Origin of the sequence: Methylorubrum suomiense, assembly GCF_022179765.1 — a bacterium.
Lineage (GTDB): Bacteria > Pseudomonadota > Alphaproteobacteria > Rhizobiales > Beijerinckiaceae > Methylobacterium > Methylobacterium suomiense.
In genome coordinates, this window is the sequence record NZ_BPRE01000012.1 from 1 (window position 1) to 169,357 (window position 169,357).

Consider the following 169,357-nt stretch of genomic DNA (forward strand, 5'->3'; position numbering starts at 1 on the left):
GAGCCTGTTCCTGACCCAGTCGTTCCGGCTGCGCAACCGCGACCTGCTCTACGTGTCGAGCGCGCCGTTCTCCGAGGTGGCCAAGGTGCTCAGCGTCGTCTCCACCATCGCATCCCCCGTCGGATCCGCCGCCTCCATCTACACCGTCACGCGGTAATCGCCGTGTCGCCCCGAGCCGAGGCTGTCGTGCTCGCGGTGGCGGGCCTCGCGCGCGAGGCCCGTATCGCCGCCGGACCGGGCGTCGAGGCGCTTCAGGCCGGCGGCCGGCCGGACCGGCTGCGGGCGCTCCTCGACGGACGTTCCGTCGACGGCGTGCGGGCCATCGTCAGTTTCGGTATCGCGGGCGGCCTCGACCCGGCTCTGGTGCCGGGCGATGTCGTCGTGGCGGCCGGCATATGGACGGAATCCGGGGCGGGGCCCCGGCGGTTGCCCGCCTCCGAGCCCATCATCGCCGGCTTTCGGGCGCGCTTGTCCGGCCTCGGATCACGGGTGGTCGTGGCCGATCTCGCCGGTGTCGAGGCGGCGGTGATGACGCCGGAGGCCAAGGCCGTGCTGAGGGCCCGCACCGGGGCGGCGGCGGTCGATATGGAAAGCCAGGTGGCGGCGGCCTACGCGGCGGCCCACGATCTGCCCTTCGCGGCGCTCCGCGTGGTGTGCGATCCGGCGGAACGGGCCCTGCCGGCCTTCGCGGCCAAGGCCCTCAAGCCGAACGGCGATCCGGATATCGGGGCAGTGCTCGGCGCCCTGGTGCGGCGCGAGGCCGGGATCGGCGCCTTGGTCCGCCTCGCCCGGGATTCGGGCGAGGCGTTCCGGTCCTTAGGCCGCGCTCGCGCGCTTCTGGGTCTCGCGCTTGGTGTCGACGCCTGACGCTTTGATCTCGGACAGCTTCTGGGCGACGTTGCGGGAGAAGACGAATTCCGCCGGGCGCTGGTTCTCGAGGGAGATTTCCGGCGCCATGTCGCCTTCCGTCTTGATGCCGCGGATCGCGTGCACCAGCGGCTTCCAGGGCTTGCGGACAGAATCGACCACCGAGGACGCCTCGTAGCCCGAATGGACCATGCAATCGGCGCACTTCTCGTAGTTGCCGGTGCCGTAGGCGTCCCAATCGGTCTCTTCCATCAGCTCCTTGAAGGTCGCCGCGTAGCCCTCGCCCAGCAGGTAGCAGGGCTTCTGCCAGCCGAACACGGTGCGGGTCGGGTTGCCCCAGGGCGTGCAATGGTAGCTCTGGTTCCCGGCCAGGAAGTCGAGGAACAGGCCCGATTGCTGGAAGGTCCACTTCTCGCGGCCCTTCTCCTTGCCGTGGCGGAACACGCCGCGGAACAGGTCCTTCGTCGCCTTGCGGTTGAGGAAGTGCTTCTGGTCCGGCGCGCGCTCGTAGGCGTAGCCCGGCGAGACGGTGATGCCGTCGATGCCCATGCGGGTCACCGAGTCGAAGAAATCGGCGATCTTGTCGGCGGAGGAGTTGTTGAAGAAGGTGCAGTTGATGGTGACCCGGAAGCCCATCTCCTTGGCCTTCTTGATCGCCGCCACGGCCTTGTCATAGACGCCGCGCTGGCAGACCGACTGGTCGTGCATCTCCTTGTCGCCGTCGAGATGGATCGACCACGTGAAGTAGGGCGACGGCTTGTAGTCCTTGATCTTCTTCTCGAGCAGCAGCGCGTTGGTGCAAACGATCGCGAACTTCTTCTGCGCGATGATGCCCTGGACGATCTGCGGCAGATCCTTGTGGAGAAGCGGCTCGCCGCCCGCGATCACCACCACGGGCGCGCCGCATTCGCGCACGGATTCGAGCGCGTCTTCGACGGGCAGGCGCTTGTTGAGGATCTCGTCGGGATAGTCGATCTTCCCGCAACCGGCACAGGCGAGATTGCAGCGGAACAGCGGCTCCATCATCATGACGAGCGGGTAGCGCTTCCGCCCGGTGAGGTGCTGCTTGAGGATGTAGCCGCCGATTTTCGCGACATACCGGATGGGGATTCCCAAGGCGCGGCTCCTTTGTTCTGGCCCCAGACTTTGCCGGGTTGCTTAGCGAAAGAAGAACTGGAATTCCAGTGATCTAGGCTGGAACCGTTCGGATTTGGCGCCACGCGGAACGTAAAAAACCTGACTGTGGCAAGCCGGTTTCTCCATCCTCCCCGTGCGTGAGGGGGAGGACGCCCGCGTGCAGTCTGCGGAACGAGGAAGACCTGCTGTTTTCGCGGCTCTGCGGCGGATGTTGGGCTGCTTGGCCGTTTCGAGGTCTTGTTTCATCCCCGACTCGGGGTGCGGTGCGGTATCGCACCGCATGGGGCGCCGGGCTCGCATCGTGGCGTGATTCTGCGCTCGCGTTGCATTCCGGGACCAGGGCCGGTACGAAGCGCCCCAAAGGCACGGATGTCCGGCGGCACGCCATCGGATTCTGTTCGTGTCCACCGGGTCCGCCCGGTCATTCCATTCCGAGGGCTCGTCCGGAGCTCGCGAACCGAACTCGATCCGGAAACGCCGCCTGCCGGGAACGCAGGACGCTTCCCGCACCGTTACGGGAGGGGCGCGGCCCGGATCGTCAGGGCAGGCAGGGTTCTACGTGATCGAAGGTCTCGTCGCGTTTTCCGTCAGGCGTCGCTGGCTGGTCCTGATCACGGCGGCAATCCTCACGATCGTGGGCGTGGCGGCCGCGGCCCACCTGTTCCGCATCAACACCGATGTCGAGCGGCTGATCGATCCGAGCGTCTCCTGGCGCAAGGACGAGATCGCCTTCGAGAAGGCGTTCCCGCAGCGCACGAACCTCGTCGCTGCGGTGATCGACGGGCAGACTCCCGAGATCGCCGAGGAGGCGGCCGCGCGCTTCGCCGACGCCCTCAAGACCCACCGCTCGGAGATCGAGACGGTCTATCGCCCCGATGGCGGCCCGTTCTTCGACCGCAACGGCCTGCTGCTGATGTCGCAGCAGGAGCTGGAGCAGACCACCGAGCGCCTCGTCCAGCAGCAGGGCCTGCTCGGGCCGCTCGCCGCCGACCCCTCCCTGCGCGGCGTGATGCGGGTGCTGAGCCTCGGCGTGAAGGGCGTGAAGAGCGGCGACGCCAAGATCGAGGATCTGGCGGAGCCGATGACCCAGATCGACGACACCCTGCGCAAGGTCCTGAACGGCGAGCGCGCCCGGATGTCGTGGCAGACGCTGCTGGCCGGCGGCAAGACCGAGGTCACGGACACCCGTAAGTTCGTGATGATCCAGCCGGTTCTCGACTACAACGCCCTGGAGCCGGGCCGCGAGGCGACCCAGCTGATCCGTCGGATCGCCGCCGAGCAGAACATCGATTCGGCCCACGGCCTGCGCATTCGCCTGACCGGCCCGGTGGCGGTGGCCGACGACGAGTTCGCGACGCTGGCCGACGACGCGTTCCTCAACTATTCGCTGACGACCGCCGCGATCGTGCTGTTCCTGGGGCTGGCCCTTCACTCGGCCCCCCTGGTGGTGGCCGTGCTGATCACGACCTTCGCCGGCCTCGTCGTCACTGCCGCGCTCGGCCTCGCGATGGTCGGCGAGCTGAATCCGATCTCGGTGGCCTTCGCCGCCCTGTTCGTCGGGTTGGGCATCGATTTCGGCATCCAGTTCGCCGTGCGCTACCGGGCCGATCGCTACGAGACCGGCGAGGTCGAGAGCGCGATCCGCGCCGCTTCCCGCGGGGTCGGCTGGTCGCTGACCCTCGCGGCGGTGTCGCTGCTCGCCGGCTTCTTCGCCTTCCTGCCCACCCAGTTCCGCGGCGTGTCCGAGCTCGGCCTGATCGCCGGCGTCGGCATGATCGTCGCCTACCTGTTCTCGCTGACGCTGCTGCCGGCGCTGATCGCGGTGTTCAACCCGCGCGGCGAGAAGCGCGCGGTCGAGACGACGTGGATGGCCGGCGTCGATCACTGGATCATCGAGCACCGCAAATGGGTGCTGATCGGCGTCGGGCTGCTGACGCTCGCGGGCATCCCGCTCCTGCTGAAGCTGCCCTTCGATTCCAACCCGATGCACCTGCGCAGCCCGAAGGTGGAGTCGATCGCGACCTATCTCGATCTGATCAAGGACCCGGCGACGAGCCCGAACACCATCGATGTGCTGGCCCCGGACGTCGCCGCCGTGCCGGCCCTGACCGACCGCCTGCTGAAGCTCGACACGGTGGCCAGGGTCCACTCCATCGACACCTTCGTGCCCCGCGATCAGGACCAGAAGCTCGCCACCATCCAGGAGACGGCACAGCTCCTGGCGCCCGCGCTCAATCCGGGACGCAAGCCGCCGCCGCCGACGGACGCCGACAACGTGAAGGCGATCCGCGAGACCGCCGCGGCCCTGAAGACCGTCGCCGGCGGCAACGAGCCGGGCAACAAGGCGGCGGACAAGCTCTCGGGCACCCTGGAAACCCTCGCCTCGGCTCCGGCCGAGAAGCGGGAGGCGGCGAGCGTGGCGCTGACCACCGATCTCAAGACGCTGATCAGCCGCCTCGGCGGCCTGCTCGACCCGAAGAAGATCACCCTCGACAACCTGCCCAAGCAGCTCAAGGCCGAATGGGTGACCGCCGACGGACGCGCCCGCATCGAGGTGCATCCGAAGGGCGATTCGAACAACGACGAGGTGCTGCGCCGCTTCGCCAAGGAAGTGCAGACGGTGGACCCGCATGCCACCGGTGCGCCCATCGCCACGACCGAATCGAGCTACACGATCCTCGGTGCCTTCGTGCAGGCGGGCATCACCGCCCTCGTCCTGATCTTCATCATCCTCTCGGTCGCGCTCCGCAAACCCTGGGACGTGGCGATGACCCTCGGGCCGCTGGTGCTGGCGACCCTGTGGACCTTGATGGCGCTCAAGATCATCGGCATGCCCCTCAACTTCGCCAACATCATCGCGCTGCCGCTGATGCTCGCGGTGGGCGTGGCCTTCCACATCTACTACGTGATCGCGTGGCGGGCGGGCGTGGTCGACATGCTGGCCTCCAGCCTGACGCGGGCGATCTTCTTCTCCGCGCTCACCACGGGCACGGCCTTCGGCTCCCTGATGCTGTCGAGCCATCCGGGTACGGCGAGCATGGGCGAGTTGCTCGCGCTGTCGCTGTTCTTCACCCTGATCGCGGCGTTCTTCGTGGTGCCGGCCTTCCTCGGGCCGCCGCCGAAGCGCCCCGATGCCAATCGCCCGGAAGGCGACCATGCAGCGCCCGCGACGGGTCACGTGGCGCGCGAAGCCGCGGCGGTGAAGTAGGCCGCTCGAACAGCGTCGCCCCGAAGCCGGACAGCCGGCCTCGGGGAGATGTTCAGGGCCGTGGGTCGTGTCGGCCGCCCCGAGCGATGTGAGAGATCAGGAGGCCGACTTGGCCGGCGCCGGAACGGGCTGCGGCGCAGCGGCTGTGCCCGGATCGGACTTCATCCCTTCCGTCGCCGCCGCCGCCGGGTGGGATTGGGTGTTCTTGGTCGGAGCGACGCGGCCCGCCTCGGGCTTCGACGGTGTCGCCGTCTGCGCCTTCGCCGCGGCCGTGTCCGGCACCATCGCGAGATCGGCCACATCGAAGCGCATCCGGTCCTCGGCCTGTTTCAGGACGGCGTTGGCCTCGTAGTACTTGCCTTGATCGATCAGACCGGCCGCGCGCTGGACATCCTCCGTCGTCTTCGCGAGCGGCAGGACCGCGACGGTGGTGTTCACGTTGATGCCCGCGAGCCGCAGGGTCTCGGTGGCGGCCTTCCGGTCGCCGCTCCGGAGGCTGTGATCGGCATCGGCGATGGCGGCGTTCTTCTCCGGCGTGGGCACGAAATCCTCGCCGAGGGTCAGCTGGCTGTCGACGGGCAGCCACGCGACGGCCTTCTCGGCGCTGTCCGATGTCGTGTCCCGCGTCTCAGTCCGCGCCTTGGCGTTCGCGGGCTGGTGCAGGGCGGCCTCGGCTCGGGTGAAGACGGCGTCGTCGGATTTGGCCTTGGCCAGGGCGGACTGCGCCCGTTCGATGAACGTCTTCGCCCGGCTCGGCTCGACCTCGAACAGGGCCAGGCGTGCGCTGCCCATATCGCGGTAGGCCGCCGCGCCATCGGCGGAGAGCTTGATGACATCCCGGTCGACCGACTTCTGAGCCGGAGATTCGGTGAGGGGCGCTTGCGCCGTCATGGGCGGGGCGGCGTGCTCGGCGGCGTAGGCCGCGCCGCCGAGGGCCGTCGTGGCGACGAGAATGCCGGCGAGGAGGGAATGACGTGTCATGACCGGATCTCCTGATGAGAGCCTGTCCGGCTTCGGCGGTCCCACTGCGTGATCGTCGGCCTCGGCTCTGACGAAAGAACAGTTCAGGATGGACTGTGTTGCGTTACATTTCGGACATGATCCGGATAGCGACCGGACAGGATTGATGAGGCGCGACTTCGACCAGTCATCGCCCCGATACCATGATGTCGTCCGTCCTGGGCCCGGTTCAGGCCGAGAAGTCGGAGAAGCCGCCGCTCGACGCGCCGGAGCGTGCCAGCGCATCCCGTGTCGCCACGGCAACCAGCGCGTCGCGCTCGGCGGCGTAGGCGTAGCCCGGGGCTTCGCCGGGGAAGCCGCCCGCGGTGGCGGGATGGGTGTAGAGTTCGGTCAATCCCTCCGGCAGATGACACAGGAGGCCCGCGACGCGCTCCGGCGTCATCGCCCCGGACCAAGCCAGGCCGAGCGTCCGGTCGGGGATGAGGAGGCCGGCCTGGCGGGCGCGCACGGCGAGCAGCGCCGACCAGGGGGCGATATCGAGGGCGGGGCGCGGCCGGGTGCCGGGTTCGGCGCGACGCAGCAGGTCACGGGGCTCGCGGGGCACGCGCAGCGCCCTCATGCCGTAGCGGGCGCCGATGGCCAGCACCGCGCCCGCGATGAGCGGATGCACGTGGAAGTGCTTGTGCGCGTTGACGTGGTCGAGGGGCAGGCCCGTCGCCCGATAGGCCTCGAACTGCGCGGCGATCTCGGCGGCGAGCTGGCGGCGGGCGGCGGGCTTGGCGGCGAGATCGAAGCCGAGGCGACCCATATCGGCGCGCATCAGGCCGTTCGCATCGGTGAGGTCGGGCAAATCCGCTGCGGGCAGGGTCGGCCACGCCTCGACGAGCACGAGATGCAGTCCGACCCGCAGGGACGGCATCCGGCGCGCCCGCTCGACGGCGTCGGCGGCGGCGGGGGCGGAGACCATCAGGCTCGCGGCGGTGAGGATGCCGTCGCGATGGGCCTGCTCGACGGCCTCGTTGACCTCGCGGCTCAGGCCGAAATCGTCGGCGGTCACGACCAATCGCTTCAAGCGCTATCCCCCGTCATGGGTGTCGAGCGGGCAAGCCCTCTCGCGGGTCCAGGGCGGAGCCCTGAAAACGAAGAAGGCCGGGCTCGCGCCCGGCCGTCTTCGTCGCGCGAATGCCGCGCTGCAAGCGTTACGCGGCGGCCTTACGGTCGCGCAGGAAGTGCCAGAACTCGACGCCCTCGCGCAGGCGGCGCTTCATCATGTCGGGCGAGCGCACCATCTCGCTGACGATGGAGGCGATCTTCGGGGCGCGGAAGTAGAACTTCTTGTAGAACTCTTCGACCGCCGAGAAGATCTCCGAGTGCGACAGGTGCGGGTAGTGAAGCGGCGCGATCTGCACGCCGTTCTCGTCGACGAGCTCGGCGTTCTCGACGTCGAGCCAGCCGTTCTCGACCGCCTGCTTGTACAGGAAGGTGCCCGGATAGGGGGCGGCCAGCGACACCTGAATGGTGTGCGGGTTGATGCGCTTGGCGAAGGCGATCGTCTCCTGGATCGTCTCCTTGGTCTCGCCCGGCAGGCCGACGATGAAGGTGCCGTGGATGGCGATGCCGAGATCGTGGCAATCCTTGGTGAACTTCTCGGCCACCTCGACGCGCATGCCCTTCTTGATGTTGTTCAGGATCTTCTGGTTGCCGGACTCGTAACCGACGAGAAGCAGGCGCAGACCATTCTCCTTGAGGACCTTCAGGGTCTCGCGCGGCACGTTGGCCTTGGCGTTGCACGACCAAGTCACGCCGAGCTTGCCGAGCTCGCGCGCGATCTCTTCGGCGCGCGGAAGGTTGTCCGTGAAGGTGTCGTCGTCGAAGAAGAATTCCTTCGTCTGCGGGAATTCCTTCAGGCAGTACTTGATCTCCTCGATCACGTGGGCGACCGAGCGGGTGCGGTAGGTATGGCCGCCGACCGTCTGCGGCCAGAGGCAGAAGGTGCAGCGGCTCTTGCAGCCACGACCGGAATAGAAGGAGATGTACGGGTGCTTGAGGTACCCGATGAAGTACTTCTCCATCTCGAGGTCGCGCTTGTAGACGCTCGTGACGAAGGGCAGCTGGTCCATGTCCGTCATGATCTCGCGGTCCTCGTTGTGGACCACGACACCGTTGGCATCACGATAGGACAGGCCCTTGATCTGGGCCATCGGCACGCCTTCGGCGACTTCCTTCACGGTGAAGTCGAACTCGTTGCGGGCGACGAAATCGACCACCGGCGCCTGCGCCATCGAGCCGGCGGCGTCGACCGCGACCTTGGCGCCGATCAGGCCGGCGATGAGCTTCGGGTTGGCGGCCTTCAGGGCCTCGATGCACTTCACGTCCGACTTGAAGGACGGAACCGAGGTGTGGAGCACCACGAGGTCGAAATCCTTGGCCTGCGCCACGACTTCGTCGAGCTTGATGTTGTGGGGCGGGGCGTCGATCAGCTTCGAATTCGGCACCAGGGCGGCCGGCTGGGCCAGCCAGGTCGGGTACCAGAACGACTTGATCTCGCGCTTGGCCTGGTAACGGGAGCCCGCGCCGCCATCGAAGCCGTCGAAGGTGGGGGCCTGCAGGAAGAGCGTGCGCATGGGGTTCAAGGCCTCAAGGCTCGGGCGGTTGAATCAGTAAAGGGGCGAATGGAGCGAAGCTCAGACCGAGGTCGCGCCGGTCTCGTGGCCGAGGCCGTGCTCCGGGATCAACGTACCGTCCGCAACCACACGGTAATCGTGACCTTTCCATGTCACCGCACCCGAGACGAAGCTCCAGGTGAAGTTGATGAAGGTCAGCATGTCGCGAATCGGCAACAGCCAGTAGGCGTGGGGCGCCAGGCCGAAGGCCCGCTCGATGCGCAGGCAGAGCAGGATGCGACAGGCGAGCGCGAGCGCGGCCACCGCGAGCGCCGCCGTCCCGGCGCCCGGCAACAGGGCGGCGATGAGCGCCAGCGGGAAGGCATGGGTGACGAAGGAGCCGGCATAGCCCGCCGGATCGACGTTGCGGATGGTGCGGTTCCACCGCAGCTCGTGCCGCCACAGGCCCGACAGCTCGGTGTCCACGCAGGCATGCCCGATGGTGAAGGCCGGGATCGCGACGATCCCGCCATCCCGGCGCAGGGCCTCGCCGATCATGTAATCGTCGGCGAGATCGTCCTTGAAGGCGCGGAAACCGCCGATCCGCTCCAGCGATTCGCGAGTCATCGCGATGGTGGAGCCGAAGCAGGGCTTGGCGAGGCCGAGGCTGGTGCCGACCAGGACGTTGGGCATGAACTGCACGTCGATGGCCAAAGCCGAGAGCTGGGCGCACAGGCCCCGCTCCGCCGGCTCACCGTGATAGAGGCAGGTCACGCCGGTCACGCCCGGGCGGGACAGCTCGGCGACGATCCGCTCCAGGTAGTCGGGCCGCACCGACATGTCGCTGTCGGCGAGCACCACCGTCTCGTGGGCGATGAGGCCCGACATGTTGATGAGGTTGGAGACCTTGCGGTTCGAGCCGTGCTGGCTCGCATCGATCACGAGGTCGAGGCGCAAGCCGGGATAGGCGGCCGCCAAGCGCTCGACCACGGCGATGGCCGGATCGGCCGCGTTCTGGACGCCGAACACCACCTGGATCGGCCCGGCATAGGTCTGGCGGCAGAAGGTCTCGAGATTCTCGTACAGGTCCGGCTCGATGCCGCAGAGCGGCTTGAGGATGCTCACGCCGGGGCGGCGCGCGTCGGGCGCGAGCCGGGGCGGCGTGCGGGCGGCGAAGCGGCCGGCGAGGATGGCGGCCAGCAGGGCATAGAGGCAGCCGGCGAGCGCCGGCACGAGGAAGAGCGACGAGATCCAGGCCGTCATCTCGGTCAGGTCCATGGCGCGCCGTCGCTCTTGTCGTTCGTTATGGGCCGCCGGAGCGGAATTGTGTCGTGAGCCGCGAGGCTCGATTCTCGGCCAGTGCCTATTTGGAGCCCTTGGCCAGCATGCCGTCCGTGCGCTCGCGCATGAACTTCAGCAGGCCGTCGGCCCCGCCGGTCTTGAGCGGCTCGGCGAAGCCCGCCCGCAGGGAGGCGACTTCGCTGACATTGCCGTTGAGCAGCACGTCCTGCACGCGGTTCTCCGCGTTGACGACGTAGTCGACGTCCGAATCGTCGCCGTCCTTGTTGGAGACGCGGGTCGAGACCACGCGGTTGGGACCCTTGACCTCGCTCTGCGGCTTGATCTCGAACTTGCCGCCCGCGGCCTGGGACAGGCGGTTGGCGTAGAGCGTGACGAAGTACTGGCCGAACGCCTCCGTGAGGGCGGCCTGCTGCTCCGGCTTGAAGGTCTTCCATTTCGGGCCGACGGCGGTGGCCACCATGGCGGGCGTGTCGAAGGTGGCCGCCAGGGTGTCGCCGACGGCGGCGAGCCGGGTCTTCAGGTCGCCCGCGCCGTTCTTCAGCGCATCCTCGAACTTGGCGTAGAGCTTGGTGATCGGCGCCACGGCCGGATCCTCGGCGGCCCGCACGTCGCGCGGAGATCCGGCGAGGGCGAGCACCGCGGCGGCGGCGAGGAGGGTGCGGCGGTTCAGGCGCACTTCTGGAACGCTCCAGGCTCGTTGTCGGGGGCAAGGGCGGCCGCGCGGCCACCGGGAAAGCCGTAGGCGGTCGCCAGCGGCGCAGCAAGGGGAGCCGAAATCGGTGCGGCCGCCGGCACGGATTGGTCCGTCCGCCGGCCAAGCCGGGCCCGGATCGCGCCGAGACCGGCGGCGACGGTGTCCGTGGCGGCGGGCGTGCCGCGCTCCATCCCATGCCACAGGGCGAGGCTGGGCAGGCCGACGGCGAGGTCGGCGACGCGCTTGACCAGGGAGAGCGCGAGCGCGGCCTCCGCCGGGATGCCGAACAGGGCGCAGAGCGCGATCAGGCCGCCCTCCTGCGCGCCGATGGCGCCGGGCACCACGAAGGCGGCGCCGCGGACGGCCTGGGCGAGGCTCTCGATCACCAGCGCCTCGACGAAGGTCACGGGGTGACCCATGGCGTTGAGCGCGATCCAGACCTCGAGCGTCCCGATGATCCAGCCGACGAGATGGATCAGAATGGCGGCACTCACCCGCGCCCGGTTGCCGTAGAGGCGGCGCAGGTTGTCGTAGAGCACGTCGATGGCGCCGAGCGCCCGCCACTCGCGGGCGGCGGCGAAGCGCGAGAGCGCCGCCTCGATCAGGCGATGGCCGCTCCTGCGCTGGATCACGTAGAAGGCGGCGAGCGCCGGGATCGCGATGATGACGCCGCCCGCTACCGTGCGCACCACCGGGCCGTCACCGGTGAAGTGGACGAGGAGCGCGAGGCCCGCCACCGTGAACAGGAGCTGGGTCAGCGCCTGGGTCATCAGGTCGACGAACATGCTGGCGCCGGCCATGCCGCCGGGCGTGCCGCGCCGCGTCAGCAGGCGGGCGCCGATCAGGTCGCCGCCGACCTGCGCCACGGGCAGCAGGGTGTTGATGCCCTCGCGCACGAAGCGCAGCGAGATGCAGTCGCGCAGGGTCGGGCCGGCGCCGCGGGGGAAGACGACGTGCCAGCCGAAGCCTGCCCAGGCGACCGCGACGAAGCGGGCGACCACGACGGCGAGCGCGCCCCAGCCCGCGCCGACGAGGGCGCCGGCGACGTCCGTCACGCCGGAGGACAGGAACAGCGCCAGCGCCGTGACCAGTCCTACGATCGACGCCAATGTGGTGAGACGCTTCATCAGCCTCTTTCGACCTTCGCGATCTTCGTCGAGGGGCTTGTGTTGTCGAAATCCCACCGCGTCCGGACTTTGAAAGCGTGGCGGCAGCAGGAAGTGTCTCGGCAGGTTGCAGCTTTACCCTGCCCTGTCTATCACCCGATTGACACACCGGGGAGCAAAGCGGCGCCCGCGGTGGACGTGAGCGACGATTGTCGCCGGACGCCGCTTCTATGGAGCCGAGAATGGATCGCGAGCCGCAGATCACGGCGGAATCCGCCCTGATCGACGACCCGTCGACGCGGGGCTTTGACGGCCAGGGAACGGGCGGCGGCGCCCCCGCCCCGCGCAGCCCGGTGATGGCCTGGAACGAGTGGGACCCGCTGGAAGAGGTCATCGTCGGCTCGCTCGACGGCGCCACGATCCCGACCCACCACCTGACCGTGATCTTCAACCTGCCGCGGGCGGCCCAGCCGTTCTACCGCTTCGCCTCCGGCTGGAAATACCCGAAGTTCATGAAGAAGCTGGCCCAGCAGGAGCTGGACAACTTCATCTCGATCCTGGCGGGCGAGGGCGTGAAGGTCCGCCGCCCCGACACGGTCGATTTCTCCAAGAAGTTCAAGGCGCCGCGCTGGACCTCCCGCGGCTTCTGCGTCGCCTGTCCGCGCGACCCCTACCTCGTCATCGGCGACGAGATCATCGAGAGCCCGATGTGCTGGCGCTCGCGCTACTTCGAGGGCGACGCCTACCGCTCGCTGTTCAAGGAATATTTCCGCGCCGGCGCCCGCTGGACTTCGGCCCCGCGCCCGCAGCTGACCGACGATCTCTACAACTACGACTACCGGGTGCCGAACCTGAAGGCCGGCGAGCCGATGCAGTTCACGGTCAACGAGTTCGAGCCGGTCTTCGACGCGGCCGATTTCGTGCGCTGCGGCCGCGACTTGTTCGTGACCCGCTCCAACGTGACCAACCTGATGGGCATCGAGTGGCTGCGCCGCCATCTCGGCCCCGGCTTCCGCATTCACGAGATCGAGAGCCGCTGCCCGCAGCCGATGCACATCGATTCGTCGTTCATGCCGCTGGCGCCGGGCAAGGTGCTGGTCAATCCCGACTATATCGATGTCGAGAAGCTCCCGGCGGTGCTCAAGAAGTGGGACGTGCTGATTGCGCCGCGCCCCGACCCGGTGACGGGCTTCATGAGCAAGATCTCGATGTGCTCGCCCTGGACCTCGATCAACGTGCTCGCCATCGACGAGAAGAAGATCGTCGTCGACCAGAGCCAGCCGACCCTGATCAAGGCTCTCAAAGATTGGGGCTTCGACCCGATCCCGGCGCCGTTCCTCAGCTACGGCCCGTTCGGCGGCTCGTTCCACTGCGCCACGCTCGACGTGCGCCGCCGCGGTGTCCTGAAGTCGTACTTCTGATCACCGGACGCGACTTTCCGTGCAAATCTCGAAGCGTGCCCTGGAAACGGGGCACGCTTTTTTCGTGCGGGTCCCCTGATGGCCGAATCGAACCATCAAAGGTGACGGCGGTAGTCGTCATATTCTGTACGATAGTGCACAATCGCAGGACTTCGGCCCGGCACGCCTGTGAGTGAGAGCCCGTGTGCTCCCGCCCGACGCAAGGAAGCGAGGCGCGCGATGCCGCGATACTACTTCCACATCCATGACGGCCACTCGATCATCGACAAGGACGGGATGGTGCTCGCCGACACGAGCGAAGCCCGTCGCAAGGCGATTCGCATCTCTGGGCAATATCTCGACAACGACGCGGATGTCGTCTCGCTCGGCGAGGAATGGCGCATGGAGGTCACGGACGAGCGCGGGCTGATCCTGTTCAGGCTCGATTTCGTCGTGACGGATGCTGCCTCGGTCGGCGGATCGTTCAAGGGGTAAGGATCGAGCGTTCGGCCGCCCACCTTCGTCACATGGGACGCCGGTGCGGACCCTCGGCGCAGGATGGCGGGACGCATGCGAACTGCGTCAGGGAATCCAGATCCCGAGCCGAAGCCGCTCGACCCGCTTGCGCAGGGGCAAGTTGGCGCGGAACGAATCGGGGGAATGCGGGACGCCGTGCTGGTCCTCGATGCGGATGTCCGAGCATCCGTCCTCCGCCCAGTCGTCGGCGAGGCACATGGCGCTCGCCGGATTGCAGCGGGTCGCCGTGCGCGGTTCGCCCCCGCAGGCGGCCGAGATTTTGAAGGGAATGGTGGAAGGAGACATTTCGGAACCTCACCGGTTCGTGAATGTCATAAGCCAACGTCCGAGCCCGTATCCCGTGCCGTCGAAATGTAAGGTTTCATACATTTCACGCGGCGGGACCTAGGCTGCCACCGCCCGGAGCGTGAGACGCCACCGGGGCCTCGGCGCTGATCACATTATTCGCCCGTGACAGGCCGGTGCCGGATCGCCCGGCGATAGGTGGCACCGGCCACCATCAGGGCGCCGCCATATTGCAGAAACCCGCCCTCCGCGAGGCTGTCGGGCGCCAGATGCGCTTGCAGGACCAAGCGGGTCAGGGCGTTGAGGGCGAGCAGCGCGAGGCAGAACAGGGCGGAAGCGAGGAGGGCGGCGACGAAATCGGGCATGGCGAAGCCTCCGACGGGAGCCGGCAAAGCTTAGCAAGGGGCGGACCAGATTCGCCGTGGCCGCCCTGACGCGCGCATCGGCCCGAAAGGTGAGTTCCGGTTTTGGGGCCGATGCGGCTCAGGATGGTCGAGGGCTGGGTCAGCCTGCCGGCGGGCGGGTCGCCACCATCGAGGGACGCTCGCCGATCCGGGCGAACCAGACGGCCAATTCCGGCGCGTCGTCGCGCCACGCGATGTCGGAGAAGCGGAGGTCGAGATAGCCGAGGGCGCAGGCGAGCGCGACCGTCCCGATATCAATGCGCTCGCCGAGATCTCCGGCCCGCTCCTCGAACCACGCCAGGGTGGTCTCGATCTTGGCGGTCTGTCCCTTGATCCAGGCGGCGGAGCGCTCGGCCTCCGGACGGGCGGTCAACTCGTAGCGGATCAGCAGGGCCGCATCGAGGATGCCGTCGGCCGCCGACTGCTCGTTGAGGGCGCGCCAGCGCGCGGCACCCTCCCGGGGAAACATCCCGCCGCCGGCCAGCGCATCGAGATATTCGCAGATCACCCGGCTGTCGGCCAGCGCCTGACCATCGGCGTCGATCAGAGTCGGCACCTGGGCGAGCGGGTGCTGCGCCAGCACCGTGCGGTCGCGCTCGACCGGATGCACCTTGCTCGGCAGCAGTGCGATGCGCTCGGCCAGCCCGAGTTCATGGGCGACGACCATCACCTTCCGGACGAAGGGCGAGGCGTGCGAGTGGAACAGCTTCATCGGCGACCGGGAACTCGTTTGCGAACGGGGGATGTATCAGCGCCGCGCGGCGGCATTGCCGGCGGCGTTGACGGGATTGCTTCCGGCCGCGGCGGGGCTCGCCGGGCTGTGCGCTTTCGGCACTTCGACGCCGAGGCGCTTCACCGGCCAGCCATCGCTCCAGCGCTGCATGTCGCTGAAGGCCGGGTTGGCCTTGAGGCTCGCCGCGTCCTTGCCGGTGAAGGCCGCGGCCGCCGCCATGTCGAAGCTGCGCCAATAGGCGAGGAAATCGAGGCTGTCGGTGCGGGCATTGTTGATCTGGGCGACCAACTGCGTCTGCTCGCCCGAGAGCGCCATGTCGGCCGACCAGCGGAACGGCGGCGGCTTCTCGCCGGGCGGGTCGGGCGGCAGCTTGATCGGCCCGGAATCGTAGGCTGCGTCGAGCCCCGCCGGAGAGGTCAGCGTGGCGGTGAGCGCCGGGAAGCCGTGATCGTCGGAGAGGGCGCGGACGAACAGCTTGCGCTCCGGCGGCACCGAACTCGCGTCGCGCAGGATCTTGCGCGCAGCGGCGTCGGCGGCGCGGGCATCCTTGTCGCCGATCATGGTGACGAGGAGCGTCCCGGCATCGATCGTCCCGAGCTCGCCGAGCGGGATGCCGCGAGACTTGGCGTCCTGGGCGATGCCGCCCGGCATCACCGCGAAGACCAGTTTCGGCGCGGGAAGGCCGGTGCCGGTGGCGTCCGCGGCGATGTGGACGGCGAGTGGTGCGCCGGCCAAATGCCCGATCAGGGCGATGCGGCCGGTATCGGGCTTGGCGTCGGCATCGGCCGCGAGCTCGGCGAGCGCCGATTTGATCAGGCGCGCGGCGATGGCCGGAGCGTCGGAGGGTTTGGTGCGGTTCACTTCCTGGAAGCGGGGAAACAACACCAGCCAATCGTTGCGGACGAGGTGGTCGATCCAGGCGCCGTAGGCCTGCGGATTGGGCGCGCCCCAGGCATGAAGGAACACCGCCACCGGTCGTCCGCCCGAGGGAGCCGGACCGGCCTTGTGAAACAGGTAGGTCGGTGCGCTCGCCCGTCCGACCGCGCGCTTGACGATGGTCGCGGCCTTGTCGCCGACGCCGCCCGGACCTTCGGCGGGCTGCCCCGGCGGTGTGGCGGCGCGCACCGGCTCCGCGGCAGCGAGGGCGGCCAGCATGCCCAGGACGAGGGGCATGGCGGCAAGGCCGGGACCGGGTTTCGGGCGCATCTCTCTCTCGAACGGCACGATCGGATCGGCCCCGCGGGGCCGTGACCGCCTGAATAGCAGATTCTGAGAGAGAGGCGACCGATAGACCCGCTACCGAACCTCCTCATCCTGAGGTGCGGAGCGTCGCGGGGTCTGGGAGCTGGGCTCAAGGGATCGCGCGAGGGATACGGGACCCCTCCTTCGAGGCCCGCTCACGCGGGCGCCTCAGGATGAGGGGAGCGGGTGGGAGGAGGCGACGCGCGCCCCGTAACCGCTACGGCACCTCCTTCACCCGGCGGCATTCGGTCTTGAGGTAGCTCGTCTTGCCGACCTCGTCGCGCAGATCCGTGCGGGCGATGATCTCCTGCCAGCCGCTGGTGCAGCCGAGTTCGTTCGCCACCCGCACCTTGCGCACCTCGCTCGCCCGGTCGTCGGTGCAGGCCTCCTGCGGCACGGAATTGGCGCAGACGAGGACGACGGCGATGAAGACGCTCACGGGACGACCTCCGGGTTCTTGTCGTTGAAACCCGTCTTCGGCGGGTCGGACAGTTCTACGCGCGGAGGCGCATCCGGGTTTCAGCCGACCTCGGCGAAGAGGTCGTTCCGAAATGTTGTTCCCTCGACCGGATTGGCGATCCAGCGTGTGCGCCCGATCCGCATGTCGTGCCCGGCGTGGAAATGGCCGGAGAACCAGAGGTCGGGTCGCTCCGCGTCCGTGAGATCGTCGAGCACGGTGGTGGCGTAGAAGGCCGGCACCCACCACGGCACGCCGGGCGCATCGCGAAAGGCGTCGGCGGCGAGCGGGCTCGGGGGATGATGCGTCACCGCCACGGTCGGACCCGCATGGGGCTGTGCGAGCGCCGCGAGGAAGGCGGCCTTCTCGCTCGCATGCGCCGCCATGGCGTCCTCGGGCGACCATGCCGACCGGTCGGCCCGGCGGATCGAGCCGCGATATTCCCGCGAGCCGGTGACCGGATCGGTCATCCGCGCCGCCGCGTAGGCGACCGGGTCGGCGGGTCGGTCGGGCGTGTCGGCGGTGAGCCAGCGGCCGGCAAGGGACCAGTCGCTCCAGAGCGTGGTGCCGACGAAGCGCACGCCGTCGATCACGACCGCCTGTCCGCCTTGGAGCAGGTGGATGCGCGCGCCCTCCCCGTTGCGCCGGGCGACCGCCCGTTCGAGCGCCGCGAGCAGTTCCGGTGCCGTGCGCCCGTCGCCCGTCGGCGCGTAATGCTCGTGATTGCCCGGCACCAGCACGATGGGCCGCCCGTCGGCCAGCGACAGGAGAACATCCACCCCCTTTTCGGGATGGCCCTCGTGCAGGTCCCCGGCGCAGACCAGTATGTCGAAGGACCCTTCCGGGCGCGGGATCGCCTCGGGCCGGCGGCGTTCGAGATGCAGGTCGGAGAGGGGGAAGAGGCGCAACGCGAAAAGTCCGTCGAGGATGTCAGGCGCGGATCTCGGCCGCCGCCTGACGCTCGCGGCGGGCGGCCTTGAGGATGTCGAAGGCGGAATCGGCATTGATCACGGCGATGCCGAGGGCTGCGACGAGATCGGGCCAGGGCGAGAGGGTCGCGGCGGTGAGGAGGCCCGCAAGGATGATCGCCACGTTGGCGGCGACGTCGTTGCGGGCCGAGAGATAGGCGGCCCGCGTCAGGCTGCCGTGGCCATCGCGGTGGCGGGCGAGCATCAGGGCGCAGGTGAGATTGACGAGAAGTGCGCCGAGCCCCGTGACCGTCAGGGGAACCGGAGCGGGGGCGACGAAGTCGGAAAACTTCTCGTAGGCCGCCCAGGCGGTAGCGAGGCCCGGCACGAGGATGATGAAGGCCAGCCCCGTGCCCAGCCGCGCCCGGTTGCGCAGGCTCCAGCCGAGCCCGGCGAAGATCAGCAGGTTGATCGCCGCGTCTTCCATGAAGTCGAGGCTGTCGGCGATGAGCGCCACCGAGCCGATGGCGAGCGCCACCGTGATTTCGACCCCGAAATAGCCGAGATTCAGCGCCGCCACGCGGGCGACGACCGGGCGAAGGGACGGGGTGGGAAGCGGACGAGGCACCGGGCGGCGTTTCCCTGGTCGGCGGCGACGGCGCTGATTGCCCCGCGGCTCGCGCGCTGTCGAGGGGCACCCCAGGGTTCCGGAGCGGCGCCTCCGCCCAACGGGCATCTGGATTTGCGTGCGCGCCTGTGCAAGGCGAAAGCTTTGCCGCGCCGTCCGTCGCGCGGCGCTCCGGATCGTGGCCGGACCTTGGGGAGGCTCCAGATGTTGCCCGAACTGCGCGTGCTCTATTTCGAGGATCTCGAAGTCGGGCTGACCGAGATCCTGCTGAAGGAGATCTCCTCGTCCGACGTGGTGGGCTTCGCCGAGATCACCGGCGACCGGAATCCGATCCACCTCTCGGAGCATTTCGCGGCCCGCACGCCCTTCGGCACCCGCATCGCCCACGGCCTCTACACGGCCGGCCTGATTTCGGCGGTGCTGGGCACCCGCCTGCCGGGCCCCGGCGCGGTCTACATCTCGCAGACGCTGAACTTCCGCGCGCCGGTGCGCATCGGCGACACCGTCGAGGTGAAGGTCGAAGTCGCGGAGCTGATCCCCGAGCGCCGCCGCGCCCGCCTGAAATGCACCTGCTCCGTCGGCGCCGAGGTGGTGCTCGACGGCGAGGCCCTGGTGAAGGTGCCGAAGAAGGAGGAAGCGGATCCGCTCGCCATGCGCATGGGCGGCGGCCGGCCGGCCTGAGGACTTGGCTGGGCCGCTCCTCCTCGACGACGCGGACGACCCGCGCCTCGCGCCCTACCGGGCGATGCGCGAGCGCGACCTCGTCGGGCGGCAGGGCCGCTTCATCGTCGAGGGCGAGGTGACCCTGCGCCTGCTGTTCTCGCGGGGCGCGCGCTTCCGCGCGGAATCGGTGCTGCTGGCGCCGGAGCGCTGGCCGGGGCTGGAGCCCTTCCTCCGGGGGATCGACCGAGACGACGCCCTGCCGGTCTACCTCGCCGGGAAGGACGTGATGTCCGCCGTGACGGGCTTTCCGATCCACCGCGGCGTGCTGGCGGTGGGGCTGCGCGGCGGGGACCCCGAGCCCGATGCGCTGATCCCGCCCGCGCCGGCCCCGGCGCTGATCCTCGGCCTGGTCGGCCTGACCAACCACGACAATGTCGGAGGCCTGTTCCGCAACGCCGCCGCCTTCGGCGCCGACGCGGTGCTGCTCGATTCCGCCTGCTGCGACCCGCTCTACCGCAAGGCGATCCGGGTCTCGGCGGGCGCTGCACTGACGGTGCCCTTCGCCCGCACCGGGAGCGGCGCGGCCCTGCTCGACCTCGCCGAGCGCCACGCACTGACGCCCTTCGCCCTCACCCCCGGCGGCGGCGAGGCGCTGGAGACGCTGCAGCCCCCTGCCCGCGCGCTGCTGCTGCTGGGCACCGAGGGGCCCGGCCTGCCGGAGGTCGTGATGGAACGGGCGCGCCGCGTCCGCATCGCCATGGCGCCGGGTTTCGACTCGCTCAACGTGGCGACCGCCGGGGCGATCGCCCTGCATCGGCTGGCGGGGGACCGGCTGGCCCGGACCTGACGCCCGCCTGTGGACGGCGGCGCTCTTCCGGCGACCGATCGTTCGGTCGGCGTGTTAAGGGAGCAGGACGCCGCCAGCGGGGAATGGGATGGGTTACGAGATCGACCTGGGGCGGGCCGGCGAGCGGCCGGCCATGATGGACCTCACCGAGCTGCTGGCGACCCGCCTCCTCGTCCAGGGCAATTCCGGCTCCGGCAAATCGCACCTGCTGCGCCGCCTCCTGGAGCAGAGCGCCGGCCTCGTGCAGCAGGCGATCATCGATCCGGAAGGCGATTTCGTCACCCTCGCCGAGCGCTACGGCCATGTCGTGGTCGAGGCCGACGGCAACGAGAGCGAGCTGCTGCGCATCGCCGCCCGCGTGCGCGAGCACCGCGTCTCGGTGGTGCTGTCGCTCGAAGGTCTCGACGCCGAGGACCAGATGCGCGCGGCCGCGGCCTTCCTCGGCGGGCTGTTCGATGCCGACCGCTCGCTCTGGTACCCGATGCTCGTCGTCGTGGACGAGGCGCAGCTCTTCGCCCCGGCCGCCGCGGGCGATGTTTCGGACGAGGCCCGCCGCCTCTCGCTCGGCGCCATGACCAACCTGATGTGCCGCGGCCGCAAGCGCGGACTGGCCGGCATCATCGCCACGCAGCGTCTGGCCAAGCTCGCCAAGAATGTCGCGGCGGAAGCCTCGAACTTCCTGATGGGCCGCACCTTCCTCGATATCGACATGGCCCGCGCCGCCGACCTTCTGGGCCTCGACCGCCGCCAGGCCGAGATGTTCCGCGACCTCCCCCGCGGCCACTTCGTCGGCCTCGGCCCCGCCCTCTCCAAGCGGCCGCTGCCGATCGCGGTGGGTGCGACCGAGACCGAGAGCCGCAACGCGGCCCCTGCCCTGCTGCCGCTGCCCGAGATGGGCGAGGCGGCCCGCGCCCTGATCCTCACCGCCGCCCCCGGCGAGGAGGACAGGCCCCTGCCCGCGCCGCGGCCCAAGCCCGCCCGACCGGCGAGCCCCGACGTGCTGGTCCAGCTCGCGAGCTATCGTCCGCCGGTGCGCGAGGATTTCTCCGAGCCCGAGCCCCTCGATCCGGCGGAGCGCGAGGCGGCGATGGCCGAGATCCTCGCCTCGGTCCTGGCCGATTCCGATGCCGCCGCCTGCACGCCAGCGACGCTCTATCAAGATTTCACGGTTCGCTGCCGCATCCGCCGGATCGGCGGCGAGGCGATGAGCCTGTCCGAGTTCAAGCGGCGGCTCGCGGTGGCGCGGGCCGGCGTCGGCGGTGCCACCGCCGAGGGGCCGGAATGGGAGCGGGCGCAGGCGATCGCGGCGACGCTTCCCGATGACCTTGCCGGCCTGTTCCTGCTCATCGCGCGAACCGCCATCGAGGGGGCCCCCTGCCCCTCCGACGCGTCGCTGGCCCAGGCCTACGGCACCTCCTCGGCGGGCCGTGCCCGGCGGATGCTCGCCTATCTCGAGGAGCGGGGCGCCATCGTGCTGCGCCGCGACCTGCGCGGGGCGCCGATCATCGCCGTGCCCGATCTCGACGCCGAGACCGGGCCACAGATCGGCGCCGCCGCGGTGGTGCCGCTCCGGCGACGTTAAGGACGGCGCACGGCCGGACGGCGCGCGACAATCCGCACCCCTTGCCGGCTGGGCGGATAAGGCCAAGATTGCCGGCACGATACGGTGTATGGGAGCCGCAGGGCGTTGCTTCAGTCGCGGGATGGTTTGCGGGCGCTGACTGGGCGTCGCGTCGTCGTCGTCGGGGCCGGTCCCGGCGGTCTTGCCTCCGCCCTGTTGCTGGCGAAAGCGGGCCTGCATGTCACGGTGATCGAGCGTGATCCGGTGGTCGGCGGCCGGACGAAGACCGTCGAGGCACCGGGCGGCTACCGCTTCGATATCGGCCCGACCTTCTTCCTCTATCCGCAGATCCTGGCCGACATCTTCGAGTCCTGCGGCGAGCGGCTGGAGGACCACGTCAAGCTCGAACGGCTCGACCCCCAATACCATCTCGTCTTCGAGGGCGAGAACGGCGTGTCCGGACAGATCCGCGCCACCGGCGACGTGCCCCGGCTGAAGGAGGAGATCGCCCGTCTCGCGCCGGCCGATGCCGAGAACGTCGAGCGGTTCTTCGCCGAGAACCGGACCAAGCTCGACTATTTCAAGCCGGTTCTGGAGCAGCCCTTCGACAATTTCCTGTCGATGGCGAGCCCGGCGATGCTCGCCGCCCTGCCCCATCTCCATCCCGGCCGCAGCGTCGATCGCGACCTCCGGCGCTACTTCGCCGATCCGCGGGTACGCCTCGCCTTCTCGTTTCAGACCAAGTATCTCGGAATGAGCCCGTTCCGGTGCCCGAGCCTGTTCACCATCCTGTCGTTCCTCGAATACGAGCACGGGGTCTACCATCCGGTCGGTGGATGCGGGGCCGTCTCGGAGGCGATGGCGGGTCTGGCCCGCCGCATGGGCGTCGATATCCGCCTCAACACATCCGTCGAGCGGGTGCTCTACGAGGGCAAGCGCGCCTGCGGCGTGGTGGCAGGGGGCGAGACGCTCAAGGCCGATGCGGTGATGATCAACGGCGACTTCGCCAAGACCATCCGCGAGCTCGTTCCGGAGGAGCGACGCCCGCGCTGGCGCGACGCCAAGATCGACAAGGCTCGGCTCTCCTGCTCGACCTTCATGCTCTATCTCGGCATCGAGGGGAAAATGCCCGAGAGCCTCGGCCATCACACGATCCTGTTGTCCAAGGAATACGAGCGCAACATCAACGAGATCACCGGCGGCATCCTGCCGATGGAGCCGTCGATCTACGTCCAGCATGCGGGCTTCACCGATGGCGGGATGGCGCCTCCCGGCCACACCGCGCTCTACGTGCTGGTGCCCGTGCCGAACCTGAAATCGGGTATCGACTGGGAAAGCGTGGCGCCAACCTATCGCCGGCTGATTCTGGAGCGGCTGAAGCTGCTCGGTCTGCACGACATCGAGGACCGCATCCGCTACGAGCGCATGATCGATCCCCGTGGCTGGCGCGACGACTTCGCGGTGCACGAGGGCGCGACCTTCAACCTCGCCCACGATCTGCTGCAGATGCTGTGGTTCCGGCCGCATAATCGCTTCGGGCCGGGCCTCTACCTCGTCGGCGGCGGCACCCATCCGGGATCCGGCTTGCCCGTGATCTACGAGGGCGCGCGCATCTCGGCGCGCCTGCTGATCGAGGATCTGGCCCGCGAGAAGGCACCCGCGATTCTGGCGGAATTGCCGACCACCTCGCCGCTCGCGACGCAGGGCGAGCCCCATTGATGCGTGCGCCCCTCCGCGCCGCATCCTTCGTCGTCGGGCTGGTGGCTCTGGCCGGATCGGCCCAGGCGGCAAATGTGGAAGTCGTCATCGAGGGGGCCGAGCCCGGCGCGGGTGCGGTCTATGTCACGCTCTGCCAGAACAATCTGACCGAGACCGGCTGTCGCCTCGGCCAGGACGCGCCGGCGCGCGGCGGCAGCCAGCGCTTCCTGTTCCGCGACGTGCCCCCCGGCGCCTGGGCCGTGGCGGCGTACCAGGATCTGGACGGCGATGGCCGGCTCGGGCGCACGCCGCTCGGACTGCCGCTGGAGCCCTACGGCTTTTCCGGCGCGGTCGGGCGTCGCGCCCGGCCCGAATTCCGCGAGGCAGGGTTCCTGCTCGCCGAGCCCGGCGCGACCGTGCGGGTACGCCTCGCCCGCGCCCTGCCCCGGCGCTGACCCGGTCCGTGAGCGCTCCACCGCCCCTCGTCCATGTCGAAGGGGCCGCCCTCGCCTTTCGCGGTCGGCCGGCCCTGCGCGGCCTCGACCTGACGGTCCAGGCGGGCACGACGCTCGCGCTGCTCGGTCCGAACGGGGCTGGCAAGTCCAGTCTGATCCGCCTGCTCGCCGGGCGCCTCGCCCCGGATGGCGGACGCGTCCGGGTGCTCGGCGGTGATCCGCATGCCGACCGGGCGGTGCGGGGCCGCATCGGCTACGTGCCCCAGGAGATCGCGCTCTACCCGCGACTGAGCGTGGCCGAGAACCTCGATGTCTTCGCCCGCCTCGCCGGGCTCGGGCGCGGCGCCCGCCGCGCGGCGGTCGAGGCGGTGGTCGGGCGCTGCGCCCTCGAAGAGGTCGCCCGGCGGCCGGTCGGCACGCTCTCGGGCGGCTACCAGCGCCGGGCCAACATCGCCGCCAGTCTGCTGGCCGCGCCGGATTTGATCCTCCTCGACGAGCCGACCCAGGGCGTGGATCTCGACGCCCGCGCCGCGATCCACGCGGTGCTGGGAAGCCTGCGGGCGGCGGGCGCGGGCGTGATCGTCAGCACCCACGATTTCTCGGAGGCCGAGCGCTTGGCCGATCGCGTCGCCGTGCTGAGCGACGGCCGCCTGCGCCTCGCGGGGGATCTGGCCGCGCTGATGCGCCCGCTCGCCGCCGCCCCGCCGGAGCACGAGGCGGTGTTGGAGGGGGTTCCCGACTCGGCGGCGCAAGCGGCGCTTCGCGAAGCGGGCTTCGCGCCGGAGGCGGGCGATCCGCGACTCTGGCGGGCCGATCACGGCGCCGCGGGCGGGCTCGACGGTGCGGCGCTCCTCGCGACTTTGCGCGGACGAGGCGTGCCCGCGGGCGAGATCCGCGTGCGCCGTCCCGGCCTGGAGACGCTCTATCGCGACGCCCTCAACGGATCGGCGGGGGCCGCGGCGTGATCGCGGCGGCGTTCCGGGTGATGTGGCTCTCGCTCCTGCGCGACCGCGCGGCGCTGACCATGGCCTTCGTGCTGCCGACGGTGATTTTTTCGATCTTCGCCGCGATCTTTTCCGGCGCCCTGGGCGACCGCGTCCGCATCCATCTCGGGCTCGCCGACCTCGCCCGGACGGCCACGACCCAGCGCCTTGTCACCGCTCTGGAGGCGGAGCCCAGCCTGCGGGTCGAGCTGCTGCGCGTCGCCGATGTCGAGGGCGCGGTCGCCGCCGTCCGCCGCGGCGACGTCGATGTGGCGCTGGTGCTGCGGGGTGAACTCGCCGCGCAGGCCGGCGCCGCGCCCGCCGACCAGCCGGTGGTGCTGGTCGAGAGCCCGGCCCGCGCCCTGGCCAGCCCGATCGCCCTCGGTCAACTCCAGCGCGCGCTGAACGGAGCCTTGCCCGACGTCGTACTGTCGCGCATCGTCGCCGATGTCGAGCGCTCCGGAAAGATCGGCGCCGACGAGCGGGCGTTCCTCGACGAGGCCTTCGCCGAGCAGCGCGCGAAGAAGGAGCCGTTCTCCTTCGCCAACCTCGTCGAGACCCGCAGCGCGGCCTCGGGCCGGGGCAACGAGCGCATCAGCTACTATGCCGGCGCGATCGCCGCCGTGTTCCTGCTCTTCGCCGCGATGCAGGGCGCCCTCTCCCTGGTCGACGAGCGAGAGGGGGGCCTCGCTGACCGCCTCGCCGCCGGCCCCGGCGGCCTTCGGGTGATCGTGCTCGGCAAATTCCTGTTCCTGCTCCTGCAGGGCGTCGTGCAGGCCGGTCTGATCTTCACGGCGGCCGCTCTGCTCCACGGCGTCGACGTGTCGGGCCACTGGCTCGGCTGGCTCGTCACCTCGGCGCTGGTCTCGGCCATGGCGGCCGGGCTCGGCCTCGCCGCCTGTGCCCTGTCCTCCACCAGGCAGCAGGCGCATCTCGCCGCGACCTTCGGCGTGCTGCTTCTTTCGGCGGTGGGGGGCAGCATGGTGCCCCGCTTCCTCATGCCCCCCTGGCTGCAGCAGGCCGGATGGCTCACCCCCAACGCCTGGGCGATCGAGGCCTATCAGACCGCTCTCGGCGAGGGGGCCGCCGCCGCGCTCCCGGCCTGGGGCGTGCTTTTCGGACTCGCCTTGGTGGGGCTCGGCGGAGCGCTGGCGCTGGTCGGGCGGCGGACGCGCTGAGGCGGCGGTCGCGCGTGAGGCGTATCGCCCTGCGGCGGCCCGCCCCCGCGACCGGGGCGGGAGGATCTGCCACAGCCGTCCGCCGAGCCCCTCCGCGCTCGGTCGAGCCGGATGACGAATGCGATGCTGCGCCTGCTGATCGCCGACGGGAACGACCGCGCCGGCCGCGACAAGCGCCGTGAGGCGCTGGGGCGGACCACCGCGCAAGCCTTCGCCGCCGTCGTGACCGCCCTGGCCCCCTCGGCGGAATGCGTGCTGATCGAGCCCGCCGATGCGGAGGGCGGCCTGCCCGCCGGTCTCGGCCTGCACGAAGCGGACGGGTTGCTCTTCACCGGCTCGACCCTCCGCCTGACCGAAGGTGGGCTCGCGGTCGAGCGCCAGCTCGACCTGATGCGCGCCGCCTTCGCGGCCGGGTTGCCGACCTTCGGATCCTGCTGGGGCATCCATGTCGCCGCCGCGGCGGCGGGCGGTCGGGTCGGGGCCAATCCCCGCGGCCCCGAATACGGCTTCGCCCGGCGCCTCGCCGCGACCTCCGAGGGCGCGGCCCATCCGTTGCTCGCCGGTCGCGGTCGAGCCTGGGATGCGCCCGCGATCCACACCGATTCGGTCTTGGAGCCACCGCCCGGGGCGCGAGTGCTGGCGGCCAATTCGGTCCTCGACGTTCAGGCGATCGAGATCCGCCACGGGAACGGGCTGTTCTGGGGCACGCAATATCATCCGGAGGTCGACCCCGACGAACTCGCCGCCATGCTGACGCTCAGCGCCGAGGGGGTTGTGGACGCGGGTCTGGCCGCGGACCGTGCCGAGGTCGAGGCCTATGCCGACGAGATCCGAGCCCTGGGTGAGACCGATCCGAACGCCCGTCAACGCCTCGCGTGGCGCCACGGTGTCGGCGCCGAATTGCTCGAGGCCGGCCAACGGCGCCGGGAGATCGCGAACTTCCTGGCACACTTATCCACGCTTCGGCACACATTTGCGGGAGAGCGCGACGGGGTGGCACGTTGACCCGATGCGTGCTGCATCTAGCTTCGCCGTGAAGGCCGGCGCCTCAGCCCGGCGGAGATGCAGTTTCGATGAGCCAGGATTCCTCGGTCGCGGTGGTCGGCAGCGGGCTCGGCGGGCTGGCCGCCGCCTGCGTGGCGGCGGCCCGCGGGCATCGCGTCACCGTCTACGACAAGAACGCCTGGATGGGCGGCAAGGCAGCGGTGCTGCACGAGGGCGGCTTCCGCTTCGACATGGGGCCGACGATCCTCACGGTGCCCCGCGTCTTGGAGCGCGTCTTCAGCGAGGCCGGCAAGTCGGTCCATGACTACATGGATCTGCGCCGCCTCGATCCGCAGTGGCGCTGCTTCTTCGACGACGGCTCCCGCATCGACCTGATCGAGGATGTCGATGCCATGGCCACGGCCATGGACCGTTTCGCGCCCGGCCAAGGCGTTGGCGAGGGGTACAAGAAATTCATCGCGGTCTCCGAGCATCTGCACGGGGTCTCGGAACGCTTCTTCTTCTGGAAGGCCGTGCAGGACCTGTTCGACACGATCGACATTCGCGCCAACATGAATCCCGGCACCCTGCGCGACGTGCTGTCCCTGCGCATGCACGCCACCGTCGCGAGCACCATCCGCGGCAAGGTGAAGGATGCCCGCCTCGCGCAGATGCTCGACCACTTCGTCCAGTATGTCGGCTCCTCGCCCTACGGCGCCCCCGCCGTGCTCTGCGCCATCGCCCATATGCAGACCGCCGAGGGCGTCTGGTACCCGATGGGCGGCACCCGCGCGGTGGCGGAAGGGCTGATGAAGCTCGCGACCGAGCTCGGTGCGACCCTCAAATCCTCCGACGAGGTGACCGGCCTCGACATCGCCGACGGCGCGATCCGCGGCGTGCGGACGACGAGCGGCACCGCCCGCTTCGATGCCGTGATCTCGAACATGGACGCGGTGCGCACCTACCGCGAACTCGTCGGCGGGGATGTCGGCAAGACCTACGACAAGAAGAGCTTCGAGCCGGCCTGTTCCGGCGTGGTGCTCTATCTCGGCCTCAACAAGCGCTACGAGCACCTCGCCCACCACGATTTCGTCTTCTCCCGCGATCCCGAGGAGGAGTTCGACTTCATCTACCGCAAGGGCGAGCCGGCCCCCGACCCGACCGCCTATCTCGCGGCGCCCTCCTCCACCGATCCGAGCGTCGCACCGGAGGGCGGCGAGGCGCTCTACGTCCTCGTCCACACGCCGTATCTGCGCCCGCACCACGATTGGTCGAAGATGTTTCCGGCCTATCGCCGGACCATCCTCGAGAAGTTGAAGCGTACCGGCGGCATGCCCGATCTCGAGGAGCGCATCGTCGTCGAGCGCCACCTCACCCCCCAGGACATCCACGACCGTTACAAGGTCCTCAACGGCGCGATCTACGGACTGGCCTCGCACGGGCGCATGATGGGCGCCTTCAAGCCGGGCAACCGCTCCCGCGAGGTGCGCGGCCTCTACCTCGCGGGCGGCGCCGCCCATCCCGGGCCCGGCATGCCGATGGTGATGATGTCGGGCTGGATCGCGGCGGACGCCCTCGATCAGGATGCCCGGAGCCGGGCCGCCCCGGAGCTGCGCGCGAGCGCGTGACGCCGCCCGAGATCGCCGTCGGCGAACCCTCCGGGCGTGCTTCCGCGATGCGCGCGGGCAGGATCGCTCGGGCGATGCCGGCTTCCGTCTCGCCCTCGCGGGGCGAGGCCTGCGGCCGGCGCCGGAGCGGACGCCCCGGCGGTGTCCCGACCCGCAACGCGATCGCTCCTCCCGAGGCGGAGGAGGCCCGCGCGCCCTCTCGCCCGGGCAGCGTCGCCCGGCGATCCGTGCCATTCAGAGCCGGCACCGGCCGGAAGGTCGCCCCGTGACGCCCGCACCCGTTCTCCCCGAGCGCTCGCCCTTCGTCTGGCGCTTCATGGCGCGCTATCTCGACCGCTTCGTGCGCCGCCATATGAACGCCCTGCGTCTCGCCCGCTGGGGCGTTCCGGCGCGGATCGAGGCGGGGACCCCGCTCGTGGTCTATTGCAACCATCCGGCTTGGTGGGACGCGGCGATCCTCATCGTGATCGGCGACCGTCTGTTCTCCGACAGGGCCTGCTACGCGCCGTTCGACGCGGCCATGCTGGAGCGATACGGCATCTTCCGTCGCATCGGCGCCTTCCCGGTCGATCTGGAGAGCCGCCGGGGCGCGACGCAGTTCCTGGCCGCCTCGCGGGCCATCCTCGCAGGACCGGGCCGCGCCCTGTGGATCACCGCGCAGGGGCGCTTCAGCGATTCCCGTGCCCGCCCGCTCGGTCTCAAGCCCGGCATCGTCCGGCTGCCGGAGATCGCCCCGACGACGTTGTTCCTGCCGCTCGCTCTCGAATACGCCTTCTGGGAGGAGCGGGGGGCGGAAGCCTTCTGCGCCTTCGGCGCGCCGATCCCGGCCGTGGACCTCCTCGCCCTCCCGCGCCACGAGCGCCTCGCCCGGATGGAGACGGCGCTGACCGACACCCTCGACCGGCTCTCCGCCGACGTCATCAGTCGTGACGCCGGACGGTTCGAGACGCTGGTCTCGGGCCGGCGCGGCATCGGCGGGGTCTATGACGGCTGGCGACGATTCGCGTCGATGCTGACCGGGCAGCGCTTCGAATCCGGCCATCGCCCCGAACTGCAGCGCGCTTTGCCGCGCCAGGAGCCCGAGACGTGATGCTGGCGCTCGCCCTCCTCTGCTTGGCGCTGGCCCTGCTCCCGGCCTGCCTCGCGGCGGTCAATCTCGGGATCCTGCGGACCCCCGAGCCGGAGGCCGAGGAGCCCGGACTCGTCTCGATCCTGATCCCGGCCCGCAACGAGGCCGCGGTGATCGAGCGGACGGTTCGAGCCGCCCTGGCGAGCGCCGGGATCGCCATCGAGGTGCTGGTCGGTGACGACCATTCCACCGACGACACCGCCGCCATCGTCCGTGGCATCGCCGCTGCCGATCCGCGTCTGCGCCTCGTGGCCGTGCCCGACCTGCCGGAGGGCTGGACCGGCAAGAACCACACCTGCTCCGTGCTCGCCCGCGAAGCCCGCGGCGACCGGCTCCTCTTCCTCGACGCGGACGTCACGCTGGTGCCCAACGGCGCCGCCGGCCTCGCGGCCCATGCAAGGCGTTCGGGCGCCGATCTCGTCAGCGGCGTGCCGCGCCAGACGATGGGAACCCTCGGCGAGCGCCTGACCGTGCCGATGATCGATTTCCTGCTCATCGGCTATCTGCCCATGGCGCTGATGCGGCTCCTGCCCGATCCTTCGCTCGGCGCCGCCTGCGGTCAGATGATCCTGATGCGGGCCGAGAGCTACGCCGCCAGCGGCGGCCACGGGGCGATCCGCACCTCGCTCCATGACGGCGTGCGCCTGCCGCGCCTGTTCCGGGAGCAAGGTCTGCGCACCGATCTCGTCGCCGGCCACGCCCTGGCGACCTGCCGGATGTATCGCGATTTCCGGCAGAGTTGGGCCGGCTTCTCGAAGAACGCTCGCGAGGGCATGGCCACGTCTCGGGCCCTCCCGGTCTGGACGCTGCTCCTGTTCGGCGGCCACGTGCTGCCCTGGCTCCTGCTGGTTCTCGCCCTGCTCGTCGGCGACAGGCCGGCGGCCTGGGTCGCGGCGGGCGCGGCCCTGGTCTCGCTCGCCACGCGCGCCGCGATCACCCTCGTGGTCCGCGAACCGGCCGCGACCGTGCCGCTGCATCCGGCGACCATCTGCACCGCCCTGGCGATCCAGTGGAACGCGCTGCTGCGCCCGGACCGGGCCGGGGCATCGGTGTGGAAGGGGCGGCGCTATCCCCTTGCCCCGCCGGGGAGCCCGCCCCACCAGGGCTCGTGACGCGCGGGCCCACGTTCTCGGACGCCCGCCGAACTTGCGGCAAATCGTGCGGCGCCGACGATCCAGCCTTTGCAGTTGCCCGACAACGCCTGTAGCTTCGGTGCCACGATGGTCCGGCGTGTCGCCGCGACCGCGTGCGTTCAGGAAGCCCGGCAGCGTCCATGAGGGATGAGAGCGCCGCCGCCTTGTCGGCCCGCCCCGCCGCCGACCCGCATCCCCCGCGGGATGGCGCCCGCACGGTCACGGGCGGCCGATCGATCGAGCCTTATCCGGAGCGCTACGAGCCGGGCCGCGGCGGGCGTCGCGATGCCTACGCCGCCCTCGATCTCGGCACCAACAATTGCCGCCTGCTCGTCGCCGAGCCGACGCCCAACGGCTTCCGCGTCATCGACGCGTTCTCGCGGATCGTCCGCCTCGGCGAGGGCCTGGGCAATTCGAACCGCCTGACCGAGGCCGCCATCGAGCGCACGGTGGAGGCGCTGCGGATCTGCAAGGCCAAGATGAAGGCCCGGGGCGTGGCCCGCTCCAAGGTCATCGCCACGGAAGCCTGCCGGCTCGCCGTCAACGGCGCCGAGTTCGTCGCCCGCGTGCGGGCCGAGGTCGGCCTCGATCTCGAGATCGTCGACCGCCAGACCGAGGCCTATCTCGCGGTCACGGGCTGCGCGGCGCTCGCCGATCCGCGGGCGGAATCGGTGGTGATCTTCGATATCGGCGGCGGCTCCACCGAGATCGCGTGGCTCGACGGCGCGGCGGCCAACCCCTCGACCGACCCGACGCTCCGGATTCGCGCCTGGGATTCGCTGCCCGTCGGCGTGGTGACGCTGGCCGAGCGCCATGGCGGCACCGAGGTGACGCGGCTGACCTTCGAGGGCATGGTCGAGGAGGTCGGCGACCTGATCTCCCCCTTCGCCATCCGGGCGGCCGCCGCCGCGACCGCCCCCTCGTTCCACCTGCTCGGGACCTCCGGCACGGTGACGACGCTCGCCGCCATGCATCTGCGCCTCGCCCGCTACGAGCGGCGCCGGGTCGACGGTCTGTGGATGAGCGATTTCGAGGTCAGCGACGCCATCGAGGATCTGCTCGACACCCGCCTGGAGCAGCGGGCCGACAATCCCTGCATCGGCCGCGACCGCGCCGACCTCGTGCTCGCCGGCTGCGCCATCCTGGAGGCGATCCGCCGGGTCTTCCCGTCGGAGCGCCTGCGCATCGCCGATCGCGGCCTGCGCGAGGGGCTGCTGATGAACATGATGCGCGAGGACGGCGTCTGGCGCCGGGGACGCTCCCGCTGACGGCGCCCGTGTTGGGGCGCCGCCGATCACGGATCAGACCGCCTCGATCGCCTTCGAGGAATGGTGCCCGGTGATGAGCCAGCGCCCGCCGATCTCCTCGAAGGTGAAGAGGAATCGGGCCGGCACCACCTCGTCCCGGCCGTCCTTGAGCATCGTGAAGGTGTAGAGCCCGCCGATCACGACGGTGCCGAGTTTCCGGCTCACCCGCTTCTTCTGGACGGTGATGCCGCAGCGGATGCGTTCGCTCGCCAGGAAGCTCTCGAAATAGGCCCGCCGGTCGTCCTCGCGCCCCCGCACGTCGTCCGACATGGTCGGGACTAGGATGGCGTCGGGAGCGTAGAGCGCCAGCACGGCATCGACGTCCCGGGTTCCGATCGTCTCGGCCCAGCGCAGGAGCACCTTTCCGGCCTCGGTCAGGCAGGACGCCGCGTCCCGCTCCGGCATCGTCTCAGCTTCGGTTTCGAAGCGCATCGTCGGAAGGTCGTCGAAGTTCATGCTCGCCTCTTTGAAAAGGAAGATGCCCGATCCCGTCAGCGCCGACCGCGGGCTGCCCTCGGGCCCGGCGGGCCGCATCGGATCGGGCATTCAATAATGTTATAACGTTTCATTTGGATCCTTCATCCGCGTGTTGCGGCTGGTCCGCGTCCTGCGCGGCTTCACGGGCCTCGCGCGGCGGGTTAGAGCATCGTCATGCGAGAGGCGGGCCGGCCCTCGAAAAGACGACGCGAAAACAAGAGCCTGGACCATCGCCACCGAGGCGCTGCCCGTTCGATCGGGCCGGCGACGGGGCTTCGGGACGGGTCGAGAGAGGAACGGCGATGAGCGACCGGCGAGGCGGATCGGGCGGCCTGCGCGGCGACCTGAAGCAGCGGGTGAAGACCGGGCGCGGGCGCACGCTCTCGCAGAAGCGCTGGCTGGAGCGTCAGCTCAACGATCCCTACGTGGCCCGCGCCAAGCGCGAGGGCTACCGTTCGCGGGCGGCCTTCAAGCTCGTGGAGATCGACGAACGCTTCAAGCTGCTCAAGCCGGGGCAGAAGGTGCTCGATCTCGGTGCCGCTCCGGGGGGCTGGGCGCAGGTCGCGGTCAAGACGGTGGGCGAAACCGGCCGAGTCGTCGGCATCGATCTCCTCGACATCGAGCCGATGGCGGGCGCGACCTTCATCACCCTCGACTTCCTCGACCCGTCCGCGCCCGAGCGGCTGACCGAGTTGCTGGGCGGCCGGGCCGACCTCGTGCTGTCGGACATGGCCGCCAACACCACCGGCCACAAGAAGACCGACCATTTGCGCATCATCGGGTTGGCCGAGACCGCGGCGGCCTTCGCCCGCGAGATCTTGGCACCGGGCGGCGCCTATCTCGCCAAGGTGTTCCAGGGCGGCACCGAGGGCGGCCTGCTCGCCGACCTCAAGCGCGACTTCGCGACCGTGCGCCACGTGAAGCCCGCCGCGAGCCGGGCGGATTCGAGCGAGCTCTACGTGCTGGCCACCGGTTTCCGCGGCCAGACCGAGGCCGAGGACCCCGACGAGGAGGCGTAAGCCGCTCCGGCCAGCCCATGGTTTCGAAAGGACGCGTCCTTTCGCGGGTCCAGGGCGGAGCCCTGGGAAGAAAGCAGGGCTCCGCCCCGCACCCCGCCCAAGGACTCGTCCTTTGGGATTCCGTCAGAAGAACAGCGTCGTGTTAAGGTAGCCGTAGAAGGTGTCGCCGGTGTCCGGCGCGTTGGGGGCGTTTCGCAAGAAGTCGCCCTTGATGAGGTAGGCGACGCCGGTGTCGAGGATCATCGCGTCGGGGACGATCCAGTATCGGATCCGGCCCTCGATCTGTTGGCCGGCATAGCGGCCCGAGCGTCCGCTTCGGTCGCGGACCAGCGTCGCCCCGAAGCTATCGGTGGGGCTCTCCAGGAAGAGCGGCCGATAGGCCACGAAGGCGTCCCAGATCGGGCTCGGGGTCACTTCGAGGCGCAGGCCCGGCGAGATCAGGTTGGCGCGCTGCACCGGTCCGTAGAGGCCGGTCGGGCCGTAATCGAAGCGCCGGGCACCGAAGAGCGTGTCGAAGCGGTTGAAGCGGTTCGGATTGCGGCCGTCGCCGCTGGCATGGTCGTATTGCAGCGCGACCCGCGGCCGCCACGGCGCGTCGAAGGTGTAGCCGGCCTCCGCGTGGAGGAAATAGGCCGCCACGTTCAGGTCGGTCCGGTCGGTCTCGGCCGCCGTCTCGCGGGCGCGACCGGTCTGGTAGATGGCCTCGAGATCGTAATCGAACGCGCCGGTCTTCGGCGCCCGCGCCAGCCGGACGCCGGGGGTGAACAGGCGCCGGTCGCGGGTCTGGACCGAGCGCAGGCCGGTGCCGGAATCCCGCTCCATCAGACCGTAGCCGTAGACCTCGAAGGTGCCGCCGAGCACGCCCGCCTTGGTGTAGGACGCGCCGAAGAGCTGCAGGTCGAGGCTCTCGCGGTCGAAGGCGATCTCGTTGTCGAGGATGCCCGGCGTGTCGTCGGGCAGCCGCGTGTGCGGCAGGGCCCAGAGAAGCGTGAGCCGGTCCTTCCCGGCATTCTGCCAGTCGTAGGACAGGCCGGTATAGGCGTTGATGGTGTTGCGGAACTGCTGGCGCGAGACGAGGCGGCGCGAGCCGATATTCTTGGTGAAGCGGCCGACGGTCAGGCTGCTCTTGGTGCCCTCCCCCGCCCCGTCGCCCAGGTCGAGGGCGAGATAGGCCTGCCCCGGCTCCAGGGCGTTGATCTCGGTGGTGAAGGCCGAGGAGTTGCGCTGCTGGAAATAGCCGCGACTGTCGAACAACTCGCCGCCGATCCGCAGGGGGCCGGTCTCGTACTCGACGAAAAGGGTTGTCAGGTACGAGTTGAGAATGTCGTTGCGGGCGAAGGTCTCGGGCCGGAACTGACCGGCGATCCCCTCGACGCGCGGCCGGAACGAGCCGCTGATGCGCAGGTTCGCCGGGCTACCCAGCGCTTCATGGAGGAGGAAGCGCGGCTTGGTCGGCGCCGCGGAGAAGATCGGTCCGCTCTGCGCGATGGCGAGGCTGGGGATGACGGCGGCGAGCAGGCACGCCGGCAGCACGGATCGTTTCAAGACATCATCCTTGGCCTGATGCGGGATGGAACGATCAGGGTGAGACGAGGCCCGATCTTCTAAGCCAACGCTCAAGCAGGACGTATTATTCCGTCAGATTTGATCAGGATCCGGTCTTGATCCCTCTCGATGCACATCGTTGCCTTGCTGTGATAATAGCTCGAGAAATATGCTTCCTTGTGCCGGCAGTAGGATTAAGTCGCGATCTGGTTCAGGGAGTTGCTGGCTCGATCGCGCAGGCTCGCGCCAGCCGCGAGAGGCTGGCGCCCCGCCCGATCACCGGCCGACGGATCGTTCGAAGACCCGCCTTGCCATCACGGGCGAAAGTCCGACGGGATCAGGCGGGGGCGTCGGGCAGCGCCTGCACCAGGGTCCGGAACCGGTCGCCGCGGACCTCGAAATTCGGAAACTGGTCGTAGGAGGCGCAGGCTGGCGACAGCAGCACCACGGGCTCCGGCGCGGCCGAGGCCGCCGCCGCCTTCGCCGCCGCCTCGGTTGCGGCTTCGAGGGTTCCGCAGCGCGTGTACGGCACCCGCCCGTCCAGCATCTCGGCGAAGGCCTCGCTCGACGCGCCGATGAGATAGGCATGGGCGACCCGGTCGAACAGCGGGCTCAAGGGTTCGATGCCGCCTTCCTTGGCCTTGCCGCCGACGATCCAGTGGATGTCGCGGAAGGCGAGCAGCGCCTTCTCGGTCGAGTCGGCGTTGGTGGCCTTGGAATCGTTGACGAACAGCACCCGGCCCCGCCGACCCAGGCCCTCCATCCGATGGGCGAGTCCCGGGAAGCTCGTCAGCCCCGCCGCGAGGGTCGCGCCGTCGATCCCGAGGGCGCGGGCCACCGCCACGGCCACCGCCGCGTTCTGCCCGTTATGGGCGCCGCGCAGGGAGCCGATGCCGGTCAGATCGGCGCGTTGGGCTCCGCCCGCCTCGACGATGCGGGCGCCCTGCACGATCAGGTCGCCCGCCGCCTCGCCGTGGCCCTCCACATGGATGCGCACCCGCGGTGCACTCCGCCGATCCGCGATGGCCGCGCAATAGGCGTCGTCCACGCCGATGACGGCGAGGCCGGCCCCCGAGACCACCCGTTCCTTGATGGCGGCGTAGTTCTCCATGCTGCCGTGGCGGTCGAGATGGTCCGGCGTCAGGTTGAGCAGGATGCCGATGCTGGGGGCCAGCGAGGGCGTGAGATCGATCTGGAAGGTCGAGAGCTCGATGACGTGGATGCGGCCCGGCGCGGGCGGCTCCAGCGAGAGGATAGCGGTGCCGATATTGCCGCCCATCTGCACGTCGCGGCCGGCTTCCCGCAGGACATGGGCGGTCAGCGCCGTCGTGGTCGACTTGCCGTTGGTGCCGGTGATGGCGACGAAGGGCGCGTCGGGCGCGAGCGCCGCGCGCTCGCGGCAGAAAATCTCGATGTCGCCGATGATCGCGACGCCGGCGCCTTTCGCCAGCGGCACCGTCCAGTGGGGCTCGGGATGGGTGAGCGGCACGCCGGGGGCCAGCACCAGCGCGGAAAAGCCCGTCCAATCGGCCTCGCGCAGGTCGGCCACCGTGATGCCCTGTGCGCGCGCGCGGTCGCGGCTCGCCGCATTGTCGTCCCAGGCCAGCACGTCGGCCCCGCCCGCCAGCAGCGAGCGGACGGTGGCGAGCCCGGAGCCGCCGAGGCCGAACAGGGCGACCTTTTGACCGGCGAAAGTGGTGGCTGGGGTCATGGCGAACGGCCTTTCACGACGACGCGACGCTTGGCCCATCCATCTTCCTCATCCTGAGGTGTGAAGCGAAGCGGAGCCTCGAAGGAGGGCTCCAGGGATCGCAGTGCTCTCTGGAGCCCTCCTTCGAGGCCGCTTCGCGGCACCTCAGGATGAGGGGGATGGATCGGGACGAGGTTGCGACGCGCCTCCTAACACAGCTCAGCGCAGCTTGAGCGTGGCGAGCCCGACGAGGGCCAGGATGACGGCGATGATCCAGAAGCGGATCACGACCTGCGGCTCCTTCCAGCCCTTCTGCTCGAAATGGTGGTGGATCGGCGCCATGCGGAAGACGCGCTTGCCGGTCAGCTTGAACGAGGCGACCTGGATGATCACCGAGAGGATCTCCAGCACGAACAGGCCGCCGACGATGGCGAGGACGATCTCGTGCTTGGCCGCGACCGCGATGGTGCCGAGAAGGCCGCCCAACGCCAGAGAACCGGTGTCGCCCATGAAGATCTGCGCGGGCGGCGCGTTGAACCAGAGGAAGCCGAGTCCCGCCCCGATCACCGCGCCGCAGACCACGGCGAGCTCGCCGGTGTCGCGAACGTAGTTCACCTGCAGGTATCCGGCGGTGAAGGAATTGCCGACGAGGTAGGCGATGACGCCGAAGGTGCCGCAGGCGATCATGACCGGGACGATCGCGAGGCCGTCGAGCCCGTCGGTGATGTTGACCGCGTTGCCCGCCCCTACGATCACGAAGGCGGCGAACGGAACCCAGAACCAGCCGAGATTCAGGAGCGCGTCCTTGAAGACCGGGAAGGCGAGCTGATTCTGGAGCGCGACCGGCGAGTAGATCGAGATCAGCAGGCAGGCCGAGCCCGCGATGGCGGCTTCCAGCAGAAGGCGGAACTTGCCCGAGAATCCCTTGTGCGACTGCTTCGTGACCTTGAGGTAGTCGTCGTAGAAGCCGATCGCGCCGAAGCCCAGGGTGACCGCGAGCGTCACCCAGACATAGTGGTTGCGCGGGTTCGCCCAGAGCAACACCGAGACGACGGCGCCGGCGAGGATCATGAGCCCGCCCATGGTCGGCGTGCCGCGCTTGGTCAGGTGGGTGGCCGGGCCGTCCTCGCGGATCGGCTGGCCCTTGCCCTGACGGATGCGCAGGAGCGAGATGATCCAGGGGCCGAACCAGAACACGAAGAAGCCCGCCGTGAACAGCGCGCCGCCGGTGCGGAAGGTGATGTAACGGAACACGTTGAGCGGCGTGAGAGTGCCGCTCAGTTCCGACAGGAGATAGAGCATCCGTTGGTCCGCCCGCGGCAAAATCTTCTTCGGCATCGGCCGCGTCGGGTGCGGCCGGTCTCACGTGGGGTGGGCGAGAAGCGGCCCGACCGTGACGACGCTCAGCGAACCGCCCTGAGCGAGGCGTCGCGCTGGTCCGGGGGCAGCGCGTAGCGGGCTTTGACCGCTTCGACAATCCGAACCATGCGCATGGAGTTCGAGCCCTTGACCATCACGGCGTCGCCCGGGCGCAGCACGGCAACCACGGCGTCGGTCAGCTCGTCGGCGCTCAGCGCCGCGACGCCGCGGCTCTCGATCGGCAGCGCCTCGAACAGGTGGCGCATCAGCGGCCCGGCGGTGAAGACGAGATCGATCCCGTTCGCCCGCACGGCCTCGGCAAGGTCGCGATGCAGGCTCTCACCCGCCTCGCCCAGCTCCTTCATGTCGCCGAGCACGGCGATGCGGCGGCCCTTCGCCCCGGTATCGATCCCCTTCAGCGTGGCGAGGGATGCCCGGATCGAGGCCGGGTTGGCGTTGTAGCTCTCGTCGACCAGGTAGGCGTCGCCGTCATCGATCCGCAGGGCCGTGCGCTCGCCGCGCCCGACCGGGGGCTTCAGCCCCGCCAGGGACAGGGCGGCGCGGGCGAGGTCGGCCCCGAGCGCGTGGATGCAGGCGAGCACCCCGAGCGAGTTCATGGCGACGTGCCGGCCCGGCGTCCCGAGCTGGTAGGTGACGGGCACGCCCATCACGGTCGCGTCCACCACGGAGATGTCGGGGCGGGTCAGGATGCGGTGCGCCCGCACATCGGCCTCCTCGTGCTCGCCGAAGGTGATGACTCGACCGGCCTTCGAGGCCTGGGCATGGGCGAGGAGGCGGGGAAAATTCGGGTTGTCGCGGTTGATCACGGCCACCCCGACGGGACTGAGCCCAGCAAAGATCTCGCCCTTGGCATCGGCGATGGCCGAGAGCGAGGGGAAGTGCTCGATATGAACCGGCTCGACCGTGGTGATCAGCGCCACGTCCGGTCGTACCTGGGCGGTGAGCGGCAGGATCTCGGCGGCGTGGTTCATGCCGATCTCGAACACGCCGTAGCGGCTGGTGTCCGGCATCCGGGCGAGCGTCAGCGGCACGCCCCAGTGATTGTTGTAGGAAGCGACCGAGGCATGGGTCTCCCCCTGCGCACCGAGGACGTGGCGCAGGGCCTCCTTGGTGCCGGTCTTGCCGACGGAGCCCGTCACCGCGACGATGGCCGCCTTCGTGCGGGCGCGGGCGGCGGTGCCGATGCGGCGCATCGCGTCGAGGACGGGATCGTCGGAGCCCTCCGGCACCGCGAGGACCGGGCCGAAGGCGGAGAGTTCGTCGGCCCGCGATTGCGCGACCACGGCGGCTCCCGCGCCCTTCTCGAGGGCGGCGCGCACGAAGTCGTGGCCGTCGCGGGCCTCGCCCCGGATCGCGAAGAACAGGTCGCCCAGTTGGAGGGTGCGGGTGTCGATCGAGGCGCCCTCGATCGGGCGCGCCGCGCCGACGAGGCGTCCGCCGGTGGCGGCTTCGAGCTCGGCCTGGGTCCAGAGGGGGGCGGTCATCGGTTCACCTCAGCGATCGCGGCGCGCAGGGCCTCGTGATCCGAGAACGGGAGCACGCTTGTCCCCACGATCTGGCCGGTTTCATGGCCCTTGCCGGCCACCACCAGCACGTCGCCGGCGGCGAGGCCGCGCACGCCCGTGCGGATCGCCTCCGCGCGATCGCCGATCTCCTCCGCCCCCGGTGCGGCGGCCAGGATCGCGGCGCGGATCGCCGTCGCCGCCTCGGTGCGGGGATTGTCGTCGGTGACGATGACCCGGTCGGCCAAGCGTTGCGCGATGGCCCCCATGATCGGGCGCTTGCCTCGGTCGCGGTCGCCGCCGCAGCCGAACACCACGACGAGCCGCCCGGACGCGAAGGGCCGCAACGCCGTCAGAACGTGTTCGAGCGCCTCCGGCTTGTGGGCGTAATCGACGAGGCACAGGCCCCCCTTCGCCTCGCCGATCCGCTCCATCCGGCCGGGCACGCCGGTGAGATGGTCGAGGGCGGCGAAGACCGCGGCCGGGTCCTTCTCACCCGCCGGCGTGGAGAGCGCGAGACCCGCCGCGACCAGAGCGTTCTCGACCTGGAAGCCGCCGACGAGCGGGAGCCGCACCGCGTACGTGTCGCGTCCGTGCACGAGCGTCAGAGCCTGCGAAAAGCCCTCCGTCCGGGCTTCGATCAGGCGGATGAAGTCGCCGTTGCGGCCGGTGGTGCGCAGCGCGTGACCGGCGGCGTCGGCGACGCCGATCACCCGCTCGGCATAGGCGCCGTCGGCATTGACGACGGCGGGGGATCCCTTCGGCAGCAGGGTGGTGAACAGGCGCAGCTTGGCGTCGAGATAGTCCTCGATGCTCGGATGATAATCGAGATGATCGCGACCGAGATTGGTGAAGGCCGCCGCCCGCAGGACGACGCCGTCGAGCCGGCGCTGCTCGATGCCGTGGGACGAGGCCTCCATGGCCAGATCCGTGATGCCCTCGTCGGCGAGGCGGGCCAGCGTCTGGTGCAGGGTGACCGGATCGGGCGTCGTCAGCGAGCCGTAGGCGGCGCCGCGATTCGTGACGATGCCCACCGTGCCGAGGCTCGCGGCGTCCCGGCCGATCCGCGACAGGATCTGGCGCACGAAATCGGCGACCGAACTCTTCCCGCTCGTGCCGGTGACGGCCACCACGGTCTCGGGCTGGCGACCCGACAGGCGGGCGGCGGCGAGCGCCAGGGCGCGGCGGGCGTCGGGCACGGCGATCCAGGCGGTGGCGTCCGGCAGATCGGCCGGGCGCTCGCCCTCGCCGACGACCGCGACCGCCCCGGCCTCGGACGCCTTCGCGGCGAACAGCCGTCCGTCGGCCACGGTGCCGGGCACGGCGACGAACACGCCGCCCGGCATGACCTTGCGGCTATCGGCGGTGAGTCCGGCGACGGGCTTTCCCGCGTGATCGGTTGCGGCGTCCCCGAAGAGGTGGCCGAGGGTGGGCTGGCTCATGCGAGGCTCCCGCTGCCTGTCGCGTCTCCATCCCTGGCCCTCACCCCGCGATGCCGCGAAGCGGCCTCGAAGGAGGGTCCGGTCCCGCAGGGCGAACGGGAGCCCTCCTTCGAGGCCTCCGCTGCGCTCCGGCACCTCAGGATGAGGGCATGGGTGGGATGAAGGGTTCCTGTGTTCCGGGCAAGGCCAGGGCTTACGGCCCGCCGACCTGCGTGGCGTGATACGCCCCGAGCTTGACCATCAGCGGGAACGGCTTGGCCGGCGCCTCGAATTTCGGCGGCAGGCCCAGCACCGGAGCCGTGCGTTCGATGATCTTGCCGGTGACCACGCCCGAGTTCCAGGCGGCGGTGGCGTAGCCGCCGCTCTCCGGCAGACCCTGCGGCTCGTCCATGATCGTGACGAAGAGGTATTTCGGCTTGTCCATCGGCGCGGCGGCGGTGAAGGTCGTGAACAGGCGGTTCTTGACGTAGCGCCCGTTGATGACCTTCTCGGCCGTGCCGGTCTTGCCGCCGACGTAGTAGAGCGGGATCGCCGACTTCTTGGCCGAGCCCTCGACGGCGTTGAGGCGCATGATGAAGCGCATCGCCTCGCTGGTCTCGGGCTTGATCACCCGCGTCGCCTTGGCATGGGCCTCGGCTTCCGTGGTCTTGAGGAAGGTCGGCGTCATCAGCTCGCCGCCGTTGACGATGGCGGCCACCGCCGCCGCCGCCTGGAGCGGCGCGACCGCGAGGCCGTGGCCGAAGGCGATGGTGATCGTGTTGATCTCGGTCCAGCGCGGCGGGATGATCGGCATGGCCGATTCCGGCAGTTCCGTGCGCAGCCGGTCGAGCAGGCCCATCTTCTTGAGGAAGGCCTTGTGGCCGGGCACGCCGACGCCGAGCGCCATCTTGGCCGAGCCGATGTTGGAGGAGTGGGTGAACACCTCCGGCATGGTGATGACCCGGTTGGTGCCGTGGTATTCGTGGATCTTCTGCCGGCCCCAATGCAGCACGCCGCCGCGGGTGTCGAAGGTCGAGTTGACGTTGTACTTGCCGGAATCGAGCGCCATGGCGAGCGTCATCGCCTTGAAGGTCGATCCCATCTCGTAGACGCCGACATTCATCCGGTTGATGCGGTCGTCCGAGAGCGCGTCCTTGGGCTCGTTGGGATCGAAATCCGGGTAGGAGGCGAGCGCGACGATCTCGCCGGTGTTCACGTCCATGATCATCGACGCGCCGGCCTTGGCCTTGAAGTGCTCGACGCCCTTCACGAGCTCGTCGCGCACGGCGAATTGGGCGCGCAGGTCGATGGAGAGCTGGACCGGCTTCAGATCGGTCTGCTTGGTCGCCAGCCCGAACTCGTTGAGCGCCCGGTTGCCCTGCGTGTCGATGTATTTCTCGATGCCGGCGATGCCGACATTGTCGAGATTCGTCACGCCGAGGATGTGGGCCGCGGCGGTGCCGTTCGGGTAGACCCGCTTGTGATCGGGCAGGAAGCCGACGCCGGGGATGCCCAGGCGGTGGACTTCGAGCTGCTGCTTCGGCGTGATCTCGCGCTTGATCCAGACGAAGCCCTTCTTCGACGAGAGCTTGGCGCGCAATTCGGCGGCGTTGAGTTCCGGCAGCACGGCGGTGAGCAGCTCGACCGCCTCGTCCTTGTCGAAGGTGCGGGCCATCCGGGTCGGCTCGGCGAAGACCGAGACGGTGCGGATGTCGGTGGCCAGCATCTCGCCGTTGCGGTCGATGATGTCGGGCCGCACCGCCGTGGTCGCGGCGGCGGCCACCCGGTGATCGTCGCTGTTGTTGGCGGGCGTCGCCGCCACCACGATCAAGCGCAGGGAGATCGCCCCGAACACCGCGGCGAAGGCGAGGCCGACGATGGCGACGCGGGAATGCGAGCGCTCGATGGCGAGGCGCAGCATCGTCCGGGTGAAGCGGGTCAGCGCGGAGGCCGGCGGCTCGCTCGCGATCACCCGGTCGGGGCCGACGCTCTCGGCCTGCGCCGATTCCGGCGAAGCCTCCGGCAATGCCTCTTGCACCGATCCCTGCAACGGCTCTTCAAAGGATTCCTGCGAAGACTCTCGCGACGACTCGTGCGACACGGGACGCTACCTCGAAGCCGGCGGGCGGGTGGAAACGGTGCGGGTGGCGACGGAGCCGGTCGTGCGCGGCTCGTCGCGGGCATTGAGCGGCTTGTCCTTGGGCGTCGCGGTCGGCGTCGCCGTCGAGGCGAGCAACCGGCCGATCTCGTCGCCGCGGTCGGGCCGGGCCGGCAGGTCGGACAGGCGGGCGAGGTGCTCGTCGCCGATCAGCTCCAGGGCGAGATGGCGCTCGACCGCCGCCTGAAGCCGGTCGGGTCGGGTCAGGAGCTGCCACTCGGCCCGCAACACGGCGATGGCTTGCCGCTCCTTGTGGAGCGCGCTCTTGAGCTTCGACACCTGCCCCGCCTGATAGAGCGTGTCGTACTTGATCGAGTAGGCGTAGATCGCCGAGCCGATCAGGCCGACGATGGCCAGCACGTTGAGAAGCCGGATCACCGCCGCGTTCCCTTCTGCGCCGCCGGCAGGCTCGCCAGCGCCTGAATCGCCGAGAGCGGCGGGGGCGGAGCCGCCTCGGTCCGCTCGGCCGCCCGCAGCTTCGCCGAGCGGGCGCGCGGATTGCCCTCGGTCTCCGCCTCGGTGGGCAGGACCGGGCCCTTGGTGACGAGCCGGAAGCTCTTGGGCGTGGGCGCCTCGACGCCCGGCATGTGGCGCGAGCCCTGTGCCGCACGGCCGCTGCGGGCCGAGAAGAACTGCTTGACGATGCGATCCTCGAGGGAGTGGAACGTCACCACCCCGAGCCGCCCGCCGGGCTTCAGGAGCCGCTCGGCGGCGTGCAGGCCGCGCACCAGCTCGCCGAGCTCGTCGTTCACCGCGATCCGCAGGCCCTGGAAGGCGCGGGTCGCCGGATGGATCGGGCTGCCGGGCTCGGGCCGCACCACGCTCGCCACGAGGTCGGCGAGCTGCGCCGTGGTCTCGATCCGGCCGCGCCGGCGGGTCTCCAGGATCGCGCGGGCGACCGCGCGGGAGCGGCGCTCCTCGCCGAAATGATAGAGGATGTCGGCGAGCGTCGTCTCGTCCGCCTCGTTGACGAGATCGGCCGCCGACGGGCCATCCCCGCCCATGCGCATGTCGAGGGGCCCGTCCTGGCGGAAGGAGAAGCCGCGCTCCGCCTGATCGAGCTGCATCGACGACACGCCGATATCGAGGACCACCCAATCGGCTTGCGCCTCGCCGATTCCGGCGAGCAGCGCGTCCATATCGCCGAAGCGACCGCTCACGAGGCGAAGCCGTCCCGCGGAGGTCCGCACCAGATCGCCTCCGGCGGCGATGGCGGTCGGATCGCGATCGATGGCGACGACCCGTAAGTCGGGCTGGGCGTCGAGCAGGGCGCGGGTGTAGCCGCCGGCCCCGAAGGTGCCGTCCACGGCGAGGCCGGCGCGGCTCAGATCGAGCGAGGCCAGAACCTCGGCGAGGAGGACGGGGACGTGGCGGGCATGATCGCCCTGCGGCCGGCGTGGCGGACGGCTCATCGGCAGGCCTCCACGGAAGGGGTGAGTCGTGGTGCGCGGGGGCCGTGAGCGGCTCCGACGGTCTCCGGCTCGGGAGAATGCATGATGGCCTGCTGCGTGGACGGACCACACAGCCGCGGCCCGGACGATGTTGGCGTTGCCGGTTCGTCGGCCCAGGACACGCGCACGAACCCTCGTCAGGCAACCTGAGCGAGTGTCGGCCGATCCGGTATCGGGCATCAACGGGATGGCGCGGGGTAACATAGGCCCTCGAAACGCGTCAACGAGCTCGGCCTTGCGGGCGACCCGGATCAGACCTCAGCAAGGTTAACCGAGCGTCAATGACGGATGGAAAACCGGAGGCTCTCCGGGGCGAGCCCTGCGCCGCGCCGGTCGAGAGACGGTGCGAAAACGCGTCTTCCGTTGTCGGAGGGGTGGATCAGCCGGCCTGTAAGCCGGGTTCTGTAGGGCCCGAGCGACTCGAGGAGTCGCTTGGACGTGGCAGCCATTCCTCTGGGACGGTCGTTGCCGACCGCCTCGAGCAACCAACCCGGGCGACGGGCCTGGAGAGCGGGCCTGCCCTTCCCTGGCGGGAAAAGCGTGTCGCCCCTATTCGGTTTTGCTCCCGGTGGGGTTTGCCGTGCCGTCCACGTTGCCGCGTCCGCGGTGCGCTCTTACCGCACCCTTTCACCCTTACCTTGCGTGGGGTGAACCCCTGCGAGGCGGTCTGCTCTCTGTGGCACTGTCCCTGGGGTCGCCCCCGCCGGAGGTTATCCGGCACCGCCTCTCCATGGAGCCCGGACTTTCCTCCCCGCATGACGCGGAGCGGCTGCCCGGCCGGCTGATCCGGCGCCGGACTTGCGCCGGGCGGCGGCCGGGGTCAAGCCTGCGCCAGCATCCCCAGCCATTCGTCCTCCGACACCACCGTCACCCCGTGCCGTTCGGCGTCCTTGAGCTTCGAGCCGGCGCCGGGGCCGGCGACGACGAGATCGGTCTTGGCCGAGACCGAGCCCGAGACCTTGGCACCGAGGCGTTCGGCGGTGGCCTTGGCCTCGCTGCGGGTCATCTTTTCCAGCGTGCCGGTGAAGACCACGGTCTTTCCGGCGAAGGCCGCGGCCGAGGCGGCGGTTTCGAGCGGGGTGGTCTCGACCTGTTCGAGGAGCGCCAGCACCGCGTCCCGGTTGTGCTTCTCGGAGAAGAACTGAATCAGCGAATCCGTGGCGACGGGGCCGACCTCGCCGTCATCGGCGAAGACCCGGTAGGCCTCGCCCGGTTTCTGGCCTGAAGCCCGTTCGAGGGCGGCCTCCGCGTCCGCCTCGCTGCCGTAATGGGCGAGCACCGCCTCCCGCTGGGACGGCGTCAGCCGCGCCCGCAGGCGCGCACCGAGGCTGAGCCCCTCGATCTGCTCGCCGGGTGTCGGGTCGAGGGCCTCGAACAGCTTGTCGCGGGTGCCGGGACCGATCCGCGGCAGGGCCGAGAGTTCCAGCCAGTCGCGGCCGGCCTGGGCTTGGGCGCCGGCGTCGAGGGCCGCCATCAGGGCCTGCATGTCGGGGAAGCGCTTCGCCAGCGCCTTGGCCGTCGACTCGCCGATCTGCGGGATGCCGAGGGCGAACAGGAACCGGTTGAGCGCGATCTTCCGGCGCGCGTCGAGCGAGGCGAGGAGGTTGTGGATCGCCTTGTCCTCCTCCTCGCCCTTCTTCTTGGTGGCCTTTTTCGGGGCCTGCTCGCCCTCCGCGCGGCGCTGGGCCGACAGGGCCTCGCGCCGGGCGACGATCGCGGCCTTCAGCGGCTCGAATTCCAGCCGGAACAGGTCGGCGGGCTGTCTCACGAGACCGGCCTCGAACAGCACCTCGATATAGGTCTGCCCGAACCCTTCGAGATCGAAGCCGTTGCGCGAGACGAAGTGCTTGAGCCGCTCCAGCCCCTGCGCCGGGCAGATCAGCCCGCCGGTGCAGCGCCGGACCGCGTCGATCTTCTTGGTGCGCGGGTTCAGCTCCCGAACCGCCTTGCTGCCGCAGGCCGGGCAGGTCTCGGGGAAGACGTAAGGGACGGCGTCGGCCGGGCGCTTGTCGAGCACCACGTCCATGACCTTGGGGATCACGTCGCCGGCCCGCACGACGATCACCGTGTCGCCGACGCGGATGTCGCGGCCCTCGCGGATCGGCTCGCCGTCGCCGCCGACGCCCTGCACGTAGCCCTCGTTGTGGAGCGTGGCGTTCGACACCACGACGCCGCCGACGGTGACGGGCTTCAGGCGCGCCAGCGGGTTGAGCGAGCCGGTGCGCCCAACATTGATGTCGATGGCCAGCAACTGCGTGATCGCCTCCTGGGCGGCGAACTTGTGGGCGAGCGCCCAGCGCGGGGCGCGGGAGACGAAGCCCAAGCGCTTCTGCAAGCCGAGGTCGTCGACCTTGTAGACGACGCCGTCGATGTCGTAGCCGAGATCGGCGCGCTCGGCCTCGATCGCGCGGTAATGCGCGATCATGTCGGCGGCGCTTCGGCACAGCTTCGTGCGCGGGTTCACCGGCAGGCCCCAGCCCCGGAACCGCTCCAGCACCGCCGATTGCGTGTCGGCGAAGGGCTCCGACACCTCGCCCCAGGCATAGGCGAAGAAGCGCAGCGGACGCGAGGCGGTGATCGCGGCATCCTTCTGCCGCAGCGAGCCGGCGGCGGCGTTGCGCGGGTTGGCGAAGGTCGCGAGCCCCTCCGCCTCCTGCCGCGCGTTGATGGCGGCGAAGTCGGCGTGCGAGAGATAGACCTCCCCGCGCACCTCCAGCACCGCGGGCCAGCCGGAGCCGGACAAGGTTTCGGGAATGTCCTTCACGGTCAGGGCGTTGGCGGTGACCTTCTCGCCGACCTCGCCGTCGCCGCGGGTCGCGGCGGTGACGAGCCTGCCGTCCTCGTAGCGCAGCGACAGGGACAGCCCGTCGATCTTCGGCTCGGCGGTGAAGGCCACGGGCTCGTCGGCCCCGAGGTTGAGGAAGCGGCGCACGCGGGCGACGAATTCCTCCACCTCTTCGTCGGCGAAGGCATTGCCGAGGGAGAGCATCGGCACCGCGTGCCGGACCTTCTCGAAGCGGCTCGACGGCTTGGCGCCGACGGAGGCACTAGCCCGGCCCGTGCCGGCCAGCGCCGGGAAGCGGGCCTCGATCAGCTCCAATTCCCGACGCAGGGCGTCATATTCCGCATCCGAGATCTCGGGCGCATCCTCGCCGTGATAGAGCCGATCGGCCTCGGCAATCTCCTCCGAGAGGGCAGTGTGGCGGGCGCTGGCCGCCTCCTCGCTGAGGGCGTCGATGGTGGCGGGGATCGGGGAGCGCGACATGGGTCGCGTTCTAGCGCATGGCCAACCGGCCGACACCGGCATTTGCTGCCCATCCCCCTCATCCCGGCAATTCCCTCATCCCGAGGCGCCCGCGCGAGCGGGCCTCGAAGGAGGCCTCCTTCGAGGCTTCGCTCCGCACCTCAGGATGAGGGGGACGGGTTGGGATTCGCAGGGGAAATACAGAAGCAGAACAAAGGCTTGGTGCCGCATCCTCGATCCAGGAATCGAAAACACGGCTCCAAGCCCCGGATCTGACCCGTTTCGTTAACGCGCGCCGCCAACCGCCTCGTGCGCAACCATTTTCGCTATTCCGCCGGCACCGAATGACCGTGACCCTGCACATGCGTCGCGCCCGGCGCGGCCTCCGCGTTCTCGCCCGCGGCGACCTCCTTCGATTTGAAGAGACGCATCACCACCACGAAGAAGACGGGCACGAAGAACACCGCCAGCACGGTGGCCGAGATCATGCCGCCCATCACGCCGGTGCCGATGGCCTGCTGGCTCTTCGAGGCGGCGCCGGTGGCGATGGCGAGCGGCACCACGCCGAAGATGAAGGCGAGCGAGGTCATGACGATCGGGCGGAAGCGGAGCGTCGCCGCCTGGAGCGTCGCGTGGACGATGTCGGTCCCGGGCTTCCAGAGATCCTTGGCGAATTCCACGATCAGGATCGCGTTCTTGGCCGAGAGACCGATGATCGTGATGAGTCCGATCTTGAAATAGACGTCGTTGGGCATCTCCCGCAGATAGACCGCCGCCACCGAGCCGATCACGCCGAGCGGGATCACGAGCAGCACCGAGAACGGGATCGACCAGCTCTCGTAGAGCGCGGCCAGGCACAGGAACACGATCAGCACCGAGAGCGCCAGCAGCAGCGAGGCCTGGCTTCCGGCCTGCTTCTCCTGCAGCGACTGGCCGGTCCAGACATGGCCGAAGCCCTTGGGCAGTTGCTGCATCAGCCGCTCCATCTCGGCGATGGCGTCGCCGGAGGTGTAGCCGGCCCGCGGTTCGCCGGTGAAGCGCACCGATTGATAGCCGTTGAAGCCGACGATCTGGCTCGGCCCCATGCTCCATCGCAGGTCGGCGAAGGAGGACATCGGCACCATGGTGCCCTGGCTGTTCTTCACCGCGTAGTTCAGCAGATCGGTCGCCTGCATGCGCTGGAACTGCTCGGCCTGAACGTAGACGCGCTGCATCTTGCCGCGGTTCGGGAAGTCGTTGGTGTAGACCGAGCCGAGATTGACCTGGATCGCGGCGTTGATGTCCTCGAACTTGACGCCGAGGGCGGCCGCCTTCTCGCGGTCGATGATGAGCTCGGCCTGGGGCGTGGGCGGCAGGCCCTCGATCTTGACCGCCTTCAGGATCGGACTCTGCTTGGCGAGCGCGAGCAACTGCGCCTCCGCTGCCGTGAGGGCCGAATAGCCCTTCTGGGCGCGGTCCTGCAGGCGGAACGAGAAGCCCGCCGCGTTGCCGAGATTGTCCACCGGCGGCGGTTCCTGGGCGTCGATCACCGCGTCGCGATAGCCGCCGAGCGCCGCGTTGGTGCCGGCCACCAGGGCGGCGGCGGAATTGGAGGCGTTGCGCTCGGACCAGGGCTTCAGGGTGACGAAGGCCTGAGCGAGGTTCGGGCCCTGACCGGAGAACGAGAAGCCGTTGAGCATCGTCACCGTGGCGACGCCTTCCTGCGCCATCAGGTGCTCCTCGACCTTGCGCACGGCCCCCTGCGTCCGGTTGAACGAGGCGCCGGGCGGGGTCTGGATATCGACGGTGAAGAAGCCCTGATCCTCCACCGGCAGGAAGCCTTCCGGCAGGCGCAGGAAGGCGAAGGCGGTGCCGGCGACCAGCGCGACGTAGATCATCATGACGCGACCGGACTTCTTGATGCACCACGCGGTGCCGCGTCCGTAGCGGGCGGTCTCCCGGTCGACGATCCGGTTGAACCAGCCGAAGAAGCCCTTCTTGGCGTGGCCGTGACCCTTCTCGATGGGCTTCAGGAAGGTGGCGCAGAGAGCCGGCGTCAGCGACAAGGCGAGCAGCGCCGAGAAGCCGATCGAGGTCACCATCGCGATCGAGAACTGGCGATAGATGATGCCGACCGAGCCGGGGAAGAACGCCATCGGGATGAACACCGCGACCAGCACCAGCGTGATGCCGATGATCGCCCCGGTGATCTGACTCATCGCCTTGCGGGTGGCTTCCTTGGGCGGCAACCCCTCCTCGGCCATGATGCGCTCGACGTTCTCGACCACGACGATGGCGTCGTCGACGAGGATGCCGATGGCGAGCACCATGCCGAACATTGTCAGCACGTTCACCGAGAAGCCGGCGAGCAGCATCACCGTCACCGTGCCCATCAGGGCGATCGGCACGACGATGGTCGGGATGAGGGTGTAGCGGATGTTCTGCAGGAACAGGAACATCACGATGAACACCAGCACCACCGCCTCGACCAGGGTCATCATGACCTTCTTGATCGAGGCCTTCACGGCGGGGGTGATGTCGTAGGGGATGTCCCACTTGAGGCCCGGCGGGAAGAACTGTGACAGCTCCTCCATCTTGGCGCGGATGGCGCCCGCCGTCTCCAGCGCGTTGCCGTCGGGGGCCAGGGTGACCGAGATGCCGGCGGCCTCGCCGCCGTTCAGGCGGGTCGAGAATTGGTAGGCGTCGCCGCCGAGTTCGATCCGGGCGACGTCGCGCAGGCGCACGTTCGAGCCGTCGGAATTGGCGCGCAGCACGATGGCGCCGAAATCGTCCACGGTGCTGAGCTGGCCCTTGACGATGATCGGCGCGAAGGTCGCGTGATCGACCGGGCTCGGCTGGGCGCCGACGGCGCCGGAGGCGATCTGGATGTTCTGGTTGCGGATCGCGTCGGTCACGTCGTCGGGGGTGAGCGAGAGACCCCGCAGCTTGTCCGGATCAATCCAGACGCGCAGGGAGCGCTCGGTGGAGTAGAGCGTCGCGCGGCCGACGCCGGGGATGCGCCGGATCTCGTTCAGCACGTTGCGCATCAGGAAGTCGCCGAGCCCGATCTCGTCCATCTTCCCGTCGGTCGAGACCAGGGTGATGATGTTGAGGGTCGCGGCGGAGGCCTCCTCCACGAGGATGCCGTTCTGGCGGACCTCCGCGGGCAGGCGCGCCTCGACGCGCTTCAGGCGGTTCTGCACCTCGACGGAGGCCAGGGCCGGATCGGTGCCGGGCTGGAAGGTCGCGGTGATGTTGATCGAGCCGAACGAGTCGGTGGTCGACTCGAAGCTCATGATGTTGGCCGCGCCGTTCAGCTCGTCCTCGATGAGGCGGGTCGTGCCGGTATAGAGGCTCTCGACCGAGGCGCCGGGGAAGGCGGTCGACAGGGCGATCGAGGGCGGGGCGATCACCGGATACTGCGCCACCGGCAGCATCGGGATCGAGAGCGCGCCGCCCAGAATGATGAACAGCGCGACGACCCAGGCGAAGACCGGGCGGTCGATGAAGAAGCGGGCCATGGGGCTCGGTGCGTCCTGTCGATTTTTTCCGGAGCGGCGGACCCGTGGGTCCGCCGAGGGCGCTCATTCCTCCATCCACTCCGCCTCATCCTGAGATGCTGAGCGTCAGCTCAGCCTCGAAAGAGGACTCCAGAAGTCGCAGCGATCCCTGGAGCCCTCCTTCGAGGGCGCCGCTTCGCGTCGCCGCCTCAGGATGAGGGGAATGGGTGGGAGGTCATTGGACGAATAGCCTCGAAAGGGAATCAGTCCTGGAACTGATGGGCGACCGGCCGGGCGACCGATCCGGTGGCGGCCTCCTTGTCGCTCAGCTTTTCCTGGCCGTCGGTGTCGTGGCTGTCGGCATCGATCGGCTTGCCGGCGTCGGGCGAGGCCTCGGTCTTCCAGCGGACCTGCTTCACCTCGGTGCCGGCGACGATCTTCTGGAAGCCCTCGACCACGACCTTCTGGCCGGATTCGAGGCCCTCGCGGATCAGCCAGTTGCCGCCCACCACCGGGCCGACCTCGACCGGCTGGAGCATGACGCGGTTGTCGTCCTTGACCACCCAGACCTCGGGCTTGCCGTCGTTGGAGCGCTGGATCGCCTGCTGCGGCACCGCGATGGCGTCGGAATCGATGCCCTGCTTGATCCGCGCGCGGACATACATGCCGGGGAACAGCTCGTCGTGCGGGTTGGGGAACTGCACCCGCAGGGTGACCTGTCCGGTGCTCGGATCGGCGGTCACGTCGGAGAACAGCAGGCGACCGGCCGAGCCGTAGAGCGTGCCGTCATCCATGATCAGATGGACGTTGGCGGTGTCGTGGGACAGCTTCGACAACTCGCCCGAGGCGATGTCGCGGCGCAGCTTGTTCAGCTCGCCGACCGACTGGGTGATGTCGACATAGATCGGATCGAGCTGCTGGATGGTGGCGAGAACGCCGGTCGAGCCGGACTCGATCAGCGTGCCCTCGGTGAGCAGCGCCCGGCCGATGCGGCCCGAGATCGGCGCCCGCACATCGGTCCAGGACAGGTTGAGCTTGGCCCGGTCGCGGGCGGCCCGGGCGCCGGCGACCTCCGCCTCGGCCTGCTTCTTGCCGGCGAAGGCGGTGTCGTACTGCGCCTGGCTCGCGGTGTTGCGGGCGAGCAGGGTCTCCAGGCGTTCGGCCTGCTGGTTGGCGAGCACCAGCGCCGCCTCGCGGTTCGCGAGCGTCGCCTCCTGGCTGGCGAGTTCGACCTGATAGGGGGCCGGATCGATCTTGTAGAGGATGTCGCCCTCGTTGACCTGGCTGCCCTGCTCGAACAGCCGTTTGACCACGAGGCCGGAGACGCGGGAGCGAACCTCGGCGATCCGCATCGGCGCGACGCGGCCCGGCAGATCGCGCACGTAGGGGATCGGCTGCGGCTTGACCGTGACCACGCTCACCTCGGGCGGCGGTGCAGGCACCGCGGCGGCGGTCTTCTGCTCGTTGCAGGCCGAGACCGCGACCATCACGGCGCTGACCAGCAGGGTGGCCGGGATCGTCCAGCGGGAGCGGAGGCGTCCGGCCTCGTGCCCGGCGGGACCGGAGAGGAGTTCGGGCGTCTGGGGGGACGGCGTCACGATGGGGTCGCTCCTACGATACGCTCGACGCGCGCCGTCTCCCGCCGAACGGGAGGCGCCTCGTCTTAGGAATCACGGCCGGCCGCGAAGGGGGGCGGTCGGTCGTGGCAATCGCCGGGCCAAGGGGCGATCAAGGGAGGCGATCACGGGATGATCGCGCGAGGCGCATGCCTCGTGGCCCGTACGGATGGATGCCAAGGGGCATCCGAGAAAGACGGCCACCGATCGTAGCCGGTCACGGCCGAGGGCATCCTGAGGACGAAGTTTGGCATTCCCACGACGGGCGGGGAGGCCAAGGGTCCGAAAACGACGCCGCGCGGCGATCGCTCAGGCGCGAGGGGGACGCTCGAGGAGCGGATGGTCGGTCCCATCGGGCGAATGGTCGGAGCGCGGGCGACCGCCCGCGGACGACAGAGTCGGCACCGGGCTCGGAAGCGACGGACCGAACCGCAGATGCGTTTCCGACTCGTCGAGGTCGATCGCCGCGTGATCGATGCGCGAACCCGTCGACGGCTCGGCCGCGTTCGGCTGCTCGAAGGCGGTCTCGTAACGGTGACCTCCGACGCCGAAGGCCGCGTTGGCCGGCGATGCCAGGACGACGAGCAGGCTCAGGAGCCCGGCCAGAGCGGACAGGACGAGGCGTGTCGGAAGGCCTGCGGTCGCGCGGCCGGAACGGGCTGTGCTGTTGAAAAGCGTCACGGTGACCCGAGTGTGGGGGAGGATTCCGTTCCGTTCAATCGCCTGCGACATTCTGGCCAGAGTGGGTCGAGGGAGAAGCGCCATCTCCGGAATGACATGGGAACGCATGAACTTGCCGGCTCAGCATCGCCGCAGCCGGTAAACGGAACGTCATCGTCCCCGCGCATGGCGGTGTCCCATTCGCGGCGGGTGTTGCCCGATTCCCACGCTTTCGCCTTCCTCCTGCCCCGTCCCGCGGCCCAGAACCGGGCATGGTCCCCCCTGAAGCGGGGTCGGACCGACCCTTCGAGGAGGATCGACTTGCCGAACCGTCATTCGCGACTGCCGCGCCTCGCCGCGTTGCTGGCCCTGGGCGGCGCCGTCGCCGCCGCCATGCCGGCCCGCGCCAACCCGCTCGACAGCGGGCCGCTCGCCGACTTCATCAACGTCTTCAAGACCCAGGCCATTCCCCGGGAAACGGTCGCCTATGCCGGCAAGGAGAAGCCCGGCACCATCGTGGTCTCGACCTCGCAGCGCCGGCTCTACTACGTGCTCGGCGGCGGCGCGGCGATCCGCTACGGCGTCGGTGTCGGGCGGCAGGGCTTCTCGTGGTCCGGCACCAAGACGGTGACGGGCAAGAAGGAATGGCCGGCTTGGCGCCCGCCGGCACAGATGCTCGCCCGCCGCCCCGATCTGCCGCGCTACATGGCCGGCGGCCAGGACAACCCGCTCGGCGCGCGCGCCATGTATCTCGGCTCCTCGCTCTACCGGATCCACGGGTCCAACGAGCCGGAAACCATGGGCGCCGCCGTGTCCTCGGGCTGCATCCGGATGACCAACAAGGACGTGGTCGATCTCTATGATCGCGTCCGCGTCGGCACCAAGGTGGTCGTCAAGGACTGATCGTTCGGCGCCCGCGGACGATCCGGATCTGCGGGCGCACCATATCGGACCGCCCTGCCGGTCCTGTCGGCCACGCGTCCGCCCTCGATCGCCACCGCTTCGCGCGACGGTCGCCCGCTCCGGCGCCGCGATCCTGTCCTCGTCTGCGGGTCGATCGATGCGCCGCGCCCGGCACCAGTGCCGGAATCGGCCGGAAGCGCATTGTCCGCCACGCCGCTGCGGGGGCGGGCCGTCGTGGGGATCACGCCCCCGGTCCAGGCCATGATGTACCCGGATCCCGCGATTCGCCCGGGCTCGACAGGGTGCGCCGTACGGCCAGCCGTCGGCCGCCTCGGGTGTCGCCCTCCCGATCGCGCGCTCGTTTCCACAGGTCGGTCGGGAGACTGTGCCATCCTTGCCACAATCCTTCGTCTCAAGCGCCGAGTTTGGAGCTGATAAAAACCGATAAAGGTCCAGTTTGAAAACACTCTAATCAGTTGAAGGCGCTGGAAAGGGGCGCAAGCTTGACGGTCAATTTGACCGCGTCGTAGCGCAGGTTTCGTGACGTGCCTATACGAGTGGCTACAAATATGACTTATAATTACAAGCAAAAGACAATATGTCATTTTAAAAAGTCAGTATTAATTGCAGTCGTGGCTGGCAGTGGATCCGGGCTGTCATGGACGGCGGCTTCCGCGCAGCAGGCCGCAGATGTCGGGCAGGAAGTCCGGCTGGAGGAGCTTTCGGTATCGGGCAACGCCCGCGGCGCGGGTGTCGGAGCCGGTGACGGTGCAGGCGTTCCACGGCTGAAGGCGGACGGTTACCTAGCCAAGGAAAGCGTCAGCGCAACTCGAACGCAGACCCCTCTGCGCCAAGTCCCGCAGACCGTCGTCGTCGTGCCGGCGCAGGCGCTCACGGATGCAGCGGCAACGCGGATCGACAGCGCGCTCGATCTCGCCGGCGTGGGCCGGGCCAACAATTTCGGCGGCCTCGGCCTGTCGGAATTCACGATCCGCGGCCTCGCCACCGGCGAGTATTATCGTAACGGATTCCCGATCAACCGCGGCTATCCGAACGCGCCGAAGATCGTCTCGATCGAGCGCGTCGAGGTCCTCAAGGGGCCGTCGGCCTTCCTCTACGGCCGGGGCGATCCGGGCGGCACCTTCAACATCGTCACCAAGCAGCCGCTGGCCGAGCGCTCGCTGACCGTGGGCCAGCAGATCGGCAGCTTCAACAGCAAGCGCACCACCTTTGATGCCAACACGGGCGCATTGGATGCGAACGGGCAGGTGTTCGCCCGCGTCACCGGTGCCCTCGAGGACAATGGCAGCTTCCGCGACTACGTATCCAGCGACCGCTACTACATCGCCCCCGTGATCGCCTGGAAACCCTCCGCCGACACGACGATCACCCTGGAAGGCGAGTTCCTGAGCACCGCCCAGCCCCTCGACCGGGGCATCGTGCCGATCAATCGCGACGTCCGGGTGGCGCCGCGCAACCGCTTCATCGGCGAGCCGGCGATCGGGCCGAACTACAACGACAATGCCGTGGGCCAGCTGCGCATCGAGCACCGGATCGACCCGAATTGGGTCGTCACCGCCGGGGCGCAACTCCTCGGCGGCACCATTCGCGGCGACGCCATCGGGACGCTCGGCGGATTCATCACCCGGCCCGTCGTCAACCGGGTCAACGAATTGCGTGACCTGACTTGGTCGGACATCAACCTGCAGCTCAACCTTGCGGGCAAGTTCGAGACCGGTCCGTTCCGCCACACCCTGCTCATGGGCCTCGAATACGACCGCCTGCGCTATCGCGAGATCTTCGCGCGGTCGAACGTGAACAGGTTCCCGTTCAGCCTCAACCTGCTGGAGCCGAGCTACGGCCAGACCTTGCCGCCGATCACGAACTCGGTCACCGATTTCCTCCAGCACACCGAGAGCTTTGCGGGCTACGTTCAGGATCAGATCGACATCACGCCGCGTCTGCACGCGCTGGTCGGCGTGCGGGTCGAGGGGCTCGACCGCTCCACCATCGCCTACAACGCGCCCGCCACCCAGACGGCCAATCCGGCGACCCGCAACGCGACGGTCGCGACACCGCGCTTCGGCCTCGTCTACGACGTGACCGACACCGTCTCGGTCTACGGCAACTACGCCCGCTCGTTCCGGCCCAACAACGGTGTCGACCGCAACGCGCAGCCCCTGCCCTTCCAGGGGGGCGAGGGCATCGAGGCCGGCGCCAAGGTCGCGCTTCTCGACGGGCGTCTCAATCTGAACGCGGCAGTGTTCGACATCCGGCGCACCAACGTGCAGACCACCGACCCGGCCAACACGAATTTCTCCATCGCCGCCGGCGAGTTGCGCAGCCGCGGCTTCGACCTGAGCATCGCGGGCTACCTCGCGCCAGGCTGGCGGGTGATCGGCACCTACGCCTATGTCGATGCCGCCGTGAAGCGCGACACCACGATACCGGTCGGAACCCGGCTGGCGAACGTGCCGATGAACAGCTTCGGGATGCAGAGCGTCTACGAGTTCCAGGGTGGCCCGCTGCGAGGGCTCGGTCTGGGCGGCGGTCTGACCTATGTCGGCGCCCGCAACGGTGGGACGGCAGCGTCGACGTTCCGGTTGCCCGAGTACACGGTCGTCAACCTGATCTCCTATTACTGGATCACGCCGGAGGTGAAGATCTATCTCAACGTCGAGAACCTACTCGACAAGGTCTATTACGATCGCGCCTACCAGAACCGTTACGCCACGCCGGGTCTGCCCCGCGCGATCATGGGCGGTGTCTCGGCGCGGTTCTGAGGTTGCGATGCCGGCGGTGACGCGGCCGCGCCCGGATGGGAGCCTCGTCCGCCGCTTGAGCCGCCGCGACGAGGCGTGTACGGCGCAAGCGTCATGCCTTCGCCTCATTCGAGGGGAAAGCAGGCCGCCCGCTCGTCCGGACGAGGATCGCGCCGGGCCCGCCTTGCGCGGCGCGGCGCAGTTCGGACAAGGGGCTCCGCGGGGTCCCGTCGCCGCGACGAGCCGGGCCGCATTTTCGTAAGACCGGTGCGCATCCTTCAAAAGGCGCTACGTCAACGTTCCAGGCGCCATCCGTCAAAGGGGTCATAACGCCGATGTTCCTTGCCAAGTCTTCCATGGCCAAGCCCTCCGCGCGCCCGCTTCGCGTGGCCGCCTTCCTCGCCATGGCGGGCCTCGGGGCCGGCTTCGGCGCGACGGCCTTCGCGCAGGCGCCTGCCAAGAAGCCGGCGGCCCCTGCCCCGACGCCGGCCCCCGCCCAGGCCCAGCCGGCGGCGCCCGCCGGGCAGCAGGCTCAGCAGGCCGGCCCGCAGATCATCAACGTGAAGTCCGAGCCGAGCCAGGCCGACTGGACCAAGGTCTGCGGCAAGGACAACGGGTCGGGGACCGACGTCTGCTACACCACCCGCGATTTCGTGTCGGATTCGGGCCAGCCGGTGATGGCGGTCGCGCTCTACGACATGAAGAACGCGGCGGCGAAGCAGGAGGTGAAGGTCGTCCGCTTCCTCCTCCCGCTCGGCCTGATGCTCGCCCCGGGCATCCGCTTCAGCGTGGACGGCAAGGAGGCGACCGCCGGCAAGTTCGCCGTCTGCTTCCCCAACGGCTGCTTCGCCGAGGCCCCGAGCATCTCCCCCGAGCTGCTCGCCGCCTTCAAGAAGGGCACCACGCTCAACGTCTCGGTCCAGAACCAGACCCAGCGCGAGGTCGTGTTCGCCGTGCCGCTCGCCGGCTTCGGCAAGTCCTTCGACGGCCCGGCCATCGATCCGAAGGTGCTGGAGGAGCAGCAGAAGAAGCTGCAGGCTGAGATGGAGAAGCGCAGCGACGAGATGCGCAAGAAGCTGGAGCAGCAGGGCGGAGCCCCCGCTCCCGCCGCTCCGGCACCCAGCGCCGCGCCGAAGTAAGCGCCGAGCCCGGCCCTTCGCTCAGGACAGCCCCGTATCGCCCCGCCGCGGACCTCCGCGGCGGGGTTTTCCGTGTCTCGGGTTCGCCCCATCATCGCGCGGACGATGCGGTCGGCCGGATCGCGTCCGTGGTGCGAGGATCAGCGGCAAGCCGCAGCGCCCTGGGGCGGCGGTGGAAGTCCCCGCTCGCTCCGGGCGGGCCCGCATCGAAGGGGCGGTGCATCTCCACGCGGAAGCTCGATCGCCCGTGGGTCCCCGCATGGGCCCGCACAGTGGCGAGCGTCGGCGTGCAGGCGAACCAAGGGCCACATCGCCGCCGCTAACGAGCTTGGCCACGGAGATCCCGTGGCCGGCAGCGCCGCGAGCGGCCAGCCTATGACATCGCGGGTGCACACTTGATTACGGACATCCGTCGGCCGTTCCGGGAGCGGGCGGATGCCGAGACTTGGCGGACCCAGCGAGGCTGAGGGCTGCGGGTAGGCCGATGACGGATTGGCTTCGGTCGCGTCGGCGAGCCGGCCTACTCCACGACCGTCGGTCCCGCCTCCGCCACCTCCACCACGGCGTCGGCACCGCGCACCACCTCGGCGGCGGCGGCCTCGGCGAGCAGGGCGTAGCCGCCATCGGCCATGTGCAGGCCGTCCTTGGCGAAGAGTTCGGAGCGGGTGAGACGGCTCTGGGCGATCCAGCCGCGCATCAGGTCCGAGCGGCGGATCACCGGCACGCCGAGTTCCGCGCCGATGTCCCGCACGGCATCGCGAAACCGGTAGGCCCCCGGCGTCGCATCGAGCGTCGGGCACCATTGCGGTTCCATCAGCACCACGTCGATGCCGGCCGCGCGGATGCGGGCCACCGCCGCCTCCGTGGCCTCGCGGAAATGCGCCAGCGAGATCCCGCGCAGGGGATCGTTGCTGCCGGTCTGCCAGATCACCAGGTCGGGCGCGGGCGTGATCACGTCGCGGTCGAGGCGAGCCAGCATCTCGTCCACTGCCTCGCCACCGATACCGCGATTGTCGACGAGGATGTCGCCGGCGAGCTGCGGCAGGGCGCGGCGCAGCAGCGCTTCAAGGCGGGCCGGATAAGAGGCCGAGCGGGTGCTGGCGCCGATCCCCTCCGTCGAGGAAGAGCCGAAGGCGACGATCCGCAACGGCTCGCCCGTGGCGATGCGGCGGGCCACCCGCGGCAGGCTCCCCGGGGCGGGGGCGGGCTCGTCGTCGAACAGGCCGAGGTCGAGACCGGCCGGCAGCAGGTCGGCATAGGCGAGGACGGCGGTGGAGGACAGGCTGAGGGCGAGCCCGAAGATCGCCGCCCGCGTGAGCCGCTGGCCGGCGGGACGGACCCGATTTCCGAAGAGCATCCGCATCACGGTCGCGACGTCCTGCACCCCACGGCGTCCGGTCCAAGACCTGGGCGACCGGCAGGCCGAGATATGCGGAAGCCGATCTGCGCCTGCGGCAGGCCGGTCCGGGGCGATATCGCCCGGTTCTGGGGAGCGGGAAGATCGCGGCCGATCCGGAGGGACCGTTGGAACTGACGCCCACGACGCCGATCCCCTGCTCCGGCGGGGATTTAACGGAGGGCCCGAGATCCGGGCAAATGAAATAAATTGCGCAAAGGTTAACTGCCCTCAATGTGAATTGTGCGCAAGATGAGTGTCGCACCGGGCCGCCGGGGCGGAGCCGGATCACCCCCGTGACCGCAGCGAGACCGAGCCGCTGCCGTGACGCTCGATCCGGCCCGACAGTTCGAGTTCCATGAGCAGGGACTGGACGACCCGCACCGGCAGTCCGGTGGCGCGGGCGAGCAGGTCGGTGCCGACGGGGGTTGGGCTCAGGGCCGCGAGAAGGCGTGCATGGGCATCGCCGGCTTCGGAGGGTCCAGATGCATCGAGGGCCGTCAAGGAGAGCGGCTCCTCGCACAGCGCGCCATGGGCGGGGCGACGGTCCCGACCGTCGAGGTCGATCTCGTCCCAGTAATCCAGCGGTTCTGCCTCCGGTCGGTCGTTCACGCCGCCGCCCGGGAGCGTAGCGCCGGAGATCAGCGGTTCGATCACGGTCAGCACGTGTTCGACCTCCGCCACCAGCGTCGCGCCCTGGCGGATCAGATCGTTGGTGCCCTCCGCCCGCGGATCGAGGGGCGATCCGGGTACGGCGAACACCTCCCGCCCCTGTTCGAGGGCGAAGCGCGCGGTGATGAGCGAGCCGGAGCGCCGCGCCGCCTCGATCACGACGGTGCCGAGGCTGAGTCCCGAGATGATGCGGTTGCGCCGGGGGAAATCGCGCCCGCGCGGCACCCAGCCCATCGGCATCTCGGCGACGAGCGCCCCGCCCGCCCCGAGGATCTCCTCGACGAGACTCCTGTGGTTGTCCGGGTAGATCTTGTCGTGGCCGCCCGCCAGCGCCGCCACGGTGCCGCCGCCGAGGGAGGCACGGTGGGCGCTGGCATCGATGCCGCGGGCGAGACCGGACACGACGACGATGCCCGCCTCGCTCAAGCCGCGGGCGAGCCGCTCGGTGAAGGCGAGGCCGGCGCTCGAGGCGTTGCGCGAGCCGACGAGGGCGACTGCCGGTTTCAGGATCGCACCGACTTCGCCGCGCAGGGCGATCAGGGGCGGCGCCGTATCGGTGGCGTGCAGGCTCTTGGGATAGTCCGGTTCGCCCATGGCGAGGTAGCGCACGCCGAGCCGTGCGGCGGCGGCCATCTCGCGCTCGGCCAGGGCCTTCGAGGCCGGCACGGTCGGCTTGCCCGTGCGCCGGGTCAGGTCCGGCAGGGCATCGAGGGCGGCAGCGGCGCTGCCGAAGCGGTTGATGAGGCCGCGGAAGGTGCGCGGACCGACCCCCTCCGTGCGAATCAGACGCAGCCAATCGAGGCGCTGCGCGTCGGTGAGCTGCATCGCGTACCCCCATGTCCGGGAGTCGGTGTCAGCCCTTCTGCCCGATCCGCCCCTCGGTGCCCGCGGCGAGCCTGCGGATATTGGGAGCGTGCTTCCACCATAGCAAAGCCGCGAGAACGAGGAAGAGCGCTGCAACGTCTCCGTGTCCCAGGGCCCACAGGACCAGCGGCGTCGCGGCGGAGGCCGCGAGGGCGGCCAAGGAGGAATATTTCAGCGCGAAGGCGAGGCCGAGCCAGATCGCCGCGAAGGCGAGCAGAGTCGGCGGGTTGAGGGCGATGAGAATGCCGATGAAGGTCGCCACTCCCTTGCCGCCCTTGAAGCCGAGCCAGACCGGGAAGAGATGGCCGAGGAAGGCCCCGAGCCCGGCCGCCAAGGCCGGCCCCTCGCCCCATAAGCCTGCGATCAGCACCGCGGCGGTGCCCTTGAGGGCGTCGCCCAGCAGCGTCGCGGCGGCGAGTCCCTTACGGCCGGTGCGCAGGACGTTGGTCGCCCCGATATTGCCCGAGCCGATCGCCCGCACGTCGCCGAGCCCGGCGATCCTGGTGAAGATCAGCCCGAACGGGATCGAGCCGAGGAGATAGCCGAAGGCGAGCGCCGCGAGCAGCAGCGGCCAGCCGGCTTCGAGAAGAGCGTTCATGCGGCGACTTCGAACAGGTCGGAGCGATGGACGATCCGGCCGCCGACGACCGTCAGGACTGCCGCCCCCTGGAGCCGGGCCTCATCGAACGGCGAGTTCTTGGACCGCGATTTCAGCTGCCTCTTGTCGAGGACGTAGGGCAGATCGGGATCGATCAGCACGAGGTCGGCGGGCGCGCCGGCTGTCAGGCGGCCGGCTTCGCGCCCGAGGAGCTTCGCGGGATTGGCCGAGAGCGCGGCTAGGAGCCGGGGCAGCGGAACGTCGCCGGTATGGAGGAGGCGGAACGCGGCGCCGAGCAGGGTCTCGATGCCGAGCGCGCCGTCGGCGGCTTCGGCGAAGGGCAGACGCTTGGTCTCCACGTCCTGGGGATTGTGATCGGAGACGATCACGTCGATCACGCCGTCGTTCAGCGCAGCGATCACCGCCTGCCGATCGTCCTCGCGGCGCAGCGGCGGGGAGAGCTTGCAGAAGGTGCGATAGTGGCCGATGTCACCCTCGTTCAGCACGAGGTTGTTGACCGACACGCCGCAGGTGACCGGCAGGCCCGCCTCCTTCGCCCGCCGCACGATCTCGACGGAATCGGCACACGAAATCATCGCCGCGTGGTAGCGCCCGCCGGTCAGGCGCACGAGGCGGATGTCGCGCTCCAGCATGATCGTTTCGGCTTCCCGGGGCACGCCCAGCAGGCCGAGGCGAGAGGCCATCTCGCCCTCGTTCATGACGCCGTCCGCCGCGAGATCCGGCTCCTCGACATGCTGCATGAGGAGCGCGCCGAAATCGCGGGCATAGGTGAGCGCGCGGCGCATCACCTGGGCGTTGGTCACCGCCTTGAGCCCATCGGTGAAGGCGACGGCGCCGGCCTCCTGCAGCAGGCCGAACTCGGTCATCTCGCGGCCCGCCAGGCCCTTGGTGATGGCGGCGGCCGGCAGGACGTTGACGCTCGCCGTGTCGCGGGCGCGGCGCAGCACGAAATCGACGATGGGCGGGCCATCGATGACCGGGTTGGTGTCCGGCATGCAGACCAGGGTGGTCACGCCTCCCGCCGCGGCGGCGGCGCTCGCCGAGGCCAGGGTCTCGCGGTGTTCCGCGCCCGGCTCGCCGACGAAGGCGCGCAGATCGATCAGGCCGGGGGTCAGCACGTGCCCGCCGCAATCGATCCGGGTCGCCTGATCCGGCGCGCCGGGGGCGGCGCCCCAGGCCACGTCGTCGATTCGGCCGTCGCGCACCAAGACGGCGCCGGGACCCGCGCGGCCCGTGGCCGGGTCGAGGAGCTGCGCGTTCGTGAGGAGGAGCGGAGCGACTGTCATCGGCCGAGTTCGACGATTCCCCATGCACCCGGCCGAGCCTGGGCCGGGCGCCGCGCATGTCGGTAAACCAGTGTCGAGGCCAGAACCAGAGCCTCCGCACCGGGCGCAGGAGCCCGAAGGCGGTTCGCCGGGGTTTCGCCGCCTGTACGTTGCGAGAAGCGCACGGGAGGTCCGCCGTCTCACCGGGAGGTCGCGGGCGCCCGGGGAAAGCCGGGCGCGATCCTGTCACCCTGGGGGCGACGCCCTTCGGCAACGCGCGAGCCCCTTGCATTCATCCCGCGACACTCTGTAATGGTATCGACCCCATTCCCGAGTTGGCGCTTCGGCGGCCCTCGGGCGCGCCCGGGTCTCGTGACGGCGCCTGCCTCGCTCGAATTGCTTCAGCGTCAGTCGGCGCCTCCCGGCATCCGGGCGGGTGTCACGGCATTTGCGGCCTCCTCAAGGTTCAGGGGGCGCCGCACCCATGAAATCCCGAAGGGCCGCTTGCCGGCCCGCTCTTTTCGCGAGGCCGGTTCAAGGATGGGAGGACGCACAGCATCGGTTGCCGTTGCTCGTGCTCGTGGCGCGCGGTTTCCGCGTCGCCCCGCGTCTCCCTCCGTGCCGGCCCTGTTCAACCCCCAGCGCGCCGATGCCCGGCGCCTTACGGCGGTTGACGGCAATCCCCTCCCCGCATCTTCCGCGACCTCGGTGACGAGGCCGGCACGCGTCTTTCCCTTTCCGGCTCTGAGGCCGGGGGCGGCGCCGCCGGGACCAAGCGGCGCGAGCGCGAGGCGAACGACGTCGGCCGCCATGTCGAAAGCACGTCATGGCCAACAACAAGATGCTCATCGATGCGACGCACCCGGAGGAGACCCGGGTCGTCACGGTCCACGGCTCTAAGGTCGAGGAATTCGATTTCGAGGCCGCCAACCGCCGGCCTCTGCGGGGCAACATCTATCTCGCCAAGGTCACCCGCGTGGAGCCCTCGCTTCAGGCGGCCTTCGTCGAGTACGGCGGAAACCGCCACGGCTTCCTCGCCTTCAACGAGATTCACCCGGACTATTACCAGATCCCGATGGCCGATCGCCTCGCCCTGCTGGAGGCGGAGGCGCGCGAGGAGGAGGAGCACCGCGAGCGCGAGGAGCGCCGCACGCGGGGCCGCCGCGCGCGCGGGCGCCGGGCCGAGGCCCGGGGGGCCCGTTCCGACGAAACCGTCTCGGCCGAGGATTCGTTCGGTGAGGCCGTGAGCCCCGACGCCGCCATTCCCGGTGAGGGCCCGGCGGCCGATTCCGAATCGCCCGTGGCGATCGAGGCCGTGCGTGCCGCGATCGTCGAGGAGGATGGCGAGGGGACCGTGTTCGGTGCTGCGCCGGAGGAGATTCCCGTGCCGGGCGGCGACGCCTCCGCGGCCCTGCCCGAATCGGCCCTGGAACCCGGCGCCGATGCGCCCGCCGCCGAGTCTGCCGAGCCGAAGGTCGAACCGTCCGACATCGCCGCGATCTCCGAGGCACCGAATCCGCCGGTCGAGGACGCCGAGTCCGCTTCCGAAGTCGAACCCGCCGAGGCGACGCCGCAGCCGGTCGCGGCCTCCGCCCCCGTCACGGAGGAGGCGCGTGACGTCGCCCCCGATGCCGACGAGGATTCGGAAGAAGACGAGGACGACGAAGAGTCCGACGAGGACGATTCTGACGAGGACGACGAGGATTCGGACGATTCCGACGAGGACGAGGAATCCGACGACGACGAAAACGACGAGGATGGCGAGCCCAAGGTCGCCCAGGTCGGCGGCGCCGGTGACGCGCTCGCCGAGCTGCCCGAGCGTCCCCGCGCCTATCGCCGCCAGTACAAGATCCAGGAGGTGATCAAGCGCCGCCAGATCATCCTGGTGCAGGTCGTCAAGGAGGAGCGCGGCACCAAGGGCGCGGCGCTGACGACCTACCTGTCGCTTGCTGGCCGCTACTCGGTGCTGATGCCCAATACCGGCCGGGGCGGCGGCATCTCCCGCAAGATCACGAGCGCGGCCGACCGCAAGCGCCTGAAGGAGGTCGTCTCCGATCTCGACGTGCCGGAGGGGATGGGGATCATCCTGCGCACGGCCGGCGCCTCGCGCACCAAGCCCGAGATCAAGCGCGACTTCGAATACCTGATGCGCCTGTGGGAGAGCGTGCGCGAGCTGACCCTGTCCTCGACCGCCCCGGCGCTCGTCTACGAGGAAGGCTCCCTGATCAAGCGGGCGATCCGCGACCTCTACAACAAGGATCTCGACGAGGTTCTGGTCTCAGGCGAGGACGCCTATCGGGAGGCCAAGGACTTCATGCGGATGCTGATGCCCGGCCAGTCGAAGGTCGTGAAGCCTTACCGCGAAGTGGCGCCCCTCTTCGCCCGCTACGGTGTCGAGCAGCAGCTCGACGCGATGTTCTCGACCCATGTGGCCCTGCGCTCGGGCGGCTACCTCGTCATCAACCCGACCGAGGCGCTGGTCTCCATCGACGTGAATTCCGGCCGCGCGACGCGCGAGCACGACATCGAGGACACCGCGCTCAAAACGAACCTCGAAGCCGCGGAAGAAGTCGCCCGTCAGGTGCGCCTGCGCGATCTCGCCGGCCTTGTCGTGATCGACTTCATCGACATGGAGGAGAAGCGCAACAACCGCGCCGTCGAGAAGCGGCTCAACGAGGCGCTGAAGAACGACCGCGCCCGCATCCAGGTCGGCCGCATCTCGCCCTTCGGCTTGCTCGAGATGAGCCGCCAGCGGATTCGCACCGGCGTGCTCGAATCCTCCTCGATCCCCTGCCCGCATTGCGGCGGCTCGGGCTTCGTTCGCGCGACGTCGTCGGTGGCTTTGCACATCCTGCGCTCGCTGGAGGAGGCCCTGATCAAGTCCTCCTCGCACAACCTGATCCTGCGCACTCATACCGAGGTCGCGCTCTACATCCTCAATCAGAAGCGGGCCCATCTCTACGACTTGGAGATGCGTTTCTCCGTCGCCATCACGATCTCGGCCGACGAGCGCCTGGCCGCGACCTCCGCGTTCCAGCTCGACCGGGGCGACCTCGCCGTGAAGACGGCCGGGCCGGCCACCGGCGTGCGGGCCGTCGCGATCTCCCCGGTCTACGAGGCCGAGGAGTTCGAGGACGAGGTCGTCGAGGACGAGGTCATCGAGTCCGAGGCGGAAGCCGAGGAGGCCCCCGCCGAGAGCCGTCCGGCCGCGGAGAGCAGCGAGGAGGGCGGTCGCCGCCGCCGCCGTCGCCGTCGCCGGGGTGGACGCGGCGGCGAGGGCGAGTCCCGCGCCGGCGGCGAGGAGAACGGCCAGGACAACGAGCAGGACGGCGACCAGGACGGTGCGCCGGATGGCGGCGAGGAACCCGATTCGGTCGTCGCCCTCGATCGCGGGGACGACGCCGAGGACGCTGAAGTGGCCGAGGAGTCCGGCGAGGCCGTGCAGGCTTCCGCCGAGCGGGACGAGACCGCTTCGGAGGGTGACGCCAACGGTCGCCGCCGCCGCCGGGGTCGCCGTGGCGGCCGGGGCCGGGCTCGCGGTCGTGAGGATGGGCAGGACGCCGTTCAGGACGAGGCCGCCGACGCCGACGAGGTGCAGGCCGGTGCGACGGAGTCGGTCCGTGCCGAAGCGCCCGCCGAGGAGACGGCTGCCGACGTCCTGCCGGTCGGCCCGGAAGAGCCCGTGAGCGTCGCCGACGTGACCACCGTCGCCATCGATGCCCGCAACGGTGCCGCCGCCGCGCCGCCGCCGGTCGCCCCCGCGCCGGAGGCCGAACCGATCGCGGCGGACGCGCTGCCGCCGGCCGCCGCGCCGGTCGAGCCGGCTCCGGAGCCGGTGGCCGTGGTGCTCACCCCCCCCGATCCGAACCGTCCGAAGCGGGCCGGCTGGTGGTCGCGCACGAAGGCCGCGCTCAGCGGCGAGTAAGCCCAAGAATCGGGGCCGGGTTCTCCCGGCCCCGTTCGGCAACGGGTCCGCGCGCGGCGGATTCTCCGCCATCGGGTTCCGTTCTGCTCTTCGAGAGCGTGCTGCATGTCTACGGAAACAGCGGCACGATCTATCTCTTTGTGGTCGCACGATGATTCCGGAAAACCGGATTCCACTTTTCCGCATCGTGCTCTAGGATCGACGGCAACTCCCGATGCCGGTCACGGATGGCGCGCGCATTCCGTCCGGCGGTTCCGGTAGGACGAGGGCGCGAGCGAAGGTTCGGCCCGCTCCGGTCTCGATGCCCCGCTACCGCCCGATCCATCCCTTGATCCGCGTCACCGCCTCGCGACACGCCGCCTCCGAGCCCGCGAAGGAGAAGCGGACGTGGTGGGCGCCCTCCCCCGGATCGAAATCGAGGCCGGGGGTCGCCGCCACCCCCGTCTCGTCGAGCATGCGCCGGCAGAACGCGGTCGCGTCGTCCGTGTGCCGGGCGATGTCGGCGTAGAGGTAGAAGGCGCCGTCCACCGGGTGGATGCCGGTGAAGCCCAGCCCCGGCAAGGCGTCGAGCAGAAGGGCCCGGTTGCGGGCATAGCCGTCGCGCACGGCACCGATCTCGTCGAGCGCGTCGAAGGCCGCGAGTGCCGCGATTTGGGAGAGGTAGGGCGCCGAGATGTAGAGGTTCTGCGCCAGCCGCTCGATCGGCCGGACCAGGGCGTCGGGCACGACCATCCAGCCGATCCGCCAGCCGGTCATGCAGTAGAATTTCGAGAACGAGTTGATCACCACGGCATCCGGGTCGAACTGGAGGGCCGTCGCCGTCGGCACGCCGTAGCTGAGGCCGTGATAGATCTCATCGGAGATGAACGGCAGGCGCAGAGCCCGGGCGGTGGCGCAGAGATCGGCGAGGCGGTCGGGCTCGATCACCGTGCCGGACGGGTTGGCCGGGCTCATCACCAGCAATCCCGCCAGGGTCTCGGCCGCGTGGACCTCGCGCACCAGGGCGCTGGTGGGGGCGAAGCGGTCCTCGGCGCGCAGGATCAGCGGCTGCGGAATCAGGTCGAGCGCGCGCAGGATGCCGTGATAGGCCGGATAGCCGGGACACGGCACGCCGACCTTCGCACCCGCGTCGAACAGGGCCAGGAAGGCCAGGACGAAGCCCGCCGACGACCCCGTCGTCACCACGACCCGCTCCGGAGGAATCCGGACCCCGTAGGTTTCGGCGTAGTGGCGCACGATGCGCTCGCGCAGGCGCGGCATTCCCAGCGCCTCGGTATAGGGAATGCGCCCATCGGCGAGGGCGGTCTGCGCCGCGGCGATCACCGCCCGCGGCGCGGGGGCCGAGGGCTGTCCGACCTCCATATGGATCACGCTCTCCCCGCGCCGCTCCCGGATGCCGGCGGCGGCCATGACGTCCATGGCGAGGAAGGGGGCGACGGCCTGGACCCGACGCGAGAGCGACGGGTCGGGATCGATTCGCATGGGAGGCTCCGTGGGCGCGGGACGCGCCGCCCATAGCAGATTGAGATGGCGGAGCGAGGGGAAAGCCCATGTGAAACGGCCTGCCGAACGTTACGCCCGCTCGCGATAGGGGAGATTCGGTCCGGGCTTCGACAATGCTACCTTGGATTGATAAGAGTGTTGCTGATTCTCTCTCCGAATGCAGCTTTATGAGCCGAGTCGAAAAACAACTCGAAGCGATGCGGAACAGCCCGCTCGGCGATTGGACCATTGCCGATGTCGAGGCCGTCTGCCGCGCTTTCGGGATCGCTTGCCACCCGCCGACCCGGGGCTCACATTACGATCTGTCCATCCGAGCCAGACTGACATTTTGATCGTGCCGTTCAAGCGACCGATCCGCCCGATCTACATCCGGCGGTTCGTTGCCTTCGTGGATCGCGTCAGGAACCTGTCCGATGTTCGTTCGTGACTATTACGTCAGACTGGATTGGCTTCCCGCCTCTGAAGGGGGCGGATGGTGCGCGACCGTGCCCGATCTTCCCGGCTGCATGTCGGACGGCGAGACGGTCGAGCAGGCTATGGCGAATGTCGAGGACGCCATCGAATGCTGGATTGCGGCGGCGCGTCGCTTGGGACGGGACGTTCCGAATCCAGCCGAAATCACCGCCCGTCGGGCCTAGCCAAGAAGTTACGGTGCAGTCTCGACGGCCTTGGCGAAGGCCTGGACGAGGCCGCCCTCCAGCCTGTTGTCCATGGCCGAGAGGATCGACAGGGCGTCGCGGGTCGACATCGGCTTCTTGTAGGGCCGCCGCTCGACCAGCGCGGCGTAGATGTCGCAGATCGTCAGCAGCCGCACCGGGTCGCTGATCTCGGAAGCTGAGAGGCCGTCGGGATAGCCGGAGCCGTCGAGCATCTCGTGGTGGTGACGGGTGACCGCGAGGGTCACGGCATCGCAGCCGCCGGAGGCGCTGAGGATCTCGTGACCGATCGGCGCGTGGGTCTGCATGACGGCCCGTTCGTCGTCGTCGAGGCGGCCCGGCTTGTTCAGGATGGCGTGGGGAATCCGCGATTTTCCCACATCGTGAACCAGCGCGGCGCGGGTGAGGAGCTGGCGGTCGGCCTGCGACAGGCGCAGGCTCAGGGCGAAGGCCGCCACCGTGCCGGAGACCAGCAGGCAATGCTGGAACGTCACGTCGTCGTAGGCCCAGACCTCGTCGAGCCAGCGCGACAGGCCGCCGTCGTGGATCGCATCGAGGACCGGATCGACACCGCCTTCCACCGCCGTCATGTCGATCAGGCCGGTCTCGGCGGTCTTCAGAAGGTTCGTCATCGTCGCCCCGGCCCGGGCGATCTCGCGGGTGACCACGAGGTCCGCCACCGACTTCTCGGGCCAGACCTCGCGCACGAGCGAGCCCACCACCAGTCGCGGCTCGACATGGGCCGACAGGCACACCGTGGCACCGAGATTACGCGCCTCGGTGAAGGCGGACTGGCTGTTGCTGCGGGTCAGGTAGATCAGCGGCATGCGCTGGCGTCCGGGCCGCCGCGCGAGGCGGCGCAGGCAGGTCTTGGCCTCGGGACGGCTCAGGGTGATGTCGGCCACCACGCCGCGGAACGGGCCGATCCGTTCCCAGGTCTCGTCGATGCCGACAACCCGGCATTCGGCGACCGCACTGATCGCATCGACGAGCGGTTTACTTCGATCGGGTCGGTCGCTGAGGACGACGATCATGCCGCGATCCATCCCGCCCTTTTCCTCCGCCGGCTCATCACGAACTTGTGGCGCCCGGAGCTTATGATTCCACTAATCGGGTCATCGCGCCTTGCCTGTAATCGTCATCAAAATTCGGTGCGACGCGGCGAGGGTGCGCCGCGAAAACGCCGCACGGGGCGGGCACGGGTTGGACGGAGCGGCGCGGAGGCGCCCGGAAACGTCGCATCGGCGAAGCCGCTCCCGCGTGCCATAATCGGCGCGCCGCCATGTCCAGGATCGCCTCCGCTGCCGGAGCGCGGCCCGCGTCAATCGAGGTATCGATGCAGCTGTTCCGCTCCGTTCCGGCCCTCGCGCTCGCCGGCATCTTCCTGCTCGGCCCGGCCGTTGCGGAAGAGGCCGCCCCCTTCACCGATGCCCAGCGCAAGGCGATCGAGGGGATCGTCAAGGATTACCTCGTCAAGAATCCGGACGTGCTGCAAGAAGCGATTGCCGAGGGCGAGCGCCGGGCCCAGGAGACGCAGCGCCTCGCCCAGGCCGCCGCGCTCAAGGACTCGCGCGAGGCCCTCGTCAACTCGCCGCACGGCATCGTGGCCGGCAACCCGGCGGGCGACATCACGGTGGTGGAGTTCTTCGACTACAATTGCGGCTATTGCCGCAAGGCGTTCGGCGATGTGCAGGCGCTCATCAAGTCCGACCCGAAGCTCCGGGTGGTGCTGAAGGATTTCCCCGTGCTCGGCGCCGAGTCGCTGGAGGCCAGCAAGGTGGCGCTCGCCGCCAAGCTCCAGCTGAAGCCCGAGAAGATGTTCGAGTTCCACGCCAAGCTCCTGGAGAGCAAGGGCCGCATCAACGCCGAGAAGGCGCTCGCGGTGGGCAAGGAACTCGGGGCCGATGTCGAGCGGCTGAAGAAGGACGCGCAGGGGCCGGAGGTGAAGGCGGCCCTCGCGGAGAATGTCGGCCTTGGCGACAAACTCAGCCTGTCGGGCACGCCCGCCTTCGTCATCGGCGACGAGATCCTGCCCGGCGCCGTCGGTGTGGACGCCATGCGCAAGACCATCAACGACGTCCGCCAGTGCGGCCACGCGAGCTGCTGATGTGACGCCTGCCCGCGCCATCGTCGGCGCGGGCTTGCCCAAGGTCAGTTTCGCGCGGCGAAGACGATCTTGACCTGTCCGCTCATGGCGTAGCCGTGGAGCCGCATGGTGGCGATCCCGCGTGAGCCGACCGTGGGATCGATGGCGATGCGTAGCTCGGTAGGCGAGGTCCAGCGGATTCTTTCTCCCCACTCGCCGACGAGGACGCCGCAGCCGCCGTTCACAACGAGATTGGCGTCGTCCCAGGCCTGTTCGTCCGGACGATCGCCCTTCGACACGTAGACTGAATCGAAGCAGTAGGGTGAGATTCCCCCGCCGCCGTTCTCGTTTAAGACGACGGCCTTGTATCGCCTGTCCGGAGCTGGAATGCTCTCGACGACCCAAGCGTCGGCCCACTGCGCCCCGCTCGGCGCATCGGATCTGCTAAGCATCCAGGCCGCGCCCGAGACGATTACGATCAGGCCAAGCACCGCCAGGGCCGTTCGGAAGAAGCGGAACGCCGCGGCGAGCCACCTTCCGAGGACCATTAGACTCTTCCCGAACACGGCGGCGTTCAAGCCGTCGGTGCGTCGCGCAACGCCCGCCGCAGCACCTTGCCGACATTGGTCTTGGGCAGTGCCTGCTGCACCACGAACTTGCGCGGCACCTTGTAGCCGGTGAGACCGGCACGGGCATGGGCCCGGAGGGCGTCGTGGCTGCAAGCGGCATCCCGCAGCACCACGTGGGCCACGACCATCTCGCCGCTCTCCTCGCAGGGCGCGCCCACCACGGCGCATTCCACCACCGCCGGATGGGTGGCGAGCACGTCCTCGACCTCGTTCGGGTAGACGTTGAAGCCCGAGACCAGGATCATGTCCTTCATCCGGTCGACGATGCGGAGCTGCCCGTCCGGCGTCATCACGGCGACGTCGCCGGTACGGAAGAAGCCGTCCTCCGTCATCGCGGCCCTCGTCTCCTCCGGCCGGTTCCAGTAGCCGGCCATGACCTGGGGGCCGCGCACGCAGAGTTCGCCGGGTACGCCGTAGGGCAAGGTGGAGCCGTCCGCCCCGCGGATCGACACGTCGGTCGAGGGCAAGGGAAAGCCGATCGTGCCGGACCAATCCTTCAGGCCGAGGGGATTGGCGCTGACCACCGGTGAGGTCTCGGACAGCCCGTAACCCTCCAGGATGGTCTGGCCGGTGATCGCCTTCCAGCGGGCGGCGACGGACGATTGCACCGCCATGCCGCCGCCGACCACGTATTTCAGCTGAGACCAGTCCACGCTGGCGATCTTCGGATGGTTGTTCAGCGCGTTGAACAGCGTGTTGACGCCCGCCAAGTTGGTGAACCGTGTCCGGCTCAGGGTCTTCACGAAGCCGTCTATGTCGCGCGGATTCGGGATCAGCAGGCAGCAGCCTCCGATCCGGAAGAAGAAGAAGAAACAGGCGGTGAGCGCGAAGATGTGGTAGAGCGGCAGAGCCGTCACCGCGACCTTCGGATCCGGATCGTCCTCCGAGCCGCGGAACCAGACCCGGCCCTGCTCCACATTGGCCATGATATTGGCGTGGGTCAGCATCGCCGCCTTGGCGATGCCGGTGGTGCCGCCGGTATATTGCAGGAAGGCGAGATCGCCGGGTTCGACGGTGATTGCCGGCCGCTCGAGCCGCCGCCCGGCCTTCAGCACCGCCTCGAAGCGCATCATGCGCGCGGAGGGAAGGCTGAACGGCGGCACGGCCTTCTTCAGCCGCCGCGACACGGTGTTGACGATCCGGCCCTTCAGGCCGAGGAGGTCCCCCGGTCCCGCCACGACGACCCGCTCGAGACTCGGCATCTCGGAGAGCGCCTTCTCGACGGTGTGACCGAAATTCTCCAGCACGAACAGGACGCGGGCGCCGGAATCGTTGAGCTGCGCGGCGAGCTCCCGCGGGGTGTAGAGTGGATTGACGTTGACGACCGTGCAGCCCGCCACGAGCACGCCGAGGAGCGTGACCGGACAGGCGGGAACGTTCGGCATCATGACCGCGATACGGTCGCCCCGGCCGAAGCCGTGTGCGGCGAGCCACGCCGCCACGGCTTGGGCCGCCACGCCGACCTCCCGATAGCGCAGGGTCGCACCGAAACAGGTCAGGGCCGGCCGCTCGGCGAAGCGCAGCACGCTGCGATCGAACAGATCGATGACCGTTCCGAGCGCATCTGTCTGAATGTCGTGGGGAATACCCGGCGGGTAGGCGGACAGCCAGGGCCGCTCCACGCTCCGGTTCTCCGCCATTCTCATCCTCCCGGCCCGTCACAGACGGTGCTTCCCGGTCCGGGCTCGCGCCGGCTCCGGCTGTTCCGATGAGGCTTAAGCGTTTCCGGCGCGCGCGATCAACCCGCCGCTCGCTGCCGTGACGCCGTTGCGCCGCGGGGATCGAAGCCGGAACGCCACCAGCAGAACGTGGGGCAGGCTCGCAGCCACGATCAGGATCGCGGCGATGGCGAGGTCGTGGCCGTCCAGCGGTCGGCGCGGCCAGGGACCGAGGCCCGCATCCCGCGCCGCGCCGATCAGCCCGGCGCCGATCCACAGGGCGAGGAAGGCGGCGAGCGCGCCGACGAGACCCAGCATCAGCGCCCGCAGGCGGCCCTGCCGGACCGGGTATCCAGGGCGGCCGGTCAAGGTCGTGCCGAGGCCCATCGCGGTTCCGAAAAGGCCCGCCGCCGCTGCCGCGCCGAGGGCGTAGGACACGGGCATCGGCGTGCCGTTGAGGAAGGCGCCGCTGCCGGTGCCGAAGCCCGCTCGCAGCACCAATCCGCCGAAGGTCGGGTGCAGGCTGACGCCCAGCACCAAAGCAAGGCCGAGGGCGGCGCCGATCAGCCGGCGGACGATCGAGGCCCGCCCCGGTGCCAAGGCCACGGCGACGATGCGGGCGAGCCCGTAGACCAGGGCGAAGGCGAAGAGCGGGTAGCGATCGAGGAAGAAGCCGTAGAAGCGGCTGGCCACGTCCGGCGGCATCGCCGTCCGCTGGTCGAAACCCGTCGCGTAGGCCGTGGCGAGCGCCAGCAGCGCCGCCGCGAGCGGCGCTGCTGCGACGATCCAGGCGGCGGGCATGGACATGGGCGAGCGCTCAGCGCTCGTAATTGTCGCGCACGAGGCGGTCGAGCAGGCGCACACCCCAGCCCGCGCCCCAGCTGCGATTGATCTCGGACGGGCTCGAGGACATGCCGACGCCCGCGATATCGAGATGGGCCCACGGCACGTCGTTCACGTAGCGCTTGAGGAAGGCCGCCGCCGTCGCCGCGCCGCCGTGGCGCCCGCCGGTGTTCTTCATGTCGGCGAATTTCGAATCGATCGCCTTGTCGTAGGCCGGAATGAGGGGCATCCGCCACACCTTCTCCCCCGCCGCCTCGCCGGCCGCCGTGATCTTGGCGGACAGGTCGTCGTCGTTGGAGAACAGGCCGGCGATGTCCTGGCCGAGCGCCACGATGATCGCGCCGGTAAGGGTCGCCAGATCGATCATGGCCTTGGGCTTGTAGGTCGCCTGGATGTGCCAGAGCACGTCGGCCAGCACGAGGCGGCCTTCCGCATCGGTGTTGATGACCTCGATCGTCTGGCCCGAGAGCGAGGTGACGATGTCGGACGGGCGGTAGGCATTGCCGTCGGGCATGTTCTCGACGATGCCGATCGCGCCGATCACGTTCGCCTTGGCCTTGCGGCTGGCCAGCGCGTGCAGCGTGCCGACGACGGCGGCCGAGCCGCCCATGTCGCCCTTCATGTCCTCCATGCCGCCGGCCGACTTGATCGACACGCCGCCGGAATCGAACACCACGCCCTTGCCGATCAGCGCCAGGGGCGGCTCGTTCGCCTCGCCGCCGTTCCAGCGCATGATCGCGACGCGCGGCTCGCGGGCCGAACCCTGCGCCACGGCGAGGAGCGCGCCCATGCCGATCTGCGTCATCTGCGCGACGTCGAGGATCTCGACCTCGACGCCGAGGCGCGTCAGCTCCGAGACGCGCTTGGCATATTCCTCGGGGTAGAGGACGTTCGGCGGCTCGTTGACGAGGTTGCGCGCCAGGATCACGCCCTCGGCCACCGCGGCGGCATCCTGGGCGGCATTCTGCGCCGCGGACGCGTCGGCGGTCAGCAAGGTCAGGGCGGCGGACGCCTCGTCCTCATCCTTCTTCTTGGTCTTGTAGCGGTCGAAGCTGTAGCTGCGCAGGCGGGCGCCGAGGCTGAAATCGGCCACGTCGCGGGCGCTGCCGCCATAGCCCGGCCAGTCGAGCACGATACGGGCTTTCCGGGAGCCGACCTTGCCGGCGGTGAAGCCACCGAGCACCGTCCAGTCGAGCTTCGCCCGGTCCTTCTCGGATCCGAGCCCGATCACCACGAGCCGGTCGGCCTCGACACCGGCCGGGGCCGGCAGGCTCAGGGCCGATTGCGCCTTGCCCTTGAAGCGCTCGCTGGCAGCGGCGCGGGCCACGAGATCGGCGCCCTGGCGGCCCAGGGCTTCCGTCGCCGCTCCCGACAGGGCGAGGTCGTCGCCCACGAACACCACGAGGTCGCCCCCGCGACCCTGCGACGACAGCGGCTCAAAGGCGATTTCGATCCCACCGGCCATGATGCTCTTCGCTTTCCACCCGTCGTTCCGGCGGCCCTCGCGCCCCGCGCGTGAAGCCGGCGACCTGTGTAGCCGCTGAGGCGGAGAACGCAACGCGGGGCGGGGTGCGGCGATGAGACTGCTCGGCCGCTCGGAAATGGAATCGTCTGACAAGCCTGAGCGCCGTTCAGCACCCGCGGCACCTCGACCGTCCCGGGGCCGGGTTGCCATGAAAATTACTGAATTCCAGCCCGGTGCCGAAGTCCGGTCATGTCACCCAGCCCCGAAACAGCCGCATTCCGGGCGCCTCCGAACCGGCTGCGCGTCACAGCTTGGCTTTCCTTGGCCGAGCGGCAAGACTAAGGGCGGGAACGGCGCGAGGGCGCGGCGAAGGCGCCGCGAGGGCACGGGATGAGCCAGATCGAGCGCTACATATTCAGGATCGCGCTCGGAGCTTTCCTCGCCTGCCTGATCGGGCTCACCGGTACGATCTGGGTGACGCAGGCCCTGCGCGAGCTCGACCTCGTGACGGCCAAGGGCCAGACGCTGCTCGTCTTCCTGTTCATCACCGGGTTGTCGCTGCCGACGCTCATCACGGTGATCGCCCCGGTCGCGCTGTTCATCGCCTGCGTCTACGCCCTGAACAAGCTCAACGGCGATTCCGAGCTGATCGTGATGTCGGCGGCCGGCATGGCGCCGCGCCGGCTGCTCAAGCCGTTCTTCTCGCTCGCCCTCGCCGTCAGCATCGTCGTCGCCTTCCTGACGATCCAGGTGATGCCGTCCTCCTTCCAGGAATTGCGCGACGTGCTGACCCGGGTGCGGGGCGATTTCGTCGCCAACGTCGTCAAGGAGGGCCAGTTCACCGCCCTCGACAGCGGCATCACCTTCCATTTCCGCGAGCGCGGTGCCGACGGTTCGCTGCAGGGCCTGTTCATTCAGGACAAGCGCGAGCCCGGAAAGGCAGTGGTCTACCTGGCCGAGCGCGGCCGCGTCGCCGAGGCGGACGGGCAGACTTACCTCGTGCTGGAGAAGGGCAGCATCCATCGGCAGCAGAAGGACAGCCGCGATTCCTCGATCGTGAGCTACGAGCGCTACGCCGTCGATCTCGCCGCCTTCACGCCGCCCGATGCCGAGGTGGTCTACAAGCCGCGCGAGCGCTCGACGACGGCGTTGCTCTTCCCCGATCATTCGGAGAACTACTACCAGTTCCAGAAGGGCCGCTTCCGCGCCGAACTGCATGACCGGCTCTCCGCCTGGCTCTACCCGCTGGCGCTGGCCTTCATCGCCTTCGCCGCGCTCGGCGATCCGCGCACCACGCGCCAGGGGCGCGGTCTCGCCGTGGCCGGTGCCGTGATCGCCGTCGTGGTGCTGCGCATCGCGGGCTTCGCGGCGAGCAGCGCCGCCGTGCGCAGTCCCGGGGCGGTGGTGGCGGTCTATGCCGCGCCGCTCCTGGCCATCGCCCTGTCCTGCCTCCTGATCTTCGGCGGCGCCCGGGTGCGCGGGGTCAACGAGCGGCTCGGCCGGCGCTGGCGCGCCATGACCGCGTCCCTGCGGCGGCGTCCGCAGGCCGGATCGGCCTGAAGGGAGCCGCCCCATGCTGATCGGGCCGACGCTCGGACGCTACTTCGCGTGGCGATTCGCGCGCACCATCCTCGGCGTGTTCGTCACGGTGTTCGCGCTCGTCTACACCCTCGACTTCGTCGAATTGCTGCGCCGGGCGGGCGACACGCAGGGCGCCTCGGCGGGCCTGATGGCGCAGCTGGCCCTCTACCGCACGCCGGCGGTCGCCGAGAGCGTGCTGCCCTTCGCGATCCTGTTCGGCTCCATGACCGCCCTGCTCCAGCTCTCGCGCAAGCTGGAGCTGGTGGTGGCGCGCGCCGCCGGCATCTCCGCCTGGCAATTCCTCCAGCCCGGGGCCTTCGTGGCGCTGGCCATCGGCGTCATCGCCATCGGCGCCTACAATCCGCTCTCGGCGGCGCTCAAGCAGCGCTCCAGCGAGATCGAGGCGAAGATCTTCGCCAAGGCCACCAAGGCGGGCACCGGCAAGGATTTCTGGATCCGCCAGCGCAGCATCGACGGGCAGGCGATCCTGCGTGCCGAGACCGCGATCGAAGGGACGACCACGCTCGCGGGCGTCTCCGCCTTCCTGTTCGACGATTCCGGCGTCTTCACCGCCCAGATCGAGGCGGCGCGTGCGATTCTGCACGACGGGTGGTGGGAGCTGCAGGATGTGCGTGTCCTCACCAAGGATTCGCCCCCCGAGAGCCACGACAGCTACCTGATCGCCTCGACCCTCGATCTCAGCCAGCTCCGTCAGCGCTTCACCCCACCGGAATCTGTGCCCTTCTGGCAACTGCCGGAGACCATCGCGCGGCACGAGCGGGCCGGGCTGGATGCCACCCGCTACCGCCTCCGATACGATGTCCTGCTCGCGACCCCCCTGCTCTACCTCGCGATGGTTCTCGTGGCGGCAACGGTTTCCTTAAGGTTCTTCCGGTTTGGTGGGGTCGGCAAGCTGGTGCTCGGTGGGGTGGCGGCGGGCTTCGTTCTGTACGTCGCGCGGCAGGTCATGGAGGGCCTGGGCGCGTCGGGGATGGTCGCGCCGACGGTGGCGGCGTGGTTCCCGGCCGTGGTAGGGAGTCTCCTCGGTACGCTCACGCTTCTCTACCAGGAGGACGGCTGATGTGCGGTTGTCCTGAGGGAGCGTCGGGTGGACGGGGTCGTCGTGCAGGGGGCTGCATGGGAGACGGGTGGCGCGTTGCGTAAGGTCGCCGACATCGCTGTCACGGTCTCGATGGCTGCGCTCATGACGGCGGGCCTCGGGCTCGCCGCGCCGCGCGTGCACGCCCAGGCCGGTCTGGAGCGCCTCGCCAGCCCGTCCGCGGGGGCGAAGGGCCAGACTTCCGGGGATCAGCGCCTGCTCGTCGAGGCGGACGAGCTGATCTACGACAACGACCGCAACACGGTGACGGCCCGTGGCAATGCCGAGCTGCATTACGGCGCCCGCACGCTCCAGGCCGACCGGGTCCGCTACGACCGGGGCTCCTCGCGAGTCTTCGCCGAGGGCAATGTGCGCCTGACCGACGAGACCGGGGCGCTGGTCACCGGCGACCGGATGGAGCTGACCGACGATTTCAAGAACGGCTTCGTCGATGCCCTGCGCATCCAGCAGACCGTCGAGCTGAAGGGCGAGGTGGTGCGCACCCGCATCTCCGCCCCGCGGGCGGAGCGAATCGCGGGCGAGCAATCGAGCTTCGACTACGCCACCTACACCGCCTGCGAGCCCTGCAAGGACAATCCGGCCAAGCCGCCCCTGTGGCAGATCAAGGCCGCTAAGATCATCCACAACAATGAGACCCACACGATCAGCTACGAGGATTCGACCCTCGAACTGGCCGGAATCCCGGTTGCCTACCTGCCCTATTTCGAGTCCGCCGACCCGACGGTGAAGCGCAAGACCGGCTTCCTCACGCCGCGCTTCATCACCTCGACGGCGCTCGGCTCCGGCCTGTCCACACCGTTCTTCATCAATCTCGATCCGAGCTACGACCTGACGCTCTCGCCGGCTTTCCTGACCCGCCAGGGCGTTCTGGGCCAGGCCGAGTATCGTCAGCGGCTCGACAACGGCGCGTACAACGTCCGTCTGTCGGGCATCTTCCAATCCACGCCCTCGGCCTTCCTGCCGGGGCCGCTCGGAGCGGCCGACCGCGAGTTCCGCGGCTCGATCGAGTCGCGCGGGCGCTTCTACATCAACGAGCGCTGGCGCACCGGCTGGGATCTCGTCGGCGTGACCGACAAGTGGTTCCTCGACAATTACCGGATCCGCAACCAGAACATCACCACGGATTATTTCCGCGAGGCGGTCTCGACCGGCTACCTCATCGGCCAGGGCGATCGCTCGTGGTTCGAGGCGCGCGGCTACTACTTCAAGGCCCTGTCGAGCTTCGACTGGCAGAAGGAACAGCCGATCGTCGCCCCGGTGATCGACTACGACAAGCGCATCGACGGTCCGGGCAAGCTCGGCGGCGAGGCGCGCTTCCAGGCCAACGTCACCAGCCTGACCCGCGAGGCGACCGATTATCAGGGGGTTCCGCGCTCCGGCACCTACCTTCTGACCCCGACCTATAACGGCGTGAGCTACCCGCTCTACGAGACCTGCACGACCTTCGTGCGGGAGCGGTGCGTCGTGCGGGGATTGGGCGGGACCACCACCCGCGTCTCGGCCCAGGCCTCCTGGCGGCGCAGCTTCATCGACGATGCCGGGCAGGTCATCACGCCGTTCGCTTATCTGCGCACCGACCTGTTCTCGCTCAATCCGAGCCTGTCCGGCTTCCAGAACCAGTTCGTGACGAACATCTCCAACGTCGATGACGGCCTCTCCGGCCGCGTCATGCCAGCGATCGGCATCGATTACCGCTATCCCTTCGTCGCCGATTTCGGCGCGCTCGGCGTCCACACGCTGGAGCCGATCGCCCAGGTGATCGCGCGGCCCTCCGAGACCCGGATCGGGCGCCTGCCCAACGAGGACGCGCAGAGCCTCGTCTTCGACGACACCTCCCTGTTCGAGTGGGACAAGTTCTCCGGCTACGACCGGGTCGAGGGCGGCGTGCGGGCCAATCTCGGTGGCCAATACTCCGTCGTGACGCCGTCGGGCTGGTACGCGAACGTGATGTTCGGCGAGTCGATCCAGGTGGCCGGCGTGAACTCGTTCCGCCGCGGCGACCTGGCCAATGTCGGACTCGATTCCGGCCTGGAGAACCGCCGCTCCGACTTCGTCGGTCGCGCCCAGGTCTCGCCCAACCAGAACATCAGCTTCATCAGCCGCTTCCGGCTCGGCCAGGGCGATCTCGGCGTCAACCGCTTCGAGACCGGCGTCACCGCGCGCTTCGCGCCGTTCCTGCCCCTCGAGGCATCGCTGTTCTACTCGTATTACCAGGCCCAGCCCGCCCTCGGCTTCGCCCATCGCCGCGAGGGCCTGACCGCCTCGGCGATCTACCGGATCACGCCGAACTGGTTCCTCACCGGCTCGGCGCTGGTCGATCTGACCCACTATCTCGACACGCGTCAGACCTTCGGCGACCTCTACAACGCCTATCTCGCCAACCCGGTCGGCGCCGCGCCGGTCTACCGCAATCCCGGCGCCGTCTACCTCTCCGGCATGAGCCTCGGCGGCGGTTACCAGGACGAGTGCACCACGGTCTCGCTCAACTACATCGTCTCGCCGATCGCCACCGCGATCGGCGTGCGCGAGCGCAACCAGACCTTCCTGCTCCGGCTGGAACTGAAGACGCTGGGCGAGGCGGATCTGCGCCAGAATGTCGGCACGGTGACGACCGCGGACGGCATCGCGGCGGTGCGCTGACGCCGTCTTCCTCGGCGGTCGTCTTCGGGTTCGAGGGGTTCCGGTTCGCCGGGCGGTGGCGGCCATGACGGGCCCCCGCTCGACCTGATCGCCCGCCCTGCTGCGAGGCCGTCCGTCTCCTCCCCACCAGCATGCCGAGCGCGGATGCGAGGCGGCGGCGTCGGCAACCGGCGTCGATCTCTGTATAAGCCCCGCCATGCCGTCCGACGAACGCCCCCTCGCCCTCACCCTCGGCGATCCCTCCGGGATCGGCCCCGAACTCGCCCTCGCCGCGTGGCTGTTGCGGGGGGAGCGCGGCGTGCCGCCGTTCCAGCTGATCGGCGATCCCGACTTCCTGGAGCGCGTCGCGCACCGGCTCGGCCTGTTCGTCCCCGTGGCCGAAGTCGAGCCGGAGGACGCCGTCGAGGTGTTTCCGAAGGCCCTGCCGGTGCTGCCGCTGCCGGGCGGGACCCGCATCGCGGCAACGCCCGGCGCGCCGGATTCCGCCAATGCCGGGGCGATCATCGAATCGATCACCGCAGCTGTCGATCTGGTGCGGTCGGGCCGCGCCTCGGCTGTGGTGACCAATCCCATCGCCAAGTTCGTGCTGACCAAGGTCGGCTTCGCCCATCCCGGTCATACCGAGTTTCTGGCAGCCCTCGCCGCCGGGCCGGGGCGTGCCGCGCCCCTGCCGGTGATGCTGATCTGGAGCGAGACGCTCAGCGTGGTGCCGGTGACGATTCACGTGGCCCTGCGGCAGGTGCCGGACTTGCTGACGCAAGGTCTCGTGGAGCGCACCGCCCGCATCGTCGAGGCCGACCTGCGCGCCCGCTTCGGATATGAAAAGCCGCGCCTCGTCCTGTCGGGACTCAATCCCCATGCCGGGGAGGCGGGCACCATGGGGACCGAGGATCGCGACGTGCTGGCCCCCGCCGTCGCGGCCCTGCGCGCCGAGGGCATCGACATCCGGGGCCCGTTGCCCGCCGACACCCTGTTCCACGAGCGGGCGCGGGCGACCTACGACGTGGCCCTCTGCCCGACCCACGACCAAGCCCTGATCCCGATCAAGACGCTCGCCTTCGACGAGGGCGTGAACGTGACGCTGGGCCTGCCCTTCGTGCGCACCTCCCCCGATCACGGCACCGCCTTCGACATCGCCGGCCAGGGCGTGGCCCGGCCCGACAGCCTGATCGCGGCGCTCAGGTTGGCGCGGCGGCTGGCGGCGAGCAACGTCACCCCCTTTCCTGCCCGCGCCTGATCGTCCTGGGATATCGATGACGACCGAATCCGTCAGCGCCGATGGCTTGCCGCCCCTGCGGGAGGTCGTGCGCCGCCACGGCCTGGAGCCGAAGAAGGCGCTGGGCCAGAACTTCCTGTTCGATCTCAACCTCACCGGTCGGATCGCCCGCGGCGCCGGCTCGCTCGACGGCGTCACCGTGGTCGAGGTCGGCCCCGGGCCCGGCGGGCTGACCCGGGCGCTGCTGGCGGCGGGCGCCCGGCGCGTCATCGCCATCGAGCGCGACCCGCGGGCCCTGCCCGCGCTCGCCGAGATCGCCGCGCATTATCCCGGCCGCCTCGACGTGGTCGAGACGGACGCGCTCGGCTTCGATCCGCGGCCGCTGATCGGCGATGGACCGGCGCGGATCGTTGCGAACCTTCCCTACAATGTCGCGACGCCCCTGCTGACCGGCTGGCTCGGGGCCGACCATCACGACGAGGCGTGGCCGCCCTGGTGGGATTCGGCGGTGCTGATGTTCCAGCGCGAGGTGGCCGAGCGCATCGTCGCCGACGAGGGCGACCGGGCGAATTACGGGCGTCTCGGTGTGCTCTGCGGCTGGCGCACCCAGGCGACGATCCTGTTCGACGTGGCCCCCTCCGCCTTCGTGCCCCCGCCCAAGGTCACCTCCAGCGTGGTCCATCTGCGCCCGCGATCGGAGCCCATGCCCTGCCGGATCGCCGATCTGGAGCGTGTGACCCGCGCGGCCTTCGGCCAGCGGCGCAAGATGCTGCGCCAGAGTCTCAAGGGCGCCACGGCTGATCCCGCCGCATTGCTGGCCGCCGCCGGCCTGCCGGAGACGGCGCGGGCGGAAGAGATCCCGGTCGAAGGCTTCGTCGCCCTCGCCCGCGCCCTCGCGGAACGTCCATAGGGCCCGGCGCCGGACGGCCTCTGCGCGTTAAAGCTCTAGTAGATCTGACTTTTTTCCAGGGCCCCGGCAGCTGTGCTGCGGGTCTGTGGTCAGAAGCCGTATTCGCACGGGTTGCATCGGGCCGGCACTTGCTTCGTCTATCCATCCGCAAGGATTCGATCCCAGATCTGCATTTCTGCTTGAATATCGGCTCTGTTTCGGACGATGGTCGAGCGAGGACGCGCCAGACGTCTACGTTCCACAGGGGCCGATGTGATGATCATCGAAGGTTTCACGGACAATCCGATAGCGGGCGATACGATTGGCCTCGTGCCGACGTCTTAGGTATGGAGTGTTTGCCTGGTGAGAGGGCGCACCCCTATGTCGCTGCTCAGTCTCTAGAGACGTGCGTGACCTGACCGTGTCGGGTCAGCGCCTTTAGGGGTCTGTTGTGTCGCGCATTTCTTCGATGAACCGACGATCGTCTCGTTGGAATGCGCAGCGGCGCGCGACCGTTGCTGACCAAGGGCGCGCCTGTTCGTACGGGACGTGATCGGCCGTGAGAGTGTTTGACGATATTCCGGCGCCGGCGCCCGGCTCGTCCTATGGCGGGCTGTTCTCCACGCGCGTCTACGAGGCCTCATCGGGCGGTACGCTTCGCCTCGACGATGCCGCCCTGCTGTTCAAGGGTGAGTTCACGCGCGTCGGCGCCGATCTCGTGATCGGTGACGGCTTCCACCGCGTGATCGTGCACGATTACTTCGCCGTCGAGCTGCGCCCGCGGTTGGAGGCGCCCAATGGCGCCGCTCTGAGCGAGACGGCGATCGCGGCCTTGAGCCTGCATCCGCACGGCGAGCAGGTGGCGCAGGCCGGTGCGCCGGAGCCCGCCGGGCCGATCGGCCGGGTCCAGACCTTGACCGGCACCGCGACCGTCATCCGCAACGGCGTCAGCGTCTCGCTCCGGGTCGGCGACCTCGTCTACAAGAACGACGCGCTCCAGACCGGCCGTGACTCCTCGCTCGCCGTGTCCTTCCTCGACGGCACCCTGTTCAATCTCGCCGCCGACGCACGGATGGTGCTGAACGGCATGGTCTATGCCGAGGGCGGCACCGGCAACTCGGCCCTGTTCGACCTCGTCCAGGGCACGATCTCGTTCGTGGCCGGCAAGGTCGCCAAGACCGGTGACATGAAGGTCGGCACGCCGGTGGCCACCATGGGCATTCGCGGCACCGCGGTGCATGTCCAGATCGAGGCGAATGGCGGTGATACCCGCTTCTCGGTGATGACCGAGCCCGATGGGACGGTCGGTCGCTTCGAGGTCTATGACCGCAACGATCCCTCCAAGATCCTGTTCACGGTCTCCGACCCGAGCGTCGCCACCACCGTCCATCCGGAAGGCGGGCGCGAGCCGCGGATCGAGACCGTGCAGAAGACCCTCGCGGAGATTGCCGAGGAGAAGGACCTCGTCCAGTCGCTGTTCAAGACCATCGCCGAATCGCCGCGGCTGCCGGTGTTCCAGGGGCCGCCCGGTGGCGGGCCCGGTTCGGGCGTTCCGCCCAACACGTTGCCGGACGGGCCCGATGGCGGCCCGGACGCGACCGGGCCGCGCAACCCGCCCGACACGCTGCAGCCCAATCGCGGACCCTTCACGCCCGGCCCCGGCGGGAACGAGCCCCCCGGCAACGGAACGCCCGGCCAAGACGGACCGGATCGCGATGGCCGCGGCCCGCCGCCGGGCGAGCCGGATCGCGAGACGCCGCCCTTGGCGGTGCTGCCGCAGACCGTGCCGGTGTTGCAGGACGCCGCCCTTACCGCGACCGATCCGGCCCGGGGCCTGCTCGGCTCGGGTTCCGTGTCCGGCTCCGCCACGCTCAGCGTGCTCGCCGCCCGCGCCGGGACGGGGCCGGACGGAGCCGACACCCCGCTCTCCGGCGGCAGCCTGTCGCTCCGGGGTGCCTACGGCGATCTCGTCCTGCACGCGGACGGGACCTATTCCTACACCGCCGATCGGGCGGCCTTCCTCTCCGAGGGGCGGGTCGGCACCGACGCCTTCAGCGTCACCGTCGGCGGTCCGAACGGCGCGCTCCTGCACACGGTCTTCACGATCGATGTGACCGGGCGCAACGACGCGCCGACATCCGGCCGTCCGCTCGTGCTCGCCGAGAGCCGGGCGGGCGAGCCCCGCGCGATGAGCGCCGCCGATCTCCGCGCAGGCGCCACCGATCTCGACGGCGACACCCTCGGCATCGCCGATCTCGCCGTGGCGAGCGGCGGCGGGCGGATCGTCGATCTCGGCGACGGGCAATACCGCTACGAGTCGGATGCGCAGTCCCACGGCACGGTCACCCTGAGCTATCGCATCACCGACGGTCATGGGGGCTTCTGTGACCAGACCGCGACCTTCACGCTGATCGAGGTCGAGGCGCCCCCGGTCCTGATCCTACCGGGCGGAGAAGCGAGCTACCGGGAGGATGCCGCGCCGCTCCTCCTCGCCGAGGGTTTGACGATCCGGGACGCCGACAGCACCAGCCTGAGCTCCGCCACCATACGGATCACCGGGAATTTCCGGGCCGACGAGGATGCGCTCGCCGTCAGCCTGACCGAGGGCGGCCCGATCCGAGCCGCGTACGATTCCTTCACCGGCGTTCTGACGCTCTCGGGCGAAGCGAGCCTTGCCGATTACGCAAAGGCGTCGGTCTCGCTCACCTACGCCAATGGCAGCGACGCTCCGTCCGAGGCGCCGCGAACGGTCTCGATCACGGTGGTCGATACCGATGGGCTGACGAGCGTACCGGTGATCCGCGAGGTCGCGGTGGTGGCGCGCCCGGACGCGCCGGAGGCGCGCGACGACAACGCCTTCGTCGAGGCCGGCAACGCGGTCACGATCTCGGTGCTTGCCAACGATGCCGATCCCGACGGCGGCGCCCTCACCCTCGGCGCGGTCGGCGAGCCCGGTCACGGCGCGGCGGTGCTGAACCCCGACGGCACGATCACCTATACGCCGAAGGCGGGCTTCACCGGCCCCGACAGCTTCACCTACACGATCCGCGACGCCGATGGTTTGACCGCGCAGGCGACCGTCGACGTGATCGTGGGCCGGGCCGGCCATCAGGCCATCGACGGAGATGTGTTCCTGCAGGGCGCCTATATGGAGATCGGCGTCGCCCAGCACGGTTCGCTCGGCTCGAAATCCGATGCACCGGAGGGGTTCCACCCTCAGGCGGGCGGTGGGCGGCAGCTGTCCTTCGTGATCGACGACGACGGCTGGGACACCGGTGCGGACACCACCTCCAACGACGTCACGATTCCCGGCACGCCCGAGGACGCCATCGTCATCGCCCATGACGGCCAGAGCTTCGCCAATTCCGAACGCACGAACAATATCCAGTTCGAGGCGACGACCACCGACACGTCGAGCGGCGGGCAGCTCCAGGCGACGACGATCGGCACCACCGCGGATGGCCTGAAGCTCACCCAGGTGATCGATCTCGACCCGAACGCCACCTATTTCCGCACCACGGTCACGCTCACGAACACCAGCGCCACGACGATGGCGGATGCCCGCTTCCTGCGCAGCTTCGATCCCGATCAGGACGCGATCCGTTACGGCGATTTCGCCACCGACAACGACGTCCTGTCGAACCCAACGGACCAGGGCGGCGTCGCGGTCGTCCAGGCCTATGGCCCGAATTCCGGCGTGTCGGTCAATCTCGTCGCCTTCGACAAGGCGGCGCGGGCGTCGAGCGATGGCTTCTACAACCACGACGCCTATCTCCCGAACGTCTACGACACGCCGCGGGACCCGAACGGCGCCCACGACGACGTCGGCATCTCGCTCACCATCAAGTTCGGCGACTTGGCCCCCGGCCAAGCCGCGACCCATAGCTTCTACACCTCGCTCAACGGGCGCCAGGGCGCCAACGATCTCGTGGTGGGCAGCGCGCGCGCCGAGACGCTGGACGGACGCGGCGGCGACGACATCATCCTCGGGCTCGGCGGCGGCGACACGCTCACCGGCGGCACCGGACGGGACACCTTCGTGTTCGATGCGCCGACCTTCGGGAAGACCAGCATCACCGACTTCACGGCGGGCGCCGACCTCCTCGAATTCGACCGCGCGGTCTTCGGCAGCGCCGAGGCCGTGCTCGGCCGCGCCGCGCAATCCGGCGGCGACGTGACCATCGCCTACGACCGGGACCATGTCCTGACCCTCAAGAACATGCTGCTGGCCGACCTTCACGCCAGCGATATCCACATTCTGTGACGGGCCGGCGCAGACCCGCCGGCCTCCACCTCTCCGCCCCGTCGAGGGCCCGAGCGTGTGCCTCGGGCCGACCGCGTCGATGCCGTCGCCTCAATGGGCGGGCAGCGAGGCTCCGGGCTTGTCGTGCCGGCCGAAGCGCTCGACCAGCGTCGCGCTGGCCTCGTTGAGGCCGATCACCTCGACGGTCATTCCCTGGCGGCGCGCCTTCATGACGACCCGGTCGAGGGCGCCCACCGCCGAGATGTCCCAGAAATGGGCCGCGTGCACATCGATGACGAGGTGATCCACCGGCTCGCGGGCGTCGAGCGCCTCGGTGAAGGCACCGGCCGAGGCGAAGAAAACCTGTCCGCTGACCCGGTAGGTCCGGGTGCGCCCGTCCGGCGCGAGTTCGGACGTGACGCGGGCCATCCGCGAGACCTTGCCGGCGAAGAACACCCCCGACAGCAGCACGCCCACCAGCACGCCGATCGCCAGATCCCGGGTCGCGACCACGACGGCCACGGTGGCCAGCATCACCAGGGAGGACGGCAGCGGGTTGGTGCGCAGTTCGAGGAGCGAGCGCCAGGAGAAGGTGTTGAGCGAGACCATGATCATCACCGCCGTCAGGGCCGCGACCGGCACGATGGCGAGCAGATCCTGCAACAGCACCAGCAGCACCAGCAGGAAGGCGCCAGCCACCAGCGTCGAGAGCCGGCCACGGGCCCCCGAGGAGACGTTGATGACCGATTGCCCGATCATGGCGCAGCCGCCCATGCCGCCGAACGCCGCCGAGGCCATGTTGGCGAGCCCCTGTCCGACGCATTCGCGGTTCTTGGAACTGCCGGTGTCGGTCATGTCGTCGACGATCTGCGCCGTGAGCAGGCTCTCCAGGAGGCCGACCGCCGCGAGCGTGAGCGCGTAGGGCAGGATGATCCGCAGGGTCTCGAAGGTGAGCGGCACGTCGGGCAGCGCGAAGGACGGCAGCGCCGTCGGCAGGGCGCCGAGATGGGCGACGGTGCGCACGTCGAGCCCGAGCCAAGCGGTGAGCCCGGTCAGGACCACGATCGCGACCAGCGGCGAGGGCACCGCGCGGGTGATCCGGGGGACGCCGTAGATGATGGCGAGCCCGAGCGCGATCAGCCCGTAGGTGGCCGGACTGACGCCGATCAGTTCCGGCCATTGCGCCAGGAAGATCAGGATCGCGAGCGCGTTGACGAAACCGGTCATCACCGAGCGCGAGACGAAGCGCATCAGCCGCCCGAGCCGCATCAGGCCGGCCGCGATCTGGATCACGCCCATCAGGAGCGTGGCGGCGAACAGGTAGGACACGCCGTGATCGCGCACGAGATCGACCATCACCACGGCGGTCGCGGCGGTGGCGGCCGAGATCATGGCCGGTCGCCCGCCCGCGAAGGCGATGACGATGGCGATGACGACGGAGGCGTAGAGGCCGACCTTCGGATCGACCCCGGCGATCACCGAGAAGCCGATTGCCTCCGGGATCAGGGCGAGGGCGACGACGATGCCCGACAGCGTGTCGGCCCAAGGCGAGCCGAGCCACGCGCGGGCGGCGTTCTTGACAGGGGACATGAGAAAATTCCGCAGGGGGACGCGGCGCCGCACAGGAGGCGGGGCGATGGAGGCGTCTCGAATGCGTGATCCGGCGGATCGGCGGCCGGAAGAGCCACCCGGGCTTGCACCGGGTCCAGGCGAGTTCCTCGCTTCTAGAACGTCAGGTGCTGCGGTGCAACGAGGCTTGCGTCGAACGGTGCCGCTCAGGCGGAGGCTGCCGACCGTCCGGTCACGCCGACCGCAGGCTCCGGCCGCTTCGGCCACGGCGCATGGTCCGGCACCGACGGCTTGCGCTCGGCGTCGGCACGATGGCTTGGCGCGCCGGCCGTCATCGAAACCCGCACCTCCGCCAAGGCATGCACGGCCATCGTCTCGCTGCGGCCGCGCAGGTGATACGCGCCGAGCGCCTCGGCTTCGATTCCGTTGGGAAGGGTCGGCAGCCGGGACAGGACCGCATCCGAGACCAGCACGCTCCGCCCGGTTTCCCGGCACAGGCCCTCCAGCCGGGCGGTCGCGTTCATGACGTCACCGAAATAGGCGATCTTGTGCCGGTCGACGCCGACCTCCGCCGTCACGACGCTGCCGCCGTGCAGGGCGGCGCGCAGCATGGGAACGAGGCCGAAGCGCGCGCGCCAGCGCTCCCGATCTCGGTCGAGGGTTTCGCGAATCGCGAAGATGCAGGCGACGCAGCGCGCCCGCTCGATGCCCCGCATCAGCGGCCAGGAGACGATGACCTGATCGCCGATATAGTCGTCGACCTGGCCGCGATGGCGCCGCACCGGCTCGGCGATCGCGGCGAAAACGTCCTTCAGGAGTTCCTGGGCGGCGAGGTCGCCGTGCTGCTCCGCGTAGGCGGTCGAGCCGACGAGATCGAGGAACAGGAACACACGCTCCTCGCTGACCGGGCGGTGGTAGCGCCCGAGGACGAGGCTCGTGAAGGTCTCGCTGCCGATCAGATCACGCACCCGCAGGACGGCGACGATCAAAGCCGAGACCGCCAGCGCGAACGGGATCGTGTGAAGCTTCGGCGTGACGGCTTCCACAAAAGCCTTGTCCGCGATGCCCAGCGCCCAGACGAGCGCGCCGGTCGCCGACATCGCCGCGACGATCAGGACGACCAAGCTGATCTCGGCGGCCGCGAAATAGGCCAGCGTCGGCAATTGCCGCAGGCGCCGGCTGTAGCGGCCCAGGAAGAGGCCGCGCTCATAGGCGATCACCAGCAGTCCGACACCCGTGCCGTAGAGAGCGCCGACGGGGTTTGGCCCATCGTGGAACAGCACGCCGTGCAGCGCGCCGAACCCGGCGCTGACGGCGGCGATGGTCATCCAAAAGGCCGGGCTGCCATACGACATCGTCATCACCGGCTTGGGAGCGCTGCCGGACAGACGAGCCGACAATCGCGGCGGCAGCGTGATGCCCGGAAACTTTCCGATGCACGGTTTCGACTGTCGTGCGCTACCGCACAGAATGCGAATACCCGTGACATTTGCAGAATTGCGTCACAGATTGTGTTCCGGCCGCGGCGGATCATCGATCTCCGGCCGAGCCGCGGGACCAATTACCGCAAGAAACTTACCGCCACCGGCACCAGCACGGCGGTCAGGAAGGCGTTCAGTCCCATGGCGATGCCGGCGAAAGTGCCGGCGACCTCGCTGACCTGAAAAGCGCGGGCCGTGCCGAGGCCGTGGGCGGCGAGCCCCGCTGCGAAGCCGCGGGCGCGCATGTCCTCGATGCGGAGCAGGCGCATCAGCGGCGTGACGATCACGGCACCGGCCATGCCGGTCATCATCACGAGCACGGCGGCGAGGGTCGGATCGCCGCCGAGCGCCTCGACGATGCCCATGGCGACGCCCGTCGTCACCGATTTCGGGGCCATGGCCAGCATCACCTCGTAGGGGATGCCGGCGAGGGTCGCGAAGACGAGGGCCGAGCCCATCGCCGTGACGCAGCCGACGACGAGGGCGGCCCCCATCGGCAGCAAGGCGCGCATCACCGTCTCGCGGCGCTCGTAGAGCGGCACGGCGAGGGCGACGGTGGCGGGACCGAGCAGGAAATGGACGAACTGCGCGCCCTGAAAATAGGTCGGATAGGGCGTGCCGGTGGCGAGGAGCACCAGCGCGATCATCCAGACCGAGTGGATCACCGGGTTGGCGATGGGGTGGCGCCCGGCGGCCTGAAACAGCCGGTCGGCCACGGCATAGGCCAGCAGCGTCACCGTCAGCCACAGCAGCGGCGTGCGGCTGAGATAGACCCAGAGGGCGAAGTCGCCGCTCATGGCGCTTCAGGCTTCCGCCGGGCCATCAGGCGCGAGACCGCGACGAAGGTCAGCACCGTGGTGACGAGGGTCAGGGTCACGGAGAGACACAGCACGATGGCCAGCGCGATTCCGTGGCTCGCCAGGACGTCGAGCTTGCCGACGATGCCTACCGCGGCCGGCACGAACATGATCGAGAGATGGGCGAGCAGCCCCTTGGCCGTGTTCTCCAGCCCGCCATCGACCAAGGGCGGCGGCAACAGGCGATGGGAGGCCGGGCGCCACCGGTCGCGCAGGACCAGAAAGGCCAGCAGCAGCGCCATGCCGATGACCGGTCCCGGCACCGGCACGCCGACGGCGCGGGCGCAGGCCTCGCCGAGGAGCTGCGCCAGCAGGATCAGGGTCAGGCCGACGATCATCGCGCCCGCTCCCGGCGATGAGCCATGATCATCGTCGTCGGTCTCAGGCGAGGGCGGCCGCGCCGCCGCTCTGGGCACGCCGCCGGGCGGCGTGGATGCCGTCCTCGTCGAAGCCCAGGAGCTTGCCGAGCCGCCAGACCAACGCCTCCTCGAATTCATGCACCGTGCCGTCGGCGCCCGCGACCGACCAGGCCATGGCGAGCAGCCGCTCGCGCTGCTCGGGGGCGCCGTCCTCGCCGATCAGCTCGACGAGGCTCGTCAGGTCGCGGGTCTGCGCGTCGAAGACGGAGGCGCGCTCGATCAGGGCCGCCGCCTCCGCGTCGCTGGCGGCGTAGCGCCCGCGCACGAGGCGGACCAGCCGCTCGAACTCGGCGGCGTCGAGCACCCCGTCGGCGCGGGCGACATGGACGAGGAGCGCGGTCGCGGCGAGGTGCTCCTCGCTGCCGTCCGGCGGCGGCTCGGTCTCGGGCGGCAGGCCGAAGGCGGCGGAGGCGTAGGCGAAAAGGCGGGACAACATGGCCATAACGGAATGCTCGTAACCCATTCCATCGCGCTGCGGGAGAGTTGCCGCGTCGGACCGCGGATCGATCCCGGATCGGCGTCAGATCTCGATGCGCCCGCCCGGGGCGCTCAGGCCGGGGGCGAGGCCCGCATCCAGGGCGACGCTCTTGACGATGGCGTGGACGGACCGGCCGACCGCGAGGTCGAGATCGCGGGCCGAGCCGCGGGTGAGCCGGGCGAGCAGGATCGCCTCCCCGCAGGCGACCTCGACGAGACAGGCGGCGCCCTCCTCCCGCAGGCCCGCGACGCGGCCGGGCAGCACATTGCGGGCGCTTAAGGAGCGCGGCGCCTCGGTGGCCAGCAGGACGTCGCGGGCGGGCAGGCGCAGGTTCAGCCGCCGGCCCGTGGGGAGCGCCAGGAGGGGCACGTCGAGCGTGCCGGCCGGGCCGACGAGCCGGGTCAGGCCGGCGTCGGGATCGTGCGCCGTCACCGTCATGGCGAGCACGCTGCCGGCCTCCGCGCCATCGGGGATCAGGTCGGACCGGCGCAGCACCGCATCGACCGATCCCTGGCCGACGACGCGGCCCCCCTCCAAGACCACCACCGTCGAGGCGAGGCGGGCGACTTCGGCGACCGAGTGGCTGACATAGACGATCGGCAGCCCGGCCTCGTCGCGCAGCCGCTCGATATAGGGCAGGATCTCGCGCTTGCGGGCCTCGTCGAGGGCCGAGAGCGGTTCGTCCATGAGCAGCAGCCGCGGGCGCGCCAGCAGGGCCCGGCCGATGGCGACGCGCTGGCGCTCGCCCCCCGACAGACCGGCCGGGCGCCGCTCGAGCAGCGCCACGATGCCGAGAAGCTCCGCCACCGCCTCCAGCGACGGGCCACCCTGTCCACGGGAGAAGAGCCGGCCGAAGCGCAGATTCTGCCGAACGGAAAGATGCGGCAGCAGCCGCGCCTCCTGGAACACGCAGCCGATCCGGCGGCGATGCACCGGGACCCGCACGCCCCGATCCGTATCGAGCAGGACCGTGCCGTCGACGACGATGCGCCCCCGCTGCGGTTGGGCGAGGCCGGCGATCAGGTCGATCACCGTGGTCTTGCCCGAGCCGGAGCGGCCGAACAGGGCGGTGAGCCCGGCGCCCGCCGTGAAGGTGACCTCCAGCGAGAAGGTGTCGCGATGGAGCGTGACGTCCACGTCGATCGTCACGGGCTAAGGGCTCCACGGCGCGGTTGCGGCGTTGTCGGCGGGACACGAGGAGACCCGATGATCACCGTCCATCACTTGGAGAACAGCCGCTCGCAGCGGGTGCTGTGGCTGCTCGAAGAACTCGGGACCGCCTATACGGTGAAGCGCTACGAGCGGGACCCGGCGACGATGCGGGCGCCGCGGGAGCTGCGCGCCATCCATCCCCTGGGTAAGTCGCCCGTGATCGAGGCGGACGGCCGGATCGTCGCGGAGACCGGGGCGATCGTCGAATTCCTGACCGAACGGGCGGGCGGTGCCTTGGTGCCGGCGCAGGGCAGCGCGGAGCGCGCCCGCTACACCTACTACCTTCACTATGCCGAGGGCTCGGCGATGCCGCCGCTGCTCCTCAAACTCGTCTTCTCCCGGCTGGCTCCCGGTAGCCCCGCCCTGCTCCGTCCGCTGGTTCGGGCGATCGCCGGGAAGGTTACGGACGGTTTCGTCGATCCGGAGCTGCGTCGGCACGCAGCGTATTGGGAAACGGAACTCGCCGAGCGCCCCTATTTCTGCGGGCCGGATTTCACCGCGGCCGACATCATGATGAGCTTCCCCCTCGAAGCCTTCGCCGCACGCGGCACCGGCGCGGGGCCGCGGGTGACGGATTGGCTTGCCCGCATCCATGCGCGCCCGGCCTATGGCCGCGCGCTCGCGCGGGGCGGAGCCTATACCTACGCCTGATCGCGATGCGCGCCGCATCAGCCCGCCCCCAGCCGCCGGCTCATGCGCCGCGCCAGCCATTCGGACGCGACCAGGGCCAGCATCGAGACCGCCACGGAGACGAGGATGAGACGGAGCGCGGCCCCCTCCCCGCCCGGCACCTGGGTCAGGGTGTAAATCGCCGAGGGCAGGGTTTGGGTCTCGCCGGGGATGTTCGAGACGAAGGTGATCGTCGCGCCGAACTCGCCCATCGCCTTGGCGAAGGCCAGCACCGCTCCGGCAAGGCAGCCGGGCAGGCTCAGCGGCAGGGTAACGAGCAGAAACACCAGCGACGGCGACGCTCCCAGGGTGCCCGCCGCCTGTTCCAGCTTGCCGTCCACGGCCTCGATCGAGAGCCGCATCGCCCGGACCATCAGCGGAAAGCCCATCACGGCGCAGGCGAGCGCCGCCCCGGTCCAGCGGAAGGAGAACACGATGCCGATCTCCGCGAGCCACGCGCCGAACACGCCCCTGCGCCCGAAGCCGAGCAGCAGCAGGTAGCCGGTCACGACCGGAGGGAGGATCAGTGGTAGATGCACCAGCCCGTCGAGCAGCGCGTGACCGGGGAAGCGCCGGCGCGCCAGCAGCCACGCGACGAGAAGGCCGAGCGGCAGGCTGCACAGGGTCGCTACCGACGCGACCTTGAGGGAGAGGAAGAGCGCCGTCACCTCGTCCGGGGTGAGACCGAGCCCGCTCAGCACGGCGCGGTCAGCCGTCGCGCGCTCAGGAACGCTTCTCCGTGCCGATCACGACGAAGCCCTGGCGTTCGAAGAACGGCCGGGCGGCCGGGCTGCGCAGATAGCTCAGGAAGGCCGCGCCGTCGGCGTTGCGGGACTCCTTGGTGAGCGCCGCCGGATAGACGATGGGCGGATGGCTGCCCTCGGGAAACGTCGCCACCACGTCGACGCTCGGATCACTCGCCGCGTCGGTGGCGTAGACGATGCCGAGCGGTGCCTCGCCGCGGGAGACGAGCAACAGGGCAGCACGGACGTTCTCGGCCTGGGCGACCTGTGACTTCACGCCGTCCCACGCGCCGAGCTTTTCCAGCGCCGCCTTCCCGTACTTGCCCGCCGGCACCGCTTCGACATTGCCCATGGCGAGCCGCCCGCCGGCCAGGGCCTTGGCGAGGTCGACGCCCGGTTCCAGGGGGATCTTGGTGTTCGCCCCCTTCGGCGCCACCAGCACGATCGCGTTGCGCAGGAGGTTGGTGCGGGTCTCGGGGCGAATGGTGCCGTTCTTCTCGGCATAGTCCATCCAGGCCAGATCGGCCGAGAAGAACAGGTCGGCGGGTGCCCCCGACTCGATCTGCTTGGCCAGCGCATTGGAGCCCGCATAGGAGAGCCGGCTGGTCTTGCCGGTCTCCTTGGTCCAGGCCGCACTGGCCTCGTCGAGGGCATTCTTCAGGCTGGCGGCGGCGAAGACGACCACGGGCTCCTCGGCCCGCGCCGGGAGGGCCGCCGACACTGCTCCCGCGGCGAGGGCGAGAGCGAGGCCGGCGATCCAGGCGCGGCGGGGGCGGGATACGGTCACGGCCATGATCTCCGAGGGCCGCCGTGGCGGCGACCCGCAAGCGCTATAGCCGAATGGGAACGACGCTGCCAGGGCCGAGCGGCAGCGCCCCGTGTGTCAGCTGTTGTCCGGCCCGGTGGCGGAAGGCTCCGGCTCGCCGGCGGTGAAGCCCTCGAGCCAGTCCAGGCTCTGCTGCGAGCCGGCCTCGTAGGGGTTGGCGGAATCGGGCTTGCCTTGCGCCTTGGCGGCCCGGCCCTCGTCGTAGATCGTCCGCGACACCACAGCCATGAGTTCGTCCTTTCGAAGGGAGGGTCCGGCCGACAAGCCGGTTCGGCGCGGGGAGTTCCGTTGTAGCCCCGTCTCAGGCAGCGGAAGTCGGATCCTCCCCCGGCCGCGTTTCGGCCCGATGGAGTCGGCTGAGCAGCACGAGCAACGAACCCGGCAACGGGGCCTCCAGGGCGCCGGTATCGAGGATCGGTGACCGCTCGGTGCGACGGCGGTCGGGCCGAGGCTCCTGCTTGACCACGATTGGCGGGCGGCGGCGGGTGGGTTTGGGTGTCATGACGCGACCGGTACTCAGGACGCCTGTGTTGGAACGAGAGGCCGGTGGGAACGCGGTTTCACCGAACCGGTTCCGCGCGTTCCGGCTACAAATTAAACATGTTGCCTGCGGATTAGGCGGTTTATGCCTTGCCTGTGCTGCCGCTGCGACAGGTCTCCTCCTGGGGCGGCGGCGGTCCGATCCGCAAAACCCGTGGCCGGATGAAGCGGCCGGTGTTAGAGGGCGCTCCATGCTCGAAGGCCTGCCGCCGCACCGTCCGACCCACGTCCTGCGCCTGATCACGGACGAGCCGTCCGCGCGCGCCATGACCGAACTCCTCGGTGAGATGTTCGATCCCATGGAGACGGCGGTGGCCGCCTTCGAGGTCGAGGAGACCGGGGCTTGGCGCCTGGAGGCCTATTTCTCCGAGGAGCCGGACACGGAGATGATCCTCGACTTGATTCGCCCGTTGGTGGGCGATCAGGCGGATGCGGCGGTCTTCGAGACCATCGACCAGCAGGATTGGGTGAGAGCCTCGCTGGAGGGGTTGAAGCCCGTACGGGCCGGCCGCTTCCTCGTTCACGGCTCGCATGACCGTGAACATGTACGTCCCAACGACCTCGCCATCGAGATCGAGGCGGCGCTGGCATTCGGCACGGGTCACCACGGCACCACTCTGGGCTGCCTGCGGGCGCTGGTCGCCGAGCTGAAGCGCCGCCGTCCGGCCCGCGTGCTCGATGTCGGCACCGGCACCGGCATCCTGGGGTTTGCCGCCGCCCGCGCGCTGCACGTGCCGGTCGTCGCGGGCGATCTCGATCCGGAAGCGGTGGAAACGGCCCGGGGCAATGCCCGCCTCAACGGCCTCGGACCCCTGATGCGGCTCTACCAAGGCCCCGGCGTGCGTCACGCCCTGGCCGACCGCGCCCGCGGCTTCGACGTCGTCTTCGCCAACATCCTGGCCCGGCCCCTCAAGCGCCTCGCCCCCTCGCTGACGGCGGTGGTGGCCGATGACGGCGTCCTGATCCTGTCGGGCCTGATCGAGCGCGATGTACCCGGCGTCCTCTCGACCTACCGCCATCGCGGTTTCCATCTCGCCCGCGCCGGGCTCATCGAGGGGTGGGCCACGCTGGTGCTCCGGCGCGGCGGTGCGGCGGCCCGGCCGCGCTGAGTTCCTCGCGGTCGAACTCGGCTTCGGTTCGCGTCGTCTCGACAAGCGTCGAACCGGGCGTCGGGAAACCGAACCCGCGCGGCTCGAAAGCGGTCCGCAGTCGCGGCATCACGATCCGTCCCGGCCTCACGCGGTCCCTCGACCGGCTCCCGACAAATCGCCCGCCGAACACGGAGGCAGCGATTGGAGTGGATGCCGGTTTCGAATGGCACTCTGCACAATGGTGATGCAGCGCCGAGTCGTCATGGGAGTGCGATTTCAGAGAGCCGGCATCCAAAACAAAACGTAAATACAAAATTAATGGTGCGGCGCTTCGCGTAATCGTGAACGGTGCGAATTCATCGATCGGAAAGAAACACTTTCTACCTGGCGCATGGAATGTATGGGTTCGTGCGGGGTTGGTGTGCTGAAAGTTGTTGGCTGCATCGTCGAGCAGCATGACCTCTTGCTTGTGGGCTTGGCCGCTCTCGTCTGTACGCTCGCAGCCGGAACCTGCATCGCGCTCCTGCGCCACGCCGATCGATCGGTGGGACGGCTGCATTACCTCTGGCTCGGCGTGGCGGCCGTGGCCGGTGGGTTCGGCATCTGGGCGACCCACTTCATCGCCATGCTCGCCTTCGAGCCGGGCCTGCCGAGCGGCTACCATCTCGGACTGACCGCACTCTCGCTCGTCTACGCCATCGTCTTGACCGGCCTCGGTTTGACCCTCGCCCAGTTGCGGTCCCTGCCGGCGGCCCCGGTCCTGGGCGGCATCGTTCTCGGCGGCGGGATCGCCGCCATGCATTACACCGGCATGGTGGCCTACGAGGTCGCCGGGCACGTGCAATGGGATCCAAGTCTGGTCGCGGCCTCTCTCGTCCTGGGGAGTCTGCTGGGGGCAGCCGGCCTCTCGGCGGCCCTCGCGGATCGCGGCAGGCGCGGCACCGTCCTCGGCGCCTTCCTGCTGCTGCTCGCGATTTGCAGCCATCATTTCACGGCCATGGGGGCCGTCACGATCCTGCCGGACCCGACCATCGATATTTCGGACGGTGCCATACCGTCCCGCTGGCTCGCGGTCGGCGTCGCGTGCGCCAGCCTCGCGATCCTGTTCCTGGCCTGCGCTGCCCTGGCCCTCGACATCCGGGACCGCCGCCGCTTCAGCCTGGAGCGCGAGCGGCTGCACAGCCTCGCCAACGCGGCCGTGGAGGGCTTGGTCGTCTGTCAGGGGAATCGGATCGTCAACGCCAATGACAGCTTCGGCACGCTGGTCGGTCTGCCGGCCGGCGATCTGTCCGGTATCGAGCTGTCGCGGTTCCTGCCGGATGTCGTCGGCCCGCTGTCGAACGGGCAACCGGATCAGGCGGTGGAGACCGAACTCGTCTGCGTCGCGGGCGGCACCGTTCCGGTCGAACTGATCGTGCGGCCCGTCACCTACGGCAATCGTCCTCACTATGCCGTCGCCGTGCGCGACCTCCGGGCCCGTCGCCGGGCCGAAGGGCAGATCCAGTTCCTCGCCTATCACGACCCGCTGACCGGCCTCGCCAACCGCGCCAGCTTCCGCCAGCGACTCGACCAGGAGCTGAAGGTGGCGCAGGCCGCCAAGCGCAAGCTCGCGGTGCTCTGCCTGGATCTCGACCGCTTCAAGGAGGTCAACGACCTGTTCGGTCACCCCACCGGTGACGCTATGTTGGTCAACGTGGCGCGCTCCGTCACGGCCATCCTGAACGAAACGCAGATGATGGCGCGTCTGGGTGGCGACGAGTTCGCCATCCTGGTCCCTTGCGAGCATGCAGTGGAGGCCGGTCGCATCGCCGAGCAGGTCATCGAGGCGCTGCGCGCCGGCATCGGCGAGACCAACACGCCGACGATCGCCACCAGTGTCGGCATCGCCCTGTATCCCGACGATGCCGAGGAGCGCAGTCTGCTTCTGAGCTACGCCGATACGGCACTCTACAAGGCGAAGTCCGAAGGCCGGGGGACCTACCGCTTCTTCGAGGCGAGGCTGGGCATGCAGGTGCGCGACCGCCGCATGCTCGAGCACGATCTGCGACACGCCGTGGCGCGCGGCGAGATGCAACTCGTCTACCAGCCGCAGACCGATGTGCAGAGCGGCGCGGTCCTCGGATTCGAGGTCCTGCTGCGGTGGCATCATTCCGACCGCGGGGCCGTCCCTCCCTCCCTCTTCATCCCGATCGCCGAGGAGAGCGGCGCGATCCTGCAGATCGGGGAGTGGGTCCTGCGCGAGGCTTGCCGGGAGGCCGCGACTTGGACAAATCCGCTTTCCGTCGCCGTCAACGTCTCGGCGGTGCAGGTCCATGCCTCCCACTTCGTGCAGCTCGTCCACGAAGTTCTGTTCCAGACCGGTCTCAAGCCGGAGCGTCTCGAGATCGAGATCACGGAGACGGCACTCATCCGTGATCCGGGGCGTGCGCAATCGACCCTGCGGCAGCTCAAGGCGCTGGGTCTACGGATCGCGATGGACGATTTCGGAACCGGTTACTCGTCCCTCTCGAATCTCCGCACCTATCCGTTCGACAAGATCAAGATCGACGGTTCCTTCGTCCGATCCGTCGATGAGAACGAACAAACCAAGGCGATCGTGCGATCGGTTCTCGGCCTCGGGCGCGGACTTGGCCTGCCCGTTCTGGCCGAGGGCGTCGAGACGGAGGCCGAACTCGCATTCCTGATGTCCGAGAGCTGTCAGTCCGCTCAAGGGTATCTGATGGGCAAGCCGGCACCGATCGACCAGTTCTCCGCCCATACGACCGGCGTGAACGCCGCCATGCAGACAAGACAGGTGGCCTAACGTCTCGACGTCAGCGACCGCGGGCGACGCCGGGAAGCCGCTTCAAGCGGTTTGGCCCGGCTTGCGCGGCTCTCCGTTCATGTGACGGACGTTTCTGAGAGTTACACCAGGCTTGTTCTCGCTCACTGCCACGATCACGACAGATCGAAGCGCCGCAGCATGGGAATGCCGCATGAACTGCACACCTCTTGGAACTTCAGGAGGCGTTCGATCGGAATCAGTGCATGATTCCAGGCCTGAGCGTCGAACAAGACTTCGCCGCCGTCATGAATCGCCATATCGGGCCGTAGGCGGAAATCGATGTAGGACATCTCACGCGCGAGATGTCGAATGCGATGTCTCTGCGCTTTGTCGAGCACCTCGATAAAGACGAAGGGGCGTTCCCGCTTGATGGTTTCGACGGCGCCTTCCAAGAATGCGTGCTCATGACCTTCGATATCGGCTTTGATCACACTGATCGGTGATCGGATTTCGATGCTGTCGAGCGTTGCGACACCGATTTCGAGGCTGCTGCCCGACGGCGTGTGTCTCTTGAAATCGGCTTCCAGGGAGGCGCTGGTTTCGATCAGCCCGTGGCCTGGATCGGGGATGTGCAGCGTGGTTCTACCGATCTGGTTGCTCAGTGCGATTGTGTGAATGTCGACAGCGTTCCGGAGGTTGTTGAGGTCCAGATTGCGCTCAAACGCTTCGAGCGCCGAGGGAAACGGCTCGAAAGCAATGATGGGCCGACCCGGCGCGATGACGCCCGCCATCACGGAATACACACCCGTGTTCGCACCGACATCGATGAATGCACCCTCGATCCGAATGAGGCTTGCCATCATCAGCATCGGCAGCGGCGCTTCGTAACTGCCTTTTACAATATCGCGAGCGACCTGATCGGCGCCATTGGCCGTGTCAAGCTTGAAGGATCGACCTGCAAAATTGACATCAACGCAGTTATTTCTTCCCGCGCGGCTAGGCGAAGGGACCGATGATTGAGTGTCATCTACGCCGATCGCAGATGAAGGGCCTTTAACGTCCATGGCAACCGGCCTTTATATTGATGTACTCGGTTGATTTGATTGGCGTGTATGATCAGGCTATTCGCGGCCAACACAGGTGAAATTTGGCTTGCAAGGCTCGCTGTCTCAGTAAAACAAGGTATGCAGAAAATCAAATTCGCGATATTCGACTCGTCTCCCGCAGTTTATGTAGGAAATATAGCCATTGAATGTATGTTTGTATATTGTTAAATATGTTCGAATTTCGGATGATTACAAGATTTCAGCCCTGCCCAAAAATGAGATGCGGGTTCTAAATGAACCTCTTGTTGGTCTGGCAGGCATGAGCGCGTGCAAGCCCATCGGCCACGCAATCCCGTTGCGTCCACGCCACCTGTCGGGAAGCGTCCTGAACGGTTTCGCCCGTGTTCAAGTCCGCGATGCGGTATGCCGTTTCGCCCCGGCACCGGGTGCTCCGCTTGGGCCCGTCGCAAATGGAGCGGCGATCCGTGAAACACCCGACCACGCCGAGGGGGGCTTCACGACCACGGCTCGCCATCCGGCGGATCAGCCCGCGGCCGACGCAGACATACGGTCGGCCTCCGCCACCGCCTGGTCCATCCTGGGCACGCCCGTACGCCCCTCCCCCGAACCCCGTGCCATTGTCCCGGCTCCGCCTGCGGCGTAACCCTGACCCCATGACCCGCACGCGCTTTCAGACCTTCGACGATCCGAGCCACGCCAAGGGGCCCGAACGGATCGAGGCCCTGCGGGCGGCCCTGCGCGAGATCGGCGCCGACGGGTTCGTCGTGCCGCGGGCCGACGAGCATCAATCGGAATATGTCCCGGCCAATGCCGAGCGGCTCGCATGGCTCACCGGCTTCACCGGCTCGGCCGGCACGGCCATCGTGCTGGCCGACCGCGCCGCCTTGTTCGTCGATGGGCGCTACACCGTGCAGGCCCCCGCACAGGTGGACACCCGGACGATCACGGTGGTCCCGCTGGCCGAGACGAGCCCGGAAGCATGGCTCGGCACGCATCTGAAGGCCGGGCAGAGTCTGGCCTACGATCCGTGGCTGCACACGCCGGACGGGCTCGCCCGGTTGGAGCGGGCCGCGACCAAGGCCGGAGCCACGCTGCGCGCCGTCGAGACGAACTTGGTCGATGCGGTCTGGGCCGGGCGCCCGCGTCCGCCCGCGGGCCGGATCGCGGTGCATCCCGAGGCGCTGGCCGGAGAGGGCGCCGCCGACAAGCTGGCGCGGATCCGCGCCGCGCTCCGCGAGGGCGGGCTCGACGGTCTCGTCGTCTCCGATCCGCACAATCTCGCTTGGGCGTTCAATCTGCGCGGGGCCGACATCGCCCACACGCCCCTGGCGCTGGGCTACGCCCTGATCCCGGTGGAGGATCGGGCCGTCCTCGCACTCACCTCGCCCGAATTCGATCCGGATCTGCGCGGAGCCCTCGCGCCCCTGGCCGATCTGCTCCCCCGGACGACGTTCCCCGGGGCGCTCGCCGCCCTCTGCGCCGGGGCCGCGCGGCTGCGCCTCGATGCGGCCACGGGTTCCGCGGCCTTGCGATCCCTCGTGGAAGCGGCGGGCGGCGTCGCCGATGTCGGGCCGGATCCGATCACCGCCATGAAGGCGGTCAAGAACGCCGCCGAGATCGCCGGCACCCGCGCCGCCCATCATCGCGACGGCCTTGCCGTGACGCGCTTCCTCGCATGGCTCGACCGGGCAGGCCCCGTGACTGAGATCGAGGCGGTGGAGGCGTTGGAGGATTTCCGGGCGGAGAGCGGAAATCTGCGCGACGTCTCCTTTCCGACGATCTCCGGCTCGGGCGCGAACGGCGCCATCGTGCATTACCGCGTCACCCGCGCCACCGACCGGCGGAGCGAGGCCGGCGAGCTGTTCCTGATCGATTCCGGCGCGCAATACGCCGACGGCACCACCGACATCACCCGGACGGTCGCCGTGGGGACACCTTCGGACGAGATGCGGGCGCGCTTCACCCGCGTGCTGAAGGGCCATATCGCCATCGCCCGCGCGGTGTTTCCTGAGGGCACGACCGGGGCGCAGATCGACGCGCTGGCCCGGCTCAGCCTGTGGGAGGCGGGGCTCGACTACGATCACGGCACCGGCCACGGCGTCGGCGCCTTCCTCTCGGTCCATGAGGGGCCGCAGCGCATCGCCAAGACCGGCACGGTGGCCCTGAAGCCTGGCATGATCCTCTCGAACGAGCCGGGCTACTACAAGGCCGGCGCCTACGGCATCCGTATCGAGAACCTCGTCCTCGTCGAGGAGCGCCCGATTCCCGGCGGTGAGCGAGCGATGCTGGGCTTCGAGACCCTGACGCTCGCCCCGATCGACCGGCGCCTCGTCGTCCCGGACCTTCTCGGCGCGGCCGACGCCGCATGGCTGGACGCCTACCATGCACGGGTGCGCGAGCGCTTGGCGCCCGATCTCGACGGGGAAACGCGGGCTTGGCTGGAGGCGGCGACGAGCCCGCTCGCCGGGGCCCTGGCGTGACGGCCCGCCCCGCCATCCTCTTCGTCTGCCTGGGCAATATCTGCCGCTCGCCCCTGGCCGAGGCCGCGTTCCGGCTCGAGGCGGAGCGGGCCAATTTGGACGTCACGGTCGATTCCGCCGGGACCGGCGATTGGCATGTGGGCGAGCCGCCCGATCCGCGGGCGATCGCGGTGGCCCGCGCCCACGGTCTCGACATTGCCGGCTATCGCGGCCGACAGGTGAGCTCGGCGGATTTCGAGCGGTTCGATCATGTCGTCGCGCTCGATCACGCCAACCTGGCGCGTCTGCGCGCCCTGCGGCCCGAGGGTGCGCGGGCGAGCTTGAGCCTGCTCCTCGATCACGTGCCCGGCCGGGCGGGCGAGCCGGTCGCGGACCCCTATTACGGCGGGCCGGAGGGGTTTGCGACGACCTGGGACGACGTGACGAGCGGCGCCCGGGTCCTCGTCCGCCGGATTGCGGACGGCGCGTGAGCCCCGATGCGCTCGCCCGGCGCGCCGCCGCCCTGCTGGGCAGCGAACTGGCACAATTCAGACGGCTGACCGGAGGTGACCTCTCCGATTGTCTCCTGATCCGCCTCGCCGATGGGCGCGAGGCGGTGGCGAAGTCGGGCCCCGCCCCCCGCACGGAAGCCGAGATGCTGGCGGCGATCGCCGCGACCGGCGCCCCGGCACCCGCCATCCTCGCCGTCGATGACGCGGTTCTCGTCCTCCAGCGTCTCCCGGATCGAGGAGGCAGCGCGCCGGCCGAGCTCGGCCGCGCCATGGCCCGCCTCCATGTCGCGCGGGGGGACCTTTATGGCTGGCGGACCGACTACGCCTTCGGCCCCGTGGCCATCGAGAATGCGTGGTGCGAGGATTGGCCGGTCTTCTGGGGCGAGCGGCGCCTGCTATGCCACGCACCCCATCTGCCGCCTGCCCTCGTCCCGCGCCTCCAGAAACTCGTCGACGATCTGCCGAACCGCCTGCCGGCGCGGCCCCGTCCCGCCCTGCTCCACGGCGACCTGTGGGGCGGCAACGTCGTCTATGACGACGGGCGCGTCGCGGGCCTGATCGACCCGGCCTGCTATCACGGTCACGCCGAGGTCGATCTCGCCATGCTCGCCCTGTTCGGTCGGCCCGGCCCCGGCTTTCGCGAGGCCTACGGCGCTCCCGAACCGGGAGAGGCCGAGCGCGTCGCGATCTACCAGCTCTGGCCGGCTCTGGTGCATCTGCGCCTGTTCGGCGCCGGCTATCGCGGGCTGGTCGAGGGGCTGCTGAAAGTGGCAGGGGTCTGATCCGCGCGATCCGTCCGACTTGCGCAAACGCGCGCCCCTCTCCGTATTGTCCGAAGAGGGGCGCGGAGACCGTGAACCTTACTCCGCCGGTGCTGCCAACGGGGCCCCGGCGCGGGGCTCGAACCGGCCCTCGCCCGCCGGCATCATCTCGATGCGGCGATCGTGGTGCTGGTGCAGGGTCGAGCGGTGACCGATCGAGACGATGGTCGTGCCGGGGAGCTTCTCGCGCAGCATCCGGTAGATCGACGCCTCGCTCGCCTCGTCGAGGGCGGCGGTGGATTCGTCGAGGAACAGCCAGTCGGGCTTGGCGAGGATCGCGCGGGCGATAGCGAGCCGCTGTTGCTCACCGCCCGACAGACGCCGATCCCAGGAATCGACCTCGTCGAGCCGGTCGGCGAGCGCGGGCAATTGCGCGGCGATGAGCGCGTCGCGGATCGCCGCGTCGGAGAACTGCTCGCTGGTGGCCGGGTAGACCACCGCGCCCCGCAGGGTGCCCAGCGGAATGTAGGGCCGCTGCGGCAGGACCAGGGCCGATTGGCCCTCCGGCACGTCGACCCGGCCCTTGCCGAACGGCCAGATCCCGGCGATCGCCCGGAACAGGGTCGATTTGCCCGAGCCCGAGGGGCCGGTGAGCAAGGTCGCGCCGCCCTTCGGCAGGGTGAGGGAGGCCGCCCGCACGATCTCCCGCCCGTCGGGCAGCGCCAGCGTCAGGTCGCGGCCGGTGACGTCGCCCGAGCGCTCATGGCCTTGAGCCAGGCCGTAGCCGGCGCCTGCCAGCGCCTCGGCCTTGGTCATTGCCCGCTTGAAGGCGCTGAGACGGATGGTGTTCGCCTTGTAGGCCGCGAGCGTGGTGTAGGCGTTGATGAAGAAGGACAGCGAGTTCTGGACGTTGCTGAAGGCGTTCGAGGTCTGCTGCAGCGTGCCCAGCGTGATCTTCTTGGCGAAGAACGACGGCGCGGCGATGACGAGCGGAAAGATGGTGCTCGCCTGGCGGTAGCTGAAGGTGAAGGCGATCAGTTTGATGCGCCGGTAGATGATGCCGATGTAGTTGTCGATGATCGCGTGGAACAGCGTCGTCAGCCGCGTCGCCTCGGCCCGCTCGCCGCGCAGCAGCGCGATCTGTTCCGAGTAGATGCGGTTGCGCGCCAGGGCGAAGCGGAAGTCCGCCTCCACCTGCTCCTGCCGGAAGTCGAGGCCGATCAGCGGCTTGCCGATGATGTGGGTGAGCCACGTGCCGACCACCGCGTAGGCGATCACGAGCCAGACCAGGAAGCCCGGCACGACGGTGTCGGTGAAGGGCAGCACGAAGTCCCGCGAGAGCGTCCACAGGATGACGATGAAGGAGACGAGCTGCGCCGCCTGCGACAGGAGCCGGATCGACAGGCCTGCCGTCTGCAGGATGAAGTTGTTGACGTCCGACTGGATACGCTGGTCCGGATTGTCCGCCTCCTCGTCGGTGAAGGGGATGCGGTAATGCGTGCCCTGGCCGAGCCAGCGCTCGTAGAGGCTGTGGGTCAGCCATGTCCGCCAGCGGAGCTGGAGCGCCGAGTCGACGTAGAGGTCGAACATCCCGATGACGATGTTCAGCGCAGCCAGCGGCACGAAGATCCAGACGATCTGATACCAGAACGCTGGCGCATCGAGCGCCTGGAGCGAGTTGTACATGTCGCGGTAGAAGAAGTTGAAGCCGAGCGTCAGCGCCACGTCGGCGAAGTTCACGAAGATCGACAGCCCGACGAGGTTGCGTCCGATCTCGCCTTCCGTCCGCCCGAACCAGCGGAACAGGCCGATCTCGCGCGCCGGCGCGTCCTGGTTGGCGAAATACGGATCGGCGATGAGGGTGATGTCGCGGATCGGCTTCCAGTGCGAGATGGCGAGCACGATGCCGGCGAAGACCACGGCCCCGGTCGCGGCGAAGTCGGGCGGCAGCAGCGCCGCGATGACGCCGGGCAGCGCGCCGAGGGCGGCGAGCGTCTTGGACCCGGCGAGCAGGAGGTAGCCGAGCCCGTAGACCGAGACGAAGATCTTCAGATAGGCCGAGATATTGCGGGAGGCGTAGAGCAGGCCCGCCATGGCGAAGCCCGCGAGCGAGACGTAGAGCGGCGGCGAGGGCAGGCCCGGCATCGCGAGGAGCAGGAGCGCGACGAGCGCCGTGAGCGCGGCCTGAAGGCCAAGCCCACTCTTGAATGCGGCCACGCGGAATTCTCCCTCTTGCTTTGGCGGCCCGGCCCCGTCACGGGTCGGACTGTCCCGGGCGGGACATCGCCGTCTTCGGCGGCCCCGGCTGATCGCCTGGGGCCTGGCGGCTGGTCTGGGCGAGATCGTGGCGCGGGCCCACCCCTGTCACGTGAAATTTCCGTCATGTCGGACCGCCAGAGGGCGCGGCACCTGTGGGCATCCGTCGAACTGCGACACCGTGGACCGGGCCGAGGACGGAGAATTCCGAGCGAAACCGCGTCGACGCGATCGGGTCGTCAGTCCGCGTTCCAGTTCCAATCGCCGTAATCCGGCTCGCGACAGCGGTAGCCGATCGGGCATTGTGGGTTGTCACGGGTCGGCACGAAGCGCAGTTCCGCGATTTCGGTGAGTTCGCACTGGCTGCGGTCGCGCACGAAACGCTCCGGTGCCCGGCCGCCGATGCCGAGGATCACCGAGCCTTCCGCTTTCACGAGGGCCATCGCCTCGGCGCAGGTCAACCGCACCGTCGGCGTGCGCGGCTGTGCGGCGGCCGGGAGCGACGGCAGGATCATGCCGAGGGTCGTGCCCAGGGTCGTACCGAGGACGGCGAGGGCGACGGGTTTCATGACGCGGGTTACGAGCGACGGCCGGGGAGCGGCCGCCAAGCTTGACCATGGCAGGTTCCATGAGCGTCGGGAAGGGGTTACGCTCAGCAATCGCGCCGAAAGCGAAGGCGTGGCCTTTCGGCTCCCGAATACGCATGCGAGAGCGTATTCGCTGGCCGAATCGATTCTCGCAACTTGCGCGGAATGCAGCGCGAAAGCTCAGCCGTGATCGCCATAGACTGGAGCAAGTCTAGCTCCAGAAACGGGAGGGAGACGATGGTTCCGACGCCTTGCCGCGCCGTTGCCGCAATCGCACCGTCTACCGTGGCGGCCGGGCCATGCTGGGCCCTTCCTCATGCGCCGCGCCGGACGTTTCGTCGGGCTGCGTGCCCTCGCAACGGGACAGACCGTGTTATGTCGGGCCTCTCGATTCTCAATGTCGATGCCGTGCGCGCTGCGCCGGTCTCTCGCGATCCCTACACCTACTTCCTCGGCAACAATGTCCTGAACGAGGGCGCGATCGCCGAGATCCGCCAGGACTTCCCGACCATTGCCAAGCCCGGCTACCTCACCGTGGACGAGGTCGCCCTGAAGGGCCGCTTCAAGGCCTTGATCGACGAGCTGGAGAGCGACGAGTTCTCGCGCATCCTCGGCGAGAAGTTCGGCATCGACCTCGTGTCGTGCCCGCGGCTCACCACCATCATGAAGAAGAGCCAGCCGAAATACGGTTCCATCCACACCGATGGGCCGTCCAAGGTGATGACGCTCCTCGTCTATATGAACGATGCCTGGGATGCCCCCGCGGCCGGTCGCCTGCGGGTGCTCTACGACGGCAAGAACTACGAACCCTTCGCCGTCGAGGTGCCGCCGACCATGGGCACGATGTTCGCCTTCCTGCGGGCCGACAATTCCTGGCACGGCCACGAGCCGTTCGAGGGCGAGCGCCGCGTCGTGCAGGTCGCCTGGGTCAAGGATGCGGCGGAGCTGGAGCGCAAGAAGAAGCGCAACCGCACGGCCCAGTTCCTGAAAGGCATCTTCGGACGCTGAGGCGGAGCGCGGGAATGGCGGCGATGACGGAGGATGGAGGCGAGACCGCACGGTCCGCTTCGACCCGGGAGCGACCCGTCTCCCGACGGCTCGCCATTCCCGTCATCCTGGCTGCGGGCTGGGGCGCCCTGTTCTCCTACACCCTGCTGGCGCTGACCGACGACGGACACGAGGCCACGGCCCGGCCGGCCCGCTACGCCACCGCCGATGGCGGCGGCATCGACGTGCCGGAAGTGCGCCTGCCCGAGCCCGAGCGGGTGCCCTCCCCTCCGTCTCAGGCCCGCCTCGTCCCGGTCGCCGCCGTCGCGCCCGTCCCTGAGGCGCTGTCCCCGCCCGAGCCGCCCCGGCCGGCTGCTCCGGTGCTGGAGCGCGCGGCCTATGTCGGCGTCTGGGGGCCGAGCCCGATCGCCTGTGCCCAGCGCCAGCGCCGCCGCGGTTTCCTCCCCGCCACCATCACCGAAGAGGGGGCGAAGGCCGGACGCACGGTCTGTCGGTTCCGCAACAACCGCCGCGACGGAGCGGCCTGGACGATGGCGGCCGATTGCAGCGAGCGCGGCCGGCGCTGGACCTCGCAGGTGCGTCTCGTGGTCGAGCAGGACCGGCTGACGTGGTCGAGCCCCAAGGGATTGGCGAGCTATATCCGGTGCGGCCGCAAGGCCGGGTGACCGCGTCGCGGCTCACGCCGCTGCCGGACCGAACCGCAGGGGCAAAGCGGCACTGCGGAACACCACACGCTCCGGCATCAGGCGCCACAGCCGCTCGGCACCGGCAAAGGTCGCGATCTCGGGCGAATCCAACACCAGCTCCGTTCGACCTGTGATCTGCAGCAGATCGCCGGTCGCGACGTCCGGAATCGCGATGCCGGCGCGCGGCTGGGCCAGGAGGTTGCCCAGCGTGTTGAAGAAGCGGTTGCCGGCATAGTCCGGAACCGTGAGCGTGCCATCTGCCGCGACCCGTACGAAGCCCGCCGGTCCACCGCGATGCGAGACATCGACCTGCCGGTGTCCCTCGCTCTCCGCATAGCTCGCCACGAACAGCGTGTCGGCCGCTGCCAGCAGCGCCCGCGCCCGGCCGTCGAGCCGGTCCGAGACGGCCGGGGCCGGCCTGCTCTCGGGGGGAGAGAGGAATTCGGACGGCCGAGGCCGGATATAGCGCGGGCAATTGCCGAAACTCTGCTCCACCGCGAGGGTGAAGCCGGCCTCGTCGTCCCGTTCCACCGTGCCGTTCAGGCGGTTGCGCCGCCGCGTGGCGAGTTCGATGCCGAGGAGGCCCACGGCCGCGCCGTCGGTCAGTCCGGCCTCGGCCGGATCGTCGGGCTCGGAGGCCGCCTCGACCCGCAGATGGAACGGGTCGGGGGCCTGGAGGAAGCCGGGCGGGCCGGCCCGCAGGGTCGCCCACGGGGCGCCGCCGGGATCGACCGTGCCGAGGACCACGAAGGGCAGCAGCGGATAGAACAGGGCGTGCTGCTCGACCAATCGGTCGCGGATCACCCGGGGGCCGATCTCGGCCATGCGATCGGCGGACCCGACGCGCGTCTGGAGGGCGATCTCGCCCCGATGCCAGGGAGACGTGTCCACGGCGGCCCTCCTTGGGTTCAGGCGGCGCTGAGGCCGGCTTCGGTCTTCGGAAAGGGCAGGAAGCCGGGCAATTCCTCGATTCGGGAAAGCCAGGCCCGGATCGCCGGATAGGGCGCGAGATCGACGTTCCCCTCGGGCGCCGCCACGATGTAGCTGTAGAGCGCCACGTCCGCGATCGTCGGATGGGCGGCGGCGAGCCAGTCGCGCGCGGACAGTTCCGCCTCGACCAGGGCGAGGATCGCGTGGGCTCGGGCGATCACCTCGTCGGGGCGGAAGGAGGCGCCGAACACGGTCACGAGGCGCGCGGCGGCCGGACCGAAGGCGATCGGCCCGGCGGCGACCGAGAGCCAGCGTTGCACCCGGGCGGCCCCCTCCGGATCCTCGGGCAGCCAATCGGTGCGGCCGAGCTTCTTCGCGACATAGATCAGGATCGCATTGGAATCGGGGATGATGGTCCCATCGTCGTCCAGGACCGGCACCTGCCCGAACGGATTGATCTTGAGGAAAGCCGGCGACTTGTGCTCGCCGCCCGCGAGATCGACCGGAACGGTCGCGTAATCCGCCCCCACCAGGGACAGGAACAGGCGGGCCCGATGGGCATGGCCCGACAGCGCCAGATCGTAGAGCTTCACGGATCTCTCCTCTGCACCCGGCCCTCGTCCGGCCGGTATCCCCATGAAAACCGTTTCTCCGGTTCGAGAGAACCGGCATTCTGAGCAAGCGACTGTTGCGCGAAGTGGAATGATCGGAGGGCCGGCATGGACCGCTGGCAGGGGATGCGGGTGTTCGTCCGGGTGGCCGAGAGCGGCGGCTTTGCCGGCGCGGCCCGCGCTCTCGGTTTGAGCCCGCCGGCGGTGACGCGGGCGGTCGCGGCGTTGGAGGCGCGGATCGGCGCGCGCCTTCTCACGCGCACCACGCGACGGGTGGCGCTCACGGAGGCCGGGGCGCGCTACCTGGAGGATTGCCGCCGCATCCTGGCCGAGATCGAGGAAGCGGAGGCCATAGCGGCCGGCACCACGGCGACGCCGAGCGGCACGCTGACCGTGACGGCGCCGGTCCAGTTCGGGCGCCTCTACGTGCTTCCGGTGATCTCGGACTATCTCGACCGCTATCCCACGGTCGCGGTCCGTGCCTTGTTTCTCGACCGCGTGATCCATCTCGTCGAGGAGGGAGCGGACGTGGCCCTACGGATCGGGACCCTGCCGGATTCCGGCCTCTCGGCGATTCGGGTCGGCAGCGTACGGCCGGTCGTCTGCGCCGCGCCGTCCTATCTAGAGCGGTACGGCACGCCCCTCGAACCGGGCGACCTGACGCGGCACGCGATCATCGGCCGGGCCGATCAGGCGACGGTGCACGAGTGGCGCTTCGGCTCGGATCGGCGCATGGCCGTTCCCCTGCGCCCCCGCTTCTCGTGCAACACGATCGACGGGGCGCTCAGCGCCGCCCTGGACGGACGGGGGATCGTCCGGCTCCTGTCCTATCAGGTGGCTCCGGCCATCGCCGAGGGGCGTCTGCGTCCGCTGCTCGAAGCGCAGGAAGGTCCGCCGATGCCGGTCCATGTGGTGAGCCCGGAGGGCCGCCGGGCGCCCGCCAAAGTCCGCGCCTTCATCGACCTGGCCGTGGAGCGACTGAGGGCGGATCCGCGGGTGAATCCGCAAGGGCTGCCAGCCGGATCATGAGCGGGTGGCGGGCTCCAGGGGGCAACCCTGAAGCGGTGTCATTTGTCCGCGTTCGCGCATCATCGCTTGGCGCAATGAAACGCGGCCCGCCGAAAGGCTCTCGGCGGGCCGCCATCCTTGTCCATGCGCCCTCCCCCGGCAGAGCGCAGGAGGGCCTATTGCGGCTGTAAGGAATCAGTCCTTCAGATCGGCCGGGACCTTGCCGCCATTCTCTTCCAGCTTCTTGATGACCTGCTTGTGCAGCCAGACATTCATCGAGGCGGAGTCGTTCTTGTCGCCAGAATAATGCAGCTCGTCGGCGAGCTGCTGGCGGGCATGGAGGCTCGAATCGAGGTCGAGCAGCTTCATCAGATCGACGATCGAGGTGCGCCAGTTCAGCTTCTGCGGGTTCTTCGACGCCATATCGTTGAGCACGGCCTCGACATCGACGGGGCCGCCGGACGCCGCGCCGCCGCTCGTGGCAGTGGCGGCCGGGGCGTCGCCGCCGGAGGAGGGCTGCGCCTCGGTCGAGGCGGGCTTGTCGCCGCCGGCCTTGGACTCGGAGGCCTGGGCCTCGGAGGTGCCGAACGGGTGGAGAATCTTGCTGACGATGCTGCCGAGGAGGCTCATGGCGGTCAGGTCCTGTCGTCTCGCGCGGCCGGTGTGCCGCTACGGTTTCGTTAACATCGGGCAAGCACGCCCGTTCCGTCGCGGCATTCCGCCCTGCCCCGTTGCGACCGGTGATTGGAAGATCGCGCCCGCTGTGCCATGGGGCGGGGTCAAATCTGCCGGAACCCGCACGATGCGCATCCTGTTCAAGGCCTTCGCCCTCATGGCGAGCCTCGCCGTCACCGCCGTTTCCTGGCCCGCCGCGGCCCAGCAGGTCCCGGTGCGCATCGGCGTGATCCCGGTGATCGGCGCGGCGCCGGTCTTCGTCGCCAACGGCGAGGGCTGGCTCAAGGAAGCGGGGCTCGCGCCCGCCTTCACCACCTTCGAATCGGGCCCGAACATGATCCAGGCGCTGGCATCGGGCACCATCGACGTCTACGTCGCCGGCATCGCCCCCCTCGCGGTGGCCCGCACCAAGGGCATCGACGTGCGGGTCGTGGCCGCCACCGCCATCGAGGAGATGGTGTTCGTGGCCGCCCCCAAGCTCGCGCCCTACTTCGCCGCGGCGCCGAGCAAGGCGGAAGCCTTCAAGCAGTTCAAGGCCAAGGAGGGCCGGCCGGCGCGCCTCGCCACGCAGCCGCCGGGTTCGGTGCCGAACACCACCCTCCAGCACTGGCTCTGGCAGGTGGCCAAGGCCGACAAGGCCGATGTCGAGATCGTCGCCATGGGCATCGACGCGACCCAGCAGGCGCTGCTGGCCGGGGCCGTCGACGGCGCCTCGATCCGCGAACCGGCGCTCACCATCGTCCAGGGCCGCAACCCGAAGATCGCGCTGATCGCCACCGGGGCCGAGATGTTCCCCGACCAGCCCGGCACCGTGGTCGCCGTCTACGGCAAGTTCGCCGATGCCAATCCGGCGGCGGTCGAGGGGCTCGTCTCGGCCCTCGTCCGGGCGACGGACCTGCTCAAGTCCGATCCGGCCAAGGCCGCCGGGCCGGTCGAGGCGGCGCTCGGCAAGGGAATCACCGACGTGGCGACGATCCAGAAGGCCCTGTCCTCGCCGGCAGCGAAATTCGTCACCGATCCGCGCACGATCATCGAGGCGACGAAGGCGATGCAGACCTACCAAGTCTCGATCGGCACACTCGACAAGGAGGCGCCGACCGACGGCCTGTTCGATACCAAGCCCTTCGACAAGGTGAAGAAGCCCTGATCGTTACCCCATGACCGCTCTCCGCTCGGCCGGGCTCGCGGCCGTCGGGCTCGCCGCCTTCCTCGGTGTTTGGGAGGCGGCGCCCCGGCTCGATCTCGTCAATCCGGCCTTCCTGCCGCCGCCCTCCTCGATCCCCGCCGCCTTCGGCCGTGAGATCGCCGGCGGCGCGTGGCCGAGGGCGGTCGCCGAGAGCCTGAGCCACTACGTCGTCGGTCTCGGGGTCGGTGCGGGGGCCGGGATCGCGCTCGGGCTCCTGTCGGGCATGTTCCGCTGGTTCGAGAGCCTGACGGCCTGGATCGTGCGGCTGCTGCGGCCGATTCCCGGCCTGGCCTGGGTGCCCTTCGCCATCATCTGGTTCGGCGTGCAGCCCTCGGCCGCCGTGTTCATCATCGCGATCGGCGTGTTCTGGATCGTGTTCTTCGCCACCCAAGGGGCCGTGCGCGGCGTCGACCGCGACCTGATCGAGGTGGCCCAGGCCTTCGGCTTCCGCGGGCCGTTCGCGCGGCTGACCAAGATCCTGTTGCCGGCGGCCACGCCCGGCATCCTGGTCGGCGTGCGCACCGCACTCGGGCAAGCCTGGATGGCCGTGGTCGCGGCGGAGATCTTCGGCGTCCCGGGCATCGGTGCCCGGATGATGCAGGCGTCCTCGCTCCTCTCCACCGACATCGTCGTCGTCTACATGCTGACCATGGCCGCCCTCTACGGCCTGTTCGACACCGGCTTCGTCGCCCTCCAGGGCTGGCTCCTGCGGTGGCGCGCATGAGCCCGATCATCGAGATCCGCGGCCTGTCGCTCGCCTACGAGCGCGACGGGCGGCGCACCGAGATCCTCTCGGCCCTCGACCTGGCCGTGCCGCGGGGGCAATTCCTCGTCATCGTCGGCGAGTCCGGCGTCGGCAAGTCGACGCTGCTGCGGGTGCTGATCGATCTCGCCAAGCCCAGCACGGGCACGGTGGGTCTCCACACCGCGCCCGACACCCGCACGCCGATGGCGCTGGTGTTCCAGGACGCCCGGCTGCTGCCCTGGCGGCGGGTGATCGACAACGTCGCCTTCGGTCTGGAGCGCCACGGCCTGCCCAAGGCCGAGCGTCGCGACCGCGCGGCGGCGATGCTCAAGCTCGTCGGTCTGGCCGATCTCGCCGGGCGCTGGCCGCACCAGCTCTCCGGCGGCCAGCGGCAGCGCGTCGCCATCGCCCGCGCCCTCGCGGTCGAGCCCGAGGTGCTCCTGATGGACGAGCCGTTCTCGGCGCTCGACAGCTTCACCCGCGAGGGGCTGCAGGACGAGATCCAGCGCATCAAGGCGCAGACCGGCAAAACCGTTCTGTTCGTGACCCACGACATCGACGAGGCGGTCTACCTCGCCGACCGGGTCGTGGTGCTGGCCGGCAGCCCCGGACGGATCGCCGCCGACGTCTCGATCACCCTGCCCCGTCCGCGTCGGCGTCGGGACGCGGAGCTGGTCGAGGCGGCCCGCCACCTGCGCGCGGAGCTGTCGCGGCGCTCTTCGGACCTGTGATGCCCGCGATGCGGAACGCGAGCGTCGCTGTGCGGGTTCGTTGCTCGCGCGGACGACCTCCCGGAACACCTTGACGGTGGCGCTCCGCGCCGGGAACCATCGCGCGGTCCTTCGGGGTGCCGCCGGGAGAATCGGGATGGGTATATTTCAGGACGCGCTCGTCCGCTTGAACCGTGTGGTGATGTCGTATGCGGGCGATGCCGTCTTCATGCAGGCGGCGGTCTCGGCGGCGGCCAACGTCATCGTGGCCGACGGCGATACCGACGAGGAGGAGATCGAGGCCGCCCTCGTCAGCATGCGGGCCAACCCGATTCTCGAAAAATCCTACGACACGCTGACGCTGGAAAAGGCGCTGTTCGAGGCCCTGGCCCGGGCGGAACTGCGCGCCGGGCGCCTCGAGAACCTTCAGCAGGTCGCCGCCGTCGCCGACCGTCCGGTCGAGCACCGCCAGTACATCTTCCTGATCGCGGCGGACGCCGCCGACAAGGGCGGCATCACCGAGAGCGAGCACAAGGTTCTCGACGAGCTGGCCGCCGCCCTCGCCGTCGACAAGGCTTCGCTCCTCGCCTGATCGGCAATCCGCCGAGGCGGCATCGCGCCGCCCACCACGCCCTCGCGGTCCTTTCGCGTCGGGCGTATGGTCGTCGCCGTTCGGGAGTTGGTATCACGATGTACAAGGTGACGGGGACGGACCCGGCGGGACGCGAGATGACCTTCGCCTGCGGCACCGACGAGCAGGCCCTGGAAAAGACCTGGGAACTCGCCCGCCGCGGTTTTCGCGATATCGCGGTGTCGGACCCGAAAGGGAAGCGCATGAGCGCGGGTGCGTTCGAGCGGGCGCTGGACTTCGACTACGAGTGAGCCGCCCCGACGGGCGAAGCAACCGTTGGCACCGAGCGTTTCCGAGGGCGACAGCTTGTCCAAGCCATCCCCCTCATTCTGAGGTGCCGGCGCGCGGGCTCCTCAGGATGAGGGGAATGGATGGAAGGGAGGCGGCGCTCACGCCGCCCGCTTCTGATAATCCTTCACATCGGTGAACCGGATCTTGTCCCAGCGCTCCTCCTCGTAGCGCAGGGAGAAGGCGGTGGTGGCCATGAAGACCGGCGCACCGTCGAGATCCGAGGCCATGGACGAGCCGTGGGCATCGACGAACTTGTCGATCTCGGTCTCCGAATCCGACTCGATCCAGCGGCAGACCGAGAACCGGCTCGTCTCGAAATCGATCGGGAGCCCGTATTCCGCCTGAAGCCGCTCCTTCAGCACGTCGAGCTGGAGCGCGCCGACCACGCCGACGATGGCCGGTGAGCCGTCCTGCGGCACGAAGACCTGGACGACGCCCTCCTCGCCCATCTGCTGCAGCGCCTCCTTCAGCTTCTTGGCCTTCATCGCGTCGGTGAGCTTGATCCGGCGCATGATCTCGGGGGCGAAGCTCGGCACCCCGCGAAACACCAGTTCCTCGCCCTCCGTCAGCGTATCGCCGATGCGCAGGGTCCCGTGATTGGGGATGCCGACCACGTCGCCGGCATAGGCCTCGTCGGCGATGGCCCGGTCCTGGGCGAAGAAGAATTGCGGCGACGAGAGCGACATCGGCTTGCCGGTGCGCACGAGCTTCGCCTTCATGCCCCGCCGCAGCATCCCCGAGCAGACCCGCATGAAGGCGATGCGGTCGCGATGGTTCGGGTCCATGTTCGCCTGGATCTTGAACACGAAGCCCGTCATCTTCGGCTCGGTCGGCTGGACCGCGCGCTTGTCGGCATCCTGGCCCCGGGGCGGGGGCGCGAAGCGGCTCAGACCGTCGATGAGGTCGCGCACGCCGAAGTTGCGCAGGGCCGAGCCGAAGAAGACCGGCGTCAGGTGCCCCTCGCGAAACGCCGCGAGATCGAAGGTCTTGAGCCCGCCCTCGGCCAGTTCCACCTCGTCGCGCCAAGCCTGGGCCGCGCCGTCCTCCGTGAGCAGCTCGTCGAAGAGCGGGTCGTCGGCGCCGGAGACCGGGATCGTGCCGGCATCGTCCGCCGCATCGAGGCGGCGCACCCGGTTGCCGCCGAGCTCGTAGGTGCCGGCGAAGTTGCGCCCGAGTCCGATCGGCCACGTCACCGGGGCGACGTCGAGCGCCAGGGTTTTCTCGATCTCGTCGAGCAGTTCGAACGGGTCGCGCGCTTCGCGGTCGAGCTTGTTGACGAAGGTGACGATCGGAATGTCCCGCAGCCGGCACACCTCGAACAGCTTGCGCGTGCGCGCCTCGATGCCCTTGGCGGCGTCGATGACCATCACGGCCGAATCGACCGCCGTCAGCGTCCGGTAGGTGTCCTCCGAGAAGTCCTCGTGGCCCGGGGTATCGAGCAGGTTGAAGACGCAATCGCCGTACTCGAAGGTCATCACCGAGGTGACCACCGAGATGCCGCGCTCCTTCTCGATGCCCATCCAGTCGGAGCGGGTCGAGACGCGATTGCGCTTGGCCTTCACCTCGCCCGCGAGCTGGATCGCGCCTCCGAAGAGCAGGAGCTTCTCCGTCAGCGTGGTCTTGCCCGCATCCGGGTGCGAGATGATCGCGAAGGTGCGCCGCCGCGCGACCGGATCGGCCTTCGGGTCGGCGGGTTTGGGGTCGGTCTGCATCAGCATGGCGGGCACCGGCCGCGCCGCGGGCGGCCACTCGTGTCGAGGAATCCGGGATCGGGCTTCTCTACGCGTTCCGCGGCGCGGGCGCAAAGCCGATGCGGGGGGCGAACGGGCGGTCGTCGTCACCCCCGTCCGACATAGGGCATGGCGGTGGCCATCACCGTCATGAACAGCACGTTAGCCGAGAGCGGCAGCCCCGCCATGTAGACGACTGCCTCCGCGACGTGACGCGCCTCCATGAACGGCTCGGGCCGGATGGTGCCATCGGCCTGCCGGGCGCCGCTGCCGAAGCTGTGGGTCATCTCGGTCTCGGCATTGCCGATATCGATCTGTCCGCAGGCGATGTCGAAGGCACGCCCATCGAGGGCGGTGGCGCGGGTGAGGCCGGTGATCGCGTGCTTGGTGGCCGCGTAGGGCGCCGACATCGGTCGCGGCACGCTGGCCGAGATCGAGCCGTTGTTGATGATGCGCCCGCCGCGCGGATCCTGCCTGCGCATCATCCGGAAGGCCGCGCGGGAGCAGAGGAAGGCGCCGGTGAGATTGACGTTCACGCTCCGCAGCCAGTCCTCGACCGCGATCTCGTCGACCGTCGCGGCGGGGGTGAAGATGCCGGCATTGTTGAACAGCAGATCGATCCGCCCGTATCGCTCGGCGATGCGCGCGAACAGCGCCTCGACCGCCTGCGGATCGGACACGTCGGTCGGCACGCACGAAACCTCGCCCGGCAGGTCCCCCGCCACCGCCTCCAGCGCCGCCCCGCGCCGCCCGGCCAGCACCAGACGCCAACCGGCCTCGGACAGCCCCCGCGCCACCGCCCGCCCGATCCCCGACCCCGCCCCGGTCACCAGCGCCACGCCGCCGCTCATCCACCCCTCCCCTCGCCGCCTCTCGATCCCCTATCGCAGCTCCACCTCCCCAGTTGCCAGCCCCGCGCGGCCCGTTTAGAGAACCGATGGCCCGAGGCCGATGGGGCGTCGCCAAGTGGTAAGGCAGCGGTTTTTGGTACCGCCATTCCCAGGTTCGAATCCTGGCGCCCCAGCCAATTCCCCCTAGGGAAATGGCTACTTGGCATCTCCGACTGTTCGGACAGAAAAGAACAAACTGGGGTCGGAGCCGGCGCGAAAGTCGGCACAGTCCAAGACACCGCCTCAGCGCTCTTTCTGCTCGCCGGAGGGCTCAGCGCATGATCGACGAGACCCTGATCGGGCCGCTCGGCTATCGGTTCACCAACCTTTTCACACGCCGTCCGACGGCCTTCGGCGCCCGCACCTCGTGGCAGATGGCTGACGCCATGCTGCAGTCCATGCTGGCTGGCGGCATCTCGCCTCCGATCTGCCGCGTTCCGGCCGAGCATCTGGCCGAGGCAATGCTTCAGTGCCGCGAAGAGCATTCGCGCGAGTCGGCCGAGAATCGGCAGATGAAGCGCGCTTGCCTGCTCCAGATGCGCGCCCTCGGAAGTAAGAGCGTCTAATAGAACCGCCTCATCTGGTTGAGGGTGATGAGGCTTGCCGCGAGACTGGTGGAGGCCTCGTCGATGTCGGCGCAACGCTCGTAGCGGATCGGCAGGCGGCGGAAGCGATTGAGCCAAGCATGGATCCGCAGCCCATCTCGGCGGGCAGCATCTCCCAGGGCAGACCTGAGCGCAGCACGAACAGGATCCCGGTCAGCGCGGCGCGGTTCTCAATCGGAGGCCGTCCGCCCTTCGGGCCCGGCCGAGGCGGCGGCAGAAGCGGGGCAATCTCAGTCTAGAGATCGTCGGGAAGCAGAGGTCGAGCCATACTCAGCCAACGCCTCACCCACCACAGCGTGCCGTTCTGTTAGGCGTTCTAAATCAGTTGGGCTCGGCTTTATCGGGAGCCGAGAAAGTTAGATGTCGAAGTCGTCGTGGACAGCGGCGGCGCCTTGGCGCCAATAGCCGTGAGCGCGCACATAGCGACGGTCGGCGCCACGCTCGTCGATCAGCACGGTGCGCAGGCTCTTGGCGACGGCGGATTCCGCGGCGATCCAGGCGTAGCAATAGCCCGCCGGAAAGGTCAGGCCGCGCAGGGCGGCGACGATCGCCGCCCCGTGTCCTTCGCCGCGGCGCACCCAGACGATCTCGGCCCCGACGGGATGCGCCAGCGCCACGAAGGGCTCGCCATCGTGGGTCTCGATCAGCGCCACCGCCCGGCTCATCGCCGGCAACTCCTCAAGCCGGCGCGCCAGGGCCGGAAGGCCGGTCTCGTCGGCCACGAGGAGATGCCAGTCGAAGTCGAAGGGCACCAGGAAGGAACCGCGCGGGCCGGCGATCCAGGCGGGATCCCCCGGCCGGGCCTCGGCCGCCCAGCGGCTGGCCGGGCCCTCGTGCAGCAGCGCGAAATCGATATCGAGCTCTCGCGCCTCGGGATCGTAGCGGCGCGGCGTGAAATCACGTCCCAGCGGTTGGGGGCCGGTCTCAGGAAAGACGAGCCCGTCCGGTCCGGTCTCCGGCAGCACCGGCCTGTCATGGCCGGGAGCGGCGAAGAACATCTTGACGTGATCGTCGAAGCCGGGGCTCGCGAAACCATCGAGGTCCGGGCCGGTGAGGGTGATGCGCCGCATCGCCGGGCCGAGGGGCACGGTGCGCAGGACTGACAGCTGCCGCAGCACGACCGGGTGGCGCTGGCGCCGCGTCATCCGTTCGCGCGGCCCTTCCGGGCTGTCCGTGCTCATCGTCATGAAACCTCTTTCCGGTCTCCGGCGACAGGCGCCGCGGAGAGCCGCCGTACGGCAGCGATCGGGGGGCTGGCGGCCGCGCGAACGGGCCACGTGTCCAGTTGGTTTTGGTCAGAGGAGAAGCCGGGATCGGACCGGCCGACCCAAGCTAAAGAAATCGGAAGATCGTACAATCACAATGCCTTGGATCGAGGCCTACTCGAGTTTTACGGCCCTTAAGCCGTGCCCAGTCGGTATCGATCGGACACGGCTTGAGGATCTCGCTTCGGCGGGACCGCAGGCCACATCAGAACTTGACCTCGACGCCGCCGCCGATCTCGCGGGGGAGCACCAGGGTGCCCTCGTAGTAGTTCGAGGGCCGGGCGCGGGTCAGGCGCTGGTAGGTGACGGAGCGGTCATCGAGCAGGTTGTTGCAGAACACGAACAGCCGGGCGTTCTCGCTGGCCACGTAGGTGATCCGCGCATCGGCGACCGTGTAGCTCTTGATCTTGGCGAGGGGGTTGTTGGCATCCTCGGAGAAGTAATCATCAGTGTAGCGGACCACGCCGCCCAGCGTCACCTTCGGCATGAACTCCCAGTCGAAGCCGACCTTGAGGTTCATGGCCGGGGCGCGGGCGAACTGCTTGCCCTGGAACACCGCCCGGGTGTTGAGATCGCGGGTGATGCGGGTGTTGAGCAGGCCGATGCCGCCCTTCACGCGCAGGTTATCCAGAACGAGGTAATCCGCACCGATCTCGGCGCCATAGGAGCGTGAGGCGTCGACGTTGACGGTGAAGGACGAGAACACGCCGGGGGCGAGGTTCTGATCGATGTAGTGCTGGCCGTTTTTGAAGTTGGTGTAGAACAGGTTGGTGGTCAGGAACATGCGGTCGTCAAGAAGACGTGCCCGCGCGAACAATTCGTAATTGCGCGCCGACTCCTCTTTGAAGGAGATGTATCGGCCGGTGGTCAGGTTCAGCGAGACGCCGCCGGGATTGTAGCCCTCGCTGTAGAGGGCGCCGACCGTCACGTCGCGGGTGATGTCGTAGGACAGGGTGACCTTTGGCAGGACAACGCTGAAGGCACGGCTGTAATTCAGGAACTCGCGGGCATAGGGCGAGGTGCCGGCCCGGCTGAGGTCGTCGTACTGGTAGCGCAGGCTGCCGGACAACGTCCACTTTTCGAGGAAACGATAGTTCAGCTCGCCGAAGACGCCGAGACTGTCGCGATGGTCGCTGTAGCGGGTTGGTCCGATCAAGTTCAGCGAGTCAATGGAATCGGTCGAATAGTAGTAATATCCGACCATACCACTGAGGCCTTCGACCAGTGGGTCTCCGAAAGTGACGCGGGACTCGTTCGAGAGATTTTTGGGATGGATCGTCGCCGATCCGTTGTTGACCGGTGCGGTGTACCGCTTCGTCAGTACGTCTGAATACTGAAATTGGTTGACGATTTTGACGCCATTCCCGAAGTCGTAGCCGAGATCGAAAATACCGACATTGGCGATGTTGGCATAGGTCGGGGACGAGGTGACGATGCTGTTGCGCTGCGAGAACGGCCGGTTCGCGGCCTCGAAGGTCGGCCGATTGTTGAATGTGCGCGAATAGGTGACCTTCGCCTCAAGCCCCGGCAGTTCCTTCGGCCGGTACAGCACCTTGAAGCGGATGTTGGCCGTTTCCAGGTCGAGATCGGTACCCGTGCCGTTGAAGGCCGGGTTGATGTAGTTGATGAAATTGTCCCGCCCGTAATAATCCACGGCAAGACGAGCAGCGACCTCGTCCGAGATCGGCATGTTCAGCATGGCTGCGGTGCGCTTGAGGTCGCGGCTGCCGTAGAGGGCCTGGAACCGGGCCTCGGGGACGAAGGTGGGGTCGTTGGTGCGGATCACGATCGCGCCAGCGATGCTGTTGGCACCCTGCGAGATCGTCTGTGGTCCGCGGAAGACCTCGATAGAATTCGTGTCCCACAATGGCACGCTGCCGAAGACAAGCTCGTTGTAGGTGAGATTGTGGCCGTCGATGTTGACGATGGTCCGCGGCACGGTGCCGCCGAAGAACGCGGTCGCACCGGAATTCGGACCCTCGCTGTCCTGGCCGCGGATGGTCGGAGCGCCCCCGAGACCGCCCGTCGTGGGGAAATTGACGTTGGGCGTCCCGAGCAGCGCGTCTGACGCCGAGTTACGGTTCACGTCCTTCTCGATCTCCTCGCGGGTCACCACCGTCACCGACGAGGCCGTCTGCTGGAGCGGGCGCGTGATCTTCTCGCCGGAGACGGAGATCTCCTCGAGCTGTACCGCGTTTGCTTGCGCGATGTCGGTGGCTTTCTGCGCCAGGGCGGCACTCCCCAGCATGGATAGAAGTGCGGCGCCGCTGACACTGCGCAGCCACCGTTGGACAGAGGTCGTCGGCATCGGGGTCTCGTGACCGTTCGTAGAGAGTTGGGTGGCGTGGGATCGACGATCGCGCATCGAATCCAGAGCGCCATCATTCCACAATCCGATATGCGTTCCGCGAGTCAACATGGCGCGCTCAAGCGTGGCCGTTTGATCGCGCGGCGTTGCAAACGCGCCACGTACCTGATTTATTTCAGAATTTTTCAAAACTAGCGTTGCTCCGCCGGAGCAAATACGGGTAGGCGGGCCAGTCCGTCCGGGGGGCCGCGCGGCCTGCCCGCGCCGGATCTGCTGGGTCCCGCAGGAGGGCGCTGCGCCACCCTGCGCTCGAAGACGGGACGGTGGCATGAAAGCGCCTCGACAGGGCAAGACCGGAGACTTTGCTGCAAAGCGGTCAGCGACGATCCAGTCGGTCGCGATGGCGTTCCGGTTCCTCGACCTGCTCTCAGAGGCGGAGGGGCCCCTGGTCCTTGGCGAGATCGCCCGGCGCGGCCGCACCGGCGCCTCGACCGCCCACCGCTACATGCGCAGCCTCGTCCAGGAAGGGCTCGCCGCGCAGGATGAGCTCGGGCGCTACGATCTCGGCCCCGCCGCCCTACGCATCGGCGTCCGCGCCCTGCGCCGGATCGAGCCTGTCGAGATCGCCGCCCGATCGATGCAGATCATGGCAGCAGGGCATGCGGCGAGCTGCGGAGTGGCGATCTGGACCGAGCGCGGCCCGACCATCGTGCGCTGGTACCGCAGCGCCGGGTTCACGATCAGCACAGTGACGCTTGGCGACGTGCTGCCGCTCGACAGCACGGCATGCGGGCTGGTGTTCCAGGCCTACCTGCCTGCCGACATGATCGCCTCGGCGCGTCGCCGCCAGCCCGCAGCTTTCCGGGGTAGCGCGCCCAGGTCCGATGAACTGGTCGCCATTCGCGAAGCGGGGATAGCCGAGCTTGACGAGCGTCTGTTCCGCCAGCTCACCGGCAAGGCAGCGCCGGTCTTCAATGCCCTCGGCGAGATCGCCTGCGTGGTCGCGACGGTGTCACATGTCGAAGTGGCAGAGAAGGAGGGGCACCGTGCCGCCCTGTGCGAGGCGGCGCGGCGAAGCAGCCGCGAGGCGGGCGGTCCCTGATGACTCGGCGGCCCACGCCTCAGAGCTTTCGGCTCCGTGCCAGGAGCCAGAGCAGGTAGAGGCCGCCTACCAGCCCGGTCGTCAAGCCAATCGGCATGGTCACACCGAAGGGAAGGCGCTGGCTGAGGAGGTCTGAGGCCAGGAGCAGCACCGCGCCCATCGCCGCCGCCGACAGCAGCGGCAGGTCGGCCGAGCCGACGAGCCGCCGCGCCAGCTGCGGCGCAGCCAGGGCGATGAAGGCGATCGGCCCGGCGGCGGCGGTGGCCGTGGCGGTGAGCGCGACGGCCGTCATCACTGCGACGAGGCGCATCCGCTCCACTGGCACGCCGAGCTGGCGTGCCGCATCGTCACCCATCTCCATCAGGGCAAGGGGGCGGGCGCTAGCGAGCGCCAGGGGCACGATCGCCGCCAGGGCCAGGGCGGCCGGGATGGCGTGCGACCAGGTTCGGGCGGTCAGCGAGCCGGCGAGCCAGACCTGCGCCGCCACCGCCCGGTCGAGATCGCTCTCGACCAGCAGGACCGTGTTGAGGCCGGCGAGTGTCGCGCCGACACCGATCCCCACCAGCACCAGCCGGTTGCCGCCGCCCGGCCGCCCTTTCAGCGCCAGCAGGAACACGGTGGCGGCGGTGGCCATGCCGGAGGCGACCGCCGCCAGGGATACGGCCGGCGGCCCGGCATCGGCGAGGATGATCTGGACGATGGCGCCGGTGGCCGCCCCAGTGGTGAAGCCGACGATGTCCGGGGAGCCCAAGGGGTTGCGCGACAGCGATTGGAAGATCGCGCCGGCCATGCCCAGCGAGGCCCCGACGCAGAGGGCGGTCAGCACCCGTGGCAGCCGCAGGCCGAGGACGATCCGCTCCGCGACGGGGTTGCCGCTTCGTCCGGCCAGTACGGCCAGAACCTCGCCCGGTGGGAAGGCGAGCGTGCCGGTGCCGAGCAGCGCCAGCCCGAGGGCGAGGCAGAGCCCGGCCAGCACCGCGCACAGCAGGAGGCTGCGCGGGCGCCAGCGCAGCGAGGCCCGGCCGAGCCGGATGACGCGGGCGGATGCGCTCATCGCCCACCCACCCGGAAGCGGCGGACGGCGGCGACGAAGAACGGGCCGCCGAGCAGGGCGGTGACGATGCCGGCCGGGACCTCGGAGGGCGCGGCGATCACACGCCCGGCCATGTCCGCGCCGAGCAGCAGGGCGGCGGCGAAGAGAGCGGAGAAAGCGAGGATCCGGCGCTGGTCCGGTCCGGCGACCGCGCGGGCGAGATGCGGTGCGATCAGCCCGACGAAGCCGATCGGCCCCGCCGCCGCGGTCGCCGCACCCGCCAGGATCATCACGCTGAGGCAGGAGAGCAGCCATACCCGCCGCGGATCGGCACCCAGGGCCTGGCCGAGGTCGTCGCCGAGGGCCAGCGCGTTGAGGCTGTCAACATGTGCCAGGACGACCGCGAGGCCGGCGGACACTGCCACGACCAGCACCACGGCGGCCTCGAAGCCCGATCGTTCCAGCGACCCGGCCATCCAGGTGCGGAACCCCTCGAACACCGTCGGCGGCGCATTGAGTACGACGAGGCCGGTCACCGCCGCGAGCGTCACCGAGATCCCGGCCCCGGCCAGGAGCAGGCGCACGGGGTTGATGCCAGTCTCGCCGGCCCGGCCGAGGGCGAAGACGGCGACACCGGCGAGCCCCGCACCGACGGCCGCGCACAGAACGTAATGCGAGACATGAGCAAGGTGGAACAGGCTGACGCCGAGCACTACCGCCGTCGCCGCGCCACCGTTGATGCCGAGCAGGCCCGGCTCGGCCAGGGGATTACGCGTCAGCGCCTGCATCATCGCGCCGGCCATCCCCAGGGCCGCTCCGGCCAGCACGGCGACGATCATCCGCGGCAGGCGCACCTCGCGCACGATCAGGTGGAGATCGTCGGCGCGGTCGTAGGCGACCAGTGCCGCGGCCACACTGCGGAGGCCGATGGGCCGCGAGCCGATGGCGAGGCTCGCCAGGGCCAGCGCGGCGACCACCAGGATTCCGAGCATTAGGATCCCGAGCGTTGGTCCGCCCCGCCGCCGCGGCCGCGCAGCCGGCGCGGCGGCGTCGGTCGCCGTCGGCTCCGCGCTCATGGCTTGCTGAAGGCCGCGCGTAGGGCGTCGGCGACCTGTCGGCCCGAATAGGGATCGATCCGGAAGGAGGTCGGCCCGAGCGGGTAGACCCTGCGGTGAACGATGACGGGATGATTGGCGAGCACCGGCTCGGCCAGAAAGGCCTCCACATCCCTGGCCGTAGCCCGCAGCAGGAAAACATTGTCGCCGGTGATGGCGGCGGACAGGTTTTCTCGCGAGAAGAACACGAAGTCCGAGGCCCGGGTGCTGTTCGGCTTCAGACTGGGCGGCACGCTCACGACGGTGAATCCCAGGGCATCGAGCAGTTGCGCGACGGGGCTGGTGTGCCGCGCCACGGAGTAGCTGCCGGCGATGTCGTAGCCGACCACGCTGACTTTCGCTCCCCGCGGATCAATGGCGCGCGCCGCCTCCGCCATATCCTCATTGAAGCGGCGGATGGCGGCTTGGGCCTGCGCCTCTAGCCCGGTGGCACGGCCGAGTTCGACGGCCAGCTCCTGCCAGGACCGGCTCGAATAATCGACGACCACGCTTCTGATCCCAAGGGCCTCCAACTCCGCCTGATGCGGCGCCGCGCTGTCCCGACCGGTGGCGGAGACGACGACCAAGTCCGGCTTGGCGCCGACCACGGCCTCGATGTCGAAGGCGACGTTGGGATAGAGCACCGCCACGCCCCGGTGGTCGGCCTCCGCCGCCCATTGCGAGAAAAAGCCTTTCGCGTCGGTGATCAAACTCGGCGTTGTCGCGGCGCTGGCGACCACGGGGGCATCGATCGCGAGGAGGATGCCGGTGATGCTGGGCGAGGTCGAGACGATGCGCCGCGGCGTATCCGACGCAGCCCGCGCCGGAGACAGTCCGGTCCGGAGCGCCAAGCCGGCGCCGAGCAGCATGAGAGCGGTGTGGCGTCTCGCCAGCGGTATCGTCACGTGGGTCCTGCGGCAATCGTGTGGAAGGGAACGGCCGGCCGAGCGAGGGGAACGGGGGGACGGCGCATTCCTTATGGCGTATCACGTTCCGCAATGCGACAAGGCTCGGTGACATGACCGGTATCTGCCGGGACCCCGAGGCTCCCGGACGGCGCCGATCTCGACAGGGAGACCGCGGGCGTGACCCTCGCGATCGCTCCACTTCCCGCAACGGCCGGCGCGATGCTGCCCCAGATCCGGGGGCTCCGCCCGTGACGCATCGCCTGCATGCGGATGGCGTGACGCTCTGCTACGAGGCACGCACGATCGCGACGGACCTGTCGCTGGCGATCCCAGACGGCGCGTTCACGGTGATCGTCGGCCCCAATGCCTGCGGCAAGTCCACCCTGCTGCGCGCCCTGGCTCGGCTGCTCGCTCCCCGGCGCGGGCAGGTGATCCTCGACGGAAAGCCGATTGCCGAGCGCTCGGCCAAGGAGGTTGCCCGCCGGCTTGGCCTGCTGCCGCAGACGGCGACGGCCCCGGACGGGATCACCGTCGCCGACCTCGTGGCGCGGGGGCGCTATCCGCATCAGTCGTTCCTCCGACAATGGTCGCGGGCAGATGCGCAAGCCGTCGCGGAGGCCATGGCAGCGACGGGGGTGGCGGGCCTCGCCGACCGGCCCGTGGACGAACTGTCCGGCGGCCAGCGCCAGCGGGTCTGGATCGCCATGGTGCTGGCGCAGGAGACGCCGCTGCTGCTGCTCGACGAGCCGACGACCTTCCTCGACATTGCCCACCAGATCGACCTCCTCGACCTGCTCGCGGCGCTGAACGCCGAGGGGCGTACGGTCGTTGCGGTGCTGCACGACCTTAACCAAGCCTGCCGTTACGCCTCGCACCTCGTGGCGATGAGAAGCGGGGCGATCCTTGCGCAGGGCAGTCCGTCGCGGATCGTCACACCCGACTTGGTCGAGCGGGTCTTCGGCCTGCCCTGCGTGGTGATCGACGATCCCGTATCGGGTACGCCGCTGATCGTTCCCCGCGGCCGCAAGGATGCCCGCCCGCAGGAGGTCGTCCCATGAGCCGGCGCCAGCTCCATATCGGCCTCAGCCTCACGCCGACGTGGATGAGGGGTGCAGCGGCGTGGGGTCCCGGGGCGCCGGAGGACCGCGATCCGGTGGCGTTCCACCTGCGGCTCGCCCGCGCTGCGGAGCGGGCCTGCCTCGATTTCGTATTCAAGCCGGACACTTTGGCGATGCCGCCAGCGCGGGCCGCGATGCCCCGCGCGCTGGCCGGGCTCGACCCCACCCTCCTCCTCGCCGCCCTCGCCCGCGAGACCGAAGCCATCGGGCTGGTAACGACATTGTCGAGCAGCTTCGTCCCGCCTTACCTCGCGGCACGGCAGATCCAGTCGCTGCAATGGCTCAGCGGCGGCAGAGCCGGGGTGAACATCGTCACCTCGATCGAGGGGGCGGAGAATTTCGGGGCTGACCCGATGCCGCCCCCGGACCTGCGCTACCGCAAGGCGGCCGAGTTCGCGCAGGTTTTGAAGGCCTTGTGGAAGAGCTACCCCGCGCAGGCTCTCGACGAGGCTGGCGCCTGCGCGCCGATCGACCATCGCGGCGAGTTCTTCGAGGTGGGCGGCCCGCTCAACGTTCCGACGCACGAGGCCGGACCGCCGGCCTTATTCCAGGCAGGCGCCTCCGAGACCGGCCGCGATTTCGCCGCCTCGGTTGCCGATGCCACCTTCGCCGCCACGCCGGACCGGGAGGCGGGGCTGGCGCTCCGCACCGACCTGCGCCGCCGGGCGGCGGCACACGGACGCGATCCCGATTCGGTGCGGGTGCTGCCGGGCCTGTACGTCTTTCTGGCACGAACCCGTGAGCAGGCTTTTGCGGAGCATCGCCGCGCTCACGCCCACCTCACCGAGGACGCCCGCCGCGCGGCGGTGAGAACGGTCCTCGGGCTCGACCTCGGCGCCCTCCCCGCCGAAACCAGAATCGGCCCCGAGATGCTGCCGCCGGACGATGCACCCGTGCGCAGCCGGACCCATGCCGACCTACTTCGCCGCTATATCGTGGTGCACCGACCTCGGGTGGACGAGTTGCTCGCTCGACCGGAGGTTGTCGGTTCGGCGCATTGGGTCTCGGTAGGGACCGTCGACGATGTCCTTCGCGACGTCTTCGACTGGTTCGAGGCGGGGGCGCTGGACGGCTTCATCGCTTTGCCTGGCGGTTCGGAGGGGTCGCTGCATCTGTTCCTAGAGGAACTCATCCCCGCTCTGACCGCGGCAGGGCTGTTCCGCCGTACATACGACGGTACGACGCTGAGGCAGCATCTGCGTCTCGGCTGACGCAGGGACTGCTCTGTTTTAGTACTGCTTGCGAATCCATACGTGCTTGACCTGATCGGATTTTAGACCGGCCTGAGTGAGAAATTACTGAATGACGGCGGTCATGGGTAGCCGGAAGGTAAAATGTATGTAGATGACAGGCGCCGGCGGCCGATAGCCCGGCGTGGCCCGAAGGCACGGAAAGAAACGTCCAAGAAGGTCACAATGCTTATTGTGGCGGTGCTGCAGCGCGCTAGGGCGTGTCATCGGTTGAGCCAATCGATGGCGGCCGCGAGGCAGATGACACCGGTGAAGCTGGCGGTGGTCTTCTCGTAGTGGGTAGCGATAGCCCGCCACTCCTTAAACCTGGCCCAGAGGCGCTCGACCTAGTTACGGTTGTTGTCGATCCAGCATGGGCAGGCGACGGCCGCCTCATGGCGCTGGGGCGGGATCGCGGGCCGTGCGCCCATGGTCCAGATGTGCTCACGAAAGGTGTGGCTGGTGTAGCCACTGTCACCCACGACCCACTTGGGCACGCCGGGCAACTCGTCGAGCCGCGAAATCGCATGGGGCAGTTCATGGGCCTGACCGGGCGCCAGCCGGAAGGCGATGGTGCGGCCTCGCCCGTCGGCGATCACGCAAGCCTTGGTGCCATAGCCGCCACGCGAGCGGCCAAGTGCTTCATGATGATCCCGCTCGGCCGCAGATCCCCCCTTTTGGCGGCCCCGGCTGCCTTCTGATGAGCCCGCACGTTCGTTCCGTCGAGGAACACCAGCCCGAGTTGACAGCCGCGCTCTTGCACCAGGGTGAGCAGCCGCTCCCAGACACCGGCCCGGGACCAGCGGATGAAGATCTGGGCGGCCCGCCACCACGGACCCAATTCCTCCGGGATCGCCCGCCATTTGGCCCCGTTCTGATGCCGCCAGAGGATCGCCGAGAGGGTGCGTTGCAGGTCCTGGGGCGGCGTCTTGGCCTTGGGCCAGCAGGCCTCGACCAGGGGCTCCAGTTCAGACCATTGCGCGTCACTTAGCATTATCCCTCCCGCAATCAGAGAGACGAAAACGCAAAACAAGCCAGTCCGTTCAAGCGACGACAAATCCTAGGTATTATCAGACCGTCGATCTCCATTGAGACGTCGGAAGGAAATGATTTCGCCAAGGCGATGCTCGCCGACAAGTGCGGAATACTTCGATTTTTTTATTTACCGGCATTTCCATTTTGCATTGCGGTACCATTATCAGCGGTATGGATAAGGACAATGCAACTTTTGATAGGTTACCCAATGAGCCGTCTGATGCTGGCAACGCGACCACCCGAATGGTTTGGGGCTGACAGGGCCCTTATGGTGGGGCTGAGGTGGCAACGGTTTCGCTGCCATGGCATACCGTCCATATGTCGATCGATGCACCCCACCCCTACTCCATCACGATAGAGCCGCTGAAGAAGCCCGAGGGGCACTTCGGCTGGGCTCTTCGGAAGCACGGCAAACTGACTGAGCGGTCTGACCGTGCTTTCACCAGCGAGGCCAAAGCGCATGAGAGCGCGCTGAAGGCCATCGAGCGCGAGCAGACCGGCTTCGGAAGCCGGTAACATACCGAGCGTCGAGCCCACTCTGCTCATGGGCTCGGGGATACGGATCACCGACGTTGAGCCGCTCGTGGCTCAACGTCGGGTTCTGCTTTGTTCATACAGGCAAAACCGGCTCGACGCGGTGGGATCGGCGGTCTTCGGAGCTTTAAGGGCTGGCCGCTCCGATCGCGCATTCGAGCGAGCGGCCCAATATGATCAAGCAAAGAGGATGTTGTCGATCACGTCAGCGAATTTCGCTCCGACCAGAGTGATCGAAGCATCATCGCCGACGTCTATGACGGTGTTTTGGCCCTGCATCGATAGTGAGACGTGCTCCGGGTTGATGCCGATGAGCTTGATGACATCGGATAGCTCGCCGGTCGCGTGAAAGTTGCGAATCGTATCATTTCCCCCGCCGCTGAAGACAAAGGTGTCATGTCCGAAGCTTGTGAAAAGGTCGTTCGCATCCGTGTCGGCGACGGTGATGCCCTTTTGGAATGCAACGGCTGTTTTCGATCCATTTGATTTCAAGATTTCGGTCAGGGCAAGGGCGCCATCCTTGTACGTATTGGTGTACAGTCCATCGGGTTTGTCGAAGATTTTCGTCTTCGTACCATCGACGGAAACATTAGTGGTCGATGTAACTTTCCCTCCAGGCCCATATTCATGCGCGATCGACGATCCATCTTCGAAAATTGTGTTGTCGCTCGACGGAATATAGCTCCCGCTTTTATAGTGCGTAGTTGTCCGACTCCCGTCGGAATTGAAATCTAATTCGAAATAGAGGTGGCCATTAGAGTCGTAACGGGTTTCTTCGACCAGCTCACCGTTGGCATCCGAAAGCAGGTGCCGCTCCGCCGCTTTCGCTCCCGAGTAGTCGTATCGCACATCCAGAAAGCCGCCGTCGTCTTCCGGGAGATGCATCTTGACGATTCTGGAAGATGAATCGAGCTGGTAGGTCGCCGTGTTGAAAACAGCTGCATGGGGTGTTTGGGGCGTGACGGAAAATGTTCCAGGGGCGTAGACCTGCGTACGGATCTCCGGGGGGGACTCATAGGTATCGGTCCAGGTCTCTATGCCCGAACCATCGATATTTACGGACAAACTATAAGATATATTGCTCTGTTGAGAGAAATATTTCGAATAAGAGCCGTCCCGCTCATAAGTAGAGGTGGCGACATTGTTGGCATCGCCTGACGTGTTCCTGATGAGGTACCCATCATCATCATAATAATTCCTCTCAAACGAAGCGCTGTATAACCCCTTCCCCGATTCTGAGAGGTGCCCGTTCTCAAATTTCCAGTATTGGCCGTCCTCGTAATTGGTAGTATTAAGGCGGGTAGTGATCTTGAAGCTACCATTGCTGCCTCCGCTGAGAGCGGCAGAAAAACTTATGTGAGGGTAGAACATCGAATCATCCCTAAGATCCTGATTGCTATCAGCGCTGGGATTTATCAACGAAAGGTTTCAAGGGGTGGCTCAAATAACGCGTTAACCATGGATGGGCCCATTCATCGCGAATGGTCACTCCCGCCTGCAAGCGTTGCTGCCTCATTAGTTTGAGCTAGCCTACGGTCGGCGCTGCCCCGCTCGAGAACCACATCGAGCGTATCGAGCGGCTCAAAGACGAGTCGGTTGGGGTCATCGGTGAGATTGAATGACGAGATCGACGGTGCGGTGTTGAAGTCGTCGGTTTCGTATTGCGTGCGGCGCGCCGGGCGTTTTGCTGTCGATCCGGACATCGGCCGCCGACCGGAAAATTTCGAGCCGGGAGACGCGGGTAGCCGTTCAGGCGACAGGGCGTCCGGTATCATTCGCAGAACAAGGACGCCCATTGTTGCCGACGCCGAGCGAAACATTCCCTGCACACCACCTGCTGCTTGCGGCAGACTCTGTTGGGCGGGGCAACCGACCGGCCCAATCCATGATGAGGAATCGATGCAGCTATTCGGCTGCGCTGCGAATGTCGCGGCCGACCGGGATTCCGGCGATGACGAGGCTCGGAAGCCGGACAACCTTCGACATGTCGAAAGCGAAGTCCTGAAATGTGTCGTAAGAGATGATGTTGTGCTTGCGAACTTCCGTATCTGGGAAACCCGTGAGGAGAAAAATCGGCCCTCCGTTCTCATCTTGAATGAGACACGTTCCGTCGTTGAGGTCCGGCCCCCTGAGAATTTGATCTACGCTTTCGAGCTCGATGATACCCTCGCCTGATGAAAATAGAGCTTGGTAGACAGCTGGGCTGACAATGTGGCGGCGCATCCCATGATAGATCAACCAGATTTCGGGTGTGTTGGGCACCTGAATCCGAGCGCCGTTGAGGGCAGATGCGGCAGAAGCGTTCATCAGCGTGACTCTAATCCATTGCAAATGACATCAACGGCGCACGGGATCTTTTTCTCGCAATGACATGATCCGCGTATGGCCGTCTGAGCCGCCTTCACCGCAACGGGCCTACGACCTGATGCGGAACCCGCTCCTACTCGCGTCGCTTGAACGGGTGGCTCAGGCGCCAACTCAGCGAAGCGTGGATCGCTCGAAGTTCGGCCGTCTTTGCCGTGAGTTCTTCAGCCATCGCAGCCATTTCCTGTCGGCCCTGCTCCGTCTCCGATCGTGCGTGGTCGAGACTGACTGCCAGGTCGGCAACCGATTGTTGCAGCTCTTCGACTCGTGCATCCGAACGCCGCTTGCTCAGCTGTTCTTGCCAGCGCAGTTCGGCAATGGTGGTGATCAAGCTACCTCGCGCTGTTTTCAAGGACGCTGCAGCGTCCTCTCTCATGTGCTCGTTCAGCTCGCGTGCTTGTGCCAATGCAGCCTTCGCCGTCGTCAACTCGGCTGCGATTGATTTCTGTTCGCCCTGCAATTGCTGATGCGATCGGCGATTCTGTTCCCGCTCCATCTCAATGCTGTAGCGTTCGGCGGCCAACAGGACGCGCAGCTGGTGGGCGGCTTGCCGCAGAGCCTCGTCCGCCTCGACGCGCAAGGTCGTCCGCAATTGTTCGATTTCCAGCGCTGCGGCCGCCTGCTCGGCACGGAGCCCGACGAGATCCTTCTCTGCCGAAGCGCAGGTCGTTGCGAGCGCCGCAGCCTGCTCCCGCCACCGCGTCGCTTCCGTCGTCAGGGCAGCGATGCGTCCATCCCTCTCCGCTGCGACCTCCTCATACCGTTGCACCCGCCTCTCGAAGACCTCGGTGCTTTCGCGCTGCCGTTGTCCATGCGCGACCGCTGCCGCGCGCGCGGCCTCAAGAGCCGGTCCGAACAGGGCGGCGGCCTGCCGGTACGCACGACCAACCTTATCGAGCGTCGTTTGCGCCGCCTGGTTGCGACTGTCCGTTGCCAATGTCGATACGGCTGCCCAAGCCTGTCGGCAGAGATCCGCCAGAGCGCCCGAACTCTTGTCCGCACGCTCCTTCGTCGTAGACGATGGAATGTCAGAGGCCTGAACGTCGGTCCGGCTCGTCAAACCGAGGTGATCGCATATCCTGTCGAGCACAGCGTTAGGATCTTGCAGGACCTCGTGGTGCATCACGACCACCCGTGCGACGCCGCGCGTTTCGCGTTCGCCATCCAGAACGTAGCGCAGCCAGAGCATGAGCCCTTCCTGCAAGGACAGGTCGTTGTAGGCAGCAAGGGAGGCCGCGACCTCGTCCGGGTGACGGACGACCAGAATGCAGGCGATGCGGCACCGCAGGCTCGAGAGAGCCTCCATCCAAACCGGAAGCAGGAGGCCGACACTCGGCTCCTCGATGAGAAGCCGACGATGTTCCAAGATCGGGTTGACGAGACGTCGGAGCTCGGCGGCGAAGGCGATGCGCTTCAGCGGCGTTGCCCGTTCCGGTCCCGTCGGCAGGGGGTCGTTCCGGCTTGTCCCGAGCTCCGCTAAAAACCTGTCGTGCAGCGGCAGCAACGCGGCACTGCATCCACCCTCGTCCGGCGCATCTTCCGGGGAGGCAAAAGGTCGGCCACCATCCAGCCTGCGGAGCGACGACGCCAGGATGGATGCAGCACCGTGCGGCACGCTAACCAGCAGGACGGAGGCGCGTTCACCCCAGCCGGTCGGCTGAACCGCCGGCGCGTGGATGGTGGGCGAAGACGATGCGGTCAAACGACGGCGAACCTTTGCTGAATCCGCTCAGATCCAATTGTAGTCAAAGTTTTCATGGATCCTGGTCAGATTGGGTGAGTAATACGGGTCGCGATGCAGGCGGTTTCCCCACTTCCGCGTCATGATCTCCGTTTCGGTGCGAAGCCGCGCCAGTTGTGCCGCGGTGACATCGCGGCCGCGCGAGCTGCTCTCGTGATGGATCAGAGGGTGGAACGGACATACGATATTGCGGTAGCCCGCAGCGTCGACCTTGAGGCAGAAATCGACGTCGTTGAAGAGCACCGGCAATGATTCGTCCAGACCACCGACGGCCTCGTACAGCGATCGCCGGATAAGAAGGCACGCTGCGGTGACTGCCGAAACGTTGTGGACGAGCGCCAGCCTGCGTCCATAACCGATCGCGTCTCCCTCGGAAAACTTGTGTGAGTGCGCCGCAACGCCGCCGACGCCGACAATTACGCCGCCGTGCTGGACGCGTCTATCGGGAAACAGCAATTTGCTTCCCACGCAGCCGATGCCCGGATGCAGCGCCCAAAGGGCCATATCCGTGAGCCAGTCTGGAGAATTGATCTCCACGTCGTTGTTGATCAAGCCGACCACTTCACCGTGGCAGAGATCGACCGCCCGGTTGTTGAGCAGCGCGAAGTTGAACGGGCCGGGCTGGTCGACGACGCGGATCCGCGGGTCGCTGCGCCAGCTCTCGAACAGCTCCTGCGTCTCGGGCTCACGCGAATCGTTGTTGACGACGATCACTTCGTAATCGTCGTAGGCCGTGTGCGTGATGATCGAGCGGACGCACAGGCCAAGCAAGTCGGCTCGATCACGCGTCGGCACGATCAGCGATACCGTTGGAGCCGGTCTCGTCGGGCGGTGGCGCAGGTGCAGGCCGACGCCCGGCACCGGATCGACACGCATTTCTACTCGCGTCCGAGCCAAATGCTCGCGAAGGATCGTCGCGAGGCCGGGTGTGCCGTGAACGGCATCCGTACCGCATCCGGCGTGAAGCAGGACACGGGAGAGATGCCCGATGGCCGCGGGGGCGAGCCGGCTGGTGATCCTGAGCGTGAGATCGTACCCCACGCCCTCGGCTGCCACCTCGCGCCAGCCGCCGACGGCGCGGACATCGTCGACGCGCATGAAGGCTGGCCGTTCAACGTAATCGAAACCGAGCAGTGCTTCCGGAGAGAAGTCAGGTTTGAAAGTTGGATCTTTACGAAGCCCTTCGGCATCGAGCCGGTCATGGTCGGCGTAGACGAAGCGTAGATCTGGGTTCCCGCCGAGATGGGCCGCGACTTCGGCGAGTGCATCGGCCGCGAGGAGGTCACCGGGTAGCAGGCAGGCGAGCCAGTCCCCGGTTGCCCCAGCGAGCGCGAGGTTGAAGGCGGCCGCCCACGTGCTGTTCGGCGGCCGGTGCAGCAACGTCACGCGCTCGCAATCTTCGATAACCGAGGCGAGCGAGCCTACCGCTTCATCGGGACATGCCCCGATGAGAACGACCTTCACGGTCCAGAAGGGGTAAGTCTGACACCGGAGACTCGCGAGCGTCGCCCGCGCGCTCGACAGCTGTGAGGGTTCGACCCTCATCATCAGATCGAAACCGGGAGACCGGCCACTCGGATCGTGGCGGGCTGCGGCGTGAGATCCTGCCGTCCAGGCGAGCCAATCCTCGTAGCCTCGCTCGCCATTCACATGACCGCCAAGATCGCGGCTCAACCGACGCGATAGGCGAAAGGCCTGGGCTTCGGGATCGCCGGGACGCAAAGTCGGCAGAGTGTGATCGTCGAGCCAGCCTGTCGCGCGCGCGCCGACGATCGGCCTCAGCGTGTTTTCGACGGCATTCCTCGAGAGCGGTCTCGCTTTCAGAAGGAGCGGCCTCGCGAGTTGGCCCGGTGCCGTCAGCTCCCATCGTACATGCCGGATGCGATCCGGTGCCGCCAGGAAGACTGGGTAGCGCCGCCGCCCTCTCGGGGCCAGCCGCAGCACATGCGCGTCGCTGAACCCGTCGCCATAGTCCACGGCGAGACTTGCGCTCCCCTCCCCGCCATCGATCGCCATTCCCAGGTCGAGACGGCAGAATGCCGATGGGCCCGCCTGCGAGAGACGGAACAGCACGGAGCCTCCCGTTGCCGCGAGACGGACCCCGCCGGTGGCGTCGCCGGTCGTGATGCCCGCGAGGTCGAGGATCTCGATGCCATCCGCAACCCGTGCAAAGATCTGCAGCGGGTCGAGATCTCTCTCTGCCAAAGGAGCCTCGCCGGCAAAGCTCTGAAGCGCGTGTGACAGGGCGCCGGCCGACCACGGCGCCTCCGCGCGAATTCGGTGCGTCGCGACCATCTGGCTTCCGAGGACGCGGGCGAGAACGGTCAGTCGCGGCTGCTGCGGCGCTGTCTCCAGCGAGAAGGTCTGCTCGGCCCAACTCTGTAAATCTGGATCGCAGAGATCGATCGGCGCATCGTAGCAGCCGTCCAGCAATGGCTCCGCCGTCGATACGGCGAACTCCCGTGATCCCAGAAGATCCACGATCAACTGATCCGGCGGGGTCCCCTCGCCGCCATCATGGGGGCGCGGCAGGCGTCCGAGGACGAGCAGGTAGAGCCTGCTTCGAGCGGCACTTGTCACGATGCGGCCGCCCGTCGGCTGGCATTTCGACGGCATCGCCGCAGGTATCGGCACGAACGGTTCAACGTCTGACTCAATCGACCACGCTAACTTTCGGAAGTGGCCACGGACATCTTTCGGCACCGTAGCGATCGGGATGCGCTCGCTCGCAACGAAGCCGGCCCGACCGGATGACGGGCGATCTCATGCGGAAAAGCTATTGTACGCACGACGGCGGTTGTTCCGGCGATTTGCCTGAGAGAGCGGCACCCGGCAAGGATCCACCGATTGTTGCTGTACTCGGTAACGCCATGATCGATATGCGGAAATCTGCGAGGATCGAGAACTCGAAGCACGGCCGTCCCCACAACATCGATCGGGTTGCAGGCAGCGGAGCGTTCCTCGCAACGTCGATACGGGTTCGATCACGAGAGCGCGTCGCAAAAAGAGAGCGGGCACGTGCATTTCGTGCAATCCCTGCCTTGGCGAATACGGCGGCTGTCGTGATCGTGGCCGGACGGCACCGCAGACGACACGCTGTCGCGAGTCGCCCGATTGATCACGCGAAGCCTGCGCGCCCTGAGTGAATTCATAGTGGACTTGCAAGTTTTAGATGCCTTGAGCAAAGCAGGCTCGTTGGGACCGAACCCCCCGGATAAGTCGAACCTCGTCCGATCACAAACGCGGACCGAATCCGCTCGGCCGACCGAACACAATGGGTTGTTCGGAGTCTTCGTTCGGTTGAAACTTCCTGCCTTGCGGTTTAGGGAGGCCGCAGGCTCTGGCGCCTGAATTCCGATGCCGCCGCTCACTCTTCTGCCTTAAAGCGTTGCATGATGCGTGACGTCGAGGGCTGCCTCAAGTGACGCTAACGCAAACGGGCAGGTCGGAACGATCGATCGGATGCCCAAGCCGCAAAGAAGTTTCTAATGCGATCTGTTGTGGCACAGCACCCCACTGCGTTTGCGCAGTCTGAGGAAGAGTTGATCCGCTTGTCGGTGCAACGCTCCTTCAAGATCGGCGTGTCTGCATTGCATGAACTTCAGTATGCCTGGGACCGCGGGCTCTCGTCTCAGTTCGAGGCGGCCACGAAGGCGATCCTGGCCGTGACGGGACGTCTCATCATCTGCGGTGTCGGCAAGAGCGGCCATATCGGCCGTAAGATCGCCGCAACCATGGCCTCGACCGGTACCCCGGCCTTCTTCGTCCATCCGACCGAAGCGAGCCACGGCGACCTCGGCATGGTGACGTCTGCCGACGCTATCTTGGCGCTTTCCTGGTCGGGCGAAACGGCCGAATTGGCGGACCTGATCCACTATACGCGTCGCTTCCAGATCCCCCTGATCGCCATGACCTGGAACGAGCAGAGTACCTTGGCGCGCGCGGCGGATATCGTCCTGACGCTGCCGAAGGTGCGGGAAAGCTGCCCACACGATCTCGCACCGACGTCATCGTGCCTCGTTCAGCTCGCGGTCGGCGACGCCTTGGCAGTGGCGCTCCTCGATTGCCGCGGCTTCACGGCGTCGAGCTTCAAGATTTTTCACCCCGGGGGCAAGCTCGCGGCGAAGCTGAAACTTGTGCAGCAGCTCATGCACGGCGGCGAAGAGATGCCGCTGGTCCGCACCGGAACCCTCATGTCGGACGTGCTTCTGGCCATCGCCGGACGCAAGTTCGGCTGTGTGGGCGTGCTGGAGGATGATGGCAGGCTCTCAGGTATCGTCACGGACGGTGACTTACGCCGGCACATGGGTGATGCGCTTCTCCGCATGCCCGTTGACGATGTGATGACGCGGCAGCCGATCACCGTTCAGCCCGATCTGCTCGCCAGTTCGGCTCTCGACATGATGAACGCACGCCGAGTCACGGCCGTGTTCGTCGTCGACGCCGAAGGCTGCCCGATCGGCATTCTGCACGTCCACGACCTGATCCGTGCCGGGGTGATTTAACCGCCCCGCAGCGCCCGATCGCACCCGTTTTCGCTTCCCACGCAGAAAGGCCTCGCGCTGATGCCCGCCGCCCTCAAGATCTATGTCGGCTACGACACCCGGGAGGATATCGCTTGGCAGGTGTGCCGGCACTCGCTGCGCCGTCATTCCAAGATCGATCTCGAAATCTATCCCCTCAAGCAGGCCACGGTGCGGGAACTCGGCCTATACACGAGGCCTTCCGACAAGGGCGCGGCCACGGAATTCTCCCTGACGCGTTTCCTCGTACCCTACATTGCTGCCAGCGACGACTGGTCGATCTTCGTCGATTGCGACTTCCTCTTCACAGCCGACCTTGGGGCGATGATCGATCAGCTTGATCGAAACAAGGCGGTCTACGTGGTTCAGCACGAATACGTCCCGCGTACCGCCAACAAAATGGACGGACAGGTTCAGACGACTTACCCGCGCAAAAATTGGTCGTCGTTCATGGTGTTCAACGGGGCGCATCCCACCGTCAAAGCCCTCGTGCCCGATGTCGTGAATACGCAGAGCCCGGCGTTTCTGCATCGCCTCTCATGGACCGATGATGAGGCAATCGGAAGCCTGCCCCTCGGCTGGAACTTCCTCGAAGGCGAGTACGACAAGCCGGCAAGCCCGCCGGAGGCGATCCATTACACCAATGGCGGCCCCTGGTTCGAAAACTGTCAGGATGTCGACTTCGGCGATCTGTGGATCCGCGAGCGTGATCTGTACCAGCAATCCGCGACGGCGTGACGGAGTTGCGGAGCGATCCTGAGCAGGATCGACCCGCCCCAATACGATCGGTTCGGGCGCCCTGCGACTCATGATAGGAGCCGCAGGGCGATGAATATGGTGAAGGCGATCCCCTCTTTTGGATCGCTCTCCGTCGTGCGTCTCGCTTGACGGTGCCGTTACGGTCCGCGATGCGAAGGTTCTGGCATCGAACCTGGAAGCTAGCGATCCCGTACGTCGGTAGAGGTAGAACGTGGCCCTGATCTCGGACACCTATCGCCACCTCCAACAGGAGCTGCACGGACGCTTCAATTACGGCATCGGGGGGCATCGCTGGGTCGAGGGCGTCAAGCTCCTCATGGATGCATTCGTCTGTGAAAGCATCCTCGATTATGGCTGTGGTAGAGGGCTGCTCACGAAGGGCCTTCTCGCGAAGGGCATCGACGTCGTCACGTCCGAATATGATCCTGCGGTTGCCGGCAAGGATCTGCCGCCCGAGCCGGCAGACCTCGTGGTCTGCACCGATGTCCTCGAGCATATCGAACCGGATTGCCTTGACGACGTGCTTTCCGATTTGGCGCGCCTCACGAAGAAGGTGCTGCTCGTCAACATCTCGACACGGCCGGCTGTCAAAGTCCTTGCCGACGGTCGCAACGCCCACATTCTCCTCATGTCGCCCGATCAATGGCTCGTGCTGCTGACCGGCCGCTTCGGTGTGCCGCGCTGGGAGGTCGGTATCGACGAGGTGATTGCCATCCTGGTACCGCGCGCGGGGGATGCCGGACAGGATGCGCGGTCGGAGAACGGCCATGACGCGGTTCACAAGCTTGATGCCGTCACGCACGTCTTGAGCTTTCTCAAGCCATTCGATGTGGCGGCGAAGGAAGCCGAGGCACTCCAGGCCATCTCCCTAGAGGGCGATCAGGCTCGTCCAGACGACAAGGAACACGTCAAAGCCGGGCTTGCCGGAAAAGCCGCGCCGAAGAACGCCTCACCCCCGCAGGGGTCTCTCGCCGGTGAGCAACGGACCGCGCAAGACGCGCTGCGGAGGCAGGCGACGAGGCGCAAGCGGGCCGCGGCGACATTGTTGAGGCTCAGGGCCGAGCGAATGTCGAACAGGCGGAGCGAGGAACATCACCGTTCCGTGGCGGATGCCGCTGCTCTCGAACTGGCCGCCCGGACCGCGGATCTCAAAGGCGCCAAGGATTCACTCGACCGGTTGCAGCGGCAGTTGAGGATCGCGGAAACGGCGGCCAGTGATGCTCGATCCGAAGCTGATCGCCTACGATCTCAAGGGGACGACCACCTCGCCCGACTCGCGGCAAGCGAAATCGTCAACGAGAGCCTTTCAGCCGAACTGGCGAAAGCGCGCGAAATGGCGTCGCTCGTCGCTGTTCCCGAGCAAGACGCTGCTGAGCCGGCCGAAGATGCCTTGGCCGAGCATCCGGCTGACGAGCCCGCTCCCGTTGAGCCGGTGCCCGTCGCGGGACCCCGCGGCGCTTGGCTCACCCTTGCCAACGACACGCTGCTGGGCTGGGCGATCCACCGCGACGCGTCGCCGGTGGCAGCCCTCGTCGAGGTCGAGATCGAGGATCAGTTCACCACGGTGGTCATTGCCAATCATGCGATGGGCGCTGGCCTTGTCGGCCCGCCCGAGGCCGCGGGTTGTGGCTTCGAAGTGCCACTCGCGCATCTGTTGAAGGGTGATGCGCCGCAGACGATTCGATTGCGCTTGGCCGAGACAGGGGAAACGCTTGCCGGGACACCGATTACGGTCAAGAGAGGCGGGCAGGGTCTTGAGATCGTCGATGATGCGGCGCTCCTCGCCGCGACGGTGACACCGACGAAGCCCCCGGAAGAGCCGTCGCTGAACGAACTCAAGGCCGCGGCGAAGAAGGGCGATTACAGAGTCTGGCACAGGCTCTACGGCGAGGCCGCGCCCGACATGATCACCCGTCGAGCCGACGGAGCCGAGGTGAACGCGATCCGTATCAGCGTCATCGTGCTCGGCCTGCCGGATTATGCCGCCGCGATGGAGCGCACCCTGGCCTCGTTGACGGCTCAGGCATACGGCCATTTCGAGATCGTTCTCGCCGGTCCTGTCCCCACGGCGTTTGCGCGCTCGCCCATCGTGGTGCGCGCGAGCGACGGCGACCTCGGCACACTGCTCGCTCAGGCTAAGGGCGAGTACGCGACCTTCGTCATGGCTGGTGACGTCCTTGCGCCCCACGCGCTCGTCACCGGCGCTGCCTTCATCCGGGCGAATCCGGATGCGGGTCTTGTCTACTCCGACGAGGACCACATCGATGCAGGCGGGATCCGGAGTGATCCCTACTTCAAAGGCGGATGGGACCCGGATCTTGCCGCCGCCCAGGACTATTTCTGCCGCGCGGCGTTCGTGCGGGTCGCCGAGGCCCTCGACTGCGCCGGCACTGAGGCTGCCAATCATTTCGGACTCTATCGCGCGCTGTTGCGCCACCGGACCGTGTACCGACAGCCCGTCGTGCGCTGCCCCTTCGTCCTCTACCATCGCGCGGTCGGGGCGACGGCGCATGACGACGACGAGATGCTGACAGCGCGCGTCGTCGGCGATCTGCTGACGATGGACGGCTCCGAAGTCTGCCCGTCCGTTTCACGGATCGGTCGCTCCATGCGACGCGTCGTCTTTCCTGCTCCCTCCACATCACCTCTCGTATCGGTCGTGATACCGACGCGGGACGGCGCCACCCTGTTGCGATCCTGCGTCATGGGATTGCTGCACCGGACCCGCTATCCCGCGATCGAAGTCGTGATCGTCGATAACGGCAGCGTCGAGCCGGAGACTTTCGCTCTCTTCGATGAATTGCGTCAACTTTCGCGGGTGAAGATCGTCCTCTTCCCAGGCCCATTCAATTATTCGGCGATCAACAATTTCGGCGTAGAGCAATCGTCCGGATCGATGATCGTGCTGATGAACAACGATATCGAGATCAGCGACGAAAACTGGCTCGATGCCATGGTTGCTCAGGGCGTACGATCCGATGTCGGTGCGGTGGGGGCCAAGCTTCTCTACGCAGACGGCACCATTCAGCACGCGGGCATCGTTCTCGGGGTCGGCGGAATCGCGTCCCATATCTTCAAACGCATGCAGGATGGCGTCGGCGGGTACCATCACAGGCTGACCGTGACGCAGGAATATTCCGCTGTCACCGCCGCCTGCATGTTGATGCGACGCCAGGTCTGGGACGAGGTCGGGGGGCTGAGCTTGGATTTCCCGGTCGCCTTCAACGACGTCGATCTTTGCTTGCGGATCCGGGCCGCCGGTTATCGCATCATCTGGACGCCCCAAGCCTCACTGTACCACTTGGAATCGGCGTCGCGGGGCCGCGAAGACAATCCGGACAAGCAGAGACGGTTCGCCGACGACAAAGCGAAGATGATGCAGCGCTGGCGACCCGTGATCGTGGACGACCCATTCTTCAATCCCAACCTCGCTTTGACCAGCACCGCCTGCCTGCCGGCATTCCCACCTCGCACGGATCTGTCGTGGTACCTATGACCGAGATCGATGACGCGGGGATTGCCGAACCCCTGACGGCTATGGCCTTGTCCCTCGATCCACCGGATTCGGGATGGCTCTCGGTCGATGCGGACGAGGATCGCCTGCTCTGCAGACTGACGACTGCGGGTAGGATCGGTAACGACGCCCCGCCGGCCTTGTCGATTCAGATCGGAAGGCAGCGTCTCGGAGTTGTTCGTTGCCAGCCCGTGCTGGACGGTGACGCCCTTTTCGCCATTCCCTCAGCGGCACTGAGGTCCTTCGTTCGGCTTTCCGAACATGTCGGGCCGCCCAGCGTGCGGCTTTCGCTCGACGGTCAACCGGACTTGTCCGCATCGGTCCCAGTGGACACTTTGTGCGAGACCGATAGTCGGCGTCCGGCGGCCTTCTATGAGTCGGGGGGCAGCGGCCTCAAGCTCGCCGATCTGTGGCTTGCATCGGATGCGCAGCTTCGCCTCAGGTTCGAGGGTTCGGCCAGCGACACAGGTGACGAGACCTTGAATCTCGCAGCCTACCAGATCGTCGGCCGAACTGCTGCGGTGAGGGAGGTTGGCCGGGGCGACCTCACGTCAGGAAGCGGCCTGGGGATCTGCACGATCGGCCTCGCCAATCCGCTCGGGCCGGTGCTGCTCGTGGCGACGGACGCCGAACTGACCATCCGCTCCCTCAACATCATCCCGTTCCCCTCGCTGCTCAGGGGAGGGTTGCACCATTGGGAGCTTCGCGCGGCAGCGGTCGCGGCCGACGATATGCGGGACGTTGCGAACGTATCGGCAGCGTATCTCAGTGCCTTCCTACGCTCGCGGCATCACCAAGCACGGCGCATCGACGCGATTCAGATCGACGCGCGCGATGCAGCCGGCAACGAAAGCATCTTCACCGGTGCGGTCCTCGACTGGCTCACAGGCCTGATGGGGGTGGCGGTGCGCCTCGATCGGGAACCCGCCGATGACGAGTTGGCCGAGCACATCGCTTCCCTCTTGCCTCATACGGGGGAGGAGGAGCGGAAGCCCGGCAGTTCCCTCTCACTGCCGGCCGATGCGATTCCGACCCTCCATGCACTGGTCTCGGCACTCGATGACGATTCTCCGAAGGAGATGCCATCGCGCGTCGATTCGGGGGCCTGCGCATACATCGTGCAGCCGCGATTCAGTAAGGGGGCGGTCTGGTCGGTATGCATGCCGTGGCGTCCAGGCGTCATGGAGGCTGCGCAGCCCATCGGGCATGCCTGCGGCATCCCCCGTCTTAACACGGGGAGAGCGATCCCGTCCGGACGGACCATTGTCCGCACCCGGTCCATGGCAATTCGGCAAATTGACCTGCTGACGATGGCTGACCCGGCCAGATTGTTTCCGATGGGAGCAGCATCGCCGTCGGTGTTGACCGGACAAAGCGAACCGTTTTCCGCGTCGATATCGGTCTGTATCGCCCTCGACAGCATCACCGACAACGTAGCCCCCCTTATCGATTCGCTCAGATTTCAATCGGCGCGTCCCACGGAAATCGTCTTGGTAGGCACGGCATCGAGTCTCGACGAATTGCCGCCGACCACGCAACACGCCTTGCGTTCGGCGTTCCCAAAGGAGGTTCGCTATCGAGTCCGCGATCCATCCGCGACCCGGGGGACCGCTCTCTCGGATGCCGCCGAGCAAGCCTCGGGCGAGGTGCTCGTGTTCGTCTCGCCCAGCACGGTGCTCACAGACCGCCGAACGCTGGATGCCCTCGCGTCGCTGGCGACGATGGAGGGTATCGCGAGCGCAAGCGCCATGCTGCTGCGAGCGTTGGGCGACCGGCTCGGTTTCTGCGGGGCGGGATATTTCCTCGCTGGCCTCTCCTTTTCTACGTCGCCAGCTTTGGCCTATGAAGCACTGCCGACAGACGAAGTGCTCGCCATGGCAACTTATCCAGTCGCGGCGAATACGAGTCTTCTGATGGCCTCGCGCAAGCGGGTTTTCCAAAAAGTCGGTGCGTTCTCATCTGAGTATCAATCAACTTCGAACATCGACATCGATTTTGGATTGCGGGCCATCCAAGCCGGCTACCTCAACCTATGCAGCACCGCGCTGACGGCCATTGCGGGTGAAACCGCGCTGCCCGGAACACTCGATATCGATCTGCTTGGACGCTTCCCACGGCTCGACCTCGATCGCCTCGTCGAATCCACGACCATTCTGCGCAGGTTGAAGTGACCACGATCTGCATCGTCATCCAGTCGCCGGAATTCGTATCCTCGGCAGGCATGCGGATCCGCTACCTGCGCTTGGCTTCCGCCGCCCCGCTTGGCACGACAATCACCTACGCACCGATTGCGGAGCTCTTACAAACGAAGACATACGACGCAGAAATCTACATTTTTTCGAAGACTTTCATGCCTGAAGCTCTCATTCTTGCGTGCCATCTACAAAAAATCGGTAAGATTGTCGGTCAAGATTTCTTCGATGATTACTTTAGTCAAATGGACGACGCGCGCCTCGCGCGTTTCCAGTGCTGGGTTCGGGAGATGGAACCGTTCACGGATTTCGTGCTCGGAACGACGGAACGCCTGACCTCGGTCATCGCCGAGTACATGCCCCGTGCCCCGATCACGATCGTCCCCGATCCGATCGAGGCATTTGATCGAAGCGATCTGGCACATCGTGTGTCCGATAAGATCCGGACGGCGAGCGCGTCGCGTCGGCTGTCGATCTATTGGTTCGGGATCGGCGATAATCCCTTCTTCTCTGTCGGCGTCCGCGACCTTGTCGCCTACGGCGGAGATCTGGCGCGGTTCAAGGCGCTCGGCTGGGACGCGACCTTGACGGTTCTGACAAATACCAGGGCGCTGTCGAGTGAAGGGCTCGCCCTGCTGCGGACGCTGCCGATCGATTTCCGCATCATGGAATGGACGGAGGCGCGCGAGGACGAGAGCCTCAAGGCCGCTGATGTCGCCTTCATTCCCGTCGGTGGGCAGGGCTTCAGCCGCGCCAAGTCGCTTAACCGTTGCCTGACTGCGTTGCTTCGCGGCTGCCAGGTTCTCTCGCGAGGCTACCCTCTGTACCGAAGCCTCGGTGAATTTGTTTATCGGTCGGCCGATGATCTGGTTGCCGATCTCGAGCTCGGCCAAGTCAAGCTCCGAGGATCGCAACTCCCGCGCCTCTACGAATTGCTCGACGCCCATGCAAGCCCGGCGGAGGCTGCGGCAACTTTCGGAAGCGCTGCCACCTCGCTACCCATGCGCCCGTCGGAGAAGGACTCCTCGCGCCGTGCAGGACCGCCGCTCTGTCTGATCCATGGCAGAAACTCCGATACGTCGATTCATAAACTGGCAGCGCGTTTCGGTGGCCTTTCTGTCCGCAGCCCTTTTCATGAAAAGACGCTGAATTATCAGCTTCGGTTCGATTCTATCGGTGGCGAACTCCGTTGCCGGATTGAGAAATCGCGGATGAAGTTTCTGGATCCCGACCTTGCCACGGCGGCAATCGACGTCGGTCGCATCATGGACCTTGAGTTCTGCGATCTACCTTTGAGCCGTATCATGGGATGGAACGATCCGTTTCCGCTCGCAATGGGAAGCGATCGGTTCAGCTGGCTCGCAGTCTATCCGAGCGTCATGGGAGTGATCCGCACGGCCTGCCAACGCCTGTTCCCATCGGCGTCGGTCATCGTGAGCGAGCAGCATCAATTGGCGTTGGCCACGATGCATGGCGACGCCTATCCGCGTGCGACGACCGCGATCCGGAGCGGTGTCGCATGAGGGCGCCGCCTTCCATCGTCTTTCACGTTCACCTCGTGCAGGACGTGGCGATTCTCCAGCCCTTGATGAAGCTGGCTCGGTCGCTTCCGGGATCGCGATGCGAGGTGCTCGTCTCGGCAGAATTCGCCAAACTCGACGCGACCGGACGCTGGGCGACCGAACTGAGCAGGTTGTGCGCGGAGCTCGACGTACCCCAGACGCATTACGCGTCGGAGTACGAGGCCTACCGCCATCTCCAGAATAAGCGTGGGCTCATCATTGCCGGCAGCGAGTCGAATCTGCCCAATCATGCGGTCACCCACCGCCTGTTTGCCTCCGCTCCGAGCTCGTTCACCACCATCACGTTGCAGCACGGGTTCGAGTGTGTCGGCTTCCTGCACAACGTAGCGCACGATGCTTCGGCAGGACTTGCTGTGCGCTTTGCCGCTGATGTGATCGTCGGCTGGTTTGCGCCGGCGCGCCTGAGTTCGATCACAGCCTCGGAACGGGCCAAGCTCTACGTTGCGGGTCCGCCGGCCATGATCGAGATGAGGCCGCGCACGCGCCGAAGCGCCATGACAGACGGCTTCGATCCCGACGCCTATGAAGGCATGGTCTGCGAGAATCTCCACTCCGTGCGGTTCAAGTCGGCAACGACACGATCTGGGTTTCTCGAGGAATTCACTCAGTTCGAGCGGCGTGTGAAGGCGCTCGGCACGCGGGTCCATCTCCGCTCACATCCAGCCGGCCAGTTCACCGAGAAGAACGCGATTGCCCTCGAAGCCTGCACCGTGCGCAGCACGCAGCCGCTCTACCAGATCGATCTCACCCGTTTCGCCTACGCAATCTCAGCACCGTCCTCCATTCTGTTCGATTTCATGCTTGCCGGCGTGCCGGTCGCTGTCTGGCACGACGGCGACAACGCCATCGACCTTCGCAACTTCGCCTCCTTTGCCCGCGTCTCAACCGCCGAGAATTGGTGGCGCTTCGCCGTGGCAGCATCCGCCGATCCCGGCCGGTTCGTATCCCGGCAAGATCGCTTCATCAGGGGACTGCTGATCCCCGACGATGTACACCAGCGCTACGCCGCACTGCTGTCCGCAGCTTAGAAGAGGCACATTTGTTCGGGCGGAGGGAGACGGAAGGGCTTGGAGATCGACCCCGACCGGACACAAGAACAGCTGGAGCCACGGCACGACCTCCGGGCCCGGCGCAACGTCCACCCGGCGCGCATCGTGGAGGCGCTCTTCGCCCCGGTGCATCGAGGTTCTATGATGCACGAGAGGAGTATCAATCCGTGAATCTGTTCGACATCGTAAACCGGAAGGATCGCGCCCTCAAGGTCGAGGCCGGACAGGTCGAGACGACGCGTGGAAGCGGATCACGCGCCTTTCTGGGCATTGCGCTGGGTGCCGGTGCCCGATTCCGCTTACTCGACGCGCACGAGTTCACCGCCCTGCATCGGTATCCGCGCGTGCCGAACTGGGCGGTCTACGCAGCCGGCGATCCAGCGCAGAAGCCGGATCTGATCGTGAAGCTCGAAGCGTCCGACGGGCGATCACACCTGTTGTACCCCTCACCCGGCACGACATGGCCTGACAACGCGATCAGCCTGGACTGGCCAGCTTGGATCGGGTTCGCGCCCGGGTTTGACCTCGTGATCGAGAATCGCGGTGGCACAGCCTGCGAGCTAGCGACAACCCGACTTTTCAATCCTCGCCTCAACCTGCGACCATTGCTGCAGGGCGATGGGATTGAGGTCGGACCCGGCACCAACCCCTTCGTCAAGACCGATGCGAACACCTCAGTCCGATATGTCGAGGCGGCGCCGATCGAGACGTGGGTCAGCAACTACGGCAAGTCATTGGATGCCGAAAATCTTAAAGATCTATGGGCATCTTACATCATTGGCGATGCCGTTACGCTTGACATCATATCGGATGGCTCCCTCGATTTTATCTTCTCTAGCCATGTGTTCGAGCATCTCAATAACCCCATTCAGGTTCTCGAGAACTGGTCCGGCAAGCTGAAAGCCGGAGGCTTCGTCGCGGCCGTCATTCCCGATCTCAGGTACTGCTTCGATCTGCGCCAGCCGCCCAGCGATCCGAGTGACTGGATCGAAGAGTACGCCTCACAGGCAGACGAACTTTCGCTGGCCAAGTATGAGAAATGGTGTCGATACACTGCTCCCTACGCAACGCCGGATAGCCTAATCGAGAGAAATTACTCAATTCATGCGCATTATTATACATCAGATACAATCATTGAGCTTGCGAAGGTCGTGCAGAAGCGTGGGTGGTATGATCGTATGTTCCTGAACGCGTCACCGAACAACAAGGACTTCGGTATCGCGCTGCGGCGGAGCGCCCAGTAAAGGAACGAGGCTACCCGACGTGGCCGGTGCCGGGATCTGCGCGAGCTGGGCATGTCTAAGGCGACCAACAGTCCGCTCGGGCCCCGCCGGTCCCCCCCCCCCATTGCGGAGGAATGCTGCTGGTGGTTTTGGCAACGACGCCTTTTGTCAGTGCGCCTTGATCGCTTTGAGGGTCGCGGACATCGGCGTACCGTTGAACGGCGGGGCGAGCGATGGCCGACGATAATCGCCGCTGATCTGTGCCGAGTTCGCGGTATTGCCGGTACCGACGCCGGCCCAATAATAGGCCGCCGTGGCCTTCTCCCCGCCCGAGGCCACGTTCCGTACAAAAGTGTTGTTGTTGGAGGGGTGGGCCAAGCCGTTGTCGGCCGCACCGAAGGCCCATGTCGTGTTTCGATCGTATTCGCCGAGGCAGTTGACCTCGGTGACGCTGTTGCCGACCACCATGTTGTCGGCGCTGGCCTTCGCGGAGCCGCCCCACACCGTGATGCCACCGATCCCGGGGCAGGTCACAGCGTTGCTCGACACGGTGTTGTTCGACGCCCCGTGGATCAGCTTGATCCCGAATTGATAGGATACGCGGACGGTGTTGCCCGCAATCTTTCCGCCGCTGGCCTGGAAGTCGATCCCCTCGCCCACACCGATGACGGTGTTGTCGGTTACCGCCACGTCGATCGCTGAAGGCAGCACCGTGATGCCATCGCTCTGGTAACCATAGGATGCACGGAAGGCCGCCGTCACGAGCAGGTTTCGAATCGTGTTGCCCGTGATCTGGACGCGACGGGACGCCACCCCACTCACCAGATTATCGTCGATCGCGATACCGGTCAGTTGTGAGGTCGAACCGGATCGGTCGAGGAGCCCGTCCCGGATCACATTGTCTTGAACCCGTGCGTCGGTGCTGCTGTCGATTTCGATCAGATTGCCAGCGTTGAAGCCTGATAGGTCCAAGCGCTCAACCAGAATTCCCGACGCGCGCGTCACCGCGACTGCCCGGGTGAACGAGTCCGGGGCCGAGGTAAACGCGACACCGAACCCCCGGAGTACGATGTTACGGCCCTGATCGGACCGGATGAGGGTATCGGAGGCGTTGGACGCCAGCACGGTGGCGGAAAAGTCGGTCGCGTTGGCAACGAAGCGCCCGGTCCCGTCGCCGATGATGCCACCGGTGACGGCCAGCGTCAGGCGCGCGCGCAGGGTGCAGATACGGCCGGAGGGGAAGGTGACCAGGCGTCCGGTGGCGAGTGCCGACTGCCACGCCACCGTGTCAATGTCCTGGTTGAGCGCGGTGACCAGCGTTGCGCCGTAGACAGATTGCGCGGCTGCGAGTGTGGTGTAGCGCGTCGACAGGGGACGGGCTGTCCCATCGCAGATCGCCCCATAATTCATGGGTGACTTGGTGTCAGGGTCGATCAGAAACGGATGATCTGACAGGCCGGCACCGGCAATCCGGGTCGTGCCGATCGTGTCCCGGTTAGCGGTCGGGCGGCGGATCGCGGGCGCATCGACCGGGATCATTCGACCGAGAGGTCCAAGGCTTGTGCTGTCCGACGGCGTTCCAATGAGCAGCGCTTGGTCAGCACGGGCGGGCGTGGTGATGATTATGGGAGCCGTCGCAGTGAGCGCAACGAGACAGCACAGCGAAGCCATGCGTAAGTTTCCGATTTCCCATACCATGTCGGACGCCGCACTTCGGGTGTGAACAGGCCGGATTGCGCACCCTCGCCGACGCGATGCTCTCATTGGAATAAGGCGCAACCGTGAACGCGATAGGGTGCATCGCTGACAAGCGGAGTCGCCAGCTACGACCATGATCCGTGGGGTATTCATCCCGCACCAGGAGGGATGCATCGAAGGGGAAACGTTGGGGCTGGTGCGTCCAGCCTAGTCGGCTGAACCCGAATGGATGATTGCCCCGCAGGGCCCTAAGTCGGCGGGCAACGTCACAAAGCTCGACGAGGAACTGCAGATAATAGCGCCGCTCGCCATCATGGTCGCATCATCCGACGCTCTCGCCGATCGTGATGCACTGACCGTCGAGCTCGGTGGCAGCGAAGGAGGCTTACACTCCGACAGATACACGCCCTGCCTTGACGAAATGCTCGCCAATCCGGCGGAACGGGCGGTCGTTGCGCCAGCAGCTGGACCGGACGCTGGCCGTGTAGCTTGCCGATGGGTACGTGAGAGCCGCCGCCACATGATGCCCTCAGGCAGCAGGTTGCAGAATCCGTCAGGGGCGTCCTGCAATTTCGAGAGCTGTAGATAGCTGCAACGCGACGACGAAGGCACCGCCTGTTCGACGCCAGCCCATTCCCCACACCTCCAATAGGCCTCGAGAGGTAGACCCGAACGCTGCCGTTAGGCAATCGAGAGCTCGACAGTGACTTCATTGCCTTCAAACAGCGTTCATCTACAATTAATGCGATTTAAGGTGAACGACACAAGTGAGAGCAAAGTGTTGGGGATCGTCGGATAAATCTCAACCGCCTCTTAAGACCTAGTAACGGCATTCTCGCATAAACCGCGAAGCCGAAGCGTAGCAAGTGCGAGGGTCTCTATGTTGCCGATCATGTTCACTGCGATCATCGCTTGCGCCGCTACGGCTGCAATGACCGCTCCCTACAGCCAGCTTCTTGCGTTGCTGGCCGGACCTATCATGGGCAGCTTCGCTGGCCTCTGTGTTGCCCTCTTTCAGGCATGGCGGCGTGGTCCCGAGTGGAGCGCTGAAAAAGATCTTGATCGGCAGACGGACGCCATGGTGAGCGCGCTTCGACAGCTTGCTGAGCAGGGAAGCGCGATCGATACCGCCTCAAGCGCGAAACATAGCAAATCTCTGCAAGCGATCACGGAACCGAATTCAACAAGTTCAGGCACTATGCCAAAACGCGCCGCTGGGTAAAACCTACTGGAGCAGCGTTCGTTTTTTTGGTTGATTAATCATTGAGTTGGGGCAGGCTCCTTGCGCAAAATTACGACCCGTCGATCTGGGCTGATGGATTTGTTTGCTGAAGGATGAGTTGCTGATTTCTGGGGAGGCATTGGTTTTCCTTAGTATGTAGGGAGCTATCGGCGATTATCTTTATAAGCTATTTCTATTTCCGCAATCATAGTGTGGTGCTAGCCCGGCTTGAAAATTGCTTGCGCTAATTTTTGCGCAGGTCGACAGGGGCTTGTAGTGTCGCCCCAGCAACGGCGAGTCCTTCCTTTCGCCGCATGATTATAAATCGTCTGTTGCCAAAATCGGCAACCAGCATATTGCTGCCAATATCTCGTACGACTATCGGATACAGATCTTTGCTGGCCTGATCTCCAATATGACCTCGTACACGCTTTGCGTCGATGATTGCGACGATTCCACTGCCTGTCCAGCGCCCGTTGATATCTCTGAGAAATGACGCCGCCGCAGCATTCAAATTCGGCAATGTCGGCTTTTGCGCCTGTGGTTTGGTGAAAGCATCCGACGTGATCGGAGCTGCTTCGAGCCACCGGCTCGGCTGAAGATCTCGAATCGTGGATGGAGGCGCAGGTGGTGGTGCTGGTAGAACGACGCTGTCTGGCCTGATGTAAGATCCCAGGCGCCAAACTACACCCAAGGTGAGCAGCCCCAGAGCCGCGGCTGTTGCATAAGCGCGGTAGCTAGCGGACATTGTCGAAATGATCGCTGCTTATATCATTTAAGGCACGCTAGAACTGGCGTCTGTGTTTGATGCAAATCCGATTTGTGTCGTTGTGGCGGTATTTTGCTACATTCATTTCGATTTATCCTTCGGCAATTGGATATGTCAGCGGTACGCTTCGGTGACCTTGATCGGTGCCTGCTCCCCATTCCCAGCTGCTCGACATGTCCAATAGGCAGGGCTGTTCAGCAATGCGGTAGGCTGCATTTTTGCCGGAGCGGCCGGGCGCACGCAACTGCGACCTACGGGACGCACCCAATCGCAACGTCGTCCTCGCCTGAGTACTGTGCTGTAGCATAAGCTTATTGTAGAGCGATAAGCGGTAAAATATGCTAAATGGGCCGTATAAACTGTGTATTTTTAGGAAAATAGCTAATACAACTCGAAGATATTTTATGTCATCCTTATGAGTGAAAATCTTTGGTGCTTAGGCCAGTTTTTAAGTAAATTCAGGTCGTGTGAGGGTAATTTCGTGTCAAAATCGATACTCCTCATCTCTTGAATAGTAATTCATGCTCGGTCTATATGCTGATAATAATCTATATGATATCGTGTATGTATCAGAACAGCGCTTGATATAAATATTTTTTTATAGAACGCGTCTTCTAGATGTCTCGATCATCGAATGAGTCGGGGCAAATTAGCGTTCCGAGAAATTTACACACAAACTTAACGATCCTTGGAGACCAAATCGTCATCAAGCGTGTCTACGGTGAACCTAATTCGGGAGTGCGATGATGCAGATATGGCTGACGTACGAAGAAGCCGGGAGGTTCATGAGCCTTGATACCGACTCTGCGCGGAACGCGATTGCTGCGCAGGGATGGTCAAGGCGGCGCTGCAGCGATGGCCTGACCCGTACGAAGCTCCCTCCGGGCGCGGCGTCGGCCTTTCTTTTGAACGCGGCCAGCGAGGAGGCAAAGGCGGCAATTCATGCGATGCAATCGCTGCTCGCGGACGCGCAAGTCGCCGTGCTGAAATCCCAACTAGGCTTCTCGTCTCCGTTGCCTACAACGAATATTTCACCAAACGAAAGCCCAACTTTAGACTTGAGCATGGGGGCGTCGCGACGCCTCGTTGGTTGAAGTGTATTATGCCCTCCTCGTTAAATTTCGTCTTGCTCAAGCATGAGGCAAACAAAAGTAACCGCGCGTAGACCCGCCAATGTGTTGGCGTTGTGCTCGTGATCGTCGATCAGTCGTCTTCGGTGAGCTGCCAAGGCGAAGGAGCGCTCCGCTCCCCCCCAATCGATGTACCAATAAAGCAAAGTCGCGCTTGGCCTTGGGCGTCTTTACCGCCCTCAATTTGATGCTGGCGGCCCGCGCGGCCGCCGCCGAATCCGACCATTATAGCCTCGATCGACGCAGGCCGATTTGGAATTGGAGGCGAACCGCATCCGACCATTATAGCCTCGATCGACGCAGGCCGATTTGGAATTGGAGGCGAACCGCTTTGGTGGAGATGTGGAACGCTTGCGGGTCAGCAGTTGGCAGCATCTCCTGTTCGTAGCGTTCCAGTGAGCGATAGCCGAGCGAAGCGTCCGGGCGCACGTGTATGTGGAAGCCTCCAATGAAGGCAAAGACTGCCATGGAGGTCTGCGCTCAACAGGTGAAACGCCACCGCTCGGGCAACTGATGCTTTAGCACCGCGCAGTAACTATCGCATACCGCGTTGTCATAGGTGTCGCCGACCGAGCCTATGGAGCGTCGCACGTCCGCCTTGCGGCAGCGGCACCGAAGGTCCGCGACGTCTATTGCGATTCCTGGTCGGAGTGGTGGATCAAGTCGCACCGTTGGCGCTCCATGACGGCGGTCTCCACCGCATCGAACATGCGTTCTATCCAGAGGTCATTGGCGAACGACCAACCCACGACGCGCCGGCTCCTGATACCGATCACCACGGCGACGTAGAGGAAGTCCAAGGCGGCCGGCCCGAAGGTTATGTTGCCCGCCCAGATCTGGTCGGAGGCCTCTGCAGGGAGATTGTGATCCGCCAAATCGCGTGCGGAAAGAGCCGCTCGCTAGCGCCGGGTGGCCAAGGTGCCTTCGCGCCGCTGGCTGAGGCCGATGAGACCGGCCTCTGCATCAGTCGCGCGATGCGCTTGCGTCAACGTTCTTGGACGCGCGATGGCCGTTTTCGCGGTCGCTTTGGGCTATCTAGTTAACGACGGCTTGGACGGAGGACTCGAACTCAAGCGACAGGTCGATTGGGTCGTCATTACCGCGGACCAGCCCAACCAATTGTTTGCAACTCTGGAGCTAAATGATAAGATGGGTGAGACTTGCAGTGAACCATGTGTAGGCTGCTCGCAGGGCTCCACGAGGTTGGATGATCGTCAGTTACAGCAATTTGTTGCCTCTTGTTCCCTGGAAAATTTTTCGTTGGACTATTCAATCTGTCTGAATTTTGTGCCGGCGTGAAATGCGCTGTGAGGACGCCGTGGCCTCGCAATCGCCGTGAACGGTGTCCGATATCTCAAGATAGTTTATCTAAATCTCTGCTTGCTTTATCCTTATGAAGGCAATGTGAATAGCATCGTTTACATTGTGTATGGCGAACGATAATTTTCATCATCGAATCTATACATTGTGTGTTCGATGGGGCGCCGAGACGTGGCAGCTCTTTGTATTTCGATGAGCTAACGCCTGATCTGCTGGAGAGCGACGCGCTTTGGTGGAGTGGCGTCGTTGCTGGAAGCGGGAGCCGCTACCTTAACTGTGAAGGTCGGAATCGACGATCAACTTAAAGTAACAATTAATCAGAGATCGCCTATAGGTAGTTTTTTGTCCCCAGATCCTGCGTCATCATTGCAGCCGGTGCCGGAACTTTTCAGTATTGACGTCGGTTAACGGCGACGAAAAAGCAACACCAGTTGAAACTCGAACGGCCGGCATTAACCAACGATGCATCTCTATGTGGGCTGGCCATTGAAGCGAGTTTAAGGATTTGATAACTAGGTTTAATAAATCAGCTCTAGGGTGGGTAGCGTGTCTGTGATGAAAGGGCTCTCCGTCAGTGTCGTGATGCTGTCCATCATGGCGTGTACGCCTGCCCTGGCGGCTTCATGCAATTCGGCGTTCGGCATGGCCTCTGTCGCCGATATGGACGCGTTCAAGGCGGATCCGCTGTCGCTACTCAACAGCAATCCCAATGGCGGCGGTGCACTCGCTCGGTCCGCGCGCGCTTTGGTTCTGGCTGATACCGAATTTTCCGACGTGATGCTTTCGCTCGGGGTGGCCGCGAACGCTGATCAACGTTCAGCGATCGGGGCAGGCCTCGGCCAAGCTGCGCTGGCCTGCGCGCGGACGCAGCCTGAGGCAGTGCAGCGGATGCAGGCCGCTCTGATCTCGCGTGGTAGCCCGGAAATCGCGCAGGCCTTCAAGGCCGTAACAGGCGACATTCCGACCACTGCCGTCAGTGTGCCAGCGACCCCCTCGACCCCGATTGGCGGAACGGATGCGAGCCTCATCGGCGGTGGACAGAACGAGGTGCCCCAAGGCGTTGCGCAGAGATCGGTTCCCACGACCCTAGGATTCTTCAATTCGGCGGCAATTGCTCGTACGGCCCAAGCGGCGCGACTTTCGCCGATTATCATCGTCGGTGGTAACGGTAGCACCGGCGGTGGGGGCACTGTTGGCGGCGGTGGAACCATTGGTGGCGGCGGCAGCATCGGCGGTGGCAGTGGCGGTGGCGGTACCCCCGTCCCGACTGTTCCCGGTCCCGTGGTTGGAGTCGGACTACCCGCCCTCCTTTTCTCTCTTGTGTCTGGATTCATCTATCGTCGCCGCCGCAACCGCGTCTCTGTGGCATAAAGTGGTCGGCGGCTTTTACAGTCCGCAAAGATGATTTCAGATGGGCTGGTGAAATTGCAGCTGCATTAGTCGCGTAGCTGCCTTCCGCCTTCTATAATAAGGCGCTCTATAGTTTTTAGTAGGTGGTCTGCCGAGTCATACTGAGCGGCGGCGAAAAAGTCGGCGCACTCATCGGGGTGATGGCCTCGATGAGCCGTTGTGTGGCCACCCACAATTCGTTGGCGGTTCGCTCGGCGACCGTGCGCAACAGCGCCTTGAGCTTTGAGAAAGCCCCGTCATCCTGCGCTTTTCGAAGAATCGATCGTGTTCAAGTCCGGCGAGTAGGGCGGGCGGAACAGTAGCTACGCGCCCGCCATCCTCGATCGCTGCCTGTACCGCCGAACCGTTGTAGCTTTTAAGATTGTCCATCATGAGGATGTCGCGAGGGATGAGTTCGGGCCCGAGAACGTCCCCGGCGTAAGCCTGGGAGGCATCGCGATAAATCGGTCCGTCCAGCGCGAACGACACAGCGATCCCGGACGGGCGTAGTCCCGTCACGAAGGTAGGTGTCTTCTAGCGGCCGTACGGCACACCTGAGCGTAGTCGTTCCTCAGGCGAGGCGCGTCCGCGAGTGCGGGTCATTGGTCGCGGTCACACCTGGTCGAGGAACAAGAAGCGCGAAGGTCGAGGTCGGACTGGCATTCAAATCGGGCTTGGCGGGTCGCCTTTACAGCCGAGCGGTTCTGCTCCGCGGCGTGGGCTGTCTTTCTTTGTATGTCAGGCCGGGCGCATCGAGGAAGTACCACAGAGTCCCATGCCCAACCGTAGGAGTGCGCCCCTCCCGCAAGCAGATCCGCATCTCCTTTGAGGTGATGTCGTGGCGCTCAGCGATCAGATGGCGCCGGAACGCCTTCGTGCAGGTCGAGCTTCGAGCCGGCTTGCCCGCTTGCTAATCAGCCGCAACCGTCCCGGGCGTGGCCAGTCCCGTCATCCGGCGGACCGCCGTCGCGGCACCGATCCCGAAGCGCTCGATCGACTACCGAGGCGAAGCCGCGCCTGCCGCATCCATCACGCGTTCACGCGGATCTTGGCTGTAAGGGTCTGCCCATGCCCGGCTCCAAATCTGGAGCGCCATGAGCCAGCCCGACAGTCTTACAGAACCCAACCATCCGATACGGATCAAACCGAAAACGCCTTAGCATCCATCCGGTCAACGGATCCGCCGGCCATTCGCACCCGAGCGGCGATGCTCAGCCGCTTTGAACCCGCCATGTGGCTCTATGCGAAGCCCATCAGCCGAATCCTTCCGTACAGCGCGGCTGTTCAAGGAGTAGATTTGGGCCGCCCCGATGTCGGCAGGGAAGGTATGAAACTCACCAACCCCTGCTGAGCGCTTGCCAGTGAGCCAGGATGGCACTCTGAGAAGCAGCTCCTATCTACCGCTCCGGGCGGTTGAACTCGATTCAGTCAGTCACGATGCCTGCAAGAATATGCGGGATAGCGGTTTTAGATCGCCTTCGGGCTTTTGGAGGATAATAAATGATCCGTTTGGTTCTCGTGCCGATCGTGGCGGTGCTTTCAACGGGATTCGCCTGGGGGCAGACGCGCCAGCCGATCCCATCCGGATCACCCTGCATACCCGGTGACCCCGTTCGCCGCGACTGTCGCTCCAGCCCGCTCTACAATTCAACGCCGGGCTCTCTGAACTCCATCAACCAAGCGCCAAACTTCTCAGGCGGTGGCGCTTTCGGAACATCCCGGCGCCCTTCGAATGATTTCCGGGAAGGAGTTCCGCAACGCTGAGCCTTTCGGCTCAGCGCAAGGTGTTGAAGTTGGAGCGGGCGATATTGCCTTCGTTAAGTGTCGCGACCCCGACGCGCAGCAGCGTAAGCACTTTCAGGAACTCAACGGCAGGGGCATTCGACACGTAGAGAATGTCTTTGTCGCGAATGAGAAACTGACGAAGCGTGAAGAGCCCATCTTCGGCGCGCAGGTCGAACTGATAGATGACCGGAATATGATCCTTAGGCCATACTTTCACGTCGATGCCGAGATCTGCCGCGACCCGGCGGGACTCCATCCTGTAGACGAACACGGTGGTCGGGTTCGCTCGCTCGTCGAGGAGGCCGCCACCGCGACCGAGAGCCTCGGACACCGTCGTCTGTTCTGCTTCGAAGTTATACTTTCCGTTGAGGCCCGTGGCGCCGAGCACAACGAACGAGCGGTTCTCGGTATAGACGTAAATCACGTCGCCCGGCTGGACGAACACGTTGTTAGACGGTTCTCTGACGAGCTTGTTGAAATACACCGTACGCTTGCGAGAGCCGCGCTGAAGCGTCACGAAGCTTTGGTACCCCGTGCCCTTCGGGCCGCCTGCGCGGGCAATCACATCCAGCACGCGTTCGCCTGACGGATTGATGGCGAGCCGGGATGGCAGGTTGACCTCGCCGAGGACGCTGACCTGGGTCGCCTTCTGGTCAATGATTGAGACAACAGCCTGCGGTTCGATCGCCCGATTTCGCAGGCGCTGCTCGATCTCGGCTTGCACTTCCGGAGCTCGGCGGCCAACGGCGGGAATCAGTCCGGCATAGGGCACCGATATCGTGCCACTGCGATCAACCTGTTGGTTCGGGAGCGTGACGAAGTTGCCCGCCCTTGCCCCGGCTTGGTCGGGAATGAAGAGGCCTCCAGCCGCCGCTTCGAAGATGGTCACGCCAATGGTATCGCCGATGCCAAGGCGGACTTCCGCGGCCCGCCCCTGCGAGACAAACGAGCCCAACGTGCCCTCGCCCGTCGCGTCCCGCGCTGTGACGTCGGCCACGTGAGGCGTGGCGTTGATCAGAGTGTGCGGAAGCAATTCCTGCGGATCGGTGGGGATGGATGGATCCCCCGATACCTTCGGACCGGATGTCGGGAACGCACCTGAACACCCGCTCAGGATTGCGGCCAAGCCGGCAACCCTGGCAAGAATGCTAAGTCTGCGACCTACGACCACGACGCCGTTATCCTCTCAACCAACTCCACGCTGGTTATGAGCGAGATCGTGAAAAGGTCTAGTTGAGGTGCCTCAAATTTTCTATATTTGGGCAGCATGTGACGCAGGAGCAACAGTCATGATTCACAATTCATGGTTAACGCGTACGTTGAAAAATAAACTATTCATAGCTACCAAATAATTGCCGCGAAGAGATTCGTATTATTTTGAGGCGGGAAACCTGCGACATGGACCGTCCTATAGCTACGGCGATGTTCGAGCCGTCGAGGGCTTTCGGCTGAAAGCCGTCATGTGAGCCCAGAGGAACCGCAATGCGCGCAGGCGTATCAGAACACCCATCGCCGCGATTCTGTCGATCGGGCGCCGAAGCCGCCGGGTGAACAGTACCTGAAAGAGATGGATGCTGGTCGATAGCAGCGTGATGTAGGCGCGAACCAGCCACCGCAGCCGACCGAATGGTTGACGTGTGGTCAGTGCGAAAGCCTCGGCGTTGAGTCGGCGCCACTTCCGCACCAGTTGGTCCCACTCGTGCCGTGCCGGATGACCCACGACAGCCTTCGGCGCAAAGCCGAGTGTTCGGCCTTTCGCCGCAGCCCGGTGACACCACTCCACGTCTTCGGACACATCGTTGCCAAAAGGACCGACAGCCTCGAACGTCTCCCGACTGACCAGAAGGGCCGCGGTGACCGAAAAGCCCTTCTTTTTGATGTATTGTTCGTTTTGGAAGGCGAAGACCAACTCGAACGCCTCGGAGGGGGTCGGTCGTCCCGGTTTCTCGACATCGACGCGGATCGCCCCGCCCACGACGTCGAAGTGGTCGAGCATCCGCACACCCTCCTCCAAGAAGGCCGGATCCGGACGGCAGTCGCTGTCGACAAAAGCCAGGATGCGTCCGCGTGAGGCGGCGACGCCAACATTGCGGGTCGGACCTGCCCCCTTTTCCCGCGATAAGACGACCCTTGCGCGACCCGCCACGGTCGCCTCGACCGCGGCCAGTCCGACCGGCGAAGCGTTGTCTGAGACGACGATCTCGAAGGCATCACGCCCGATGGTCTGCGCCTCCAGATGGGTCAGGCATCGGTCGAGGTTCTCGAGATCCTGATAATTCGGAATGATCACGGATACTCGGACGACGGCCTCGGCGTTATGGTCACAGGTCGATACGGCCAGATTGTCGGTGCGTTCAAGCATGATAGGCCGCAGCGTTCACGACTGAGGTTTCGCCAAGTTCGATCAAGCGCTTGATGTCAGCTCGGTTGAGCAGACCGCCGATCACCTTCTCACGAACCTTCGGATTGTTGCGCATGGCATCCTCAAGGACGTAGCTGGGGGTTTCGTTCCAACGGGCTACTATGAGGAAGCCGTCGACGATGTCGGCGACGGCTTCAGCATCGGATACCGGCCCAATCGCCGGCAAGTCCACGATGATGTAGCGATATTGCGTTTTCAGGTTCTCCATTAAACTTCTAAGATTGTGTGCAGAGAGCATCTGTCCCGGTTGTTCGGGTCGGACCGTGCCAAAACAAGGCAGGAAGAAAAGGTTCGGTTCGCGGAGGGGGCGTATCGCGGTCGGAAGCGTGTTCGGTTGATCGACGACCTCCACCAAACCCGCTTCGCGGCTTGGGGCCAGGAGGTTCGACAGCGATGGCCGACGGGCATTCGCATCGATCAAGAGCGTGCGGGAGCCGGTCTCTGCGCAGAGTTGGGCGAGCGTGCTCGCCGTCACGCTCTTGCCCTCACCGATCCCGGCCGAGATCACGCCGATGGCCACAGGCTTATCGACCCGACGTAGGTCGATGCTGACTTTAATGCTTCGCAGCGTCTCTTCGCCAAAGCTTCCGACTGCCGAGCGGAGCCCTCGGTGGGCAGGAGCCGCCGGCTGAGATCGGTCGATCTCAGGGAGAAAGCCCAGGCTCGGGGCGCCGAGGGACTCTTCAATTTGACGGCGGAAGCGGATTCGGCGCGAGAACGCTTCCCGTGCGACTGCCAACAGGCAGCCGGCACCGAAGCCAAGCAACAGGCCGCCCCCAAGCGCCTTGATGGGCGTCGGGAAAGATCGCTCCGTTGGAACCTGCGCAGCGGTGATGATACGGGCTTCCGTCATCGGAAAGCTTTGCTTTTGAATTCCGTCGACATAGCGCGACATGAACGTGTCGCGAATCGACTTCACCGTCTCCGCAGCGCTCTCCAATTGCATGAGCTGGACTCGTCTTTCACGGGCCTGGGTCGACCGTTCGGAGAGTTCCGACAATTCCTTCTGCAGACGTTGCTCTTTGATCTGGGCGACCGTGAGTTCGGTGCGGGCACTTTCCAAAATCCGACGGATCTCGTCATTGATCGAGTTCTGCAACTCGCTCATCTTGGCACGAGCCTTGATGACCGCCTCATGGGTCGTGCCGTACCGGACCGACAGATCCGCCACCTGTCGCTTGGCGTCGAAGTAAGCGTTTCGCAGGGTCGTGATGACTTCGTTCGTGAACTCCTCTGAAAGCGCGCTCTGAAGCCCGCCCGTCTTCGCGATCTCGTCGATCTGCGCGACCTTCGCCGCTGCGCCGGCCCGTGCAAAGCTCGCGCTCACGACGCTTTGACTCAGGTCGAGGATCTGTTGCTCCTCGATGAAGCGCCCATCGATCGTGACAATATTGTTTTGTATCCGATACTCAATGACGGCACGATCAGCCTTGCTGACTCTGTCCTGAAGCTCAGCGATGCGCTCGGAGAACCAATCGCTCGCTTTCTGAGAAGCAATTCGTTTGGCCTCAAGTTGATCGTCGATGTAGGCTTGAGCCAATGCGTTGGCGAGACGTGCCGCCTTTTCCGCATTACGGGCGGTCACGGTGATGCCGATGGCGTAGGAAAGATCGACGCGCTCGGTCGAGGTGGCCTTGCGAAGCGCTTCAATCGCGATCCGGCGGCGTTCTTCCTGCGACTCGGTCGTCGGATCGTCCGCCAATCCGAGTGTAGCGAGAAGCCTTTTGAGGCTGGACGCGGACCCGATGAATTGCGGATCTTCATCGAGCTTTTCGGAAAGTACGACCCGGCTCAACACACCCAATGATTTAAGAAGCTCGATCTGACTCAAGACGACCGAGCTATCGATCCGGCCTGTTGGGGTCGAGAAATTTTCATCGACGACGGACAACCGCTTGAAATCGACCAAGACGGTCGACGAAGCCTTGTAGGATGAAGGCGCGAACAGCAGAACGAGGAGGCCGAGGATGAGGGCGGCTAGAGTCGTCCGCACGATCAGCCGCCGCTGGCGGCGCAGAACGCCGAGAATGAACGCGACGTCGCCCGGATCCGCTGCGGCCCTGGACCCTATCGGGGCCGCTCCAATCGCTGTGCGCGGGTCGGGCGCAAGCGAAGACATTCGGTTGTGAAGATTCATGGTTGGGCGGCCTGACCTTCAAGGCGCATCCGGCCACGCCGGCGGCTGACCGGATCTGTATCTTACCGTATCAACCGCCATTCTGCGATCAGTTCAGCGGCCGTAGTCAGACACTTTTTTCAGCGTCGTCTATCAACCTCCGCGATAAAGGCTGAAATACGCCCAACGAGTTGTGAGCCGGCATGCGAGGAGATGCCTGCGGAACGACCCAGGGTTTCGATCCTGTCGAGGTAGTCGACGAGTTCGTCCTCATCCTGCGCGACAGTCACGATGTTTTGTTCCGCCATGAGCCGAGCGGTGGACATCTGATGATCGTTGCGATGCTCACCGAGGGCAGCGCGGCGCGGCATGATCAGGATCGGTTTGCCGAGTTCCAATGCCGTGATGATGGAGCCCATGCCTGCATGGGCGACGACAGCCGTAGCCTCCGTAACGCATCGCTTGAACTCGGTCGGCGTCATGGTCGCCTGACAGCGAATATGCTTCGGGACGTATTTGGAGGCGCCGATTTGCGCAACCACGTCGGATCGATCGCGGGTGCCCGCCCAGGTATCGACGGCACCCACCAGGCGATCGAAAGGCAGCTGAACCCCAACCGTTACGAAGATCATATGACCGAACCCTCGTAATGCGGACCGTCCGGCTTCGCGAGATGCTTCCACTGGGTCAGCCAGAGGTCCGCGAACCGCCCCGCCAATCGACCGGACATCGAAAGGGTGTCGACGTTGGCGAAGCTATCCAGCCAGATCGTTTTCGCGCCGATCAAGCGGCCGAACAGCAGGGCGATGCAGCCGGGGGCCGCGCCGGTCGAAATGACGATCGCGGGTCGCTCACGCACCATGATGCCCAGAACGGTGAGACTCATCCGAATCACGGCAAGTTTGTTCCAGCGATTTGCATCAGGCACGCGGTAGAAACGATGGCCGCCGACTTGATCGCCAGCGTCCAGCGTACAGACGAAGGCGCAGTCGCAGTCTCCGAACGCGGGCGCGATCCGTAGCAGCTGGATCCAATGGCCACCGCCGGATGCAACGGCCAAAAGGCGCGGTCGTTTTTGTCGGTTCGCCATCGTCACCCCGATCCCAAGGACGGCGCGAGTAATGATGCAAGGCCCCTGCCGGATCAACCACGTGCCGGAAGAATCGGCTGCGTTTACAAATCCCCTTCGGAACCGTATGGCTAAGCCTAGCGTTCTTGTGGGAAACGCCTTAGGTTCCGTCAATGCGCCTGTTGCTGGTTCCCTTCCTCGCGGTTGCCCTGCCCTACGGGGCTGAGGCTGCGGATTATTCGCAGCGTCGCGGGGATGGGGCTGCGGGTGAACGTACATACGTTGAAGCCGCTCCGGAATATTTTGCGCCACCGCCGGCGAGAAGCTGCGGCAATTATTCTCCGGAAGGCCTCCTCCTCCACGCTGATCCGCGGCCTCGCTTCCGTGGATATGCGATTTGCAAGTACGCCGATGGGCCGCGCTACGGTTACACAACCATTGATACGTATACGCGTCGCGTCACGCAGTATCGTGAAGTGCGGTCTCGGACATTTTGGTAGTCAACTACACATCGTTAGGCACTAGCCGCAAGTAAGTTGATGCTGAGTGATATAGATGGGCCGTTCTAAGATATTTGAATAAAACGGTGTATTCACATTGTCGATAATCATTCTTCGGAATAATCAATTAGGTAAATTACTAAGGAGAATATTAATATCATATAACTCAATGTGTATGCTGGTTGCTCTCTTAAGTCCTTTTCATCAGATGCTAAATCATCCTGCGTAACTACGTATATCGATTCGGGCGGCTACAAACTTAGACGATTTGTAGCCTGAATTGAGTCGTTAATGAGCGAAAGAAATACGTAATTGATATAGAAGTTGATATTTTGATGAGAATGCCGAGTTTTATATCAAAGCGTCTTCAATCAGCAAAAAGCGACATATCTCGTTCGGCGTATATCCCAGCGGGGCAACGCCTCTATGTCGTTGGTGATATCCACGGTCGAGCCGACCTCCTCGCTGCGATGCAAGCGCAGATCGACAATGACGTGATAGCAAGGCCGTGCGCTGAGCCGATTGAGGTTTACCTCGGCGATCTGATCGACCGTGGTCCTGACTCAGCGTCTGTCTTGGGCGAACTCATCAAAAGACAGACGACGCATAGGATCATCGTTCTTTCCGGTAATCACGAGCGGATGCTCCTAGAAGCGCTCGATGATGACCGGATGCTGGCGCTATGGCTCAAGCACGGAGGTTGTGAGACGCTGAGCTCATACGGCTTGCACGGGACTGAGGTTCGCCTCGCCGATATGGCTGCAGGCGATGTCCGCACGCTCATCACGACAACGATCCCATGCAACCATTTCTCATTTCTGGAAGCTTTGCCTTATTCCTACGTAAGCGGCGATTATTTTTTTGCCCATGCCGGGATACGACCGAAGGTGCCGCTTCATGCGCAAAATCCAAACGACTTGATATGGATCAGGGAGCCGTTCCTGAGCTCCAGTTCCAATCATGGCTTGATTGTTGTGCACGGGCACACGCCCGTTGTTGAACCAGAGTTTCTGCCTAATAGAATTAACATTGACACCGGCGCCTATCTGACTGGCCGGTTGACCTGTCTCGTGCTCGAGGCCAATAAGTTGAGTATGTTAGGAGCAGCATAATTTGATAGAGTAAATCGTTGTCTTAGCGGGTCTGTACGAGAGGGCTGTTTGTGCCTGGGTCAGTGATTGCCGCGAGAGTCGCTGTGATGCTTCGTCGTGCAACGATTATGACTCGGGTAGCAGTCTACGAGCCCCAGCGTAATATGCTGGTAAACTAGCATTGGAGCATTGATCCGATTTAGGACCGATCATCCCGGAGAAGACAAGGTAGAGCTGGTTGATAATGATACTACAATAGGATTGAACAGAATTGTCAGATTTGCGCCCATGCCATCTTGCGCAGACTTGGGTGGCGTATATGCCGGCAGATCCAGCGAAAGTATGCCTGTCTTCTACCAGAACGATAGTTAACTGCCGACAAAGAATCCTTAGGCCTGTAAGGCTCAGTACTCTATTGCGCGCACATTTGACTGGTCGAACAGTATGAACATATTAGTAAGCATTTCTGGTTTTTGCGAGTTGTACAAAAGTGCCCGAAATAATTCGAATATCGAGCGCCACTGAGCAATTGTCTACATACCATATATCGTGTTCGACACGTCGTGCCATATCTTCGACGGCCCGCGTCTCACCGCGGTAGCCCTTGAGTTGCGCCCAGCCGGTCAGGCCTGGCTTCACGTGATGGCGCCACGCATAGTTCGCAATCAGATTGTCGTAGAATGTATCGTGCGTGACGGCATGCGGGCGGGGCCCGACGATCGACATCTCCCCTCTGAGGACGTTGATCAATTGCGGCAGCTCATCGATGCTCGACCGCCTCAGCCAGCTACCAACCATCGTTACGCGCGGATCATTCCGAGTGGCCTGTCGTACGACGCCGCTATCTTCCTGAACCCGCATGCTGCGGAATTTCAAAATTTTGAATTTTCTGCCGTTGAATCCGTTCCTTGTCTGCCGGAACAGGACGGGTCCCGGACTATCCAGCTTGATGGCAACACAAACCAGAACCATCAGCGGGAGAAGGGCTACGAGCGCGCTGGCCGCGACGGCAATGTCGAGGAAGCGCTTCGCTCGCCGCTCCCCGATTGATAGCGGTCCGCGTTGTACCTCGACCAGCGTCACGTTGCCTGTCGACAGAGACGGCCGGCGAACGAGTTCGGCTACGTTGGGATCGGGGATCAGCCTGACGGGCAACGGTTGATTTCTCAGGAGATCACGGACCGCGATCCAGATCCGCACATCCGCAGCGATCACGACTTCTTCCACGTCCGAACCGCGGATCGACTCGAGAAGCCTTTTGGTTGCCTCCCTGGCGCCCGCTTCCTCGACATCCTGAGAATGCCCGGTGTCCCAATCAAAGGTTTGGGTCACGCCCAATCCGAGCGAAACAAGGCTTTTCCGGATATCGCGCTGCGAGGCCAGCGTGCGTGGGGCGAGGAAATATACCGGGCGATGACGTACTGCATCATTGGCTTCCGCCCGGCGGACTGACGCACTCATGAACATGCGCGCACCGGAAACGGCGGCCAACCCAACCGCGGCGAAGACCAAAACGAATCCGCGCGAGAAATCAGCGCCGATTTTCAGCCCGAATGCGACGGCTGTAAGGAAAAGAAAGGTAAGTGCCCAAACCACGGATATCTTCCGCAGCTGTCTCCCAATCTTTCGATTTCCATCAAATTGGTAGACGCCGCATTGATTTCCGAGCAGTACGAAAACGGCCGCAACCGTAATTGAAACCGCAAGATAGCTAATGCGATCTCCGTCGCGCCCTGGCATGAAAAAGCTGTAACCGAAATCGGATATCAAGCCGCACAACAGGATAACGCCTGCGTCGACCAGCTTGATGACATCAGGATCGATTACGGCCGCAAAGAAGCGTTTCCGCTGCGGCAGTTGGCTATCGACATGAGCGCTTGTGGTTTGCACGTGCCAACTCACTTTAATATGTCGTTAGGCAAGCCATCGCACACAATGATGCGATGCACAACCGTTGGCGCGCGGCTCTCTCCCCCTCCACGCGCAGAGCTTCAACTTCGCTGTTCGCAATGCCAATACCCCGAACGCGTTTCAGAAACTTGGCCGCTACTGCCGCCAAACGCTTCAAGCGTCGATGTGGCGCTGGATTGGACGTATTGCTCGGCAACCTTCTCGATCGTTGCCTTAATTTGCAGTGCAAATTTCAACGTCCGAATTCGGCAGGCCACGGTCGCCCCCTCACCATCATGAGCATGTGAACCGTGCGCTTCCGTATCCGGTGGCGTTGATCGTACGCGAGATCCCCGGTGCTTTCCCTTCGGAGGCATCGGGGGTTTTTCTAAACGATGAGGAAGTCCTGAGCGTGGAGGTTGGCGGGGGTGGCGAAGGTCGCCACCGTCACGGCCGCGCCGCCGCCCGTCCCGTCCGCGTCCCACAGAAGCTGCTTGTGCGCCACGTCGTGCACGAACTGACCGTGGCCGCTCACCGTCGCCGCCGTGCCTTCCGTGAACCACTCCGCCGCCAGCGCCCCCGGCCCGACCTGATGGCCCAGCGCGCTCGCCGAGAACACCAGCTGGTCCCCC

At 67.1% G+C, this 169,357-nt stretch carries 132 protein-coding genes, 1 tRNA gene, 1 other RNA gene, 5 pseudogenes and 1 other annotated feature; of the genes and pseudogenes, 61 read left to right on the forward strand and 78 right to left on the reverse strand.

The window, feature by feature from the left end; translation table 11 throughout:
• Together MFF26_RS17920 and MFF26_RS17925 are read left to right on the forward strand one after the other, a co-directional pair.
• Positions 1-157 (forward strand): annotated as a pseudogene (locus MFF26_RS17920) (polysaccharide biosynthesis/export family protein); the annotation flags it as partial.
• A 5-nt stretch (positions 158-162) separates the two neighbouring features.
• Entirely contained in the window at positions 163-867 is a 705-nt protein-coding gene (locus MFF26_RS17925) for a phosphorylase family protein (protein ID WP_308447743.1), read from the forward strand.
• Here the strand turns inward: MFF26_RS17925 and hpnH are convergent.
• Positions 817-1,983 (reverse strand): adenosyl-hopene transferase HpnH, encoded by a 1,167-nt coding sequence (gene hpnH / locus MFF26_RS17930; protein ID WP_137829237.1) that lies wholly within the window; start codon positions 1,981-1,983, stop codon positions 817-819. The two genes, MFF26_RS17925 and hpnH, sit on opposite strands and share 51 nt — an antisense overlap.
• A 580-nt stretch (positions 1,984-2,563) precedes the next feature.
• Here hpnH and MFF26_RS17935 point away from each other — a divergent pair.
• Entirely contained in the window at positions 2,564-5,212 is a 2,649-nt protein-coding gene (locus MFF26_RS17935) for an MMPL family transporter (RefSeq protein WP_137829236.1), read from the forward strand.
• A gap of 96 nt (positions 5,213-5,308) precedes the next feature.
• Here the strand turns inward: MFF26_RS17935 and MFF26_RS17940 are convergent, their stop codons facing one another.
• The 6 genes from MFF26_RS17940 to MFF26_RS17965 form a co-directional block, all read right to left on the reverse strand.
• Positions 5,309-6,193 (reverse strand): YfdX family protein, encoded by an 885-nt coding sequence (locus tag MFF26_RS17940; protein ID WP_171015458.1) that lies wholly within the window; start codon positions 6,191-6,193, stop codon positions 5,309-5,311.
• 208 nt (positions 6,194-6,401) lie between these two features.
• Complete coding sequence (gene hpnK, locus MFF26_RS17945) at positions 6,402-7,244, reverse strand: hopanoid biosynthesis-associated protein HpnK (protein WP_137829234.1); 843 nt, start codon at positions 7,242-7,244, stop codon at positions 6,402-6,404.
• Between the two features lie 127 nt (positions 7,245-7,371).
• Entirely contained in the window at positions 7,372-8,796 is a 1,425-nt protein-coding gene (gene hpnJ / locus MFF26_RS17950; RefSeq protein ID WP_137829233.1) for a hopanoid biosynthesis associated radical SAM protein HpnJ, read from the reverse strand.
• Between the two features lie 60 nt (positions 8,797-8,856).
• Positions 8,857-10,053, reverse strand: a complete 1,197-nt coding sequence (gene hpnI / locus MFF26_RS17955; RefSeq protein WP_137829232.1) for a bacteriohopanetetrol glucosamine biosynthesis glycosyltransferase HpnI — start codon at positions 10,051-10,053, stop codon at positions 8,857-8,859.
• A gap of 85 nt (positions 10,054-10,138) precedes the next feature.
• Positions 10,139-10,753 (reverse strand): MlaC/ttg2D family ABC transporter substrate-binding protein, encoded by a 615-nt coding sequence (locus tag MFF26_RS17960; RefSeq protein ID WP_137829231.1) that lies wholly within the window; start codon positions 10,751-10,753, stop codon positions 10,139-10,141.
• The gene (locus tag MFF26_RS17965) at positions 10,744-11,898 is read right to left on the reverse strand and encodes an HpnL family protein (RefSeq protein ID WP_137829230.1); all 1,155 of its coding nucleotides are present in this window, start codon (positions 11,896-11,898) and stop codon (positions 10,744-10,746) included. The genes MFF26_RS17960 and MFF26_RS17965 overlap by 10 nt, the downstream gene beginning before the upstream one ends.
• 221 nt (positions 11,899-12,119) lie before the next feature.
• Between MFF26_RS17965 and MFF26_RS17970 the strand changes: the two genes are divergently transcribed.
• Entirely contained in the window at positions 12,120-13,298 is a 1,179-nt protein-coding gene (locus MFF26_RS17970) for an amidinotransferase (RefSeq protein WP_137829229.1), read from the forward strand.
• Positions 13,299-13,517: 219 nt separating this feature from the next.
• A complete protein-coding gene (locus tag MFF26_RS17975) occupies positions 13,518-13,772 on the forward strand; it encodes a DUF6894 family protein (RefSeq protein ID WP_137829228.1) in 255 nt (84 codons plus the stop codon).
• 87 nt (positions 13,773-13,859) lie between these two features.
• On the opposite strand, the gene MFF26_RS17980 is transcribed toward MFF26_RS17975, so the two are convergent.
• The 7 genes from MFF26_RS17980 to MFF26_RS18010 form a co-directional block, all read right to left on the reverse strand.
• Entirely contained in the window at positions 13,860-14,099 is a 240-nt protein-coding gene (locus MFF26_RS17980) for a hypothetical protein (RefSeq protein ID WP_137829227.1), read from the reverse strand.
• A gap of 155 nt (positions 14,100-14,254) precedes the next feature.
• Positions 14,255-14,464: a hypothetical protein gene (locus MFF26_RS17985; protein ID WP_137829226.1), complete on the reverse strand. Its 210-nt coding sequence runs from the start codon at positions 14,462-14,464 to the stop codon at positions 14,255-14,257.
• A gap of 139 nt (positions 14,465-14,603) precedes the next feature.
• Positions 14,604-15,215, reverse strand: coding sequence for a glutathione S-transferase (locus MFF26_RS17990; RefSeq protein WP_137829225.1), 612 nt, complete (start codon positions 15,213-15,215; stop codon positions 14,604-14,606).
• Between the two features lie 36 nt (positions 15,216-15,251).
• Positions 15,252-16,442, reverse strand: coding sequence for an alpha/beta hydrolase (locus MFF26_RS17995; RefSeq protein ID WP_373324495.1), 1,191 nt, complete (start codon positions 16,440-16,442; stop codon positions 15,252-15,254).
• Between the two features lie 253 nt (positions 16,443-16,695).
• Entirely contained in the window at positions 16,696-16,917 is a 222-nt protein-coding gene (locus MFF26_RS18000; RefSeq protein WP_137829224.1) for a hypothetical protein, read from the reverse strand.
• Between the two features lie 80 nt (positions 16,918-16,997).
• Positions 16,998-17,843, reverse strand: a complete 846-nt coding sequence (locus MFF26_RS18005) for a metallophosphoesterase (protein ID WP_238308274.1) — start codon at positions 17,841-17,843, stop codon at positions 16,998-17,000.
• A 22-nt stretch (positions 17,844-17,865) separates the two neighbouring features.
• Positions 17,866-18,471 carry a cation efflux transmembrane domain-containing protein gene (locus tag MFF26_RS18010; RefSeq protein ID WP_137829222.1) on the reverse strand — a complete coding sequence of 202 codons (606 nt, stop codon included), beginning with the start codon at positions 18,469-18,471 and terminating at the stop codon, positions 17,866-17,868.
• 204 nt (positions 18,472-18,675) lie between these two features.
• On the opposite strand from MFF26_RS18010, the gene croR reads away from it, so the two are divergent.
• The 12 genes from croR (at position 18,676) to MFF26_RS18070 (ending at position 31,998) form a co-directional block, all read left to right on the forward strand.
• The gene (gene croR, locus MFF26_RS18015) at positions 18,676-19,152 is read left to right on the forward strand and encodes a 3-hydroxybutyryl-CoA dehydratase (protein ID WP_137829221.1); all 477 of its coding nucleotides are present in this window, start codon (positions 18,676-18,678) and stop codon (positions 19,150-19,152) included.
• Positions 19,153-19,216: 64 nt separating this feature from the next.
• Positions 19,217-19,981: a TrmH family RNA methyltransferase gene (locus MFF26_RS18020; RefSeq protein ID WP_373324497.1), complete on the forward strand. Its 765-nt coding sequence runs from the start codon at positions 19,217-19,219 to the stop codon at positions 19,979-19,981.
• A gap of 88 nt (positions 19,982-20,069) precedes the next feature.
• Positions 20,070-21,563 carry a helicase HerA domain-containing protein gene (locus tag MFF26_RS18025; RefSeq protein ID WP_137829219.1) on the forward strand — a complete coding sequence of 498 codons (1,494 nt, stop codon included), beginning with the start codon at positions 20,070-20,072 and terminating at the stop codon, positions 21,561-21,563.
• 105 nt (positions 21,564-21,668) lie between these two features.
• A complete protein-coding gene (gene crtI, locus MFF26_RS18030; protein ID WP_137829218.1) occupies positions 21,669-23,261 on the forward strand; it encodes a phytoene desaturase family protein in 1,593 nt (530 codons plus the stop codon).
• Positions 23,261-23,695, forward strand: coding sequence for a DUF2141 domain-containing protein (locus MFF26_RS18035; RefSeq protein ID WP_137829217.1), 435 nt, complete (start codon positions 23,261-23,263; stop codon positions 23,693-23,695). The genes crtI and MFF26_RS18035 overlap by 1 nt, the downstream gene beginning before the upstream one ends.
• Before the next feature lie 8 nt (positions 23,696-23,703).
• Positions 23,704-24,660: an ABC transporter ATP-binding protein gene (locus MFF26_RS18040; protein ID WP_137829216.1), complete on the forward strand. Its 957-nt coding sequence runs from the start codon at positions 23,704-23,706 to the stop codon at positions 24,658-24,660.
• Positions 24,657-25,856, forward strand: a complete 1,200-nt coding sequence (locus MFF26_RS18045) for an ABC transporter permease (RefSeq protein WP_137829215.1) — start codon at positions 24,657-24,659, stop codon at positions 25,854-25,856. Before MFF26_RS18040 ends, MFF26_RS18045 begins: the two co-directional genes overlap by 4 nt.
• Before the next feature lie 111 nt (positions 25,857-25,967).
• Complete coding sequence (locus MFF26_RS18050) at positions 25,968-26,861, forward strand: type 1 glutamine amidotransferase (protein WP_137829214.1); 894 nt, start codon at positions 25,968-25,970, stop codon at positions 26,859-26,861.
• Between the two features lie 68 nt (positions 26,862-26,929).
• Positions 26,930-28,468 carry a phytoene desaturase family protein gene (locus MFF26_RS18055; protein WP_137829213.1) on the forward strand — a complete coding sequence of 513 codons (1,539 nt, stop codon included), beginning with the start codon at positions 26,930-26,932 and terminating at the stop codon, positions 28,466-28,468.
• A gap of 316 nt (positions 28,469-28,784) precedes the next feature.
• The gene (locus MFF26_RS18060; protein ID WP_238308294.1) at positions 28,785-29,558 is read left to right on the forward strand and encodes a lysophospholipid acyltransferase family protein; all 774 of its coding nucleotides are present in this window, start codon (positions 28,785-28,787) and stop codon (positions 29,556-29,558) included.
• Positions 29,558-30,709, forward strand: a complete 1,152-nt coding sequence (locus MFF26_RS18065; RefSeq protein ID WP_238308275.1) for a glycosyltransferase family 2 protein — start codon at positions 29,558-29,560, stop codon at positions 30,707-30,709. Before MFF26_RS18060 ends, MFF26_RS18065 begins: the two co-directional genes overlap by 1 nt.
• Before the next feature lie 161 nt (positions 30,710-30,870).
• Entirely contained in the window at positions 30,871-31,998 is a 1,128-nt protein-coding gene (locus MFF26_RS18070; protein WP_238308276.1) for a Ppx/GppA phosphatase family protein, read from the forward strand.
• Between the two features lie 33 nt (positions 31,999-32,031).
• Here MFF26_RS18070 and MFF26_RS18075 read toward each other — a convergent pair whose 3' ends face one another.
• Positions 32,032-32,493 (reverse strand): DUF4440 domain-containing protein, encoded by a 462-nt coding sequence (locus tag MFF26_RS18075; protein ID WP_210236198.1) that lies wholly within the window; start codon positions 32,491-32,493, stop codon positions 32,032-32,034.
• A 323-nt stretch (positions 32,494-32,816) separates the two neighbouring features.
• On the opposite strand from MFF26_RS18075, the gene MFF26_RS18080 reads away from it, so the two are divergent.
• Positions 32,817-33,533, forward strand: coding sequence for an RlmE family RNA methyltransferase (locus MFF26_RS18080; RefSeq protein WP_137829211.1), 717 nt, complete (start codon positions 32,817-32,819; stop codon positions 33,531-33,533).
• A gap of 123 nt (positions 33,534-33,656) precedes the next feature.
• Here the strand turns inward: MFF26_RS18080 and MFF26_RS18085 are convergent, their stop codons facing one another.
• The 13 genes from MFF26_RS18085 to MFF26_RS18145 all read right to left on the reverse strand — a co-directional run bounded on the left by MFF26_RS18085 (position 33,657) and on the right by MFF26_RS18145 (position 53,700).
• Positions 33,657-35,066 carry an alginate export family protein gene (locus MFF26_RS18085; protein ID WP_373324498.1) on the reverse strand — a complete coding sequence of 470 codons (1,410 nt, stop codon included), beginning with the start codon at positions 35,064-35,066 and terminating at the stop codon, positions 33,657-33,659.
• A gap of 349 nt (positions 35,067-35,415) precedes the next feature.
• The gene (gene murD / locus MFF26_RS18090) at positions 35,416-36,789 is read right to left on the reverse strand and encodes a UDP-N-acetylmuramoyl-L-alanine--D-glutamate ligase (protein ID WP_137829209.1); all 1,374 of its coding nucleotides are present in this window, start codon (positions 36,787-36,789) and stop codon (positions 35,416-35,418) included.
• Positions 36,790-36,987: 198 nt separating this feature from the next.
• Entirely contained in the window at positions 36,988-38,070 is a 1,083-nt protein-coding gene (mraY, locus tag MFF26_RS18095) for a phospho-N-acetylmuramoyl-pentapeptide-transferase (protein ID WP_137829246.1), read from the reverse strand.
• Positions 38,071-38,171: 101 nt separating this feature from the next.
• Positions 38,172-39,632 (reverse strand): UDP-N-acetylmuramoylalanyl-D-glutamyl-2,6-diaminopimelate--D-alanyl-D-alanine ligase, encoded by a 1,461-nt coding sequence (locus MFF26_RS18100; RefSeq protein ID WP_238308277.1) that lies wholly within the window; start codon positions 39,630-39,632, stop codon positions 38,172-38,174.
• On the reverse strand, positions 39,629-41,092 hold the full coding sequence (locus MFF26_RS18105) for a UDP-N-acetylmuramoyl-L-alanyl-D-glutamate--2,6-diaminopimelate ligase (protein WP_137829207.1): 1,464 nt from the start codon (positions 41,090-41,092) through the stop codon (positions 39,629-39,631). Before MFF26_RS18105 ends, MFF26_RS18100 begins: the two co-directional genes overlap by 4 nt.
• A gap of 193 nt (positions 41,093-41,285) precedes the next feature.
• Entirely contained in the window at positions 41,286-43,109 is a 1,824-nt protein-coding gene (locus MFF26_RS18110; protein ID WP_373324499.1) for a peptidoglycan D,D-transpeptidase FtsI family protein, read from the reverse strand.
• A 69-nt stretch (positions 43,110-43,178) separates the two neighbouring features.
• The gene (ftsL, locus tag MFF26_RS18115; RefSeq protein WP_137829205.1) at positions 43,179-43,607 is read right to left on the reverse strand and encodes a cell division protein FtsL; all 429 of its coding nucleotides are present in this window, start codon (positions 43,605-43,607) and stop codon (positions 43,179-43,181) included.
• Positions 43,604-44,641 (reverse strand): 16S rRNA (cytosine(1402)-N(4))-methyltransferase RsmH, encoded by a 1,038-nt coding sequence (rsmH, locus tag MFF26_RS18120; protein WP_137829204.1) that lies wholly within the window; start codon positions 44,639-44,641, stop codon positions 43,604-43,606. The genes ftsL and rsmH overlap by 4 nt, the downstream gene beginning before the upstream one ends.
• A 414-nt stretch (positions 44,642-45,055) precedes the next feature.
• An RNA gene (gene rnpB / locus MFF26_RS18125) (RNase P RNA component class A) lies at positions 45,056-45,465 on the reverse strand.
• 35 nt (positions 45,466-45,500) lie between these two features.
• Complete coding sequence (gene ligA, locus MFF26_RS18130) at positions 45,501-47,945, reverse strand: NAD-dependent DNA ligase LigA (RefSeq protein WP_137829203.1); 2,445 nt, start codon at positions 47,943-47,945, stop codon at positions 45,501-45,503.
• Positions 47,946-48,250: 305 nt separating this feature from the next.
• Positions 48,251-51,424, reverse strand: coding sequence for a multidrug efflux RND transporter permease subunit (locus MFF26_RS18135; protein ID WP_137829202.1), 3,174 nt, complete (start codon positions 51,422-51,424; stop codon positions 48,251-48,253).
• Between the two features lie 242 nt (positions 51,425-51,666).
• Positions 51,667-53,001 carry an efflux RND transporter periplasmic adaptor subunit gene (locus MFF26_RS18140; protein ID WP_137829201.1) on the reverse strand — a complete coding sequence of 445 codons (1,335 nt, stop codon included), beginning with the start codon at positions 52,999-53,001 and terminating at the stop codon, positions 51,667-51,669.
• A gap of 327 nt (positions 53,002-53,328) precedes the next feature.
• Entirely contained in the window at positions 53,329-53,700 is a 372-nt protein-coding gene (locus tag MFF26_RS18145; protein ID WP_137829200.1) for a hypothetical protein, read from the reverse strand.
• A 372-nt stretch (positions 53,701-54,072) separates the two neighbouring features.
• Between MFF26_RS18145 and MFF26_RS18150 the strand changes: the two genes are divergently transcribed.
• The 3 genes from MFF26_RS18150 (at position 54,073) to MFF26_RS18160 (ending at position 58,483) form a co-directional block, all read left to right on the forward strand.
• Positions 54,073-54,582, forward strand: coding sequence for a L,D-transpeptidase (locus tag MFF26_RS18150; RefSeq protein WP_238308295.1), 510 nt, complete (start codon positions 54,073-54,075; stop codon positions 54,580-54,582).
• Between the two features lie 569 nt (positions 54,583-55,151).
• On the forward strand, positions 55,152-57,365 hold the full coding sequence (locus MFF26_RS18155) for a TonB-dependent siderophore receptor (protein WP_238308279.1): 2,214 nt from the start codon (positions 55,152-55,154) through the stop codon (positions 57,363-57,365).
• Positions 57,366-57,679: 314 nt separating this feature from the next.
• Positions 57,680-58,483: an invasion associated locus B family protein gene (locus MFF26_RS18160; RefSeq protein ID WP_137829198.1), complete on the forward strand. Its 804-nt coding sequence runs from the start codon at positions 57,680-57,682 to the stop codon at positions 58,481-58,483.
• Between the two features lie 520 nt (positions 58,484-59,003).
• Here the strand turns inward: MFF26_RS18160 and MFF26_RS18165 are convergent.
• The 4 genes from MFF26_RS18165 to MFF26_RS18180 form a co-directional block, all read right to left on the reverse strand.
• Positions 59,004-59,840, reverse strand: coding sequence for an SGNH/GDSL hydrolase family protein (locus MFF26_RS18165; protein ID WP_137829244.1), 837 nt, complete (start codon positions 59,838-59,840; stop codon positions 59,004-59,006).
• Between the two features lie 327 nt (positions 59,841-60,167).
• A complete protein-coding gene (gene dprA / locus MFF26_RS18170; RefSeq protein ID WP_137829197.1) occupies positions 60,168-61,376 on the reverse strand; it encodes a DNA-processing protein DprA in 1,209 nt (402 codons plus the stop codon).
• Between the two features lie 28 nt (positions 61,377-61,404).
• Positions 61,405-62,013, reverse strand: coding sequence for a glycerol-3-phosphate 1-O-acyltransferase PlsY (gene plsY / locus MFF26_RS18175; RefSeq protein ID WP_137829196.1), 609 nt, complete (start codon positions 62,011-62,013; stop codon positions 61,405-61,407).
• A complete protein-coding gene (locus tag MFF26_RS18180) occupies positions 62,010-63,320 on the reverse strand; it encodes a dihydroorotase (protein ID WP_137829195.1) in 1,311 nt (436 codons plus the stop codon). Before MFF26_RS18180 ends, plsY begins: the two co-directional genes overlap by 4 nt.
• Before the next feature lie 805 nt (positions 63,321-64,125).
• Here MFF26_RS18180 and MFF26_RS18185 point away from each other — a divergent pair.
• The gene (locus MFF26_RS18185) at positions 64,126-67,224 is read left to right on the forward strand and encodes an Rne/Rng family ribonuclease (protein ID WP_137829194.1); all 3,099 of its coding nucleotides are present in this window, start codon (positions 64,126-64,128) and stop codon (positions 67,222-67,224) included.
• Positions 67,225-67,533: 309 nt separating this feature from the next.
• Here MFF26_RS18185 and MFF26_RS18190 read toward each other — a convergent pair whose 3' ends face one another.
• Complete coding sequence (locus MFF26_RS18190; protein WP_137829243.1) at positions 67,534-68,700, reverse strand: pyridoxal phosphate-dependent aminotransferase; 1,167 nt, start codon at positions 68,698-68,700, stop codon at positions 67,534-67,536.
• Positions 68,701-69,140: 440 nt separating this feature from the next.
• On the opposite strand from MFF26_RS18190, the gene MFF26_RS18195 reads away from it, so the two are divergent.
• Entirely contained in the window at positions 69,141-69,365 is a 225-nt protein-coding gene (locus tag MFF26_RS18195; RefSeq protein ID WP_137829193.1) for a type II toxin-antitoxin system HicB family antitoxin, read from the forward strand.
• Between the two features lie 8 nt (positions 69,366-69,373).
• Here MFF26_RS18195 and MFF26_RS18200 read toward each other — a convergent pair whose 3' ends face one another.
• Positions 69,374-70,417, reverse strand: a complete 1,044-nt coding sequence (locus MFF26_RS18200; RefSeq protein WP_137829192.1) for an HD-GYP domain-containing protein — start codon at positions 70,415-70,417, stop codon at positions 69,374-69,376.
• A 302-nt stretch (positions 70,418-70,719) separates the two neighbouring features.
• Between MFF26_RS18200 and MFF26_RS18205 the strand changes: the two genes are divergently transcribed.
• Complete coding sequence (locus MFF26_RS18205; RefSeq protein WP_137829191.1) at positions 70,720-71,490, forward strand: DsbA family protein; 771 nt, start codon at positions 70,720-70,722, stop codon at positions 71,488-71,490.
• Positions 71,491-71,534: 44 nt separating this feature from the next.
• Here MFF26_RS18205 and MFF26_RS18210 read toward each other — a convergent pair whose 3' ends face one another.
• From MFF26_RS18210 to MFF26_RS18225, 4 genes are all read right to left on the reverse strand, one after another.
• Entirely contained in the window at positions 71,535-72,017 is a 483-nt protein-coding gene (locus MFF26_RS18210) for a hypothetical protein (RefSeq protein ID WP_137829190.1), read from the reverse strand.
• 26 nt (positions 72,018-72,043) lie between these two features.
• On the reverse strand, positions 72,044-73,738 hold the full coding sequence (locus MFF26_RS18215) for an AMP-binding protein (RefSeq protein WP_137829189.1): 1,695 nt from the start codon (positions 73,736-73,738) through the stop codon (positions 72,044-72,046).
• Positions 73,739-73,813: 75 nt separating this feature from the next.
• Positions 73,814-74,563 (reverse strand): hypothetical protein, encoded by a 750-nt coding sequence (locus MFF26_RS18220; protein ID WP_137829188.1) that lies wholly within the window; start codon positions 74,561-74,563, stop codon positions 73,814-73,816.
• Positions 74,564-74,573: 10 nt separating this feature from the next.
• Positions 74,574-76,064: a leucyl aminopeptidase gene (locus tag MFF26_RS18225; protein ID WP_137829187.1), complete on the reverse strand. Its 1,491-nt coding sequence runs from the start codon at positions 76,062-76,064 to the stop codon at positions 74,574-74,576.
• A gap of 390 nt (positions 76,065-76,454) precedes the next feature.
• Between MFF26_RS18225 and lptF the strand changes: the two genes are divergently transcribed.
• The 6 genes from lptF to MFF26_RS18255 all read left to right on the forward strand — a co-directional run bounded on the left by lptF (position 76,455) and on the right by MFF26_RS18255 (position 87,774).
• On the forward strand, positions 76,455-77,624 hold the full coding sequence (gene lptF / locus MFF26_RS18230) for an LPS export ABC transporter permease LptF (RefSeq protein ID WP_137829186.1): 1,170 nt from the start codon (positions 76,455-76,457) through the stop codon (positions 77,622-77,624).
• 13 nt (positions 77,625-77,637) lie between these two features.
• A complete protein-coding gene (gene lptG, locus MFF26_RS18235) occupies positions 77,638-78,726 on the forward strand; it encodes an LPS export ABC transporter permease LptG (protein WP_137829185.1) in 1,089 nt (362 codons plus the stop codon).
• Positions 78,727-78,801: 75 nt separating this feature from the next.
• The gene (locus tag MFF26_RS18240; protein WP_137829242.1) at positions 78,802-81,405 is read left to right on the forward strand and encodes an LPS-assembly protein LptD; all 2,604 of its coding nucleotides are present in this window, start codon (positions 78,802-78,804) and stop codon (positions 81,403-81,405) included.
• Positions 81,406-81,601: 196 nt separating this feature from the next.
• Positions 81,602-82,642 carry a 4-hydroxythreonine-4-phosphate dehydrogenase PdxA gene (gene pdxA, locus MFF26_RS18245; RefSeq protein ID WP_137829184.1) on the forward strand — a complete coding sequence of 347 codons (1,041 nt, stop codon included), beginning with the start codon at positions 81,602-81,604 and terminating at the stop codon, positions 82,640-82,642.
• A gap of 16 nt (positions 82,643-82,658) precedes the next feature.
• A complete protein-coding gene (gene rsmA, locus MFF26_RS18250; RefSeq protein ID WP_137829183.1) occupies positions 82,659-83,531 on the forward strand; it encodes a 16S rRNA (adenine(1518)-N(6)/adenine(1519)-N(6))-dimethyltransferase RsmA in 873 nt (290 codons plus the stop codon).
• Positions 83,532-84,069: 538 nt separating this feature from the next.
• Positions 84,070-87,774 carry a cadherin-like domain-containing protein gene (locus MFF26_RS18255; RefSeq protein ID WP_238308282.1) on the forward strand — a complete coding sequence of 1,235 codons (3,705 nt, stop codon included), beginning with the start codon at positions 84,070-84,072 and terminating at the stop codon, positions 87,772-87,774.
• Positions 87,775-87,864: 90 nt separating this feature from the next.
• Here the strand turns inward: MFF26_RS18255 and MFF26_RS18260 are convergent, their stop codons facing one another.
• The 6 genes from MFF26_RS18260 to modC all read right to left on the reverse strand — a co-directional run bounded on the left by MFF26_RS18260 (position 87,865) and on the right by modC (position 93,706).
• Positions 87,865-89,343: a SulP family inorganic anion transporter gene (locus MFF26_RS18260; RefSeq protein ID WP_137829181.1), complete on the reverse strand. Its 1,479-nt coding sequence runs from the start codon at positions 89,341-89,343 to the stop codon at positions 87,865-87,867.
• 64 nt (positions 89,344-89,407) lie between these two features.
• Positions 89,408-89,463 (reverse strand) — a sequence feature (sul1 is cis-regulatory element that is thought to sense ions involved in sulfur or methionine metabolism; They are found in Alphaproteobacteria).
• Between the two features lie 65 nt (positions 89,464-89,528).
• A complete protein-coding gene (locus tag MFF26_RS18265; RefSeq protein ID WP_238308283.1) occupies positions 89,529-90,683 on the reverse strand; it encodes an adenylate/guanylate cyclase domain-containing protein in 1,155 nt (384 codons plus the stop codon).
• Between the two features lie 200 nt (positions 90,684-90,883).
• Positions 90,884-91,600 carry an LrgB family protein gene (locus MFF26_RS18270; protein ID WP_137829180.1) on the reverse strand — a complete coding sequence of 239 codons (717 nt, stop codon included), beginning with the start codon at positions 91,598-91,600 and terminating at the stop codon, positions 90,884-90,886.
• Positions 91,597-91,998 carry a CidA/LrgA family protein gene (locus tag MFF26_RS18275; RefSeq protein ID WP_137829179.1) on the reverse strand — a complete coding sequence of 134 codons (402 nt, stop codon included), beginning with the start codon at positions 91,996-91,998 and terminating at the stop codon, positions 91,597-91,599. The genes MFF26_RS18270 and MFF26_RS18275 overlap by 4 nt, the downstream gene beginning before the upstream one ends.
• A gap of 43 nt (positions 91,999-92,041) precedes the next feature.
• Positions 92,042-92,521, reverse strand: coding sequence for a tellurite resistance TerB family protein (locus MFF26_RS18280; protein WP_137829178.1), 480 nt, complete (start codon positions 92,519-92,521; stop codon positions 92,042-92,044).
• 78 nt (positions 92,522-92,599) lie between these two features.
• Entirely contained in the window at positions 92,600-93,706 is a 1,107-nt protein-coding gene (gene modC / locus MFF26_RS18285) for a molybdenum ABC transporter ATP-binding protein (RefSeq protein WP_137829177.1), read from the reverse strand.
• Between the two features lie 57 nt (positions 93,707-93,763).
• Here modC and MFF26_RS18290 point away from each other — a divergent pair, with 57 nt between their 5' ends.
• On the forward strand, positions 93,764-94,420 hold the full coding sequence (locus MFF26_RS18290; RefSeq protein ID WP_137829176.1) for a glutathione S-transferase: 657 nt from the start codon (positions 93,764-93,766) through the stop codon (positions 94,418-94,420).
• A gap of 17 nt (positions 94,421-94,437) precedes the next feature.
• Here MFF26_RS18290 and modB read toward each other — a convergent pair whose 3' ends face one another.
• From modB to MFF26_RS18305, 3 genes are all read right to left on the reverse strand, one after another.
• Complete coding sequence (gene modB / locus MFF26_RS18295) at positions 94,438-95,139, reverse strand: molybdate ABC transporter permease subunit (RefSeq protein WP_238308284.1); 702 nt, start codon at positions 95,137-95,139, stop codon at positions 94,438-94,440.
• Between the two features lie 22 nt (positions 95,140-95,161).
• Positions 95,162-95,968 (reverse strand): molybdate ABC transporter substrate-binding protein, encoded by an 807-nt coding sequence (gene modA / locus MFF26_RS18300; RefSeq protein ID WP_373324496.1) that lies wholly within the window; start codon positions 95,966-95,968, stop codon positions 95,162-95,164.
• 96 nt (positions 95,969-96,064) lie between these two features.
• Positions 96,065-96,235, reverse strand: coding sequence for a hypothetical protein (locus MFF26_RS18305; protein ID WP_171015456.1), 171 nt, complete (start codon positions 96,233-96,235; stop codon positions 96,065-96,067).
• 503 nt (positions 96,236-96,738) lie between these two features.
• Here MFF26_RS18305 and MFF26_RS18310 point away from each other — a divergent pair.
• Positions 96,739-97,656 carry a 50S ribosomal protein L11 methyltransferase gene (locus MFF26_RS18310; protein ID WP_238308285.1) on the forward strand — a complete coding sequence of 306 codons (918 nt, stop codon included), beginning with the start codon at positions 96,739-96,741 and terminating at the stop codon, positions 97,654-97,656.
• 403 nt (positions 97,657-98,059) lie between these two features.
• Complete coding sequence (locus MFF26_RS18315) at positions 98,060-100,441, forward strand: bifunctional diguanylate cyclase/phosphodiesterase (protein WP_137829172.1); 2,382 nt, start codon at positions 98,060-98,062, stop codon at positions 100,439-100,441.
• Positions 100,442-100,575: 134 nt separating this feature from the next.
• Here MFF26_RS18315 and MFF26_RS18320 read toward each other — a convergent pair whose 3' ends face one another.
• A complete protein-coding gene (locus MFF26_RS18320) occupies positions 100,576-101,466 on the reverse strand; it encodes an FkbM family methyltransferase (protein ID WP_137829171.1) in 891 nt (296 codons plus the stop codon).
• Between the two features lie 656 nt (positions 101,467-102,122).
• Between MFF26_RS18320 and MFF26_RS18325 the strand changes: the two genes are divergently transcribed.
• The 3 genes from MFF26_RS18325 to MFF26_RS18335 are packed head-to-tail and all read left to right on the forward strand — an operon-like array spanning position 102,123 to position 105,222.
• Positions 102,123-103,949, forward strand: coding sequence for an aminopeptidase P family protein (locus tag MFF26_RS18325; RefSeq protein ID WP_137829170.1), 1,827 nt, complete (start codon positions 102,123-102,125; stop codon positions 103,947-103,949).
• A complete protein-coding gene (locus tag MFF26_RS18330) occupies positions 103,946-104,419 on the forward strand; it encodes a low molecular weight protein-tyrosine-phosphatase (RefSeq protein WP_210236196.1) in 474 nt (157 codons plus the stop codon). Before MFF26_RS18325 ends, MFF26_RS18330 begins: the two co-directional genes overlap by 4 nt.
• A complete protein-coding gene (locus MFF26_RS18335) occupies positions 104,416-105,222 on the forward strand; it encodes a fructosamine kinase family protein (protein ID WP_210236195.1) in 807 nt (268 codons plus the stop codon). The genes MFF26_RS18330 and MFF26_RS18335 overlap by 4 nt, the downstream gene beginning before the upstream one ends.
• 78 nt (positions 105,223-105,300) lie before the next feature.
• On the opposite strand, the gene MFF26_RS18340 is transcribed toward MFF26_RS18335, so the two are convergent.
• Positions 105,301-107,418, reverse strand: coding sequence for an ABC transporter ATP-binding protein/permease (locus MFF26_RS18340; RefSeq protein WP_137829168.1), 2,118 nt, complete (start codon positions 107,416-107,418; stop codon positions 105,301-105,303).
• 278 nt (positions 107,419-107,696) lie between these two features.
• Positions 107,697-108,026 (reverse strand): hypothetical protein, encoded by a 330-nt coding sequence (locus tag MFF26_RS18345; RefSeq protein ID WP_137829167.1) that lies wholly within the window; start codon positions 108,024-108,026, stop codon positions 107,697-107,699.
• Between the two features lie 393 nt (positions 108,027-108,419).
• Here MFF26_RS18345 and MFF26_RS18350 point away from each other — a divergent pair, with 393 nt between their 5' ends.
• Positions 108,420-109,052: a 2OG-Fe(II) oxygenase gene (locus MFF26_RS18350; protein WP_137829166.1), complete on the forward strand. Its 633-nt coding sequence runs from the start codon at positions 108,420-108,422 to the stop codon at positions 109,050-109,052.
• Between the two features lie 23 nt (positions 109,053-109,075).
• Entirely contained in the window at positions 109,076-109,717 is a 642-nt protein-coding gene (locus MFF26_RS18355) for a hypothetical protein (protein WP_137829239.1), read from the forward strand.
• A 12-nt stretch (positions 109,718-109,729) separates the two neighbouring features.
• On the opposite strand, the gene MFF26_RS18360 is transcribed toward MFF26_RS18355, so the two are convergent.
• A complete protein-coding gene (locus MFF26_RS18360; protein ID WP_238308297.1) occupies positions 109,730-110,650 on the reverse strand; it encodes a pyridoxamine 5'-phosphate oxidase family protein in 921 nt (306 codons plus the stop codon).
• Positions 110,647-111,261 (reverse strand): glutathione S-transferase family protein, encoded by a 615-nt coding sequence (locus MFF26_RS18365; protein WP_137829165.1) that lies wholly within the window; start codon positions 111,259-111,261, stop codon positions 110,647-110,649. The genes MFF26_RS18360 and MFF26_RS18365 overlap by 4 nt, the downstream gene beginning before the upstream one ends.
• A gap of 126 nt (positions 111,262-111,387) precedes the next feature.
• On the opposite strand from MFF26_RS18365, the gene MFF26_RS18370 reads away from it, so the two are divergent.
• Positions 111,388-112,308, forward strand: a complete 921-nt coding sequence (locus MFF26_RS18370) for a LysR family transcriptional regulator (protein ID WP_137829164.1) — start codon at positions 111,388-111,390, stop codon at positions 112,306-112,308.
• A 174-nt stretch (positions 112,309-112,482) separates the two neighbouring features.
• Here the strand turns inward: MFF26_RS18370 and MFF26_RS18375 are convergent, their stop codons facing one another.
• The gene (locus MFF26_RS18375; protein ID WP_137829163.1) at positions 112,483-112,917 is read right to left on the reverse strand and encodes a DUF3597 domain-containing protein; all 435 of its coding nucleotides are present in this window, start codon (positions 112,915-112,917) and stop codon (positions 112,483-112,485) included.
• Positions 112,918-113,089: 172 nt separating this feature from the next.
• On the opposite strand from MFF26_RS18375, the gene MFF26_RS18380 reads away from it, so the two are divergent.
• From MFF26_RS18380 to MFF26_RS18400, 5 genes are all read left to right on the forward strand, one after another.
• Entirely contained in the window at positions 113,090-114,109 is a 1,020-nt protein-coding gene (locus MFF26_RS18380; RefSeq protein ID WP_137829162.1) for an ABC transporter substrate-binding protein, read from the forward strand.
• A gap of 10 nt (positions 114,110-114,119) precedes the next feature.
• Positions 114,120-114,872 (forward strand): ABC transporter permease, encoded by a 753-nt coding sequence (locus MFF26_RS18385; RefSeq protein WP_137829161.1) that lies wholly within the window; start codon positions 114,120-114,122, stop codon positions 114,870-114,872.
• Positions 114,869-115,624: an ABC transporter ATP-binding protein gene (locus MFF26_RS18390; RefSeq protein ID WP_137829160.1), complete on the forward strand. Its 756-nt coding sequence runs from the start codon at positions 114,869-114,871 to the stop codon at positions 115,622-115,624. Before MFF26_RS18385 ends, MFF26_RS18390 begins: the two co-directional genes overlap by 4 nt.
• Before the next feature lie 136 nt (positions 115,625-115,760).
• The gene (locus MFF26_RS18395; protein ID WP_137829159.1) at positions 115,761-116,195 is read left to right on the forward strand and encodes a tellurite resistance TerB family protein; all 435 of its coding nucleotides are present in this window, start codon (positions 115,761-115,763) and stop codon (positions 116,193-116,195) included.
• 98 nt (positions 116,196-116,293) lie between these two features.
• Positions 116,294-116,485 carry a hypothetical protein gene (locus MFF26_RS18400; RefSeq protein WP_137829158.1) on the forward strand — a complete coding sequence of 64 codons (192 nt, stop codon included), beginning with the start codon at positions 116,294-116,296 and terminating at the stop codon, positions 116,483-116,485.
• A gap of 138 nt (positions 116,486-116,623) precedes the next feature.
• Here the strand turns inward: MFF26_RS18400 and MFF26_RS18405 are convergent, their stop codons facing one another.
• Both MFF26_RS18405 and MFF26_RS18410 read right to left on the reverse strand, forming a co-directional pair.
• Positions 116,624-118,243: a peptide chain release factor 3 gene (locus MFF26_RS18405; protein WP_238308286.1), complete on the reverse strand. Its 1,620-nt coding sequence runs from the start codon at positions 118,241-118,243 to the stop codon at positions 116,624-116,626.
• A gap of 119 nt (positions 118,244-118,362) precedes the next feature.
• Complete coding sequence (locus MFF26_RS18410; RefSeq protein ID WP_238308287.1) at positions 118,363-119,106, reverse strand: SDR family oxidoreductase; 744 nt, start codon at positions 119,104-119,106, stop codon at positions 118,363-118,365.
• A 101-nt stretch (positions 119,107-119,207) separates the two neighbouring features.
• Between MFF26_RS18410 and MFF26_RS18415 the strand changes: the two genes are divergently transcribed.
• Together MFF26_RS18415 and MFF26_RS18420 are read left to right on the forward strand one after the other, a co-directional pair.
• Positions 119,208-119,282: transfer RNA gene (locus tag MFF26_RS18415), tRNA-Gln, on the forward strand.
• A 141-nt stretch (positions 119,283-119,423) separates the two neighbouring features.
• Positions 119,424-119,711, forward strand: coding sequence for a hypothetical protein (locus tag MFF26_RS18420; RefSeq protein WP_137830814.1), 288 nt, complete (start codon positions 119,424-119,426; stop codon positions 119,709-119,711).
• A 124-nt stretch (positions 119,712-119,835) separates the two neighbouring features.
• Here the strand turns inward: MFF26_RS18420 and MFF26_RS18425 are convergent.
• The 3 genes and pseudogenes from MFF26_RS18425 to MFF26_RS18435 form a co-directional block, all read right to left on the reverse strand.
• Positions 119,836-119,979, reverse strand: a pseudogene (locus MFF26_RS18425) (transposase); the annotation flags it as partial.
• Positions 119,980-120,106: 127 nt separating this feature from the next.
• On the reverse strand, positions 120,107-120,937 hold the full coding sequence (locus MFF26_RS18430) for a siderophore-interacting protein (protein ID WP_137830815.1): 831 nt from the start codon (positions 120,935-120,937) through the stop codon (positions 120,107-120,109).
• 283 nt (positions 120,938-121,220) lie between these two features.
• A complete protein-coding gene (locus MFF26_RS18435; protein ID WP_137830816.1) occupies positions 121,221-123,653 on the reverse strand; it encodes a TonB-dependent receptor in 2,433 nt (810 codons plus the stop codon).
• Here MFF26_RS18435 and MFF26_RS18440 point away from each other — a divergent pair.
• Positions 123,652-124,425, forward strand: a complete 774-nt coding sequence (locus MFF26_RS18440) for an IclR family transcriptional regulator (RefSeq protein WP_137830817.1) — start codon at positions 123,652-123,654, stop codon at positions 124,423-124,425. The genes MFF26_RS18435 and MFF26_RS18440 overlap by 2 nt on opposite strands.
• Before the next feature lie 19 nt (positions 124,426-124,444).
• On the opposite strand, the gene MFF26_RS18445 is transcribed toward MFF26_RS18440, so the two are convergent.
• From MFF26_RS18445 to fepB, 3 genes are all read right to left on the reverse strand, one after another.
• Complete coding sequence (locus tag MFF26_RS18445) at positions 124,445-125,479, reverse strand: FecCD family ABC transporter permease (RefSeq protein ID WP_137830818.1); 1,035 nt, start codon at positions 125,477-125,479, stop codon at positions 124,445-124,447.
• On the reverse strand, positions 125,476-126,450 hold the full coding sequence (locus MFF26_RS18450) for a FecCD family ABC transporter permease (RefSeq protein ID WP_210236218.1): 975 nt from the start codon (positions 126,448-126,450) through the stop codon (positions 125,476-125,478). The genes MFF26_RS18445 and MFF26_RS18450 overlap by 4 nt, the downstream gene beginning before the upstream one ends.
• Before the next feature lie 80 nt (positions 126,451-126,530).
• Positions 126,531-127,421, reverse strand: coding sequence for a Fe2+-enterobactin ABC transporter substrate-binding protein (gene fepB, locus MFF26_RS18455; RefSeq protein WP_137830839.1), 891 nt, complete (start codon positions 127,419-127,421; stop codon positions 126,531-126,533).
• 287 nt (positions 127,422-127,708) lie between these two features.
• Between fepB and MFF26_RS18460 the strand changes: the two genes are divergently transcribed.
• Together MFF26_RS18460 and MFF26_RS18465 are read left to right on the forward strand one after the other, a co-directional pair.
• Positions 127,709-128,518, forward strand: a complete 810-nt coding sequence (locus MFF26_RS18460; protein ID WP_238308288.1) for an ABC transporter ATP-binding protein — start codon at positions 127,709-127,711, stop codon at positions 128,516-128,518.
• A complete protein-coding gene (locus MFF26_RS18465) occupies positions 128,515-129,789 on the forward strand; it encodes an NtaA/DmoA family FMN-dependent monooxygenase (RefSeq protein ID WP_238308289.1) in 1,275 nt (424 codons plus the stop codon). Before MFF26_RS18460 ends, MFF26_RS18465 begins: the two co-directional genes overlap by 4 nt.
• 242 nt (positions 129,790-130,031) lie before the next feature.
• Here the strand turns inward: MFF26_RS18465 and MFF26_RS18470 are convergent.
• Positions 130,032-130,801 (reverse strand): annotated as a pseudogene (locus MFF26_RS18470) (IS5 family transposase).
• 359 nt (positions 130,802-131,160) lie between these two features.
• Here MFF26_RS18470 and MFF26_RS18475 point away from each other — a divergent pair.
• Positions 131,161-131,358 carry a hypothetical protein gene (locus MFF26_RS18475; protein ID WP_137830822.1) on the forward strand — a complete coding sequence of 66 codons (198 nt, stop codon included), beginning with the start codon at positions 131,161-131,163 and terminating at the stop codon, positions 131,356-131,358.
• Positions 131,359-131,553: 195 nt separating this feature from the next.
• On the opposite strand, the gene MFF26_RS18480 is transcribed toward MFF26_RS18475, so the two are convergent.
• The 5 genes from MFF26_RS18480 to MFF26_RS18500 all read right to left on the reverse strand — a co-directional run bounded on the left by MFF26_RS18480 (position 131,554) and on the right by MFF26_RS18500 (position 138,097).
• A complete protein-coding gene (locus MFF26_RS18480) occupies positions 131,554-132,747 on the reverse strand; it encodes a hypothetical protein (RefSeq protein ID WP_238308290.1) in 1,194 nt (397 codons plus the stop codon).
• 101 nt (positions 132,748-132,848) lie between these two features.
• On the reverse strand, positions 132,849-133,079 hold the full coding sequence (locus MFF26_RS18485) for a hypothetical protein (RefSeq protein WP_238308291.1): 231 nt from the start codon (positions 133,077-133,079) through the stop codon (positions 132,849-132,851).
• A 202-nt stretch (positions 133,080-133,281) separates the two neighbouring features.
• Positions 133,282-133,683, reverse strand: a complete 402-nt coding sequence (locus tag MFF26_RS18490) for a hypothetical protein (protein ID WP_137830825.1) — start codon at positions 133,681-133,683, stop codon at positions 133,282-133,284.
• Between the two features lie 133 nt (positions 133,684-133,816).
• Entirely contained in the window at positions 133,817-135,442 is a 1,626-nt protein-coding gene (locus MFF26_RS18495; RefSeq protein WP_137830826.1) for a hypothetical protein, read from the reverse strand.
• 27 nt (positions 135,443-135,469) lie between these two features.
• On the reverse strand, positions 135,470-138,097 hold the full coding sequence (locus MFF26_RS18500; protein ID WP_137830827.1) for a glycosyltransferase family 2 protein: 2,628 nt from the start codon (positions 138,095-138,097) through the stop codon (positions 135,470-135,472).
• Positions 138,098-138,969: 872 nt separating this feature from the next.
• Between MFF26_RS18500 and MFF26_RS18505 the strand changes: the two genes are divergently transcribed.
• The 7 genes from MFF26_RS18505 (at position 138,970) to MFF26_RS18535 (ending at position 150,345) form a co-directional block, all read left to right on the forward strand.
• Positions 138,970-139,986, forward strand: coding sequence for a KpsF/GutQ family sugar-phosphate isomerase (locus MFF26_RS18505; RefSeq protein ID WP_137830828.1), 1,017 nt, complete (start codon positions 138,970-138,972; stop codon positions 139,984-139,986).
• 60 nt (positions 139,987-140,046) lie between these two features.
• Positions 140,047-140,742: a glycosyltransferase gene (locus MFF26_RS18510; RefSeq protein ID WP_210236221.1), complete on the forward strand. Its 696-nt coding sequence runs from the start codon at positions 140,047-140,049 to the stop codon at positions 140,740-140,742.
• 232 nt (positions 140,743-140,974) lie between these two features.
• Positions 140,975-144,259, forward strand: a complete 3,285-nt coding sequence (locus MFF26_RS18515; protein WP_137830829.1) for a glycosyltransferase — start codon at positions 140,975-140,977, stop codon at positions 144,257-144,259.
• Positions 144,256-146,448: a glycosyltransferase family 2 protein gene (locus MFF26_RS18520; protein ID WP_137830830.1), complete on the forward strand. Its 2,193-nt coding sequence runs from the start codon at positions 144,256-144,258 to the stop codon at positions 146,446-146,448. The genes MFF26_RS18515 and MFF26_RS18520 overlap by 4 nt, the downstream gene beginning before the upstream one ends.
• Positions 146,445-147,992: a hypothetical protein gene (locus tag MFF26_RS18525; RefSeq protein ID WP_137830831.1), complete on the forward strand. Its 1,548-nt coding sequence runs from the start codon at positions 146,445-146,447 to the stop codon at positions 147,990-147,992. Before MFF26_RS18520 ends, MFF26_RS18525 begins: the two co-directional genes overlap by 4 nt.
• Complete coding sequence (locus MFF26_RS18530; protein WP_137830832.1) at positions 147,989-149,080, forward strand: hypothetical protein; 1,092 nt, start codon at positions 147,989-147,991, stop codon at positions 149,078-149,080. The genes MFF26_RS18525 and MFF26_RS18530 overlap by 4 nt, the downstream gene beginning before the upstream one ends.
• A gap of 188 nt (positions 149,081-149,268) precedes the next feature.
• Positions 149,269-150,345: a methyltransferase domain-containing protein gene (locus tag MFF26_RS18535; protein WP_137830833.1), complete on the forward strand. Its 1,077-nt coding sequence runs from the start codon at positions 149,269-149,271 to the stop codon at positions 150,343-150,345.
• Positions 150,346-150,492: 147 nt separating this feature from the next.
• Here the strand turns inward: MFF26_RS18535 and MFF26_RS18540 are convergent, their stop codons facing one another.
• Positions 150,493-151,863, reverse strand: coding sequence for a right-handed parallel beta-helix repeat-containing protein (locus MFF26_RS18540; protein WP_238308293.1), 1,371 nt, complete (start codon positions 151,861-151,863; stop codon positions 150,493-150,495).
• Positions 151,864-152,902: 1,039 nt separating this feature from the next.
• On the opposite strand from MFF26_RS18540, the gene MFF26_RS18545 reads away from it, so the two are divergent.
• On the forward strand, positions 152,903-153,244 hold the full coding sequence (locus tag MFF26_RS18545; protein WP_137830835.1) for a hypothetical protein: 342 nt from the start codon (positions 152,903-152,905) through the stop codon (positions 153,242-153,244).
• Between the two features lie 244 nt (positions 153,245-153,488).
• Here the strand turns inward: MFF26_RS18545 and MFF26_RS18550 are convergent, their stop codons facing one another.
• Entirely contained in the window at positions 153,489-153,992 is a 504-nt protein-coding gene (locus tag MFF26_RS18550) for a hypothetical protein (protein ID WP_137830836.1), read from the reverse strand.
• A gap of 806 nt (positions 153,993-154,798) precedes the next feature.
• Between MFF26_RS18550 and MFF26_RS18555 the strand changes: the two genes are divergently transcribed.
• Complete coding sequence (locus MFF26_RS18555) at positions 154,799-155,107, forward strand: hypothetical protein (RefSeq protein WP_137830837.1); 309 nt, start codon at positions 154,799-154,801, stop codon at positions 155,105-155,107.
• A gap of 665 nt (positions 155,108-155,772) precedes the next feature.
• Here MFF26_RS18555 and MFF26_RS18560 read toward each other — a convergent pair.
• A complete protein-coding gene (locus MFF26_RS18560; RefSeq protein ID WP_137830838.1) occupies positions 155,773-156,018 on the reverse strand; it encodes a DDE-type integrase/transposase/recombinase in 246 nt (81 codons plus the stop codon).
• Between the two features lie 1,000 nt (positions 156,019-157,018).
• Between MFF26_RS18560 and MFF26_RS18565 the strand changes: the two genes are divergently transcribed.
• Positions 157,019-157,834: a hypothetical protein gene (locus tag MFF26_RS18565; protein WP_171015536.1), complete on the forward strand. Its 816-nt coding sequence runs from the start codon at positions 157,019-157,021 to the stop codon at positions 157,832-157,834.
• A 134-nt stretch (positions 157,835-157,968) separates the two neighbouring features.
• Here the strand turns inward: MFF26_RS18565 and MFF26_RS18570 are convergent.
• From MFF26_RS18570 to MFF26_RS18595, 6 genes and pseudogenes are all read right to left on the reverse strand, one after another.
• A pseudogene (locus MFF26_RS18570) lies at positions 157,969-158,948 on the reverse strand (transposase); the annotation flags it as partial.
• Positions 158,949-159,626: 678 nt separating this feature from the next.
• Positions 159,627-160,763, reverse strand: a complete 1,137-nt coding sequence (locus MFF26_RS18575; protein WP_210236234.1) for a polysaccharide biosynthesis/export family protein — start codon at positions 160,761-160,763, stop codon at positions 159,627-159,629.
• A 288-nt stretch (positions 160,764-161,051) separates the two neighbouring features.
• Positions 161,052-161,999: a glycosyltransferase family 2 protein gene (locus tag MFF26_RS18580; protein ID WP_210236233.1), complete on the reverse strand. Its 948-nt coding sequence runs from the start codon at positions 161,997-161,999 to the stop codon at positions 161,052-161,054.
• Positions 161,992-164,196 (reverse strand): Wzz/FepE/Etk N-terminal domain-containing protein, encoded by a 2,205-nt coding sequence (locus MFF26_RS18585; protein WP_137831697.1) that lies wholly within the window; start codon positions 164,194-164,196, stop codon positions 161,992-161,994. Before MFF26_RS18585 ends, MFF26_RS18580 begins: the two co-directional genes overlap by 8 nt.
• 119 nt (positions 164,197-164,315) lie before the next feature.
• Positions 164,316-164,807, reverse strand: a complete 492-nt coding sequence (locus MFF26_RS18590; RefSeq protein ID WP_137831696.1) for a glycosyltransferase — start codon at positions 164,805-164,807, stop codon at positions 164,316-164,318.
• Positions 164,804-165,265 (reverse strand): UDP-N-acetylglucosamine--LPS N-acetylglucosamine transferase, encoded by a 462-nt coding sequence (locus MFF26_RS18595; RefSeq protein WP_137831695.1) that lies wholly within the window; start codon positions 165,263-165,265, stop codon positions 164,804-164,806. The genes MFF26_RS18590 and MFF26_RS18595 overlap by 4 nt, the downstream gene beginning before the upstream one ends.
• Positions 165,266-166,079: 814 nt before the next feature.
• Here MFF26_RS18595 and MFF26_RS18600 point away from each other — a divergent pair.
• Entirely contained in the window at positions 166,080-166,856 is a 777-nt protein-coding gene (locus MFF26_RS18600) for a metallophosphoesterase (RefSeq protein WP_210236232.1), read from the forward strand.
• Positions 166,857-167,288: 432 nt separating this feature from the next.
• Here the strand turns inward: MFF26_RS18600 and MFF26_RS18605 are convergent, their stop codons facing one another.
• Positions 167,289-168,737, reverse strand: coding sequence for an undecaprenyl-phosphate glucose phosphotransferase (locus MFF26_RS18605; protein ID WP_171015612.1), 1,449 nt, complete (start codon positions 168,735-168,737; stop codon positions 167,289-167,291).
• 376 nt (positions 168,738-169,113) lie between these two features.
• A pseudogene (locus tag MFF26_RS18610) lies at positions 169,114-169,357 on the reverse strand (calcium-binding protein); the annotation flags it as partial.

What these genes read in the sequence shown, in the direction of transcription:
- MFF26_RS18385 (WP_137829161.1), top strand. Translation starts at nt 114,120, where the DNA reads ATGACCGCTCTCCGCTCGGCCGGGCTCGCGGCCGTCGGGCTCGCCGCC.
- MFF26_RS18260 (WP_137829181.1), bottom strand. Translation starts at nt 89,343, where the DNA reads ATGTCCCCTGTCAAGAACGCCGCCCGCGCGTGGCTCGGCTCGCCTTGG.
- MFF26_RS18195 (WP_137829193.1), top strand. Translation starts at nt 69,141, where the DNA reads ATGTTCGTTCGTGACTATTACGTCAGACTGGATTGGCTTCCCGCCTCT.
- MFF26_RS18080 (WP_137829211.1), top strand. Translation starts at nt 32,817, where the DNA reads ATGAGCGACCGGCGAGGCGGATCGGGCGGCCTGCGCGGCGACCTGAAG.
- MFF26_RS18160 (WP_137829198.1), top strand. Translation starts at nt 57,680, where the DNA reads ATGTTCCTTGCCAAGTCTTCCATGGCCAAGCCCTCCGCGCGCCCGCTT.
- MFF26_RS18585 (WP_137831697.1), bottom strand. Translation starts at nt 164,196, where the DNA reads ATGAATCTTCACAACCGAATGTCTTCGCTTGCGCCCGACCCGCGCACA.
- MFF26_RS18100 (WP_238308277.1), bottom strand. Translation starts at nt 39,632, where the DNA reads ATGACCGCCCCCCTCTGGACCCAGGCCGAGCTCGAAGCCGCCACCGGC.
- MFF26_RS18265 (WP_238308283.1), bottom strand. Translation starts at nt 90,683, where the DNA reads ATGACGATGTCGTATGGCAGCCCGGCCTTTTGGATGACCATCGCCGCC.
- MFF26_RS18215 (WP_137829189.1), bottom strand. Translation starts at nt 73,738, where the DNA reads ATGGCGGAGAACCGGAGCGTGGAGCGGCCCTGGCTGTCCGCCTACCCG.
- MFF26_RS17975 (WP_137829228.1), top strand. Translation starts at nt 13,518, where the DNA reads ATGCCGCGATACTACTTCCACATCCATGACGGCCACTCGATCATCGAC.
- MFF26_RS18440 (WP_137830817.1), top strand. Translation starts at nt 123,652, where the DNA reads ATGAAAGCGCCTCGACAGGGCAAGACCGGAGACTTTGCTGCAAAGCGG.
- MFF26_RS18280 (WP_137829178.1), bottom strand. Translation starts at nt 92,521, where the DNA reads ATGGCCATGTTGTCCCGCCTTTTCGCCTACGCCTCCGCCGCCTTCGGC.
- MFF26_RS18430 (WP_137830815.1), bottom strand. Translation starts at nt 120,937, where the DNA reads ATGACGATGAGCACGGACAGCCCGGAAGGGCCGCGCGAACGGATGACG.
- MFF26_RS18400 (WP_137829158.1), top strand. Translation starts at nt 116,294, where the DNA reads ATGTACAAGGTGACGGGGACGGACCCGGCGGGACGCGAGATGACCTTC.
- MFF26_RS18375 (WP_137829163.1), bottom strand. Translation starts at nt 112,917, where the DNA reads ATGAGCCTCCTCGGCAGCATCGTCAGCAAGATTCTCCACCCGTTCGGC.
- hpnJ (WP_137829233.1), bottom strand. Translation starts at nt 8,796, where the DNA reads ATGCGCACGCTCTTCCTGCAGGCCCCCACCTTCGACGGCTTCGATGGC.
- MFF26_RS18150 (WP_238308295.1), top strand. Translation starts at nt 54,073, where the DNA reads ATGCCGGCCCGCGCCAACCCGCTCGACAGCGGGCCGCTCGCCGACTTC.
- lptF (WP_137829186.1), top strand. Translation starts at nt 76,455, where the DNA reads ATGAGCCAGATCGAGCGCTACATATTCAGGATCGCGCTCGGAGCTTTC.
- MFF26_RS18050 (WP_137829214.1), top strand. Translation starts at nt 25,968, where the DNA reads ATGACGAATGCGATGCTGCGCCTGCTGATCGCCGACGGGAACGACCGC.
- MFF26_RS18480 (WP_238308290.1), bottom strand. Translation starts at nt 132,747, where the DNA reads ATGTTCTACCCTCACATAAGTTTTTCTGCCGCTCTCAGCGGAGGCAGC.
- MFF26_RS18290 (WP_137829176.1), top strand. Translation starts at nt 93,764, where the DNA reads ATGATCACCGTCCATCACTTGGAGAACAGCCGCTCGCAGCGGGTGCTG.
- MFF26_RS18485 (WP_238308291.1), bottom strand. Translation starts at nt 133,079, where the DNA reads ATGTCCGGATCGACAGCAAAACGCCCGGCGCGCCGCACGCAATACGAA.
- MFF26_RS18180 (WP_137829195.1), bottom strand. Translation starts at nt 63,320, where the DNA reads ATGACAGTCGCTCCGCTCCTCCTCACGAACGCGCAGCTCCTCGACCCG.
- MFF26_RS18325 (WP_137829170.1), top strand. Translation starts at nt 102,123, where the DNA reads ATGACCCGCACGCGCTTTCAGACCTTCGACGATCCGAGCCACGCCAAG.
- MFF26_RS18305 (WP_171015456.1), bottom strand. Translation starts at nt 96,235, where the DNA reads ATGGCTGTGGTGTCGCGGACGATCTACGACGAGGGCCGGGCCGCCAAG.
- MFF26_RS18060 (WP_238308294.1), top strand. Translation starts at nt 28,785, where the DNA reads ATGGCGCGCTATCTCGACCGCTTCGTGCGCCGCCATATGAACGCCCTG.
- MFF26_RS18590 (WP_137831696.1), bottom strand. Translation starts at nt 164,807, where the DNA reads ATGATCTTCGTAACGGTTGGGGTTCAGCTGCCTTTCGATCGCCTGGTG.
- MFF26_RS18435 (WP_137830816.1), bottom strand. Translation starts at nt 123,653, where the DNA reads ATGCCACCGTCCCGTCTTCGAGCGCAGGGTGGCGCAGCGCCCTCCTGC.
- MFF26_RS18065 (WP_238308275.1), top strand. Translation starts at nt 29,558, where the DNA reads ATGCTGGCGCTCGCCCTCCTCTGCTTGGCGCTGGCCCTGCTCCCGGCC.
- MFF26_RS17995 (WP_373324495.1), bottom strand. Translation starts at nt 16,442, where the DNA reads ATGCGCCCGAAACCCGGTCCCGGCCTTGCCGCCATGCCCCTCGTCCTG.
- MFF26_RS18310 (WP_238308285.1), top strand. Translation starts at nt 96,739, where the DNA reads ATGCTCGAAGGCCTGCCGCCGCACCGTCCGACCCACGTCCTGCGCCTG.
- MFF26_RS18275 (WP_137829179.1), bottom strand. Translation starts at nt 91,998, where the DNA reads ATGATCGTCGGCCTGACCCTGATCCTGCTGGCGCAGCTCCTCGGCGAG.
- MFF26_RS18595 (WP_137831695.1), bottom strand. Translation starts at nt 165,265, where the DNA reads ATGGCGAACCGACAAAAACGACCGCGCCTTTTGGCCGTTGCATCCGGC.
- MFF26_RS18075 (WP_210236198.1), bottom strand. Translation starts at nt 32,493, where the DNA reads ATGAACTTCGACGACCTTCCGACGATGCGCTTCGAAACCGAAGCTGAG.
- MFF26_RS18530 (WP_137830832.1), top strand. Translation starts at nt 147,989, where the DNA reads ATGAGGGCGCCGCCTTCCATCGTCTTTCACGTTCACCTCGTGCAGGAC.
- MFF26_RS18320 (WP_137829171.1), bottom strand. Translation starts at nt 101,466, where the DNA reads ATGGACGTTAAAGGCCCTTCATCTGCGATCGGCGTAGATGACACTCAA.
- MFF26_RS18185 (WP_137829194.1), top strand. Translation starts at nt 64,126, where the DNA reads ATGGCCAACAACAAGATGCTCATCGATGCGACGCACCCGGAGGAGACC.
- MFF26_RS18555 (WP_137830837.1), top strand. Translation starts at nt 154,799, where the DNA reads ATGAGCCTTGATACCGACTCTGCGCGGAACGCGATTGCTGCGCAGGGA.
- MFF26_RS18055 (WP_137829213.1), top strand. Translation starts at nt 26,930, where the DNA reads ATGAGCCAGGATTCCTCGGTCGCGGTGGTCGGCAGCGGGCTCGGCGGG.
- croR (WP_137829221.1), top strand. Translation starts at nt 18,676, where the DNA reads ATGTTGCCCGAACTGCGCGTGCTCTATTTCGAGGATCTCGAAGTCGGG.
- dprA (WP_137829197.1), bottom strand. Translation starts at nt 61,376, where the DNA reads ATGCAGCTCACCGACGCGCAGCGCCTCGATTGGCTGCGTCTGATTCGC.
- MFF26_RS18345 (WP_137829167.1), bottom strand. Translation starts at nt 108,026, where the DNA reads ATGAAACCCGTCGCCCTCGCCGTCCTCGGTACGACCCTGGGCACGACC.
- plsY (WP_137829196.1), bottom strand. Translation starts at nt 62,013, where the DNA reads ATGAACGCTCTTCTCGAAGCCGGCTGGCCGCTGCTGCTCGCGGCGCTC.
- MFF26_RS18520 (WP_137830830.1), top strand. Translation starts at nt 144,256, where the DNA reads ATGACCGAGATCGATGACGCGGGGATTGCCGAACCCCTGACGGCTATG.
- MFF26_RS18445 (WP_137830818.1), bottom strand. Translation starts at nt 125,479, where the DNA reads ATGAGCGCATCCGCCCGCGTCATCCGGCTCGGCCGGGCCTCGCTGCGC.
- MFF26_RS18475 (WP_137830822.1), top strand. Translation starts at nt 131,161, where the DNA reads ATGTCGATCGATGCACCCCACCCCTACTCCATCACGATAGAGCCGCTG.
- MFF26_RS18355 (WP_137829239.1), top strand. Translation starts at nt 109,076, where the DNA reads ATGACGGAGGATGGAGGCGAGACCGCACGGTCCGCTTCGACCCGGGAG.
- MFF26_RS18395 (WP_137829159.1), top strand. Translation starts at nt 115,761, where the DNA reads ATGGGTATATTTCAGGACGCGCTCGTCCGCTTGAACCGTGTGGTGATG.
- MFF26_RS18405 (WP_238308286.1), bottom strand. Translation starts at nt 118,243, where the DNA reads ATGCTGATGCAGACCGACCCCAAACCCGCCGACCCGAAGGCCGATCCG.
- rsmA (WP_137829183.1), top strand. Translation starts at nt 82,659, where the DNA reads ATGACGACCGAATCCGTCAGCGCCGATGGCTTGCCGCCCCTGCGGGAG.
- MFF26_RS17990 (WP_137829225.1), bottom strand. Translation starts at nt 15,215, where the DNA reads ATGAAGCTGTTCCACTCGCACGCCTCGCCCTTCGTCCGGAAGGTGATG.
- MFF26_RS18380 (WP_137829162.1), top strand. Translation starts at nt 113,090, where the DNA reads ATGCGCATCCTGTTCAAGGCCTTCGCCCTCATGGCGAGCCTCGCCGTC.
- MFF26_RS18155 (WP_238308279.1), top strand. Translation starts at nt 55,152, where the DNA reads ATGACTTATAATTACAAGCAAAAGACAATATGTCATTTTAAAAAGTCA.
- MFF26_RS18200 (WP_137829192.1), bottom strand. Translation starts at nt 70,417, where the DNA reads ATGATCGTCGTCCTCAGCGACCGACCCGATCGAAGTAAACCGCTCGTC.
- MFF26_RS18545 (WP_137830835.1), top strand. Translation starts at nt 152,903, where the DNA reads ATGTTGCCGATCATGTTCACTGCGATCATCGCTTGCGCCGCTACGGCT.
- MFF26_RS18600 (WP_210236232.1), top strand. Translation starts at nt 166,080, where the DNA reads ATGAGAATGCCGAGTTTTATATCAAAGCGTCTTCAATCAGCAAAAAGC.
- MFF26_RS18500 (WP_137830827.1), bottom strand. Translation starts at nt 138,097, where the DNA reads ATGCCGTCGAAATGCCAGCCGACGGGCGGCCGCATCGTGACAAGTGCC.
- MFF26_RS18390 (WP_137829160.1), top strand. Translation starts at nt 114,869, where the DNA reads ATGAGCCCGATCATCGAGATCCGCGGCCTGTCGCTCGCCTACGAGCGC.
- MFF26_RS18410 (WP_238308287.1), bottom strand. Translation starts at nt 119,106, where the DNA reads ATGAGCGGCGGCGTGGCGCTGGTGACCGGGGCGGGGTCGGGGATCGGG.
- MFF26_RS18505 (WP_137830828.1), top strand. Translation starts at nt 138,970, where the DNA reads ATGCGATCTGTTGTGGCACAGCACCCCACTGCGTTTGCGCAGTCTGAG.
- ligA (WP_137829203.1), bottom strand. Translation starts at nt 47,945, where the DNA reads ATGTCGCGCTCCCCGATCCCCGCCACCATCGACGCCCTCAGCGAGGAG.
- MFF26_RS18135 (WP_137829202.1), bottom strand. Translation starts at nt 51,424, where the DNA reads ATGGCCCGCTTCTTCATCGACCGCCCGGTCTTCGCCTGGGTCGTCGCG.
- MFF26_RS18105 (WP_137829207.1), bottom strand. Translation starts at nt 41,092, where the DNA reads ATGAGCCAGCCCACCCTCGGCCACCTCTTCGGGGACGCCGCAACCGAT.
- MFF26_RS17940 (WP_171015458.1), bottom strand. Translation starts at nt 6,193, where the DNA reads ATGACACGTCATTCCCTCCTCGCCGGCATTCTCGTCGCCACGACGGCC.
- lptG (WP_137829185.1), top strand. Translation starts at nt 77,638, where the DNA reads ATGCTGATCGGGCCGACGCTCGGACGCTACTTCGCGTGGCGATTCGCG.
- MFF26_RS17965 (WP_137829230.1), bottom strand. Translation starts at nt 11,898, where the DNA reads ATGAAGCGTCTCACCACATTGGCGTCGATCGTAGGACTGGTCACGGCG.
- MFF26_RS17970 (WP_137829229.1), top strand. Translation starts at nt 12,120, where the DNA reads ATGGATCGCGAGCCGCAGATCACGGCGGAATCCGCCCTGATCGACGAC.
- MFF26_RS18350 (WP_137829166.1), top strand. Translation starts at nt 108,420, where the DNA reads ATGTCGGGCCTCTCGATTCTCAATGTCGATGCCGTGCGCGCTGCGCCG.
- MFF26_RS18210 (WP_137829190.1), bottom strand. Translation starts at nt 72,017, where the DNA reads ATGGTCCTCGGAAGGTGGCTCGCCGCGGCGTTCCGCTTCTTCCGAACG.
- MFF26_RS18550 (WP_137830836.1), bottom strand. Translation starts at nt 153,992, where the DNA reads ATGTCCGCTAGCTACCGCGCTTATGCAACAGCCGCGGCTCTGGGGCTG.
- fepB (WP_137830839.1), bottom strand. Translation starts at nt 127,421, where the DNA reads ATGCTGCTCGGCGCCGGCTTGGCGCTCCGGACCGGACTGTCTCCGGCG.
- MFF26_RS18510 (WP_210236221.1), top strand. Translation starts at nt 140,047, where the DNA reads ATGCCCGCCGCCCTCAAGATCTATGTCGGCTACGACACCCGGGAGGAT.
- MFF26_RS18565 (WP_171015536.1), top strand. Translation starts at nt 157,019, where the DNA reads ATGAAAGGGCTCTCCGTCAGTGTCGTGATGCTGTCCATCATGGCGTGT.
- MFF26_RS18465 (WP_238308289.1), top strand. Translation starts at nt 128,515, where the DNA reads ATGAGCCGGCGCCAGCTCCATATCGGCCTCAGCCTCACGCCGACGTGG.
- rsmH (WP_137829204.1), bottom strand. Translation starts at nt 44,641, where the DNA reads ATGAGCCGTCCGCCACGCCGGCCGCAGGGCGATCATGCCCGCCACGTC.
- MFF26_RS18205 (WP_137829191.1), top strand. Translation starts at nt 70,720, where the DNA reads ATGCAGCTGTTCCGCTCCGTTCCGGCCCTCGCGCTCGCCGGCATCTTC.
- MFF26_RS18035 (WP_137829217.1), top strand. Translation starts at nt 23,261, where the DNA reads ATGCGTGCGCCCCTCCGCGCCGCATCCTTCGTCGTCGGGCTGGTGGCT.
- MFF26_RS18020 (WP_373324497.1), top strand. Translation starts at nt 19,217, where the DNA reads ATGCGCGAGCGCGACCTCGTCGGGCGGCAGGGCCGCTTCATCGTCGAG.
- MFF26_RS18370 (WP_137829164.1), top strand. Translation starts at nt 111,388, where the DNA reads ATGGACCGCTGGCAGGGGATGCGGGTGTTCGTCCGGGTGGCCGAGAGC.
- murD (WP_137829209.1), bottom strand. Translation starts at nt 36,789, where the DNA reads ATGACCCCAGCCACCACTTTCGCCGGTCAAAAGGTCGCCCTGTTCGGC.
- MFF26_RS18220 (WP_137829188.1), bottom strand. Translation starts at nt 74,563, where the DNA reads ATGTCCATGCCCGCCGCCTGGATCGTCGCAGCAGCGCCGCTCGCGGCG.
- MFF26_RS18580 (WP_210236233.1), bottom strand. Translation starts at nt 161,999, where the DNA reads ATGCTTGAACGCACCGACAATCTGGCCGTATCGACCTGTGACCATAAC.
- MFF26_RS18270 (WP_137829180.1), bottom strand. Translation starts at nt 91,600, where the DNA reads ATGAGCGGCGACTTCGCCCTCTGGGTCTATCTCAGCCGCACGCCGCTG.
- pdxA (WP_137829184.1), top strand. Translation starts at nt 81,602, where the DNA reads ATGCCGTCCGACGAACGCCCCCTCGCCCTCACCCTCGGCGATCCCTCC.
- MFF26_RS18540 (WP_238308293.1), bottom strand. Translation starts at nt 151,863, where the DNA reads ATGATCCCGGTCGATGCGCCCGCGATCCGCCGCCCGACCGCTAACCGG.
- MFF26_RS18450 (WP_210236218.1), bottom strand. Translation starts at nt 126,450, where the DNA reads ATGCTCGGAATCCTGGTGGTCGCCGCGCTGGCCCTGGCGAGCCTCGCC.
- mraY (WP_137829246.1), bottom strand. Translation starts at nt 38,070, where the DNA reads ATGCTCTATCTCCTGTCGGAACTGAGCGGCACTCTCACGCCGCTCAAC.
- MFF26_RS18225 (WP_137829187.1), bottom strand. Translation starts at nt 76,064, where the DNA reads ATGGCCGGTGGGATCGAAATCGCCTTTGAGCCGCTGTCGTCGCAGGGT.
- MFF26_RS18165 (WP_137829244.1), bottom strand. Translation starts at nt 59,840, where the DNA reads ATGCTCTTCGGAAATCGGGTCCGTCCCGCCGGCCAGCGGCTCACGCGG.
- MFF26_RS18025 (WP_137829219.1), top strand. Translation starts at nt 20,070, where the DNA reads ATGGGTTACGAGATCGACCTGGGGCGGGCCGGCGAGCGGCCGGCCATG.
- hpnI (WP_137829232.1), bottom strand. Translation starts at nt 10,053, where the DNA reads ATGGACCTGACCGAGATGACGGCCTGGATCTCGTCGCTCTTCCTCGTG.
- MFF26_RS17985 (WP_137829226.1), bottom strand. Translation starts at nt 14,464, where the DNA reads ATGCCCGATTTCGTCGCCGCCCTCCTCGCTTCCGCCCTGTTCTGCCTC.
- MFF26_RS18420 (WP_137830814.1), top strand. Translation starts at nt 119,424, where the DNA reads ATGATCGACGAGACCCTGATCGGGCCGCTCGGCTATCGGTTCACCAAC.
- MFF26_RS18490 (WP_137830825.1), bottom strand. Translation starts at nt 133,683, where the DNA reads ATGAACGCTTCTGCCGCATCTGCCCTCAACGGCGCTCGGATTCAGGTG.
- MFF26_RS18070 (WP_238308276.1), top strand. Translation starts at nt 30,871, where the DNA reads ATGAGGGATGAGAGCGCCGCCGCCTTGTCGGCCCGCCCCGCCGCCGAC.
- MFF26_RS17980 (WP_137829227.1), bottom strand. Translation starts at nt 14,099, where the DNA reads ATGTCTCCTTCCACCATTCCCTTCAAAATCTCGGCCGCCTGCGGGGGC.